The following is a 230,686-nucleotide window of genomic DNA, read 5'->3' as shown; positions in this document are numbered from 1 at the left end:
CAATTACGATGGCGGCGAGATTCCCTGGTGAGGGGATTCCAGTAGCTGCTACCTGGTTGGTAGACAACAAGACGGGCTGGATAGCTGCTTCGTCCCTCTTGTTTACAACAGCATTCCACATGGCTACTCAGTATGCAGAGTCATGACTTATTGATTTTCATCAGGGAGGCGTGCGGCGATCAAATGGCGCACTTCCCTGTAGTCGAACAGCACACCTTTGACACATTCGGTAGGATTAACTCCGGGAATCTAGCTGCTCGTTGTTTTTGATCACTTCCTGCGCCTTGGCATAGCTCTCGATGAGAAGTCGATAATTGGGGAATATCTGCGTATAAACTTCGGCCCACTCCTGGGCGTCGTCGCGATTCCAGGTTTTCTGCAGCTCCGAGGCCACCGCGCCTGTGTCTATCGGCACCACGCCGGCCTGCATTACCCGTGCCAGAGTGATTTCCTGCGCCGTTTTTGAGTAGGTGCCCGATGCATCCACCACGGCAAACACCTTGTAGCCATCGTGCACCGCACTGATGGCGGGAAATGCCATACACACGCTGGTGATAGTGCCGGCGATGATCAGAGTACTGCGCCCGGTAGCCTTGACCGCGGCGACGAAGTCCGAGTTGTCCCAGGCGTTTATCTCACCTTTGCGCGCCACATACTGCGCGTGCGGCGCGTTGCCGTGAAGTTCCGGAATTAGTGGCCCGTTCGGTCCCTGCGGTACCGAGGCGGTGGTGATGACCGGAACTTTGGCCAGTGAGGCAATTTTCGCGAGCGCCGCAGCATTGGCGCGTAACCGGGTCATGGGCATGTCTTGTACGGTCTGGAAAAGGCCGCTCTGGTGGTCGATCAGCAGCATCACCGCGTCGTTTGGGTCTATCGCCGGGCGGGCTCCGTCGAAATTGGCAATGGTGTGGGGGAAACTCATACCGCTGCTCCTTGAGCGTCGATCAATTCAGGGGGGTTGCCGAGCAATTCAGGGGGGTTGCCGAGCAAGCCATGGGCTGCGGGCACTTACTTGTCAGATGTTGACTTGGTATAGCTGTTGATCAAGTTGCGGTAATCGGGGATATGGTTGCTGAAAAGCGCGGCCAGCCCCTCGATGTCATTGCGCCAGTCGCGGTGCAGCTCGCAGGCCACGCCAAACCAGGTCATCAGCTGGGCGCCGGCCTCGGCCATGCGGATCCAGGCGGAGTGGCGGGTGAGTTCGTTGAAGGTGCCGGAGGCGTCGGTCACCACGAACACCTCGAAGCCCTCCTCGATCGCCGACAGCGCCGGGAAGGCCACACACACCTCGGTGACCACGCCGGCGATAATCAGTTGATTCTTGCCGGTGTCCTTGACCGCCTTGACGAAGTCCTCGTTGTCCCAGGCGTTGATCTGCCCGGGGCGGGCGATATAGGGCGCCTGCGGAAATTTTTCTTTCAGTTCCGGCACCAGCGGACCGTTGGGTCCGTCCTCGAAACTGGTGGTCAGTATTGTCGGCAGTTTGAAATACTCGGCGAGATCGGCCAGCGCCAGCACGTTGTTCTTGAACATATCGGGCGCTATGTCCCGCACCAGGGACAGCAGGCCGGTCTGGTGGTCCACCAGCAGCACGGCGGCGTTGCTTTTATTGAGGCGGGTATAGAGCTTGCTCATAAGGGGGCTTCCTCTGGACCGAAACTATTGGAGAAAGCCTAGGCGAGATTCGGGCGGGCATGATCGGATCCAAATAAGTAACGACGAAAAGCGAGCCGCCTTGCCGCTCGCCTTTTGCGTTCGGGCCGTCCGTGGCCCGGGAATGCAGGCGGGTTGCGGCTTTTCAACGGGCCGCTCCGCCATCCCGTTGTTACAGGAACATGCCGCCGGATGCCTCGATGCGCTGTGCATTGATCCAGCGGTTTTCCTCGGACAGTAGAGCGGCGATCACGCCGCCGATATCGTCCGGCAGACCCACGCGTCCCAGCGCCGTCTGCGAGGCAATAAAGTCGTTGACCTCCTTGTTGTCGCGCACGAGTCCATCGCCGAAATCGGTTTCGATGGCGCCCGGCGCGACGACATTGACTGCGATACCGCGCGGGCCCAGCTCCCTGGCCATATAGCGACTCAGCACTTCAATTGCCCCCTTCATGGCCGCATAGGCCGAGTAGCCGGGCAGTGAGAAGCGCGCCAGGCCGCTGGACAGGTTCACGATGCGCCCGCCGTCGGCGATCAGCGGCAGCAGCCTCTGGGTCAGGAAGAAGACGCCCTTGAAGTGGATGTTCATCAGCTGGTCGAACTGCGCCTCGCTGGTCTCGGCGAAGGGCGTGTGGATGCCGATGCCGGCGTTGTTGACCAGGTAATCGAACTGGTAGCGCTGCCAGTGGGACTGCAGTAATTCACGCAGCTGCTCTGCGAAAGCGGCGAAGCCGGCGCTGTCCCCCGTGTCGAGCTGCAGGGCGGCGGCGCGCGCGCCGTGCTGCTCGATCTCGGCGACCACCGCCCGGGCGTCGGCCGCGCGGCTGTGGAAGGTGAGAATCACATCCACGCCCTTGCTGGCCAGTTGCAGGGCGGTGTTGCGTCCCAGGCCGCGGCTGCCGCCGGTGATCAGTGCAATCTTCTGTTTCATGCTCGGCTCCTGTCGTTGGGTTGTGGCCTCGATAGGCGACGGATGAGAGCTTATTGAATGGCCTGAATTAGATAAATGCGCCAAGGATGGCTAGACTGTTTTGGATTTCTGAACAATAGAGCCGGATGGGTTATGAAACTGCTGGAATCCATGCAGATCTATCTGCGGGTGGCGGAGCAGGGCAGCTTCACCGCCGCGGCGGACAGCCTGGGCCTGTCCCGCGCCAGTGTGTCCAGCGCGGTGCAGCAGCTGGAGAACCTGCTCGGCACGCGCCTGCTGCACCGCACCACCCGCAGTGTGCAGATGACCCAGGACGGCCAGGTGTTCTATGAGCGCTGCCAGGACCTGCTGGCGGATATGGACGAGCTGCAGAACCTGTTTCGCGAGGACACCTCAGAACTGCACGGCCGGCTGCGGGTGGATATGCCATTGCCGATTGCCCGCGATGTGGTGATCCAGCGGCTGCCGGCGTTCCTGCGCCAGCACCCGGGCCTGGAAGTGGAACTGAGCAGTAGCGACCGTTTCGTCGACGTGGTCCGCGAGGGCTTCGACTGCGTATTGCGCGTGGGCGCGCTGCAGGACTCCAGCCTGATTGCGCGCCCGCTGGGCTATTACCGCATGGTCAACTGCGCCAGCACCGAGTACCTGGCGGAACACGGCACACCGCGTTCCCTCGAGGACCTGAGCCGACACCAGCTGATCCGCTATGCGCTGACCCTCGGATCGCGCCCGTCCGGTTTCGAATATGTGGATCCGGACGAGCCCGGTATAGAGAAGAGTCTGCCGATGCGGGGTGCGGTAACCGTCAACAATACCGAGGCCTACCTGGAAGCCTGTCTCGCCGGTCTCGGTATCGTCCAGGTACCGGAGCCGGGTGTGCACCCCTACCTGCAGTCGGGGGAGCTGGAGGAAATACTGCCGCGTTACCGCCCGGCGCCGATGCCGGTGTCACTGGTCTATGCCAACCGCCGCCACCTGCCGAAGCGGGTGCAGGTGTTTATGGCCTGGCTGGCGGAAATCATGAAGCCGCGCCTGGTCGATGCGGAGGGCCGGCACCTCAACTGAGGCTTATCCAGCCAAAATACTGCGCTATCTGGCTGATGGACATCAGTACGCACATGGTGATTACCAGCGGGCGTATCAGCCTGGCGCCGCCGTTCAGCATGGTGTGGCTGCCGAGATAGGCGCCCGCCATCTGCCCCAGCATCATCGCCCCGCCGATGGCCCAGATCACCTTGCCGCCCGCAGCGAAAAGCGCCACCGAGGCCAGATTGGTGGTCATGTTCAGCAGCTTGGCGCGGATGGTGGCAGTGAGCAGCGTCTGGCCGCGGAAGGCGACACCGGAGGCGGCGAAGAAGGAGCCGGTGCCGGGACCGAAGACGCCGTCGTAGAAGCCGAGGGTAGGCACCCAGGTCAGCGCCCACTGCTTTTCCGTCTGGCGCGGCCTGGCTTCGGTTTCTCCCAGCTTTGGCGTCAGCCAGAAGTAGAGCGCCACACACAGCAGTAACAGCGGAATCACCCAGTTCAGCCAGCCGGTGTCGATACGCTGTACCAGCCAGGTCCCTATGGCGGCGCCAGCGGCGGCGGTCGCCATCAGTGGCAGCAGTTCCCGCCCGCGCAGATGCCCCTTCAGAAAAAGCGTCACCGTCGAAGTCAGGGTGCCCATCACGCTCTGGCTCTTGTTCGTGGCCAGGGCGTTGACCGGCGGTACGCCGGCGAGCAGCAGCGCGGGCAGGGTGATCAGACCCCCGCCACCGGCCAGGGTATCCACCCAGCCCGCCAGCAGGGCGACGGCAAAGAAAAGCAACAGCAGCGTCAGCGTCAGTTCCATGGAGCGGAATTCCGGCGGGATTTGGAGGGCCGCTATTCTGCCCGAGTCCGGCGCAGAAAACATCTGGCTGCCGCGTGGCGCGAATTGGCGGCGGACGCCTCGGTCACAGGTTTTTTTATAACCTGCGGATATCGCGTTAGCGCCATGCACTCTTTGCCGGGGCGAAATATTGCCGGCCTGGAAAATCAGGCAAGGATGCTGAAGTTATCTGATATCGGTGCAGCTGCCCCGCGTGCAGAATGCAATGGCCGGAAAGGAGTCGCGCAGGTCCGGAGAGAAGTGAACCGGGCAGCGGTAAAGCCTTTTTGGCAAGCAGGGAATTTAATGGCGAGCGTGAATTCGGGAGGGCATGGCCCATGAGTCAGGCAATGGTTAGCGAGCACACAACGGAGTCGGTGTCGGTGTCGGTGTCGCGGTCGCCGGTGAAACTTCGCTCGGCACTGGAAATTGCCGGCGCAGCGGGACTCAGCCTGTTCGGTGGCCTGCCGGTCTGGATCACCCTGTCCGGGTGGCTTGCCTATCGCGCCCGCGGCTCGTCACTGCGCGATGGTGCCTACAACCTCGCCTGTGCAGTGACCGGTCTCGGTTTGGGCATAGTCGCGCAGGCCGCGGCGGTTAAATTGCACCCGGCTCTCGGCTTGGCCGCACTGCCCGCCGCGCTGGCGCTGGCGGCCGTGAGTGCCCTGATGATGAACTGGATTACCGGGGTGAAAAATATCCCCAGCTACCTGATCGGGATAGTGGTCGTCTTTGCCGCGGGTATGGACACGTCACTGGACACTTATCTGATATTGACGGCGGCAGTCTCCGTCGGCGCCTTTGCCGCGGCGCTGGCCGATTTTATCCACCAGGTGCGAGAGCCGGAGGTACAGCAATGAGAAGGTTGAAAGCGAAGATCGGATCCATGATCGATATTCCCGCAGATGCGTTGCGCTCCATGGTGATAGATGCCGGACTGACGCGCGCGATGCAGATGCGAACGAGCGGGGCGGGTGCCTGTGGAAATAAAGTCACCCGGAAATGGCTGCTCGAAAATGAGCTTCCACTGGCTGCGCTAGAGCAGCCCTGAATACCGGCAGATTCCGCCGGTCGCGCAGGAGATTTACCGGGCGCACTTCGCTGAAAGACCGCGAAGGCGCCGTCACCGAGAGGTGTTGGAGATGTTGAAACGTATTTTATTTGCCACTGCGATGGTCCTGGTCACTGCGCTGGCCTTCACCGGGCCGGCCGTTTCCGAGCCGGATCCGCAGATGTTTCTAAGCAGTAGTCAGTTTAGCAGTAGCCAGGTTGGCAGCAGTCAGCTGTAGCGAGTCGGTTTTGCCGACCCATCCCTTTGAGGCCCTGAGCGCTATGCCGGAAGTGATAACCCCACACTGCCGGCTATCAGGGCCTCTTTTTTTTCCTTCGGCCATTTCTTGATTTGCAGCTCGAGTTTCAGGGCTTCGGACTTGTCCGCAACTGCCTGTTGGAACACCAGCGTCAGCGGGCCGCGACCGCGCAGTGCCTTGGCTGCCTTGGGGCCGCCGCTCTGGTGTTCCGCAAAGCGCCGCTCCACATCGGTGGTGATGCCCGTATAGAGCGCGCCGCGCCTGGTGCGGACCAAATAGACAAACCAGTTATTCAAATTGCAACTATCCGATTGCTGAGTGCGTATTGTCCGCGATCAGGGGGGGATTGCAAATCGCTGCCGGGAAGGGCAGCTATAGGAGCGACGGGGCGGCCATCAGCCCATTGCCGCGACTGATGTCCGGAGATACCGGCAAGACCTGTCGCGGCCATGGGCCGCTCCTACGATTCAGAAGAGGGATTGCTGATCGCCGGACTGGGGTGGCGGACAAAAGCGGCTGTTGTCGAGCTTCAAGTCGCGCCGGTTCAGCCCCAGCTTCCGGATCGCCACGCCAAAGCGCTGTTGCAACAGCTGTGCGAATACGCCGGTGCCGGTCTGGCGCTGAGAGAAATCACTCCGGTAGTCGCGGCCGCCGCGACTCTGCTGCACGATGCTCATCACGTGCGCGGCGCGCTCCGGATAGTGTACTTCCAGCCACTGGCGGAACAGCGGCGCCACCTCGTGGGGCAGGCGCAGCAGGATATAGGCGGCGTGATCCGCGCCGGCATTCCGCGCCGCCCTGAGAATGGCCTCCAGTTCGCAGTCGTTCAGCGCCGGTATCATCGGTGCCGCGAGCACCGCGGTGGGGATGCCCGCGCTGCTCAATTGTTCCAGTACGCGAAGGCGCGCGGCGGGACCGGCGGTGCGCGGTTCGAGTTTTCGCTTCAGTTCATTGTCGAGGGTAGTTACGCTGATGGCCACCTGGGCCAGCCCGTCCTGTGCCATTTCTTTCAGTATCGGCAGGTCGCGCAATATCAGCTGGCTCTTGGTGACTATGGTCACCGGCTGCTGGAACCGCTGCATCGTCTCCAGCAGCTGGCGGGTGATCTGTTTTTCTCTCTCCAGCGGCTGGTAGGGGTCGGTGTTGGTGCCCAGGGCGATGGGACTGCACTGGTAGCCGGGTTTGCGCAAAGCCTTTTCCAGCAGTTCTGCGGCGTTGGGTTTGAAGAAAATCCTGCTTTCGAAATCCAGGCCGGGGGACAGGTCCATATAGGCGTGGCTGGGGCGAGCGTAGCAGTTGTGGCTGACGACTCCGTTTGCAATAAAATCCTCTGTTCCGGTGCTGATATCGTACATTGATATTGACTGGCCCAGGGCCTCGATATTCACTACACGCAAATCCACTTCGCTTTTAACCGCTCTACCGACAATCGAACGCTTGCGACTGATCGCCGGGTCTGTCATATGAAAGAAGGTGAGCTTTTTCCCTACTCCGCCTCGCAGGCGAACAACGGTGAGGGATTTTTGTTCTTTGCGCTCGATCGCTTCGAGTGCAAAGTCAAAGCCGAGTTGATCGAGCGCCTTGCTAATCTGGTCGATAATTTCCGGGTCTGAGTTTGGTATTCTCAGTGTGTTTTTCTTGCTGAAGTTACCCTCCGCGTCAAATATTCCGGCAAGGAAGCCTTTGCACCAGTCGTCGGAAGTCACCGTAGGCCATTCAATGATTTCTCTGATCTGCTGTACCTGGGATCTGGCATTGGTCCTTATGGCTTTCATTGCCTGCCGATTTTCCATCGCTTCCGAAAATACGGTTTCGTGGGTCTGTACGCCAAACGTCTTCAGGTATTTACGTGAGCGTTGCAGCCCCTCCTCGTCGGTCAGCGCGAGCCTGAACAAGTGAATATTTCCGTGTTTGCGTCCTGAGCGCCGGTATCGATAGGTGCCAATGGTTCCATCGCCCCGTATCATCCCGCTCAAATAGCCTCGCCGATAGTCTTCCGTCTTGACAGGTTCTTGAGCGAATCTACCCGTACCCATCATTTTGTTATTGGTGGTCAGGTGGGCACGCCGGTGACTGCCATTTTCTGTATCCGTTACATATTTCCACCCGCGCTCGGTCAGGAAACGATGATCGCCGCTGGCAACCAGTTGGGTGCCGTCCGCGAGAGTGATCCGGTAGGCGGGTTTTACTGTGGACCAGTGGGCCAGCACTTCCGTTTCCACGAAGCGCCGATACCAGCCCTTGCGGACGGTACCGATAATCCTGTCGCCGACCTTAACTTCACTAAGAGGCCTGTGCCGACCGTCTGCGTAAAGAATCCGGGTGTCGCCACTCAGGCAGTACACACAGCCGTGCTCACAGCCTCGATAGGGATTGATCGACTGGCTGAACGGCAGGTCCGGCGAGCTGTTGCTGGCGATGATGGTCTTGGCCTTTTCCTCGATGGCCTCTGTCAGCAGTCGCTCCAGCGGCTCCGCTTCCGTCTGCCAGCCGTCGTACTCGCGGGTGCTGACATGGGGCACGAAGCGCCCGGCCAGGTTGCTGGCAGCGCCGCGGCCCTTGTGTATCTGGGCGGGATTGCCGGAATCTTCGTTGGCCAAGTGATCGTCTCGATATCTGTATAAATATACAGTTTAGGGCCGGGCGGCGCGGCTGTGCAAGCCTTTCGTCGAGGGCATACAATTAGGCGCAGACACTGTAGGGGGAATAGAGAAATGGATCTTGAGGCGGTGGCCGCTATCCGCAATTTTGCCGTCAATGTATTGCAGGTGTTTGCGCTGGTGTTTGCCTTTGCGCTGGTGCTGCTGGTGCTCTATGTGCTCTACCTGTACCTGTCCGATATCAGCCAGACCAAGCAGGCCATCCGCCGCAACTTCCCGGTACTGGGGCGCTTTCGCTACAAGTTTGAGCACCTGGGTGAGTTCTTCCGCCAGTACTTCTTCGCCCTCGACCGCGAGGAAATGCCGTTCAACCGCGCCCAACGCAGCTGGGTCTACCGCGCCGCCAAGAACGTGGATTCCACCGCGGCCTTCGGTTCCACCCGGCCGCTCAACCAGCCCGGCGATGTGCTCTTCCTGAACCACCCCTTCCCGACACTGGAAAAGGACGCGGTGCCGCCGCGGGAGATCACCGTCGGCGACGGCTATGCGCGGGAGCCCTATACCACCCGTTCCATCTTCAATATTTCCGGCATGAGCTTCGGCGCCCTGTCGGTACCGGCGGTCACCGCATTGTCCAAAGGGGCGGCCAAGGCCGGTATCTGGCTGAACACCGGGGAGGGCGGGCTGGCCGCCCACCATCTGGTCGGCGGCTGCGACATCGTCTTCCAGATAGGTACCGCCAAGTACGGCGTGCGCGATGAGCAGGGCCTGCTATCGGATGAAAAGCTGCGCGAAGTCGCGGAGCACCCGCAGGTGAAGATGTTCGAGCTGAAGCTCTCCCAGGGGGCCAAGCCGGGCAAGGGCGGCATACTGCCGGCTATCAAGGTCACCGAGGAGATCGCCCGCGTGCGCGGCATTCCGGTGGGGGTGGCCTCCATCAGTCCGAACGGACATCCGGAGTTCAATAGCGTGGACGGCCTGCTGGACATGCTGCACCACATTCGCGAGGTCACCGGCAAGCCCACCGGTTTCAAGTGCGTGATCGGCGCCAGCGACTGGCTGCACCAGATGTGTGAGTCCATCCAGCTGCGCGGCCTGGAATACGCCCCCGACTTCATCACCATCGACAGCGCCGACGGCGGCAGCGGCGCGGCACCGCAGAGCCTGATGGACTATATGGGGCTGCCGATCAATCGCAGCCTGCCATTGTTGGTAGACCTGCTGACCGATTACGGACTGCGCGACCGGGTCAAGGTGATCTGTGCCGGCAAATTGCTGACACCGTCTATGGTGGCCTGGGCATTGGCGATGGGGGCCGACTTTGTCAATTGCGGGCGCGGCTTTATGTTCGCCCTCGGTTGTATTCAGGCCATGCAGTGCAACAGGAATACCTGTCCCACCGGTGTCACCACGCACAACCCGGACCTGCAGCAGGGCCTGGATCCGCTGGACAAGGCGGAGCGCGTCTACAATTACGCGCGCAATATGGCCTACGAGGTGGGCACCATCGCGCATTCCTGTGGCGTGCCGGAGCCGCGCCTGCTGCGCCGGCATCATGTGGAGGTGATCGACGAACGGGGTATGGCGGTACCGCTCAACGCGCTTGTTCCGGATGTAAAACCCAAATCGGTGATCGCGACTGACAGGGGAACAGAATAGTGGAGAGCGTTACCACTCTGGTCGGGCAGGGGCTCTATATGGCCGCGGCCGCGGTGGCAGGCCTCGGCCTCGCGCGCCTGCTGCGCAGCGACAATACCCTCGGTTGCCTGATCGCCGGCGTGCTCGCCGGCATGCTGCTGCCGGTGATCGACTACGACACCGGCATTCGCGCGGAAAACCTCCACCAGCTGGTGTTTTTCGTCATTCTGCCGGTGTTGATTTTCGAATCCGCCTGGCAGATTGAACCGCAGGTATTGAAGCGCTGGCTGGGACCGATACTGCTGTTCGCCACCCTGGGGGTGGTGATCTGCGCGCTGATCATCGCGCTTCTCACCTATTACGGCATCGGCCATCCCGCTGGCTTCCCCTGGGTAGCAGCGTTGCTCACCGGCGCGATACTGGCCGCCACGGATCCGGTGGCAGTGGTCACCAGAATGCGCGAGAGCGGTACCGGGGAAGATTTGCTGACCCTGGTCGAAGGGGAGAGCCTGTTCAACGACGCGGCGGCGATCGTGCTCTTTACTCTGGTGTTGGGTGTGGCCAGCCACAGCGTGATGGAGGGTGGCGCCAGTACCGGTGAGCCGCTCGCCGGTGCCGGCACTATCGCGGTTTACTTTGCCGTCACCTTTTTCGGAGGCCTGGCGGTGGGCCTGTTGTGCGGTCTGGTCACCGCTATCGTCGTCCTGTTCCTGCGCTCCGCCGGCGCCGCTCTGATGACCCTGGTGCTCGCCGCCTTCGGCAGCTTCTATCTGGCGGAGCATGTGGTGCATGTCTCGGGCATTATTTCGGTGATGGTCTGCGCCATAGTGACTCGCGCCTGTCTGCGCGAACAGAGCGAGACCTATCTGGCACACGCGCAGCCCACCTGGGATTGGCTCGGGTTGCTGTTCAGCGCCTTGATCTTCGTGATTATGGGGCTGGTGATCACCTTCGACATGTTCGCACAGCAGTGGTTGTCTATGGTGGTGGCTATTGCGGCCGCCGTGGGCGCCCGCGCACTGTCGATCTTTATGATGGCGCCGATGGCGCGTTTTGTCGGCCCGCCGATTCCGAAGCCCTGGCGCCTGATTCTCGGCTGGGGCGGGTTGCGCGGCGTTATTGCGGTGGCGCTGGTGCTGTCACTGCCGGTCGAGCTGCCCTACTGGTGGACGGTGCAGTCGATGGTGTTTGGCGTGGTGCTTTTCTCGCTGCTGGTGCAGGGGACCAGCAGCGCCTGGCTGATCAGGAAGCTGGATCTGTGATCCTTTCCTTCCGCTGTCAGTGTTTTCCCAGCGTTAGCACCAGGTCGTCTCCGTCGACTGACACTTCCTTCAGTGCCAACCGGGCTGCCAGTTGCCGGAGTTTTCCGCGCTTCAATGTGTAAATGGGGTGGCGGCTGTAGTATTCGGACAGAGCCGCCTCGATCACGAGCCGCAGTCTTTCCAACTGCCGTTCGGGCAAGTCCGGCAGGGCTAACAGATCTATTTTCAGGTCTTCGAGATAGAATTCACCCTTGCCCGCCACATACTGCGGCAGTCCGGAAATGTCGACCGTGCCGCTGAATGTGCGGCTGTCGTCCACCGCCATTATTTTCAGTGACAAATCCAGCCCCGCCGCAATGCGGCCGCTATCCGGCCGCAGGTCGACGCGGGGGTTGTCCAGTGTGAGTTCAAAAATAGCGAGATATTGCCGGGTGATCGGCAGGCCTTTTTCCAGGTTCTGCTGTATCTCTGCTTCGGGAATTCTAATCGAGTACTCTTTACCCGAGTAAAAAAGGTAGCCGGCAATTGCCAGTGCCAGCAGTGCTGCCACGAGTACTGCGATGATTCTCGCCATGGGGCCGCTCCTGCCGTGTTTCCGCTGATGCTTGAGGGTCTGTAGGTTCTCTGCAGTATAGATTGCGGCTGTAGCGATACCTATGCAGTGGAGCGACCGTCGCACAGGCGCATTGACATGGCCGTGTGGTCGCAGACTTGTCCGTATGGCGAGCTCAGTTTCCCGATGCGGCCAGCCTGCATTTCAAAGCCCAGCCTCAGGTACAGTTCCCGCGCGCGCGGATTGGTCGCGGCGACATCGAGGGTCAGCCGATTTACGCTTCTGGAGCGGGCGCGTGCGGCAATCTGCCCGATCAGCGCGGTGCCGATACCACCGCCGCGGTGTTCGGCATCTATGCCTAGATGGTAGAGCATGGCTTCGCCGGATTTCGGTGTCCGAATAACGCGTTCGGTGCGCAGGCCGCGCACCAGTGTGCGCAGGGCTGCTGCCGGGGAATAGAAGGACACTATGTCCCTGAGTGCGGCGACAGTGAATGCGAAGTTCTGGCCGGCGTCGCGCAGCGCCGCTACGCCCACCAGCTTTCCGTCGATTTCCGCGGCCAGGTGCTGCCGGTAGCCGAACTCGGACTGGCCGCGCACAAAGGCATAACGGAGAAAGTCCAGCGACTGGTGCGCCGCGCTGTCGCAGAATACATAGTCGAAGGCGGCGGGCCCCGAGCTGTAGATCAGGGGGATCGCGGCATCCGCGTCGTCCGGCCGGCAGGGGCGGAAATTGATTTCGGGCACTCGGTTTACCGTCGATTTGTTTGCGCTGCGGCCTAAGTTAGGGATCGTGCAGGGGATTGTCCAGCGACTGCGTCTGCTGGGATCCGCTTTGATCGGAACGGGGGCTGGAGTGCACTGGGGAGAGATGGGGTAGATTGGGGATGTGGAGAGATCCATCGCGGCCATGGGCCGCTCCTACAGGCTGTGATTTTGCTGCCGTGGGAGCGGCCGTTGGCCGTGATTAATTTACTGGATTACTGCCAGTTCAAGATCACCTTGCCGGATTCGCCGGAACCCATGGTGTCGAAGCCCTGCTGGAAGTCGTCGATACTGAATTGGTGGGTGATGATCGGGGTCAGGTCCAGACCGGACTGGATCAGGCTCGCCATCTTGTACCAGGTCTCGAACATCTCGCGGCCGTAGATGCCCTTGATGATCAGACCCTTGAAGATCACTTTACTCCAGTCGATCGCCATCTCTCCCGAGGGAATGCCGAGCATCGCGATCTTGCCGCCGTGGTTCATCGCCTCGAGCATATCGCGGAAGGCCACCGGCACGCCGGACATTTCCAGGCCCACGTCGAAGCCTTCGGTCATGCCGATTTCCTTCATGACGTCCGTCAGCTTTTCCTTACTGACGTTGACGGTGCGGGTCGCGCCCATTTTCTTCGCCAGTTCCAGGCGGTAATCGTTGATATCGGTAATAACCACGTGGCGTGCGCCCACATGGCGGGCCACGGCCGCGGCCATGATACCGATCGGGCCGGCACCGGTGATCAGCACATCCTCTCCCACCAGGTCGAACGACAGCGCCGTGTGCACCGCGTTGCCGAAGGGATCAAAGATGGAGGCGAGATCGTCGGGGATATTGTCCGGGATCTTGAACGCATTCAGGGCCGGGATCACCAGGTACTCGGCGAAGGCACCCTGGCGGTCGACGCCGACACCGTAGGTGTTGCGGCACAGGTGGCGGCGGCCGGCGCGGCAGTTGCGGCAGTGGCCGCAGGTGATGTGGCCCTCGCCGGAGACGCGGTCGCCGACTTCAAAACCGGCCACTTCCTGGCCCATGCCGACCACTTCGCCCACGTATTCGTGGCCCACCACCATCGGTACCGGGATGGTCTTCTGCGACCACTCGTCCCAGTGGTAGATATGCATATCGGTGCCGCAGATGGCGGTCTTGCGGATCTTGATCAGCAGGTCGTTGTGGCCCGGCTCCGGAATGTCGACGTCGGTGAGCCAGATACCGGGTTCGGATTTCAGTTTGGAGAGTGCTTTCATGTTTTTCCCTGATGCCGGCAGCGAATGCGCCGGACACATATCGAAGCTGGATACCGGCCTGCGCCGGTATGACGACAGAATAAAATTCAAAATCGTCATTCCGGCGCAGGCCGGAATCCAGTGCCGTTGAGAGTCGTTAAATGATATTCAGCTCTTTGCCCACTTCCACAAAGGCGTCGATGCACTGATCGAGCTGCTCTCGCGTGTGCGCGGCGGACATCTGCGTGCGGATGCGGGCCTGGCCCTTGGGTACCACCGGGTAGAAGAAGCCGACCACATAGATGCCGCGCGCGAGCATCTTGTCGGCCATCTGCTGGGCCAGGGCGGCATCGCCGATCATCACCGGAATAATCGGGTGGTCGGCGCCGGCCAGGGTAAAGCCGGCCTCACTCATACGCTGGCGGAAATAGGCGGAATTCTCGCGCAGCCTGTCCCGCAGCTCGCCGCCTTCCATCAGCATATCCAGCACTTTTAGCGAGGCGGTGACGATGGCCGGTGCGACGGAATTGGAGAACAGGTAGGGGCGCGAGCGCTGGCGCAGCATATCGACAATTTCCCTGCGCCCGGAGGTAAAGCCGCCGGAGGCGCCGCCCAGGGCCTTGCCGAGGGTGCCGGTAATAATGTCGACGCGATCGATGACATCGCAGTATTCGTGGGTGCCGCGGCCGTGCTGGCCGAGAAAACCCACCGCGTGGGAATCGTCCACCATCACCAGGGCATTGTATTTGTCCGCCAGGTCGCAGATGGCCTTCAGGTCGGCGATGACACCGTCCATGGAGAAGACGCCGTCGGTGGCGATCAGCTTGGTTTTCGCGCCCTCGGCGTCGGCGGCCCGCAGTTGTTTTTCCAGATCCGCCATATCGTTGTTCGCGTAGCGGTAGCGCCGGGCCTTGCACAGGCGCACGCCGTCGATGATGGAGGCGTGGTTCAGCGCATCGGAGATGATCGCGTCCTCAGGGCCCAGCAGGGTTTCGAACAGGCCGCCGTTGGCATCGAAACAGGACGTATAGAGGATGGTGTCCTCGGTGCGCAGGAACTCGGACAGGCGCGATTCCAGCGCCTTGTGAATATCCTGGGTGCCGCAGATAAAGCGCACCGACGCCATGCCGAAGCCGTACTGGTCGAGGCCGTCTTTGGCCGCCTGGATCAGGTCCGGGTGATCCGCCAGACCCAGGTAATTGTTGGCGCAGAAATTCAGCACCTGGGTGTCGTTGTTGACCTGGATCTCCGCTGCCTGCGGCGAGGTGATAATGCGTTCGCGCTTGTAGAGACCGTCGGCCTCGATCTGTTTCAGTTCGTCGCGCAGGTGCTGGAAGAATTGTTCTGGCTTGGACATGGTGTTGTTGTTAGCTCCTCGATTTGGTGCGTGCTTGTGGCACTGCGACGGGCGGCTCCCCTCGGGTCACTGCCCATCGATTCTAGTTGTCATCGCGCCAGTTCGCAGGCCTTGTGGGCCGTTACCGGTTGGTCGCTGGCGCGGCAATTGGTGGCGAATTTTAAGGCCTCTTCCGCGCTGTCGAACAGTAGTTGCCACAGCAGCTGCCGGTCGGCTCGTCGCACCGCGCGCACGGCGGTATGGCTTCGCTGGCTGGCTATCTGGATCTCGATAACGTCTCTGCGGTCGGCGTTGCTGAAAAGCGGTGATTCGGACATGGTCCCTCCAATACTCATACCTTGAGTAAAACGATTGGAGGACTGACGTGGAAGCGGCGAATTTTTGTTCGCTTATCCGGTTGGATTACCCGGTGCCTGCTACTGGCACTATCGAGTCCCATCCCCTCTGCCTGCTGTTGTACTCAGGCAGAGAGAAAACCACCTTGCCCCGGTCGGCAGGTTGGCGTTGGCGTCAGCCACTCTCTTGATGTGAGGGCAAAGATAGCGGGACCCGAATATCCAGTCAAGCGCCTGCGGCCCGGTAGGGAGCGCCGCCCTCTGCGGAGAGCGGCGCAGCAGTTTATGCCGGCAGCTGCACGGATTTCAGTTCGATAAACTCGTCCAGACCGGCTTCGCCGAATTCACGCCCGTTGCCGGAGCGCTTGTAACCGCCGAAAGGCGCGTCGTAATTGAACTCGCCACCGTTGACGAAGCACAGACCCGCCTCGATACGGCGCACGATTGGCAGCGCGCTCTCGGCGTCTTTGGCCCAGACACCGCTGGAAAGACCGTACTGGGTGTCGTTGGCAATGGCGATGGCCTCGTCCATATCTCGGTAGGGAATCAGACAGGTGACCGGGCCGAAGATCTCCTCGCGGGCGATGGCCATGTCATTGGTGACGTCGGCAAAGACCGTCGGCTTGACATAGAAACCCTTGTCCAGCCCCTCCGGCGCCTCGGCGCCGCCGCAAACCAAACGCGCACCCTCGGCCACTCCCTTCTCGATATAGCCGCGCACTATGTCGCGCTGGCGCTGCGACGACAGCGGGCCCATAAAGGCGTCGGAGCCGGTGCCGAGCGCCACTTCCTCGGCCACCTGCCTGGCGATCTGCACCGCCTCTTCGTAGCGCTCCGCCGGTACCAGCATGCGGGTCAGGGCGGTGCAGGTCTGGCCGCTGTTGATGAATACGTCCTCGCAGCCCCAGCGCACCGCCGCTTCCAGGTCGGCATCGGGCGTGATGATCAGCGGCGACTTGCCGCCCAGCTCCTGGGTCACCCGTTTGACGGTGGGTGCGGCGGCCTTGGCCACTTCCACGCCGGCGCGGGTGGAGCCGGTGAAGGACACCATGTCTATCTGCGGGTGGGCCGAAAGCGCGGCGCCGACAATCGGACCGGCGCCGGGCACCAGGTTGAACACGCCCGGCGGCAGATGGGCAGACTCGATGATCTCCGCCATCACATAGTCCTGCAGCGGCGTGATTTCCGACGGTTTGGAGATCATGGTGCAGCCGGCCGCCAGCGCCGGTGCCACCTTGCCGACGAACTGGTGCAGCGGGTAGTTCCATGGAGTGATAAAGCCGCAGACACCGATCGGCTCGCGGATCAGCAGCGAGTGGCCGACCTTCTCGGTCTTTTCCATCAGTGCCGTGCGTTCGGCGTAGTAGCGCACCGCGTAGATGGGGCCGTCGATATGCAGCCACTTGGTAATGTGCGCCGGGCATCCCAGTGCCTGGGAAACCGCCTGGATCAGGTCTTCCTTGCGTTTTTCCATGCCGTCGGCAATGGCGTTCAGGAAGGCGGCGCGCTCGGCGGCACTGGTGTTGCGCCAGCTGCGAAAAGCCGCCCGCGCGGCGGCGACGGCCGTGTCCACATCTTCCGCGGAGCCCTGCACCACCTCGCAGATGACCTCTTCGGTGGCCGGGTTGATCACCGGGTGCAGGTCGCCGCCCTGAGATTCTTGCCACTTGCCGTTGATAAACAGTTTGTCGGTTTTCAGTTTGCTGAAGTCTGTCATGGTCGCTCTCTGTTCGGGCTCAAATCGTGTTTTTGTAGGAGCGGCCCATGGCCGCGATCGAACTTTGAATTCCTTCCTGACATCGATCGCGGCCATGGGCCGCTCCTACAGGTGCGCAGTTCAGGGCGCGGTGATTTCTATCAGGGTAGGGGTCATTCGGTTCAATGCCTCGGCCACCGCGCTTGCCAGCTGCTCCGGCCGCTCGATACGGCAGCCCTCGGCGCCGAAGGCTCTGGCCAGGGCGACGAAGTCGGGCGTGCGCAGGTTGACACCCTCCTGGGGCACCTCGGCGTCGTCCATAAAGTCGCGGATCTCACCGTAGCCGGCGTTGTTCCACACCAGGATCGGCAGCGGCAGCTGTTGCTCCACGGCCACCGCCAGCTCTCCCAGGGTAAACATCAGGCCGCCGTCGCCGATCAGCGCCAGCACGTCGCGCTGGCCGGAGAGCTTCGCGCCTATGGCCGCGGGCAGCGCGAAGCCCAGGGTGCCGTAGCCGGTGGTGCAGGTAATGTGGCTGCGCGCGCTGTACAGCGGCAGGGCGTGGTTGGTGTTATAGGCCAGCTGGGTGGAGTCGGTCACGAGGATGCCGTCCTCCGGCAGCGCGGCGCGCAGCGCCTCGACCCAGGGAAAGCGCGCCTCGGAGCCGATCCACCACTCCTTGCGGCAGTCCCGCACTATCTGCGCCAGCTCCTGTGCGGCCGCCTGCCGCGCGCGCTCATCTTTCGCTTGCAGCGCGGCATTCAACTGGTTCAGGGTTTCACCGGCGTCGGCGCAAATGGCCAGGTCGGGATTGGCGTTGCACACCAGCTGGGCCGGATCGATATCCACGCGGATCAGCCGGCCTTTGAACGCGTAGTTGTCGCGCACCAGGTTGCGGTCCGTCTCGGCGAGCTCGGTGCCCACCGCGAGTACGACATCGGCATTTTCCACCCGCGCGCGTGCGCAGTCGAAACTCAGATTGGCGCCGCCACACAGCGGGTGGCGCTCGTCGACGATGCCCTTGGCGGCCAGCGACAGGAACACCGGCGCCGCCAGCTTCTCCGCTATCTCGGTGGCGCTGGCTCCGCAGTCCTGCGCGCCGCCGCCGAGCAGTATGGCCGGGCGCCCGGCATGCTGCAGCCAGTCAGCGGCCGCAGCGATTGCCGCGCCATTGGCGGCGGGTGGCTGGGCTGACGGGCTCGCGCGGTAGTCGTCCAGGCGCCCGGGCATCGGGGCCGCGAACAGATCGATGGGAATTTCGATATGTACCGGCCCGGGCCGGCTGGAAGTGAGCAGCTGGAATGCGCGGGCGATCACTTCCGGCAGCTGCTCCGCCTGGGTCAGCGAGTGCTGCCAGATACAGAAGCCGCGGCTGACATCGCTCTGGCGCGGCAGCTCGTGCAGGCGCCCGCGGCCCATGCCCAGATCCTCGCAGCGGTTGACGGCGGAGATCACCAGCATCGGGACAGAATCCGAATAGGCCTGGGCCATGGCGGTGGCGGCATTGGTCAGGCCCGGGCCGGTGATCAGAAAGCAGACGCCGGGCTTGCCGCTGGCGCGGGCGTAGCCGTCCGCCATAAAGGCGGCGCCCTGTTCGTGGCGCGGCGTGATGTGCTGCAGGCCGCTGCCGGGCAGTCCCCGATACAGCTCGATGGTGTGCACTCCGGGAATACCGAAGACCTTTTCCACCTGGTATTCGCGCAGCAGGCGCATCAGCACCTGGGCGCATGTGGGCGCAGAGGACATAACTGCAGTGTTCCTTGTTCTTGTCGAAGTGCAAGGAGCCTAGCGGTCCATTGGTAGGGGTGCAAGCGCCCGCAGAGTCTGCACTTGCGGGCGGAAAATCGCCGAATAATTGAGAAAGGCGGCGCCTTGCGAAAGGATATTTGCGCGACAGCTGTAGATCGGGTTTCGATTGGGAAATCGGCGCTGACTATTAACCCGGCGCAAGGATGTGCCGCCGCCGGCCACAGGCCGGCGCGAGCCCTAGAAATACAAGCACTTCCGCGCAGGTGTGTGGGGCGGCCATCCGCCAGTATTTCAAGGGCGGCAATCAAATAGGTGAAGGATCACCTATTTGATTGCCGGGTTAGTAAGTACACTTTACCGCTGAGTAACCTAAGGAAGTGATGTTATGGAAATCGATCAATGGCGCCGGGAATATCTGCGCGGCGGCTTGCACCGTGCCGACCTGAAAGTGAGCCCGATGGAGCAATTCCGCCAGTGGTTGAGTGAAGCGGTGGAGGCGGATCTTTCCGATCCCAGCTCCATGTGCCTGGCCACCGCAGATGGCAGCGGCCAGCCGTCACAGCGCATCGTGCTGCTGAAGGGGTTCGACGAGCGCGGCTTCGTTTTTTACACCAACCTGCAGAGCCACAAGGCGCGGGATATCGCGGCCAACGCGAAGGTGTCGCTGCTGTTTCCCTGGCAGTCGCTGGAGCGCCAGGTAATCGTCTACGGCCGCGCCGTGGAGCTGGAGCGGGAGGAGGTGCAGGCCTATTTCCGCACCCGCCCGCGGGATAGCCAGCTGGCCGCCTGGGCTTCGCAGCAGAGCGAGCCGCTGCAATCCCGCGAACAGCTGCAACGGCAGTTTGACGCCGTCAAGTCCCAGTATGGCGATGACGAGATACCGCTGCCGGATTCCTGGGGCGGCTATCGCGTCTTACCCGATGCGGTGGAATTCTGGCAGGGCGGTGCCCACCGGCTTCACGACCGCTTTATCTACCGGGCCGAAGATGGTGGCCAGTGGAAGGTGGAGCGGCTGTCGCCCTAGTTTCACTCGTTTCCGCAGACTCGGCCCGCAATAGCGGGCTGAATTGTGCGCTGACCGGCGGCAGCGGGGCTTGATGCAATGATAGACAGGCAGGCAGTGGCAACGGACTGGTCCGAGCGGGGCTTCAGCTGCGATCTGTGGGTGGACCCGCCCGGGCAGTGCTGGGAGGACTTTACGCACCGGCAGGATGAACTGTTGATGCTGGTGGAAGGTGCGCTGGAAGTCGAGATCGACGGTCAGTCGCGCCGGCCGGAAATCGGCGAGGAGCTCTTTATCCCCGCCGGTGCCCGCCATTCGGTGCGCAATATTGGCGCTGTCACTGCGCGCTGGTTATACGGTTACAAGAGCGCATAGATTGATTCTTCACATACAAACGATTCGAATAATTCCCATTGCTGAACAGTGGGGCAGTGGCAGTTATCGGCATCGGCCTTGCGGCTTCCAACATTAAGTGGTGGGGACTGGGGGTGGATCAGACAGCAGGGGGCCGTCCCCGAGTAAAGCCTGGATTGGCATGACTTTGGCCACCTGCGCGCGCAATCGCTTGAGCCGTAACCCTGTGATCAATTTTCACCGCAACCGGGCAGAATGCTTGTGCAATCCGGACCAGCTGGTGCCGGCGAAAAATGCCGCCGCGGTGCCCCTAGCGTGCCCCGATAATGCCCCCAAAAGGTGCACGGGAAATGATCACTTTGGGGCAGTATGAGCGGGCGCCAGAATTATTCTCTCTAACCATACTAACCGCGCTATTTATACGGCAATTCACGTTAAATTGACTTTCGCCACCCGGGGTGACCCTGTAATCTTCTTGCGTCACCTGTGTCACCCGATATATGTGGCGCTGGATCAGCGCGGTCTTAGAGTCGGGGCCCCTTATTACAACAATATGAATGGGGTCATGCTGTACCGATTGCTGTAGGTCTGTTGCTGTAGATATAAAAATAAGGCAATGGAGAGAGAAAGATGGGACGTCCGTTCAACATCAAAAACCATTCTGCATTAGTATCCGCCTGTTCAGTCTCTGCCCTCTGGCTCGCCAGCGGCATGGGTGCCGCCCATGCGGCCGAGGGCGCGGTGAGCACCATAATGGAAGAAGTGCAGGTCACGGCGCGCAAGCGCGCCGAGGCGGAACTGCTGCAGGAAGTGCCGGTGGCGGCCACCGCCTATTCCGGCGATCAGCTGGAGGCCTTGCAGACCAAGGATCTGCAGAGCCTCGCGTTCAAGATGCCCAACGTGCAGCTGGACGACGTGGGCACGGTCAAGAACACCGCCAACTTCACCGTGCGCGGCCTGGGGGTCAACAGCTCGATACCGTCTATCGACCCGACCGTGGGTGTCTTCGTGGACGGCATGTACCTGGGCGTGAACGCCGGCGTGGTCACCGACATGTTTGACCTGGAGGGCATCGAAGTCCTGCGCGGCCCGCAGGGGCTGCTGTTCGGTCGCAATGTCACCGGCGGTGCGGTGGTGATCAAGACGGCCCGGCCGACAGAAGAGTTTTCCAGCCGCTTCAAGGTTTCCACCACCGACAGCCTGGACACCGTCGCCGCCGCCACCGTCAACGGCGCTATTTCCGAATCTGTGAACGGTCGTCTGACGGCCTATTTCAACAACGATCAGGGCTGGTTCGAGAACGTCTATACCGGCAACGATCAGGCCGGTGCTTCCGATACCTGGTTTATCCGTCCCAGTTTCAGCGTGCAGCTGAGCGAGAGTGCGGAGCTGCTGGTGCGTATGGAGCACGGCCGCATGGACTCCGACGGTGTGGTTGCGCAGAATCGCGGTTTTGCCCCGACGGTCATTGACACTCCGCTAGGACCACGGGGCGTTGGAAGCGCAACCCAAATTGCCGCTGCTTTTGGCATAACCGACTGGGACAACAGCGACGATTCCTTCGAGGTGGCGCAGGACGAAGAGGGCTACCAGGAGGACGAGTGGAGCCAGGTGATCGCCGAGTTCAATCAGGACGTCGCCTTCGGCAACGGTACCATCACCAATATCCTCGCCTGGCGTGAGTACAATGCCGAGGGACTGGGCGATATCGACTCGCTGCCGATTTTCGCCTTCCATGCCAATACCGCCATCGATCAGAGCCAGGTCAGCAACGAGCTGCGCTATGCCGGCCGCTTTGGTGCCACCGCGCTGACCACCGGTGTCTACTGGTTCAGTCAGGATCTGGAGTACTACGAGAATCGTCTGCTGCCGCTATCTGCCCCGGGCGGGCTGGACTGGACCGGCGGCGGTGTTCAGGATCATCAGGCACTGGGTGTCTTCGCCCAGGCGGATATCGATCTGAATGAAGACTGGGTGTTGACTCTGGGCGGCCGCTACTCCACCGAGGACAAGGACGCCAAGATTGCCACCATTCCGGTGGACCTCTGTACCCTCGACGGCTGCGCAGGTTACGACTTCGAGGACAGCGAAAGCTGGAGCGACTTTACGCCCAAGGTTGGACTGCAGTGGAATCTGAGCGAAGAGGCACAGCTGTACAGCTTCTGGACCAAGGGTTTCCGCAGTGGTGGTTACAACATGCGTAACACCGGCATCGATCCCACCACTGGCATTCCCTATTCACCGGGACCTACCGATCAGGAAGAGCAAACCAGCTTCGAAATCGGTGCCAAAGCCGAGTGGTTGGATGGCCGACTGCGCACCAATATGGCGGTTTTCAACAACACCATCGACAACATGCAGCGCGAGGAGAACCTTAGCGATGCGGTCGCCGGCGTTGTGCAGCTGATTCGCAACACTGCCGATGCCACCATTCTCGGCGCCGAATTCGAGGCGCTGGCGGCGGTCAGCGACAATCTGCTGTTCTCCTTCAATCTCGGCTATGTGGATGGCGATTACGACAGTGTGAAAGGCGATATCAGCGGCGATGGCTTTGTCAACGATGTGGATCTGGGGCTGGATATTCCGCGCCTCGCGCCCTGGACCTACGGCGCGGGTCTGGTGCACGACCTGGCCCTGGGTTCCGCCGGCACCCTGACTTCGCGCATCAACTTCAACCACCGCGACGAAGCGCCGTATACCGACAACAACCGCGGCATGCTGTCGGAAGTGGATATGCTCGACTTCAGCATCAGCTTTGCACCGGATGCCGGCAACTACCGCCTGGCATTCTTCGGTAAGAACATGCTGGACGAGGTGAGCGAGGGCAACAACACCCAGCTGCCGCCGACACTCGGCGGTGTGGGCGCCAGCTTCACGCCGCTGAACAAGGGGCGGGTCATGGGCGTCGAGTTGACCTACGAGCTGTAATTCGGCCAATACTTGCCGGAAACTTTGATCGCGGCCACCGGCCGCTCCTACAATGACTCAACTGAGTTTTGTAGGAGCGGCCGGTGGCCGCGATTTTATTTTCTGTAAAGAATTAAAAACGGAGCAGCCTATGCGATTTATCGATTTGCCGGAACACGGCGGGCCGGACGCGATGCAGCTGGCCGATGGCGACAAGCCGGTGCCCGCAGCGGGAGAGGTCCTGATCAGAGTGGCCGCGGCCGGCGTCAACCGGCCGGATATCGTCCAGCGCATGGGCTTTTATCCACCGCCGCCCGGCGCATCGCCGATTATGGGCCTGGAAGTGGCCGGGCAGGTTACCGCAGTCGGAGAGGGCGTCGAACGTTGGAATGTGGGCGACAGCGTCTGCGCGCTGACCAATGGCGGCGGCTACGCCGAGTACGTGGCGGTACCCGCGAGCCAGTGCCTGCCGGTCCCCGATGGGCTTTCCCTGATCGAGGCCGCGGCGCTGCCGGAAACCCTGTTTACCGTATGGAGCAACGTGTTCGATCGCGCACAGCTGCGGCCCGGCGAAGTGCTGCTGGTGCACGGCGGCTCCTCCGGCATAGGCACCACGGCAATCCAGCTGGCACACAATTTCGGCGCGCGCGTATTCGCTACCGCGGGTTCCGCGGAAAAGTGCGCGGCCTGCGAAAAACTGGGCGCGGAAAGGGCGATCAATTACCGCGCGGAGGACTTTGTCGAAGTCGTGCTAAAGGCGACCGATGGCCACGGCGCGGACGTGATTCTGGATATGGTCGGTGGCGACTATATCGATCGCAATATCCAGGTCGCGGCGAAGGACGGGCGCATAGTGAATATCGCCTATCTGCAGGGCGCCAACGTGCAGGTGAATATGCTGCCGGTGATGCTCAAGCGGCTGACCCTCACCGGCTCGACCCTGAGACCGCAGCCGGCAGCGGTGAAGGCGGCCATAGCCCATGCGCTGGAGTCAAAGGTCTGGCCGCTGATTGTTGCGGGCAAGATTCGCCCGCAAATAGCCGCCACCTTTCCGCTGGAAAATGTTGCCGATGCGCACCGGCTGATGGAGTCCAGCGGGCATATTGGCAAGATTGTCCTGACGCTTTAATGCCAAACGGGCGACCGGGCGAAGCTTCGACAAATTGGCCAGGGAGGCCATTGGCCCTGTCTGCAGGGCCGAGGAAAAGGCGATAGCCCTGCGCCACATCACCGCTGACCATGTCGGTATAGGCCCGGTAGAGATTGCTGATATTTTTCACATAGAGCACGGGTTCGGCCCCGCGTGCGTAGCCGTAACGCGCCTTTTCGTAATAGCGCGGTTCCGAGAGCTTGAGCATGGCAACTTCGACATTGTCGAACCATTTGTTGGGATCCAGGCCCAGCTTTTTCGCCAGTGCTCTGGCATCGCGCAGGTGGCCGATGCCGGCGTTATAGGCGGCGAGTGAGAACCACAGTTTTTCGTCTGCCGGGAGTTCGTCCTCGAAGCGATCCTTTACCCAGTTCAGATACTTGGTCCCGGCATGGACTGAGTCATCAGGATCGAATAATGGCCCAGTGAATCCCATCTCCTGGGCAGTCTGGGGCATTACCTGCAACAGGCCCTGCGCTCCAACATATGACTCCGCTTTCGGGTCGAAATTACTTTCCTGCCACATTTGCGCGACGACCAGGCGCCAGTCGAGGTTGTGTTCGAGGGCGTATTTCTTGGCCAGCTTGTCATAGGGGGACAACTTTCCTCCCGGCAAGAGCCGCGCCTCGGCCTTCTTGAGCAGCTGCTCGTTTGGCTTGAAATAGTTGTTGACCATCGCCCGGTTCTTCTCGTCGCCAAGAAAGCTCTCGAGGAACTGGTTGATTTTATCGAGCAGATTGTTGTGACCCTGCGCGACCATCCACCCCTGGGGTAGTGGATCGCTGGCGACAGCGCCGACGACCAGTTGTGGGTAGAGGGCCGCTTGCAGCTCGGCGAGGTTGGTGTCCTCGAGGGTTGCATCGAACTCGCCGTTGGCAACACCGATAACGATGTCGCCGAAGGTGACGTCATCGGGCGCTACCTCAATCGTCACGTCAATGCCTCGTTGGCGCAGCTTCTGCGCCGTGTCGATAAAGGCGGAACCGGCGCGCAGTGTCAGGGTGCGGCCATTGAGGTCCTGCGCGGTGTTGATGGGGGGTGTCTTCTCATTGCTGAGTACCCGCACAGATGTCTCCAGAATGGGGGTACTGAACTCCACCCCCTGCTCGCGGCGGCTTTCCGTAATCGTGGTGGATGCACCGGCTATGTCGGCCTTTCCTGCCTTGAGATAGTCAATCAGACTGTCCTTTGTCGGCACCACAATGATCTGTAACTCCAACTCGTTCTCCTCGGCGAACTTGCTCGCGAGTTCATAGTCGAGGCCAGTGAGAACGCCTTTCCAGAGGACGTATCCGGGGCCATTGTAGGTGGCGAAACGCAATACACCGGACTCCTTGATCGATTTCCAGTCGGCCTCTCGTTGCAGTGGCGCCTTTATCAGGGTTCTGGTCATGAAGTTGTTGATTCTGGTGCGCAGTTCATCGGCGTCCTTGCGCACTGCCCAGACCAGAGCGACCGGGCCGCCAATACTATCGCCAATTACCAGATTGGGGTGGTGGCGACGCATGGCCTCGGCTGTGCTTCTTGCCATGACCGTGATAAGCGGATGCCGTCCGTCTATTGAATCGACAAACGCACTGTACAGGTCAATCATGGGAAGCTCTGTAACGGAGATGTTTGCCGATGGATTGTCGGCCGCAAATTGATGAACCGCCTCCGCAATCAGACTGTCAGCGAGGACGGTGAGTTCGACGTTTCTCAATTCCTCGGCGTTGCTGATGTCCGGCCCTTTGTTTCCGGTGACCAGTACTTCTCCGGTCACCAGTACGCGCTCGGTCTGCTCAAGTGGTTCGGTGAGGCCGAGAATCTGCCTCCGCTCTTCGCTGGCCGCAAAGTTATCGGCGATCACGTCGGCCTCGCCGTTGATGACCATGTCGATGCCTTGCTGGGGTGACTCGGCAACCAGGAATTGCGGGGCTAGCCCCAGCTTTTTGGCCAGGCGCTCCGCCAGCTTGACGTTGCTCTGGCTGACGATTGCACTGCGGGGCAGCTTGCCGCCAGGGTCTTCGTACAGATGCACAAAGCGGATGATTCCGCGCTTCTCGATAGCGGGAAGGTCACCGGTTTCCCGATAGTTTTTGAATGTCTCGCTGGTCCCCGGGGTTTTTGCCGCCTCTTGGTCTTCGACGGTTGCTTGCAGTTCGCGCTCTTCGATTGCCCGCCGGTCCTCGACCGATTCCTTGTGCTCTCCTCGATCGCAGGCTGTGATGATGAGCGATAGCACTGCCAGGAAAAGACAGGGGAGATAGGGGAACTGGCAGAGTCGATTGTTGAACTGGCTGTTGCGCATGGCAATCTCCTGCGTGCCCGAGGCAAAGCTGGGGGCACCCTCGATCCAGACTCGACGCCCAGCTACTGACATCACATGGTAGTGTCGCGCTGCCGCTGTTGCTAAGCGCGAGTTCTTGCGCGTGACATCTCTGATGTAGCGTATACGAGTTGTTTACGTAATTTTCAAGGGAGGAAGAAGGAGATCCAAGACTGCTCATTTTCACGCTTGGGCTGCGCCCGCCACATCGGTTTTGCCGCAGAAGGACATGAGTACAAAGATATGGATTTAATCCAGTTGAGAACGAAGCCTCTATTGTTCAACCGCATATTCTGTCGCGCAGTCGGTACGCGGGTCGAATAGTGGTGTGGCTACTGCTAAACGGCGTTTGGTCGGAACTGGTCGGGAATTCGCAGCCGAAAAATGCTTTTGGGATGCTTATGGAGTGTTGCGCTCAGAAATCTTCTCGCCCCCGCCAGAATCTCTTTCCTCCGCTATGGGGGCTTTTTCTGGCTCATTTCTCAAGGGTGGGCGCACGGTGATTTCTCCGGCTGCGACTTCGACATAGGCCTTATACAGATTGCTGATATTGCGCACGTACTGCACTGGCTCAGCACCGCGCACATAGCCATAGCGCGCCCTCTTGAAATACTGGGGCTCCGCCAGTTTCAGCATGGCCACTTCGACATTGTCGAACCAGACGTTGGGGTCCAGGCCGAGTTGTTCCGCCAGGCGCTGGGCGTCGAGCAGATGCCCGTAGCCGGCGTTGTAGGACGCGAGGATAAACCACAGTTTGTTGGCGGCCGGCAGCGTCGGATTGAACCGGTCGCGCACCCAGTTGAGATACTTGACGCCGGCCTTGATGCCGCGCTCCGGTTCAAACAGCGGCGGTGGAAATCCCATTTCTCTCGCGGTGGCGGGCATTACCTGCATCAGGCCCTGCGCGCCGACCGGAGAAACCGCTTTCGGATTGAAGTTGCTCTCCTGCCACATCTGCGCAGTCACCATGCGCCAGTCGAAGTCGTAATCCAGCGCCGACGCCTTGACCAGGTTGTCGTAGGGGGAGAGATCCTGCCCGGGGATTATGCGCGCGCGAACTCTCTGGGTGAAGCGCTTGTTGGGTTCGAAGTAGGCTTTGAATTTTTGCGCGTATTGCTTGGAATCCCGAAACTCTTCCAGAAACTTGTTGAGGTTTTGCAACAGGTGCCAGTTTTTGGTCACCACCACCCAGCCCTGGGGTTTGGGATCACCGAGTAGTGTTCCGGTAACCAGGTTGGGTTGCAGGGACGCTTCGATCTTTGCGTTATCGGAGTCCGCGATGGTCGCATCCAGCAGACCTTCGGCGATCATATTGAATATCTGGGACTGTGACATACCGGGCGGGGCAGTTTTTATCTCCACGTCGATGCCGCTGTCCTTGATTGCCTGCGCCGTTGGCATGAACGAGGAGTAGGCGCGCAGAGTCAATGTCCGCCCGGCGAGATCCTGAACCTTTTCGATCGGCGGGCGCTGCTTGCTGCTGACCACCTGTTCCGGGGTCTCCATATAGGAGGTCGTAAAGCTGACCCCCTCATCCTCTCTTTCTTCGCTAATGGTTATCGAAGCCCCGGCGAAATCACCCCGCCCGGCTTTCAGCCAGTCGATCAGGCTTTCGTCATAGGGAACCACGATGACCTGGAGCTGGAGATTGTGCTTTTCGGCAAAGGCTGTGGCCAGGTCATAGTCAAAGCCCATCAGCAGACCCTTCCAGAGGAAGTAGGTTGTAGGGCCGTTGTAGGTCAGCAGGCGGACTACGCCGGATTGCTTGATCGCTTTCCAGTCGGCGATCCGTTCGTCCTGTGCCTTCACCAGATTTCGGGTAAGAAAGTTGTTGACCGTATTCAGCAGGCGCTTGGAATCCTTGCGCAGGCCCCAGGCGATGTTTTCCAGACCGGATACATCCGCGCCGATACGCAGGTCATTGCGGTACGCGCGCAGGTCCTCCGCAATATAGTCGTCGAGAATTGCCACCCGCTTGTTCGTTTCGTTGATCAGGTCGATTAGCAGGTCTCTATCGCCATAAATGGTGACTTCGCGCATGGTCAGGTTTGCCTGCGGATACTTCTCAATCAGGCGCTTTGCGGTTATGACATTGCTTGAACCTGCGGGTACGATAAATTCGATGTCTTTCAAATTGATTGGGTCACTGACATCCGGTCCCGTGGCGCCGGTGACCAGTTTCTGACGGGTTTGCCGAACCGGGATGGTAAAGTTGATCAACTCTTCCCGAGGCTCGGTAACGGTGAGGTTGTAAGCCAATACGTCGGCTTTACCGGCGAGCAGAAGTTCGATCGCCTCGGTGGGCGTTTCTGCGCGCACCCATTTGGCTTCGAGCTTCAGTCGCTCGGCGAGCTTGTTGGCGAGATCGAAGTGGCGCAGCGTTACGACGCCCTCCCGGGGCAGTTGGTCCTCCGATGCACCCGCCAGGCTGACGAAGCGAATGGTCCCGTGCTTCCTGATGTCTCTCAGGTCGCCGGTTTCGATATAGTTCTCAAACTGGTAGTACTCGCCGAGGGAATCCGGCTCAGGCGCCTTTCCCGCGCGCTTGTCGGCGCGGCGCTCCTGTTTTTCGGCAACAGCCTCCTCTCCGGCCACAAGGTCCTTTTGTTCGGCCGTAGGTTCCTGTTTGCCGCATCCGGCGACAGCGAGAATCAATACTGCAACGATGAACAGGGCCCGCGTACAGGCCCGAACAGTGCTATGGCAATGCTCCATAGACCGCTCCGTCAGCCACTTACGCGGAAATTATAGTGTGAGGCTACCTCAGCGCAGCGATCCGGTAGAACTGTGTCAGCTGGTGATTTTCTCGATTCTCGCGGAGAACTCACCGCTCGCCAGGCGCACGCTGACTGGCTGATCGATATTGAGTTCACGGGTGCTTTTCAGCACCTGGCCCTCCCGGTCTCTGACGATCGCGTATCCGCGCTGGAGCACGGCGAGGGGGCTGACGTTGTGCAGCAGCTGGGCGGTGTGCTCCAGGCGCTCCGCTCGTTGCTGCAGCAGTATCTGCACCGCGCGTCGAAGTTTATGTCTGCCCGCGGTCAATCGCTCCCGGTCTTCCCGCAGGCGCCGGTCGGGATGGCAGTGGGAGAAGGCGCGCAGGGCGGCCTGTAATTCGCTGCGGCGCGAATAGATCTGTTGGCGGCTGGCACCGATCAGGCGCATTTCCAGGTGATCCAGCTTTTGTGCCCGGTTCAGCAGTTGCTCTCTGGGGTGACGCAGCCGGTTGCCCGTGAGTTGCATCTGTTGGCGCAGGTGCCGCAGCAGTAACCGGGCGGCTCTGGTCAGCCGCTGTCGGTAGGCGGCCAGGGTCTGCAGCAGTTCGGCCGCATTGGCACTGGCGATTTCCGCCGCGGCCGATGGCGTCGGCGCGCGGACGTCGGCGACCAGGTCGGCAATTGTGGTGTCCGTCTCGTGGCCCACGGCGGAGATGGTCGGAACAGGGCAGGCGGCCAGGGCCCGCGCCACCACTTCCTCGTTGAAAGCCCACAGGTCTTCGAGCGAGCCGCCGCCGCGGCCGACGATCAGCAGGTCGTGGCGCCCGCAGCGGCCGGCTTTGGCAATGGCATCGGCGATCTTCTGCGCGGCCCCCTGACCCTGGACCTGCACCGGCCAGAGTTCGATCTCCGCGGCCGGATAACGGCGCCCGAGCACGTGGATCATATCCCGCACCGCGGCGCCGGTGGGGGAGGTGACTATGCCGATGTTGGCGGGCAGGAAGGGCAGCGGCTTCTTGCGCGCCGGTTCAAACAGGCCTTCGGCCTGCAGCCTGGCCTTGAGTTGCTCCAGCTGGCGCATCAGGGCGCCGAAACCGGCCTCCTCCATATGTTCCACGATCAGCTGGAACTCGCCGCGCCCCTCGTAGAGACTGACTCTGGCCCGGATCAGCACCTCGCGACCGTTCCCCGGGCGAAAACTGACACTGCGGTTGCGGCCGCGGAACATGGCGCAGCGCACCTGGGCGCGCGCGTCTTTGAGAGTGAAGTACCAGTGCCCCGACGTGGGGGCGGCGAAATTGGAGATCTCCCCGCCCACCCACAGCAGCGGCACGCTGCTCTCCAGCAGGTGCTTCACCTCCCGGTTCAGGTCACTGACCGACAGGACACTGCGGTTGGCGCTGGGCTTGGCGGGGCTCGATAGCATTTCAGTCTCGCGAAAGTGGATTTGGCGGGCCAATATTGCAGCATCGCTCTTTGACGTAAAGTGATTTACCGACCAAAGACGCATTTAATGCAAATAACCTTTTGCTGTCGGCAGAGTTGCGGCTATAATCGCGCCGATACCCAATCCCGCTAATCTAGGTTTAAGCCGAGGTTTGAGTGTCCATGTCTGATTCCGGTCTGCGCATTGCGCGCGAAGCTCTCACTTTTGACGACGTCCTGCTGGTGCCCGGCTACTCCGAGGTGACCGCCAAGGACGTGAGTCTGAAGACCAAACTGTCCCGCAATATCACCCTGAATATCCCGATTGTGTCCGCCGCCATGGACACGGTTACCGAGTCGCGCCTGGCCATTGCGCTGGCCCAGGAAGGCGGTATCGGCATTATTCACAAGAGCATGTCCATCGAGGACCAGGCGCTGGCGGTGCGCGCGGTGAAGAAGTTCGAGGCCGGTGTGGTCAAGGACCCCATCACCATCGAGTCCGACGCCACCGTGCGCGACCTGATCGCCCTGACCAGCCATCACAACATCTCCGGCGTGCCGGTGATGGACAAGGGCAACCTGGTCGGTATCGTCACCAGCCGCGACGTGCGTTTCCAGACCAATCTGGATGCCACTGTCGCCAGCATCATGACCTCCAAGGAGCGTCTGGTAACGGCGCCGGAAGGCGCGGCACCGGAACAGGTGCGCGAGCTGCTGCACAAGCACCGCATCGAGAAGGTGCTGGTGGTCAACAATGAGTTCCAGCTGCGCGGCCTGATTACCGTCAAGGATTTCAACAAGGCCGAACAGTACCCGAATTCCTGTAAGGACAGCGACGGCCGCCTGCGCGTCGGCGCTTCCGTGGGCACCAGCCCGGACACCGACGACCGCGTCGCCGCGCTGGTGGAGGCGGGTGTGGATGTGCTGGTGGTGGACACTGCCCACGGCCACTCCCGCAACGTGATCGAGCGGGTGCGCCGCATCAAGCAAATGCACCCGCAGGTCGACGTGATCGGCGGCAACATTGCCACCGCCGAGGCGGCGCACGCACTGGTCGAAGCAGGCGCTGACGCGGTCAAGGTGGGCATCGGCCCCGGTTCCATCTGTACCACCCGTATCGTCTCCGGTGTCGGCGTGCCGCAGATCACCGCGATCGCCGAGGTTGCCCAGGCGTTGCAGGGTACCGGTGTGCCGCTGATCGCCGATGGCGGTATCCGCTATTCCGGCGATATTTCCAAGGCCATCGTGGCCGGCGCCCACTCGGTGATGATGGGCTCCATGTTTGCCGGCACCGAAGAGGCGCCGGGTGAGGTGGAGCTCTATCAGGGCCGTACCTACAAATCCTATCGGGGCATGGGGTCTCTGGGCGCCATGGCGCGGACCCAGGGTTCTTCCGACCGCTATTTCCAGGACGCCAGCAAGGGTGCCGAGAAACTGGTGCCGGAGGGCATCGAGGGCCGGGTACCCTACAAGGGTCCGCTGTCGGTGATCGTGCACCAGATGATGGGGGGGCTGCGTTCCTCCATGGGCTATACCGGCAGTGTGGACATCGAAACCATGCGCAGCAAGCCGGAGTTTGTTCGTGTGACCACGGCGGGCATGGGCGAATCCCATGTGCACGACGTGCAGATCACCAAAGAGGCGCCCAACTACCCGGTGGGTGGGCGCTAAGCCGGGAGCGCCGAGCCCCAGCTCGGCAACGGGCCGCAAGGCCCGCCTGTTCTAAAGAGCGGCAGTTGGCCGCTTTGCCGAGCTGGGGCTCGGCGCTCCCGGCAGTGCCGGGCAGCTTAAGAATATTTCCAATAACAAACGGACCCACGGGTCCGTTTGTGGTTTAGGAACTCGCTTCGCAAACATTGAGTAAGTCATGAGCCAAGATATCCACGCCAGTCGCATCCTGATCCTCGACTTCGGATCCCAGTACACCCAGCTGATCGCCCGCCGCGTACGCGAGCTGGGTGTCTTCTCCGAGATCCGCGCCTTCGACATGAGCGAGGAGGAGATCCGCGAGTACAACCCGCAGGGCATCATCCTCGCCGGCGGCCCCGAGTCGGTGCCGGAAGCCGGTTCGCCCCGTGCGCCGGCCGTCGTGTTCGAACTGGGTGTGCCGGTGCTGGGTATCTGCTACGGCATGCAGACCATGGCGCACCAGCTGGGTGGCGAAGTGCAGGGCAGCAATGTGCGCGAGTTCGGCTACGCCCAGGTGAAAGTCGAGGGTGAGTCCAGGCTGCTGCACGATATCAAGGATCATATCGGCGACGACGGCAGTGCGCTGCTGGACGTATGGATGAGCCACGGCGACAAGGTGGTGAAAATGCCGGAGGGCTTCGAGCTGATGGCCTCCACCGAATCCTGTCCGATTGCCGGCATGTATTGCGCCGAGAAAAACTTCTACGGCGTGCAGTTCCACCCCGAAGTGACGCACACGCTGCAGGGCATGCGCATCTACGAGCACTTCGTGATTGAGCTGTGCGGCTGCGAGAAGCTGTGGACCCCGGCCAATATCATCGAGGACTCCATCGCCAAAGTGCGCGAGCAGGTAGGTGGCAACAAGGTTCTGCTGGGCCTGTCCGGCGGCGTCGACAGCTCGGTGGTGGCGGCGCTGCTGCACAAGGCGATCGGCGACCAGTTGACCTGCGTATTCGTGGACAACGGCCTGCTGCGCAAGAACGAAGGCGACCAGGTCATGCAGATGTTCGCCGAAAATATGGGTGTGCGCGTGATCCGCGCCGACGCTGAGGAGCAGTTCCTGTCGCGCCTCGCCGGTGAAGACGAGCCGGAAGCCAAGCGCAAGATTATCGGCAATACCTTTATCGAGATATTCGACCAGGAAGCCTCCAAGCTGCAGGACGTGAAGTTCCTGGCCCAGGGCACCATCTATCCGGATGTGATCGAATCCGCCGCGGCCAAGACCGGCAAGGCGCATGTGATCAAGTCCCACCACAATGTGGGCGGCCTGCCGGAGGACATGGCGTTCGAACTGGTGGAGCCGCTGCGCGAGCTGTTCAAGGACGAGGTGCGCAAGATCGGTCTGGAACTCGGCCTGCCCTATGACATGGTCTACCGCCACCCATTCCCGGGTCCGGGCCTGGGTGTGCGCATCCTCGGCGAAGTGAAGAAGGAGTATGCGGATATCCTGCGCGAGGCGGACGCCATCTTTATCGAGGAGCTGCACAAGGCGGACTGGTACCACAAGACCAGCCAGGCCTTTGTGGTGTTCCTGCCGGTTAAATCCGTCGGCGTGGTCGGCGATGGTCGCCGCTACGAGTACGTAGTGGCACTGCGCGCGGTGGAAACCGTCGACTTTATGACGGCGCGCTGGGCGCACCTGCCCTACGAGCTGATCGAGAAGGTCTCCAACCGCATCATCAACGAGATAGAGCATATCTCCCGCGTGACTTACGACGTGTCCAGCAAACCGCCGGCTACCATCGAGTGGGAGTAGGAGGATGCTCTCCTTTCAGCAGAGTCTCGCCATACCTTTCCCGGTCCAGGCTTTGTGAATCGCAGCCAAGGCGATAGGCTGAACGAAAATACAATATCGCAGGGATGCGAATCATGTCTCTCACCGATGCGGCAAGGAATGCCGAGGGTGAGCGGTCGGCTGGGCGCTACCAGCGCCACCGGCCCGAGCAAACCTTTCTCTCAAAACCTTCTCTAGCGGATTGACTAACAGTACTGCCCCGCACGTGATCAAGAAGCCGGGCTTTCCGAAAACGAATGCGCAGACCGGTGCGGTTACCCTGATCCAGCGCTTTGGCAGTGCACTGAACCCCAGTAGCCACTTTCCATATGCTGTTTCTCGATCGGGAAGGGAGCCAAGTTTTCAGTTTACAATTGGTTTGAGCTGAACGAAGGGCGGCGCTGCAACGTCCTCTTATACCAAGTAAACAGATTGTCAGGTAACCTGTTGAAATAATGCTCAGTCAACGTATCAGGCCCACCCCAAATGGGTATCGCCCGGCCGACTCTGGCAAAGGTATCGTAGATGATAAACCGTGCCAGGATTCGCTCATCACCTGCCCCGCACTTCACGAACTCCACGGGATAGGCCGCATTGCCTACTACTGGCAGGACTCCCACACCCAAGGCGGTCCAGGGTAACCGTTGACGCCGAAAGGCAGCCTGCGTCATTCGGCCCAGGGTATAGGTCGTGCGCCCGATTGAGCCTCCACCCACCAATACCATTGCAAGCACTAATTCATTGATGGCTCCCGCCATAAACAACATGGGAAAAACCGACCATTGGAGGAGTTTCACGGCGGGCTTAATCATGAGATGGACCCCGAAATCCGTAATATACTCACTCGACTCATCACTGATCAGTTCGGCATAAAGTTTTGAGAACGCCGCTGGCTTTAAGATTTTTCGTTGTTCCCATTCCTCGATTCGCTTGGCGACATACGATCGTGACAGGTGGGTTCGGTATTTCTGGGAGGTCAGGAAGCCACACAAGCCTGCGAATAAGTTAGAGTAGTTAAACCGGACAATGCCAAGGCAGCCTTTTTTTGCGGAACTTGCCAGTTTGCCCGTCAGCTTGGCCGCCCCTCTGGTCAGTAAGCGAGAATACCATTTCAGTGGCCGTTCCTTGTACCAGAGTGCCTCCGAATCCGAGATGACTCCACGAACTCGGTGCGACTCGATACTCCGGGAGCAGCGCGGCATGGATTTCCAGCGGACCTGATGGTATTCAAGATTATCTACATACGTGAGAATCCTTTCTACGCTTCCCTTTCCATGAGCCCCTTCGATTCCTTCCCTGTGCATGTCCATATAACTGCGAAGCTTCGACATGTTCGTATCATCGAAGAGCGCGCGTCCGTATCGAAAACAGGCGGGCAAATAGAATTTTAGTTGTTCCAGGGGATTTATCGCGAACAAGGCCGGAACTCCGGATTCGAGATCGATCCATACCCATTTTGGATCAGCGCCACTATGTTGTCGCAGCATGAAATTACTGGCCGCAACGGGGTTGCCTCGACCAGCTTGCCAAACCAGGCCGTCGAAGCCGGCTTCCTCCAAATTGTGCTGCAGAGGTTTCATGATGTCGTTTGTCAGCGTTGGCAGATGGTCGGCCTCTTCGTCATTACCCGGCCCACGCAGAGGAAGGTGATAGCCATTGATGAATTCACAATACATCTGGTAGGCACGCACGCGCTCGTTCCACCCAGAGCCGTAGGTCTCGGGAAGAGTAAGCCGGTCGGAGAACCAATATTCGATAAGGAGAGCTAAAATATGTCGGCGTGTAACGGCAGACTGAATGGCATGTTCGTTCCATCCATAGGGATTGGGGGCGCCGTCAATCACATAAAAAACGAGCTTGCTCAAAGAATCCGGCGTGAAAATTTTATGGGCTACTCTGCCTCCCTCTTGATTTTTTCCCACATACACATTGGCCGAGCGTCCCCGTCCAATCCACTCTAACTCTACTCGATCGTCCACATCCCGAGCCGGATGCGCTTCAGTCAAACTGTCCCGCTCACCGCACAGTACCCCTACATCTCCATCTCCATCTCCATCCACTCGATCCATCGATTTCCCCTTAACAAATCTCATTGAATCGTATTGAGCGCAGCCAAACTTTCGTCTACAGGCGTCAAGCCTTGGCGACCACTCGATCTGATCCGTAGATGCCGTGATTTCCAGTGCGCGCGCGCTGAGCCAGGTCAAACGCAATGATTGCGAAGAGTACTGAATACAGGGTTTCCTTGGTCTCCATCAGCGCATAGCCTAGGTCTCCTCTCGCGCCGGTGATAAAGGGCACCAGAAGCTCGGCTGCCAGATAAATGGCGAGGAAATAGACACCGAGACTCAGGTTCACGATTGGCATGCTCATCGCTGCTAGCCGGTTGGCCAGAAATCTACTCGAGACATACGCTGCTGGCAGCAAGATGCAGAATGCCAGCCAGAACAAACTAAACATTCGCTCACCGGTCACCCATCTTGCCAAGCCGGACTTCTTCGACCCGTCGTCATTTAACGCATGGAAAAAAGCCAGATTGTGAATATTGGCTTCGCCCTGTTTGTTTTGCTCGGCAATCAACTCCGGAGTCGAGAAGCTGAAGACACGCTGCCCCCAGCTGATTTCTTCCCCGGCACCGAACAGGAACAGCACGGCAAGCGCCGTCAGCCAGAACTTTGAGAGTCCGTTTTTGGCGTGAACTGCAGCCGTCCAGGCGAAGAGCGCAGCGCTGACTGCCAGACAAGTGGCGCCGAGCCATTCAACTGGACCATCTTCAAAACCCCAGCGATACGCTACTTCGGGATCCAGCACGAACAGCAATCCATATGCCACAGCGATGAGTGGGACGAAAAAAACCGCATAGCGCATCGATGCGCCAATGACTTGCAAAACGTCTCGAGACAGACTCACTTGTTCGAAGCGGCGGAGAGCTGTTGACATATTTTAGTCCTCGTTATGTCGCCAACCTGAAACATGTTAGAAATATGTTCGTAATATCCTAGATCAGCGGAACCGACACCGAAGGACTTTGTGGTGTTCCTGCCGGTCAAATTCGCGGCTGTGGTCGCTGACGGCCGCCACTACGAATATGTGGTCGCGCTGCGCGCCGTGGGTACGTTGGACTTTATGGCGGCCCGCCGGGGGCTTCTGCCCGACGAGCTGATCGAGAAGATTTCCAACCGCGTCATTAACGAGACTGAGTGCAACTCGCGCGTGACCTACGACGTGTACCCTAAATCGCCGGCCACCATCGAGTGGGAGTAGGGCCTGCCGATCGGTAAGAGGAGAAAAGCGGGGGGATTCAGGTAATAGCGTAAGGGTTCGCCGGAATGCTGACACGGTTACAGCATTTGTGGTTTGTCGTGACCGGGGATTAGAATTCGGCGTTAGGCGATGTCGACAAGATCCGCAGATTTTGCAGTACTGTTTCGGCCCGGACGATGCTGGCCAGCAATTCGACGTTGTCCGGATCCAGGGTTTCGGCTTCGCGCCAGATCTCCAGGGCTCCGTCGATATCGCCCCGGCTATATAAATCATTGCCCCGTTTGACTGCGGTTTCGACCCGGACAGCTAACTGCGTCCGGAACTGCGCTTGCAGGGGCGCCAGTTGCGGATGCCGCGGCGACCGCTGCTGCAGACGGTTCAAGTGTTGGCGCGCGCTGAGCAGATCGCCGGCGTCCAGTGCCTGTTGCAATTCCACGACCGCGTCATTTTCGACTGAGGCCTTGGCCGGTTGGCGTTTCGCCTGGCGAAGCTGGCGGTTGGCCAGGGCCAGGTCGCGTTCGATATCATCGAGCTGGTAGTCGTCGCCGGACAGACGCTGTGCAATCTGCAAGCCGCGGCGGGCCAGCGCATAGTCCTGCCGCTCCAATGCCCGCTGCGCATAATGCTGCAGCTCTTTTGCCGATTTTCGGCATTTGTGCTGATATACGTTCAGTTCCAGCCAGGTCGGCAGGCCGGCGCCTTTGAGCTGCCGCAGGCGCTGGTAGGCTTTGGCGTCTTTCAGCAACTGCTCGCCGCGATGGATCGCCAGATCCATACGCACCAGCTCTTCGCGCAACTGGCGCCGCTCGTCCAATTGCTGCCGCGCCGAACCCAGTATCCGGCTGTCCGGCAGCGCGCCGGTGGCATGACGTAAAATCCGCTCGGCGCCGTGCCAGTCGTCCTGTTGCTCCAGCCGGCTCGCGGCGTGGATTACGTCGCGCTCGAACTGCCGCAGGTTGCTGTGCAGTTGTTTGATTTTTCGTTGCTGGTCCGGCGTCGCAATGTCCAGATTCTGCAGCCAGTCGAGTTCGGCCGACTGCCGGCGGACCTGTTGCAGCGCGTCGGACGGAAAACCTTCCAGCACCTGTTGCTGCGTCGGTATCAGGTTACAGGCCGGCAGTAACGGCAAAAGCAACAGCCATAGCAGTACTGAGCGGCTAGTCACCACACTAGACATGGCCGACAGCCCGCCGGCGCTTTTGATTGGCCTGATAGTTCAGCACTTCCTGCAGATTGGCCAGCAGCAGCGGCTGAAATTCGGGCTGGATGTCCTGCACCGAATAGATCCTCACCGGTGCCGACTTGCCGCGGATCTGCAGGGTCTGCTCGGCCTGTGCGATGACGCGGGATTGCAGCATGTTAAACAGTTCTTCTCGCATAATGATCTGATCCGGTCGGGCCACGCTGCATAACCTGGAAGCGAGGTTGACTGCATCCCCGACCACGGTGTATTCCATCCGGTCATCGGAACCCAGGTTGCCGGCCAGCATCGCACCGCAGTTGATGCCGATGCGGAAGTGTACCTGTGGCCGGCCGGCGGCGCCGCGCTGCGTGTTTAACTGCGCTGTGAGCCGCTGAATCAATACCGCGCAGCTGACCGCGTTGAACAAGTGTTCGGTATCGTCCTCCAGTACACCGAATACCAGCATCGCGCAGTCGCCGATAAATTTGTCCACCACCCCGCCATACAACGAGCAGGCGCCTGAAATATAAGAGAAGTATTCGTTTAATAATTCGGAGACCTGACTCGGCTGCAGCTTTTCCGACATCGCGGTAAAACCGACGATATCGGCGAACAGCACGGTCGCCTCGACCGGCCGGCTGCTCAGGCGGATCTCGTCCAGATTGGCCAGTACCTTGTCGGCGACGTTTTTTGACACATAGCGGGAAAAAACCTGTTCGACCTGGGATTTCTTCAACAGCCCGGCCGCCATATTGTTGAAACCTTCGAATAAAAAGCCGATTTCGTCGTTGCGCCGGTCCTCGATCCGGATCGCCAGGTCGCCGCGGTCGATGGCCCGGGTCGCTTCCATAAGATGGTGGATCGGCAGTGACAGGCGCCGGCTCAGCCAATAGGCCAGCAAGGATGCCAGTAAGGTCATGGCCAGCGTGGCGTAGATAATCGCATCGCGGGCCCTGGCCGCGGCCTGGTCCATCAGCGACGCGGACAAGGTCACCACCACGGAGCCGACCCGGATGTCCTGATACTCGGCCGGCGCGATAAAGCTGATCAACCGTTCCTGCGGCCTGTCTGCGGTGCGCCGGAACCAGGGCCGGGATATAAGCCCGGCTGCATCGAAAACGATATCGGCCCTGGCCGGCTGGATGCCGGTTGCTGACAGCAATTCGCCGTTATGGGCATAAATACCGGCGCCGAGGACTTTTTCATCCTGGCCCAGGTTGGCGGTCAGCAGGCGGAGGTTCAGGCTGTCCTCCGACAAAATCGGCTCACTGGCCAGTTTCGCCAGTTGCAGCGCCATGGTATGGCCGAAATCGTGCAGTTGTGCACGCATCAGGCGATTCTGGTTATCGCTGATAAACAGGCCCAGGCTCGCCATCCCCAGCACCAGCAACAGGGTCATGACCAGCGCCAGTTTGAACGCAATCGGGATATGGCCGGGCAACAAGCGGTGCAGGCGCACTTGCAGCACGCTGAAAACGGTCTGCATGGCGGCTTTGACCTTAGTTTTCAACTGGCGTGCTCTCCATTATTAGTTATGCATAGCCCGGCGCGTGGGGGAACGGAACTATATCACTTCTTGGGCGGCGACAGGACCGCGATACAGGCCCCGCTGGTGCTGGCCGACCCCACGCTCAGCGCCACCCGGCAGCTTGTCGGGCGGCTGGGGCTGTTCGAGGAGCGGATGTTGGGGGCAGGCTGATAGAAAAGCTGCGCGCGGTCGAGACCCTGGACTCTTTGAGGCCCGCTGGGCGCACCTGCCCTAAGTGCTGATCGAAAAGGATTCCAACTGCATCATCAATGAATTCGAGTCTCTCTCCAGCGTGGCCTTCGACGTGTGCAGCTAACCGCCGACCACGATCGATTGGGAGTAACCGCTAACCGGCCTCGGGTGGAGAGTCCTGACCTGCACCCGTCATGCGCAATTTCTCGGCTCTTCCCGCAGCCTCTTTCCACAGCCAAATTTCACCAGATGACAATTGCTATTTAGGCGAAATAGTTGCCAAGTCCGATTTATTGGCTTTCGTAACTTATTGATTTTTAACCAATTATGGCCTTGATTAAATTTTCTTCACAAAAGGGTTACAACGGTGTCACGGGCACTGGCGGCATTTTCCCGTGCATTGTTCACAGAGATATCCACAGATTCTGTGGACGGGTAGACCATCGTGGGGAACTTGTCCAATCGGAGGCGGGAAAATTGCACCGCTAGGGTGCGGCGGGCTCGAGTTGAACCAAAAGAGACCCGCCGCCGGCCGGGTCTCTAATAGTCGGTGATTAACGGAATCGCATTTCCACACGCCGATTCTGAGCGCGGCCGTTGGGAGTGTCGTTTGATGCCACCGGCTGGGTTTCACCGTAACCGATAGCCGACAGCTGCGCCGCGGGTACGCCATTCTGAATCAGGAAGGCGCGCACGGCGTTGGCGCGCGACCGGGACAGCTGCAGGTTGAAGGCGTCGTTGCCCTGGCTGTCGGTGTGGCCGGCAATTTCCACCCGGCTGTCGGGCTGACTGCGCAGTGCTTGGGCGACTTCCAACAGTGATTCCTGCGCCGCCGGTTTCAGCACGGCCAAACTGGTCTCGAAGTGGATGTTTTGCAGCGTCACCGTCTGATTGGCAATAACACAGCCTTCGCTGTCGACCCGAGCGCCGGGCAGCGTGTCGGGACAGCGGTCGTCGCGATCCAGTACGCCGTCGCCGTCGGAATCCACCAGCTTGACTTCCACCGGCGCGCGCTCCACCGGCGGCGCTGCCGCATAGGTGGGCGGCGGGCAGCGCAGCGGAATGCTGATGCCAAAGGCCAGCTGCCAGTCGTTCATGCCGTCTTCAAAGTAATCGTGCATATAGCGAACTTCGCCGCGCAGGCGGATACCGCGGCGGGAAATTTCCTGGGTGGTAATGCCGGCGGCGACGTTGAGAAAGGCACTGGTGGTGTCGTCGTCATCCGGCAGTACGTCGTCGTAGACGGCGCCGAATCCGCCCAGCAAGTAGGGCGTGTAGCCGTCGCGGTCGCCAAAGTTGTACACCATGTCGAAGCCGACGCCGTACATGTAGTAGTCCGACTGGTCCGTCAGTTCCTCGGTGTCGAAAAAGTCTTCCGTCTCCAATATGGCGCCAAATACCTGCACTTCTGAGTACCAGGGCCCCTGCCAGCCCCAGCCGTAGGCGGCGCGCAGGCCGCCGGCCTGTCGATCGGTATTGCGGTCCTTGTCGACGCGGCTCAGGTAGGGGGTTAAATCCAGATAGCCATCTTCAGGTCCGGCCGCGGTAGCCGGCAAATTGATGATTAGCCCCACCGACAAAATCAAAGATTGCATCAGGCGCATGAGGGATAGATCCTTTTATCTGCGTTATCGGATCCGCTATTTGCTGCGGTCGTTATTCCCAAAATCCGTTGTTGGGTGGGTATTTTGTTCCCCAGAAGTTTTGTAGTTCATCTAGCAGATGTTTCAACAAATCTGTCGCACAAAGTATCAGGTTGAGTAAGTCAAAGTGGCGGGTCTGGATAGATGTGCCGGCGTGTGGCGCGCTATCGCGCGTCTTTAAACTCACCTGCGGTGACGCGAAGGCGAATCGGACCCGGCCGGCCAGTTGCAGCCTGGGTTGTCGTGTGTTTTTGTCCGCCGCCGGTATCGCTGTCGTAACCTACCGGGAAATCCAGGCCGCTGACGTTATCGCGCGGGTTCAGCGGGGCGGAAAGGCCGCTGGCCGGAAAAATACTACAGGCCTCTCCGGGGCCGCAGATGGTGCCGTCGCCATCGACATCCGCGCCGGCGGCAATCAGGTATTTTCCGGGGGGCACGGCGGAAAACTCGAATTCATATTTGCCCCCGGTTGCGGTCATCGCCTGCTGGGCCACGACCTCCAAATCCGCAAAGCCATCGCCGTCCCGGTCGTCGGGCGTACCGTCTCCATCGGAATCCTGTCCCGGAGCCAGCAGCAGGATGTAGAGATAGCCGGCATCGGCGCCAGTGTCTGCTCGGCCGACCTGGATATTTGCGCGAAGCAGCAGATCGCTCGCGCCCTCCACTGGAAAGCGAATACTGCCCGAGTAGGTGCCGTCCGCCAGATTCTCGCGCTTCACACTGATACGGTAGCGGCCGAGGCCGTTGTCATCGGTCTGCACCGGCCGCACGGCGCTGATCCAGTTTTCGGTGGCGACGGGGTCGCCGCTGATACGCGCGCCCTCGGCGCCTATGTTTTTCACATCCACTTCCAGTGCGGTGTGGATGGCACCGAAATTCAGGCTTTCCGGCTCCGCAGCCAAGACGGGCACGGTGGCAGCTCCCGAGGCCGCGCGGACGGCCTTGTAGGCATCGATCAGCCCCATGCCGAACAGCTTGTCTTTGCCGCTAGCGCCGATATCCGTGGTGAGCTTTCCCTGTGCCAAGAGCGCGTCCAGCTGCTGTGGCGTCAGTTGGTTGTTCACGCTCTTCATCAGCGCGATCACGGCTGCAACGTGGGGGCTCGCCATCGAGGTGCCCTGCAGGAATCGGTAGGTGGCGGACAGGCTGGAGCCCTCTTCGACGTGGGTGCTGAGCACGCCATCCCCATAGCCGTCGCCATTGGCGTCCATGCTCATATTCCCGCCGGGTGCCGCCAGGTCGACCCAGCTGCCGAAGTTGGAGTAGGGGGTTTTATTCTGGTTGTAATCGGTGGCGCTCACCGCCAGCACGCCGCGCATCGCCGCGGGATAGAATTCGGCTTCGGCGCTACCGTTGCCCGCCGCGGCCACCACGACCACTCCGGCGGCGCGGGCATCGTCGATCGCGCTCTGCAGGGTTTGCGAGTGTCCATCACCGCCGAAGCTCATGTTGATGATGTCCGCCCGCCGCGCCGGCAGGGTGCCGGAGTCGTTGGAGAGACCGGCGGCGAAGCGCACCGCCTGGGCCACATCGGCACTGCTGCCGCCGGACTTGCCGATTACCCGCAGCGGCATGATGCGGGTCTGCCAGCCCGCACCACTGACGCCGGCGCCGTTGTCGGTGAGGGCGCCGACGGTGCCGCTCACATGGGTGCCATGCCAGGAACTGCGGTCCTGCTGTGAGCCATCTCCCGGATCTTCCGGATTCGCATCCATCCCATCGCCGTCTCCGGCGGATTCGACGTCACTGATAAAGTCGTAGCCGGACACGAGTTTGCCGCGGAGTTCCGGGTGGCCGCTGAAAACACCGGAGTCCAATACGGCGACGATGACGTCGCCGCTGCCGGTGGTGATATCCCACGCCTGCGGCAAGCGAATCTGGCGGTAATGCCACTGCAGGTAGTTGTTTTCGTCGTTGGGTGTCACCTGGTGGCGATACACATAATTGGGTTCGGCCCATTCGATCAGCGCCGCTGCCTGCAGGTTCTTCACCGCGGCCAGGGTGTGCAGTTTGCGCCGCAGCGGCGCGCTGGCGGTGAGATGCCGGAATTCCATTCCGGAGTTAATTGGCGCGAGATCCGTGCGCCGCAGGCGGTAGGCGGATGCCTTGCCGGTTGTTGCCTCGCCCAGCGCTTCCAGGCCGCGGGCCTCCAGCCAGTGGGCGGACGGTCGGGACTTCCACTTGATCAGCAACTCTCCCGGGACAAATGTCTCGCCGACCGAAGGGCTGCCGGCCGCACTGTTGTGGGCATCCAGTTTCAGGGTGTAATTACTGATACCCGCCTCGGCCACCACGCGCAGCAGGAATTCGCCATTGGCCGGAATGGCAATGGACTCGCGGGCGCTGGTGCCCGTGCTGGAGGCGATGGGATTGGCGGTATCGTCCGCCGCGTAGAGATAGAGATCCAGGTCGACGGCGGCGGGATTTCCGTCGTCAAATTTGTGAATGCGCAGGTCAGCGCTCTGCCCCGGGGTGGCGGCTATGCTGAACCAGTCCTCCGGGTCGGCGTCGCTGGCATAGCGCTGCCCCGACACGCCCGAGCCCTCTGCACTGACAAAGCCGCCCAGTACGCTCGGATTGCCCGGCAGCTGGGCGTATTCGCCGTCGTTGTTGCTGGCGGATGGGGCCCGGCTGTCGTTGGTGTCGGAATCGACTCTGCTGAACTGCGTGGCGGTGACAGTGCCGGATAGACTGAACAGCGTGGGCGCGGCCTCTCGGTCGCTGCTGTCGCTGGACTGACTGCGATCCGAACCGCCTTTTCCCTTGCCGCAGCCCACTGGTGCGGTCAGGGCGATGGACAGGGCAATGGAGAGCAAAAAGCGGGTCAATTGCTTCATGACTGCGCCCGCGGGAAATCCCTCTACAGCTGAAAAACTACCATTTGCGGTACATTTTTCAGTCTAGGATAAGCCGCGGCGCGAACGAGGGACTTTGCTGTCTGCTCGGCCGGAGGGGATTATCGCTGGTGCCTGAAACTGATCAGGGCAGCGGTTACGGCGACATTCAGGCTTTCGACATCGTTGTGCATGGGGATGCGCAGATGCTGGGTGCACTGTTTGGCGACTTCGTCGCTGACGCCGCGGGTTTCATTGCCCAGGACGAAAATGGTGGGTGCGTCGCCACCGAGGCTCGACAGTGTCTGCTGCGCGTGGGATGAGAGGCCGCAGATGCGCACGCCCTGCGCCGCGAAGTCGGCCAGCGCCGGGGCGAGTTGTTCGCAGCGCAGCAGGCGCATCTTGAACAGGGTGCCGGTGCTGGCCTTGATGACCAGCGGATCTATCTGCGCACAGCCCTTGCGCGGCAGGATAATGCCGTCCATGCCGCCGGCACAGGCGGAGCGAATGATCATGCCGAGGTTCTGCGGATTGGTAATGCCGTCGAGCGCGAGCAGTTCGTAATTTTTCTGGCCTGCGGCCGCGCTTTGTTCGCGCAGAAACGCATCGGTGGTACCGTAGTGGGGCAGGGCCAGGTCCAGGGCCACCCCCTGATCCTGGCGTGCATTCTTGGAAATCCGCGACAGGCCCTTGCGGTCCCAGTGGGCGATCTCAACCTTCCGCTCCGTGGCCAGTTGCTCGATACGCGCGATCAGCTGATCGCGGCGATTGCTGTCCGCGAGATGCAGCTTGTGTACCGGCAGCGACAGGTCTTCCAGCGCCTCGAGCACCGGTTTGCGCCCGTAAATGGTCAGCAGGCTGTCGTAGAAGGCACGTTTCTGCAGGTACTGTTCTGAATCTTTGGGCGAGTCTTTCAAGGCGTCGGTTCACTCAGCAGTTCGGTCAGTCGGGCGGCGGCATCGTCGGGCAGCTGGCCGCGGCGCGCCAACTCTACACAGGCGAGGCCGAGATGGCGATAGCACTGTGCCAGCCGCGCATCCGTATTTTCCAGCGCGCGCAACTGCGCGGCCACCGTCTCGCTGTCGCCGCGGGCGATGGGGCCGGTGAGGGCCTGCTCCGGGCCCAGTCGCAGGTTGTTTTCCGCGGTCTGCAGCACTATGGGTTTCAACAGCTTAAGTGCCTGGATCCGCTCGATTCCCGCCGCGGCAAAGGTGCGCAGGCTGAGGTCCAACAGCGCGGTGAGATAGTTGCAGGCAAATACGGAGCCGGCGTGATAGAGCGCCTTGTGCTCCGGCGCGATGGTCAGGACCTCGCAGCCGATGGCGGTGAAAGCGCGCTGCAGCATCGACACCGCCGGCGCGTCTCCCTCCAGGGCCACACTGCTGCCGGCCAGGGTCTGCAGGGACGATTGCGGGTCGGCAAAACTGTGCACCGGGTGGGCGCTGGCGATGGCGGCCGGCCTGCAGGGCGCCAGCACCTCCGAACCGAGCGCGCCGCTGCAGTGAAACACGACGGTATCGCTGCGGCGCGACAGTCGCGGCGCCAGCCGCGCGGCGACTTGTTTGGCGAGAGGCGCGATTTGCCCGTCGCTGCTGGCGATCAGCCAGCAGTCCGCGTCGGCCATGGCATCGATTTCGCGGCAGGCTGTTCCCGCGCCGATGAACTGCGCCGCGGCGCGGGCACTCTGCTCGCTGCGGTTGCAAATCGACTGCACCTGAAAAACACCCCGTTGCTGCCACAGGCGCCCCAGGGTTTTTCCCAGTTTGCCGGCGCCGATGATATTGAGTGTCAATGGAGTCATCATTAAATGCTACGCCAGTTTCGGTGTGGTGGGGCCTGGAGCCACGAAGGACGCTGTGGGAGCCAGCCCTGCTGGCGATAATGCAGGTACTAACTTGCGGCATTGCAATCGCCTGCAGGGCAGGCTCCCACAAGACGGAAATCCTGCTTTGCGCCCGCGAGCGAGCCCAGAAACTCGATTCCTATTTGCCGCTGAGGCAGTTGAGATAGGCGGTGACGGCGTTATCCAGCCCCATATTGATCGCGTCCACGGTCAGGGCGTGGCCGATGGACACTTCCTGCAGGCCGGGCAGGGTGCGGTAGCGGGGCAGGTTGATCAGGTTCAGGTCGTGGCCCGCGTTGACGCCGAGGCCCAGCTGGCGCGCGTGTTCGGCGGCGGCGCAGTGGGCGGCGAAGATGGCCTCCAATGTCTCGCTCTGCCGCGCCACGGCTTCGGCATAGGGGCCGGTGTAGAGTTCGATGCGGTCTGCGCCCACGGCTTTGGCGAGGTCAATCTGGTCCAGGATCGGATCCATAAACAGGCTGACGCGGATGCCGGCATCTTTGAGTTGGGCAATCAGCGGCTCCAGGCGCGCACCGTCGCGCTTGAGATCGAAGCCGTGGTCCGAGGTGAGCTGGTCGTTGCTGTCGGGCACCAGCGTGCACTGGTCCGGCTGCGTTTCCTCTACCAGGCGCATCAGTCCGGGATAGTCCTGCAGCGGCTCGGCAAAGGGATTGCCCTCCACATTGAACTCCACGCCATCCCACCCTCGACACAGTTCGGCGAGCTGGCGCACGTCACCGGGGCGGATATGGCGCTGGTCGGGGCGCGGGTGTACCGTCAGCCCCTGCGCGCCCGCGTCCAGGCAGATGCGGCCGTGCGCCAGCACGTCGGGATAGTTGCCCTCGCGGGAATTGCGAATCAGGGCAATTTTGTTGAGATTCACGCTGAGAGCTATCACCGCTTACTCTCCCCGGTTCTCGCTGGCGACGGCATCGCCATCGATTCGCCTGGCGGTGAGGATGCGCACCGGCACGTTGGGCGCCTGCGGAAAGGCGCGATAGAGGCCGCGGGGTTCCGCGACGATCTTCTCCACCACGTCCATGCCCTGGGTCACCCGGCCAAACACGGTGTAGCCCGGTTTGTCCTCGGCGGCGTCCAGGTGGCTGTTGTGCTTGAGGTTAATGAAGAACTGGGAGGTGGCGCTGTCCGGATCGTCCTTGCGCGCCATGGCGAGGGTGCCGCGCAGGTTTTGCAGGCCGTTGGCGGATTCGTTGACCACCTCCCCGCGGGTTTCCTTGAGCTGGAAGTCGAAGGTGTGTCCGCCGGTCTGCACCATAAAGTCGGGGATCACCCGGTGGAAGATCACGCCGTTGTAGAAGCCGCTGTCCAGATAGGCGAGGAAATTTCCGACCGTCGCCGGGGCCTTGTCCTGGAAAAGTTCTACCTGGATGGTGCCCAGGTCGGTCTTCAGTTCGACCCGGGGGTTGTCGGCCAGCGCCGGGAGGGCGAGCAGGCAAGTCAAAAAAAGAGTGGTCAGTCTGCGCATCGTCCTTGTCTCTTATTTCTTGTTGGGGTTCGCAAAGCTCCCCCCAACCTGCGCGGCTGCGGATGGATTCCGCATGCCGCAATCCGCATTCAGCGTTCCGAACTCAGTTCGCCCACTCCGAGCGACGCCGGCGCGGACGCATATGCGGCGCGATCATGGCGAGGATAGCACCCAGGCCAACCGATAGCGCCCCGTACATGTACCACTTCTGGGTGTCGCTGCCGGACAGGCGCTGGATTTCCGCCTCCGCCATTATCTGTTCCTGCTTCAACAGTTCGTGCTGATGCAGCAGTTTCTGGTGGCGCTGGTTGAGCGCCACCGTATCTGCGGACAGTGATTTCAGCTGCTTCAACTCCTCGGCGAGCTGCTGGGACTTCTCCTGTTCGGTGCTCAGCGCGGTGTTCAGCTGCAGGTTTTCCGCTTCCAGGCGGCGCACCTCGCCGCCGAGGTCCATTTCCTCAAAGCGCGCCAGGTCGGCCTCGGCCTTCTTGAGTTTGACTTCCGCCACCGGCTCGGACACCAGGTATTGACGGCGCACCCAGCCCTCTTTGCCGTCGGAGGTGCGCACCCGGGACCAGCCGTCACTCGGCGCGTCCTCCAGCAGTGCGAGCTTGGTGCCACTGGGAAGGCCGCTGTGCAGGATACGGAATTCGTTCCCCTTGCCCGAGCGCATGGGCACGTGCAGCTGGTCGGTGATGTAGCGAGTGTCCGCGCCCAGGGCGCTGGCGGGGCCGCTGATGGCGAAAAGTGCCGCGGCAGTAAGACCGGTCAGTTGTTTCATCATTGTGATACAGATTTTTTATCGATTGATCGTGTTGTCGGAATCAGGGAAGCACGAGTTTGAACGGCTTCACGGTTACGGAGGCATAGACACCGGCTTCCACATAGGGATCCGCGTCCGCCCAGGCTTTGGCCTCTTTCAGCGAAGAAAATTCCGCGACTACCAGGCTGCCGGTAAAACCGGCCTCGCCCGGATCCTCGCTGTCGATCGCCGGGTGCGGGCCGGCGATCAGCAGTCGCCCCTCATCCTTGAGGCGGTTCAGCCGGGCCAGGTGATCGGCGCGCGCGCCCTTGCGCAATGGCAGGCTGTCTTTGACATCCTCGCTGATGATGGCGTACCACATGTGTAATTTATGCTCTTATCGGATGTTGTCGGAATCTGTTGATTACTGCTGGACCATGATTTCTTCGAGCTTCAGGCCGGTCAGCTTGCCGATGCGGCGGAACAGGAAGAAGAGTACCAGCATCAGGATAATGGTCGCCGGCAGCGCGATTACCGGGAAGCTGAGTGCGGTCATCTTGCCCAGTTCCTCATTGAACGCCTCGGTGCCGGGCGGGCTCTGCAGCAGCACCTCGGCCAGGATGTAATTCAGCGTGGAAGACAGGAAGAAGGAGCCGGCAATCATCCACGACGCCTGCTGCAGGGTGCGCTCGAAGGCGCTCTCGTTGCCGTTGCCGGCCAGCACCCGCGCTATCTTCGCGGTGTCGAGGATCCTGTCGTTGTAAATCAGGGTCTTCACCAGCGGCCAGCGCGTATAGAGCGAGGCCACCGTGGCGATACCGAGCAGGCCGGGAATCGCCGCCTCTTTGATCGCAATGTACTTCGCGTCCAGCTCCAGCAGGCTGATGCCGCCGGTCAGCAGGATGCTGATGATACCCAGCGCGGAGAAGAAATTGACCTTGCCGGACTGCAACAGGTCGCGCAGGCCGTAGAGCAGCGGGAATGCCAGCGCCACGACAATCGCCCACTTGGTGCCCAACCAGTCGTCTCCGGACAGCTTGGTCAGGATCAGCGTGGGAATCACGATATTGAGCAGCAGATTGGCCAGCAGGCTCTCTTTCTTCGGCTGGGCGTTTTCAACGCTCGGCTGAAGGCTCTCTTTCTTCGGCTGCTGCCCGGTAACTGAAGTGGTCGGGTTGGTTTCGGTCATGCCTGGTTCCGGTGATAATGCCCGCTGGAAACTTTTTGCCGGGCCGTAAAGGATAACGGCCCTAGTATTCAAAATAGCTTCCCGGCTGACGGTGCCGCTGTCAGACTCTGGTACCCGAGGACTTGCACTGGCAGGTCGCTGGTCGGGGCCTTATCCCTGAATCCGCCCGGCGCCGCTGTGACAGCGATGCCGGGCTAATGTTCAAACCGGGTGTCACTACCCGATCGAGTGTAAATCTGAGCGAGAGCCTGGTATTGAAAGCCCTGTCAGAAGATGCGGATCTGGACCTGGTGGACCTCCACTGCCACAGCACCGCGTCAGACGGTATTTTAAGCCCTGCACAGCTGGTGTCGAGGGCGAAATCTCAGGGCGTGACCCTGTTGGCGCTTACCGACCACGATACCCTGGGCGGACTGGCCGAGGCGCGGCAAACCGGTGACCAGTTGGGCGTTTCTGTTCTGCCGGGAATCGAGTTTTCCAGCCGCTGGGGCCGGCGCCAGATACATATCGTCGGCCTCAATGTCGACCCGACGTCCACCGAACTGCGCGAAGCCATAGCGCTGCGCGAGCGGCTGCGCCGGGAGCGCGCCGAGCGCATCGCCGAACGACTGGAACAGCGCGGCTTTGCCGGCGCCCTGGCGGGCGCGCGCAGGCTGGCCGGCGACGGGGTAATCGGCCGCCCGCATTTTGCCCGCTGGCTGGTACAGGCCGGCCATGTGGAGGACAGTGCGCGCGCCTTCAAGCGCTACCTCGGCGCGGGCAAGGTGGGGGATGTGAAGGTGGACTGGCCGCAGCTGGAGGAAACCATTGCCAGTATCCAGGCGGCCGGCGGCAGCGCCGTGCTGGCACACCCGCTGAAATACGGCCTGACCCGTACCCTGCTGCGGCGCCTGCTGGGCGATTTCCTCGGGTCGGGCGGGGATGCGGTCGAGCTGTTGTGCGGCCGCCAGAACCCGGTGCAGACCCGCGAACTGCGCCAGCTGCTGGAATCCGTGGCTGCCGAAACCGGCCGGTCACATGTGCACTGCTCCGTCGGCAGCGATTTCCACCAGCCGGAGCAGCCCTGGCGCGAACTCGGCTGTGCGCGCCTCCCCGAGGGCGTCGAGCCGGTGTGGAAACTGTGGCACACTTGACGAGATTCGGGGCTCGGGGCTCGAATAGAATTTTTGCGGTTCAGTGAGAAGGCCCTGGTGCCGGTGGCCGTCCGGGAAACATTTGCCGATAAGGCTGTTGAGCGGACGGCCACCGGCACCAGGGTCGCCCGGAAACGCGCGACGGAGTTCGGGCGAGAAACATTCAAACCATTGTTTTTATGGGGGGGCATTTGTGGCGCAGTTTTTCCAGATTCACCCGGACAATCCTCAGGGGCGTCTGATCAGTCAGGCGGCGGATATCGTCGCCGGTGGCGGTGTGATCGTTTTTCCCACGGATTCCGCCTACGCGATCGGCTGCCGCCTGGGGGAGAAACTGGCGGTGGAGCGTATCCGCGCGCTGCGCCAGCTGGACAAGCAGCACAACTTCACGCTGATGTGCCGCGATCTGTCCGAGCTGGCCAGCTACGCGAAGGTGGACAACCAGATGTTCCGCCTGCTGAAAAACCACACCCCCGGACCCTACACCTTTATCATGCCCGCCACCACAGAAGTGCCGCGACGCCTGGTGCACCCGAAGCGCAAGACCATCGGGTTGCGCGTGCCCGACAACCCGATAGCGCTGGCCCTGATCGAGGCTGTGGGCGAGCCGCTGATGAGCTGCAGCCTGATCATGCCCGGTGACGATCAGCCGCTCACCGACCCCTACGATATACGCGACACCCTGGAGCACCAGGTGGAGCTGGTGATCGACGGTGGATTCTGCGGCCTGGAAGCCACGACTGTGGTGGACCTGACCGGTGACGAGCCGGAGCTGATCCGCCAGGGGTGTGGCCCCATCGACGAAATCCTGGGCTGAAGCGCCGGGCACTGATGTATAATCGCGCGTTTGCGCTGTTGAGGGTGGGGCAGAGTGTCCAGCGAAGAGTTACTAGCCGAGGTGGAAGAGCAGGTGCTGGCCGAGGTGGCGGCAGCCGATAGCGGCGCCGGGCAACCTGCGGAAGCACCGGCCGGCCCGTCCCCGCGCCAGGGCGAAATGCCCTTCGCCATGGTGCAGGGCCAGGCATACACCGAGCTGCCCTCCGACCTCTATATCCCGCCGGATGCACTGGAAGTCATCCTGGAGGCCTTCGAGGGCCCCCTGGACCTGCTGCTGTACCTGATCCGCCGCCAGAACCTCGACATTCTCGAGATCAATGTCGCCGACATCACCCGCCAGTACATGGCCTATGTGGAGATGATGACGGCGATACGCTTTGAGCTGGCGGCGGAATACCTGGTCATGGCCGCGATGCTGGCCGAGATCAAGTCGCGCATGCTGCTGCCGCGCCCGCCGGAAGCGGAGGAGGAAGAGGGCGAAGACCCGCGCGCGGCACTGATCCGCCGCCTGCAGGAGTACGAGCGCTTCAAGGCCGCCGCGGAGGATATGGACGAAATACCGCGTATGGGTCGCGAGATCCACCAGGCCAGCGCACAGAGTCCGGATCGCAATCTCACCCGTCCCGATCCCGACGTGGACCTGAAAGAAGTGCTGGTGGCCCTGGCCGATGTGCTTCGGCGCGCGGACATGTTCGAGAGCCATCAGGTGGAGCGGGAAAAACTTTCCACCCGCGAGCGCATGACCCAGGTGCTGGACAGGATCCGCCACCGCCAGTTTGTGCCCTTTGTCAGCCTCTTCTCGGTGCAGGAGGGGCGCCTCGGCGTGGTGGTCACCTTCCTCGCGGTGATGGAGCTGGTCAAGGAATCCCTGGTCGAGCTGGTGCAGAACGAGGCCTTTGGCCCGATTCATGTGCGCGCCGCCGGCCAGGAGCCGCGACAGGCCGACGACGGCGAAGACTACGAATACGAAGAGCAGGCGGCCGAGCTGGCGCCGACCTGAGAGCAAGTTTGAGTAATTGGCGCCCCGGGCCTGCGCGGCAGATCCGGGGCAGGTGGATTAGAGTAAAGAAATGACAATCGCTCCGGAATTACTGCGCCGCATCGTTGAGGGCGCACTGTTGGCCGCGGGCCAGCCTCTCTCCGAGGACAAGCTGCTGTCGCTGATCGACGAGGGCGAGCGCCCGGAAAAGTCCGAACTGAAGGAAGTGCTGGATCAGATCGCCGCCAGCTGTGCCGAGCGCGGCTTCGAGCTCAAGCAGGTGGCCAGTGGCTGGCGCTTCCAGGTGCCCGAGGATCTGGCGCCCTGGGTGAACCGCCTGTGGGAGGAAAAGGCGCAAAAGTACTCCCGCGCGATCCTGGAGACACTGGCGATCATCGCCTACCGCCAGCCCATCACCCGCGGCGATATCGAAGAGATCCGCGGCGTGGCGGTGAGCTCGCATATCGTCAAGACCCTGTCCGAGCGCGGCTGGATCAAGGTGGTGGGCCAGCGGGATGTGCCGGGCAAGCCGTCGCTCTACGCGACCACCAAGGAATTCCTCGACTACTTCAATCTGCGCACCCTGGACGACCTGCCGACCCTGGCGGAGATTCGCGATATCGACAGTCTGAACCAGGTTCTGGATCTGGATCAGCGCGGAGGCGATGCACTGGTGCAGGGCGATGACGCAGAAGCCGACTTCGATACCGACACCGATACAGATACCGAGGTGCCGGTGCCGGAAGCCGAGGTTGCCAGCGTAGAGGATGAAGACGCCGCGGTTGCAGAGATCTCGCTGGAAACGGCTGTAGAAGCGCCGCGCGAAGACGAAGTTTCACTGCCGGATGACGCGGACATGGATCCGGAGGCGGCAACCCTGGTCGATTTCAGCGCTGCCGAAAGTGAACAGGGCGCTGAAATCGAACAGCTGGATGTTGCAGAACGCGAAGCAGAGCGAGACGGCACGCTCTTCGCAGAACTGCCGCCGAGTGGCATGTTTGCCGATGGCGACGATTTTGTAGAAAGCACTGAAGTGAGTGCCGAAGTTAGTACCCAAGAGAGTACCGAAGAGGCCCCGGTTGGCGACTTTGCCGCTGCCGATGACGCCGTTTCCGGTGACGCCGATACAGATGGCGAAACCCGGGAAGAACCGCAAGCGGAATACACCACCCCATGAGTGACGGCACTTCGCCCGCGGGCGAAAAACTGCAGAAAGTACTGGCGCGCAGCGGCCTCGGTTCGCGGCGCGAGATGGAACGCGCAATAGAGGCCGGCCGGGTAACCGTGAACGGCGAGGTGGCGGAGCTGGGTGAGCGGGTTTCTGCCGAGGACCGCATCGAGTTTGACGGCCGGCGCCTGCCGGCGACGGAAGAAAACCGCTGCCGGGTGATTCTCTACAACAAGCCGGTGGGCGAGATCTGCTCGCGCCACGATCCCGAGGGGCGGCCCACCGTCTACGACCGGCTGCCGCGCCTGGGCTCCGGACGCTGGATTTCCGTCGGCCGCCTGGATTTCAACACCAGCGGCCTGCTGTTGTTTACCAACAGCGGCGAATTGGCCAACAAACTGATGCACCCGTCGTCGGTGATCGACCGCGAATACCTGGTGCGCATTCAGGGTGAGGTCGACGACGAAATGAAGAAGCGGCTGTTGACCGGCGTACTGCTGGAGGACGGCGCAGCGCGCTTTACCGATATCGTCGAGAGTGGCGGCGAGGGCAAGAACCGCTGGTTCTATTGCGTGGTGATGGAGGGGCGCAACCGCGAAGTGCGGCGTCTGTGGGAGTCCCAGGGGGTGCGCGTCAGCCGCCTGAAGCGGGTGCGCTACGGCAGTGTGTTTATTCCGTCCCATGTGCGCGTCGGTCAGTGGATCGAAATGGAACCGGCAGAAATCGACGATCTCTGTGTGACGGCGGGGCTGCCGAAATTGGGCCAGCGCCCGCTGACCCAGGTGGAAAAGCAAAACCTGCAGCGCCAGCGCCGCAAGCTCCGCAAGTCGCCGGTGCCGGCGGCGCGCCGGAGCAAATCGCAGCCGGACTGACCCGCAACAAAAAAGCCCGCATTTGCGGGCTTTCTTATGTGTGCCGTCGCGGCTTCAGTGGTTCTCCCTTCAGTGGTTCTCCTCTACAGGCTCCTCGCCCTCCTCTTCCAGGCTCTGGTCTTCCATCTCCGAGTCCATACCTTCCGGGTCCGCTTCCATGGCGTCATCCGCGCCCGGCGGCAGCTCGGTATCGGTGCCGTTGTCCATTTCATCCATCGGCTGTGGGGCCGTCGCTTCCGATTCAACCAGGTTCTTCAGTTTGGTGAGTCCCTGCTCGTAGGATTCCCCCACCATTTTTTCCACCAGCAGCCCCATCCAGCGGCCGATGGGGCCGGCGCCCATATCGGTGTTGAATTGCCAGGTGATATTGGTGCCGCTGTCCTGGGGGCGCAGTCGGAACTCTGCGGTGGCATTGCCCTGCTCGCCAAAGTCCAGCGCGGTGCGCACCAGTGAATAGGGTTCGCTGGCGGTAATGGTCTGGCTGCCGCTGCCCACATTGGGATCTTCGCTGGTCCAGCTCATCACGGCGCCGGTGCCTTCTTGCGGGCCTTTGTACTCGTACTGGGTATTCGGATCCAGCTGGTGCCAGGGCGACCAGCTGTTGAAATTGCGGAAGTCGTTAACGTAGGGAAAGACTGCCTCCGGAGGCTTGGCGATATAGACGCTGCGCTCGAGCGTCACCTCCCGCGGGAACATAAATCCGGCGAGTACCAGCAGTGCCAGGAAAATCAGAACGTAGAGTATCCAGCGCATAGCGGGGCCCTTTTGTTATTGGGGAAGGCTCGAACCGCGGCCGTACGGCAATCATCAGTTATCGACAGACAATTATCAATCTCTGCGCTGTGGCATCAATCATTGAGTTCCAGCAGGGGCAAGTGGATTTCGACACAGAGTCCTGCCACCGGTGCGTTGCTGGCGCTGATGGTGCCACCATGATGGAGTATGGTGCGCTGGGCGATGGCGAGACCGAGGCCGAAGCCGCCGCTTTCGCGGGTGCGGGCGCTGTCGGTGCGGTAGAAGGGGCGGAAAATCGCCGCGAGTTCATCTTCGGCGACGCCGCTGCCGGAGTCGATGACGCGCACTCGGCCGCGGCCCGCTTCATCATCGAGAGTGATGGATACCCGACCGCCAACCGGGCTGTACTTTATGGCGTTGCGCAGAATGTTTTCCAGTGCCGCCGTCAGTGAACTGCCGCGGGTGGCGACCAGCAGCTCGCCGCCGCTGCCGGCCACGTCGATGCGCAGCTCCTTTTCCTGGGCCTCGGCCTTCAGGTCTTCCACCAGCGCCGCCATCAGACCGTTGATTTCCACCACGTCGTCCAGCGGTCGCCGATCCTGACCCGCGACCGGCAGGGACAGCACATCGGCAATGATGTCCTCCAGGTAGTCGGCGGCCTTGCCGATCTTGTCCAGCTCCTTGTCGAGCCCCGGCACCTGCTTTTGCCGCGCTATGCCGAGGGCCACCTGCAGCCGCGCCAGCGGTGAGCGCAGCTCGTGGGACACGTCCTTGATCAGCCGGCGCTGTTCCGCCATGGATTCCTGCAGCTGTGCGGTCATGGAATCGAAGTCCCGCGCGAGGTCGGCCAGCTCGTCGCTGCGGCTGTGCAGGCCCGGGGCGACGCGGTAGTCCAGCTCACCGGCGGCGACGCGCCGGGTCGCGGCGCGCAGCTGGTCGAGGGGCCGGCTGAGGTAGCGGGCCAGCCAGTAACAGGCGGCACCGGAGGCGAGCATGGACAGCAGCAGCATCGGCCAGAAATTGCGCCACAGGAAGCGCAGCAACAGCCCCTCCTTGCTGTGGCCGGCAATCAGCAGCACTCGCAGGCTGTCGCCGCCGCGCAGGGGCAGGAAGAAGCCGACGGTGGGCTTCTTGTCCACCAGCATATGGGATTCGCGGTTGCGGTAATTGAGGCTGGCGAACAGCGGCGCCATGCTCTGCGGCAGGTTGCGCCCGAGCAGCTCGCGGCCGTGCTGGTCGATGGCGAACACCTGCTTCTGTACCTTCTTCGGCTGGCGCTCCAGCCAGTGCTGGAAGTGTTCCGGGCCGTGGCGGCGGGTCCGGCGCATATTGTGCACCACCTCGCGGAACAGCGCCGGGCCCTCCATGCGCTCCTCGTGGCGCGGGTCGCCGAATTCACCGAAGTGGGTGATGTAAATTGCCGCCACCACCATCACCACCGCGGTGATCCAGGCGCCAAAGAACATTTTCCAGAAGAGGCTGCGCATAATCGCCCCGGCCTAGCCCTTGCTCTGCGTCAACATATAGCCGGCGCCGCGGATATTGATGATCAGGTCGCGGCTGGCGCCCTGTTCGGCGAGCTTCTTGCGGATATTGCTGACATGCACATCGATGGAGCGGTCGTAGGGCATCAGCTTGCGTCCCAGCGCAGATTCGGTCAGCACCTCCTTGCTCACCACCTCACCGGCGTGCTGCACCAGCACCCTGAGTACCGCAAATTCAGCACCGGTCAGGGAGAGCAGCTGGTTGTTCCAGTAGCCCTGGTGCTCCTGAGGCAGCAGGCGCAGCGGACCGCTGGTCAGGCTGTCGTCTGTCTCTTCTGGCTCCGCGCGCCCGCGGCGCAATACGGCGCGCAGGCGCGCGGCCAGTTCGCGGGGGTTACAGGGTTTCGGCAGATAGTCGTCGGCGCCCATCTCCAGGCCGACGATACGGTCGACGGTGTCCCCCTTGGCGGTGAGCATCAGTACCGGCAGCGAACGGCTGGCCGGTGACGCCTCCTCGCGCAGCTTGCGCAGCAGGTCGAAACCGTTGCGCACCGGCAGCATCACATCCAGCACCAGGGCGTCAAAGTTCTGGCTCTGGGCCAGTTCCAGGCCGCGGCCACCGTCGTTGGCCACGGTGATCTCGAAGCCCTCGCCGGTGAGGAACTCTTGCAGCAGATCGGTCAGTTCTGTGTCGTCGTCGACTAACAGGATACGGCTCATAGGGAACTCTCAATTTGCGTGCAGCCATTATATGCAAAGGCCCGGCGCCGATAACGACCGCCACACCGGCTTTTAACCGTTCTTAACAAATGTTTACCGCGGTTAGCCCCTTTTTACACGGCGCGATCCTACTATGCAGCTACCGACACCAAACAAGAGGAAGCGTCGATGAAAAACTGGAAAGCAATGGCGAGCAGCCTGGTATTGGCTGGCGCACTGGCCGCGCCCGGAATGACTCTGGCCTTCGGTGGCGATAATCACCACGGGGGCCCGCACCACTTCAAGGGACATTTTTTTGAGCAGATGGCCGAGGAACTCGATCTGACCGAGGGCCAGAAGGCGCAGCTCAAGGCCAATCGCGAGGCCAACCGCGAGGCCCGCAAGGCGCAGCGCGAGCAGATGCGGGCACTGCACGAGCAGCTGCGCGAAGCCATTGATTCCGGCGCAGATCAGGCGACCCTCGACAAGCTCGGTGCTGAACTGGGCAAGCTGCAGGTTGCCAAAATGCAGGAAATGCAGCAGCACCGCAAAGAGTTTGAGGCGCTTCTGACCCCCGATCAGAAAGCCAAGCTGGAGCAGTTGAAGGCCGAGCGCGAGGAGCGCTGGAAAGAGCGCCGCCAGAAGCGCGCTGAGCGCCGGCAGGAAGAACAGAAGCCCTAACCCCGTCTCCTGTGCGATCGATCGGGCACCTTTCTACCCCAAGGGCCCGGTAGATTCGTAACCCCTTGCCCCCGCTTGCGGGGGCTTTTTTGCCGGGAGCGCCAGCCCCGGTTCGGCATCTGGGCCAAAGGCCCGCCATGCGCGGGCTCCAGGTTCGCCCCTGCAATTCCAACCTCCAACGCGACCCGCCCGCGAGCACTGCCCCCTCAGCTTGCCGCGCCCCGCCATTGCTGGGAGAATACGCCGCCGCTCGATGGTGAAAGTAGCAGTCTGTTTGCGGGCGAATAGGAGTGATTGTGAGCAAAATCGGCTTGTTTTACGGCAGTGATGAGGGCAATACCGAGGCGGTGGCCTTGCGCATCCGTGCCCGCCTCGGGGAGGAGCGGGTGGACGTCCACGACATCGCCGATGTGACCCAGCTTGAAATCGCCGACTATGAGCAGCTGATCTTCGGGATCCCCACCTGGGACTTCGGCCAGATCCAGTCCGACTGGGAGGAATTCTGGGAGGATGTGCAGGAAATCGACTTCACCGGCAAGACAGTGGCCCTGTTCGGCCTCGGCGACCAGTTTGGCTACGGCGACTACTTCCTCGACGCCATGGGCATGCTGCACGATGTAATCGTGGCCAATGGGGCGACCATCGTCGGCCAGTGGCCCACCGAGGGCTACGAATTTGAAGCATCCAAGGCCGAGATCGAGGGTGAGGGCATGTTTGTCGGCCTCGCCATCGACGAGGATCAGCAGGAAGAGCTGACGGCCGATCGTCTGAATCGCTGGTGCAGGCAAATTGCCGACGAATTCCAATTCGACGGCGGCGCGGACAGCGTGGTAGATCTGGATGACTGATCAGCAGATGAAGAACTCCATCCCGTTCCAGGAATTCTGGCCCTGGCTGACAGAACACCCGAATTGCATTGTGCGCGCCGGCACCACCGATGCGGTCGTCTACGATGACGACGATTATCACTGGCGCTTTGGCGAGGAGGATGTGCGCACGCTGCTCGTGCAGGTGATGCGCGGCAAGCGCCCGGTGGCAGAGCTGTTTATCGAGCCCGAGCATGTGACCTCGGTGCAGATCACCCCCGGCGAGAAGGGTGAATACAATTTTGATCTGGTCGCAGAGGTCCAGGGGCAGCCGCAGGTGGTTTACTACTTTGTACTGACCCATGCCTTTGAAGAGGTGCCGCAGGATGATCACGGTGGCGGTCATAGTGGCGGTCGCGGGCCGCTGCACTAGAAATCAAAGCGAGCGCAGGGCTGTTTGCCCTTGCGCTCCCTGGATCTGACTTCCTGTCCTTTCTTTTACTTCCCCGGCTGAATTTTCAGCGTGAATCTTCAAGTCTTCGCCTTGCGGCCATGCTCAGCCAGCTGCGTGTCTCTTTCTTCAGGCCTGTGCAGATCGAACCAGTAGAGAATTGAAGCAACCTTGGCGATCAACTGACTTGGGCGCGCGGCAATGCCGTGCGAGGCCCCGGGTAGACGAACCATGGCCGTGGGAATCTGCCGCAGTTTCAGCGCCTGGTAGAACTGTTCGGTTTCTGAAATAGGGGTGCGGTAGTCCTGCTCGCCGGTGAGGAGCATGGTGGGGGTGCTGATATTACCCACATAGGTCAGCGGGGAGCGGCGGCGATACTCGTCCGGCTTTTCCCAGGGCATGGCGGAAAACCAGTACTTGGTGAAAAAGCGCGAATAGTCTGCCGTCAGTACAAAGCTCTCCCAGTTAATCACCGGCTTGGCAACCACCGCAGCGCGGAAGCGGTTCGTCTTTCCGACGATCCAGGCGGTCAGTGTTCCGCCGCCGCTGCCGCCAGTCACGTATAACTGATCTTCGTCGATATACCCCTGGTCCACCAGTGCGTCGACGCCGGACATCAAATCGTCGTAATCCTCACTCGGGTAGTTGTGGTGAATCAGGTTGGCAAACTCCTGTCCATAACTGGTGGAACCACGCGGATTGATGTAAAGCACAACGTAGCCAGCGGCTGCGTACAGCTGGATTTCCGCGGCAAATCTCGGCCCGTAATTGGCGAAGGGCCCACCGTGAATTTCCAGTAGCAGGGGATATTTTTCGTCGGGATTGAAGCCGGGCGGATAGGCCACCCAGCCCTGGATCTCGCGGCCGTCGTGGCGGGACTTGAAGTTGATTTCCTCAAGCTGCGCCATATTGCGGAAGGGCAGCAGGTCGCGGTTGAGGCTCGTCAGCTGATCCGGTGTGCCGCTTCTGATTACGGCCAGCTCCGCAGGGTGCAGGCCGTTGGTACGGGTATAGGTGACAGTGCCGTTGCGGGATACATCGAAATCCGCCCCGTCATAGGGCCGGCCCAGCGACAGTCCTCCGGCATCGGCGGCCAGCGTTTTTTCACTGCCGCCGAGACGTTTGATCGCGACCTTGGTGCTGCCGTGGTCGTCATAGGTGTAGGCGATGCTTTTGCTGTCCGCCAGCCACTTGAACTGGCTGACACTGCGATCCTCAACGGTATCAACCAGAGTGGTCTCACCGCTCTCCAGGTCGAGCAGGTGCAGTCGGACATTTTGGTAGCCGAGATGTTTGTCGTCGAAACCCAGATATGCGAGAGACTCGCCGTTGGGTGCCAGTTGCGGCTCAAAATCCGGCCCGAAGCGGGAGGTGACCTGGGTAATTTCACGGCTACTCAGCTCGACGGAGTAAATTTCCGAATTGCCCGGCTCCAGTTCGTGGTCCGCGTGGCGGTTGGCGGAGAAGTAAATCGCACTGCCATCGCGATTCCAGCTGAGTGTGCCGGAGTGGTCGAATTCACCGTTGGTGAGCTGCCTTGGGGTACCACCGTCGCGGGACATGACGAATATTTGTGTGTGGCCCTGTTTGAGATAGCCGCGCCCATCGGCCCGATAGGTCGCTCGATCGATAAACACGGGCCCCTCAGCCCATTCTGCCCCTTCCGGTTTGCCCGGTAATTTCACCGGCAGCGGCTTTTCCTCCGGCACAAACATCGAGAAGGCGAGACTGGAGCCGTCAGGTGACCACTCCAGGCTGGCCGGTGGTTTTGGCAGGTGGGATATTTGCAGGAACTGGCCGTTGTCCAGCCACAGCAGATGAATTTGTGCGGAGCCGCTGCGGTCACTCACAAAAGCCAGAACTTTGCCATCCGGTGACAGGCGTGGCGAGCGGTCGCTGAAATTGCCGGAGGTCAAAGGCCGGTTGTTGTCGCCATCGCTATCTATGCGCCACAGGTTTGAACGTCCTTGGTCCGCCATTTTGTCCATAAAATTGCGGACATAAAAAATCGTATCTCCATCGCGGCTGAACTGAGGATCGTCCGCGTATTCCAGGCTGAATACGTCATCGTAATCGAATTTTGGTGTTTCCGTTGTGGCAAACGCGGACGCGCTCAGCAGGAGTGCGGAGAATATTCGCAGAAAATGATACATGGGTTCGGCCCCCCTTGTTTTTTCAGGGGTCGAGAATAACCAAATTGCGCTCCGGATAACAATGACGGCTTCCGGCGGAGAAGATTTTTTTCCCGCTGGAACTGAAATGGCGCCATTTGAGGCCGACTGTCGCGGGCCGGCCCTCTTTCTATTTGCCCGTACGCCTTTCCGCCGCGCCTACGCCGATATGCTGATCGAGAAACCCGAGTAATTCTGTGTACAGGCGCAGGTTATTTGCCTCGCTGTAAAAGCCGTGCCCCTCGTTTGCCACTATCAGGGTTTTGACCCGCTTGCTGTCTCGCTCCAGCTGTTCCAGCAGCGCCTCTGCGTGTTCTACCGGTACCCGCTCGTCCTGTTCGCCGTGAACAATGAATAGTGGCAGGTCGAGTTTATCGGTGTTGTGCAGCGGTGAGTTCGCACGCAGGAACTTCTCGTCCTCGCTCAGCTCGCGCTGGAGATAGGAGATTCCGCGGTCGCGGCGCTGGATGTCGCCTTTCTCGTACATCATCTGCAGGTCATAGACGCCCACATAGCCGATGGCGCACTGATACAGGTCTGGATAGCGAATGGGGTTCATCAATGCTGAATAGCCGCCAAAACTGCCACCGAAAATACAGATGCGCTCGCGATCCGCGTATCCCTTTTCAATAGCCCAGTTGGCGGCGTCGGCGATATCCCGCTGAATGTTCCGACCCCACTGGCGCCGGCCGGCGGTGAAGAAATGATCGCCGTAACCGGTAGAACCGCGGAAATTGACCTGCAGCACCAGGTAGCCATGCTGGGACAGGATCTGTGCCTGACGGTCGTACCCCCAATAGTCGCGCGAGTGGGGGCCGCCGTGGGGCACTACCACCATTGGCAGCTGTTCCGTCATATTCCTGGGGAAAGTGAGGTAGACACCGATACGCAGCCCATCCGCGCTAGTGAACGATTCGGCGCGCATGGGGTTGAGCTTTTTCGGGTCCAGCCATTCGGAGGAAGACAATATGAAGTCCACCTTTCTGGACTTCATATCAACCAGGAAGTAGTCGCCGGGCAGACGGTCCCCGTGGACCTTCAAGATTCCTTTGGCCCCGTCTTCGGTAAAACTGGTAAAAGAAATACGGTAGCCGTCAAAGGCCTCTTTCAATCCGCGGAAAAAAGGCGCAAAGCCGTCACCCTCATCGAAAAAATATTCTTCCGGGTAATCGGGATGCAGGTAAACGCCCAGTGGTTTATCGGTCACGGGGTGGTGAATAATGCCACTGATGTCGGTTAATTCGTGCTCGAACATCGGTTTGTATTGGCTGCCGTCGGGGTGTAATTTGACAAGTTGCTCCGTCTGCCCCTTCCGGTCCAGTACGAGATAGACCTCGCCGGATTGCGAGTCAAATCCAACCGGCGTGCCGCGCTGCAGCATCGGGTCCTCGATCCGGCTCCAGCCCACCTTGTCTTTCCGGAAGAGCTGATAATCGTCGTTGCGGTCGGTGCCATTGGCAAACAACAGGTTGCCGTTTCCGTCCGTAAACGCGCGGCCCCCAACCTGGGGCAGGCCGGTAACCCTGTCCCTGACACCGGTGTAGATATCGATACGGTAGACTTCGCCGCGGCTCTCCCAGTCCCGCGCCCAGGGATAGGTGGAAACCATTATCTCATTGTCGTTGCCTGGCAGAGTGTCGATCAGGATGGCATGGGCGTAGGTACTTTCCGCTTTCTTTATTCTCGATCCCGTCTGCCGTTCGCCCGCAGCCCAACCGAATATATTCTTTCCCCTGGAACCGTCGTAATCGATGGCGAAAAGGGAGCCGTAATTGACTGGCGCATCCAGAGCGGCTTTGCGGGAGATGATCTCGGCCACCACGCGCTCGTCGTTAACCCAGTAAAAATCGCCGACTTCCTCTTTGCCGCGAAAGCGCAGGTGCCCGGTGATTTTCAGGGGCTTCAGGGACATGAAGACCAGCATGTGTTCTCCCTCGTACAGCTGGCGCACAGCGAGGTGTGTGCCCTTTGGGGAAATTTTCACCTGCTGGATATCGGCGTGTTTGATCAGGTCCTGCAGTGGCACCGGACTGTTGCAGGTGGCTGCGGGAGAAAAAAGAAAAAACGGGAATGCGAGAAGGAATACTCGAATGTAATGCATCAATCGTCCCTGTTTTGGTTGTTTTCCATATTATGGAAAAGCGCATTCGCCGGGACAAGCGAATGCGCTTACAGCGGATTACAGCAATTACACGAGCAGCCTTGCGAGTATCTCTCTGTACATATCCTTCAGGCTGTCCAGGTCCACCGCCTTCACGCACTCGTCCACCTTGTGAATCGTTGCGTTCACCGGGCCCAGCTCTACGACCTGAGCGCCGGTGGGGGCGATAAAGCGGCCGTCCGATGTGCCGCCGGCGGTGGAGAGCTGCGTGGCTTCGCCGGTCACTGAGCGGATCGCCGCCTGCGCGGCCTCAACCAGCGGGCCTGCCGCGGTCAGGAACGGCTGGCCGGAAAGCTTGAAGTCGGCCTGGTATTTGAGGGCGTGTTTGTCGAGGATTTTGCGCGCGCGCTCTTCCAGCAGTTCCGCGGTGGTTTCGGTGGAGAAGCGCCAGTTGCACACCACCCTCACGTCCCCGGGAATCACGTTGGTCGCGCCGGTGCCACCGTTGATGTTGGATACCTGAAAACTGGTAGCCGGAAAAAAATCGTTGCCCTGATCCCACTCTTCGGCGGCCAACTCGGCCAGCGCCGGTGCCAGTTTGTGGATCGGGTTTTCCGCCAGGTGCGGGTAGGCCACATGGCCCTGCACGCCGAAGATGGTGAGTTCGAGGCCGAGGGAGCCGCGGCGGCCGTTCTTGATCACGTCGCCGACCCGCTCGGTACTGGAGGGCTCGCCCACCAGGCAGCAATCAATTTTCTCGCCCTGTTCCTCCAGCCATTCAACCACCTTGACAGTGCCGTTGTGGGCCGGGCCCTCCTCGTCGCTCGTGATCAGGAAGGCGATGCGCCCCGAGTGGTCTGGGTGCTTTTCTACAAATTCTTCGCAAGCCACCACCATGGCGGCCAGCGAACCCTTCATATCGGCCGCGCCACGGCCGTACAGGTAGCCATCTTCGATCACCGGCTCGAAGGGCGGGTGCTGCCAGTTTTCCTCAGGACCGGTGGGAACGATATCGGTGTGGCCGGCAAAAGCGAACAGCGGGCCTTTCGCCTGGCCGTTGCGCACGGCCCAGAAGTTGTCGGTGTCGCCGCGGCGCAGCCAGGTAGTCTCGAAGCCGATTTTTTCGAGGCGCTCGATCATCAGCGGCATGCAGCCGGCGTCTTCCGGGGTGACGGATCTTAGGCGGATCAGGTCGCTGGCCAATTGTACTGTGGGGGTCATTTGGATAATTCCTTATGTGCCAGTAGCGTATCTTATGATTGGAGCTCCGTAGCGGGTTTTGGGGCGGCGCTGTTACCGGTATTCGTTTGCGGGACACGCCGTGAACCCATCCCTAGGGGCTTGTCTGCGAGGTCCCTCTCGCAGACAGTCCCGCAAACGAATCCCGGTAGCATCGCCTTCGCATTGAAATTTCGAGTTCAATCGGCCCTTCGCAAAGAAAAGCTGGAAGAACTGCGGGGTTAAATGAGAAAGTCCTGGTGCCGGTGGCCCTTTGCGGGACTGTCGGCCGGAGGGACCCGGCCGACAAGCCTACAGGGACGTATTCACGGCGTGTCCCGCAAAGGGCCACCGGTAGCAGGACCGCTCCACAATCCGCTACGGAGTTTCCAAAAGATGCTCCGACGGTCAGTTACTGTGCAAAGCGGCGTTCAGCTCAACTGCACTCTTATTGGTCAAACACTCCACCGCACCACTGGTGGAATTGCGGCGGAACAGCAGGTCGGACTTGCCGGCCAGGTCGCGCGCCTTAACGTGTTCGACCAATTTGCCGCTGTCGTCCAGCAGCGCCACTTTGGTGCCAGCGGTGACATAAAGACCGGATTCCACGGTGCAGCGGTCGCCCAGCGGGATACCTATGCCGGCGTTGGCGCCGAGCAGGCAGTTGTCGCCGACGGAGATGACGATGTTGCCGCCTCCGGACAGGGTGCCCATGGTGGAGCTGCCGCCACCCAGATCGGAGCCGGCGCCGACGAAGACGCCCGCGGAGATACGGCCCTCGATCATGCCCGGGCCCTCTGTGCCGGCGTTAAAGTTGACGAAGCCCTCGTGCATGATGGTGGTGCCTTCACCCAGGTAGGCGCCGAGGCGCACCCGCGCGGTGTGGGCGATGCGCACTCCGGCGGGCACGACGTAGTTGGTCATCTTCGGGAACTTGTCCACGCAGGCTACTTCCAAATGCTCGCCCTTGAGTCGCGCCTCCAGCTGGCGCTGCGGCAGTTCCTCGAGATCGATGGCACCCTGGTTGGTCCAGGCGACGTTGACCAGCTTGCCGAAGATGCCGTCGAGATTGGTCTGGTGCGGTTTCACCAGGCGGTGGGAGAGCAGGTGCAGCTTTAGGTAGGCCTCTGGCACGGATTGCGGTGCCTCGTCGCTGGTAAGCACCACGGCCACCAGGGGGCGCTGGCTGCTGGCGAACTGCCTGAGGATATCCGCCTGATCATTCGCGCCCGCACCGGCGAGCTTGTCCGCCAGCGGCTGCAGTTGCGCCGGGTCCAGTGCCAGGCTGTGATTGCCCCCGTCGATCTTCAGAGTTTCTTTAACGGCTGCGGCTACGTCCGCGCTCGGTTTGAACAGCGGCTGCGGGTAGTAGACTTCCAGCCATTCGCCGTTGCTGTTGCAGGTGCCGACACCGAAACCAATGCTGTAAATTTCACTCATCTGTCTTAACTCCTTATTCGATAGGGACTGCGCCGAACTAGCCGAACCAACTAATAGGGGCGCTGCATTCTTACTTGTTGAATTCTGCGAACTCGGCTTCCCTGAAGCCAAAGCGTATTTTGCCGCCGGCGACGGTGACCGGGCGCTTGATCAGGGTGGGAGTTTCGCTGGCGACGGTCAGCGCGGCTTTGTCGTCCATGGTGTTCTTCTGTTCGTCGCTGAGTGCGCGCCAGCTGGTGGAGCGGCGGTTCAGCACATCCTGCCAGCCGAAGTTTTTCAGCCAGTCCGCGAGGGGTACAGATTCCATGCCGTCCTCGCGGAAATCGTGGAAGTGATAGTCGATCCCGTTGTTCTCCAGCCACTTGCGGGCTTTCTTGACGGTGTCGCAGTTCTTGATGCCGTAGAGGGTAATAGAGGGAACAATCGAGGAATCAGTCACAATCAGGCCTTCTTGGTTTTCTTCGGATTCTTGCGGTTCGGGTAGCAGGTGGTGCAGATTTCGCACACGGTGCCGTCACAGCCGCGCGCACTGCAGTACTCGCGGCCGTAGAAAATAATCTGCAAATGCAGCTTGTTCCATTTGTCGCGCGGGAACAGGCGTTTGAGATCCTTTTCCGTCTGCGTCACGTTTTTGCCGCTGGTCAGCCCCCAGCGCTGTGCCAGTCGGTGGATGTGGGTGTCCACCGGGAAGGCCGGGTGGCCGAACGCCTGCGCCATGACCACGCTGGCGGTCTTGTGGCCGACACCGGGCAGTGTCTCCAGCGCGGCCATGTTCTCCGGCACCTTGCCGTGGTATTCGTTGACCAGTATCTGTGACAGCTTGCTGACCGCCTTGGATTTCTGCGGCGACAGGCCGCACGGGCGGATCACTGCCTGGATTTTCTCCACCGGTACCCTGGCCATGTCCTGCGGATTGTCCGCCAGCTGCCACAGCGCCGGGGTGACCTGGTTGACACGCTCGTCGGTGCACTGGGCGGAGAGCAGCACGGCGACCAGCAGCGTGTAGGGGTCTTTGTGGTCGAGTGGTACCGGGGTTTCCGGATAGAGGTCCTCCAGTTTCTGCAGGATGAATTCTACCCGCTCCTTTTTGAGTAGGTTTTTTGCTGACATTTTTCGTGACTTGTTCTGATATCGCTAATTCACGCCATCCCTGGCGCTCACCCGACGGGCGCCTTCGGCGTTCAAATTTGCTCCCGGCAAATTTGTCGCGGCCATGGGCCGCTCCTACAAAGCGCATTTCGCCACCTGTAGGAGCGGCCCATGGCCGCGACAGGTGCGTCTACTGGCAAAATTCTTTGATGCGCTGCGCCGCCTCGATGCATTCCTCCAGCGTCGCCACCAGCGCCATGCGCACATAATCGCGGCCGGGATTGATGCCACCGGCCTCGCGGGCGAGGAAGGCGCCGGGGAGCACCGTTACGTTCTGCTGGCGGAACAGCTCGCGGGCGAAGTCCTCGCCGCTGCGCTCTCTGTTACCTACCCGTGGCCATAAGTAGAAGCTCGCCTGCGGCTGCTGTACCTCCAGGCAGCCGTCGAGAATTTCGAGTACCGCCGCGAATTTCTCTTTGTAAAGCGCGCGATTATGCCGTACGTGCTGCTCGTCCTGCCAGGCGGCGATGGAGGCGTACTGGCTCGGCAGCGGCATGGCGCAGCCGTGGTAGGTGCGGTAGAGCAGGAATTTTTCCAGTATCCGGGCGTCGCCGGCGACGAAGCCGGAGCGCAGGCCGGGCAGGTTGGAGCGCTTCGAGAGGCTGTGAAATACCACGCAGCGGCGGAAGTCTTTGCGACCCAATTGTTCGCAAACCTGCAGCAGCCCGATCGGCGGCTGGCCTTCGTCGAAGTAGAGTTCCGAGTAGCACTCGTCGGAGGCGATGGTGAAATCGTAGCGGTCCGCGAGTTCGATCAGCGCACGCAGATCATCCGCGTCGAGCAGCGCCCCGGTGGGATTGCCCGGCGTGCAGATGTAGAGCAGCTCGCAGTCGCGCCACACCTGTTCCGGAATCGCGGCGAAGTCCGGCTTGAAACCGGTCGCGGCACTGCAGTTGACGAAGTGCGGGGTGGCGCCGGCGAGCAGCGCGGCACCCTCGTAGATCTGATAAAAGGGGTTCGGCATCAGCACATTGCTGCCCGGCGACACCGCCGCCTGGGCGAAAGCGAAGAGGGCTTCGCGGGTGCCGTTGACCGGCAGTATCTGGGTGTCGGCGCAGACATGTTCCAGCTGAAAACGCTGCTGCAGCCAGATGGCGATGGCTTCGCGCAGTTGGTCTATGCCCTTGGTGGCCGGGTAGACCGAGAGCTTGTCGAGGTTGTCGATCAGCTCGTCGCGTACAAAATGTGGCGGCGCGTGTTTGGGTTCGCCGATGGACAGGGCGATATGGGGTTTGTCCGCCGGCGTGAGCCCCTGTTTCAGCGCCGCCAGTTTGGCGAAGGGGTAGGGCTGCAACTGGTCCAGATTCGGGTTCATAGGCTTTGTTCTTGTTGCTCGTGCGACTGGCTGTTCTCAGGTTATCAGGACCGCTGCTGTTTGACCTGGTGGGCGTCCAGCTCGCGGCAGATGGCCTCTTCCAGCTGGCGGTTGGCAGTCTCGTCCAGCAGCGGTCGCCCGGCGGCATCCGTAATGTGGAATATATCTTCGACCCTTTCGCCGAGGGTGGAGATCTTGGCGTTGTACAGGCGCAGGTCGTGGGCGATGAAGATGCGCGCGATACGCGCCAGCAGCCCCGGCCTGTCCGCACTGGTGATCTCCAGGGTGCTGTAGTGATCGCCGGGTTCGGTGGACAGGTGGGCGCGGCTTTTCAGCTCGAACATCTTCAGTCGCCTGGGGGTTCTGCGCTGGATGATCTTCGAGTAGTCCTCGACCAGCGCCAGCTCCCGCTGCAGGGTGTTGCGAATCTGCTCCAGGCGGTGGGGCTCGTCCAGCAGCGGCTGGCCGGATTCGTCCAGCACGTAGAAGGTGTCCAGTGTGTAGCCGGCGGCGGAGCTGTACAGGCGCGCGTCGTGGATGTTCAGGTTGAGCATGTCGAGGCCGGTGACCACTGCGGCAAAGACGTTCGCCCTGTCCGGGGTGTAGACGAATACCTCGGTGGCGCCGTCGTGCTCGCCGGGGCCCGAGTTGCGGGTCAGCACCAGGGTGTCCTTCTGCTCGCCCTTTTCGCTGGCGCACTGCAGCTGGTGAATCGCGGCGGTGTGCCAGGTGATATTGTCGGCGCTCTCGCGCACGAAATAGTCCTCGCCCATCTGCGCCCAGATGTCCTCCACCGAGGCCACCGGCAGGCCCATGGCGCGGAGCATATTGCGGGCCTGGCTGCGGGTCTCCTCGATGATCTCCTCCCGGTCGATCGGGTTTTCGAGGCCGCGGCGCAGGGCGCGCTGGGTGGACTGATAGAGCTGGCGCATCAGGCTGGCGCGCCAGCTGTTCCACAGCTCCGGGTTGGTGGCGTTGATGTCGGCCACCGTGAGCGCGTAGAGATAGTCCAGATGCTCGCGGTCGCCGACTTCGCGGGCGAAATCGTGCACCACTTCCGGGTCGGTGATGTCCTGTTTCTGCGACACCTGGCTCATCAGCAGGTGCTTCTCCACCAGCCAGCACACCAGGCGCCGGTCGCGGGCGGGCAGATGGTGGCGGCGGCAGAAGGCGTCAGCATCGACGACGCCCAGTTTGGAGTGATCGCCGCCGCGCCCCTTGGCGATGTCGTGGTAGAGGCCGGCGATGTAGAGCAGTTCCGGGCTGCGCAGGCGGGAGAGGATTTCCGCGGCGATGGGGAATTTCTGCCAGGCCTCGGGGCTGCGGAAACTGCGCATATTGCGCACCACCTGCAAGGTGTGGGCATCCACCGTATAGATATGGAACAGGTCGTGCTGCATCTGGCCGGTCACCTGGCCGAACTCCGGCAGGTAGCGCCCCAGAATGCCGTAGCGGGTCATGCGCGACAGCTGGGTAGAGAGGCCCCGGCGCGAACGCAGCAGCTGCATGAAAAGCTCGGCATTGCGCGCGTCAGAGCGAAAGCGGTCGTCGATCAGGTGGCGGTGTTCGCGGATCAGGCGGATGGTGGCGGCGCGCACGCCCTCGATCTCCGGGTTTTCCGCCATCAGCACGAAGATTTCCAGCAGCGCCGATGGCTGTTCGGTAAAGATGCGGGTCTGGGTGACCTCGATGGTGTTGTCGCGCAGCTGGAAGCGCTCGTTGATCGGGGTGACCGTCTGGCGCTTGCCGCGCTGCAGTATGGCCTCGTCCAGGAACTGCAGCAGTACATCGTTCAGTTCGCGCAGCGCCATCACGATGCGGTAGTAGTTGTGCATGAACTGCTCGACGGCGAGCTGGGTGCCGCTGTCCGTGTAGCCGAACTGCTTCGCCAGCTCGCGCTGGTAGTCGAACAGCAGCCGCTCCTCGGCGCGACCGGCCAGCAGGTGCAGGCCGTAGCGCACGCGCCAGAGGAAATCCTCGCCGGATTGCAGGATGGCGAACTCCTCCTCGGTGAAAAAGCCCTTGCCCTGCAGTTGTTTGAGCGTGCGCACCTGGAAGTAGCGCTTGGCCACCCAGCCGATGGTCTGGATATCGCGCAGGCCGCCGGGGGCGTTCTTGATATTGGGCTCGAGGATGTATTCGGCTGCCTGCTGCTTGTTGTGGCGCTCACGCTGTTCGGCGTACTTGGCGGCGAAGAATTCATCCGCGGGCCACAGTTTGTCCGGCGTCATTTTCACCGCGAGCCGCTCGCGCAGGCTGTCGTCGCCGACGACGGTGCGGCACTCCATCAGGTTGGTGGCCACGGTGATGTCTTCGGCGGCCAGCTCCTGGCAGTGATCGATGGAGCGCACCGAATGGCCGATATCCAGGCCCAGGTCCCAGAGGAAGGCGACCAGGCGCTCGATATTGTCGATGGTGTCCGGGGCCCTGCCGCTCCCGGTATTGGTGCCGTCGGTGAGTATCAGCAGGTCGATATCCGAGTGGGGGTGCAGCTCGCCGCGTCCGTAGCCGCCCACCGCCAGCAGGCTGATGCCCCCGGGCCAGTCATACTGGTGCCAGGCGTAGTGGAGCAGGCAGTCGACGAACAGGGCGCGTTCGTGCACCAGGGTGCGCACGTCCTCGCCCTCGCGGAAGCGCTCCGCCATCTGGCTGTCGGCACCGCCGACGGCATCCTTGAAGATCTCCAGCGCCGGCTTGGCGCCCTCGGCCAGGGCCTTGCGGAAGCGGGTCTGGTCGAAGAAGAACAGGGGGCGTTCGAAGTAGGGGATTTTGGCCGGCTGCATCTTGTGTCCGTTAGGGCTGATAGTGGTGCCTGTAAGTGCGTTCCTGGCGGCCCTGCTGCCGGTGGCCGTTTACTGGACGCGCCGTAAATACGTCCCTGTAGGCTTGGCGGCCGGGTCCCTCCGGCCGACAGTCCCGCAAACGGCCACCGGCAGCAGAGCCTTCGCATTTAATTTCTGTTTTCTTCCGAGCTTGGTGGACGATGCACGAAAATTCGACGCGAAGGCCCTGCTTGCCGGGAATGGGTGTAGGGACTGTCTGCGAGAGGGGCCTCGCAGACAAGCGCCCATGGATGGGTTCACGGCGTGTCCCGGAACCCATTCCCGGTAGCAGGGCCGCCACAGTGCCTGCTGCGGAGTACTCCGAACCCAGAGTCATCACAGAACTCCGGTGTCGGTACAATAAATTACCTTAACGGACCTTCAGCCTAAAAATTCTCTTCGCTGCGCGCCGTCAGCACTTCCACCCCGTCGCTAGTCACCGCCATGGTGTGCTCCCACTGGGCGGACAGGCGGCGGTCCTTGGTGATCGCGGTCCAGCCGTCGCCGAGCACGCGGGTGGCGGCCTTACCGGCGTTGATCATCGGCTCGATGGTGAAGGTCATGCCTTCCTTCAATACGTCGCCGGTGCCGGGCCTGCCGTAGTGGAGTACCTGCGGATCCTCGTGGAATACGTCGCCGATGCCGTGGCCGCAGAAGTCGCGCACCACTGAGTAGTAGTTCTTCTCGGCGTGCTGTTGGATCACGTGGCCGATATCGCCGAGGGTCGTGCCCGGGCGCACGATTTCTATGGCCTTGTACAGGCACTCCTGGGTCACCTTCACCAGGCGCTCGGCGTGGGGCGCCGGCTCGCCGACGAAGTACATCTTGCTGGTGTCGCCGTACCAGCCGTCTTTGATCACGGTGACATCGATATTGATGATGTCGCCCTTCTTCAGGATCTTGTTCTCCGACGGAATACCGTGGCAGACCACCTCGTTGACCGAGGTGCAGATGGATTTGGGGAAGCCGCGGTAGCCGAGGCAGGCCGGGATGGCCTTCTGCACGTTGACTATATGGTCGTGGCAGCGCTGGTCCAACTCCTCGGTGGAGACGCCGGGAACCACATATTCGCCTATCATTTCCAGTACCTCCGCGGCCATACGGCCCGCGATGCGCATCTTGGCGATCTGTTCTGGTGTCTTGATGGCTGAACTCATGCGTGTCCCTGGCTTGGATGGTCGGGTGAAAGCGGGCGCGGCCCGCAAAGGCGCGCTATTGTAGCTGATTATGCATGGTTAGTGGTCGGTGATCAGTGGCGCGTGGCCGGGACTTGCCCATTGCCCGCTTGTCGCCAACCACTGGCCACTGGCCGCTGCTTGTGGTATAAAGCGCGCCGCTTCGGGCTGCTCCCGGAGCCTAATCAAAGCCGCACACGCATCGACACATGTGTCTGGGTGCCTCGTCTCTTTACCAAGAGCTGGGGTTGATACATGGGATGTGTGGAGGACTAACCCGTACAATTAGAGGTTTTACTTATGCCGCAAGTCAGCATGCGCGATATGCTGCAGGCTGGTGTCCATTTCGGTCACCAGACCCGCTACTGGAACCCGAAGATGGGTCAATTCATCTTTGGCGCCCGCAACAAGATTCACATCATCAACCTGGAGCACACTGTACCGGCCTTCAATGAGTCCCTGCAGGTGATCAAGGGGATGGCCGCTCAGAAGAAGAAGATTCTGTTCGTCGGCACCAAGCGCGCCGCACAGAAATCCATCCAGGAGCAGGCCGAGCGTGCAGGTCAGCCCTTCGTCAGCAACCGCTGGCTGGGCGGTATGCTCACCAACTACAAGACCATCCGCGCTTCCATCAAGCGCCTGCGCGACCTGGAGACCCAGTCCCAGGACGGCACCTTCGACAAGCTGACCAAGAAAGAGGCGCTGATGCGCACTCGCACCATGGAGAAGCTCGAGCGCTCCATCGGTGGTATCAAGAATATGGGTGGCCTGCCGGACGCGCTGTTCGTGATCGACGTGGAGCACGAGCGCATCGCGATCCAGGAAGCCAACAAGCTGGGTATCCCGGTGATCGGCGTGGTCGATACCAACAGCGATCCGGCCGGCGTTGACTACGTGATTCCGGGCAATGACGACGCTATCCGCGCGATCAAGCTGTACACCACCGCAGTGGCAGACGCCGTGATTGCCGGTGCCTCCGAAGCCGGTGGCAGCGCGGTCAAGAACGAGTACGTCGAGGCCAGCGACGACGAAGCCGCTGCTGACTCCTGATAAACCGAGTCGCACAGTGGTTTAACAGAGGACCAGTGGTGTAACACAGAGTCGTTACACTCCTGCGAACTCGAAAAGGGGCCCCACGATCGGCCCCTTTTTTCTAATTTTCTAGTGACAGAACTCCGAGGATTGAATCATGGCGATTACCGCGTCTATGGTAAAAGAACTGCGCGAGCGCACCGGCCTGCCGATGATGGAGTGCAAGAAAGCACTGACCGAGGCGGACGGCGATATCGAAAAAGCGATTGAAGATCTGCGCAAGGCCTCCGGCCTGAAAGCGGCGAAAAAAGCCGGCCGCACCGCCGCTGACGGCATCGTTGCCGCGAAAGTGGCTGAAGACGGCAGCTACGGTGTGCTGGTAGAAGTCAACTCCGAGACCGACTTTGTTGCCCGCGACGACAACTTCCAGGCTTTTGTGGCCAAGGTCGTGGACAAGGCCTTCACCGACCGCCAGCAGGACGTTGCCGCGCTGATGGAAGGCGAGCTGGAGTCCGCTCGCGAAGCGCTGGTGCAGAAGATCGGCGAGAACATCGGCGTGCGTCGCGTACAGCTGGTAGAGGCGCCGGTGGTTGGTGCCTACGTGCACTCCAACAGCCGCATCGCCGTGCTGGTCGCGCTGAGCGGCGGCGAAATGGAACTGGCCAAAGATGTGGCCATGCACGTAGCCGCGGTGAACCCGCAGGTGAACAAGCCGGAAGATATGTCGGCTGAAGTGCTGGAGAAGGAAAAGGAAATCATCAAGGCGCAGCCGGATATGGAAGGCAAGCCCGCCGAGATCGTCGAGAAGATGATGGGTGGCCGTATCAACAAGTTCCTGAAGGAAAACAGCCTGGTGGAGCAGCCGTTCGTCAAGAACCCGGACGTGACCGTTGGCAAACTGGTCAAGGATAACGGTGCCGACGTGGTTTCCTTTGTCCGCTTTGAAGTGGGCGAAGGTATCGAGAAGGAAGAGGTGGATTTCGCCGCGGAAGTTGCCGCGCAGGTCAAATCCTCTTCCTGATCACCTATAGCCGGGTGCCCGCGGGCGCCCGTTCACAGCGGGGTGCTTCCGGTGGGCTCGGCAGGGCTGCAGCGGGGCACCCCTCTGTGTAAATGACCGAAATTGTTGTAATGTTCGGCGTCAAACCCCGCCAGTGCTATATGAGGATCAATGGATGCCCGGTGTTAAAGATCGCAAGTACAAGCGAATCCTGTTAAAGCTCAGTGGCGAGGAGCTGATGGGCGACCAGGGCTTCGGCATAAGCCCCAAGGTGCTGGACAAGATGGCGCTGGAGATCGGTCAGCTGGTGGGTATCGGGGTGCAGGTTGGTCTGGTGGTTGGCGGCGGCAACCTGTTTCGCGGCGCCGCGCTGAATGCGGCGGGTCTCGACCGCGTTACCGGCGACCATATGGGGATGCTGGCTACCGTGATGAATGCGCTGGCCCTGCGCGACGCACTGGAGCGCTCCAATATTTCCTCCCGCGTGATGTCCGCGATCCAGATGAGCGGTATCGTCGACCACTACGATCGCCGCGCGGCCATTCGCCACCTGGAGCGGGGCGAGGTGCTGATTTTTGCCGCTGGTACCGGCAACCCCTTCTTTACGACCGACTCTGCCGCCTGTCTGCGCGGGATTGAAATCGACGCCGAGCTGGTACTGAAGGCCACCAAGGTGGACGGCGTCTATTCTGCCGACCCGGTACTCGACCCGACGGCGACCCGCTACGACCAGCTGACCTATGACGAGGTGCTGGACAAAAAGCTCGGGGTAATGGATTTAACCGCAATCTGCCTGTGCCGCGAGCACAACATGCCCGTGCGGGTATTTCGCATGGACAAGGCCGGCGCGCTGCTCAATATTGTCGTGGGCGGCGAAGAGGGCACGCTAATTGAAGAGGAAGTGAAACAGTGATTGAAGACATCAAAAAAGACGCTAAAACGCGCATGAGCAAAGCGCTCGATGCGCTGGGCAGCAACTTCAATAAGATCCGCACCGGTCGCGCGCACCCGAGCATCCTCGACGGCATCCATATCTCCTATTACGGTTCTGATACGCCGCTGTCGCAGGTGGCCAATGTCACGGTGGAAGACGCGCGCACCCTGGCCGTCACACCGTGGGAAAAGAATCTGGTGCCGGATATAGAGAAGGCCATCATGAAGTCCGATCTCGGCCTGAATCCGAGCACTGCCGGTTCCGTGATTCGCATCCCGATGCCGATGCTGACCGAGGAAACCCGCAAGAATTTTATCCGCCAGGCCAGGGGCGAAGCGGAGACCGCGCGGGTCTCCATCCGCAATATCCGTCGCGATGCGCTGGCGGAAATTAAAGCCCTGGAGAAGGACAAGCAGATCTCCGAGGACGACGAGCGCCGTGCGGGCGACGATATTCAGAAGATCACCGACCAGTATGTTGCCGAAGTCGACAAGGCGCTGGCAGCGAAAGAAAAAGATCTGATGGAAATCTGATGAGCGCCGGTGGTACCGAGTTGAGCGCTCCCGGCCCGCGCCACAATCCCCGCCATGTTGCCATCATCATGGATGGCAACGGGCGCTGGGCTGCCCGTCGCGGTTTGCCCCCCTCCGCCGGCCATAAGGCCGGCGTCGAGCGCATTCGCGATCTGATCGAAGCATGCAGGGATCGCGGCGTCGAGGCGCTCACACTGTTCGCATTTTCCAGTGAAAACTGGCAGCGCCCGCCCAAGGAGGTGGAGCTGCTGATGAGCCTGTTCCACTCCTACCTGCGCAAGGAGGCCCAGCGCATGCGGGAAGAGGGGGTGCGTCTGCGGGTTATCGGCCGCAGAGACCGCTTCTCTCCGCGGCTGCAGCGCGCCATTGTCGAAGCGGAAGAAATCACCCGGGAAGGGGCGGGCGGCAATCTGGTAATCGCCGCTGACTACGGCGGTCAGTGGGATATCGCCCAGGCCGCACGGGCGCTGGCCGAAGAGGTCGCGGCTGGCTTGCGCTCGCCCGAGTCCATTACCGAGCAGGCGCTCGGCGACCATATGCAGCTGGCGGATCTGCCGCCGGTGGACCTGCTGATCCGCACCAGCGGCGAACAGCGCATCAGCAACTTTATTTTGTGGCAGGCCGCCTACAGCGAATTCTACTTCACGGATACGCTGTGGCCCGATTTTGGCGAGAGCGCGCTGGATGCGGCTATCGCGGCCTACCGCCAGCGCGACCGCCGCTTCGGTGGCCGCAATGAGGGTGGAATCGCGGCGCAGGCCTGATTGTCGCGCCGTTAGCACGGCGCAGCGCGCGATCGCCATCGCGGAAAAATTTTCCGGAACAACAATATCTTGTACCCTTGATCCGCCCGCGAGAGGCAGAAAAGGGTATGGAACCAGATAAAAGGGTTTTACGGTGCTAAAACAAAGAATAATTACTGCGCTGGTATTGGTGGCTCTGTTTCTCGGGGCGCTGTTTCTGCTTCCCATTCAGTGGTTTTCCCTGGTCACCGTAGCGGTCATCCTGCTCGGTGGCTGGGAGTGGGCGAACCTGTCCAATCTCAATCGCGCCCTGCGCTTCGTGTTTCTCGCCGCCCTCGGCGCCGCGCTGATCGGTACAGCCCAATATGTTTTCGCGATGGATTTCGCCGCGCCCGACACCGATCGCGCGCGCCAGATACTGGCGGTGGCTTGCGGCTGGTGGGCGCTGGCCTTCCTGTGGGTGCAGAGCTATCCGGCCAGCGCCATGCTGTGGGGCAACCGCTGGGCGCGGGGACTCATCGGGTTGGTGGTGCTGGTGCCTGCGTGGCTGTCGATGGTGATTCTGCGCGGTCAGGAGCACGGCGCCTGGCTGGTGCTGTTTGTGGTCGCGGTGGTGGTGGCCGCGGACGTGGGTGCCTATTTTGTCGGCCGCAAGTACGGCAAGCACAAACTGGCGCGGGAAGTTAGCCCGGGCAAGTCCTGGGAGGGCTTCTTCGGTGGCCTCGGCGCCTGCCTGATCCTGGCCCTGGGCGTTTCCCTGCTGCTTGAGCTGCCCCTCAAAAATACACTGCTCTTTTCCTTCGGAATCCTGGTGACGGCCCTGGCGTCGGTGATTGGCGACCTGGTTGAGAGCATGTTCAAGCGCCACCGCGGCATCAAGGACAGCAGTCATATGCTGCCGGGCCACGGCGGCATACTGGATCGGCTGGACAGCCTCTCGGCCGCGCTGCCGGTGTTTACCATGGCCGCGCTGGCCAGTGAACTGCCGAAGTACCTGTAACTGCGAATCTCCGCGCGATACCCGCAACAGGGGGTCGGCCGAGACCGAGGCCCGAGAGGTATAACACGAGCCTATGCAATCCATGCAACAGCAATCCGTCACTGTCCTCGGTTCCACCGGGTCCATCGGCGTCAGCACGCTCGACGTGCTGGCGCGGCACCCGCAGCGCTACTCCATATACGCCCTGACCGCGCGCGAGCGCATTGCCGAGCTGGCGCAGCAGTGCCGCCGCTTTGCGCCGAAATTTGCGGTAGTGGCGAGCGAGAGTAAGGCCGCGGAACTGCGCGAATTGCTCGCCGGTGGCGATTTGTCCACCGAGATCCTCTGGGGCGTCGAAGGTCTCTGCCAGGTGGCGTCCGATGCGGCTGTGGACACGGTGATGGCAGCCATCGTCGGCGCCGCCGGGCTGCGCCCGACACTGGCGGCGGTGGCGGCGGGCAAAAAAGTGCTGCTCGCCAACAAAGAGGCACTCGTCATGGCGGGGCCCGTTTTCCAGCGGGCGCTGGCCGTCAGCGGCGCACAATTGCTGCCGATCGACAGTGAGCACAATGCGATATTCCAGTGCCTGCCGCAGCCCTGCGCAAGCCTCGAGAGTGCGGGGGTCGAAAAGATCCTGCTGACCGGTTCCGGGGGACCCTTCCGCGCCCGCGCAGTGAGCGAGCTGCACCGGGTCACCCCGGACGAGGCCTGCGCCCACCCCAACTGGTCCATGGGGCGCAAGATCTCGGTGGATTCCGCCACCATGATGAATAAGGGGCTCGAGTTCATCGAGGCCTGCCTGCTGTTCAATGCGCGCCCAGAGCAGATCGAGGTGGTGGTGCATCCGCAGAGCATCGTGCACTCGATGGTGCAGTACAGGGACGGCTCGCTGCTGGCCCAGATGGGCAATCCGGATATGCGCACGCCGATCGCCCACGCGCTGGCATTCCCCGAACGCATCGACAGCGGTGTGGCGGGGCTGGACCTGATCGCCCAGGGGCGGCTGGACTTCGAGGCGCCGGATGTGCAGCGTTTCCCCTGCCTGCGCCTGGCGCGGGAGGCCATGGACGCCGGCGGCAGTGCGCCGACCGTGCTGAATGCCGCCAATGAGGTGGCGGTGGAGGCCTTTTTACAGGGGCGGCTGGCGTTTACTAGCATTGCCGCAGTCATTGAGCGGGTGGTGAAAAGCGCGCAGGCGGTTGAACTGACCGGGCTGGACGCAGTCGAAACTGCGGATCGGAACGCGCGGCAGCTGGCGCAGCGGGTGCTGGGTGCACTCTAGCCGCCGCAGAGATCGTACAATGGCCGGCATATTTCGCAACGGCAAGAATTTGTAATTGAGTATGGATTTTGTACAGACGGTAATCTGGGCCCTGGTCGCCCTCGGCGTGCTGGTGTCATTCCACGAGTTTGGCCACTTCCTGGTCGCGCGCCTGTGCGGGGTCAAGGTGCTGCGCTTCTCGGTGGGCTTTGGCCGCCGCCTGCTGTCCCGCTATGACCGACACGGTACCGAGTTCACGATTTCCGCGATCCCTCTCGGCGGTTACGTCAAGATGCTGGACGAGCGCGAGGGCGCGGTGCCGCAGGATCAGTTGCACCAGGCGTTCAACCGCAAAAGCGTCTGGGCGCGAATCGCTATTGCCGCCGCGGGGCCGGTGGCGAATTTCCTGCTGGCGATCGTGCTGTTCTGGTTCGTGTTCATGGGCGGTACCGCGGGGCCGGTACCCATCGTCGAGTCGGTGGAGCCCGGCAGTATTGCCGCGCGCGCCGGCCTGGAAGCCGGGCAGGAAATTATTGCCATCGACGGCGAGGAGACGCCAACCTGGCAGGCGCTGAACTGGCAGCTGGCGAACCGGCTCGGCGACACCGGCTCGATCGAGTTCTCCGTACGCTATCCGGATTCCGAGCTCGAATACCACATGGTGGCCGATATCGATCGCTGGCTGGCCGGTCAGGAAGTGCCTGATCCGCTGGCGGAGGTCGGTCTGGAGCTGTGGACGCCGTCGATTACCATGACCCTGGCGCAGGTGACGCCAGACAGTGCCGCGGACAGGGGCGGGCTGCGGGCCGGGGATGAAATCCTCGCGACCGATGGCAACGCATTCGATGGCTGGGACAGCTGGACCCAGTATGTGCGCGCCCGCGCGGGTGAGGAGCTGCGCATAGAGGTGATTCGGGATGGCGAGCGGCTGCTGGTACCGGTGACTCCGGAAGCCGTGACGCTGGACAACGGTGAGCGCATCGGCCGCCTTGGGGTCATGCCGGTGGTCGAGACCTGGCCGGAAGAGCGAGTGCGCACTTACCACTTCGGGGTTGCCGGCGCACTGTCCAAGGGGCTGCAGGAGACCTGGGACAAGACCCTGTTCACCCTCAACAGCCTGAAAAAACTGGTACTCGGCCAGCTCTCCACCAAGAACTTGAGCGGCCCTATCACCATTGCTAAAGTGGCCGGCACTTCGGCCGAGGCCGGCTGGCAGTCGTTCCTGTCACTGCTGGCGCTGCTCAGTATCAGTCTCGGAGTGCTCAACCTGCTGCCGATCCCCGTCCTCGACGGGGGCCACCTGCTCTATTACGGCATCGAGGCGGTGAAAGGCTCGCCGGTTTCGGAGAGGGTGCAGATGATCGGACTGCAGGTGGGTATGGCGCTGGTGCTGGGTATCATGGGCCTGGCCCTGTATAACGACATATTGCGTTTATAGCGCGGCGAAGCCGCCAGCAAATTCCCCTCTCCCGCTTGCGGGACAAATCGGTAGGACAGCCGATTTGAACGCCCGGAGGGGCGCCCGCGAAGCGGGCGAGCACCAGGGATGGCGGGAGTTTGTGGTGCCCCGCAGGGGCGGGAGAGGGCAGCCTCAGGTTACCTCCCAACTAGTTGGAATTGCGAATAAAAGAACCTGGAACAGACAGTAGATGAATCATTTCCTGAAAGCGGCCTCTCTGGGCCTGGCTCTGCCATTGACTGCCATTGCCCAGTCATTCGTGGTCAACGATATCCGCGTCGAAGGGCTGCAGCGGGTTTCCGCCGGAACCGTGTTTGCGGCACTGCCGGTGCGCGTGGGTGACCAGATCGAGAGCCTGGAGATTCAGAGCGCCACCCGCGCGCTGTTCCGCACCGGTTACTTTCAGGATATTCAGATAGGTCGCGAGAACGGTGTGCTGGTTATCACCGTGCGCGAACGGCCGGCCATCTCCAAAATTGAAATCACCGGCAACAAGGCCATCAAGACCGAAGACCTGTTGAAGGGGATGGAGGAAAACGGCCTCGCGGAAGGGCAGATCTTCAAGCGCGCCACGCTCGAGGGCCTGGCTCAGGAGCTGCAGCGCCAGTACGTTGCCCAGGGCCGCTACGGCGCCAGCGTCAAGACCGAAGTGAATGAGCTGCCGCGCAACCAGGTGGAGTTGAAGGTTGTCGTGGATGAGGGCTCCGTCGCCGCGATCAAGCATATCAATATTGTCGGCAACAAGGCTTTCTCCGACGAGGAACTGGGGGAGATCTTCGAGCTGCAGACCACCGGCTGGCTGTCCTGGCTCAGAAGCGACGACAAGTATTCCCGCGAAAAGCTGACCGGCGACCTGGAACGTCTCGAATCCTACTACCTGGACCGCGGCTATCTGGAGTTCAAGATTGACTCCACCCAGGTATCCCTGAGCCCCGACAAGCAGAGCGTATTCATCACCGTCAACGTCACCGAAGGCGACGTCTACACGGTGAGTGAAGTGGATCTGGCCGGCGACCCGGTGGTGCCGGAAGAGGAGATCAAGCGCCTGTTGCTGGTGCGCGAGGGCCAGACCTTTTCCCAGGTGCTGATGACCACCACCTCCGACTACATCACCAAGCGACTCGGCAACGAGGGTTACACTTTTGCCGAGGTCAACGGCATGCCGGAGCCGAACGAGGAAGACAAGACCGTAAAGGTCACCTTCTTTATCGATCCGGGCAAGCGCGCCTATGTGCGCCGCATCAATTTCCGCGGCAATACCCGCACCGCCGATGAGGTGCTGCGCCGCGAGATGCGCCAGATGGAATCTGCCTCCGCATCCTCGGCGCGCATTGAGCAGTCCAAGGTGCGGCTGGAGCGCCTCGGTTATTTCAAGGAGGTGGAAGTTGAAACCACCGAAGTGCCGGGCACGTCCGACCAGATCGACGTCGAGTACACGGTGGAGGAGCAGCCGTCCGGAACCATCGGGGGCACCGTGGGTTATGCCCAGAACAGCGGCCTGGTGCTCGGTGCCAACGTGCAGGAAAACAACTGGCTGGGCACCGGTAAGTCCGTCGGCTTTGCCGTGAATACGTCCAAATACCAGACGGTGGCCAACTTCTCCTACACTGATCCCTACTTTACGCCGGACGGCGTGAGCCGCGGCTTCAATGTGTTCTACCAGGCACGCGATTATTCCGAGATCGGTGTAGCCAGCTACACCACCGATACCTACGGCGCCGGCCTCAGCTTTGGCTACCCGATATCGGAAATCTCCCGCGTGGGTCTGAATCTCGGTTTCAGTAACCTGTCCATTCAGACCGGCTCTTATGCCGTGCAGGAAATCAAGGCCAGCCCTGTGCCTATCGAGGGCATCGATGCAACTGTAACGCTGGCGGAGTCCGAAGACATTCGGGCGGCCCTTGCCGAGGGGGAGGCGCTGGACCTGGCCATGCCTCTGGATAACAGCCTGCTCAACACCAATTTTGATGGCTTTATCGACCAGAACGGCGATGACTTCAATATCTTCAACCTGACCACTTCCTATGCGCGCTCCACGCTGAACCGCGGCATCCTCGCCACCCGCGGGACTTCCCAGCGGCTGTCGTTTGAGTTCGCGCTGCCGGGGGGTGACCTGGAGTACTACAAGTTCATCTATACCGGCCAGTATTTCCGCCCGCTGACCAAGGACCTGACCCTGCGCTTGCGCACGCGCCTCGGCTACGGTGACAGCTACGGCGATACCAGTGACATGCCGTTCTTCGAGAACTTCTATGCCGGCGGTTTCGGCTCGGTGCGCGGCTTCGAGCGCAATACCCTCGGTCCCCGCTCGACGCCGGCCGCATTCTATCAGCCGCTTCCCTGTGCCACCGATGGCGAATCGTTTACCGAGACCTGTTACCAGATAGACCCGACGACCGGCCAGCTGGTGACGGAGTCATTCGACAACGATCCGGATCCGTTCGGCGGCAACATCCTGGTAGAGGGCAGTGCGGAAATTATCTTCCCGATTCCCTTCGTGAAGGACCAGCGTTCGATGCAGTCCGCCTTCTTCATCGATGCGGGTAACGTATTCGATACCAACTGTGGTATTTCACAGCTCAACTGCTACGATATCGATTTTGATCAAATCAATGTTTCTGCGGGTGTCGGTCTGACCTGGATCACCGGTTTCGGCCCACTGACCTTCAGTTTGGCCAAGGCGCTGCAGAAAAATGATGACGATGAAGTGGAAGTCTTCCAGTTCTCACTGGGGAACAGTTTCTAGGGCCGGCTACGAGATCATTTAGCGTGAATCAGCCGCGAAATAAAATAAAGCAAAATGGAGAATCCGACGTGCTTAAAAGTGTAAAAATTGCCGCAGTCCTGCTCGCTGGGATCATGCTTTCCGGTACCGCGCTGGCGCAGACCAAGGTGGCGGTATTCAATCTGCAGGCTGCCATCATGAGCACCGAGATCGCCAAGTCCAAAGTCAACGCGCTGAAAACCAGCTCCGAATACGCCAAGTTGCAGAGTGGTGCGGAATCCATCCGCGCCGAAGTGCAGAAGATGGTGGAAGATGCGCAGAAGAACGGCGTAACCTGGTCCGATGAACAGAAGGCCGAGCACCAGCGCAAAATGAACTTCAAACGCTCGGACTTCGAGAGCACCGTGCAGAAGCTGCGCGCAATGGAAGCTCAGGTGGGGCAGGAGATTCAGAAGACTATGCTGCCGAAGGCCAAGACCGCACTGGAAGCCGTTATCAAGGAGCGGCAGCTGGATCTGGTGCTGGACGCGAACACCGCAATCCACGCCGATCCGAAGACCGACTTGACCCCCGAAGTGGTCAAGCGCATGAACGCCGCCAAGTAAATCGCTATTTGATGACAGACAAGCCAACCCTCGCCCAGCTGGCGCAGCAGCTGGGCGCCGAACTGCGCCTGGCGCCCGGAGCTGACGCCAATCAGCCGGTTTCCGGGCTCAATACGCTGCAGGACGCCGATGCCGGCCAGGTCAGTTTTCTCGCCAGCGCGAATTACCGCCGCTTCCTCGCCGATACCCGCGCCTGCGCCGTATTGCTCAGTGCGGATTTCGCAGACGAGTGCCCGGTTTCCGCCCTGATCGTCGACAACCCCTATCACGCCTTTGCCCGCGCCACGGCGATCTTTGATACAGCGCCGCAGCCGGCACCCGGGATTCACCCGGCGGCGACCGTGGATCCCGACGCGGAGGTCGACCCCTCCGCCAGTATCGGGGCCGGCGCGGTGATCGAGGCCCGGGCCAGAATCGGCGCTGGCGCGCTTATCGGTGCCAACTGCGTGGTGGGCGAAGGCGCCGAGATTGGTGCCGGTACCCGCCTGTATCCCGGCGCGATCGTCTACCACGGTTGCTCGATCGGGCGCGACTGCGTTATCCACAGCCAGGCCGTGATCGGTGCCGATGGCTTTGGATTCGCACCGCACCAGCGGCAGTGGATCAAGATCCACCAGCTGGGCGGTGTCGAGATCGGCGATGAGGTGGAAATCGGGGCCTGTTCCTGTATCGATCGCGGCGCCCTGGGCAATACTGTGATCGGCCGTGGGGTCAAGATCGACAACCAGGTGCAAATCGCGCACAATGTGCAAATTGGTGACTACTCAGCCATGGCCGCCTGTTCGGCGGTAGCCGGCAGCGCGGTCATCGGCAAGCACTGCACACTGGCCGGTGGTGCCGGCGTGGTGGGGCATGTCACTGTCGCGGATGGCAGTCATATCACCGCGCGGACACTGGTGACCAAGTCCATCGACAGTGCCGGTTCCTATTCCAGTGGTACACCTTTCTCCGACAGCCGCAACTGGCGCCGCAACGCAGTGCGCTACGGTCAGCTGGACCAGATGGCACGCCGCCTGAAGGAGCTGGAGAAGCAGCTGGAAGATCTGGCGCGCCGCGACGGGACAGAAGATTAAGTTAACCGACATCGAGTCGATCAAATTGGGTTTGTAGTTTTCGGGGCCTAGGTGTGCAGCAGTACACTTACGCCCCGAAGTGGTTTCTGGGGACTTTTGAAATGATGGACGTACGCGAAATTCGTCAATACCTGCCGCACCGCTATCCGTTTTTGCTGGTGGACAGGGTTGTAGAGCTGGAAGAGGGAAAATACATCAAGGGCTACAAGAACATTTCCATCAATGAGGAAGTGTTCAACGGCCATTTTCCCGAAATGCCGATCTTTCCCGGCGTCATGATCGTCGAGGCCTTGGCGCAGGTGTCCGGAATTCTCGGATTCAAAACCCTCGGCCAGAAACCGGAAGATGGCTTTCTGTATCTTTTCGGCGGCATCGACAATGTGCGCTTCAAGCGCCAGGTGGTTCCGGGCGATCGGTTGGAGCTGGAATCCCAGGTGGTTTCCGAACGTCGTAGCATCTGGAAATTCTCCTGCAAGGCGAGTGTCGACGGTGAACTGGCCGCTTCCGCCGATGTCCTGTGCGCGGTGAAAAAAGTCTGATCGAATACCGCGGACAGTATTGGGAAGGTTGGAGTGGCAGCCTGTGACCAATTCGGTTCCTTTATTTTTGATTCGCGTTTAAAGTAGCCGAATACCCCAAAGTTCGAGGAATAGGGCGCAGAATGCAGACGAATATCCACCCCACTGCGATTGTCGACGAATCGGCAAAGATAGGCACCGGGGTGAGTGTCGGTCCATACACGGTAGTGGGGCCGGGAGTGGAGATCGGCGACGGCTGCGAGATCGCCTCCCATGTGGTGCTGAGCGGGCCTACCAGGCTCGGCAGGAACAACCGCATTTACCAGTTTGCGTCTGTCGGCCAGGATACGCCGGATAAGAAGTATCGGGGTGAGCACACCACCCTGGTGATCGGCGACAACAACGTGATTCGCGAGGGCGTCACCATCCACCGCGGAACAGTGCAGGACCGCGGTGAGACCACGATCGGCAACGACAACCTGATCATGGCTTATGCCCACGTGGGTCACGACAGCGTCATCGGCAATAACACCATCCTTGTCAATAATGTCGCCCTCGCCGGCCATGTGGTTGTGCGCGACTGGGCGATTCTCAGCGGATTCAGCCTGGTGCATCAGTTCTGCACGATCGGCGAGCACGCCTTTACCGGCATGGGTGCCGCAATTGGCAAGGATGTGCCCGCCTATGTGATGGTGGCCGGCAACCCGGCGGAAGCCAAAACCATCAACGCCGAAGGCCTGCGTCGCCGCGGTTTTTCCCGCGATGACATCGCCTTGATCAACAAGGCTTACAAGATTGTTTATCGCCGTGGTCTCACCATGCAGGAGGCGCTGGAGGCGCTGGCTGAACTGCGGGAGCAGTCTGTCGTGGTGCAACCCTGGATCGACTCACTCACATCCTCCGCCCGCGGCATTGTCCGCTGAATCAAAGTAGAATTTTGGCAGTGCGCCTGTAGGAGCGGCGGGGCGGCCATCCGCCCGTGGCCGCGGTCTTACTTGGGGTTATCTACCTGATTTGATCGCGGCCATGTGCCGCTCCCACAAAGAGAGGATTTCGCGGAGTGACAGCTAACGAAAAGCCGCTACGTATCGGCATAGTCGCCGGCGAGGCCTCCGGCGACATTCTCGGTGCCGGCCTGATCGGCGCGCTGCAAAAGCGTTATCCACAGTTGCAGGTCGAGGGCATTGCCGGTCCGCGCATGCTGGCGCTTGGCGCCCAGTCCCTGTTTCCGATGGAGCGGCTGTCAGTGATGGGGCTGGTGGAGCCGCTCAAGCGCCTGCCGGAACTACTGAAAATCCGCCGCACTCTGCGTCAGCATTTTATCGACAATCCCCCGGATCTCTTTATCGGCATCGATTCGCCGGACTTTAATCTGTCCCTTGAGGAGTCCCTCAGGTCCGCGGGCATTCCGACAATGCACTATGTCAGCCCCTCGGTCTGGGCCTGGCGCCGCGGGCGCATCAAGAAGATAGCCTGCGCGGTGGACCATATGCTGACGCTGCTGCCGTTTGAGGCGAGCTTTTACCGCGAGCACAATGTGCCGGTTACCTTTGTCGGTCACCCGCTGGCAGATGAAATCCCATTGCAGGTGGATATGGCGGGGGCGCGGCGCGAGCTGGGCTTTGCGCAGGGCGACAAGGTGATCGCACTGTTGCCCGGCAGTCGCGGCGGGGAAGTGCGGTTGCTGGGGCCCTTGTTTCTGCAGACCGCGCGCTGGTGCTATCAGCGGCGCCCCGAACTCAAGTTCGTGTTGCCGGCGGCCAATGATCTGCGCCTGGCGGAGCTGAAGGTGCATCTCCAGGGTTTTACCGATCTGCCGGTGACCTTGCTTGACGGAGACTCGCACAAAGCCCTGGCCGCTGCCGACAGTGTACTCATCGCGTCCGGTACGGCGACGCTGGAAACCATGCTGCTGAAGAAGCCGATGGTTGTCGCCTACAAGATGGCGAGACTCTCTTATGCGATTTTCTCGCGCATGCTGCACACGCCCTGGGTTTCACTGCCGAACCTGCTGGCACAGCGCGAACTGGTGCCGGAGATTCTGCAGGACGATGCAACGCCCGAAAATCTCGGTGCCGCTCTGCTGCAATTTTTCGATGATCCGCTGTTGAGCGATCAGTTGCAGCGAGAATTTGATGAAATGCACCAGCAGTTGCGTCGCAATGCATCGGAGCGCGCTGCGGACGCCGTCTGCAAATTGATTGAGTCCAATGAGTAAGAAATCAACGCTGCCGCCCTATATCTGTCCCTATAAAGGAGCGCTGCTCGCGGGTGTCGATGAGGTGGGGCGTGGCCCTCTGGCCGGCGACGTGGTCGCGGCGGCGGTCATCCTCGATCCGGCGAGGCCGATCGAGGGACTGGCCGACTCGAAGAAACTGAGTGAAAAGAAACGCGAGCTGCTGTTCGACCAGATACGCGAACGCGCCCTCAGCTTTGCCATAGCGCGTGCGACCGTTGCGGAAATCGACCAGCTCAATATTCTGCACGCGAGTCTGCTGGCCATGCATCGCGCCGTGGCGCAGCTGCGAGTCCAGCCGGAATTCGTTCTCGTCGATGGCAACAAAAAGCCGGACTGGCACTATCCCTGTGACACAGTGGTCAAGGGGGACGATCGCGTGGCGGCCATCGCCGCCGCGTCGATTCTGGCCAAGGTGACCCGGGATCGGGAGATGGTGGAGCTGGACCGCCGGTATCCGGGTTACGGCCTGGCCGGGCACAAAGGTTATCCGACCAGGGCGCATCTGCAGGCTCTGGAGCAGCTGGGTCCCAGCCCGATTCATCGGCAGAGCTTTGCCCCGGTGAAGCAGTTATCTATGGAATTTCTCTAATTCTCAAATATCCCCATTGCGGCCATACGAGTGAGCTATTCTGAGGAAGCTTCAGGACTCCTTGCGCTCGCTGTTATAAGTTGGCACCTTTGTGCAAAACTCGACGGTAATAATTTTTAAATCTAGCGCGCATTTAATTTTACTGGTGTATTCGCTATTTAAGGTTCTTCTGACAGTAATGGATCCCCTCCTGTAATTACATGTGATCGTATTCCGCCGAATGCTGTGGTAAAACCCGCCTTCCATATATCGCCGAAACACAGTAACGTTGCGCTGCTAGAAATACAGTTGCGTTAATAAAATTATTTTGGCGAATTAATAGATCGGTGCGATCTATTAATTGCAGATTATAAGGATATTCCCTCGACCATGAAGGTTTCTTCTGTGCCCTATCTAATCCGTATGCTGATCATAGTGTCCTTGGTGGCCGTTTCGTTTCCAAGCTTTGCAAGCCTTGAACAAGGATATGCCTGGCTTGGAAGTCAGCAGCAGATGGACGGCGGTATATACCATCAGCAGGATATAGCCCTCCCCGAGCAGTCTACCAGTGAAGCTCTTGAGGCTGTTCTGTTGGCCTCGGAGCCCATTGGCATTGATCGAGGTAACGCCTTGTCCTCCCTTGAGACCGGAGAACTTTATACGGAGTCACTTGCCCGACGATTGCTGGCTAGTGTGGTTCGGACAAATTCTGATCAAAGCATCGCGGACTTACTGCGTGCGCGCCAAAATCCGGATGGTGGTTTTGCCAATGCGATCGGCGCCCAGAGCAATGCACTGGATACTTGCTGGGCTATTCGCGCCCTGGAAAGTGCCGGGGAGAGTAATTCGATCGTGCGCGCAAGAGCGATCGGGTATCTGATGGATTCACAGGAGTCCAATGGTTCCTGGTCCTATGATGGTCAGCACTCCTCCTATCTAACAAGCTGCATGATTGAGCAGCTGGTGAAATACCGGAATCAATACTCGGCGGTGGCGAATTCGGTCGCCGATGCCAACAACTATCTGATTGGGTTGTTGGACACTGTCTATGATGGCAGCGAGAGTGAAACTTTTATTAGAGCGCTCGTTCTGTCGGCCCTATCAGTTTCGGCGGAAGATGTTACTTTTCTACAAGCGGTAGCCGATGCTCTGCTGGCGGAACAGGCCGAAAATGGCAGCTGGAATGACGACGTTTATGTTACGGCGCTGTCCCTGCGCGGACTGAAGCGCTTTCAGGCGCGACTGTCGGCCGACCAGCAAAAGAGCGGTGCCATTAAAGGGGGGCTGGTAATTGCGGGCAGTATGGAGCCCATTGCTGGTGCTACGGTTACTGTTGTCGGCGGAGCTATATCAGCTTCGACGAACCAGCAGGGAGAGTTTGTTCTCTCGCCGGTAATGGCTGGCAGCGTAAACCTGTTAGTGGAAAAGGAAGGCTTCTCATCCACATCGGTCACCGTCGATAGTTTCGCCGGTGAAATCGCGAATGCGGGTACGCTCGCGTTATCCCTGACTACAGGAGAGGCCAGTCTCGCGGCTCTGATTGTCGATGAGCAGAGCAAAGCACCACTGTCACTGGCGAAGCTCACCCTGTCAGGGGATAGTGACTATGAGCTGGTTACTGCGAGTGACGGCTCCGCCTTCTTGGGCGGCGTCGCACCGGGCGAGTACCTGCTGAAGATCAGCGCACCCGGCTATTACGATTTGCAGTCGTCCGTCGATTTTGTATCGGACCAGGTTCTTCACATCAACCAGGGGTTGCTATCCCTTTCGTCAGTCCTGGATGATTTTCCGAGAGATCTAACTGGCATTGCGGTAGATGGCGAAACGGGTGAAGGGATTGCTGGTGCATCTATATCTCTGGGCGATATTACTGTCGTAGCGGACCCTGATGGACATTTCGTATTCACCAATATTGACCGCGGCGAGTATCGGTTGATGCTTTCGGCTGCCGGCTATGTGACGACGACATATGCGCTCAGCTTTCCGGCGGGAAGTAACGGGATTATCGGTAATCTGCCCCTTCATCGCAGTGCCAATAACCAGCCAGCTGACCTGGTAAACCTCTCGGCCAATGTCTATGACGCTTTGAGTCAGGCCCCGGTGCCCAACGCTCGGGTGATAGTAGATGGAATCGAGGCCTTTACCGATGCCGATGGTCGCGCCCGGATCTCCAATATCGGTGCCCAGAGCTTCCAGAGTGCCATCACCGCAAGTAACTACTTGGCGGCTACCTATCAAATTGAGGTGGGCGCCTATGGTAGCTTTAGTGCCGATTTGGTCCTGACCCCGGAAGCCGCTCCAACTGAGCAAGTGCAGTTGTCCGGGCTGATTCAAGATCTGCGTGGTGTGCCGATCGTGGACGCCCGAGTCGAGATTACCGAAACCGGCCAGGCGGCAGTGGTTGACGACCTTGGCAGTTACAGCCTTTCGGAGATAGACCCTCTGACCTTTACGCTGCAGGCCAGTGCACCACACTACCAGGGCAAATCGCTGTCCGTTGAATTGCAGCAGCCGGGCAGCTACGAGCTAAATGTAACATTGGACGATATTCCCACCGATCGTTTTCACATCGTCAATATCGAAGTGCCCAGTCGTGATGTTGTTGCCAACGACCGCGTCTATATCACTGCGGCGGTGCGTAATCTGGCGCTGGAGCCGCAGAGTGCAACCATCCGCGCCCAAGTGTTCAACGAGGGTGGGGAATGGGTCGCCGACATCGACGCGTTGTTGCCGGGTACAGAACTGGTCGCGGGCACGGTAGATTTCGCAGCGGAAGAAACTCTCGCGGTGCAGTTGCCCTGGAATACAGCGCAGAACCCCGCGGGAAGCTACAAGATCATCTTCAGCGTGCTGGAGCCGGGTTCGGTCAGCCGGACACTGCCCGGCGGCGTGGCGCTAGCCAGCGCATCCACCACTGCGCTGGTCCGGGGTTTCTCGGAGCTCAGTGGCGGACTGGCCTTCGTTCCGCCAATGAGCCAGTTCGGCAGCGAAAGCCCCGTCGAGCTGTCGATCTTTGTGCGCAATCTCGGCAATCAGGAACTGCCGGCGGGAAGCTATCAACTGACGATGCGAAATGATGCCGGAGAGGAACTGCTCGCTCGAAGCGTGGAAGTTCCGGCTCTGGCTGTCAATGAAGTCGCGGAACTGAATTTTGCTAACTGGGTTCCTCAGGAAGCCGGCCACCTGAGCGTGTCGGTACATCATACCGGCGTTCCAGAAGCCGGTAACATTAACGCCATTTACTATGTGGGAGATGTTGCCAGTGGCGAGTTCGTGTTGGACCAGGCGGTGTTCCCCGAAGGGGATAACCTGGTCGGTGCGCACATCAATTTACGGGGTGTGGACAACACGCAGGGCTCTTCCACCGATCCGCTTCTTGATGAAGTACGCGCAGCGGTCACCAAAGGCGGGCAATATGTCGGGCCGAATGCCAGGAACTGGCATTCGCGCAATCGCTGCCTGGGTTGCCATATTCAGACGCAGAGTCTGGTGGGATTGGCATCGTCACTGGACAAGGCCGATATAGACCCAGGCCAGGCAAAATTCTTATATAACGCGATCGCGAGCAGCCAGCAAAGCGATGGCAGCCTCAGAAGTTCGCACTCTTGGACTAAGACACCTACCAGTCTCGGTCTCTGGTCATTGGCGGAGTGGCCAGATAGAAATGCGAGCTACAGAACCAGGTACAGGGCCGCCGAACATTTGATGAATCGGAGGAGCAATAGTGGGGCGCAGACCTACTGGACTGCCGATCATAGTACGGGTTGGCAGTCGGTTGCACATGAAGGAATTACTGCGATAGTGGCAAAATCCTTCGCCGAACTGATTGAAACTTCCGAGCAGGGAGAGGGATCTCTTATAGATTACAATCTTGGGGATTCTCGGCCTCTCGCTCTGGGAAGTCGACCCGCAGGCATGGTAGCGACCGACCAGGGACTGTTGATCGCCAAGCGCGGCGGTGTCGAATTGTTTGACCCCGCTTCCGGCGAGACCACTGTGGTCTACCAGGACAACTCCGGGCGCAATCTCTACGATGTGGCTGTCGGCCCACGTGGGGAAGTTTATGTGTCTGGCCATGCCACTGTCACCCGTATTACCGCGGACGGCACTGTCACAAATCTTGCACTCGGCAATGGCCACTACACCGGCATTGTCTACTGGCGGGGCGGCATCTATGTGACGGAACCAGCGGCCCGACGCGTCTGGAAGTTGGACGCCAGCGGGCAGTGGCAGGTTTTTGCGTCCGGTGGGCTGGTTGTTTACCCGGACGGGCTTGCGGTTTCTGACGAGGAAACCCTGCTGGTAAGCAATGGTCCCGGCGCCTTCAATATCCTGGAAATCGATGCCGCGGCAAATATCAGCGTCTTTGCCGATGGTTTCTCCTATCCCCCGTTCCGTATTACCCCGTTGGGGGGCGGCGAATACCTGGTGACAACCGGCAGTTTCAGCAACTCCGGGCTGTATACCCCACACGGGTTGAACCTGCTCCGTGCAGACGGGACCCTGGAGCGGCTGTTCAGTGCCGACCGGGTGAACGGCACTGCGGCGTTTGCCGGCCATTGGTATGTAACCAATGAATCGACAAACAGCGTCCAGCCGGTGGTCAAAACACCCATGCCTTCCAAGCTGATCGGCGACATAAAAGAAACGGCTCCGCGCATCGCGAACTACTTCCTGGCCAGAGCCGGGAACAATGACAGCCAGACGTTGTATATTGCCTTCCGATTGGTAGGCCTGGCGGAACTGAGGAAGATCATCGCCGACGAATCCATGCAGGTGCAGATGGATGAAGCAATAGCTCAGATGGCCGAAAGGTTGCGCAGCCGCCAGCGCGCCGATGGCGGCTGGGGCCAGTATGTGAGTTGGGGTAGTGATCCGCTGACCACCGCCTGGGTGGGAATAGCGCTGGACTACACCAATCCGTCATCGGACGATCCGATGGTACGCAATGCAATCACCTACCTGTTGAATTCGCAGTCCGGCGGCGGCGACTGGTGGGGACGCTACTTCAGCACGCGCCTCGGCACCACCAGCATGGTCATGGCCTATATGCCCAAGGCAATCGAGCGCCTTGGCGGGCTGGATGTGGGCGTAGACCTGTCGCTACCGCCGAACATCGCGCTGTCCGATCCGTCGGTGCCGCCGGCCAGTTCGGACAGCCTGGCCGACGGGACGACGGAATACCGCTGGGATCTGACCGGTGTTACCGCCAACGGCCAGAAAATAGATTTCAACTTGTCGATCGCCGACCTGCAACTGGGTGAGATCCGCCCGGTGGCCAAGAGTGCGACCATCGAATTCGCCAACTCCTTTACCGACGAAATCATCCCGCGCGAGCTGGAAGTCCCTGCAGTCACTGCAGCCAGTGAGCTGGCCCTGACAGTGGGCACGGACCAATCCCGCTACACCGCCTACGAGACGGTAAATATCTCAGTTCCGTTGACCAACAATGGTCCCGACATTACCGGTGGCACTTTGCATGTGCAGATAAGGAGCGCCGAGGGGCAACAGCTGATTGCGGAGCTCGAGCTTAAGCCTGCGGTAGAGCTGGTGGCGGGCCAGCGCGAGACGTTCAACTTCTCGTGGAATACCGGCAATTACCGGGCGGGTGACTACCGGGCCTACGGCTTTGTCAGCGACCAGAGTGGCCGCACTCTGATCGATGGCTCTGCCGCCTTTGCGATAGATGCCAGCGGGCGCGATGGCAATCCGGACGTGCGCTACGGCGTTAATGTCAGCGCCGAGCAGCCGGTGTATCCGCCGTGGAGCCAGGTGCGCCTGGATGCCCGGGTTAGCAACTTGACCGTCAACGATGCGCTGGAACCGGCACTGGCAAAACTGGTGGTGACCGACCCACAGGGTGAGGTTGTACTGAATTACAGCCGCGTCATTCCCGAACTCACTGCAAATGTACTGCGGGATTTCCAGCAATCCCTGGAGCTGCGCGACGCTAGCTCGGGCCGCTACGACGTGGCTCTGACCCTGTGGAACGCGCAGGTTTCTGAACGACTGGCAAAAAGCAGTACCCAATTTGTGGTGGAGGACAGCTCGCTTGTCCAGATTCTCGGCACTGTGGAGGCCGCGGCTTCGGTAGTGCCGCAGGGCGACCCGCAGAGCTGCACGGATACCCTGCATAACCGCTCGGCGACGCGCGAGGTGAACGTTGATTTGCAGCAGTTGCTGCTGCGCGCGGATGATGAGACGGAAGTTCTCAGCCAGGGCAGGAATCTATCGCTGGCGTCGCAGCAGAGAGTGACTCTGAGTCGCGGTATAGAGACTGCGGACTTGGCGTTGGGCAATTACATCTGCGTACTGCGGGCGGTGACCGGTGACTCGGCGGAGACCCTGGGCTACGCCGTCTTTACCGTGGTCGAACCGCCAATAGAGATAACCGGCAGCCTCGAGATAGGTGCACACGGTCGCCTGCTGGCACTGATCGACGCCGATGGACCGGACCCGCACGGCGATGTTGATGTACCGGATATGGGCAGCCAGCGCAGCTATCTCGAGGTATTGCTCGACGCCGCCGGCTGGAGCTACACCATTGTCGACAACGCCGATGACTTCGACCGCGAGCTGAAGGAAGGAGGCTATAGCGTCTACGCCCTGTTCAGCGAACAGGTGAAACTCAGCAAAAGCACACAGCAGGCGCTGGTGGACAGGGTCGCATCCGGTGACGGCCTCTTGTCTGGCGGCCACGACCGCCGCAACCGCTTTGTTGAGGCTGCACTCGGTATCGAAGTGCGTGGCAATAGCGCTCATGCGAAGGGCGCCACACTGGAGGAGAGCGTTCTCGGCGCGGCGGCTAGTCTCGACTTCGATGTCGGTGGCAAGGTGCTTACCTTCGCACCCGCCGGCGCGGAAGTCGTGGGGCATTTCAGTGAACTTGCCGGAGAGACCAGTAAAGGAAAGGGCGGGAATGCGCCTCAGGAAGACAATGCGCTGGCACTCTTCCGTTATGGCAGTGGCCGTTCCATGTTCACCGGCTTCGACCTGCTGGCCAATGCCGCTGCGCGCGCCGAAGTACTGGCGCAGGGTGGCGACGGACGGCCGGATTCGCCGGACAATGCTTTCGCCCGCTTGCTGCTTGCGGGCCTCGAAGAGGTGCACCCGCAGCAACTACTGCCGCGGGCGGGCAAGACACTGCCGCTGGCACTGCAGATCAACAACGAGAAGCGGGCGACGCCGGGGCGCGCCCTGTTGTTGCTGAGCGGTGGCCTCTCCATGGTGGATGCCGACACCTTTGTCCCGCAGCAGGATGGCAGCTGGTCGGCGGCGTTCAACTTGGCGGAGGGTGAATCTCGCAGCCTGACAATCTACGTGCGACTGCCCGGAACTGCGGCCAGTGAAGAGGTGGGACTGGTGCTGCAATCCGGCGAGGCACCGGACTATGTGGAGCAACAGACACTGCTGCTACCGATAGCGGTACAGTCTCCTTAGAGAGCGGGGGCTGTATTCGCACTTCCCCGCGACAGCAGAAAACCTACAAACAGATTAAAGAACAAAAGATAGTTCCGGCGGCCAGTTTGCCGCCGGTTGAGCAGGAGTAGACCAATCCATGACGGACCTGGCACTGGATCGCTTTCGCAAGGGGGTGGGGGCAAAAGGCGCTGCCGCCATCACCGCATTTATCTTCAGCTTTGTATTTTATTTTTCACCGGCCAGTAAAGCGGTGGCCGATGAAATCAATCGCAAAGACGAGCGCCTGGCGCGCATAGAGCAGCTGAAAGAGACTACCACCGAGCGAAAGCTGGCTCACAGGTTGCAAAAGCTGAAGGCGAAAGTGGTCCGCCAGCTGCCCGAGGCAATCGCCAGACGCGAAGCGGGAAAAGGCTGGTGGGCGCGCTCACTGGACAGTCTCGGCTTCGGGGACATGGGCATCAGCGATGCCGAGTTGGTGGAATTGGAGGAGTTGCGCCGCTCCGTGATGGAGGCCTGGGGCGAGGCTGAGGTCGAGTTGTCTCAAAGCGGCGAGCAATTGGCGCGGCGCCATTTGCCGGCAGTGGCAACAGATCGGCACCAGAAGGCGACCCGGGCGATTCGCGACGGCTACCGGCAGTTGCAGGAGCGCATGGACAAATTGCTGTTTGCCGAGAGCGGCGAGGAGCGCGAAGCGGCTCGCCAACAACTGACTGAATTCCTGCAGGAACAGCAATTCCAGCGCCGCCATACCCCGGTCGACCCGCAGCGGCTGCCCTGGGGCAGTGCGGACCGCAAGGTGCGCCCGCCGCTAGTGGACGGCACCGATCTGCAGGCCAGCCTAGGGCTGGACCCCTACGACGGTCCAATCCAATTGGCCGCCAGCGAGCTGACCCCGCTGATGCTGGCCGGCGCCCTCAGCGTGAGCCAGCCCACGGATGCCCATCTCGCGGAAACCCCCGATATCGCCATCAGCGACGCCATGCGCGAGCTGGCCGCCAGCCTGGACAACAGTCCCACGGAAATCTACGCCTGGGTGCACAACAATATCCGCTTCGTGCCCAGCTACGGCTCCATCCAGGGCGCCGCCCATACGCTGGAAACCCTGCGCGGGAATGCCATGGATACCGCCAGCCTGCTGATCGGCCTGCTGCGCGCCGCCGGTATCCCAGCGCGCTATGCCTACGGCACCGTGGATATCCCGGTCGAGCAGGTGACGAACTGGGTCGGCGGTGTGACCACCCCCGACGCCGCGCTGAATCTGCTGGGGCAGGGCGGCATTCCCAGTATCGGCCTGATCCAGAACGGCGTCGTCACCCATATCCGCCTGGAGCACGCCTGGGCGGAGGCCTGGGTGGACTTCGAACCCTCGCGCGGAGTCAAGAATCGCCAGGGCGACAACTGGATTCCCATGGATGCCAGCTTCAAGCAATACGAATTCAGTCCCGGCATGGATGTGCAGCAGGCAGTGCCCTTCGACACCCAGGGACTGATCGACGAGATCAGTGCAAACGCGACGGTGGATGAGGCTGCAGGCTGGGTGCAGAACTTGCCCCAGGGGGCGGTCGAAACGAAGTTGGCGGATTTCCAGCAGCAGCTGCAGACCTATATCGAGGCTCAGAACCCCGAGGCCACCGTGGGTGAAGTGCTGGGCCTGCAGGAAGTCAAGATAATCCCCGCCGGCCCGCTGAGCGCGGGCCTGCCCTACCGCCATATTGCCACCCAGACCCGCTTTGCCGAGGTGCCGGACCGGTTGCGCCACAAGTTCCGCTATATCCTGTCGACTTCTTTTTACGGCCAGGCCGGCAGCGAGATTGTCAGCCTGCTCGAACCCACGGTGAAGCTGGCCGGCAAGAAACTGGCGGTATCCTTCAGTCCCGCCACTGAAGACGACCAGGCGATTATCGACAGCTACCTGCCGGAACCGGATCCGGAAACAGGGGAAATAGACCCGGCACAGATGCCGGATACTTTGCCGGGCTACCTGATCCACCTGAAAGCCGAGATATCGCTGGATGGAGAAGTATCGAGCGAAGGCGGCGCCGGCACCATGGGCGGAGAGCTACACGAATCCCTGGCCCTGTGGAGCCCCAAGGACGGCTGGAACAACAGCACCAACCACCCCACTGCCGGTGAATACCGGGCCATAGGCCTCGACCTGCAGAGCATCAGCCCGGAACGGGCCGCGCGGCTGCAGGCGAGTGTGGAACAGACCAAGGCCGTGCTGGAAAGCGGCGACGATGCCCAGCTCGCGACGCTCACCAAGCACGAACTGGTCGGCGACCTGATCTACGGTACCATCTTCAGTTACTTCGCGCTCAACGACGTCCAGGACCAGATACAGGCGCAGAGCTCGAATATCGTCACCTACCGGCTGCCCAGCTATGGCATCTTCAGCACGGGATTGCAGACCCACTACTGGTTCGGCACGCCGCGCAATGTCAGCTTCGACGGGTTGAACATGGACGTGGATCTGATGTACTACCAGACGGCGGCGCAGGATAACGACCAGCAGAAGGTCATTGCCTTTCATCAGGCCGCCGGTGCCCGGAGCAGCGCCATGGAGCATCTGGTGCCGGAGCAGATGTTCAGTACGCCGGAAGCGCCCGCCCAAGGAATTTCGGCGGTAAAGGCTCTGGCTATCGCCAGCGCGGAAGGCCAGAAAATATGGACTGTTACCCAGAGTAATCTGGATATCGCGTTAAGTTCGATTCAACTGGATGCGGAGACTGAGGCGGAGATTCGGCAATCTGTTTTGGCGGGTAAGGTTGCTACGGCGCATGAACTGCCGATAAGTTTCAACGGGTGGATTGGAGAAGGATATCTTCTAATCGACCCGCAGACTGGAGCTGGGGCATTTAAGATTTCAGGGGGAAATAATGGTGGTGATCTTTTAAGTGCAATTGGAGCTTTACTCGGTCTTGCTGGTGTTGCGGTCACTGTTGGGGAATTCCTTGAGTCACTAGTAGGATTGGGAACCCTCTTTGCAAAAATAGGTGCAGTGTTAGGCCCCTTGGCTGTCCTCCTGTCAGTAGTCGATGCAAAGCTTTCAGGGTGTGGGGCTGGGGCTAGTTTGGGGATATTTGGGTTTTCGTTAGCAGCTTGGGCCGGAATGCTGGCGCTGAGCTTCTATGCGTTACCGCTCCTAATTATATTGCTAGCCATTATAGCAATCTCCTTAGTTCAATTTATTATTGTTTCTGGAATAAAAGAGGATTTTTGTGACGCTTAAAATGTATGCAGGTTCTCGATGGATAATTGTGAGGCTGTTACTTCATGTCACTTTCATATTACCTGTGATGTATCTATGGTATGTGGTAGTCGGAAGTAAATTGTACACGGGGATTTTTTTTGTTGGGTTGCTTATGGCGTATGTGGCTTTGATACATGCCCAGTTTAAAAAGCCGTTATTCGCCTTGTATGATAATTTTTTAGAGGTCAATAATTTTTTTTACACTGGTAGTAAAAAAATTTCATTGAATAAAATTAGGTCAATTGAGATGGGGAAAAAATATATAGTTCTTCATGCTGATTCAGAGCGTATAGTGATAAATTTATTTGGAATTCCTTCCGAAAAAGTAAAAAAGTTTATGTCTGATTTGAGGGGTGTTGTTGAAGGTGGGTTGGACATAAATATTGCTGACAATCAATAGCCCCAAAGAATTGATAAAGTGCATAGGTTCATTGTTGGGGCTTGTGTTGATTAGTGTCGATTGGAGAGAGTTTATCGCTGGGATTGCTGGCGTAGTAATAGTTGCAAAGTCTTTATTGTCCGGTGAAATTTTCTTGCCGGGAGCGGACATTAGTGCTTCAGATGGTGGGCTAGATTACGACATTATATTGTCAATTTTGTTTATCGCTGCCATTGGTTCATTAATTTTTTCCTTTAGAAGACATTTTTTGAAACGAAAAAAATAATTTCTTCTCCCTTTGCGAGCGGGGAGATGAACTAGGTCGGCGGCGTGACCACCGCCGACGCAGCGCTGAATCTGCTGGGTCAGGGCGGTGTCTCCAGTGTCGACTGGCTCAGAATGCGTGAAAGAGAGCTATGTGCGCTCGTTGATTTTTTTGACCCGCGCCCGGGTAATCATCTTGTCCGAGACTTGCTCGATTTCCACCAGGTAATTCAGTATGTAAAAACTGATATTGCCGTCGGGAATACTCTCCAGGTGCTCCATCGCCAGACCGTTGAACGTCTTGGGTCCGTCGGTGGGCAGTTCCCAGTGCAGGGTGCGATTGATGTCGCGAATGGAAGTGCCGCCCTCGATCAGGTACCAGCCGTCGCCGACCGCAATGATTTCCTCGTCCTCGCTGGGAACCGGGCTGGCGGTAAAGTCGCCGACGATTTCCTCCAGCAGGTCCTCCAGGGTGACTATGCCCATCACCTCGCCGTATTCGTCCACCACCAGGCCCATGCGGCGCTTCTTCTTCTGGAAGTTCATCAGCAGTGTCGGCAGCGGTGTCGCTTCGGGTACGAAGTAGGGCTCGTCGGTGTAGGATTGCAGGCGCTCCGCGCTGAATTCCTCCGGGCCGTCGCGCAGTATCTGCGCCGCGCGGCGCAGGTGCAGAATCCCCACCACCTGGTTGATATCGCCCTTGTAGACCGGCAGGCGGGTGTAGCTGCTCTCCGCCAGTTGCTGCAGGATCTTGTCACCGCTGTGTTCCAGGTCCACACCCACCACTTCATTGCGCGGAATCATGATGTCCTCCACCGTGGCCTGGTCCAGGTCCAGCACATTGAGCAGCATGCCCTTGTGCTTGCTCGGAATCAGGGCGCCGGATTCAAACACCACAGTGCGCAGTTCCTCTGGTGCCAGGTGCTCGGCCTCGGCGCCGGCGGAGGCCTCGACGCCGACAAGGCGCGCCAGTCCGTTGGAGACGCTGCCGACCAGCCACACCACCGGGGCCAGCAGCCACAGCAGCGGGCGCAGTACCAGCGTTGCGGGAAAGGCGATTTTCTCCGGGTGCAGGGCGGCAATGGTCTTAGGCGTGACTTCGGCAAAGACCAGGATGACGATTGTCAGCACCGCGGTGGCGTAGAAGACGCCGGCGTCGCCGTACAGCTGGGTGAAGACCACGCCGGCAATCACCGAGGCGAGAATGTTGACCAGGTTGTTGCCGATCAGGATAACGCCGATCAGCTTGTCCGGGCGCGACAGCAGCTCCACGGCTCGCTTGGCGCCGCGGTGACCGCTCTTGGCCTGGTGGCGCAGGCGGTAGCGGTTCAGCGCCATCATGCTGGTTTCGGAGCTGGAGAAGAAGGCGGAAATGACAATCAGCAGAGCCAGCAGGCTGAACAGCAGGCCGAGCGGTATCTCGTTCAAGGGGGAACTCTTTTTATGTCGAAGCGGGGATATTGAAACAGAATTCCCGCGCCCGCAAGTTTTCAGGCGTTAAGGCCGATTCAGTATGACTTCCAGCACGAATTTGCTGCCGAAAAAGGCCAGCATCAGCGCGGCAAAGGCGGTCAGGGTCCAGCGCACCGCGGTGTTGCCGCGCCAGCCCAGCTTCCAGTGGCCCCAGAGCAGGATGCTGTAGAGCACCCAGGCGAGAATCGACAGCGCGGTCTTGTGGACCAGGTGCTGGTCGAACAGATTGTCTACGAACAGGAACCCCGTCAGCAGCGAGGCTGTCAGCAGGAGCTGGCCGAAGGCGATAAGGCCGAACAGCAGCGACTCCATACTCTGCAGCGGTGGCAGCAAGCGGCTGATGCCGCCGGGGCGGTGGTTGTGCAGCTGCTGATTCAGGTAGAAGAGATAGATGGCCTGCAGCGTGGCCAGCGTCAGCAGCGAATAGGCGGCGATCGACAGCAGCGCGTGCACGGCAATCCCGGCGGAGAGCTGCTCGCGCGGTGTTGCGCCGCCCCAGGCATATCCCGCTGCCAGCTCTGTCAGTGCGCCGAGCGGGGCCAGGATCAGGATCAGCAATGTCAGCGGGCGGCCGGTGGCCAGGATCAATAGCAGCAGATTCACGACCCAGGCGATCAGCGACAGCATCGCCAGCAGGTCGAAGCGGTAACCCGCCGGTGAAACCAGGGTGTGGAGCAGGGAGATGGCGTGGGCCAGCAGTGCGCCCGCGAGCAGTCCCAGCAGCAGCCTGTTATCCGGCTGGCGCTTGCGGGAGAAGGCCAGGGCAGCCACCGCGGTAGTGGCGAGGTAGAGCGCGATTGCCGTCCAGTGGGCGAATGCCGCCATCGATAAATCCGTGTCTCAGTTGGATGCGAGTTGCGATAGGGCGGCAGTGTGTCACAGCGCGCCGGAGCTGGGAAGGTTTGGCGATATTTCGGCTGAGACTTGACCTGGGCTATACTGCCGCGCCTCAGAAAGCGGAGCCGCGGCCGGCTCCGACAACATCGCGGGTGCCCAGCGTCACTGGGTGTCCGCAAGCAGAGAGATCGAGACGCATCTATGTTCGATAACCTGAGCGACCGCCTGTCGGCGGCGTTAAAGAAAGTCACCGGCAAAGCGCGCCTGACGGACGACAATATCCGCGACACACTGCGCGAAGTGCGCAAGGCCCTGCTGGAGGCGGACGTGGCCCTGCCGGTGGTCAAGGACTTCGTCCAGCAGGTGCGCACCGCGGCGGTGGGCCAGAAAGTCAGCAAAGCGCTGAATCCGGGCCAGCAGTTCGTCAAGATCGTGCAGGACGAGCTGGTCAAGGTGATGGGCGAAGCCGCCCAGCCGCTGAACCTGGCGGTGCAGCCGCCGGCGGTGATCCTGATGGCGGGCCTGCAGGGTGCCGGTAAGACCACCAGTGTGGCCAAGCTGGCCAAGTATCTGCAGGCGCGCGAAAAGAAAAAGGTCATGGTGGTGAGTGCGGACGTCTATCGCCCCGCGGCCATCAAGCAGCTGGAGACGCTCGCCGGCGAAGTAGGTGCGCTCTTCTACCCGTCCACCGCGGAGCAGAAGCCGCTGGATATTGCCAAGGGCGCAGTGGACGCGGCGCGCAAGCAGTTTGCCGACGTGCTGATCGTGGATACCGCCGGCCGCCTGCATATCGACGAGCAGCTGATGGATGAGATCCGCGAGCTGCACGGTGCGCTGAAACCGGCCGAGACGCTGTTTGTGATCGATGCCATGATCGGTCAGGACGCGGTAAACACCGCCAGCGCCTTCAACGATGCGCTGCCCCTGACCGGCGTGATCCTGACCAAGGCGGATGGCGACGCCCGCGGCGGTGCGGCCCTGTCCGTGCGGCACGTGACTGGCAAGCCGATCAAATTTATCGGCGTCGGCGAGAAGACCGACGCGCTGGAGACCTTCCATCCCGATCGCATCGCGTCGCGCATCCTCGGCATGGGCGACATTCTGTCGCTGATCGAGGAGGCCGAGCAGAAGATCGACCGGACCAAGGCCGAAAAGCTGGTCAAGAAAGTGCAGAAGGGCAAGGGGTTCGACCTGGAGGATCTGCGCGACCAGCTGCAGCAGATGCAGAATATGGGCGGCTTCGGCTCCCTGCTGGAGAAGATGCCCGGCATGGGCGGTCTGGCCCAGGCGGCACAGCAGGCGGATATGGGCAAGGAGTTCAAGCGCATGGATGCCATTATCGGCTCCATGACGCCGGCCGAGCGCCGCAACCCGGACATTCTCTCCGGTTCCCGCAAGCGCCGCATTACCGCCGGTTCCGGCACCCAGGTCCAGGACCTGAACCGCCTGCTCAAGCAGCACAAGCAGATGAGCAAGATGATGAAGAAGCTCAAGGGCGGCGGCATGGGCAAGCTGATGCGCGGTATGGGCGGCCTGCCGGGCATGGGCGGCATGGGGGGAGCGGGTGGTATGGGCGGCATGCCCGGCGGTCTGCCCCCCGGCTTCAAGAAGAAATAGCTCGCTTGAATGGCCCGTTTTGGCGGGCGGATTAAGCGCTATACAAACCAGGGGCGGTACATTAGAATACGCCGCCTTTCAGCCGGGTGAGCTACCGGCATAGTTTTTGTAGGCGGTCGCCGAGCGTGGCCGCCAGTTTTGAAGCTCAGATTTGAACTACAGGAAATCTACATGGTAACCATTCGTTTGGCTCGTGGCGGTGCTAAGAAGCGCCCGTTTTATCACCTGACTGTGACTGACAGCCGCAAATCCCGCGACGGTCGTTTCATCGAGCGCGTCGGCTTCTTCAACCCGGTTGCCCGCGGTCAGGAAGAGCGTCTGCGTATCGACCGCGAGCGCGTTGAGTTCTGGGTAGGCCAGGGCGCGCAGGTTTCCGATCGCGTCAGCAAGCTGCTGAAAGAATCCGCTTAATTCAAGTCTGTTGGTGGTGCGCCCGTGGCTCTAGACCTTGACAGCAGCGGATCCGATTCCGGTGAGCTGGTCACAGTCGGGCGTATAACCGCGGTTTACGGTGTTCGCGGCTGGGTCAAGATCCACTCCTACACCGAGCCGATGGACAATATCCTGCAGTTCTCGGACTGGTGGCTGCAGGCGCCGAGTGGCTGGGAGCCGCTGCAGATCGACGCTGGCAAGCTTCACGGCAAGGGTCTGGTCGCCCATATCAAGGGCGTCGATGACCGCGATCTGGCGGCCCGCTTCTGCCAGCGCGACATCGCCGTGCGGCGGGAGCAGATGCCAGAACTCGACGAAGGCGAGTACTACTGGCACCAGCTCGAAGGCCTGCGCGTGGTGAGCCGTTTCGGCGGTTCAGAACACGATTTGGGCGCCGTGGTGCGGATGATGGAGACGGGTGCCAACGATGTGATGGTGGTGCGCGGTGGCGCGGACAGGCGCGAGCGCCTGATCCCCTACCTGCCGGGCGAATACATCACCGATATCGACCTGGACGCCGGTGTGATCACCGTCGACTGGGATCCGGCCTTCTAGGTTAAGAGCGGGAAAGCGCAACAGTGGCTGCCAAGCGTATTGCCCTGGTCAGCATCTTTCCGGAGATGTTTGCCGCGCTGACCGAATACGGCATCAGCGGGAGAGCGGTCAAAGACGGCCTGCTGGAGGTGCGCTGCTGGAACCCACGGGATTTCACCAGCGACAGGCACCGCACCGTGGACGATCGACCCTACGGCGGCGGCCCCGGTATGGTTATGCTGGCAGAGCCGCTGTACCAGGCTCTTAGCGCCGCGCGCGCCTGGGCCGAAGAGGGTGGTGCGCGCGCGCGCAGCATCTATCTATCGCCTCAGGGGCGGTCGCTGGACCAGGGCGGCGTCGAGACACTCGCCGAGGCGGGCAACCTGGTGTTGCTGGCGGGGCGCTACGAGGGCGTCGACGAGCGTATCGTCGAGACCTTGATCGACGAAGAGTGGTCCATCGGCGACTATGTTTTAAGTGGCGGCGAACTGGCCGCCATGGTGATGGTGGATGCCATCACGCGGCTGATCCCCGGTGCCCTGGGGCACGATCAGTCGGCGGTGGAGGACTCCTTCGCCCAGGGGTTGCTGGACTGTCCCCACTACACCCGCCCGGAAGAGTACCGGGGCAGGGCGGTGCCGGAAGTACTGTTGTCCGGCAACCACGCGAGAATTCGCCGCTGGCGCCTCAAGCAGGCACTGGCGCGCACGCAACAGCGCCGGCCCGACCTGCTGGAGCGGCTGGAACTGGATAAGGAACAGACGCTGCTGCTGGAGGAAATCCGGCGGGAGCAGCAGTCCGAAGAAACTTGAAAGTTAAGGGTACCCCTAAAAATTTTAGAGGTGCCGTGATGCTGAGCTCGCCGGGAGGCGTGAGTAGTTCGGTGAACTAGCTGAGAAGCTACACAATCGTAGGGCTCCAAAGGGCCCTTATGTTTGGGAGTATTCCAAATGACCAACAAAATCATTCAGCAGCTGGAACAGGAACAGCTGAAAGGCGAATTGCCGGCCTTCGCACCGGGCGACACCGTTGTCGTTCAGGTAAAGGTAAAAGAAGGTAACCGCGAGCGTCTGCAGGCGTTCGAAGGCGTGGTGATCGGCAAGCGCAACCGCGGCCTGAACTCCTCCTTCACCGTGCGCAAGATCTCCCACGGTGTCGGTGTAGAGCGTACTTTCCAGACGCACAGCCCGCTGGTTGACAGTATTGCTGTCAAGCGTCGCGGTGACGTGCGTCAGGCCAAGCTGTACTACCTGCGGAACCTGACTGGTAAAGCAGCGCGTATCAAAGAAAAACTCAACTAAGTTTTTCTCGCTATACGCAGAAAAGCCGGAGCCAAAAAGCTCCGGCTTTTTTTTGTCTGTGGTTTAATGCGCCCATGGATACCCCGGTCAAACAAGATCCGCTGATTGCCCGCTGGCTGGATATGCTCTGGGCCGAGCGCGGCGCCAGCGAACACACCCGCGCGGCCTACGGACGCGATCTGCTCGCCTTTGCCGATTTTTGCGATGCGCAGTGCGGGGCAAGTCTGCTCGCTGTCGGGCGGGCCCAGGTGCAGCAGTATCTCGCCGGCAAACACCGGCGCGGCAGTTCCGCCCGCTCGACCGCCCGCGCGCTGGCCGCATTGCGCAGCTTCTACCGCTACTGTCTGCGGCAGGGGCTGGTCCAGGAGGATCCGATCGCGCTGATCGAGAATCCCAAACTGCCGAAACCGCTGCCCAAATCGCTTTCCGAAGCCGATGTGGAAGCGCTGCTGCACGCGCCGGACACAGAATCCGCCATCGGCATGCGCGACCGTACCATGTTGGAACTGCTCTACGCCTGCGGGCTGCGGGTCAGCGAGCTGGTGGAGCTGAGCGTCTCGCAAGTGAACCTGCGCCAGGGGGTGGTGCGGGTATTCGGCAAGGGCAGCAAGGAGCGGCTGGTGCCCATGGGGGAGGCGGCGCAGGAGTGGATGTCGCACTACCTGGCTGCGACCAGGCCGCAATTGCTGCCGCCGGGCAACAGTGACGCCTGCTTCCCGGGGCGCGCCGGGCGGCCGATGACCCGGCAGACTTTCTGGTATCGGATCAAGCACTGGGCGAAGGTGGCGGGAATAGAAAAGCCGCTGTCGCCGCACACCCTGCGCCACGCCTTTGCCACCCATCTGCTCAATCACGGCGCCGACCTGCGGGTGGTGCAGCTGCTGCTCGGCCACTCGGATCTTTCCACGACGCAGATCTACACCCAGGTGGCCAAGGCGCGGCTGCAGGCGTTGCACCGCGATCACCACCCCCGCGGCTAGTGCGCGTCTGGGGCAGTGGCAACAATAACAACGGGATGCACAGCATGAAGCGTTTATCGCAGCACTTTTTCGGGGTCGTTACCGCACTGGCGTGCGCGGCGGGCATGTCTGCAGCGGCGGGCGCCCAGGAGACGCAGGAACATATGCGCGCGCTGGTGGCCGGCTATAAGGCCGCGTTTACCTGCAGCGCGACTTTCAATGCCGGGCGCGCACCCGAATCCATCGCCGCGCTGGAATTGAACCGGATCTACCCCGAATACCGGGAAATACTCGCCGAATTGCCGGCGGCAGAGATAGACCGCCGGGCCCGACTGGTCAGTGTGCGCTACAGCGACCAGATGCCGCCCCGAATCAGCGCCTGGCGTCCCCATCTGGGGTGCAGCCAGCTGCCGATCGGCGCCAGGGCGGAAGTGGCTGCCAAGCTGCCCCGGGTCACATTGACCGCTGCTCCCGCGGCCGCCGACCAGGCCTGGCCGCTGGGCGACAGGGCGACGCCGGAGAAAATCGAGGCGCTCGACGCGGTCATCGCACGGGCGTTTGACGGCAAGTCGTACGGCGCCGCTACCGAGACGTCTGCCGTGGTGATCAGTCGCAGCAGCGAGCTGCTGGGGGAGCGCTATCGCGACGGTTACGACCTGCACACGTCGCAGCGCACCTGGTCGGTGGCGAAGAGTATTGCTGCGTCGGTGATCGGCGTGGCCGTCGGTGAGGGACTGCTGCGGCTGGCGGAGCCGGCGCCGGTGCCCGAGTGGCAGAGCCCGCTGGACCCGCGCTGCAACATCACCCTGGCAAACCTGCTGCACATGTCCTCCGGGCTCTACAGCGGCCGCTCCGGCAGCCGCACGGACCAGATCTATGCTGGCGGTGCGCGGGTCACCGACCGGGCGACTGAGGCGCCGCTCGACGCGCTGCCGGGCAGCCGCTGGCGCTACGCCAACAATGACACCCTGCTGGCCGTGCGCAGCCTGCGCGCGCGCCTCGACAGCGATGAAGACTATCTGCGCTACCCGTTCGAGAAGCTCATTCACCGCATCGGCATGCGCGATACGGTGCTGGAGACCGACTGGGAGGGGAACTTCATTATGTCGTCCCAGGTCTGGACCACGGCGCGGGATCTGGCGCGCCTGGGCATTCTGTATCTCAACGATGGCACCTGGGCCGGAGAGCGGGTGCTGCCCCAGGGTTGGGCAGACTATGTGCGCAAGCCGGCGCCGCAGCAGCCGCCGGCGCTGAACAGCCGCGGCGAGCCTGCCTGGGGCTACGGTGCCCAGTGGTGGCTGCTGGGCGAGCGATTCGGTCTGCCGGCTGACGGTTTTATGGCTGCGGGACATCGTGGCCAGTATGTGTTCGTGGTTCCGTCACTGGATCTGGTGATAGTGCGGCGCGGCTACGACGAGTCCGGCGGCCAGCAGTTCGATATCGCCGCTTTTGCCCGGGATGTCATCGCCGCACTGTAGAGCGCTGGGTGGCCCTGAAAGCGCGAATGCGGTAAAAGGCGCCATAGGAGACGATTGTCGCCAATCGGTGCCATACTCGTGCCCTGGAACCGAAATCCGGTGTGCCGGTCGAAGCCAAAGACGAATTTAAGGAGTTATCGGGAATGACTGTTTTCAACAAGCCGCTGATGCTGGCCGGCGCAATGCTCGCCCTGTTGGGGCCTGTGGCCCAGGCCGAGGTCGATGCGCAAGTCGCCAAAGCCATCAAGGCGCGACTCGAGGCCGGCAATCCAAAGGCCAGCTATGGCGAGGTGCGCGAGAGCCCGATCAGCGGCCTGTATGAAGTGGATGTGGATGGCGGCACCAATACCCTGTTCGTATCGGCGGACGGCAGCCATTTTATTTTCGGTGATCTCTATCAGGTCAAAGCCAGTGGTGGCCTGGCGAATCTTTCCGAGCAGCGTCGCACCACCCAGCGCGCCAAGATCATGGAAGCGCAGAATGTCGACGACATGATCGTCTTTTCCCCCAAGGGCGAGACCAAGGCCCATATCTACGTCTTCACCGACGTCGACTGCGGCTACTGCCGCAAGCTGCACAACGATGTGCCCGAGCTGAACAAGCGCGGTATCGAAGTGCGCTACCTGGCCTTCCCCCGCGCCGGCCTGAATTCCCTCGGTTATCGCAAGGTCGCTACTGCCTGGTGCGCCGAGGACCGCAACAAGACCCTGACCGCTCTGAAGAATCGCGAGAATGTGCCGCTGAAGGTGTGCGACAAGAATCCGGTGGCGCAGCAGTACCAGCTGGGCAATGACGTCATCGATGTGCGCGGCACGCCGACGATCGTGATGCAGGACGGCAGCGTGGTGCCCGGCTATCTGCCGCCGGAGACGATGATAAAGGCGCTGGGTATTTAATCGAAGATCCGCCGGCAGCAGCCGCTGCCGGCGATCACTTCTGCCGCTCTGGGCCGGTTCAGGCCCGGGCTTTCAACTCCACTTTGCGCGGCTGTGTCATATTCTCCGGCAGCAGGATATCGTTCAGTTCCTCCTCGCTCAGCAGCCCCTCCTCCAGTACCAGATCCTTGACACTCCGCCCGCTGTGCAGCGCCTGCTTGGCGATGCGGGTGGCGTTCTCATAGCCGATAAAGGGCGTCACCGCGGTGATCAGGCCGATGCTGTTCTCGACCAGCGCGCGGCAGTGCTCGACGTTGGCGGTGATGCCGTTGACGCAGCGGTTCGCCAGCGTGTGCATGGCCTGCGTCATCAGGCGCATGGACTGCAGCAGGTTGAAGGCGATGACCGGCTCCATCACGTTCAGCTGCAGTTGACCGGACTCCGCCGCGAGGGTAATGGTCAGGTCATTGCCGATCACCTGGTAGGCCACCTGGTTGACGACTTCGGGAATGACCGGATTCACCTTGCCGGGCATGATCGAGGAGCCGGGCTGCATCGGCGGCAGGTTGATCTCGTTGAGGCCGGCGCGCGGCCCGCTGGAGAGCAGGCGCAGGTCGCTGCAGATTTTGGAGATCTTCACCGCGATGCGCTTCATCACGCCCGAGAACATCACGAAGGCGCCCATGTCGGAGGTGGCCTCCACCAGGTTTTCGGCGCAGACGAAATCAATTCCCGAGATTTCTGACAGGGCGTCGACCACCAGCTGGCGGTAGGCCGGGTCGGTATTGATGCCGGTGCCGATGGCGGTGCCGCCCATATTGATTTCCTTGAACAGGACAACCAGTTCCTTGACCCTGTCCACGTCCTCGCGCACCGTCGCGGCGAAGGCTGCGAATTCCTGCCCGAGGGTCATGGGTACCGCATCCTGCAGCTGGGTGCGGCCCATCTTGATCACGCTGGCAAATTCGCTGGCCTTCTTGTCGAACTCGCGGCACAGCGCCTCCATCGAGTGCACCAGGTCGCTGTAGCTGAGCAGGATCGCCAGATTGATGGAGGTCGGGTAGACGTCGTTGGTGGACTGGGACAGGTTCACGTGGTTGTTCGGGTGCACCTGCTGGTATTCGCCTTTGCCGTGCCCGAGCAGTTCCAGTGCGCGGTTGGCGATCACCTCGTTGGCATTCATGTTGGTCGAGGTGCCGGCGCCGCCCTGGATCATGTCCACGAGAAAATGGTCGTGTAGTTCGCCGGCGATAATCTCGTCACAGGCCCTGCCGATCACTTCAGCCAGTTGCGGCTGCAGGTAGCCCAGTTGACTGTTGGCGCTGGCGGCGGCCTTCTTGACCATGGCCAGCGCTTTCACCAGGTTCGGGAAGTGATTGAGGGTAATGCCAGTGATCTGGAAGTTTTCCAGCGCGCGCAGCGTCTGGATGCCGAAGTAGGCATCCACGGGCACGCCGCGCTCGCCCAGGAGGTCGTGTTCCAGACGCACGGCGGAGCCGGCGGTGAACAGCGGTGTGGGTTTCAGAGTCTGGAATTCGTTGGTCATACAGCTTCCTGTGGGACGGCGTCCCGAAATTGCAGTGGTATTTGGGTAGATCGCACAGGCCCGGTTTTCGGGCCATTGGTATAAAACTCTTGTTAAAGCGGTGTAGCGAAAAAACTCTGCGGCCCGGCTGTCGAGGTAGCGCGGATGTTTTCGCGGATATTGCGATTTATTTCATCGGAATCGGGTCCGAATACGCCGCACAGCCTGAGTGCACTCCTGACGCTGATGTTGCGCCCCAGGGATTCCAGTACCACCTTGGTGCAGACAGGTTCGCGGCGATCGCTCGCGGAGACACCGAGTTTCAGTCCGGACAGATAGCTCACCCGGCTCTTATAGGTCGGGTAGAGAATGGTCTGGGCTATTTCGTTGCGGGTCAGCGCTTCGTAGCCGATCAGGAAAATGCGCTCGGACAGGAAAAACAGCATGCCCTTGTAACGGGATTTGTACCACTCCTCCCGGTCGGGGTAGCGCATGCGTTCGAAACGCTGGAAATAATACCCCTCGCCATCCGATTCGATGCGCAGCAGGCTGCGGATGATGTGGTCCTGGAAGGTCATCGAATAGTGGTATTCGAAGTAGTAGCCGAGGTACTTGTCCGCGTGCCCTTTCGATTCCCGCATCAGCCGGTCGATGTCCGGGCTGTAGGGCTGTTGCGGGGCGGCTGCGGCGCCCGGCGCGCTGCGCACGCGGACGATCTGCGCGAACTGCTCCGGGGGCATCAGGATCTCGTGGGGCTCCACGCCGAAAAAATCGCAGATTTTTGTCAGGGTATAGCGCGAGGGCAGGGTGTCGCCGCTGAGGTACTTGTTGAACTGCGCGCGGTTGACGCCCATGCGCCGGCATACCTCGGCAATGGAGCGGTAGAAGCTGCACAGCAGGCGGAGATTTTGCGAGAAGTCCTTGCTCATCGTTGCACTTATTCGGCCAGAGTCGACGCTTAGTGTTTTGGTACTTGTTCTTGGCGTTAGCTTTCGGCGATTTTTTGTCTCAGTGGAGCAGCGTGCACTCGCCGCAGAGCGCAGTTTGCATTTGCTCCCGCACTTCCTGATCCGGCAGGCCCATGGCGAGCAGATGGTTCAGTTTTGCGTAGGCGGCTTCGGTAGTCATGTCGAGACCGCCGATCACGCCGGCCCGCAGCAGTGCCGAGCCCGCCGCATACTTGCCCAGGTCGACGCGATTCTCCAGGCACTGGGACACGGCCACGCACACGGTGCCGCGCCCGGTGGCCTTCTCCAGCCAGCCGGTGAATGACTTGTCGTCGGTCGGTGCGTTGCCGGTGCCATAGGTTTCGATGACCATGCCCCGGGGGCGGTATTCCAGCACCTTGCTCAGGAAGAAGGGGGAAATGCCGGGGAAGAGTTTCAGTACCACCACGCCGCCGTCGGCGAACTGGGGAATCTGGAAATTCCGCCGCGCCGCGGGCGCCAGCAGGGCGGACTGGTCGAGCTTCAGGTGAATGCCGACCTCGCCCAACAGCGGGTAGTTCGGCGAAGCGAAGGCGTCCAGTGAGCCGGAGCTGACCTTGGTGGCGCGGTTGCCGCGCAGCAGCTTGCCATTGAAGTAGAGGCAGGCTTCGGCCAGCGTCTCGTCGGCGCTCAACAGCAGGGCGGCGATCAGGTTGTTGTGGGCGTCGCTGCGCATTTCCCGCAGCGGTATCTGTGAGCCGGTAACGATCACCGGCTTGTCGAGGCCCTGCAGTGCGAATGACAGTGCCGAGGAGGTGTAGGCCATGGTGTCGGTGCCGTGCAGCACCACGAAGCCTGCGTAGCGCTCGTAGTTGTCGCGAATACAGGCGGCGATGCGGTACCAGTCGGCCGGTTGCATATTGGCGCTGTCCAGCAGCTGGTCGAACGCGTGGAAATCGTATTCCGGCAGCTGGCCGGCCACCCCGGCGAGCAGCTTGGCCAACAGCCTTTCCAGATCCGCGTCGGGGATATAACCGGAGGCGCTGCGGCGCATCCCCAGGGTGCCGCCGGTGTAGAGGATCAGGGTTTTCTTCATAATTTTGCTGCAAACTGCGCCGGTTCAGGTGGCGACATTCTTGGCGATAAGCGACAGCAGGCGCAATTTCGCTGAGTGTCGGTTTGTGATGCTAGTAGATGCTCTTATAGCATCTTGTGGCGCCAGTGTCTGGTGCAAGTCCGATGAGGGTCTGATGAGGATCCGATGAGGGCCTGATGAGGGTCTGGTAGGAGTCCGGCAGGCTCGCCGAGGGCTGTGGCGGATTGCGATGGGGTGTCGGAAAGACCGGCGCAACCGCGCAATTTTATTGACATTTTCCCCTGCATCTCAGTAAGGTTGTCGTCCTTTTGTCGTTTTCTATACCAGTTATTGCGCTGCTGCCTGGCTCGGATCCGGCGCCGGGGCCTGTCGCCATCGCGTCTAGTCCCCGCCACTGCACAGCACAGGACTTTTTTTTGCGCGGAGGGAAGTTGTGAGCGCACCCGTCGAAGAAACCACCGAACTGCCAACCCGCCTCCCGGCCGAGAGCCCGCGGCGTCCGGTGCGTATCGGCATTTGTGGCTTGGGCACCGTCGGCAGCGGCACGGTCAATGTGATGGCGCGCAACGGCGACGAGATAGCCGCGCGCTGCGGCCGCGCACTGGAAATCGTGCAGATCGGCGCGCGCCGCGACAATCCCGCCTGCGATACTAGCCGGCTGAATACCACCCGCGAAATCTTCGACGTCGCCAACAACCCGGATGTGGATATCCTGGTGGAGCTGATCGGCGGCACCACCGTCGCCCGCGAGCTGGTGCTGGCGGCGATCAACAACGGCAAGCATATAGTCACCGCCAACAAGGCGCTGATTGCCGAGTACGGCAATGAACTCTTCACTGCCGCGGCGGAAAAGGGCGTGACCATCGCCTATGAAGCCGCAGTAGCCGGTGGCATCCCGATTATCAAATCCCTGCGCGAGGGACTGGTGGGCAACCGCATCCAGTGGCTCGCGGGTATTATTAACGGCACCGGCAACTACATCCTGACCGAGATGCGCGACAAGGGGCGCAGCTTCGCCGAGGCGCTGGAGCAGGCGCAGCAGCTCGGCTATGCCGAGGCCGATCCGACCTTCGATGTCGAGGGCATAGACGCGGCCCACAAGCTGGTGATCATGGCGTCGCTGGCTTTTGCGATGCCGCTGGCATTTGACAAGGTCTACACCGAGGGCATCAGCCACGTGTCCCGCGAGGATATCCGCTACGCCGACGAGCTGGGCTATCGCATCAAGCATCTGGGCATAGCGCGGCGCACCGAGCAGGGTGTGGAGCTGCGCGTGCACCCGACCCTGATTCCGCAGCGCCGCCTGATCGCCAATGTGAACGGGGTCATGAACGCGGTATTGGTCAACGGTGATGCCGTCGGCCCGACTCTCTACTACGGCGCCGGCGCCGGCGCCGAGGCGACCGCCTCGGCGGTGATCGCCGACATCGTCGACGTGGCGCGCACCCTGGAGGCAAAACCGGACCAGCGCGTGCCGGCGGCCGGCGTCGTCGAGGGCGGCCAGGGCGGCACCCGGGTGCTGCCGATGGACGAGGTGGTGACCAGCTACTATCTGCGCATCTCCGCGCACGACAAGCCCGGCGTCATGTCCCAGGTCGCGAAGATCTGCAGTGACCAGGGCATCAGCATCGAGGCCCTGATCCAGCACGAGCCCGCCGAGGGCGAGGCGCTGGTGCCGGTGGTTATCCTGACCAGCCGCGCCAAGGAGGCCCGCCTGCGCGAGGCGGTGGCGCAGATAGAGGCGCTGGATACCGTCGAGGGTGAGGTGGTGCGGATTCGTGTGGAAACCCTCGGTTAACTTCCTCTTCCCTGTAGGAGCGGTCCGGCCGGAGCGGCCCATGGCCGCGATCATAGGCAGTGGCTCCGAAGCGGCCCTGCCGCCGGTGGCCATCCGACAAACAGCCTCATCGGCAAATGTTTGCCAGATGGCCCCCGGCGCCAGGGCCTCACCTCGTGCCAACCGACTGGCGTTGATCGCGGCCAACGGCCGCTCGCGGCCGGACCGCTCCTGCAACCAACTTTCCAATTGATACGAAAAATACCGTGAAATTTATCAGCACCCGCGGCCGCGCGCCGACCCTCTCCTTCGCCGATACGGTACTTGCCGGCCTCGCCAGCGATGGCGGCCTCTATGTACCCGAGTCCCTGCCGATCTTTTCCCGTGAGGAGATCGCCGCTATGGCCGGCCTGAACTACGAGGAGCTGGCCTTCCGCATTATCCAGCCGTTTGTCGGCGGCGACCTCAGCGACGAGGAGCTGTGCGGCATTATCGAGCGCGCCTATTCTACCGATCGCCGCGGCGCCAGCACATTCCGTCACAAAGCGGTGGCGCCGCTGGTACAGACGGATACCAATGAGTGGATACTGGAGCTGTTCCACGGCCCGACGCTCGCATTCAAGGATTTCGCCCTGCAGTTCCTCGGCCAGCTGTTCGATCATCTGCTGAAGAAGCGCGGCGAGCGTGTGGTGGTGATGGGGGCGACGTCAGGCGATACCGGCTCCGCCGCCATCGAGGGCTGCCGCCACTGCGACAATATCGATATCTTTATCCTGCACCCGCACAAGCGCGTGTCCGAGGTGCAGCGCCGGCAGATGACGACGGTGCTGTCGGACAATGTGTTCAATATCGCCCTCGAGGGCAACTTCGACGACTGTCAGAACATGGTCAAGGCGAGCTTCGCCGACCAGTCGTTCCTGCCGGACGGCCGCCGCCTGGTGGCGGTCAATTCGATCAACTGGGCGCGGATCATGGCGCAGATCGTCTACTACTTCTACGCCGCCCTGAGGCTGGGTGCACCGGAAAGGACAGTGAACTTTTCGGTGCCGACCGGCAACTTCGGCGATATCTTCGCCGGCTACCTGGCGCGGCAGATGGGCCTGCCCATCGACCAGCTGGTGATCGCCACCAACGCCAACGATATCCTGCACCGCTGCATCAGCGACAACGACCACTCGCCCAGGCCGCTGGTGCACAGCCTGTCGCCGAGCATGGATATCATGGTGTCGAGCAATTTCGAGCGGCTGCTGTTCGACCTCTACGGTCGCGACGGCAAGGCGGTGGCCGAGCTGCTGGCGGACCGCAATGCGCCCATGCGCCTGAGTGAAGCGGCGCTGGGCAGGGCGCGCGAGGTCTTTTCCTCCTACAAGGTCGACGACCTGCGCACCGTGGAGGTGATCCGCGAGACGTTTGAGTCCTGCGAGTACCTGCTGGACCCGCACACCGCCATCGGTGTGGAGGCCGCGCGCCGGGTGCGCCTCGCTTCACAAAAGGGGCGCGAGCAGCCGATGGTTTGCCTCTCCACCGCCCATCCGGCAAAATTCCCCGAGGCGGTGGCCCGCGCGCTGCCGACCCATGAAACTGCCCTGCCGGCGTATATGCAGGACCTGTTCCAGCGCGAGGAGCGCATGAAGGTGCTGCCGAACGACCTGTCCCAGGTCCACGACTTTATCGCGACGGCATTGAAGTAGGGTGCGCCGCGCGCACCACAACCGGGCTGCGGCCGGCTCCTTTTTTTGGGGTGCGCACGGCGCGCCCTGCGGCACCTGAAAAACAGTTGAGTAAAAATGACCACAAGAATTCAGCGACGGCCAGTGGACTTGTCCACTGGCCGTTTTACTTCTGATACCCCGAAAATCCTGCAGCGGGTGCTGCTCGGCCGCGGCGTCAACAGCGAGGCCGAGCTGGACCACCGCTTGGCAAAACTGCACGCACCTCAGGCCATGCGCGGCCTGGAGAAGGCGGTGGAGCTGCTGGTGAGCGCGGTGCGCGCCCAGCAGAAAATCCTGATCGTCGGCGACTTCGACGCCGACGGCGCCACCAGCAGCACCCTGGCGGTACTGGCCCTCGGCGCCATGGGCGCACCGGGCGTGGACTTCCTGGTACCCAACCGGTTCGACTACGGCTATGGCCTGACACCGGAAATCGTCCAGGTGGCCAAGGAATACGGGCCCGATGTGCTGATCACCGTCGACAACGGCATCAGCAGTATCGATGGCGTGGCGGCGGCGAAGGCCGCGGGTATGACGGTGATCGTCACCGACCACCATTTGCCCGGGGCCGAACTGCCGGACGCGGACGCCATCGTGAATCCGAACCAGCCCGGTTGCGATTTCCCGAGCAAGAACCTGGCCGGGGTCGGGGTCATCTTCTATCTGCTCAGCCGCCTGCGCAGCGCGCTGGAGGAGAGCGGCTGGTTCGCCGACAGCGTCTTTGGTTCTTTGGGATTGAGCCCGCCGAATATGGCCGAATACCTGGACCTGGTGGCGCTGGGCACGGTCGCCGACCTGGTGCCGCTGGATCACAACAACCGCATCCTGGTGCACCAGGGCATAGCGCGCATCCGCGCCGGCCACTGCCGCCCGGGAATCAGTGCGCTGCTAGAGGTGGCGGGGCGCGACCAGCGCAAGCTGTCCACCACCGACATAGGTTTCATTCTCGGCCCGCGCATCAACGCCGCCGGGCGCCTGGACGATATCGGCACCGGTATCCGCTGCCTGCTGACCCGCGATCCCGGCGAGGCCCGCGAGCTGGCGGCGGAACTGGATGCGCTCAACCGCGACCGCAAGGCGATAGAGCAGGGCATGCAGCGGGAGGCCATGGCCGCGCTGGATAGGGTGCAGCTGGAAGGAGAAATCCCCTGGAGCCTGTGCCTCTACGATAAAAACTGGCACCAGGGCGTGGTCGGCATCCTGGCCAGCCGCATCAAGGAGAAGTTCCACCGCCCGGTAATCGCCTTCGCCGAGGGCGACAGTGGTTTAGTCAAGGGTTCGGCGCGCTCGATTCCGGGGCTGCATATCCGCGACGCGCTGAGCGACGTGGCCGCCGCCCACCCGGATCTGATCAGCAAGTACGGCGGTCACGCGATGGCCGCCGGCCTGAGCCTGCGGTTGGAAAACTTCGGCGCTTTTGTCGATGCATTCGAAACGGCAGTGCGCAGTCGCCTGACGGAGAAGCAGTTGCAGGCGGTGATCGATTCCGACGGCGAGCTGGAGCCGGGGGAGTTCAGTCTGCACACGGCGGCGACACTGCGCGCCTGTGCGCCCTGGGGCCAGGCGTTTCCCGAGCCGCTCTTCGACGGCGAGTTTCTGCTGTTGCAGCAGCGTATCGTCGGCGAGCGCCACCTGAAGATGGTCGTGGCACCGCTCGGGCATCCGCAGCTGGCGCTGGATGCCATAGCGTTCAATGTGGATACCGACCAGTGGCCGCAGCAGGTGGAAAAAGTCCGTCTGGCCTACAAGCTCGATATCAACGAATATCGCGGGCGGGAATCCCTGCAGCTGCTGGTGAATCACCTGGAACCCTTATAGGGCAAAGGCACCTTGAATGCCTGGGGGCGGCCGCGGCGACCCCTAGCCGCTCGAAGCCGGTGGTCCCGAACCGGCCCTGCCGCGGGTGGCCATCCGGCCAACAACCTCATCGGCAATCGTTTACCGGATGGCCACCCGCGTCAGGGCCTCCCCTTGTGCCACTCGAAGATAACGGACATTCCGAGCTTTTGTTGAGATGTAATTGAATGAAACGCAAACAGGTTCAGGCGGAAATCCTGCTGCTACTGGCAGCGCTCTTCTGGGGCGTCGCTTTCGTGCCGCAGAAGATCGCGATGGATCATATCGAGCCGCTGGCATTCAACGCCTGGCGGTTTTTCCTCGGTGGTCTGCTGCTGATTCCGATCGTCTACTGGCTGGCGTCGCGCCGGGCGCCGCAACTTGCTCAAGACATACAGCCGGGCGAGGAGGGCGGCCATCGGGTCAGATATACCTGGCGCGCCTGCCTGCCCGGCGGTGCCATTCTGGGTTTCTGGCTGTTTCTGGGGGCCGCCCTGCAACAGGTGAGCCTGCTGTATACCACCGCCGGCCGCGCCGGTTTTATCACCGGCTTTTACCTGCTGCTGGTGCCGGTCATCGGCCTGTCTCTCGGCCACCGGACCAATCGCTGGACCTGGGCCGGTATCGGCCTGGCGCTGCTGGGCCTCTACTGGCTTGCCGACTTCAGCGAGGAGTCGCAGCTGGTGGGGGACCTGATGGTTTTCGCCAGCGCCTTCGTGTTTGCGGTGCAGGTGCTGTCCGCGGATCACCTGGTGCGGCGCTACGACGCCCTGCGGCTCGCCTGTGTGCAGTTCCTGGTGTGCGGCCTGCTGTCCGCGGTGGCCTCGCTGCTCGTCGAGCAACCCAGTTTGCAATCGGCGCTCAATGCCGCCTGGCCGATTGCCTATATGATGGTGTTTTCCACCGCCATCGCATTTACGTTCCAACTGCTGGCACAACGCTACGCGGCGCCCTCCCACGCCACGGTCATCATGAGTCTGGAATCGGTGTTCGCGCTGGCGGCGGGCTGGCTGATTCTGAATGAGGTGTTCAGTGGTCGGGAACTGGTCGGCTGCGGCCTGATGCTGGCGGGCATGCTGGTGAGCCACTACGGCAACCACACGGGAACACACCACTGATGGGCGTAATCGACCTCTCGGTACTGGCGCTGTTCGTGTCCACTTTCTTCTTTGTCTCGGTGACGCCGGGCATGTGCATGACCCTGGCGCTGACCCTGGGGATGTCCCTGGGCGTGCGCCGCACCCTGTGGATGATGGCCGGTGAATTGCTGGGGGTGGCGCTGGTGGCAGTGGCGGCGGTACTCGGCATCGCCGCGCTGATGTTGAAATACCCGACCGCCTTCCAGCTATTCAAATACTGTGGCGGTGCCTACCTCGCCTGGCTCGGCGTCCAGATGTGGCGCGCGCGCGGCCGTATGGCAATGCTCGCGCCGGCAGCGTCGGACGGCGCGCTGGCCCTGCCGTCACGACAGGCACTGGCGGCGCAGGGTTTCGTCACCGCGGTGGCGAATCCGAAGGGCTGGGCGTTCTTTATTGCGCTGCTGCCGCCCTTTATCAACGACAGTTATCCTCTCGCGCCGCAGTTGGCGATGCTGATTGCTATCATTCTGCTGTTGGAAACCCTGTGCCTGCTGATATATGCCGGCGGCGGACGCACGCTCAGCCGCCTGCTGGAGCGCGGTGAGAATGTGCGTCTGATCAACCGCGTCGCCGGCTCCCTGATGTTGCTGGTGGGCGCCTGGTTAGCCTTTGGTTGATCGGGCGCTTTGCAAGCTTTATGGAGGAAGCTCAATCATGAAACACACACCTTTGCTGCTGCTGGCGCTGGTCCTCGCTGTGGGAGTGGGCGCCTTTGCCCAGCGCGCGGAGAAACAGGCGGAACAGGCAGCAGAGCCGGCAGAGGAGGCTGAGGAGCTGATCTGGGTGTTTCGACACCGCCGCATCAAGCAGTGCTTCGGCGATGACATGTCACTCGACGAGAGTCGGGCCAAGTTGACTGATATTGGTGTGGCCGTGCATGAATCCCACTGTGGTTTGCGTACCGACAAGGTTTTTACGTCCGGTTGTGGCGAGCCTTCAGGGGATATTCTGCTGCACCTGATCAGAGCGAACTCGCTGGATGCTGCCCTGTTAGTAGGATATGGTCCCGCGGAGCAGATTGAGTACCAGAAGGGACAGTGCTCGGACGATAGCGCCGAAGCTGCCACTCCCGGTACATCGCAATAAATCAGCGGACTGCGGAAGGCGGCACGAATATTTCGCGGGCCGGGCGGACTGCAGGGCGCTCTGTTATTCGGTGTCCATCGGCCCGCCGTCGCCGAGGCATTCGGGCGTTTCGGCCGATTTCAGGCATTCGCGAGGGCCTTTATTCATTGGCTTTATGGAGGAAGTGCAATTGAAACAGAGCATGTTTGTACTATTGGTGCTTGCCCTTGTTATCGGGTTGAGTGCCTGTGGTGAGCGGACGGACAAAAAGGCAGAGCAGGCCACTGAGGTCGTCGAAGAGCCGGCGCAGCAACCGGAGGAACCGGCGGTGCAGGCGGAAGAGTTGATCTGGGTTTACCGGGGGCGTGGCAACCGCCAGTGCGAGGGCGGCGGCATGTCGCTGGAAGAGAGCGGCGCCAAGCTGACCGACAACGGTGTTGCGGTGCAGGATTCCCGCTGCGGCACGCGCACCGACCGCATGTATCCCGCCGTCTGCGGGGGTCCCACCGGCGATATTCTGCTGCACCTGATCGCTAAGGACTCGCTGGATGCGGCGCTGGAGCTGGGATTCGATCCGGCGGACCAGATCCAGTATCAGAATGGTAAATGTCCCGCAAATAACACTGGACCTTCCTCCCGCAGTAACCCTTAGCCTCCTGCTCTGTAAATAAACACGGATCGCGGGAGGGGCGATGAATATTTCCCAGGCAGCGCGGCGGTCGGGCCTGACCGCCAAGGCGCTGCGCTATTACGAATCCATTGATCTTCTGTCGCCGGGGCGCTCGGAGAACGGCTACCGCGATTACAGTGCGCGGGACCTGGAGACGCTGCGTTTTATCCAGCGCGCTCGCGCTACCGGCTTTTCCATTGACGAAGTGCGCGATTTGCTGAATTTGTACCGCAACCCGGGGCGCCGCAGCCACGACGCCAAACTGTTGGTGCAGGAGAAAATCGCGCATATAGAGCAGCAGTTGCGCATCCTGCGCGAGATGCGCGCGACGCTGCGCGGCCTGGCCGACAGCTGTGCCGGGGACGAGTCGCCGGAGTGTGCGATTCTGGACAATCTGTCGGGAGTTGCCCGTGAGTGAAAAATGCTGTGGGCCCCAGCCGCCACCGGATGCACGGCTGGTGGAGTCGCATACCTCCGCCTGCTGCGCCGACGAACCCCACGGCCGCATCGACTGGCTGCTGTGGGGCAGTCTGTCGCTGGTGGCAATTCTCTATGGCAGTTACTGGGTGCTCGACCTGTCGACGGTGCCCGCGTGGCTGCACCATATGTCCAGCGGCGTGGTGGAGCTGGTGCACACCATGTGGTGGGGTGTGCTGGCCGGAGCGCTGTTCGTCGGCCTGCTGGCGCGTATTCCCCAGGAGCTGGTGATCGAGGTGCTGGGGCGCGGCGGCAGCAAGCGCGGCCTGTTGCGCGCCACCCTGGCCGGTCTTTTCTTCGATCTCTGTTCCCACGGCATCCTGATGGTGGGCATGCAGCTGTACAAGCGCGGCGCCAGCCTGGGTCAGGTGATGGCCTTTCTGATCGCCAGCCCGTGGAATTCGCTGTCACTGACGGTAATCCTGATCGCACTGATCGGCTTCTGGTGGACGCTGCTGTTTATTCTCTGCTCCGCGGTGATCGCGCTGGTAGCGGGATATGCGGCGGACCGGCTGGTGGAGCGCGGCAGGCTGCCGGCCAACCCCAACCGGGTCGAGCTGCCCGAAGATTACGACTGGCGCTCTGAGGTAAGGGGGCTCTGGCAGCGCGCCGAGCTGACACCGACCAGCATCGGCGGCCTGCTGTGGGAGGGCATCCGCGGCTCGCAGATGGTGGTGCGCTGGCTGCTGGTGGGCATAGTGCTGGCGGTACTGGTGCGCGCCTTCGTGGACCCGGCGGTGTTCCAGCAGTGGTTCGGCCCGTCGCTGCTGGGCCTGGGCGCGACGCTTATTGCCGCCACGGTGCTGGAGGTCTGCTCCGAGGGCGCCACGCCGCTGGCGGCGGATATCTTCAGTCGCGCGGCGGCGCCCGGCAACGCCTTCGCCTTCCTGATGGCCGGCGTGTCCACCGACTATACCGAGCTGATGTCGATCAGGGACACCAGCGGTTCCTGGAAGATCGCCTTCGCCCTGCCACTGTTGACCCTGCCGCAGATCATCGCCGCCGGACTGCTGATGAACTGGTTCGGGACCTGATCTCCGGCTCCCCTCTCCCTTCTGGGGAGAGGGGCTGGGGGCGAGGGGCCGGATCTGGCTCAGTGGCGGCGCTGCTGCCGGTGCCTGTTTGCGGGACACGGGCTAGGCGCCCCCCCTAAATACGTCCCTGTACGCTCTCCGCGGCCATCCATGGCCGCGAACGGTCCCGCAAACAGGCCCCGGCACCAGTACCTTCGCATCGAGGCTCAGGGTTCTTTTCAGTTTCCCGTGGCGCAGGCCGGCAGTGCTCGAAAGTCTAATGTGAAGGGGCTGATAGTGGGATTCGCTTGCGGGACTGTCTGCGAGAGGGACCTCGCAGACAAGCCTACAGGGATGTATTTACGGCGTGTCCCGCAAGCGAATCCCGCTAGCAGCGCCGCCCCGGTGCTCGTCTGAGCCCGAGGCCCACTGGAACCCCCCCGCCGCGCTGCGGTAGAATGCGCGCCGCTTTGTACACATCCCGGAATCCGAGAGTTCATGGAAATCAACCCGCTTCTCAACCAACTGAAAGACCTCGAAGAGCGCACCGACGTTCTTAGGGGGTATCTTTGACTACGCCAGCAAGAAAGAGCGCCTGACCGAGGTCGAGCTGGAGCTGGCCGAGCCCAGCGTCTGGGACGACCCGAGCCGCGCCCAGGAGCTGGGGCGCGAGCGCTCCTCCCTGGAAGCCGTAGTGACCACCATCGAAAACCTGGATTCCGGCATTTCCGACTGCCGCGAGTTGCTGGAGATGGCGGTGGAGGAGAACGACGAGGATTCCGTCAGCGAGGTCTCCGCGGAAATCGACAACCTGCAGCAGCAGCTGGGTTTGCTGGAGTTCCGCCGCATGTTCGCCGGTGAGAACGACCCCAACAACGCCTACCTGGATATCCAGGCCGGTTCCGGCGGCACCGAGGCGCAGGACTGGGCGGAGATATTGCTGCGCATGTACCTGCGCTGGGGCGAGGCCCACGGCTTCAAGACCACGCTGGAAGAGGTTTCCGCGGGGGAAGTGGCGGGTATCAAGAGTGCCACCATTCACTTCGCCGGTGACCACGCCTTCGGCTGGCTGCGCACCGAGACCGGCGTGCACCGCCTGGTGCGCAAGTCGCCGTTCGATTCCGGCAACCGCCGCCACACCTCGTTTTCTTCCGTCTTCGTGTCGCCGGAAATCGATGACAATATCGAGATCGCCGTGGACAAGTCGCAGGTGCGCGAGGATACCTACCGCGCCTCCGGCGCCGGCGGCCAGCACGTGAACAAGACCGATTCGGCGGTGCGCCTTACCCACATCGAATCCGGTATCGTGGTGGCCTGCCAGAGCGAGCGCTCCCAGCACCAGAACCGCGACAAGGCCTGGAAGATGCTGCGCGCCAAGCTGTACGAGCAGGAGATGCTCAAGCGCAACGCGGAGAAACAGGCGATGGAAGAGAGCAAGTCGGATATCGGCTGGGGCAGCCAGATCCGCTCCTATGTGCTCGACGACCAGCGTATCAAGGACCTGCGCACCGGCGTCCAGACCAGCAACTGCCAGTCGGTACTCGACGGCGATCTGGACCAGTTTATCGAGGCCAGCCTGAAGGCCGGACTCTAATCCTTTGTAGGAGCGGCGGGGCGGCCGTCCGCCGTTGGCCGCGATCGGACTTTCCGACAAGTTCGAATATCGATCGCGGCCATGGGCCGCTCCTACGGCTCACGAAACTTTAAACTCCCAAACCGAAACGAATTGCCATGACCGATATCCAGCAAGACGAAAACAAACTGATTGCCGAGCGCCGCGCCAAGCTGTCCGCGCTGCGCGAGAAGGGCAATGCCTTCCCCAACAGTTTTCGCCGCGAGCACCTCGCCGCCGACCTGCAGGCCGAGTTTGGCGAAAAATCCAAGGAAGAGCTGGAAGCGCTGGGTGTGACCGCCTGCGTGGCGGGGCGTATCCTGGCCAAGCGCGGCCCGTTTCTGGTGATTCAGGATGTATCCGGCCGCATCCAGCTGTACGCGGACAAGGCGGCACAGCAAGGCATCAAGGAGCGCCACGGCGCCTGGGATATCGGCGATATCGTCGGCGTGCGCGGCCAACTGCACAAGTCCGGCAAGGGCGACCTGTATGTGAACTGCGAGGAGTTCCAGCTGCTGACCAAGGCGCTGCGCCCGCTGCCGGAAAAATTCCACGGCATCGCCGACCAGGAACTGCGCTACCGCCAGCGCTACGTGGACCTGATCGCCACACCCGAGTCCCGCGCAGTGTTCCGCCTGCGCTCCAAAATCATCGAGTACATCCGCGACTTCCTGAACGGCCACCATTTCATGGAAGTGGAAACGCCGATGCTGCAGGTGATTCCCGGCGGCGCCGCCGCGCGCCCGTTCGTCACCCACCACAATGCGCTGGATATCGACATGTACCTGCGCATCGCGCCGGAGCTGTACCTGAAGCGCCTTGTTGTCGGCGGCTTCGAGCGCGTGTATGAGATCAACCGCAATTTCCGCAACGAGGGGCTGTCCACGCGGCACAATCCCGAGTTCACCATGCTCGAGTTCTACCAGGCCTACGCGGACTACAACGACCTGATGGATCTCACCGAAGAGATGCTGCGCGGTATCTGTGAGGATGTGCTGGGCAGTACCACGGTGGAGTACCAGGGCAGCAGCTACGACTTCGCCAAGCCGTTTGCGCGCCTGTCGGTGTTCGATTCCATCCTGCGTTACAACCCGGGACTGGCACACGGCGATATCGACAATATCGAGCGTGCCCGCGTGGTTGCCGAGAAGCTCGGCATTCCGCTGAAGGACAGCTGGGGGCTGGGCAAGGTGCAGATCGAGATCTTCGAGAAGACCGTCGAGCACCGCCTGGACCAGCCGACCTTTATCACCGAGTACCCGACCGAAGTGTCGCCGCTGGCGCGGCGCAACGACGACAACCCCTTCGTCACCGACCGCTTCGAATTCTTCGTCGGCGGCCGCGAGATCGCCAACGGTTTCTCGGAGCTGAACGACGCCGAAGACCAGGCCGAGCGCTTCAAGGCCCAGGTGGCGGAGAAGGACGCCGGCGACGACGAGGCGATGCACTACGACGCCGACTATATCCGCGCGCTGGAATACGGCCTGCCGCCGACTGCGGGTGAGGGCATTGGTATCGATCGCCTGGTAATGCTGTTCACCAATTCCCCGTCCATCCGCGACGTGCTGCTGTTCCCGCATATGCGCCCCGAGGCCATTGCAGAATAAATTTGCGGCACGCCAATGCAGGAGCGGCGGGGCGGATGACCGCCCCGCCGCTCCTACAGTTAGCGATAGAAATCTTCGCTAGCCCTGAATGCCCAGCGGTCCGCTCGGCACATAAATCGTTTCCCTGCTCGAACTCCCCTCCCGCTGCACCTCGACGGCGACGGTCTTTCCCGGCGCGACCCTGTACACCTGCGTGCGCAGGTCGCCCATATGGAATACCCGTTCGCCGTTGTAGGAAATGATCCGGTCTCCCGCTCTCAGTCCCACATTGGCGGCTGGCGTTTCACTGACCACTCTGTCGATGCGCATTTCCTGGCGACCGCCGGTGGCTTCCAGGTAGAGCTCAAACTCCTGTTCGTTCAGTTCGTGCTCGAAATACTTGCGCGGGTGGCTGTAGGTATCGAGCTGTTCTCGGAGCCGTTCGGCTTCGGCGGAGGACTTGTCCTTCAGATGGCGATATTCATAGGCGAGTTTCGTATGTTCGTACTGGAAGCGTTCCTGCTTTTCCAGAATGAATTCTGCCCGGTCGGGATTAATCCCGGCGTCGACCAGCCGTTGCAGTTGACTGTCGCGGTGCCTGTTGTAGTGATCCCGGCGGGAGCTTCGATCCGGAATACTCTCCACTTGCCTCGGCATGGCGGAATTTACCATCTCCGTGCGAACTTCCTCCGCGGTCTGTTCCGGGGTGTATTGCTCCAGCCGCTGTCTCAGATCGTCCACAAGATCCAGAAGCTGTGTCTGGATCTGATTGGCTTCGTTCAGCGATGTTTCGAGTTTCCGAATCCGCTCTTCCAAACTGCCATCATCGCCGGAAAAAAGACGGGTGAGTCGGGACTTGCCGTTGTGATTGCCAGCCTGTTCGGATGCGTCATTCCGGAAGAATGCGCCATTGACCCCATAGGCCGCCAGGACCAGCAACACCGTTGCTGCGGCGATCAGCTTGGGTTGTTTAATTTGCATAGGCTAATCCAGGATGACGAGGTGATTGGGCAATTCATTCTTTATCGTGGTTACCGGGGCAGCTTCACGCAGCAGTTCCCCGCACTTTTCGATGCAGTGCACAAATGCCTCACCGGTCTTGCCGCGTTTGATCTCGTGAATAAAGTTTTCGACGATTTCCTGCCAGTTCTCGTCGGTGATGTGTTCGGCCAGGCCGCGGTCGGCCAGTATCTCCACGTAGTGTTCCGCCTCGGCGACGAAGATCAGCAGTCCCAGCCGCCCCCGGGTGCTGTGCAGTTCCTGCTGCAGGAATTGACGGCGCGCCAGGTTGGAGGCGCGCCAGTACTTCACCTTCTTGGGCACCAGTCGCATGGTCAGGGGTCGCCAGCGGAAAAGTAACGCCAGCGCGATAAACAGTATCCACTGCAGGGTGAACGCCTGCTCGTATTCCAGCCACCATGGCAGAAACTGCATCAGCGGCGCCAGCAGCAGGGCGAGGAAGGCCGCCCACAGGGTGGAGATATACAGGTAGTTGTCTGCCTCGTGGGCGAGCACCGTCACGACTTCGGCGTCGGTGTTAGACTCCACTTCCTTGATGGTATCGGCGACCAGGCGCCGGTACTGGCTATTGAGCATTACCATCCCCCGGACGCGCCTCCTCCGCCAAAGCCGCCACCGCCGCCGCCGAAACCGCCACCAAAGCCGCCACCGCCGCCGAAGCCGCCCCCGAAGCCACCACCGCCGTAATAGCCGCCGTAGCGCCCACGGCGGTAAGTTCGGCTGCCACTGGGGGAGCCCAGAACTGAGGCGCCGAACAGCTGCAGCATCACCAGCAGCAGGAATAGTCCCACCAGCAGGGCCAGGCGGCGGTCACCGCCGGATTCCGTGGGCTCGGCGACATACTCGTTCTTGATCGCGGCGATGATGGATTGCATGCCGTCCGTGATGCCGCCATCGAAATCGCCGCTGCGGAACTTCGGCAGTATCTTGGTGTGAACGATATTGGCGGATAGCGCATCGGTGAGCGCGCCTTCCAGGCCGTAGCCGACCTCGATGCGGACTTTGCGCTCGTTGGGCGCGACGATCAGCAACACGCCGTTGTCCTTGCCTTTCTGGCCGATCTTCCAGTGTCGTGCCAGTTGGTAGCCGTACTCCTCGATGGTCAAACCCTGCAGGTCGGGCAGGGTGACCACCACCAGCTGATTGCTGCTTTCCTTTTCGTGCTGCTGCATGATTTCGGTGAGGCGGAACTCTGTGTCGGGCCGCAGCAGCCCGGCGTTGTCGACCACACGGCCGGACAGCGGCGGGAACTGCACATTGGCCATCGCCCCCAGCGCGCAAAGCAGCGCGGTGAGGGCAATGGTGATGGTGGCCAACCGGCGGCGAATCATTATTGGCTCCGCGGGTGATTATTATTGAAAGTCGACTTCCGGCGCCTTCTCCGCATCCTCGCTGGTGGCCTGGAAGGTCTCGCGCAGCGGCATATCGCTGTACAGGATCATGTGCCAGATCCGCCCGGGAAAGGTGCGAATCTCGCGGTTGTAGCGCTCCACTGCCTGTATATAATCCCGCCGCGCAACGCCGATCCGGTTCTCGGTGCCCTCCAGTTGCGACTGCAGGGCGAGGAAATTCTGGTCCGCCTTCAGGTTCGGATACCTTTCCACCACCACCATCAGGCGGGCGAGGGCGCTGGACAGCTGGGCCTGGGCGGCCTCGAACTGCTGCAGCTTGGCCGGGTCATTGAGCAGGTTCTCGTCCACCTGTATCGAACTCACCTTGGCGCGCGCTTCGGTCACCGCCTGCAGGGTTTCGCGCTCGTGCGCGGCATAGGCCTTGACGGTCTTGACCAGGTTGGGGATCAAGTCGGCGCGGCGCTGGTACTGGTTCTCCACCTGCGCCCAGGCGGCTTTGACCTGTTCGTCGTAGGTGGGGATATTATTGACGCCGCAGCCACTGAGGCCCATGACCAAGAGGCCCAACAGGCAGAGCAGGGTGCCCTGCCACAGGCGGCGACCGCTGGTGCATACAGAGTTCATGCTGAAGACCCCTGTTGTTTAATAAGAGTTTTCCAGTAAACCATCCAAGAATAGTCCGCCGTCCTCCCAGTGCGGGAGCCGGCGCAACGATTGAGTAGCATTGGGAGCCGAAATGGCGTTAAAAGCGACAATCTTCAAAGCCAGGGTACAGATCGCCGATATGGACCGGGGTTACTACGGCGAGCACCAGCTGACCCTGGCGCGCCACCCATCGGAAACCGACGAGCGCATGATGGTGCGACTGCTGGCCTTCGCCCACAATGCCGCAGAGGGGCTGGAGTTTACCCGCGGCCTCTCCTCCGACGACGAGGCAGACCTCTGGCAGATGAGTCTCAGCGGCGAGATCGAATTGTGGATCGAGGTGGGTTTGCCGACCGAAGAGCGCCTGCGCAAGGCCAGCAGCCGCGCCGCGCAGGTATTGGTGTACAGTTACGGGCGCCGCGCGGCGCCGATATGGTGGCAGAAGCAGGGCGGCGCGCTGGCGCGCTTCGACAACCTGCGCGTCTATCACCTGCCCGAGGAGGCGACCGAGCAACTGGCGGCTATGGCCGAGCGCAATATGGACCTGAGTGCGACTATTCAGGATGGGCATATCTGGCTCAGTGCCGCTGATCGGAGCGTCGAAATCATTCCCCAGATTTGGAAATAATGAACCGCTGGAAATTAACAAACGGAGAAATCAATGCCTTCCTTTGACATAGTGTCCGAAGTGGACAAGCACCAGCTGACCAATGCGGTGGATCAGGTAAACCGCACCGTGGCAAACCGCTTCGACTTCAAGGGCGTGGATGCGGAAGTGGAGATGAATGACTTCGCCCTGGTACTGCGCGCCGAATCGGATATGCAGGTGGACCAGATGGTGGACATGCTGCGCGCGGCACTGATCAAGTGCAGTATCGATCCGCTGGCCATGGAAGTGGGCGAAAGTGAGCAGTCCGGCAAACAGGTCAAGGTGGCCGTGACGCTAAAAAATGGTTTCGACAAGGAACTGTCAAAAAAGATCATTAAGATGATCAAGGACGAAAAACTGAAGGTGCAGGCGGCTATCCAGGGCGACCAGGTGCGGGTTACCGGCAAGAAGCGCGATGATCTGCAGCAGGTGATCGCCATGCTGAGGGGCAAGGAACTGGAGCAGCCACTGCAGTTCAATAATTTCCGCGATTAACCGGGCCTCCATTGTTCCAGAAACTGCTGTTCTTCGCGCTGGCCATTCTGCTGCCGCCTCTTGCGGCAGCGGCTCCCGTCACGCCCGCGACGCTTATCGCCAGCTATTGGCTGGACCAGAGTGCCGGCCTGGACATCTCCGGACTCAGCTTCTGCGGCGGCGAGTTGCTGGCGGTGTCCGACAAGGACTCCAGCGGCTACTACACCCTGCGGCTCGGCGCCGGCCGTGCCGCCCTGGAACCCCGCCCCCTGTTGGCCGGGCTTGACACACCGCCGATGGATTCCGAAGGGCTGAAGGCGCGGCTGATCGCGATGGTACAGGCGGCACCCGCAGCGGACTTCGAGGGGATTACCTGTGATGAAGCGGGCATTTTCCTGGTCAGCGAACGCCATCACCGCATCGCCGCGGTAAATCCGCCGCACAAAGCATTGTGGATGTCGCAGCGCTGGTCAGATGCGGCACGCGAGCGCGGCTATATGCGCCAGTTTAACGCCGCGAGCGAAGGGCTGGTGAAGACGGGGGAGGACTTCTGGATCGCGCTGGAGAGGGAGCGCCGGGGACTGGTGCGCTTCACCTCCGGTACGGCCGAGCCGCAGTTCTTCGAAGTTCCCGCCGCGGCGGGCCTCGATTTTCGCGGCCGCTCCCCGGATCTCACCGGGCTCGCCTATTTTGGCGGCGACCTGTTCACCCTCGAGCGCAACGCCTTTGCCGTCTGCCGCCGTTCTATCGAGGATCTGCAGGCCAAATGGTGTATCGAGTATCGCGCAATCGAGGAGGCTCCTGAGTTCGTCTATCAAGAGACCCGCTACGGCAAGGGGGAGGGCCTCGCGGTAGACGCGAGTGGTATCTATGTGGTGCTGGACAACAACAATGTCGGCCGCGCTGCAGATCCGGCGGACAGGCGCGCCCTGTTGCTGCATCTGGCGTTCCCCGCGACTGATGTCGCGAGATAGCGCGCAGGGCGTAATCACCGCGCGAGGTTAATTTTGACTACCGACCGACTTCCCGCCCTGCTAGAAGAAATCCGCTCCTGTCGCCTGTGCGAAGCAAGTCTGCCGCTGGGCGCCAATCCGGTGGTACGCGCGACGGAATCCGCGCGTTTGCTGATCATTGGTCAGGCGCCGGGCACCAGGGTGCACGCCAGCAGTATTCCCTGGAACGACCCCTCCGGCGATCGCCTGCGCGACTGGTTGCAGCTGGATCGGGAAACCTTCTACGACGAATCCCGTATCGCCATAGTGCCGATGGGCTTCTGCTATCCCGGCCGCGGCAAGGGTGGCGATCTGCCGCCGCGCCCCGAATGCGCGGCCACATGGCATCGGCGCCTGCTGGCGCTGCTGCCAAATTTGCAACTCACTTTATTGGTGGGACAATACGCCCAGCGCCACTATCTGCCGCATGCTCTTTTTCGAAACAGGGGCAACATCACCGAAAATGTGCGCCACTTTCGCGATGGGCTGCCGGCGGGTTACTTTCCGCTGCCCCATCCCAGCCCGCGCAATACGCTGTGGCTGCGCCAGCGCCCCTGGTTCGAAGAGGAGGTGGTGCCGGAGCTGCGCCGACAGGTAAAAAAGGCACTGCGTTAACGCCCCCTGGGAACGCCGAGCTCCAGCTCGGCAAGCGGGCCGCAGGTCCGAAAGCGCCGAATAAATTTCAAAGGAAAAACCATGCAGGCCCCGGAAAAAATAAAAATCCATCCCTCCTGGCACGCGGTACTGCGCGACGAATTCCACAAGCCCTATATGGCGGAGCTGCGCGCATTCCTGCGTGCGGAAAAGCAGGCCGGCAAACGGATCTATCCCCCCGGCGGGCAGATATTCAACGCCTTTAATTCCACCCCTTTCGACAAGGTCAAAGTGGTGATCCTCGGCCAGGATCCCTATCACGGCGCCGGTCAGGCCCATGGACTCTGCTTCTCCGTAATGCCCGGTGTGCGTATTCCCCCGTCCCTGCAGAATATCTACAAGGAGCTGGATTCCGACCTCGGGATACCGCCGGCCCACCACGGCTGTCTGCAGCCCTGGGCAGAGCAGGGCGTACTGCTGCTGAATGCGACGCTTACGGTAGAGGACAGCAGGGCCGGCGCGCACCAGGGGCGCGGCTGGGAGCAATTCACCGATGCGGCGATTCACAAGCTGGCGGAGCAGCGCGAGGGGTTGGTGTTTATTCTATGGGGCAGTTACGCGCAGAAGAAAGGGGCGTTTATCGATCGCGCGAAGCACCTGGTGCTGCGCGCGCCGCACCCTTCGCCCCTGTCCGCCCACCGCGGCTTTTTCGGCACCCGACCTTTTTCGCAGGCGAATCAATGGTTGCAGCAGCAGGGGCAGGAACCGATAGATTGGGCGCTGCCGGCGGTCTCCGAGTTGCGGCGGGTCGCGGTAGAGGTCTGACCCGCTCCTACAAGCTGATTGAGAGGTTAAGCGAGAGGATCCGCATCCGCATCATAGGGCAGTTCCTGCAGCTCCAATACCCGGCCATCCGCCAGCCGCAATTCTTCCCCGGCAGCCACCTTGGCGATGGTCAGCACCGCCAGCAGTTCGATACCCTCTGCGCCGCGACAGGCCTCCACCAGGTTACCGATGCTCTGTTCACCATCGGCGTAGATTTCCAGTCCCGGCGCGGGAATGGCTCCAGATACGCAGCGGGCGCGGTACAGCCGCCGCTTGGCGGCGCCGCGGAACTGCATGCGCGCCACCACTTCCTGGCCGGTGTAGCAGCCCTTCTTGAAACTGACCCCGCCGAGCAGGTGCAGGTTGGCCATCTGCGGAATAAACAGCTCGCTGGTCGCCGCGTGTAACTGGGGAATGCCGGCCTCGATCTGCAGTTGCTGCCAGCGGTCATAACCGGCCGCCTCGGCCCCTGTCGATAGCTGTTGCCACAGGTTTTGCGCCTGCGCGACTGGAACCAGCAGAGCGACCTGTCGATCGTTCAGTGACTGGGCGATAGCGCGCTCGCCATTGCAGTCAAAGGCGCGCACCTCGCCGGGCATCAGGTGTTCAATACCGAGGAGCTGGGCTGTGCGCTCTGCGGCGCCCTTGCCCTGAACGCCCAGCCAGCGGTGCTTGTCACCGGTACTGGCGTCACCGATGTCCTGCAGTTCGGTCTTGAAGAAAACCGCGTATTTGGCCAGCGCGTCGCGCGCGATCGGGGCGAGATCCCGCGGCAGGCGCAAAATGAACTCGCTGTGCGAAAGTTTTAATGCGCTGAAGGCGCTGATCATGCGCCCCTTGGGATTGCAGTGGGCGCCGAGCGTACTGTGGTTGTCGGGCAGCGTTACCAGGTCACAGGTGAGCTGGCCCTGCAGGAATTTCTGGCTGTCCGGTCCATTGACGGCGATGGCGCCGAGCGGGCTCAGGTCGATCAGGTGCAGCTCAGCTTCGCTTTCCCCTGGAGAAAGGGGAAAATCGGCGCGAGGATTCTGGGTATCGGTGCCCTCCCAGATGGCGCCAAGGCCTGCGAGAAATTCCTGCCACTGCTGCTGATCCATAGTCCTGCCACCTCGGGGTTGATTAGGGGTGGATATTTGGGGATTGGCGCGCCCTTTTCAAGTTTGCCGGGGCAGCGGTTATACTGCGCCCGTTTTGTCGTGAGCGGCACCGGACATGTCGCCGCCGGCGGTGAGTCAGTGCGAGTCCGCGCAATAAAAGTAGATTATCCCCGCGGCTGTCTCGCTGTGGTCTTGCTTGGCTCGACTCGCGTGTCTGCGCTGGCGACGGCCCAGACGGGACAGGGTGACCCGTCGGGCCGATTGGTAAATAGGAATGAAGTATGGATCGCAACCGCCTCTTTTGGGCCAGCCGCCGCGGCATGCTGGAGCTGGACCTGGTGCTGCTGCCGTTTCTGGATAATGTCTACGAGACGCTCGATGAAGCCGATCAGCAGCGCTATATCAAACTGCTGGACGAGCAGGACCAGGACCTGTTCGCCTGGTTCCTGCGCCGCGAGGATCCCGCCGATCCTGATCTGCTGCGCATAGTGCAGATTATCCGTGACAATACCGGCCTCCAGGAATAACCCGCAGTTTTTTGAACGCAGTGCCCGGCTGACTTGTGCCGTGGCGCCCTCCCGTCTCCTGTACTCCCTTCTTGTGCTGGTCGCACTGCAGTCCCTGGCGCTGCTGTGGTGGTGTCGGCTGCCAATCTATCTGTTTCTGCCGGCGGCGCTGGCGGTGGCGGCCTTTTCGGGTTTCGAGTGGCGACGGCTGCGTCTGACCCGGGGGCGGATCAGTACCCGCGAGCGCCGCTGGTTCTGGCAGCCGTGGGGCGGCGAGCCGCGCGAGTTCGAGTTCTGTGGCGAGTTGGTCCTGTGGCGCTGGCTGTTGGTGGTCAACGGGCGGGACCTGCAGGGGCGGCGCCTGCGACTGGTACTGGCGCGGGACGCACTGAGCCAGGACGACTGGCGCCGCCTGCAGGGAGCGCTGCGTTTTTCGCGTTGATCAGGGCGAAGGTCAGACGAACTGCCGCTGGTCGGCAAAGTTCTCCGGTACCAGGATGGTGTCCATCGCCAGCTCGCGCAGCTCGGGATAGTCGAGCGAGTAGTGCAGGCCGCGGCTCTCCCGTCGGTCCAGCGCCGAGCGGATGATCAGCTCCGATACCAGCGCCAGGTTGCGCAGCTCGATCAGGTCGCTGGTGATCCTGTAGTTGGCGTAGAACTCGCGGATCTCCTGCTGCAGCAGCCTGACGCGGTGTTCGGCCCGCAGCAGGCGCTTGCGGGTGCGCACGATGCCCACATAGTCCCACATAAACCGGCGCAGCTCGTCCCAGTTGTGCGAGATCACCACGTCTTCGTCCGAGTCGGTCACCCGCGAGGCGTCCCAGGCGGGTGCCTGGCGCGGCGGTTGTACCGCATCGAGCGTTTCATCGAGATGCAGGGCGGCGGAGCGGGCGTAGACCAGGCACTCCAGCAGCGAGTTGCTGGCCAGGCGGTTGGCGCCGTGCAGGCCGGTGAAGGTGGTCTCGCCGATCGCGTACAGCTGGTCCAGATCGGTGCGGCCGAACTCGTCCACCATGACGCCGCCGCAGGTGTAGTGCGCCGCCGGCACCACCGGGATCGGTTCCCTGGTGATGTCGATGCCGTACTGCAGGCAGTTGCTGTAGACGGTGGGGAAGTGGTCGCGGATGAACTGCGGGTCTTTGTGCGAAATATCCAGATAGACGCAGTCGGCACCCAGGCGCTTCATCTCGTGGTCGATGGCGCGGGCCACAATGTCCCGCGGTGCCAGTTCGCCGCGTTTGTCGAAGCGGTGCATAAAGCGGCTGCCGTCCGGCAGCTTTAGATGCGCACCTTCGCCGCGCAGCGCTTCGGTGACCAGTAATGCCTTGGCCTTCGGATGGTAGAGGCAGGTGGGGTGGAACTGGTTGAACTCCATGTTCGCCACCCGGCAGCCGGCGCGCCAGGCCATGGCGATACCGTCGCCACTGGCGCCGTCCGGGTTGCTGGTGTAGAGGTAGGCCTTGCTGGCGCCGCCAGTGGCGAGAACCACGGCCTTGGCCTGAAAGAGTTCCACTTCCTCGGTGCTCTTGTTGTACACATAGGCCCCGGCGCAGCGGAAGCGGCCCTTGCTCGGGTCCGGCTGGCGGATCAGGTCCAGTGCCACATGGTGCTCGAAGCAGTCGACATTCTCGGCCGCGTAGATCCGCTCTATCAGGGTGCTGTGCACGGCGCGGCCGGTGGCGTCGGCGCTGTGGATTATGCGCCGGTGACTGTGGCCGCCTTCCTTGGTCAGGTGGTATTCACCTTCCTCGCGGGTGAATGCGACCCCCTGGTCGATCAGCCAGCGGATGGCGGCGGTGCTGTTCTCGACGGTGAAGCGCACCGCGTCCGGGTGGCAGAGACCTGCGCCCGCGTCTAATGTGTCAGCAATGTGGGAATCCACCGAGTCCATCTCATCGAGTACTGCGGCTATACCGCCCTGGGCAAACCAGGTGGAGCCGTCCTGCAGCCGCTGCTTAGACAACAGAGCCACGCGGTAGCGCGTCGCCAGGTGCAGGGCCAGGGTGAGGCCCGCGGCGCCGCTGCCGATCACCAGTACGTCGTACTGCCTAGAGTTGAAGGGGGCCTTGGCATTCATACATTTCATTTATGTTTTAGGGTCGCGTAGTATAGCGCCTCCATGAATTTCGTCGATTTGACCCGGAACTTATGTCCAATTGCCAGTGTCATCATCTCCACAGAATGAACGCCTGCGCCGGCGGCCCCTCCAGCAGTTGCAGGAGTGGCGCACGCGGTGCGACTGCCTTTTGTAGGCGTAGGGGGGAGTAGGGAATGACAGCGCAACAGGCGTCACCGAGCGACCGCCAACTGGTGGAGCGCGTGCAGAAAGGGGACAAGCGGGCTTTCGACCTGCTGGTACTGAAATATCAGCACAAGATAGTCGCCGTGGTGAGCCGCTTTATCAAAGATCACAGCGAAGTGCAGGACGTGACCCAGGAGGCCTTTATCAAGGCCTATCGCGCCCTGGCCAACTTCCGCGGTGAGAGCGCCTTTTACACCTGGATGTACCGCATCGCCATCAATACCGCCAAGAACCACCTGGTTTCCCGCAGTCGCCGCCCGCCGTCTTCGGACGTGGATCTGGACGATGCCGAATTCTATTCCGGTGCCGACCTGTTGCGGGACAACGATACCCCCGAGAACCAGCTCTTCCGCGACCAACTGGAAGCGGCCGTGCACGCGGCCATCCGCGCTCTGCCGGAGGATCTGCGCTCGGCGGTGACCCTGCGCGAGTTCGAAGGGCTGAGTTACGAGGAGATCGCCGAGGTCATGGGCTGCCCGGTGGGCACCGTGCGATCGCGCATCTTCCGGGCGCGCGAGGCGATTGACCGCACAGTCCAGGCGGTGATGGCCGGGGAGCCGGAAACGCTCGGCGACCGCGGCTGAGACCGGGAAATTTTTTTCCGGCAGCGAAACAAACGGCCGGATCCCGGGTCATAGGTGATAACCAGAACGGGTGCCTGCGGGCACTGAAAATGATTGCACAGAGAGGGTTGACCCGTATGTCCCACGGGAATCATCAGGATCGTCTGAACGAATCACTGTCGGCGTTGATGGACGGCGAAGTCAGCGAGCTGGAACTGCAGCGCTTGCTGAAGGCCAGTGCGGCTTCCGCGGATTTCGGCGCACGCTGGTCCCGTTACCAGCTGGCGGCCAGCGTGCTGCGGCGCGAGCAGGTGGCCCCGGTGGACAGCGGCCTCGCGGCGAGTATTTCGGCGGCCATCGAGCGGGAGGACTCCCTGTCCCAATCGGCCGGCGGCGGCGCCGAGGCGGCTGACGGCCTGGCCAACAGCCGCTGGTGGCGGCCATTGTCCCGCGGCGCTGTGGCGGCAACGGTAGCTTTTGCCGCGATTCTCGGCGTGCAGCAGATTTCAACGGTACAGCGGGATGTCCAGCCCGGCGCTGAACTGGTCGCCGAGGTCGAGCGCCCGGCACAGCCGGTGGTGCAGTCCTCGCCGCAACCCTCGGGATTCTATGTTCCCGCACCCACGACGCGCTCGGTGAGCACGGCCGGTCCGCGCTTTGTTCCCGACTACCAGCCAGGTGCCGGAGAGCAGGCGGTGATTCAGCAGATGCCCACGCCGGAGCTGATGCGCCATCTGAACCGGGTGATGATTGAGCACTCTGAGCAGGCAGCCCACGTGGGCAGCCAGGGTATGGTGCCTTTCGCCCGCGCCACTTACGGTGAAGAGGTGGGAATGTAACGTGCGGGAACCGGGCAACGAGCGAAGCCATCTGGGCAGTACCATTCGTAGAGCCAACAATCTTTTGTTGGCTCTATTTCTGCTGGCGCCGGCCGCCTATGCGCAGCAGTTGGGCGGTGGAAGCCCCTCTGCAGATACCCCTGTTGTCGATGGCACTGCGGTAGATAGCTCTGCGGTAGATAGCACCGCAGTCGATAACTTCGTTGTCGAAAATCCGCCCGCCGACAATGCCATCGCCGACCATCCCATTGCCGACAGCGCCATCGCCGGCAGTGCCTCTGTGGAAGTGGAGCAGTGGCTGGGCAAGCTGGCCCGGGCTGTCACCGAACTCGAGTACCGGGGCCTGGTGACCTTCGAGCACGCGGGCATACTGGAAACGCTGCAAGTGGTGCACGCGGTGCGCGACGGCGAGCAGGTGGAGCGAGTGCGCTACCTGAGTGGTGATCCGCGCGAGCTGATCAGCCACGGCAGCGGTAAGAACTGTGAGCGTACCTCCGGGCCGATAGCGCGCACTGGGCTCTGGAGCCGGGTGGGGCAGCAGGAGGTTCAGCGCGCCTATCAGTTTATTTTGCGTGGGGAGGAGCGCATTGCCGACCGCGATACCGTCGTGATCGAAGCGCGTCCGCGCGATCGGCACCGGCTGGGGCTGGTGGTGAACCTGGACCGCGAGACCGGCCTGCCACTGAAGACCATGCTGGTGGGCGCCCAGGGCCGGGTGCTGGAGCGCTATCAGTTTGTGCAGCTGGATCTATCGCCAGTGCAGGACAGCGATCTGCAACCGCAGTCCGCCGATGCCCGCCGCATGGACAACAACAACCCCTGCAGCACATCGCAGAGCCGCTGGCAATTGAGCTGGGTACCGGACGGTTTCAAGCCGGTGTCGGTCAAGCCCCTCTCCGACGGCGATATGCTGGTGTTTAGCGACGGGCTCAGTGTATTTACCGTGTTTGTGCAGCGACTCGGGCCCGAATTGAATTTCAAGGGGCGCGCCATTCGCGGCGCCACTGTGGCCTATATGGACCGCATAGAAGTGGATGGTGTGGCCTATACGGTCACTGTAGTCGGTGAGATCCCCGATGCCACCGCGCAACGGGTGGCGAGCGCCGTCACCGTGGAAGGCTGATCAAGGATTCCGACATGGTCGAAGAGCGCGGCCGCGTGGTTGCCATCGAGCCGGGCGCCATCTGGGTCGAGACGATCCAGCGCAGCGGCTGCCACGGCTGCTCGGCCAAGACCGGCTGCGGCACCGGCCTGCTGGGCGACTATCTATCAAACCGCGGCGCCCTCGCTGGCGCTACACGCGTCCGTGTGGCCCTGAACAGCTGGGATCCCGACAACATATCTCTCAATGACACCGCGGTAATCGGCATCGCCGAGCACGCCCTGGCCAGCAGTGCCCTGCTGGTCTATCTGCTACCGCTTGTCTCACTGGTGCTGTCAGCGCTGGCGGGCGAAAGCCTGGCCGGTGAGGGCGGCGCCATAGGCGGTGCCGTGGTGGGCCTGATCGGCGGTGCCGCGCTGGTGCGCTGGTACAGTCGCCGCCACACCGACAACCCCGCCTACGCACCGCTGCTGCTGCGCATCGAACCTTCAAGACCCCTGTAACCCTAACCTAAACTGTTATCTCCAGACCCTGTCGGAGATTACCTATGCAGGCTCGCTGCTATGCAGAAAGCTGGCCCCTGCGCACCGCTTTCGTCATTTCCCGCGGCGCCCGTACCGAGGCACAGGTGGTCGTGGTGGAGGTCAGTGGCGACGGGGTGACCGGTGTCGGCGAGTGCACGCCGTATCCGCGCTACGGCGAAAGTGTGGAATCGGTGCTGCAGCAGCTGCAGCCGCTGCTGTGTGAAGTGGCCCAGGGCTTGACACGGGCGCAGCTGCAGTCACGCCTCTTCGCCGGTGCCGCGCGCAACGCGCTGGACTGCGCCCTCGCCGACTGGGAGGCCAAGCGCAGTGGCGCCGGTTTCTCCGGGCCGGAATCCCTGCCCACGGTGCAGACGCTGGTAATCGATACGCCCGAGGCAATGGCCGCGGCGGCACTGGCCGCGGTGGCGCAGGGGGTCGCCGTACTCAAGCTGAAGCTGGACGACCGCCAAGTGGAGGAGCGGGTCACCGCGGTCCGCCGCGCGGCGCCCGGCGCGCAGCTGGTGATCGACGCCAACGAGGCCTGGCCCACCGCCAGCCTGCAGGAGCGCTGCCACCAGCTGAGCGCGCAGGGCGTGGCGATGCTGGAGCAGCCCCTGCCAGCCACTGACGATGCCTTTCTGGAAACCTTTTCCCATCCGCTGCCCATCTGTGCCGACGAGAGCTGCCACACCCGCGAGGACCTGCCCCGGCTGCGCGGCCGCTACGAGATGGTGAATATCAAGCTGGACAAGACGGGCGGCATCACCGAGGCGCTGGCGCTGGCCGATGAGGCCAGGGCCCAGGGGTTTGAGTTGATGCTCGGCTGTATGCTGTGCACCTCCCGCGCGATCCGGGCGGCCTGGCCGCTGGGGAACAGAGTGCGTTTTCTCGACCTCGACGGCCCCACCTGGCTGGCGAAGGATGTGGAGCCGCCGCTGCGTTTCGCCGCGGGGCGGGTCTACTGGTCGTAGGTCAGCAGTTCGAGCAGTGCCTGCAGGTAGTCCTCACTGGCAACGTCCGCGGAAATGGGGGGGAACTCCACGGTGATACAGGGCAATTTGCGCTCGGCGCACCAGGTGCCAAAGGATCCTGGGGTCAGGTAGCCGACATCGGAGACCAGTGGCAGGTCCAGGCTCTCGGACAGCCTCTGTCCCAGCGGGCTGTCGTCCGGGTCCTCCACGCAAGCCAGGGGTTCGTGAATGGATACCGCCCAGGCGGGCTGCAACTGGCCTATAAGTTGGCACAGGCCGTGGGTCTCCGCTTCCGAGCCGCCGCTGCTGCCGGTGCTCAGGCGCACGTCGCGCTCTTCCGCGGCGCTGTTCCAGCGGTAGACGCTGCCGCTGCCGTCCCAGTTAGCGGTGGCGAAGTTGCGATTCAGGTCGACACCGCGGGCATTGGCCCTGAGACCCAGCTGGCAGCCATCCGGGTTGACGGCGAGTATCACGTGGTGGCGCAAGAGCGAAGGTGGCAGTGCGCGCAGGGCGCAGGACAGCGCCACCACCGCAGCCACTTCATCACCGTGGGTGCCGGCCATGACGATGCCGTGGTCGTTACCGGTCTGGGCGGGAAAGTAAAACAGCGGCGCACCCAGTTCGGAGTGACCGTACTGCAGACGCGGATGGCAGAAGTGTCCGCGCTCGGTGCGCGGGCGCAGCGGGGACATATGACGCCCTTTACATTGTTTTACATAATATGGGAGAACTTTCGTGGCCAGATCGCCACTAATGAGTAACTTGAATGTCTCCCCGGGAGTCCACATTTTCTGCAAGTGGCCCTGAAGGGGATTCAAATACCATTGACTTCATAGTAGAAGGGATCATTAGGGGTAACAAACCTATGGTTAAACGCTACACGCAGTACTTGTTAGTTCTCTGCCTGTTGATATCGGGCGCCGCGAGCGCCCGGGGACTGCCTGAGCTCACCGACCTGATCAAGGAGAATTCTCCTGCGGTGGTGAAAATCAACACCATGGAACGCAGCCAGGCGGCGCGGGGTGGCCTGCCGCCGCAATACCAGCAGGAAATCCCGGATATCTTCCGCCATCTGCTGGAGCCGCGCCGCCAGCAGCGCCCCGTCGCGAGCATGGGGTCGGGTTTCATCATTTCTGCCGACGGCTACATAGTCACCAACAACCATGTGGTGGAGGGTGCCGATGAGGTCACGGTGACCCTGACCGACCGTCGCGAGTACGAAGCCAAAGTCATCGGCACCGACTCCCGTTCCGACCTGGCACTGCTGAAGATTGAGGCCGACGACCTGAAGCCGGCTCAGTGGGGCGATTCCGAAGAGCTGGAAGTGGGCGAGTGGGTCGTTGCGATCGGTTCCCCCTTTGGTCTCGACTATTCCGCCAGTGCCGGTATCGTCAGTGCCATGGGCCGCAGCATTCCCAACGAAAGCCGGGAGAACTACGTGCCCTTTATCCAGACCGACGTGGCCATCAACCCCGGTAACTCCGGTGGCCCGCTGTTCAATCTGAAAGGGCAAGTGGTCGGCATCAACTCGCAGATCTATACCCGCAGCGGTGGTTCCATCGGCCTCTCCTTTGCGATTCCCGCGAGTCTGGCGCGCGATGTGGTGGCCCAGTTGAAGGACAAGGGTCGCGTTGACCGCGGTTGGCTCGGCGTGGGTATTCAGGATGTGGATCGCAACCTGGCGGAAGCCATGGGGATCGGCAAACCTGCCGGCGCCCTGGTGGCGCAGGTTGAAGCCGGCGCGCCGGCGGCGGCAGCGGGTATTCTGGCGGGCGACGTCATCCTCCGCTTCAATGGCCAGAAGATCCTCGAGCAGGGCGATCTGCCCCACGTGGTCGGCCAGACCAGGCCGGGAAGCAAGGTTCCGGTGGATCTGATGCGCAAGGGTGAGCGCATGAAACTGGAGGTCACTGTCGGCGCGCTTCCCGGACAGGAAGACGATACGCAGCAGGCTTCGGTCAAACCCACTGCCGATGTGGGAGGGCGCCTGGGCCTGGTGGTCGACGAGATTCCCGAGGCACTCAAGCAGCGCTGGAATGTGGATGCCGGTGTGCTCGTCAAACAGGTGGTTCCGGGCAAGCCCGGTGCCAAGGCCGGCCTGCGCAGCGGCGATATCGTCGCGCAGCTGGGCTTTGACGCGGTCGGAGACCTGAAGGAGTATCAGGCAGTGGTCAAGGAGCTGCCGGCAGACGAGCTGCTGCCGATCCGCTTCTTCCGCGCCGGCCAGCCCACCTTCCGCACCATCCAGATAGACGATTAATGCGGATTGCGGAATGCGGAATGATGAATGCGCGAGCTGATCCTGTGCTTTGAAGAGGATCTCCGGCCGCGCCCCGGCTTCCGATGTCCTGAAAGCTGGGTCGCGGCCAGTATTTTGCAGTTGCTCACGTGGCTGGCCGCGCATTCCGCATTCCGCACTCCGCATTCCGCATTGTTCCTGATAGACTTGCGCCACACAGCCGGCACGCTTGCCGGCTAACATTTTGATTTTCCAAGGATTTTTATTCCGCAGTGGCCTCAGATCTCTCCCATATCCGCAATTTCTCCATTATTGCCCACATCGACCACGGCAAATCCACCCTGGCGGACCGCTTTATCCAGGTCTGTGGCGGCCTCTCCGACCGCGAGATGGCCGCGCAGGTGCTGGACAGCATGGAGCTGGAGCGGGAGCGCGGTATCACCATCAAGGCCCAGAGTGTGACCCTGGACTACACCGCGCGCGATGGCAAAACCTACCAGCTGAACTTCATCGACACCCCGGGACACGTGGATTTCTCCTATGAGGTGTCCCGTTCCCTGGCCGCCTGCGAGGGAGCCCTGCTGGTGGTGGACGCCGCCCAGGGCGTGGAGGCCCAATCGGTGGCCAACTGCTACACCGCCATCGAGCAGGGACTCGAGGTGATTCCGGTCCTGAACAAGATGGACCTGCCCCAGGCGGACCCGGACAAGGTCGCGGAGGAAATCGAGGACATCATCGGTATCGACGCCACCGAGGCGACCCGCTGCAGCGCCAAGTCCGGTCTCGGCGTCGAAGACGTGCTGGAAGACCTGGTGCGCCGGGTACCGCCGCCGCGGGGCGATGTGAACGCACCGCTGCAGGCGCTGATTATCGACTCCTGGTTCGACAGCTACCTGGGGGTGGTGTCGCTGGTGCGCGTGGTGCAGGGCACCCTGAAGATCAAGGACAAGATTGTGACCAAGTCGATTGGTCGCGCCCATGTGGTCGACGAGGTGGGTATCTTTACGCCCAAGCGCAAGGTGACCGGCGCGCTGCGCGCCGGCGAAGTGGGCTTTGTGGTGGCGGGTATCAAGGACATCCACGGCGCGCCGGTGGGCGACACCCTGACGCACGCCAAGGGCGCCGACGAAGTGGCCATGCTGCCCGGCTTCCAGAGGGTGAAGCCGCAGGTCTACGCCGGCCTCTTCCCGGTCAGTTCCGACGACTACGAAGCTTTCCGCGACGCGCTGGAGAAGCTGTCCCTGAACGACGCCTCGCTGTTTTACGAGCCGGAGACCTCCGATGCGCTCGGTTTCGGCTTCCGCTGCGGCTTCCTCGGCATGCTGCACATGGAGATCATTCAGGAGCGCCTGGAGCGTGAGTACGACCTGGATCTGATCACCACGGCACCGACGGTGGTGTACGAAGTGGTGCAGAACGACGGTACCGTCGTGATGGTGGACAACCCGTCACGATTGCCGGAAATCGGCTCCATCGACGAGATGCGCGAGCCCATTGCCGAAGTTAACATCCTGGTGCCGCAGGAGTACCTGGGCAATGTGATCACCCTCTGCGTGGAGAAGCGGGGTATTCAGAAGGACATGCAGTACGTAGGTAGCCAGGTATCCCTGCGCTACGAGCTGCCCATGAGCGAAGTGGTGATGGACTTCTTCGACCGGCTGAAATCCGTCAGCCGCGGCTTCGCTTCGCTGGACTACGGTTTTGTGCGATTCGAGGCTGCAAAACTGGTGCGCCTTGATATTCTGATCAACGGCGACCGGGTCGATGCGCTCGCACTGATCGTGCATCGCGAGAACGCCCCGCAGAAGGGCCGCGCCATGGCGGAGAAGATGAAAGAGCTTATCCCGCGGCAGATGTTCGACGTGGCCATCCAGGCAGCCATCGGCGGCCAGGTGATTGCGCGCACAACGGTCAAGGCACTGCGCAAGAACGTTACCGCCAAGTGCTACGGTGGTGACGTGACGCGCAAGAAAAAGCTGCTGGAAAAGCAGAAGGCGGGCAAGCGTCGCATGAAGCAGATCGGTCGTGTGGAAGTGCCGCAGGAGGCCTTCCTGGCCGTGCTGAAAGTAGATCAGTAGGGCGCCCGTGCGCCCTGCTGAAGGTTTGAAGGGACAGTAGAGAATAGTGAATGGATATTAACTTCCCCCTAATCCTGCTCTGGCTGGTGATCATCAGCGGTGCTATCTGGCTGATTGATAGCCTGTTTTTCGCGCGCAAGCGTCGGCAAAAGGCCGGAGAGCGGGCGGAAGAACCGGTGCTGGTGGAATATGCCAAGTCCTTCTTCCCGGTGCTGGCGATCGTATTCGTGCTGCGCTCCTTTATCGTCGAGCCATTCCAGATTCCCTCCGCCTCCATGGTGCCGACACTGCAGGTGGGGGATTTCATTCTGGTGAACAAGTACGCCTACGGCCTGCGCCTGCCGGTGTCGCGCACCAAGGTGGTGGATATCGGTGAGCCGCAGCGCGGCGATGTGATGGTGTTCTTCCCGCCGCACATGAACGATACCTACTTTATCAAGCGGGTGATCGGACTGCCGGGCGACAGGATAGAAGTGAAGAACAATGTGCTCTATATCAACGGCGAACGGGCCTCGCAGGAACTGATCCAGGCGCTGCCACCGGCCAGCCCGCAGGTAGAAGTGGTGTGGGAGGAGATTTACGGCCGGCGCCACCTGATGGCCAGGGACATCATGCCCAGCCGTTACAGCAACTTCAGTGCCACCGTGCCGGAAGGGCACTACTTCATGATGGGCGACAACCGCGATAACAGCCTGGACAGCCGCGCCTGGGGTTTTGTGCCGGAGCGGGACGTGGTGGGCAAGGCCTTCGCCATCTGGATGCACTGGGATCAGCTGTTGAGTTTGCCCAGCTTCAGCCGTGTAGGCACAATCCAGTAACCGCTTTCCTATAAGCGTTTCGTGATAGAAGAGTTACGATCGAACAAACTACAGCAATAATGATCGAGGGTGATTCCATGGGTACGCATATCCGTTCTACTCTTCGCCGCCAGCGGGGCATGAGTTACTGGAGCCTGATGCTGATTGTGGCGGTTTTCGGTTTTATCCTGACCTGTGTGTCCAAGATGGGGCCGGCCTATATCGACGCCTACTATGTAGACGAAGGTCTGAAAACGCTGGCCGAGAACCCCGGTCTGCGCGATATGACCCGCGGGCAGATCAAGAGCGAACTCGATCGCTACTTCCTGATCAACAATGTGCGCGGCGAGCCCACCAAGGCGGTGCAGGTCATCCGCGGAGCGGACAGTATGCTGGTGAGCGTGGACTATGAGCTGCGCCAGCCGCTGTTTCAAAACGTGGATGTGGTGATGAAATTCGACAAACAGCTCAACACCGCCAAGCCGGAGCTCTGCTGTGAGCCGCTGGTAGATTTGGAGCAATTCCGCAAACGTGACTGACCTCCTGCTAGAGCGCCTGTGCCAGCGCCTCGGCCACAATTTTGAGCGCCGGGACCTGCTGGAGCTGGCGCTGACCCACCGTTCCCACGGCAGCCGCAACAACGAGCGGCTGGAATTTCTCGGCGACTCCATACTCGGCTTTACCATCGGTGCCGCCCTGTTCGAACAGTTTCCCCAGGGGCGGGAAGGGCAGCTCAGCCGCCTGCGCGCCCAGCTGGTCAGCGGCGAGACATTGGCGAAACTGGCGCGAGAGATGGAAATCGGCGACTGCCTGCGTCTCGGCGAGGGAGAAATGAAGAGCGGCGGTTTCCGCCGCGCGTCGATTCTCGCCGATGCAGTGGAGGCCCTGATCGGCGCCATCTATCTGGACGCCGGCCTCGACACCGCCCGCGAGCGGGTGTTGGCCTGGTACGCGCCACGGCTGCAGGACCTGTCGCTGGATACCGCCAAGGATCCCAAGACACGCTTGCAGGAATGGCTGCAGGCGCGTCAGAAGCCGCTACCGGAGTACACCGTGGTGGATGTCGCCGGTGCAGAGCACTCCCAGCAGTTTGTGGTGGAGTGCAAGGTCAGCGGCCTGAACAAACCAGTGCGCGGCGAGGCGAGCAGCCGCCGGGCCGCGGAGAAGGCCGCGGCCACCGAGGCCTACAACCGCCTGACCGGGCAAAACTAATCCTACAATTTGTCGGGATTCCAAATTCGGCACCTGGGGAAAGGAAACAGAGACAGGTCTCGGACGCCAAGGCCCTGATACCGAAGGCCTCTTGCGGGACTGTTGGCGAGAGGGACCTCGCCGACAAGCCTCCAGGGATGGATTCACGGCGTGTCCCGCAAGAGGCCTTCGGTAGCAGGGTCGCCCCCACTGTTTCTTAGAATTGAAGAACCGGGGACCATTTTTCGGAGAACTTATTTGAACGACCAACCCTCCCGCTGTGGCTATGTCGCCATCGTCGGCCGCCCCAATGTGGGCAAGTCCACGCTGCTGAACCACCTGCTGGGGCAGAAGCTGGCGATTACCTCGCGCAAGCCGCAGACCACCCGCCACAATATGCTCGGCATCAAGACGCAGGGGCCGAACCAGATCATCTTTGTGGACACACCCGGCCTGCACGCCGACCAGGAAAAGGCCATCAACCGCTACATGAACCGCGCGGCGGCGAGTGCCGCGCGCGACGTGGATGTTGTGGTATTCGTGGTGGAGCGCACCCGCTGGACCGAAGGCGATCAGCTGGTGGCCGATAAGTTGCGGGGTATCAAGTGCCCGCTGATTATCGCCGTCAACAAGGTGGACCAGCTGGAGGACAAGGGGGACCTGTTGCCGCAGTTGCAGGCCCTGGCCGAGAGCCACCCTAAAGCGGAGATAGTGCCTATTTCCGCCCTGCGCGGTACCAATCTGGACACGCTGGAACAGGTGATACTGCAGCACCTGCCGGAGGGGCAGCACTTCTTCCCCGAAGATCAGATTACCGACCGCAGCTCGCGTTTTCTCGCTGCGGAAATCGTGCGTGAGAAGATCATGCGTCAACTGGGTGCCGAAGTGCCCTACCAGGTCACGGTGGAAGTGGAGGAGTTCAGCCAGGACGGCCCCATCCTGCATATCAGCGCCGCGATACTGGTGGAGCGCGCAGGACAGAAGCGCATCATCATCGGCAACAAGGGCGAGCGCATCAAGCAGATCGGCAGCCAGGCGCGCGAAGACATGGAGCGCCTGTTTGACAGCAAGGTCATGCTCAACCTGTGGGTCAAAGTAAAATCCGGCTGGTCTGACGACGAGCGCGCCCTGCGCAGTCTCGGCTACCGGGACGAGTGACGGGCCCAGAGGCAACGGCATGAATGTCAGGGAAGCGGCGTGCAGCTGCGGACAACTCAGGCTGGTGGCGCGGGGTGAGCCGGTGCGGATCTCGATTTGTCACTGCCTCGCCTGCCAGCGCCGCACCGGCAGCGTGTTCGGCGTGCAGGCGCGCTTTCCGGCGGATCGCGTGACCCTGCAGGGCGATAGCAGCGAATATGTCCGCACCGCGGACAGCGGCAACCGGATCCGCTTTCATTTCTGCCCCCACTGCGGCGCCACTGTGTATCTGCGGCTGGATATTGAACCGGCGCTGATCGGCGTACCGGTGGGCGCCTTCGCGGACCCGAATTTCCCGGCACCACCGGCGTCCATCTATGAGGAGCACATGCACCACTGGGTGACGCTGCCGGGCCCGATCGAGCATCTGCCCTGACGACGCCATGGCGACACAGCAATCACTGCAACCCGCCTATATCCTGCACTCGCGCCCCTACAGCGACTCCAGTCTGATTCTGGAACTGCTGACGCCGGAGTTCGGCCGGATTGGCTGTGTCGCGCGGGGCGCCAGGCGCGACAAGCAGCGCCGGCAGCAGTCGCTGCAGCCCTTTTCGCCGCTCCTGGTCTCGCTGCTCGGCCGCGGTGAGCTGAAGACCCTGGGCCCGGTGGAAAATGCCGGCAGCGCGCTGTGGCTTAAGGGCAGGGCTGTGTACGCCGGTCTCTACGCCAACGAACTGCTGGTGCGTCTGCTGCCAGTGGGTGAAGCGCAGTATGAACTGTTCGCCTGCTACCAGGGGCTGCTAGAGGCGCTGGCGCAACTGGACGGCAGCCGGGCGGAGCAACTCGAGGCACCACTGCGGCGTTTCGAACTGCAGTTGCTGTCGGAGCTCGGCAGTTGCCCCCAGTTGAGCCACTGCGCCCTCAGTCAGGAGCCGGTAACGGCCGACACAGACTACCGGCTAGAACATGAAACCGGTTTCGTGCCGGTGTACCGCGAGCGCAATGGGCGGCAGGTCGTCGGTGAATTTCCCGGCGCTGACCTGCTGGCGCTGGAGCGGGCACTGCAGAGTGGCGAATTCGCGCCTGCTCTGCTGGCGCCGGCGAAAAGGCTGACGCGCCTATTGCTGGGCCCGCTGCTGGGCGATAAGCCACTGCAGAGCCGCGAACTTTTCCGACAGGTTTACCACAACAATGATCGTTAGCATCGGCACCGATATCTGCAGCCTCACCCGCATCGAAGCCGCCTGGCGCCGCTTCGGCGACCGCTTTGTCGAGCGGGTGCTGTCGGAGGGGGAGCGGGCGGCTTTCCATGAGCTGGCGATTCCGAACCGCGCCGCCTACCTGTGCAAGCGCTTCGCCGCCAAGGAGGCGCTGGGCAAGGCGCTGGGCACCGGTATTGGCGCCGGCATTTCCTGGCAGCATATCGAGGTGCGCCGCCGCCGGGGCGAGGCACCGCAGGTATTTTTGTCCGGTGAAGCGAGGGCACGCGCCGATGCGATGGGGGTGGGGCGGATTCATCTGACCCTGTCGGACGAGAAGGACTTTGCCCTGGCCTTTGTAATATTCGAGGGAAAATGAGCGGGATTCCGGACTTTGCCGTAGGAGCGGCCCATGGCCGCGATTGAAGTCTGGAGACTCCTGCAAGTCCGATCGCGGCCATGGGCCGCTCCTACATCGACATCACGACTGCACTAATCGCTAACCGCGTCTTCCCGCTCTAGCCCGAACAGCGCATCCAGGTCCTGCTCCGAAGCCCACTCGCGCAGCGCGCGCACTTCCCGCATTACCGCCTCAACGCTCTGGCCGTTGATTTCCGCGGACTCCCGGTTCTGCAGCGGGCGCAACTCCTCCTGCAGCCGGCAGGTGGCCTCGCGCAGGCGCGGGACACCGCAATAACAGCAGCCGCCGTGCACGCGGTGCACCAGTTCGAACATCCCCTTGTGATCCCCGCTGGCGTGCAGCCGGTGCAGTTCCTGCTCGTCGGACACCAGCCCCTTGATCAGCATCTGCAGCATGTCCCTGGCCAGTCGTGCATCGCTGTTGCTGAGGCTGAGGCTCTCGCCGATATCCACCAGGCGCAGGCGTTCCAGACTGTGGTTTTCCGCCGCCAGCGCCGGGGCCAGTATTTTCATCCAGCGCCTGATCATATGGGAGAGCTGCGCTTGGCTGACAGGTTTGCTCAGGTAGTCGTCGAGGCCGGCGGAGAGCAGTCGCGCCTTCTCTTCGGCGCCCGCGTGTGCGGTGAGGGCGATGATCGGTATGCGACGGCCTTGCTCCTGCTCGCGGATGCGGCGCGTGGCTTCGATGCCGTTCATTCCGGGCATCTGGATGTCCATGAATATCAGATCAAAACCCTGTCCCTGCTCTCCGGCCTGACGCCACAGTGTCAGCGCTTCCTCACCACTGGCGGCGATGGTCGCGTCTATACCTTGGGCGCGCAGCAACTCGCTCACCAGCAGGCGGTTGGCCTCGTGGTCGTCCACTGCCAGCACTCGCGGTGCTGTAGGCCAGGGCAGGGCCGGGTGAATGCCGCTGGGGCGGTTGTGGGGCTGTTGCGGCGCAACTCTCTTGAGCGCGCGCAGCAGATTGTCGCGGGTAACCGGCTTGCCGAGGAAGGTGAGGACACGGGTGCGCAGCCGCTCGTAGCAGCGGCGCAGCTCCACCGGAGAGCCCTGTACGATCACCCGGCACTGGTAGGTATCCACCAGTGATTGGACGGTGCCAATGAATGCGTCGAAGTCTCCCCTGTCGGTGTCGCCGCCGGCACTGGCAATCGCGGTGTCGATAATCACCGCATCGGGCAGGGCGTCGTGGCGCCACATCTGCTCAATGGCCGGTTGCAGCGTATCGCAATCCGCAAGCTCCACGGGTTCCACCTGCCATTGTTTCAGCAGCTGGGCCACCTGCATCCGCGTCATTCGATTCGGATCGGCGAGCAACAGGCGGCAGGCGGGGAACTGTTCACGCAGCGGTATCGTGCGGCTGCGCTCGAGTAGTAGTGGCAACAGCACCCAGCAAGTGCTGCCGCCGCCGGCGGCATCGTCGATACCGATGCTGCCGCGCATGCGTTCCACCAGGCTGCGGGCAATGGCCAGGCCCAGGCCGTTGCTGCTGATCTGTTGGCTCTGCGGCTGGGTCTTGCTGACGAGTACCTGGTGCAGTTCGCGGCGGCTCAGGTCATCGATACGGTTGCCGAGGTCAGTGACGCTGATGCGAATCATCAGTTCCGAGTCTTTGCCGCTCTGCACGCTGATGCGCACCGGAATATTGCCATCTTCAGAACTGCGCACCGCGTTGCCGACCAGGTTCGTCAATATCTGTTTGATGCGCAGCGGATCGCCGACCAGGGTGTTTGGCAGCTGCGCGTCGATCAGCGGCACCAGTTCCAGCCGCTGCTCATAGGCGAAGGGTGCGAGTATCTGCAGAGTCTCCTCGAGCAGCTGGCCGAGGTTCATCGGTATGTGGTCGAGCACCAGATTACCGGATTCGATCCGCGAGAAATCCAGTATGTCGTTGATGGTGGTGAGCAGGTTTTCCGACGAGCGCAGAATGGTCTGCAGGTAGTCCTGTTGCAGTTCGTCGATATCGGTTTTCAGCAGCAGGTTGGTAAATCCGATGATACCGTTCAGCGGTGTGCGGATTTCATGGCTGGTATTGGCGAGGAAGGTGGACTTCACCCGGCTCGCTTCCAGTGCTTTCTTGCGGGCCAGGTCCAGCTCGATGTTTTGCTCTTCCATGCTGTCCATCGACTGTCGCAGGTCTTCCATCGACTGCAGCAGGTTGGCTTTGTACTCCCGCTGGTAGCTGGAGAGATTGTCTGCCATCTCATTGATCTGCCCGGCGAGCAGCGCGAGTTCCCGGGTTTCCGTCTTTTCTACACGCCTGTCGAACTGGCCGCGGCCGATGGCCTCTATGACCTGGCCCAGCCGGATGAGGCTGTGGGCAAAACGCTCCGACAGAAACACCGACCAGACCAGTGCCGCCAGGGTGCAGATGATCACGCACAACAGGCCGATCAGTAACACCTGATAGGTGCCTACCAGGAAGTAGGGTCGATGCAGCTCGATCGCGATCCAGCAGTGCCGGGGTCTGCCCTTGAGGGGATGCAGCACCTGCAGGCTTTCTTTGTCCTCGAAGACGAATGGCTCCCCGCCCCCTAGGTCAGCGGCACTGAGCGGGCTGCGCGGCCGCGGTCCCACACCGACCAGCAGGCGCAGGCCGCTGTTCGCATCCAACGGTTTGTCCGGGGTGGCCTCGGTGGAATAGACCTGCACCGAGCGCACCATATCCTTTTCCAGCATCAGGGCGAGCAGGCTCTGGTGCAGCCACTCCATGCGCACCTCGGTGGGCTGCCCTCCACTCAGTACAATCAGCTCCGCGAGCTGCTCCGCGCTGGCGCGGCCGTGGCTCAGCAGCAGCTGGCGGCGGTCGTGCATCTGCTGCAGCGTAAACACCACGCCGAGTATCAGTGCCAGTACCAGCGCCGGGGCCAGGGTAAAGCGAAACATGATCGCGCGCAGGGAGCGCAGGCGGGGCGGCGACTCCGGTGCCGGTTGCGGGAACTTGGATGCGGCCATGGCGAATTGATATGTGATTGGACTATTTTTGTCCGATTCTACTCCTATCGGCAGCATATGCCACCAGGGCCTGTTAACACTAAATTCGATGGCCGCGGCGGAGGCCGTTTTGTGTTGGGCCCATCCCTGCGCCCAACCCTGCGGGCAGCTTCGCAGCGCCCAATTGCTCCCCGCAATTTGGTCTCAAGGCAAGGCGCAGTGAGCGCCGTGTGGTTATTCCACCTAAGCGGACTGCAACGCCGCATTGGGGAAAAACGGCCCCGTCCCTTCGGGTTGCGCCCCAAAACGGGCCATGCAGCGTTGCTCGTCGCTCATTTAGCTTGCTAAACCACGCGCCCAGCCGCTCCACGCATTCGCGGCGCCTTCGGCCCTTGCGCCTTGCCTGGCCCGTTTTGGAGCGGCAACGCGGCTATCGAACTTAGTGTTAACAGGCCCTAACGAAAGGGTATATGACCGAGGTTCGCAGGGCGGTGCCGGGAAGGTAGAATGGCGCACCACTAAACTTTTACATCTTGTTTGCACCGGATTGCACTATGGATTACCCCACGATTGCCGACTGCGTAGGCAACACGCCGCTGGTGCGGCTGCAGCGCCTGCCGGGAGATACCAGCAATACGATCCTGCTCAAGCTGGAGGGGAATAATCCTGCCGGTTCGGTCAAGGACCGCCCCGCGCTGTCGATGATCAACCGCGCCGAAGCCCGCGGCCAGATCGCCCCCGGCGATACCCTGATCGAGGCCACCAGCGGCAACACCGGCATCGCCCTGGCGATGGCCGCGGCGATCAAGGGCTACCGCATGGTGCTGATCATGCCGGAGAGCGCCACCGACGAGCGCAAGGCGGCCATGACCGCCTATGGTGCCGAGCTGATTCTGGTGAGCGCCGAAGCGGGCATGGAGGGCGCGCGCGACCTGGCACTGCAAATGCAAGCGGAAGGCCGCGGCCTGGTGCTGAACCAGTTCGCCAATGACGACAATCCGCGCGCGCACTTCGAGGGTACCGGCCCGGAGATCTGGCGCCAGACGGACGGTCGCATCACCCATTTCGTGTCCTCCATGGGTACCACCGGCACCATCATGGGCTGCGGCCGCTACCTGAAGCAGCGGAACCCGGAGATTCAGATTATCGGTCTGCAGCCCACCGAGGGCTCCAGCATTCCCGGCATCCGCCGCTGGCCGGAGGCCTATTTGCCGAAAATCTTCGTGCCCGAGGAAGTGGATCGGGTCATGGATATGGATCAGCGCGAGGCGGAGGAGATGACGCGCCGGCTCGCCCGGGAGGAGGGCATCTTCTGCGGCGTCTCCTCCGGCGGGGCCGTGGCCGGTGCCCTGCGCCTGTCGGCGGAGGTCGAGCATGCGACCATCGTCGCGATCGTCTGCGATCGGGGCGATCGCTACCTGTCTTCCGGCCTGTTCGACAATAACTAATCAGGGGCTGACCCCAATACATGGTTCAAGTAAGAAAACATCACTCGTTCGGCGGTGACGGCGAGCTGGATCTGGAGTCCTGGCTGCGACACGTCCAGACGCTGGCCGGACTCGACGGCGGTGCCCTGGTTACGCTGCGCCGCGCCGCCGAGATGAGTGCCGATGCCGAGAAGCGGGCGATCGCCGCGGAGAACATCTGGGCCGAGGGCGCCAGCAGTTTTGCCACTGGCCTGGAAATGGCCGAGATACTCGCCGACCTGCAGATCGATGCCGAGGCCCTGTGCGCGGCCGTGCTCTACCGGGCGGTGCGGGAAAAGCGCCTGCCGCTGAAGACCGTTGAAGAGGAGTTCGGCAAGACTGTCGCCAAGCTGATCCGCGGTGTGCTGCGCATGGCGGCCATCCGCAGTCGCAGTGCCGACACCGGCGGGGTGAGCCGCAGCGTCGCGGTGGAGGAACACTCGGAAAATATCCGCCGTATGCTGGTGGCGCTGGTGGACGACGTGCGGGTCGCACTGATCAAGCTGGCCGAGCGTACCTGTGCCATCCGCGCGGCGAAAAATGCCGAGCCGGCCAAGCGCAAAAGGGTCGCGCGCGAAGTGGCCGACGTCTACGCGCCGCTGGCGCACCGCCTGGGCATCGGTCATATCAAGTGGGAACTCGAGGATCTCTCTTTCCGCTATCTGGAGCCGGACGATTACAAACAGATCGCCAAACTGCTGGACGAAAAGCGCCTGGCGCGGCAGAAATACATCGACGAGGTGTTGCAGCTTCTGCGCGATGAACTGGCGCGCGCGGATATCCATGGCGATGTCTACGGCCGCGCAAAACATATTTACAGCATCTGGCGCAAGATGCGCCGCAAGAATATCGGTTTCTCCCAGGTCTACGACATCCGCGCGGTGCGTATCCTGGTGCCCACGGTGCGCGACTGCTACGCGGTGCTCGGCATAGTGCACAACCTGTGGCGCAACATCCCGAACGAGTTCGACGATTACATCGCCTCGCCGAAAGAGAACGGCTACCGCTCACTGCACACCGCGGTAATCGGTCCGGAGCGCAAGGTGCTGGAAGTACAGATCCGCACCGTCGCCATGCACGAGGAAGCCGAGTACGGGGTCTGCGCCCACTGGCGCTACAAGGGCACCGATCAGAAATCGGAAGGTGTGGACGGCTACGAGCAGAAAATCTCCTGGCTGCGCCAGGTGCTCGACTGGCACGAGGAGGTGGGCGGCAACCCGCTGCAGGACGACCTGCAAGCCAGCGATATCGACACCCGCATTTACGTCTTTACTCCGGACGGCCACGTGGTGGACCTGCCGCGCGGCGCCACGCCGCTGGACTTCGCCTACAAGATCCACACGGAAATCGGCCACCGCTGCCGCGGCGCCAAGGTGGATGGGCGCATAGTGCCGCTGAACCACGAATTGCAGACCGCCAACCAGGTGGAAATCCTCACCGGCAGGCGCGAGGCGCCGAGCCGCGACTGGCTCTCCGCCGGCATGGGCTATATCACCACCTCCCGCGCCCGCGCCAAGATCATTCACTGGTTCAAGCAGCAGGCCCGCGACCAGAATATCGCCGACGGCCGCAGTATCCTCGACGGCGAGTTCAAGCAGCTGGCGCTGGTGAATTTCAAATTCGAAAAGCTCGCCAAGAAACTGAACATGCACTCGCTGGACGACCTCTATGCCGCCGTCGGTGCCGGGGATATCGGTGTGGGCCAGGTGCTGAATACCGCCCAGCGCATGGTCAGGGTCGACCGCGTCGAGCCGGTGCCGTCGCTGACCGCGCCGGTGGCGCGCGGCGAGGGCAAGGCGGATGTGTACATCGACGGTGTCGGCAACCTGATGACCCATATCGCCCGCTGCTGCAACCCGGTACCCGGCGACGACATCATGGGCTATATCACCCTCGGCCGCGGCGTGTCCATTCACCGCAAGGACTGCGCCAATATGCTGCGCATGCAGGCGGAGGAGTCCGAGCGGGTGCTGCAGGTGGAGTGGGCGGAAAAGCCCAAGGAACTCTACTCGGTCGAAATCATGATCGAGGCCTACGACCGCCACGGCCTGCTGCGGGATATCACGACGATGCTCGACAGCCAGCGGATCAACATTACCGCCATGCAGACCCGCTCCAATAAACACAAGCACACGGTGGACATGGTGCTGACCGCGGAGATCCACAATTTCGAGGAACTGAGCCGAGTGCTGCACCGCATCAACCAGTTGCCCAATGTGGCCTCGGCAAAACGCCGCATACTGCACTAGGGCCGGGAAATAAAACCGAGGGTCAATGCGAAGGCCCTGGTGCCGGGGGGCGCACGTGAAACATTTGCCGATGAGGCTGTTGAGCGGGCGGCCCCCGGCACCAGGGCCGCCCCGGCGTTGTTTAAAGGACTTGGGAACTAACCACTCGATTGGAAATAATGGAATTTCACTGTGCCGGACAAATACACCGTCGAAGACCTGCTCAACCTGATGGCCCAGCTGCGCAATCCCGAGGGCGGTTGCCCCTGGGATCTCAAGCAGACTTTCGCCACCATAGTGCCCTCTACCATCGAGGAGTCCTACGAAGTTGCCGAGGCCATCGAGGCCGAGGATTATGAGCACCTGCAGGAAGAGCTCGGCGATCTGCTGTTCCAGGTCATTTTCTATGCCCAACTCGGCCGCGAAGTGGGCCATTTCGACTTCCCCCGCATCGTCGACACCCTGGTGCGCAAGCTGCTGCGCCGCCACCCGCATGTGTTTCCCAGCGGCGACCTCTATGGCGACAACCGGGCTGATGCCATCCACGAGGCACAGGTCAAGGAGAACTGGGAGCTTATCAAGGCCGGCGAGCGCGATGCCAAGGGCGAAGGCGGTACCCTGGGCGGTGTCGCCCTGGGCCTGCCCGCGCTGACCCGCGCCGCCAAACTGCAAAAGCGCGCCGCCCGCGTCGGCTTCGACTGGCCGAGTATCGACGGTGTGCTGGCCAAGATCGAGGAGGAGCTCGCCGAGCTGCGCGAGGCAATCGCCGCGGGCGACCGCGAGCACGCGCGCGAGGAACTGGGAGACCTGCTGTTCTCCTGCGTCAATGCAGCGCGTCACCTGAAAGTGGATCCGGAAACGGCCCTGCGCCACTGCAACCGCAAGTTCGAGCGGCGCTTCAATGCGGTAGAGGCGGAACTGACCCAACAGGGGCGGCAGCCGGCGGATGCCAGTCTCGACGAGCTGGATAAACTCTGGGATAAAGCCAAGGACGCGGAAGACTAGTTAAGTGGCGATCAGCTGATTTGTGCACTGGCCACTCTGTTCAAACTCCGCCACATTCGCCAGTGTCGTCTTGGCAATGTTGGAAATGGCTTCGCGGGTGAAGTAAGCCTGGTGGCCGGTGATCAGCACGTTGTTGAAGGTCAATAGTCGCGCAAACACATCGTCTCCAAGAACCGTATCCGAGAGGTCCTCGAAAAACAGGTCTTCTTCCTCCTCGTACACGTCGAGCCCCAGATAGCCAATTTTCCCGGATTTGAGCGCACGGATTACTGCCGCGGTATCGACCACGGCACCGCGCGACGTGTTGATCAGGCAGATACCCTCGCGCATGTCCGCAATGGCCGCGTCATCGATCATATATCGGGTTTCCGCTGACAGCGGGCAGTGCAGGGAGATGATGTCGGACTGGCGGCACAGCGTTTGCAGCGACACATATTGCAGGCCCAGGTCGCGGCAGGCCCGACTCTCCACCGGGTCGACGCCCAGCAACTGGCAGCCGAAGCCGCGCATGATGTGCGCGAACACTGTGCCGATCTTGCCGGTGCCGACTATGCCCACGGTTTTGCCATGCAGGTCAAACCCCATCAGGCCGTTCAGGGAAAAATTCCCCTCGCGCACCCGTGCATGGGCGCGCACCAATCGCCGGATCAGGCAGAGAATCATCGCCACCGCGTGCTCGGCCACCGCGTAAGGGGAATAACCGGGTACATTGGCGACCAGTATGCCGAGGTCATTGGCGGCGCGAATGTCCACATGATTGAAGCCAGCAGAGCGCAGAGCCAGCATCGTGATGCCCTGGTCGCGCATCGACTTCAGCAGCGGTTCGTGCACCGGATCGTTGACGAAGACGCAGACCGCTGGCGCGCCCTTGCTCAGAACCAGGGTTTCCGCGTCGAGATGCGTGTCGAAGTAGTGCAGTTCGTGGCCGAATTGGCGGTTATAGCGATCGAAGTAGAGCTGGTCGTACGGGCGCGTGCTATAGATGGCAATCTTCATCGGTTGGTCATAATTTCGTCAGTCGGGCACTGACAAGGATAGCCGGGTGGGCGTGACCGGACACGGCGCCGCGGGGCAATGGCCGGGGTGGCAGTGGGCCGGCCCCTCCACCTTGCCCAAGTTGGGGTCTGCGTGTAAGGTAGCGCTCTTTTGGCGCGCTGGGCATTAGCTCGTCAACAGTATTGGAGGCTTTCTGACTATGCGAATCATTCTCTTGGGGGCGCCGGGGGCCGGCAAGGGCACTCAAGCTCAGTTCATTACAGAGAAGTTCGGCATTCCGCAGATCTCCACTGGCGATATGCTGCGCGCTGCCGTGAAGGCGGGTACTCCGCTGGGACTGCAGGCGAAGGACGTTATGGCGGCCGGGAAACTGGTGTCAGACGACCTGATTATCGCCCTGGTCAAGGAGCGTATTGCCGAACCCGACTGCGCCAATGGCTTCCTGTTTGACGGCTTCCCCCGCACCATTCCGCAGGCGCAGGCACTGCTCGATGCAGATATCACCATCGATCACGTGCTGGAAATTGCCGTGGATGACGAAGAGATCGTCAAGCGCTTGTCCGGCCGCCGGGTGCACGAAGGTTCCGGTCGCATTTATCACGTTATTTACAATCAGCCCAAGGTCGAGGGCGTGGATGACGTTAGCGGAGAGCCGCTGATCCAGCGCAGTGACGATACTGAGGAGACGGTGCGCAACCGCCTGTCGGTATATCACGAACAGACCGAGCCGCTGGTGGGCTTCTATCGCGAGCTGGCGGAACGCTCACCGGAAAGCGCGCCGAAGTACAGCAAGGTGATGGGTGTTGGCTCTATGGATGAAATCCGTGAAAAGGTCCTCGCTGCCCTGAGTTGATCCGCCGGCACACAAATTGCGTAGTAAGGCTCCCAAGTGGGGGCCTTTTTTATGTCTGCGGGATGCCATCCGTTTAGCAAGCCGATCCAGTAGCCGTTAGTATTTGCAGATTCCAATTCCAGGCAGGTTTAATGATGTCCACAGCCGTAATTCTGATGAACTTGGGCACACCGGCGGAGCCCACGGCTCCGGCGGTAAGAAGTTTTCTGCGTGATTTTCTTTCGGATCCCCGGGTGGTCGAAATTCCCCGGCCGCTGTGGCTGGCGATCTTGCATGGTCTGGTCTTACCTTTTCGGCCGCGGCGCATCGCCCCCGCTTACGGAGAAATATGGAATCGCAGCGCTGACGGCGCGCCGGTGGAGGGTTCGCCCCTGCTTTATTACACCCGCCGCCAGGCAGAATTACTGCAGGAATTTCTGAGTGACCAGCGGCCGGATATTACCGTGACCCATGCAGTGACCTACGGAAAGCCGCGGCTCGAGTCTGTGATCGAGGGTTTGCGCCGGCAAGGCTTTGAATCCTTTATCGTTTTTCCCCTTTATCCGCAGTATTCCGCCACAACCACAGCCGCCATTTATGACCAGGTGGCGCAAATCTTTCACAGCAATCGCGATATACCGGATATCACCCTGGTGCGGGATTACTATCGACACCCCCTATATATTCGCGCGCTGGCCAATTCGGTGCGGGAACACTGGGAGAAGCGCGGTGCCGCCGAGAAGTTATTGCTGTCATTTCACGGTATTCCCACGGCCAATATCAAAAAGGGCGACCCCTACTATCAACAGTGCCGGGAGACAGCGGCGCACCTGGCCAGCGAGTTGGGACTCCGGGAAGATCGGTGGCAGATCAGTTTCCAGTCCCGCTTTGGCAAGGCGCAGTGGTTGCAGCCGTATACCGACAAGACGCTGATCGATTGGGGGCAAAGCGGTATTGCCAGCGTGGATGTCATTTGCCCAGCATTTGCCGCGGATTGCCTGGAGACTCTGGAGGAAATTTCGGTAGAGAATCGCGCTAATTTTCTCAATGCGGGGGGTAAAGATTACCGCTATATCCCCGCATTGAATTTGCGCCCGGATCACCTCGAGGCGCTGGCGGCGATCGTTGAGGACAGGCTTCCGGCCGGGGAAGAGCGCTCGCCGCAAGATCTGAAATAAATACCCGGACCGCGCCAAAGAATGGCTGAACGGGGTAATTTGGCAAAAAAACCATATTTTTTTATAAAAAGCCTCTCATTTTTCTCTTTTTTCCTTGCAAAGCGGATTTTTTTTATTAACGTTTATAAAGTTGCATCGAATTAATTGGTGCAGCTTGCTGTGGGCTCGATAACTGCCGTCCTGGTGACGGCTTTTATTCAACAGCAATCCGGCAATACTGCCAGCACACTTTTGGATGTACTTCTTCTTATTTCAGAGAGGAGACAAGGGATGGCACGAGTAGCGAAAAAGAAAGCGCGGGCTAAACGCGCTGTGCGAGCAAAAGCTCCGGCTGCGGTATCGCCGGTAGTTACCAAGGCGCAAAATGCGGCGGATGCGGCGACCAAGCAGCTGGATGCACAGTTGGACCGGGTGGCGAAGGCGCGAGCCCGGGCGCAAAAGAGCAATTCCGCAGCCGCCAAGAATGCACTGACCAGCGCCAATGCGAAGGCCAGGGAATTGCGCGCCAAGACGGCAGCTGCGAAGGTGGATCTGGCCAAGGCGAAAGCGATGGACGCAGTGCGCCAGGCCGAAGAGGCAGCCAAGCAGAAAATTTCCGATATGGCTTCGAGTCTGTCGGCCAAGGCGGAGAAGGATCTCGCTGCAGCGCTCAAGGCCTTTGAAACCCGCTGGAAGAAGGCGCGGGCGAAGGCGGTTGCCAAGCAAATAAAATCGGCCGAGAAAAAAGCCCAGGCCAAGGTAAAATCCGCAGCCAAGAAGGCGGCGACCAAGGCCAAGGCCCTACAGCGTAAGGCCGCAGCCAAAGCCAGGGCCGAGGCCAAGAAGGTGGCCAAGAAAGCGGCCAGAAAGGCCCCGAAGAAAGCGGCCAAGAAAGCTGCAGCAAAAGGCACGGCCAAGAAGTCGGCGCGCCGAGGTCGCCCCAAGAAGGCACCTGCCAAGAAGACCGTTGGCAAAAAGACGGCCGCCAAGAAAACTGCTGTCCGTCGCGGCCGGCCGCCCAAGTCGGCTTAGTCCGGCCCACCCGAGCAGAGCAACGGCTCTTCCCGCGCGGAAGCCGTTGGTCACCCCGCGAAGCCCCGGTAGCACCGGGGCTTTTGCGTATTGAAAGACCTTCGGGGCGGGGAGCAGGGCAGCCACTCCGGTTGTGCGCACCGATTGCGCATGACGGAATGCGTCCGCCGTGACACAATTCGCCCCGCGCGCGGAGACCGGTGGCCGGAATCCGGGACTGGGAGATTAGACGTGACCCCGGTCAATCCAACCATTGCGCGGCCTGGGTGTCGCGCTGGCAGACAGACTGAGTGTAATTGTGAAAATTCTCGCCCTGGACACCACATCCGGAGCCTGTTCCGCGGCTCTCCTCTGCGACGGGCAGGTCAGTGAGCGGTTTGTGCGGGCGGAGCGGGACCATACCCGGCGCCTGCTGCCCATGGTCGACGAAGTGCTGGCGGAAGCCGGGCTCGTGCTCGGTCAGCTGGATGCTCTGGCGGTCAGCCGCGGCCCGGGTTCGTTTACCGGCCTGCGCATTGCCATCAGTTGTACCCAGGGGCTGGCGTTTGCGGCAGACAAGCCGGTGATCCCGGTATCCAGCCTGGCCGCCCTGGCCGCGGGTGCGCGCAGGGCGCATCCTCAGTGGCAGGCGTCCCCCATAGTCGCCATGCTCGATGCGCGCATGCAGCAGGTTTACTGGGGTATCTATGGCGCTGCCGCGCCCAATGACAGCCTGGTGCCGGAAGCGGTGCAGAACCCGGCTCAGGTATTGCAGACGCTGCAGAGTGCCGATCTGCCCCGGCCACTGTACGGCGCCGGTCCCGGCTGGCACTACTTTTCCGCAGCCGCGGCGCCCGCAGAATTCGCCGAGGCCCCGGTAGCGGCAACGGATCTGGAAGTGCCGATTCGGGCGCGGGAGATCGCCGAACTGGCGCTGCCCCTGTGGGAGAGGGGCGCCACCGTTTCTGCCGAGGAGCTGGAGCCCCTCTATCTGCGCAACGAGGTCACCTGGCAAAAAAGACAAAAGATCCGTTCGAAGTAGTAGTTCATGGAAATATTTCAGATTGTAATCCTGGCCCTGATCCAGGGGCTGACAGAGTTTCTCCCCATCTCCAGCTCGGCGCACCTGATTCTGCCCAATCAGGTATTGGGGTGGCCGGATCAGGGCCTGGCGTTCGATGTGGCTGTGCATTTCGGCTCGCTGATTGCGGTGGTGGCGTATTTCCGCCATGACATCTGGGCACTGCTGCGCGACGGGCTGGGAGGGCTGGTGAATAACCGCTTTACCGATGATGGGCGCCTGGCCTGGCTGATCGTTCTCGCCACCATTCCGACGGGCCTGGCCGGACTTTTCTTCAAGGGCTTTATCGAAACGCACCTGCGCTCCGCCGCGGTGATCGCCGCCACGACCATCGGTTTCGGTATCCTGCTGTGGTGGGCGGATGTGCGCGGCGTGCGCACCCAGACGCTGGCGCAGCTCAACTGGAAAAAGGCGCTGTTTATCGGTGCCGCCCAGGTGCTGGCACTGATACCGGGTACTTCCCGCTCGGGCATTACCATGACCGCCGGCCTGATGCTGGGGATGGAGCGCGAGGCGGCCGCGCGCTTCTCTTTCCTGATGTCTATCCCGGTCATTGCGCTGAGCGCATTGCTGTTGACCTACGATCTGCTGTTATTGGAGTCGGTGCCCTGGGGTGACATATTGCTCGGCACGGTGCTGTCCCTGATCAGCGCCTACTTGTGTATTCACTTCTTCCTGCAATTTATCAGCCGCATCGGCATGGCACCTTTTGCGATCTATCGCCTGCTGTTGGGTGCGGCGCTTATTTGGATGATCTGGGGGTAAACCGCTATGGCAACTGTCGCATTTCTGGGTTTGGGGGTAATGGGTTACCCGATGGCCGGCTATCTCTCCAGGGCGGGTCACGAGGTGCATATCTATAACCGCACCGCCAGCCGTGCCGATCAGTGGCTGCGTGACTACGATGGTGAGTCTTTTGCGACCCCCGCAGCGGCGGCCAGCGGTGCCGAAGTCGTTTTCGCCTGTGTCGGCAACGACAACGATCTGCGCGAAGTGGTGACCGGCGAGAAGGGCGCATTTGCCGCGATGGAGCGCGGGAGCCTATTTGTCGATCACACCACCGCCTCGGCGGATGTCGCCCGCGAACTGGCCGCAATCGGTCGCGAAAAGGGCATCGGCTTCCTCGATGCGCCGGTATCCGGCGGCCAGGCGGGCGCGGAGAACGGTGCCCTGACAGTGATGGTCGGCGGCGATGAAGCCGATTACCGGCGGGCACTGCCGCTGATCGACTGTTACGCCCGCGCGGTGAATCTGCTCGGTCCGGTCGGCAGTGGACAGCTGTGCAAGATGGTCAACCAGATCTGCATTGCCGGCGTGGTACAGGGGCTGGCCGAGGGCCTGCATTTCGCCAGGGCCGCCGGCCTCGATGCCGAGCAGGTGATCGATGTCATCTCCAAGGGCGCCGCGCAGAGCTGGCAGATGGAAAACCGCTACAAGACCATGCTCGCCGGCGAGTATGAGCACGGCTTTGCGGTGGACTGGATGCGCAAGGACCTGGCCATAGTGCTGAGCGAAGCCCAGCGCAATGGAGCCCTGCTGCCGGTCACTGCGCTGGTGGATCAGTTCTACAGCGAAGTACAGGCACTCGGCGGCGGTCGCTGGGATACTTCCAGCCTGTTCGCGCGACTGACGAATGTGCGTTCTTTCGACTGAATTCACCTCCAGCCGTAGGAGCGGCCCATGGCCGCGATTGATGTCCAGGTCTTAAATTGTGCTCGATCGCGGCCATGGGCCGCTCCTACAAGTGCGATCCACTATGAAAGTGTTGTTGCTCTCCGCCTACGATGCCGACAGCCACAAGCGCTGGCGCCGCGGTCTCGTCAAGGCAATTCCCGATTGGCAGTGGACAGTGCTCACCCTGCCGCCGCGCTATTTCAGCTGGCGTATCCGCGGCAACAGCCTGAGCTGGGGCCGGGGAGAGGCGGCGCAGACACTGCGCGGGCCCTGGGACCTGATTGTCGCCACCTCCATGACCGACCTGACCGCCCTGCGCGGGCTGGTGCCGCAGATTGCGAGTGTGCCCACGGCGGTCTACTTCCATGAGAATCAGTTCGCCTACCCGGTGAGCGGGGATGCCTATGCGTCGGTGGAACCGCAGCTGCTGAATATCTATACCGCGCTGGCCGGTGACCTGCTGCTGTTCAACTCCGATTACAACCGCCGTACCCTGCTCGAGGGTGCCTCGGAACTGCTGAAGCGCTTTCCTGACTTTGTACCGCCGGGGCTCTGCGCGGAGATAGACCGCAAGTCGCGCATACTGCCGGTGCCGCTGGAGGAAAGCGTGTTTGTCGAGCCGGAGGGGCGCGCGGAAAAACCCACCTTTATCTGGAACCACCGCTGGGAGTACGACAAGGGGCCGGACATCCTGCTGGCCGCACTGCGCCGCTTCACCCAGCACAAGCGGCCCTTCACCCTGCATCTCGTCGGCCAGCAGTTCCGCCGCCAGCCGTCGGAGTTCGCGCAGATCCGCAAACTGCTGCAAAAGCACGGTGCCCTCGGTGCCTGGGGTTACCAGTTGCAGTCGACGGACTACCGGCGGCTGTTGCGGCAGAGCCACGCGGTGCTATCCACCGCGCGCCACGACTTCCAGGGGCTGGCGGTGCTGGAGGCGGTGGCGGCCGGCTGCCAGCCACTGGTGCCGGACAGCCTGGCGTATCCCGAGTGGTTCGGGCGCATCGGTTACCATTTCCCGGAAGATGTCGAGTCCTGTGCGGCCAACCTCAGCAGGGCCATGCTCAAGTGCGCCGAGCGGCTGGAGAAGGGCGAATCCCTGAAAGTGCCGGACGTCTCGGAGCTCCGCTGGTCGAGCCTGGCCGCAGAGTACCGCGAACTTCTCGACAGACTGGCCAGCGGGGGCGCGCCCGGCCCACGACCGGCATAGGGCTGCGTATCACCGCCGCCGTTCGGCTGTCGCCGGGCCTGACTAAGACAATGCCACGCTTGACCTTCTGTCGAACGAATGGGGCCGCAACAGCGGCCTCACTCATTACTCACATGGGTAAAGCCCCGGTCAGGGAACCGAATCGGGGGGAGTGGTATCCGGGGGCGTCGTATCCGGGGGAGTGGTATCCGGGGGGACGGTATCCGGAACAGTCTGCTCCTCGATCACTTCCCCTTCCAATACCCCTTCTTTGCGCTCCATATCGCGGCCACACATACTCAACAGGCCAAGCAATACCAGCGCCGCCAGCGCCAGCCACAGCCACTTGTGCCAGCCGGGTCTGTGGCGGTGTTCGCCTCCCTTGACGTATTGGGGATTGTTGCGTCTGTCATCCGGTCTTTGAGAGTTCATAGGACCCCCTGTGATCTCGTGCCGATGCTAAATAACGGAATCCAAGACAGAGACTGCAGGCCACATTGGGCCGGCGGCCCCGTGTCTGTGGTGTAAATGTATAGTGGCCCGGGTTCTTTTAGTAATTTGTTGCTTATATTCTGACCGGAAGGTGTTGTTATCCTCGCAGGGGAATTCCGCTACCTTGGTTGTGGCGGCGCGTCAGGGGGCGGTTGCGCATACAACGACGGGCGCGAACCGGTTATCATTCGCCCTCAGATTCCAGAAGAAGCAGCAGGGATTACCAAGGATCTATGACCAAGCAGCGCGTACTGACCGGCATCACCACCACCGGCACTCCCCACCTGGGCAACTACGTCGGCGCCATCCGCCCCGCCATCGCCGCCAGCCGGGAGGAGAACAACCAGTCTTTCTATTTCCTGGCCGACTACCACGCGCTGATCAAGTGCCAGGATCCGGAGCTGGTGCACCAGTCCACCCTCGAGATCGCGGCCACCTGGCTGGCCCTGGGACTGAACACCGACAATGTGGTTTTCTACCGCCAGTCCGATATTCACGAGATCCCCGAACTGACCTGGCTGCTCACCTGTATGACCGCCAAGGGCCTGATGAACCGCGCCCACGCCTACAAGGCCGCGGTCGACGCCAACCGCGCCGACGGCGAGGACTCCGACTTCGGCATCACCATGGGGCTCTACAGCTACCCGATATTGATGGCCGCGGACATCCTGATGTTCAATGCCAACAAGGTGCCGGTGGGCCGGGACCAGGTCCAGCATATCGAGATGGCCCGGGATATCGCCCAGCGCTTCAACCACCACTACGGCGAGCACTTTGCGCTGCCGGAAGCGGTGGTGGACGATCACGTCGCCGTACTGCAGGGCCTCGATGGCCGCAAGATGAGCAAGAGCTACGGCAACACCATTCCATTGTTCCTGCCGGAAAAGCAGCTGAAGAAGCACATCAACAAGATCAAGACCAACCTGCTGGAGCCGGGCGAGCCGAAAGATCCGGATACCTCCACGGTGTTCCAGATCTGGCAGGCGTTTGCCAGCGAAACGCAGACCGCGGAAATGCGCAAGGCGTTCGAGGAGGGCATCGCCTGGGGCGAGGCCAAGAAACAGTTGTTCGAGCTGATCAACGGTCAGATCGGTGAGGCACGCGAGCGCTATAACGAGTTGCTGGCGAACCCGGCGCAAATCGAAGTGGAACTGGAGAAGGGCGCGGAAAAGGCCCGCGTTTACGCGGCGCCCTTTATCGAGCAGTTGCGCTACGCAGTGGGTATCCGCAAGATCGGCTGACAGGCGCCGGACAAATTGTAGGGCCAAAGGGCCGTGAATGCGTGGAGCTGCGGGGCGGCACATGGCCGCGATCAATGCTAGTGTAATTCACGGATCGATCGCGGCCATGGGCCGCTCCTACAGCGAATTAATGAGAAAAACCAATAACAACAGGGATCAAATATGGAAAACATTCAGGCAAATCCCGGCTCGGCCAACGACGGCGTCGCCAAAAACGGCTGGGTTGACCGGGCGCTCAACTTTATCGAGGTAGTGGGCAACCGCCTGCCGGATCCGGCGGTGCTTTTCCTGCTGCTGATGATCGTGATCTGGGTATTGTCGTGGCTCCTGTCCGGGGTCAGTTTCGACTCGCTGCACCCGGCCACCGGTGAGGCCATTCAGGTTACCAACCTGCTTTCCGGCACCGAGTTTGCCCGCTTCCTGTCCGGCATGGTGACCACTTTCACCGGCTTCGCGCCCCTGGGGGTGGTGCTGGTGGCAATGCTCGGTGTCGGCGTGGCCGAGCAGAGCGGGTTTATCAATGCGGTATTGAAAAAACTGCTCGCGGTAACACCGCAGATGCTGCTGACGCCGATGCTCATTTTAGTAGCGATTGTCAGCCACACCGCGGTGGACGCCGGCTATGTACTGGTGATTCCACTGGGTGGAGTAATCTTCTACGCGGCCGGGCGCCATCCCCTGGCCGGTATTGCCGCCGCCTTTGCCGGGGTTTCCGGCGGCTTCTCGGCCAATTTCGTGCCCTCCGCCATCGATCCGCTGCTGCAGGGCTTTACCCAGTCCGCGGCGCAGATTGTCAATCCGGAAATCCAGCTGAACCCGCTCAATAACTGGTTCTTCACTTCCGCCTCCTGCCTGGTGATTACGCTGCTCGGCTGGTGGCTGACCGACAAGGTCATAGAGCCGCGTCTGGAAAGCGTCGCCATCGACGGTGACGAGAAAGATATGCCGGCGATTCACGACCTGGGCGGGCGCGAGAAGAAGGCGCTCTACCTGTCCGTCGCGGTGATGGCTGCGGGTATCATCGGGCTGGTGGCGTGGATGCTGCCGGAAACTTCCGCGCTGCGCGACGCCGGGGGTCAGTTGGCCTCTTTCAGCGCGCCGGCTATGAAGTCCATCGTACCGCTGATTTTCCTGCTGTTTATTATTCCCGGGGTGGTATTCGGCTATGCGGCCGGCAACTTCAGCAAGAGTAAGGACGTGATCGACGCGATGTCCAAGACCATGGGCTCCATGGCCTATTACATCGTGATGGCGTTTTTCTGCGCGCTGTTTATCTCCGAATTCGCCCGCTCCGGGCTCGGCACGCTGCTGTCGGTAGAGGGCGGCAGCCTGCTCGCCGCGATGAACCTGCCGGGCCCGGTCACCTTGATGGGCATTATCCTGCTGGTGGCTTTCGTCAATCTGTTCGTGGGTTCGGCGTCGGCGAAATGGGCGCTGCTCGCGCCGATCTTCGTACCCATGCTGATGCAGATCGGCTTCTCCCCGGACCTGACCCAGGCCGCTTACCGCGTCGGCGATTCCTCCACCAATATCATCACGCCGCTGATGCCCTATTTCCCACTGGTGGTCGTCTACTGCCAGCGCTATGTGAAAAGTACCGGGATCGGCACCCTGGTGTCGATGATGCTGCCGTACTCGCTGGTGTTCCTGGTGTGCTGGACACTGTTCCTGGTGATCTACTGGTCGCTGGGTATGCCGCTGGGACTGCAGTCGAGTTTCACCTATCCGTGATTAGCCGATTGTCTGCCGTAATTATTCGGGGGCCTCTGGCCCCCGAATTCACAAATGAGTAAAGGGAAAGACGGGACATGGCCTATCTCTATCTCGCCATTGCCATCATCACGGAAGTCGCGGCCACTACCGCGCTGAAAGCGTCAGAGCAGTTTACCAAGCCGATTCCGTCGCTGATTGTCGTGGTCGGCTACAGTATCGCCTTTTACATGCTGACGCTGGTGCTGCGCACCATTCCGGTCGGTGTCTCCTACGCGATCTGGTCGGGCATGGGCATAGTGCTGGTGGCGATCGCCGGTGCATTCTTTTACAAGCAGGTGCCGGATCTGCCCGCGGTTATCGGTATGGGGATGATTATCGGCGGCGTGCTGGTGATCAATGTGTTTTCCAAAACCGTCGGCCACTGACGCTCGCGCAAGATACCCGCAATTGCGCCCCTGCATTTACCGGCGCGAGCGGCGCCGCCGGTTGCGATTACTTTTCGGTAATGGGAAGTGTGAAGGCGGGGCGCAACATCTCGATGTGCGGGATACCGTCTTCGTCGTAGGGCTCGGAAGCCTGTACGAAACCAAACTCGCCGTAGAATTTCTCCAAGTGCTGCTGCGCGGAAATGCGGATCGGTGCGCCCGGGAAAGTTTCTTGGGTATGCCGAAGGGCGCGCCGCATCAGCTCCCTGCCAAGTCCCGTGCCGCGGGCGGAAGACGTCGTCAGTACCCGGCCGATGGAGGGTTCTGCGTATTTCTCCCCCGGAAATACCACGCGCAGGTAGGCGAGCAGCAGGGGATGGTCTGACTCTCGGTGCATGCCGGCCTGGTGCCAGCCGGCCAGGTGCCGGGACACCTGGTCCCTGCCATCGGCATCCTGGTAGGGGCAGTGCTGCTCCACGGCGAAAACCTCCTGGCGGGCCCTGAGAATCTCGTAGAGCTGCTCGGAGGAAAGTTCCGCAAAGCTCAGCCACTGCCACCGCACCATAGGTCACCGCTCTCTTTTAATTGCCGACGACCGAGAGGGTAAAGGGTCGCTGCAGTTTGCGAAACCCCATGGGCGCCTGAACCAAGCAGTTACTGATCCGCCTGCGCCTGCCAGCGCGGCCGGGAACTGCCCTCGCCGGATTCAGGCCAGCCCTCCCGCTGTAATTTGCGGTCGCCGTCCACGTCTTCGGTCTGGTCGTGGAACAGCTGCACCCGGGTTTCGAAGGGCATGTCGATCTGCGCCTCGTCCAGGGCCAGTTTGATCGCGCGTACTACCGCCGAGCCGATATGGGCGGTATCTGTCTGGCGACTTTCGTTCCACCAGCGCACGCGGATGGTGACCCAGCTGGCCGCCAGATCCCAGGGCAGTGCCTCCACCGGCGGTTTGGGCTGCACCCCCTCCACCTGGCTGACCGCCTTTACCAGCACCTCACAGGCCCGGTCGATACCGTCGCCGTAGCCGATACCCACATCGTATTCGCTGCGCCGCAGCGGATAGGCAGTTCTTACCACTATCGCCGTCGTGTAGATGTCGCTGTTCGGAATGACCACGCGCTGGCCGTCGTAGGTGCGAATAAAGGTCGCGCGGTTCTCAATCTTTTTCACGGTGCCTTCGAACTCGCCCACGCGGATCTGGTCGTTGACGTGAAAGGGCTCCTTGAGCAGGATCAGCAGTCCGGCGAGCCAGTTCTGCAGTATGTCCTTGAACGCAAAGCCGAAGGCGACGGAACCCACGCCCAGGCCGGCAACAAGATCGCCGGGGTTGAGGGTCGGCATCACGATGGTGGCGGCCAGCAGAAAGCCGATGCCGACCACCACCCACTTCACCAGACCGCCGAGGACCTCACCCAGATTTTCCCGCTGGCGCCGTGCCAGGTGGCGCCTGGTCAGATAACTCAGCAAGCTGCCGAGCAGATAGAGCAGCAGTATAACGAGCAGGCCGGCGACGAAATTGGGCGTATGGTGAATTGCGTCGGCGGTCCAGGTGTCGACTTTTTCGAGGGCGGACTCGAGGCCCCGATCCACCTGTCCGGGAAGATCCTTGATGGCCTCGGTACTCTCTTGCTGCGCGGCCAGCAGGCGTTGAATCGTCATCTATCAGTTTCCACCAGGCTGGCGTTACCGGTTCGATATTCGGCCTCTCACATGCGCAGTTTAGACGCGGCGGCGCATTCGCCGCGCTGGATTTCTTCCGGTGTCCGAACGCCTACCGCAAAAAAAAGCCGGCTATTCCGGGTGTCAATGAAGCGGGCGCTTTACAGGGTTGGTCTTTGAACTAAATTGCGAAAGTGAGCGTTTCGCAACGCCCTGCCATTTCCCGCCAGACAAAGGTAATCGCACAAGAAATCAGGTGTCAGAACTGTGTATCGTAAGATTTCGCATTGCATAGACTTATTGCTGCTGACTGCATTGATGGTCATTGCCAGCAGTGCCCAGGCTATACCGGAGTTTGCCCGGACTTATGACCTGAGCTGTGCGGCCTGTCACTCCGCCTTCCCCCGGCTCAACGCCTTTGGCGAGCACTTTGCCGCCAGCAACTACAAACTGCCCAACTGGCGCGAGAAAACGCTCGACATCGATGACAAGTACCTGGCATTGCCGGATCACGCGCCCTTCGCCGTGCGCGCCCAGGCGTTTATCCAGGGCCGCACCGCGGAGTTTGTCGATACGATCAGTGGTGAAACCATTCAGGCGGACAGCGATTTTCAATCGCCCTATCTGGTCAAGCTGCTGTCGAGCGCGCCCTTGAGCGAAAACCTGACCTATTACTTCTATGGCATTTTCGCCGAGAAGGGGGAAAACGGCTCCGTCATCATCGAAGACGCCTGGGTTCGCTACGACGATGTGTACTGCAGCAAGATCGGTATGCAATTGGGCCAGTTCCAGGTCTCCGACCTGATGTTTCCGCGGGAGCTGCGCCTGACGTTCCAGGACTACATGGTGTACCGCATGGCCAACATCACCTACGAACGCGGCATGCTGCTGGAGCGGGATTTCGACCCCTTCACGATCGCGCTGGGTGCGGTGAATGGCAACGGCATCGAAGAGAGTTTCAATATCAATAGCCCGGGCTACCGGCGCCCGGATCGCCTGTTCGACAACAACAATTCCAAGAGTCTGTTCGGGCGGCTCGGCGCGGAGATAGGCCCGGTGTCGGCGGGACTGTTCGGTCTCACCGGGAAGAGGGACGGCGCGACAGGTCCGGCGGGATTGGAGATCGGCGATGAGGACGCGGATGTCGACATCTTCGGCCTGGATCTGTCCGGAGGTATCGGCGACAAGACCTTCTGGTTTGCCCAGTATTTGTGGAACGATTGGGACAACTTCCTGCAACCGGAGTCCGGAGAGGAAATGCCGCAGTGGAGCGGGAATTCCAACTGGCACGGCGGCTTTGTCGGCATCGACTATATACACAACGAGCGCTGGGTCTTCTCCGTACTCTACAACTACGCCGATGCCGGCGATCTGGACGATACCGATACGATTTACGAGGGCATCAACATCAACACCCTGACGTTGACGGCCTCCTACTATTTCATGCGCAACGCCAAGGGCATTATCGAGGCGAATTTCGATTTTCTCGATGAGGAGGATCAGAGTGGCCTCTACTATACAGGGCACCTGACGAAGGAATACTACCTGCTGCTGGGTTTCGATGTGGCCTATTGAATACCGCATGCGGCGGACGGTGGCGCCATGACAGCACATTGGGAGCTTTTCAGTCACGAGGCGGATATGGGGTTGCGCGGTTTCGGTGCCACCCCGGCGCAGGCCTTCGAGCAGGCGGCACTGGCGCTGACGGCGACCATTACCGACCTGGAGCTGGTGGCACCGCATCAGTCGGTGGAGATCGAGTGCGAGGGCGAGGACCGGGAGCTGCTGCTGGTGGACTGGCTGAATGCACTGATTTACGAAATGGCCACGCGCAGGATGCTCTTCTCGCGGTTTGAGGTCGACATTGCGGGATCCAGACTGACGGGCAAGGCCTGGGGCGAAGCGGTGGACCGCAAGAGCCACAGTCCCGCAGTGGAAGTGAAGGGCGCGACCTACACCGCACTGCGAGTGGCACAACAGGAAAACGGCGACTGGCTCGCCCAATGCGTAATCGATGTGTGAGCACAGTGGTATGGGCACAGTGGTATGAGTACAGTGGCATGAGCGAAGAGTATCGGCTGAAGAGAGAATCTGAATTCAGTTGGCGCATCGACCCCATCGGCAAAATGCGCGTGCCCGGAATTATCTATGCCGATGAAGACCTGATCCGCGGCATGGACAACAAGGTGTTCGAGCAGTTGGCCAATGTGGCCAGTCTGCCGGGAATCGTCCAGGCGGCCTACGCCATGCCCGACGCCCACTGGGGTTACGGTTTTCCCATCGGTGGCGTGGCGGCGTTCGACGCCGACGAAGGTGGTGTGGTCTCTGCCGGCGGCGTCGGCTTCGATATCTCCTGCGGCGTGCGCGCGCTGCGCACCGGCCTCACCATCGACGAGATAGAGCCCCTCAAGAGGCAGTTGGCAGATGCGCTCTTCAGGCAGGTTCCCGTCGGTGTCGGCAGTACCGGCCGCATTCACCTGAACGACAAGGGCATGACCGCGATGCTGCGCGGCGGTGCGCGCTGGGCGGTGGAGCAGGGCTACGGCAATGCGGAAGACCTGCAGCATATCGAGGAAATGGGCTGCATGGCGGGCGCTGTGCCGGAGGAGGTTTCGGCGCGCGCGCGCAAGCGCCAGCAGGATGAAATGGGCACCCTGGGCTCCGGCAACCACTACCTGGAAGTACAGCGGGTCGCGGAAATTTACGACCCGCGCATCGCCACCGCCTTTGGTCTGAAGGAGAACGATGCGGTGGTGTTTATCCACTGCGGTTCCCGCGGCCTCGGCCACCAGATAGGCACCGAATTCCTGAAATACATGGTGCTGGCAGCGCCGAAGCACGGCATCGAGTTGCCGGACCGCGAGCTGGCCTGCGCGCCGATCAAGTCCGAACTGGGGGAGGCCTACCTCGGCGCCATGCGCGCCGGCATCAATTGCGCGCTGGCCAACCGCCAGATCATTACCCACCTCACGCGCCAGGTATTCGCCGAGGTGCTGCCGCAGGCGGACCTGACCCTGCTCTTCGATGTATCCCACAACACCTGCAAGGTCGAACGCCACCTGGTCGAGGGCAGGAAGCGCAATCTCTACGTGCACCGCAAGGGAGCCACCCGCGCCTTCGGACCCGGCCACCCGGATCTTCCCGAGACGCTGCGCGCGGTGGGTCAGCCGGTACTGATCGGCGGCTCCATGGGCACGGAATCCCATATCCTCGTCGGCTCGGAAAAGGGTGCCGAACTCTCCTTCAACAGCGCCTGCCACGGTGCGGGCCGCGCCATGAGCCGCCACCAGGCTACTAAACAGTGGCGGGGGCGCGCGCTGGTGGACGAACTGGCGGAGCGCGGCATCATTATCCGCAGCCCGTCGATGCGCGGCGTGGCGGAGGAGGCGCCCGGCGCCTACAAGGATGTGCGCGCGGTGGTGGATGCCGCGGAAAAGGCGGGACTCGCAAAAAAGGTGGCGCGGATGGAGCCGCGGGTGTGCATCAAGGGCTAAACCATCCTAATGGTCGCCGCCGGACCTGACCGCTCGCTGCAGGAAAAGGCGATTCACCGCGCTGTCGGGTTTCAGCGCGAGGCGCTCGCTGGCCAGTGCCTCGGCCAGGTCTTTCATGCCGGCGCGCAGTGCCGCCTCTGTCAATGTCCAGTCGGTGATATCCCGCTGCGCGTGGCTGCCGCCGAAACTGTTGGCGATAAAGCGGGCGCCGTGCAGCTTTTCGGCGGCCCTGTGGTAGTCGCCGTGCCAGAAGGCGGTGAAGCCCTCGAGCAGCGGCAGTCCGGTCTGCCAGGCCCAGCGGGCCACGTCGGTGTCATTGCTGCTGGCGGCGCGAATGGTGTTGGCGATTCTCTCCACTTCGTCATCGCGCCCCGCGCCGAGGAATGCCATAACCCCGTGCCAGTCGTTGAAGGGGTAGTGGCGGCCGTCCGCGTGTTGCTCCCAGGCGCGGGCCAGTTCCTGCCAGCGGTCGCTCACGTCGCAGCCCAGCAGGTTGAGACGCCACAGCAGCGCCGACGCATCCACCAGGTCCAGCGCCATGCTACTGTGTAGCCCGCGAATCGGACCGTCATAGATGGACAGCGCCTGTTCCGTCTGACCCAGATCCAGATGATAGAGGGCCTTGTGCCACCAGTTGTGTACACGAAAGAAGTTGTCTTCGCCGGCCCAGTAGGCTTCGCGGCTCGCCATCCAGTCGATGCCATCCTCCGCGCGACCCTGCATCTCCATCACATGGGAGACGGCGTGGTGCGCCCAGCAATCGAACGGTTCCAATTCGGTAGCCGTCTGCCCGTACTCCTCGGCGCGCTCGTAGTCGGCGCATTCCTCCAGGCCAAAAGCGTACATGCCCAGCAGCAGTGAATAGCCGGGGATCTCGGCGGACCATTGCGGCAGTACCCGCGCCAGGCGGTCGCGCAGATCGCGGGCACAGGCGCGATAGAAATCCATCAGGTGCCCGCACTGGATACCGATCAGGTCGTGCGGGTAATGGGCGTTGTGGTAGTCGAGCGCCACGGCAGCTCGGGTCCAGTTGCCGGCCATCAGTGCGGTGAGTACCGCGATATGGGACTCCGCGCGCGCATCCAGTGGCAGCGTCTTCGCGTGGACGACAATCTTCTGGGCCTCCAGCGAAGCGGCGGGTTCGGTGGCAGTGGCGTAGAGGTAGGCCTTGAAGATATGCGCCATGGCGAACTGGGGTGCGGCCTGTATGGCCCGTTCCAGCGGTGCAAACGGATCGCCGCGGTAGAGATTGAACGACTCGACGGATTCGGTGTAGAAGTCGGCGGACTCCGCTGTGGCTCCGGGCAGCGCATTGCCCTGTCGGTCGGTAATCATTTCGCCGTCCTAGCCGTCGCCGTCCGGTGTTGCGGATTTGGGGTCGATCTCCACATGCAGTGTGTAGTTGGCGGATTCGTCGCGGCGCGCCGCGCTGCGCATCAGGAAGACCTGCACCGTGTAGACACCGTCTGCCGGCAGGGAACCGGAGAAGCGTTTGCCTTTAATGGAACCGATAAACATCGCTTCCTGTCCGGGGCCCTTTCCCGGGGCATAGATATTGAAATAATTGCTGGCGTTGTCGGTCTCCAGCATTGCGCGCATTTGCTGCCCGGCCATAGCGCGCAGTCGGTAGTTGGCCGTGTCGTATCCGCTCAGTGCGCCGCGCACAATCGCGCTGCTGGCGCCGCGTTCGAACTGAATATCCTCCGTGCGCACTTCGTCGCCGTGAGCCGCGATACAGAAGAATATCAATCCATGCAATATGAATAGTCTGATGGCTGGCATACCTTTTCCCAGAGAACGGTAACCGCATAACCGTGCGATTTCTCGGCGCCTCGCTTAGTTCAGAAATAACGGCTGATGATCTCCCCGCAGAGAGCGAATGCGGTCTGATGTATCGACGATCAGCGATGTGCCGACAAAGACCAGACAGGAAATTATCGCGGCGAGATTGGCGGCGAGATTGGCGGCGACATTGGCGCGAAACCACCAGCGCAGCCAGTCCGGTTCGCGGGCGACGGCCGCAACGAGATCCGCCGGCATTGCATCAGTCATGACATGTGCTTTCCGGAGACTACCTGAAGAGTAAAGCACATGGATAGACTTGACGGTCTCGGAATCAGCCGGCGTCCCCTGGTGATACATTCGCAACGGCCCGATGGACCGCCGCGGCAAATTGCTCGGGTCTGTCCGGGGTGACGACCAGGGTGCGCGCGGGGAAGCGCAGTACCACCGCCCTGGCACTGTCGGTGGCAAAGGCGCGGTAGCGGCCCAGTCTCTCGTTGCGAAACAGGCCGATAATGCCGAACAGCCCGCCGTTGCCAAACAGGCGAATGGAAGCCCGCATCGCCTCCGGATCGACTTTTACCTCGGCCAAGTCTTGCAGGGGAATACGGGTCTTCCAGCCGGGGCGCAGGATCAGCAGCGTGCAGTCTTCGACGCCATAGCCGCGGATCGCGAAAAGTGCGCTCAGCACGAGGATCGCAGGCGGCAGCAGTATGGCCACCGAATACAGACCGGCGTGTCCTTCCGGAGCCTTGCCCATCAGCAGCAGTGGAATGCCGAGCAGTAGCAGGGCGGACAAAACCGTTATCCATTTCAGCTGCCGGTTCCAGGGTGCGCGAAAATAAACGGGTTGCATCGGCTGAAGCTCACGAGCAGAAATTATGTCAGGATTCCGGCCAATCATAACTTGACCACCGAGTTGGCGGCAAAGTTTGCGTCGTAAAAGGATTGGGCGGAAAAGCCAGTAAATCTGGTTGGATAGTCCGGGAAACTTGACTTTAGAATTGCATTCCAGGCGACAGATTTTTAGCGACGGTTTTGAACATGATGAAACCAGCTTCGGCAGATGGGGTTCGCTCAGCTCTGGTTGTGGAGGGCGGTGCAATGCGCGGTATCTTCGCCGCCGGTGTGCTGGACGCCTTTATCGAGTCCGACCACGCACCCTTTGACTTCGCCATCGGCGTATCGGCCGGCTCGACCAATCTGATCGGCTACCTGGCGGGCGATCACGGCCGCAGCCGCAGGATACTGCTGGACCACGCCCGCCGGGCCGATTTCATCAACTGGCGGCGCTATCTGAAGGGCGGGCATTTCTGCGATGTCAGCTGGTTGTGGCACGCTTCCTACGATGAAGTGCCGCTGAACGTGGCGCGCTACCTCGACAATGCCGTGCCGCTCTATGCCGTGACCACCAGCATCGACAGCGGCGAGGCCCGCTACCTGCGGGTGACGGCAGAGAATATGCACGAAGTTTTCCCCGCTTCCTGTGCCATTCCGCTCTTTTACCGCGATTTTCCCCGCGTCGACGGCGAGCCGATGACCGATGGCGGCCTGGCGGATTCCATCCCCGTCATCCGGGCGTACGAGCAGGGGGCGCGCGACATCACGGTGGTATTGTCGCGGCCGCTGGGCTACCGCAAGCACGAGAGCCCGACCCCGAAACTGATGAAGCAGTTCTTCCACGACCACGCCCGCCTGTTTGAAGCGGTGCTCGACCGGGCCGGGCGCTACAACCGGGCACTGGATTTTATTCAGTCGCCGCCGGCCGACTGCCGTGTAACCGCGATTGCACCGCCGGCAGAATTTCCCGTAAAACGCTTCACCCGCGAGGCGGAGTTGCTGGAGCGGGGATACCAGTGCGGCCGGGCACTGGGGTTCGAACATTTGCGTGCGGATGCGCTGGCCGAATCCACCTGAATGGGTTGTCGCTGCTCGCGGCATTCACTCGATAAATACAGAGAAGCCAAACCCCGCCTGCAGATCGTTCGCGGCGGAGTTCAGTCCGAAGTTTGCGTAGAGATCCAGTTGCACATTGTCGACGACCATCCAGGTCAGCCCGCCACCGGCGAGGGCCCGGTCTCGCCGTTCGAAGCGCGTGACTGCCAGCTCCAGGTAGGCGCCGCTACAGGCATTGATGGCCAGACTGTAGGAAGGGGAGATAGTGATGGCCGACTCGCCGCCGATGCGATCGACATTGACGTAGAGCGACAGCGAACGGTCGTTGCGCAGTTGCCATTGCAGCGAACTCCCCAGCGAGTAGATCGTATCCTCCGGGCTGAAAGGCGCATCGCCGGTGTCGAGGGTACTGCCCCCCAGCAGGGCCCAGGAGAGTGTCTCGTTTGGTGCGGGCAGTGCAACCTTGAGGCTGATACCGGTGCCGCTGGCACCCTCCACCTCGCGGGCAGGGCCGCGCCCGCCGGTACGCAGGTAGTTATAGGGCGCGTGAGAGAGTTGCAGTTCCAGTTTGTCGCTCAGGCCGGCGCGCATCAGGGCGTCGGCACTGTATAGGATCTGGGTGACACCGCCACTCTTTTGCCTGACCATGTCGGGCAATCCCTGTTCCCAGGCGAAGGTGCGGGCGGGCAGTGTAACCGGGGAAAACCCGGTACCCGGCCGGTCGAAGGGCGGCGTCTCGGCGCCCAGCGGGAACGCGAGCGGAAGCGCCGTGAAGGCGATCAGCAGTCGGGTCTTTCGCATGGGGGGCATTGCAGGCGCTACCGGCGACAACTACAAGCAGCCTAGTCAATAACGGCGAAATGGCCATCGGCCTGCCGTTCAGAACAGGCTCCGCAGGGCGTTGAAAGTCAGTCCGAACAGCATCAGCGTCGACAGCACGAAAATCCCGAAGCGCACCTCTATCTTGTTGACCAGTGCCTGGAACAGACTGTGAACGACCCGCGTCACCACGTAACCCCAAGCGAGCAGCAGATTGCTTCCGCTGCCTTCTCCCATCAACGCCAGGGCCAGGGCGATGGCGTAGAAAATCGTGGGCTGCTCCATCAGGTGGTTGTAGTTGTCCGCCTTCCAGCGCACTGCGGCGGGCAGGGCGTTCATCTGCTCGCCGCGCGGCGCCTGCGAATCGAGCGTCATATGCGCCCGCTGGATGGCCGGCAGGCGGGTGGCGTACATCCACAGCCACATGAGCAGTGACCAGGCGACCAGGGCAACCACCGGTGCGAGGATGGGACTTTGATCTGGCATTTTTGTGTTCCTTATTGTTTTAACTATGCTGCCGAGATGTGGAAATTCGCTATCGGTCCCGGGCGAAAAGATAGGGGAACAGCTGGCGCTTCTGTTCGGCGGTCAAGCCCCCGACCCGGCGGATATTGTTTGCGGGAATGGACTCCGGATCCGGGTAATTCCCCAGCAGCCGCTCGACGCTGGCCTCGCGCAGCAGGTGCAGAATCGGATAGGGCGCGCGGTTGGTCAGGTTCTCCTCGTCCTCCGGCCGGGTACCGGCAAACTGGTAGTCCGGGTGGAAGCTGGCCAGCTGGTAGATGCCGCTGTAGTCGTGGCGCTCTATCAGCCATTCGGCCAGTTCGAGGAACTGGTTGAAATCGGCAAAGTCCTGCAGGTGGTGCGGCACGATCAGCAGGGTGGTTTCCAGTTCTTCTGCGGAGGTGCTGTCCAGCAGCTGCATCTCTTCGAGCAGCTCCGCCATCAGCGCTTCGTCGTCCCGGGTATCGCTCACCTTGTAGCGGATCTGACCCGCCCGCAGCGGTTTGCGCGCAAACGGACACAGGTTCAGGCCGACGACCACATCCCGCAGCCACTGTTGCACCGATTCGACGATCTGCCGCTCCACGACGATCGCCCGCTTACCACATCAGGTCGTCGGGGATCTGGTAATCCGCATAGGGATCATCCTCGTCCACTGCCGTCGTATCGGTCGCCGTCCGCACTACCATGTCGGCATCGCGCTCGGCGATCTTGTCGGCAATGACACGCGGTACCAGCTCGAACTGTTCCCCCAGGCCAACGATGACCAGCCTGCCCGCGGCGAGGTGATCGCGCACGGCTTCACTGACGTAAAGCGATTTGATTTTTTTAGCGAAGGTAAAATTGTAGGCAATATCGCCGTTGCCCTTTGGCTGCCGGTTATTTGCCACCAGCTGTTTGATCTGCGCGGCAATGGCCTTCTTCTGCGCGGCGGCATCGCGCTCGGCGTTCAGGGCGCGGTCGCGGGCAGCCTTCTCGGCGCGGGCTTGTTCCACTGCCGCCTTGGTTTCATCGACCTGCGGCTGCGCGGACTTCTTCGCGACTTTCTGTTGCTTGCGCTTTTCCTTGCTGATCTGTTTGGCCTTCTTGCCGTCGACGAGACCGGCTTTCAGCAGTTGGTCTTGCAGTGAGCTCATGGCGGGTAATCCGGATATTGTGCCCCAGGGGGCGTTAAACAGAGTAAGTAGGCGCACTTTAACGGAAATCATCGCCGCCGGCAGCCGGCGCAGGCTGCCAGGGCGGCGACCGGTTGTCAGCTGCCGTAGTAGGTCGCGGCGCCGGGACCCACCGGCATGCCGAGTGCGAATACCCAGATAAAGAACAGGGCGGTCCAGCCGACGAAGAAAAAGATCGAGTAGGGGATCATGGTGGCAATCAGGGTACCCATGCCCAGGTCTTTCTTGTAGCGGGTGGCAAAGGACACGATCAGGCCGAAATAGCTCATCATCGGTGTGATGATGTTGGTGACCGAGTCGCCGATGCGGTAGGCGGCCTGAATCACTTCCGGCGCATAGCCCAGCAGCATCAGCATGGGTACGAAGATGGGCGCGGTAACGGCCCACTGGGCCGAGGCGCTGCCCAGCGTCAGATTCACAAATCCGCACATCATGATGAAGAACAGGAATACCAGTGGGCCGGTAAGGCCGATGCTCTGCAGTGCATCGGCGCCCAGCACCGCGAAAATGGTGCCCAGGTTGGTAATCTTGAAGAAGGCCACGAACTGCGCGGCGAAAAACACCAGCACGATATACATGCCCATGGTGCCCATGCTCTTGGACATGGCATTGATCACATCGCGGTCATTGCGCATGGTCCCGGTCACGCGGCCGTAGACGAAACCCGGCACGGCGAAAAAGACCACGATCAGCGCGACTATGCCCTTCAGAAAAGGCGAGCCGGCGACTTCGCCCGTCTCCTGGTTGCGCAGCACGCCCCACTCGGGGACGATCGAGATCGCCAGCAGTATGCAAACACCCAGCACTGACAGACCGGCGTATTTCAGACCGCGCTTCTCGGCGGCTGTCAGCTCACCCATCTTGTCCTGGGACAGGTCGACGGAAGCCTCTTTCGGGTTGTACACACCCAGTTTCGGCTCGACGATGGCGATGGTCACCCAGCTGCCGACAATGGTGATCAGGAAGGTACTGGCGATCATAAAGAACCAGTTCACCTCCGGGCCAACAGAATAGGTCGGGTCGATCATATGGGCGGCGGATTCGGTGATACCGGACAGCAGCGGATCCACGGTTCCCAGCAGCAGGTTGGCGCTGTAGCCACCGGAGACCCCGGCGAAGGCCGCGGCCAGGCCCGCCAGCGGGTGGCGGCCGAGGGAATGGAAGATCATCGCCGCCAGCGGGATCAGCACCACATAGCCCAGCTCCGAAGCGGTGTTGGACATGATGCCGGCGAAGACCACGATAACGGTTACGGTGCGCCTGGAGGCCTGCATCACCAGGCCGCGCACGGCCGCGCTCAGCAGTCCCGAGTGTTCGGCCACGCCGACGCCCAGCAGCGCCACCAGTACCGTGCCCAGCGGCGCAAAGCCGGTGAAATTGGTCACCAGACTGGTGACGATAATCCGCAGTCCCTCGCCGCTGAACAGGTTGAACACCTCGATCACGCCATCCGGCGCGCGGCCGGCGGCCCCCAGCGGGCGCGGATCCGCCACCGCCAGGCCGAAATAGGAAGCGATGCCACTGACGATCACAACACCGATGGCGAACATCGCAAACAGGGTGATCGGGTGAGGCAGCAGGTTGCCGAGCCACTCTACGGTATCCAGGAAGCGGGTGAATGCCTTTCTCTGCCCGGGGGATACCTGTGACTGTTCGCTGGAAGAGGTGCTTGTCGTCATCAAACTTTCCTTTAGCGTCGTTTAGCGTCGTTCTTGTTCTGGCAACCCGCACTGCGTCCAGGCCTGCCCTCGGCGGGCGCATTGATTAAAAAATGCGCTAAAGGGTGGGGATGATACACAAAAAGGCGACACTACAGAATGCCTGCCTTAAGAGGGTGGTCGGACAGGGGCGTGTGACTGCGGCCGGTCTGTCCGTCTGAGTTCCGCCAGTGCCTGGAGCCAGTGCCTGGAGCTGAGGGCCGCTCAACCGGAAGTGGGCTTGCGCACGGTTGCGCTGGCGATGATCTCCTCGGGCTTCTTCCCCTCGCTCAGCATCCGCGCGCCCCCGGGGATCACCAGCGCTGAACCCGTGGCCATGGCCACGCGCTTGCCCTCGGCGTTATCGATATCGCAGGAACTAACCCTAAGCTGCCGGCCGCGGTGGTGGATCTTGCCGGTCAGTGTGAGGTCGCCGCTGTTGATGGTGGCCGGGCGGATAAAGCGGATGTGCATATCGAGGGTGGCGAATATGTCTCCCGCGGGCAGGGTGGAATAGACGGCGGCCCCCATGGTGAAGTCGGCGGCCCAGGCCAGCAGGCCGCCGTTGATGGAGAAGCTGCCGTTGGAGAACCAGGGCGAGGAGGGAATGGTCGATTTGCAGAAACCGTCACCTATCTCCCGCGCTCTGTAGCCGGTCAGTTGCCACACCGGATGGCTGCGCCCCTTGCTGATGGTCGCCTGCTGCAGTTCAATCGGGACCTGCTTGCCGAACTTGCGCAGATCACAGAAATTCGACTCGGGCGGATCCCGCAGAAATGGATCGGGCGGTTCATCGGGGCCCAGATCCGGCTCTTCGAACTGCTCGTCGGGGTCGACCGGGAAATCCGCGATCAGGCAGCGGGTACTGCCGAAGGCCAGCATACGGCCGTCCTGGTCGGTGATCTGCACCGTCGACAGGCCCACCTGGCTGCCCGAATGGACCGTCGCCGCGCGCCCGACCATATTGCGCGTGCTCTCCGTCAGCGGCCGGATAAAGGACATGTTCAGCTCGGAGGTGGTCAGCACCTTGCCGGCGGGCAGGGTGGTCCAGATGGCGGACGCCAGTGGCGAGTCGGCGAAGAGCGCGTAGATGCCGCCCCAGTAGATACCAGTACCATCTGCCAGCCAGGGCGTCACCGGCATGGAAAAGGTCGCCTTGCCCAGGCCCGCCTCGGTGGGCAGCATGCCGGTCAGGCGCCAGACGGGCGGCCCGGGCAGCTCGCAGTGAATGTAGCGCTTGAATGTCTCCAGCCCCGGTTGCTGCAGCGCGCGCAGGTCGCCAATGGCACCGCGGTGGGGCTCGTCGGTGATGTAATCCATTCCGCCACCCTTTCCTATTTCCTGTTGACTTCCAAGCCGGTGCCGCGTGGGGGTGCCACGCTCAGTATCTGTCAGCGGTTGCCCCGGCTTTCCTTGTCGCGCCGCTCACCGAGCACCGAAACCGTTATGCCGGCGGACAGGATCGCCAGCACTACTGCGAGTAAGTACAGATTAAAGTGCTCCCCGAGCGCAAGTTTCAGACAGCCCGCCAGCAGCATCTTCACGCCGACGACCAGCAGCACCAGGGCCAGGGCCGCCTTCAGATAGCGAAACCTGGCCACCATGCCGGCCAGGGCGAAATACAGCGAGCGCAGACCGAGCACTGCGAACACATTGCTGGTGAATACCAGGAAGGGATCGGCGGTGATGGCGAAAATCGCCGGGATGGAATCGACGGCGAAGATGACGTCGCTGGTTTCCACCACGATCAAGGCCAGCGCCAGTGGCGTCAGCAGCAGTGCTCCGGGGCGGGCCCTGTCGACGACCGGATCCGGCTCGGCTGCCTCGCCGGGGACCTCACCCTGCCGGGACGCCTCTGAACCGGCGCGCAGGACAAATCGCTGGCCATGCAATTTGTCCGTAATTGGAAGAATTCGCCGCGCCAGGCGCACCAGCATATTCCTGCCCGGATCTGCCGGTTTGGATTCGAGGAACAGCATCTTGAGCGCAGTCAGGATCAGGAAGATCGCAAACAGGTACAACACCCAGTGGAACTCCGCCACCAGCCTGGCCCCCAGCGCGATCATGAGCCCGCGCAGCACCAGGGCGCCGAGAATCCCCCAGAAAAGCACCCGGTGCTGGTAGCGCCGGGGCACGCTGAAGTAGTCGAAGATCACCGCGATGACGAATATGTTGTCCACGCTCAGCGATTTTTCCACCACATAGCCGAGCAGGTATTTCTGCGTGGCCCTGGCGCCGCTGTTCAACAGGCCGTCCACCGGATCCGGCACCGTTCCCAGGCCGAGCAGCTTGTTCTCGTAGGCGAAATAGACGAATACGGAGAAGGCCAGCCCCAGGCCGATCCACACCGACGACCAGATGGCGGCCTCGCGTATACTGACGACATGGGCCCTGCGGTGAAATACACCCAGGTCCAGCGCCAGCATCAGCAGCACAAAGCCGATAAATGCGATCCAGATCCAGATCATGACGGGCGCAACTTCTCCGTCGGTTGGGGCCAAAGCCCGTTATATAGACGAGTTGCCGGCGCCGTGCGCGGTAAGGCATCCGGCAACCGAGTTGCTCTACCAGTGCTTTTTTGCCCGGTTCCACCGATAGAGAGCCCTGGCAAACAGGTTGTACAAGCCGCCCAGCACTGGTTTCGCGACAGGAGCGGAGGCCAGCCTGGCCTTCCAGGCTTCACCGGGTGAGTTGCGCCAGATGGCGATAAACGCGTCCCAGCCCACCCGCAGTCGGCCGTTTTCATCGATCACATGCAGCCGCTCGCGCACAAACTCGAGGTCGGCGTCTACGTCTTTGGCCAGTTCGTTGTCCAGGTGCACGTCCTGCCATTCGACCGGACAGCCGCGCATCCTGCCTTTCTGGCTCTCGATACCGGCCCTGCACACCGGGCAGGCGGAGTTGAAATAGACTCTGATGGTCGGCCGGTCATGCATTGCGGGGCATCCTTCCTTTTCTGGGGCGGTCAGACGCTCCTGTTAATAGCCCTGGCCGGTACACCGCCCACAGTTTTTCCGCTGGGGACATCTCTGGTTACCACAGCGCCGGAGCCGACAATCACATCGTCGCCGATGGTGACCCCGGGGTTGATGATGGCACCGGCACCTATCCAGACATTGTCGCCAATGGTAACCGGGCGGCCGAACTCCAGGCCGCTGCGCCTTTCGAGCGGATCGGTGGGATGCGTCGCGGTCAGGATGCTGACCCGCGGCCCGCACAGGCAGTGGCGGCCGATGCGAACTTCGCAGACATCCAGGATGATCAGATCGAAGTTTGCGTAGAAGTTGTCGCCCAGGTGGATGTTGTAGCCATAGTCGCAGCGGAACATCGGCTCAATCGTGCAGTTTTCGGGTTTGCTACCGAGCAGCGATTGCAGCAGCCTCTCGCGCAGTAACCGGGCATCCGGTGCCGAGTGGTTGTACTCGTGGCACAGCTGGCGCGCCCGCAGGCGCTCCTCTGCCAGCATGGTATCCGCTGCGTTGTAGAGATCTCCGCGCAGCATTTTGCCTTTTTCAGAATCGCCCACTGGCTGCCTCCCGCTAATCCGTCAGTAAGCCAATTGCCTGCAGATGGTTTTTTACCTGATCGAGAGAGCAGGCTTGAAGACCATGGATTCCCAGTTGCCTGGCTGCGTTCACGTTGGTCAGGTTGTCGTCGAAGAAGATTACCCGCTCCGGCGGCACTTTCAGCCTGTCGACTACATGGCGGAAGGCGCGGGGATCCGGCTTGGCCAGCGCCATCTGGTGCGAGGCAAAGATCTCGCCAAAGTACCGGGATAAACGGAATTCGTTAAGCAGGCGCGGCCAGTGCAGGGCATTGGTATTTGTGAGCGCGGCGAGGCGATGGGTCTTCTGCAACTCCAGCAACAGTTCGTGAGCGCCTTCGCAGAGCCCGATGGGCCATTGCGTGAACTCCCTGAGGATTTCTGCGGTGCTGACTTTCAGGCCGAGATCGATCTTCAGTTGCCGGGCGAATTCATCGCCCGTGATCTCTCCCCGCTCAAATCTCTGGGCCGTCTCGGAGCCGAACCAGGCGGCTATGCCAAACTGCAAATGATCCTGCAGCCACTCAGGCGGCAAGGGGCTCGGTTTCAAATCAACCAGGACACCGCCAAGGTCAAAAAGCACAACTTCGATGTCGGCGTTCATAATTCAGTGAAATATTTTCTGTTGAAACATATCGCTAGGATTTCTTGTACAGCCAGTCCAGCCCCTGAATCGCCGCGGTCGGGAAGGCTGTCTCGTGCGTGGCTTCCGGGATCAGCAGCAGCTTGCTCTCCAGCCTTATGCCCTTTGTACTGTCGAACTTTGCCTGCAGCCGTTTTGCGCCGGCCACCATGTCGTGAATCGTATTGCCGCTGGCCGGAGTTTCCTGCTCGCCCACGGCGATAAAGACTCTGCGTTTCTTGTCTGTGGGTGTTGCATCCATTGTCAGGATTACGTCGTCATCAAACCAGACGGACGGACTGCCGAGAATATAGTTGTCGAACATATCGGGCCGGGTAAGCAGCATATAGGCGCCGAAGAGGCCGCCGAGAGAGTTGCCGACGAAGGTCCGATCGCCAGTCTTGGTGCGGTAGTTGTTGTCGATATATGGGAAAACTGTGTCGGCAATAAAGCGCGCGTGGTTGGCGGCATTGCCGGTCAGCGATTTCCAGTCGCCGTCCCGCGTCGGCGTGTAATCCCGGAAGCGGCTCGACTGGCCGCGGGCGCCCTTGGAATAGGAGATGCCCACGATAATGGCCTCCTCCATTTTTCCAAAACCCATCGGGTAGCGCGTGGCGCCGGAGATGATCTGGAAGGCGTACCAGGCATCGGTCAGGTAGATAACCGGATAGTGACGCTGCGGGCTTTCCGTGTAGCTCCTCGGCAGTTTGATAAACAGCGGGTAGATGCGCTGGCTTTGTGGATCTTGCAGTTCGACCACCGAACTTCTCGGTACCTCGAATGGGACTGTCTCTGCGGCTTGGACTTGAAAGGCGATTGCGAGCGGGAATAGCAGGGAGACTAAACGGAGACTTCTCATTTATTGTTACTTGCAGTCGAAATATCGGAAATGCGCTGAATCTGGCCGTGACCGGCGCGTTCTGACCGAGCATAGCGAATTATTCCCGCAATTGGGAGCGACCGGGTAAAAACCCGCAATAGGGTTGCTCTGCGACAATAAATAATGCGCAGGTGTCCGATGCCGGGATATTTTTCTGAATTGCCTGCTTTGGCTTCACCCGCCGTCTCTCCGGCATCCCGGCTGGTCATTATTTAGCCTGCCGGCTCCCGGCCTCTGTTGTTATACTCCGCGCCCCCTGACAGCAGCACGACTAAATTGCGGAGAGATCCATGTCTGATTCACTGTGCGACTCTTTATGTGATATCGGCTTTATCGGCGCCGGGGTGATGGGCAAGAACCTGATCCTGAACCTGGCCGATAACGGCTACCGGGTCTGCGCTTTCGACCTGGATCACGGCCGCCTCAGCGCGCTGCTGGAACAGGACGAAAAAGAGCGTGGAGATCAGCCGCCGCGGGTGGAAACCTGCAACTCCTACACCGAGCTGCTGGCGAAAGTCAAAGCGCCGCGCCTGATCGTTCTCTCCGTACCCGCCGGCGCGCCGGTGGACGACGTCTGCAACAAGCTGCTGGACGCGGGCCTGAAGGCCGACGATATCGTCGTGGATACCGGCAACAGCCTGTGGACCGATTCAGTCGAGCGCGCCCGGCGCTACGAGGGCAAACTGATTTTCTTTACCACCGCGGTTTCGGGTGGTGAAGTTGGCGCGCGCTTCGGGCCGTCGCTGATGCCGAGTGGCGACCGCTATGCCTGGAGCCGCATCGAGCCGGTGTGGCACGCGATCGCGGCAAAGGTGGATCCGGCCAGCGGTCAGCCGATCGAGCGCTTCGAGCCGGGCAACCCGGTCAGAGAGGGCGAGCCCTGCGCGGCCTATATCGGCCCCATCGGCTCCGGCCACTATGTGAAGATGGTGCACAACGGCATCGAGTATGCCGATATGCAGATGATCTGCGAGGCCTACCACGTGATGCGCAGTGCGCTGGATATGTCCCCGGCGGATATCGCGGCGGTCTTTCGCGAGTGGAACAAGGGTCCGTTAAACAGCTACCTGATCAATATCAGTGCCGAGGTGCTCGCCACCGTCGATGCCGAGACCGAGCAGCCGCTGGTGGATGTGATCCTCGATCGCGCCGGCCAGAAGGGCACCGGACTCTGGACCGCGGTCAGCAGCCTGGAAGTGGGCTGTCCGGCGCCGAGCATCGCCGAGGCGGTATTTGCCCGCTCGCTCTCGACCCGCAAGGTATTGCGCACCCGCGCGGCGAAGAAACTGCAGGGCCCGGCGGTGGAAAAGGTCGAGCCGGCCAGGCGCGCCGAAGCCATCGCCCAGCTGCACGACGCGCTCTACTGCGCCAAGATCTGCGTCTACGCCCAGGGCTTCGACCTGATGAAGCTGGCCGCACGCGAGCAGGGCTGGGAACTGAATTTTGCCGAGATCGCCCGCATCTGGCGCGCCGGCTGCATTATCCGCGCGGTGTTCCTGCAGTCCATCAGCGATGCCTATGAGCGCGACGTAAAGCTGTCGAATCTGCTGCTGGACGATTTCTTCGCCGGGCAGATCGCCGAACACCAGGGCAACTGGCGTCGCGCCGTGGCCGACGCCACGCTGAACGGTATTCCGGTACCGGCACTGTCTTCCGCGCTCAGCTATTACGATGCCTTCCGTATGGAGTCCCTGCCGGCCAACCTGTTGCAGGGGCAGCGCGATTTCTTTGGCGCGCACACTTTCTCCCGCGTCGACCGCCCGGAGCAGCAGAAATATCACGTGCAGTGGAGCGAGCCGGGCCGTCCGATAGTAACGGTTTAATCTATTCCAGCTGGTTCTGCACTGATTCTCGCGGTCCGGCTGCGGTACGGCAGCCGGATCCGTTTGACTTTGTTTATTCGCCGAGGAATTCCATCCAGACAGACTTGGCCCAGCGCTGATATTCCCGCATAGCGGCAATCAGTTCCCGGCGCCGATTGCCCGCCATCAGTTCGTCGGGCAGCAACGGGTCGTGCAGGATCAGGCGAATGGCCGCTCTGCCAAGCAGCAGACTCTCGCGCGCCGCGCTCTCCAGCGGCGCCTTTTCAAGTTGGCGGCGACTGTCCCGCAACGCTTCCAGCATTGCCCGATATTGGTGCTCCAGGGCTTGGCTGTCCCAGAGTGAGCGGGCTCTCAGTTCGTTCGATTCATCGAGCGCAGTCAGGCTCATTACCAACGCTCCATGCGCCAGCCCCAGGCTCTGCAGGTCCGCGCGCAGTCCCGTAGCACTCCCCTTGATATTGTCGGGTCGTACCCAGAAACCTTCCTGCAGCAACTCGAATCCGCGCAATGCCAGTGCTTTCAGGTGCCTGCGCCACGCCACTTTCTGCCGCCGCGGTACGGCGGCGTCACTGACACCGAGCCACTGACCGTTCCAGGGGACGGCGCGCTCCTCCATCCGCAACCAGTTCTCGATATCGCCCAACAGCGTGCTGCCGACGACATTCAGTTCGTATTGCCCCCGGGACGGGCTGGTGATCTTGCCCTGTCCGATAAGGCGGGTAAGGGCCACGCGTACTGCCTGTTCCCGAATGCGGAAGAGCTCCGCCCCCCGGGTCAGCGACTGCACCGACAGCCGGTGCCGGTCGTGGCCCTCCAACAGGTTCAGTATCAGATCGGCCGCCGATAGCTCGATATTACTCTCTGTGGACACTTCTGCCATTTGTTGTAATGTAACTTCATTTGTACATAATGGGCGGAGATTGTAACACCATGGGGCAGGCCTGAAGTGACTGCAACTCTGATAAAAACCGAAATCGACGGTGCCATCTGCACCATCTCCATTTGGCGGCCGGAGAAGCGCAACGCGGTGGACAGACCCACGGCGACTGCACTGCGAGAGGCCTTCGAAGCGTTTGAGGCGGACGATACGCTGAAGGTAGCGGTGTTGACCGGCAGCGGTGGCAACTTCTGTGCGGGTGCCGACCTGGCGGCGATGGGGGATCCCGAACTGCGCAATGAGATAGAACCAGAGGGAGCGGGGCCGGGTCCTATGGGGCCGACGCGGATGCTGCTCAGCAAACCCATTATTGCCGCCGTTTCGGGCTATGCGGTTGCCGGCGGGTTGGAACTCGCGCTGATGTGCGACATGCGCGTGGCAGAGGCATCCGCTGTGTTCGGTGTTTTCTGTCGCCGCTGGGGGGTGCCGCTGATCGACGGGGGCACAGTCCGGCTGCCGCGTATCGTCGGCCACGGCAGGGCGATGGACATGATTCTGACTGGCCGCCCGGTTGCGGCGGAAGAGGCGCTGCAGATAGGGCTGGCGAACCGCGTGGTAGCCGACGGCGAGGGGCTGGTGGCGGCGAAGGAGTTGGCCGCACAGATAGCACGGTTTCCCCAGCAGTGCCTGCGCGCGGACCGGCGTTCGGCTTACCTGCAATGGGACTATTCACTTGCACAGGCGCTGCAGAATGAGGGCGCGGGCGGCTATCCCATTGTGTTTGCAGAGTCGATCGAGGGTGCCGAGCGCTTTGCCGGCGGCGCCGGGCGCCACGGGAAATTCGGCGAATAACAATAACCAGAACGATGTCCAGTGAGGTGAAGCCATGACAACGACTTATCTCGACCTGATCAATTGCGGCGGCCGCTCACACGCACACCACACCGCCCTGACTTTCCGGGACCAGTCACTCACGTTCGAGCAGGTCAGCCGGCTCAGCAACCAGTTGGCGCGCGCACTGATCGCCAGGGGTATCTGTCGCGGCGACCGCGTCGCGCTGCTGCTGAACAACAGCCTTTACAGCGTGCCGGTAGACTTTGCCTGCGTAAAGGCGGGCATAAACCGCATACCGCTCAATGCCCGCCTGTCAGTCAATGAACACCGCCGCATGCTGCAGGAAACCCGCTGTTCTGTGCTGATTTACGGCGAAGACCTCGCGGAGCACGCGCAGGACCTGGACGCGGAACTGCCGCACCTCACCTGTTACGCACTGGGTTCCGGCGGGAGCGACGGCCTGCTGGCGGAGGCGCATAGTCAGAGCGCTGAAGTTCCGGAAGTCGACGTCGCCGAAGACGATGTCATCCTGACTCTGTTCACGTCCGGTACCACCGGCACCCTGAAGGCGGCACAGCACACTCAGGCCTCTTATGCCGCCATCTGCAAGAATGTGCTGCTGAACCTGCTCGACGTAAAGCCTGGCGATGCGATGCTGCATGCCGCGTCTCTGATCCACGCGAGTGGCGTCTTCGTGCTGCCGTACTGGCTGCGCGGCGGGCGCACGGTAATCATGGAAAGCTTTGATCCGACCGCCTATTTACAACTGCTGGCGCGAGAAAAAATCACCGCGATCAACCTGGTGCCGACCATGCTGCAGATGCTGCTCGACCACCGGGACTTTCCGTCCACCGATGTCGGCAGCCTGCGCCAGGTGATTTACGGTGCCTCGCCCATGCCGCGGCCGGTCATCGAGCGTGCGATCGCCGCCTGGGGCCGCGATCGATTCTGGCAATACTACGGCCAGACCGAATGTCCGCTGGCCATCTGCGTGCTGCGCCCGGAAGACCACGACGGGGATACGTTGGGCTCCTGCGGCCAGCCGGCGATCGATGTCGAGATTCGCCTGGTGGATGAGCGGGGCAGGGATGTGCCGCCCGGGGAACCGGGAGAGGTTGCGGTGCGCGCGCCCCAGCGCATGCTGGAATACTACCGCGCGCCGGAGCTGAACGATGAGATGTTTATGGCGGAGGGTTGGCTGCGCACCCGCGATATTGCCAGCTTTGATGAGCGTGGCTTTCTGCATATCAGGGACCGCACTTCCGACATGATCGTCACCGGTGGCTACAACGTCTATCCGCGCGAGGTCGAGGATCTACTGATGGCACATCCGGCCGTTGCCGAGTGCGCGGTTGTCGGCGTCAGGGATGAAAAATGGGTGGAGGCGGTAACAGCCGCCGTAGTGCTGCGCCCGGGGCAGGCCGTCAGCGAGGATGACCTGATCCAGTTTGTCGCCGGGAAAATCGCGGCTTACAAAAAACCGCGCAAGGTGGTTTTTGTGGACGCAGTTCCGAAAACTGCAGTGGGCAAATTAAACCGCAAGGCAGTGAGGGACAAGCTCAATACCTGAGGCACCTGCCATGCGGCGGACGTGCGAGGTTTTATAGGGAAATACCCCAGGGACGCAGTCAGTTCGTCTACAGGGCAGCGGGAAGTTTCCTCATAATCTCATCGACGGCTGCCGCCAGCGTGCGCTGCGGATTTTCGCGCATCTGTGGCGTGATCCGCGCCCGGGTACCGCCCCGCCCGTGGTGTAGTCGGTGGGCGGGGGTTTACCCCCACGGCCAGAACGGCCGCCAGTTTTCGCGCATGGTTCAATTCGGCATGACTCCGATGCAGGCCCTGCAGGCGGCGACGATCAGTGCTGCGCAATTACTGCGGCAAGAGGACAATCTGGGCAGTATCAGCGCCGGCAAACTGACAGACATCATCGCCGTACCCGGCAATCCGCTGGAAGACATCCAGGTGATGGAGAAGGTATTGTTCGTGATGAAGGATGGTGAGGTCTACAAGAATGAGGGGCAATCTTTCTGAGGCATCTTCCGGGCAGCGCCCGCCAGGGCAGGGCATCTAGAGGCGAGCGGTCATGATGGTGACCTTGTCGCCGTGATAGATTTCCCGCTTGAGGACGGTCCAGCCCAGGCGCAGGTAAAAGTCCTCCTGGCCCGGCGTGAACAGATAGAGCTCGACCAGGCCGTTCTCCCGGCAGTGTTCCATCACTGCCGTGATCAGTTGTTGCCCGAGTCCCCGGCCGCGTTTGTCCGGGTGCACATAGACACTCGCCAGCCAGGGGCTCAGGTGCCGGTTGCTGGTCATATCCTGTTCGATCACCGAAGCCGAGCCCCAGACGCCGTCCTGATCGACGAGTACCCAGGTGGCCGGTATAGGCGCACTGTCCAGCGACCGCCTGAGGTCATCGATAAAGTCTTGCAGGCTCTGGTCCGGATAGAGGTGGTTCCACTCGTCGTAGTGCCAGCGGGCCAACTGTGCGATGGCCTCCGGGTGCTCGATCAGGTTCTCGACTCTCACAGTGAAAGGGATCCGAACTGGTTGATGGTGAGCGCCCCAAATCCGTGGTGGGAAAGGGGCGCCCCGTAATCAGAAAACGACTTCTTCGACTTCCTTCGCCACCTGTTCCGCCTCGGCGCGAGAGGCTCGGGCCACGATTTCCTCGACGCTGGCGGTCTCGGTATTGGCACCGCCGAATGCTGACAGCAGGTCATTGAGTAATGCGGAGATCTCCAGCGTCATCACGGAGAAGTCCGCATCGAAGCGCTGCGCTGCATTCTCGGCATCGATGCTGTCTGATTTTTCAATCAGCTCGTCGCCGAACTTGAGGCGCTTCAGGGACAGCTGGTCGTCGACCAGAAACTCGATGCCGCCGCGCCAGGTCAGCCCCAGCTTGTGCACCTGCATGCCGGCCACCAGGTGATTGTGGATCTCCTCCGCACACAGATCCTGGTTCTTGCAGCGGATCACGCTGCCGCTGTCCTTCGGATCGCGCAGCTCGCACTCGTGGCCAAATTCGAACTGGGCCGGCGCCTCCGGCGCGTGCAGCCAGTGGGTCATGGTCTGTTGCGGCAGGTTCTTGGCCGACAGCGGCACCACCGCCAGGCTGCTGATCGCCTCACGCAGGTTCTCCAGCAGCTCCTCCGCGGCCGAGGCCGAGGAGGCGTCCAGCACCACCCAGCCATCTTTGGGTGCGATATAGGCGTACTGCAGGCGCGAGCGGGCGAAGGCCTTGGGGCGCATCTCCAGCAGCACTTCGTCTTTCAGGTTCTGGCGCTCCTTGCGGCCCACCTGGCGGGCCTCTTTGGCCGAGATGGCCTGTGCCAGTTCCTCGACTTTCTCGTTCACCACCGCGGCCGGGATCACTTTCTCCTGCTTCTTGGCGCAGACCATAAAGTAGCCGTTGGCCGCGTGTACCAGCTCGCTGCCGTGACGGCCCAGTGGCGGCACCCAGCCGTAGCGGGCCGCATCCTGGCTGCCGCAGGGTACAAATGCGTGCGGTTCCAGCAGTTCGTGCAATTTTTCAGCAGTGAGGGCGAATTCTTTGGTGAGGCGGTAGGCGCGGAGATTCTTAAACCACATACATCAGGTCTTCTGTTCTGTTATTCGTTGGCGATGGGCAATTATGCGAAATCCGGGCGGCGACAGCCAGGCAAAATGCCCGAAAGGGGGGCGCAATGGTGTTCACTCAACTGGCCTCATCGTGAAGGTGCTGCCCCCGGTAGCGGCACCGCCACCAAAGGCGATAAGTGATCTGTATTACGAATCGGGGGCTCAGCCTATGGGGAAGGCCGATTCCCGCTGCCCGGCGCCGCAGGTCCGCCGCGCCGGATTTCGGCGATCGGGGGCGTAGCGGCGGGCTGAGGCCGGCTGCGCGGGCGCCGTGGTATAAACGGCCGGTATTCTCGTGTACCCGCGGCAATCAGGAAGACCAATAACGATGGGCCAATTCAGACTTATCCGCCTCTGTTTCGCGAGCATGCTGCTCGTATTCTCCGCTTTCGCCCAGGCCGCCGAACTCCAGGTGAGTTCCCCGAACGGCGATATAGCGCTGACGGTCAGCGATGAACAGGGGATTCCCCGCTACCGCGTGCAGTTTCGCGGCAGCACCTTGGTCGAACCCTCGCGGCTGGGGATGGTCTTCCGGGAGGGGGCGCCCTTTTCCGGGAAACTCGCGATTTCAGGCAGCGATCGCGCGACTGCCGACAGCAGCTGGGAGCAACCCTGGGGCGAGCGCAGAGTGGTGCGCGACCGGCACAACGAACTGCGGGTCGACTTCGCCCGCGCCGACAAATCCGCGGGTGTGCTCAGCGTGCGCTTTCGCGTTTTCGACGACGGCATCGGCTTCCGCTACGAGATCCCGGCGCAGCGCGGCCTGGCTACCGTCGAAATCGTCGACGAGCTGACCGAATTCCGTATCGCCGACAGCGCCGACACCACCGCCTGGTGGATTCCGTCCCGCGGCTGGAACCGCTACGAATACCTGTACAACACCACACCGCTGCACGGCGTCGACCGCGCTCACACGCCCTTCACCTTCAAACTGCCCTCGGGAGTTCACCTCAGTATCCACGAGGCGGCACTGGTGGACTACGCGGCCATGACCCTGGATCAGCGGCGCCCGGGTACCCTGAAGGCGTCGCTGGTGCCCTGGTATGACGGCGTGCTGGTCAGGACCGCCGCCCCGTTCAAGTCGCCGTGGCGCACGCTGCAGATCTCCGCCGATGCGGTGGGTCTGCTGAATTCCGACCTGATCCTGAACCTGAATGAGCCCAACAAGCTGGGCGATGTGTCCTGGGTGAAGCCGGGCAAGTACGTGGGGATCTGGTGGGCCATGCATATCGGTGACAAGACCTGGGGCTCCGGCGACCGGCACGGCGCCACCACCGCCGAGACCAAACGCTATATGGACTTCGCCGCACAATACGGTTTCCACGGCGTGCTGGTGGAAGGCTGGAACATCGGCTGGGACGGCGAGTGGTTCCAGAACGGCGACGTGTTCAATTTCACCCGGGCCTATCCGGATTTCGATCTCGAGGCTGTCACCGAGTACGGGCGCACCAAGGGTGTGCGCCTGATCGGCCACCACGAGACCTCCGGCAGCGTGACCAACTACCGCAACCAGATGGGTGACGCCCTGGACCTGTATCAAAAACACGGCGTCACCCAGGTCAAGACCGGCTATGTGGCGGACGGTGGCAATATCAAGCGCGTCGATGAAAAGGGCCAGGTGCGCAACGAGTGGCACGACGGCCAGTTTATGGTGGGCGAATACCTGCACAATGTCACCGAGGCGGCGAAGCGCGGGATCAGCATCAACACCCACGAGCCGATCAAGGACACCGGACTGCGCCGCACCTATCCCAACTGGCTGTCCCGCGAGGGCGCGCGCGGACAGGAGTTCAATGCCTGGGGCTCGCCACCCAACCCGCCGGAGCACACCGCGTTGCTGCCGTTCACGCGCATGCTGTCCGGTCCGATGGACTTCACGCCCGGCATCTTCGACCTGGGTTTCAACGGCCTGGACGCCGAGAACCGCCCGCAGACCACGCTGGCAAAACAGCTGGCCCTGTACGTGGTGCTCTACAGCCCGATCCAGATGGCCGCCGATCTGCCGGAGAATTACCAGGCCAAGCCCGACGCCTTCCAGTTTATCGTCGATGTGCCCACGGACTGGGAGCAGAGCAGGGCGATTGCCGGTGAGGTGGGCGACTATGTCGCCTTTGCCCGCCAGCAGCGCGGCGGTGGTGACTGGTATCTCGGTGCCCTGACCGACGAGAAGGCCCGCACGCTGGATCTGTCCCTGGACTTCCTGCAGCCGGGCCGCAGCTATGAGGCGCAGATCTACCGCGACGGCCCCGAGGCCGACTGGGCCACCAATCCCTACGATCTGGCGACGGAACGGAAACTGTTGACTGCAGCGGACAAACTGCGGCTGCCACTCGCGCGCAGCGGCGGCGCGGCGGTGCGTTTTCGCGCTCTGGACTAGTTCGGATCGGGGCGGCGCAGGCGGGCGGGCTGATTCAGCAGTGCTGCCATGGCCGCGCCCATATCCTTGCTGAAGTCGCCCGGCTTTTCCCCGAGCAGCAGCAGCGCGGTGGCCGCCACCTGGTTCAGGTACAGGGTTTCGCCCCCGGACACTTCCCCGGCCGCCACGATATCGGGGCCGATTGCCGCGAGCCATATTTCATCGGAGCCGGCGATGCCGCTTTCGGCCAGCGGATGCTGCCCGGAATATTTTCTTTGCAGTTCCTGCGGGCTGGCGTGGTGCGGCCAGGTCGCGGCATCGCGGCCGCGGCCGTGATCGACGGTGATGATCAGGTTGGTGTTGCCGCGGTAATCGTCGATGGACTGCAGCGTCTGCCACAGGTCGGCGATAAACTGGTCCGCCCGGTGGGCGGCGCGCAGGTACTGCCCGTATTTTTTCTCGTGGGCGAAATCGTCGGTTTCACCGAGGGCGATGTAGAGCACCTTCGGCCTGTGCTGCAGCAGGTATTCCCGGGCCAGACCATAGGTGAGGGCGTCGTAGCGCACCGTGTCCCAGGCGCCGGGTATCTGCGCCAGCAGCTGGTTCAGGGTTTGAGCGCGCTGTGACAGGTTTTTCCAGTCGGCGGGCTCGAAGCCCGCATTCACGTAAACGCCGCTGCGTTCCCGGTTGATGATCGCCGGGAAGGCATCCCAGCTGCCGAAGGCGGCAATCCTGCCGCGGTAATTCCGCTTGCCGTTCAGCCACTCTAGAAAAGTGGTATTCGGGTTGGGAACGGCATCATTGGAGTCGATCTGCGGGTCGGCCTTGCCGCTGAGAAGCTCGTTGTAGCCGGGGTAGGAAAACCACCAGGAATTGGTGACCGCCATCTTCGAACCCCTGTTGCGGTTGCCGACGAGAACGCCGCGCGTGCCGACGGTGTCCCACAGGAAGGGCATCAGCCGGCGGCGCTTCTCCTCCGCGCTGGCGCCGCCGTATTTCTCCGCCAGGGATTCCGCCCCGGCGCTCAGCGCTCCGCTTTCCAGTAGCGCCGCATCGTAACCGGCGAATACCTCCTGCCAGCGCAGGCCATCGATGCTCACCAGCACCAGGTTGTCGGCGGCGGAAACCCTGCCGCCCGGCAGCAGTGCCAGCACAAGACCCGCTATGATCGGGATTAATTTTGTGAACATCATTTCCACCAAAAAAGCGGCAGGCGGGCGAAGCCGCGCCTGCCGCAATCGGCTATGCCATACCCTGTCAGAAATCCAGAGTCGCGGACAGCGACGCGGTGCGCGGTGCGCCTATCCAGGCGCCGTTGGCGACCACGGTACCCAGATAGTCTTCATCGAACAGGTTGTTCACCACCAGATTCAGATTGATGCCACTCAGCGCCGGATTGATGTCGACCAGGTTCAGGCCCAGGTAGGCGTCCGCGACCACATAGGAATCCGCCACCCAGGTGTTGGCGATATCCACGTAGCGATCGCCGGTCAGCTTGGCGGAGATGCCGCCGTAGAGGAACTCGCCAGTCCAGTCCAGGCCGAGGACGAACAGCTGGTCGGCGATACCCACTACGTCGTTGCCCGGCACCAGCCCCTGTGCCTCGTCCACCGCATTGTCGCCGCTGCCGATATAGGTCGCGTCGGTCAAAGTGTAGGAGGCGTAGAGATCAAAGCCGGTGCTGAGATCCAGAGCGCTGGCGAGATCATAGTTCAGCAGCAACTCCAGACCGTTGGACTCAATCCCGCCGGCATTGAAGTAGGAGCCATTGGTGCCGATCAGGTAGTCGGGGCCCGCGGCGGTATTGTTGTCCAGGAAGATGATGCGGTTGTCGAAATCATTGCGGAAATAGGTGGCGGTGGCCGACAGGTTGTCGCCGGCATAGCGCAGTCCCAGTTCGATGGTTTCGGAGGTTTCCGGCTCGATATTGCTCAGGTTCGATTCCGGCCGCTCGAGTATGTCGTCGCCGATGGCCTTGTAGTTTTCGGCATAGCCCGCGAAGAGCTCGGCGCCCTGCAGTGGCGTCTCCCAGACCAGGCCGGCGGAGAACAGCACGTCGGAGTCGGAGTTGACGGAGGCGTCCAGTGTCTCGAAGAACTGATCCTCGCGCTCGACATCCACCAGGAACTGCTTCGCGCCCAGGCTCAGCGTCACGCTGTCGATCGTGACCGAGTCCTGCAGATACCACTTGCCGGTCTCCTGCGGGTAGCGGCGATCGTACTGTACCCAGTAGGGCGTGCTGTCGAAGCTAGGACCACTCGCGGCATCGACGGTGCGGTGCCAGTCGCGGTGTTCGTCGCGGGTGGCGTCTTCATACCAGAAGCCGCCGCGCAGTTCGTTCTGCAGGCCGGCGATCGCGCTGTTGTGGGTAAAGTCGAGGGTAAAGCCGCTGCGCTCCTTTTCATAGTGCGTGTGGCGGTAGGACATCACCGGAATGGCGCCGGCCGGGTAACAGGCCGGATCAAACTGTGCGCCGGCCTGGCCGTAGATGGTGACGATGGAGGACTCGCAGCCCTCGACCGGCGTCAGCGCATTGCCGCCCGCGTCGACATAGTAGAAGAGGCCGCTGTTGCGCCCGCTCCTGGCGGTGGAGCCGCCGAGAAACTCCGACTGGCCGCCGGCGCCGTCGTTCGTCACGTCCACCAGGTAGGGCGGCACCCAGTCGCCGCGGCCCTCGTTGGTGTGATAGTAGTAACCGCCCTGTACATTCAGCGTGTCGCTGATATCGAAGTCGAACTGGGCGTAGGCCAGCAGGTTCTCCCGCAACGTGGACCAGCCGCGGCGATAAAGCTGGTCGACATAGGGAATGCCGGTCCATTCACCGGTCAGGAAGTCGTCTTCCGGAAACTGCTCGAACTGGGCGGCGGAGTAGACGCGCTGGTAGTTGTCCTCGTGAATATCGTCGTAGGCGACATAGCCCTTGATGGTGCCGGTCGTATAGGTGGCCACCAGCTTGGCGGCGAGGTGTTCGCGCTCGTTCTCGGCGGTCTCGGTTATCCAGTCGGTGGCCTGCTGGTTGGAATAGGAGATCCAGGCCTTGGTGTTGTCGGCGAAGGTGCCGGTGTCGTAGCGGAGATAGAGGCGCTGCGCATCGAACTCGCCCAGGGAAACCTCGGCGCGGGTGCGGCTGCTGTCCAGCGGCTCGTCGGTTTTGTAGTCGATGGTGCCGCCGAGCGCCTCGTGGGAGCGCGACGCGATATCCGCAGTACCCTGGGATACGTCGATGCCGCCGATATTGCCCGGGTCGACATAGCGGTTCGCCTTGGAGCCGCCGCCGTAGCCGGAGCCGCCGTTGGGGATGCCGTCGATGGTGGTGCCTATCTGTTGCTCGTCGAGGCTGGTGGTAAAGCCGCGCACGGTGATGTTAGTCGACCAGTCGTCGAAGCCGTAGGTATCCCCCTCGTTGACCGACACGCCCGGCAGGTTGTCGATCAGCGCATTAACGCTGGTCATGGAGGACTGCTGTTTGCGCATCGGCTCGGTGACGGCGCTGCTGTTGAAGCTGGTGCCGGTGCCCATCACCACGACTTCCTCCAGTTTCTCCGCGCCGGTTGCCTGAGCGGCCAGCGGGTTGGCCGCCATTGTGGTGGCGAGGGAAATGGCCGTGGCCAGGTATTTTTTTCTGCTATTCATCGGGTCGTCCCTGGTTATCTTTAATGGTCAAAGCGGTCAGCAGTCTCTGGGCGGTCCGCGCATGGCAGTGCGCCTTCTTGTCAGACTGCGTCGCATCGTTGCGCGCGTACAATGACCCGAGTTGATGAATTGTTTTTTACATTACGATGAATTTTGCAATTAATTAGCGGCGCTAACCTGCCGCGTATTCAAATATTTATGAATAGCGGCTTGGCAGACTTTTTACAGGTATGGAAGGGGTTGGGAAAGAGTTGGCTAAGTCGAGATCGCGATCGGAAAGCGGGGCTAAAATTCCAGCAAAAAAGGCCGTTCGATGAGCGGCCCCGAACTGCAGAGATTTGGATTTAGCGGGGCAGTACTACGCCGAGGGTCGCATACCGGAAGTTGCCATCTCGATAAACACCGATGGAATGGAGCATTTTGAGTTTGGCCCGATTATATGGAATGTCGTGTCGAATTAGAATCTTCTGCACGCGCGATCTGCCGTCTTGAGTAGCGTTGGAGTTCGATGTTTGCCGTACATGGATAATATGCATGACTTTGCAGTATCGATGTCCATTCCGGCAGCGGTGATGTAGAGGGGCCTTGCGCTATTCCCGCGCAGTATCTCCGAAGCCGGCATGGTACCTTTAAAGGGCTTTTTTGCTACGCCAATGACGGGGATCTTATGTCCCAAGGTATTAAAGAGATGCATGCCCAGCCCCGGCCGGGATTTATCGCCCAGGTAGACATAGCCGTCGATGACAATTATGTCGGGAGCGAGATGGTGCTCCCGAAGTAACTGCAGGATACAGGGCAGCTCTCTTAGGTAGAAGTCTCCGGGCTGGTAGTCTCCGAATTCTGAAACAACGCTGCGGTATATACGGCCTGCTTGCTCATCACGCCATGTGCGAAAGCAAACTCCGGCTGCGACTGCTTCAGGTCCCCGGTAGTCGACATCAACAGCTAAGATCATCGGAGTTATTCCAGATAGTTACAGTGATCAGGTCGCACTCCGTGTGCTTTTCACTGAGTGTCTTACTGCTCGTCAATCACTAAATGACCCTTTCTCGACTGGCTATAAGCGGTGTAAGGCAGGGCAATGGTGTCCGTCGCCGCTGATGCCACGCTGTCCAGCAGGTAGAAGCCCAGCATCCAGTCATAGTAGATGGAATGCTTGTTGGAGTTCATTTGACACATGTTATAGGAAACGCCACTGTAAACCCGGGGGATAGATTCGCAGTTTGATTTTTGCCTTTTCAGGTTTGCTGCAATCTCATGATCCGACTTGGCCAGGGTGTTGAAAGTACCGCAGGCAGTGAGGGAAATAGTGGCAAGCAATATCCAGATCAACTTCATTTTTTTAACTCTTTTCCTTGTTGAACGAAATTAGCAAACGCCCCACCTGTCATTTTTAGCGGTGTTTCGATTTCAAAAGACAGTCAGGGGTGAATGCCAGACAGAATGCTAGAATTGGTAGCCGAAATGCAGGCCGTACTGAATGCCGGACTCAAACTCTTTCTTTACATTGGTATTCTCGTATGTTTTGCCGGCACTCAGGCCCGTGAGGAAACCGGCTTCGCTGGATTTGCCAAAATAGTAAGTATATGAGCCGCCAATAAAGCTTTCGTAGCGTTTATTCATCGAAACAATGTCAGGAGGGCTCGTGCTGTAATCGAGATAGACGCCGTCCCCATTTTCACGTTTTTTGGTACGGACAAAAAGGCCCAGTGCATGCTTGTCCGTGATGGCTTTTTCCCAGCCCAGCGTGACCCCATACACATCGTCCCTGTCGCCAGTGGGGCCCGCCAGGCCCGCACCAACATATATTTTGTTTGTGTTGAGGCTCATAGAATACTTGAAGCCCGCAAAACCACCGTATTGGGTACCGAGCCCCAGTCCAAACTGAGAATCGACGTCGGCCATGGCCAGGGATGGCAAGATTGCACATAAAACAACCACTGTTCTCATTGCGACTTCCTTCTTTTGAGGTGCGCAGCCTATGACCAACGAATTAGGTCATTGTTCTACAGGAATTTAGAAATCTACAAAATTATTTCGAATCTGCTCATGGCGGGGCAAACGTCGCCACTGGAGGGTTCGCCAGGCGACTGGGGGAATCGGTTGCTGCGAAGCGTGAATCTTGTGAAGCAGGCGCACCGGCGCGGAAGTACAGAGGGAGGGGCCCCGGGCAGTATTGACCCGGGGCCATGGCGTGCGGGGAATCAAGCCTTTGCCGGAATCGCCTGCACGACCTTGAGGAAGTACTCCCAGAAATTTCCCACGCTCTCGATATGCACCCGCTCCTCCGGCGAGTGCGCGCGGCGGATGGTGGGGCCGAAGGAGACCATATCCCAGTTGGGGTAGGGCTTGGCCAGCAGTCCGCACTCGAGGCCGGCGTGGATGACCTTCACTTCCGGCTCTGCGCCGGCCATGTCTTTGTAGACATCCTTCATCAGCGCCAGCAGCGGGGACTGCATGTTAGGCGTCCAGCCCGGGTAGGCATTGTCCAGAGAGGTCCGGGCGCCGGCCAGTTGGAAGGCGGCGGCGACGTTGAGGCCGTGCTGGTCGCGGGCGCTGTCGGACAGGCTGCGCACCAGGCACTGGATGCGCACTTGGTGTTTGCCGTCCACTTCTTCGGTCACCACGCGGGCCAGGTTGTTGGAGGTGTCTGCGATGCCTTCCAGTGCGGTGCTCATGCGTTCCACACCGTTGGGGCAGGCGCGCAGGGCGTGAATCAGTTTCTGCTGGCTGGCTTTGTCCATCACCACAGCCGGGGCCGCTGTGGCCTCCAGGGCAATGTCCAGCTTGGCTTCGTTGTCCAGTTCGCGCGCGATGACCGCGCTCTCGGCGGTGACGATCTCTTGCAGCCTGGCTGCCACATCCGCCGGCACGGTGACGGTGCTGAAGGATTCCCGCGGAATGGCATTGCGCAGACTGCCGCCGTCCAGCGCGGCGATGCGCAGCCCGGGAATCTCGCGACTCGCGGCGTCGATAATGCGGTTGGCGATCTTGTTGGCGTTGCCGCGACCCTTGTCGATATCCAGACCGGAATGGCCGCCTCTGAGGCCGCGCACGCTCAGTTTGAAGGCTTTGTGGTCTGCCGGCACGGGTTCGGGGGAATAGGGCAGGGCCGCATTCACGTCCACACCACCGGCGCAGCCGACGTAGAGCTCGCCCTCGTCCTCGGTATCCAGGTTCAGCAGCAGGTCGGCGTCAAAATAGCCGGGCTGCAGGTTCTTGGCGCCGGTCATGCCCGCTTCCTCGTCGATGGTGAGCAGGGCTTCCAGCGCCGGGTGGGGGATGTCGGTACTTTCCATCAGCGCCAGGATCGCGGCCACGCCGATGCCGTTGTCGGCGCCGAGGGTGGTGCCGGTGGCGGTGACCCACTCGCCATCGATCTGCGGACGGATGGGGTCGGTCAGGAAGTCGTGGTCGGAATCGGCATTTTTCTGCGGCACCATGTCCACGTGGCTCTGCATGGCGAGGACCTGGCGATCCTCCATGCCCTGCGTGGCCGGTTTCTTGATGATGACATTGCCGATCTTGTCCAGCTGTACGTCGAGCCCGCGCTCCTTGCAAAAGTCGACGATGTACGCCACCACCTTGTCTTCGTGCTTGGACGGGCGGGGGATCTCGCAGAGTTTGGCGAAGTGTTTCCACAGCGGAGTCGGGTTCAGTTCGGCGATGTTGCTCATCGGGGACCTCGAGTTGATTGTTTTTGAGATCGGCGTTTCATCGGGGATGCGGTTTTGCCGCATTGCCAGCTAATGCCGGGATCCGGTGGTTGCTGGATTCCGGCCTGCGCCGGAATGACGAGTCGGTAGTTCCGGCGTCGCCCCGGCGGAGGCCGGGACCCAGCGGGAGCGGAGCGCTCCCGCCCGTTGACAGTTATTCGGCTTCTTCTGCTTTGACCGGCGGTTGTTCGTTTGCCAGTTCCAGTGCGATGCGGCGTTTATCCACATCCACGGAGGCGACCTTTACGGTAACCGACTGCTCCAGCTGGTAGCTCTGCTCCTTGTGTTTCAGGGTCAGGTGCTTGCCGTCGAATGCCGGCAGATTTTTCCTGTCGCCGTTCAGGCGCACAAAGCCGTCGATGCCGTTCTCGTCCAGTCTTACGCCCAGGCCGGCGCCGTTGACCAGGGTGATCCTGCCGGTGAATTCCTGGCCGATCTTGTCCTGCATAAACTGGGCGTAGAGCCACTGCTCCAGTGCGCGGTTGGCCTGGCGGCCGCGGATCAGGCTCTCCTGCAGGGCTTCGATCTGCTCGTCACTGAGTACCTTGGCTTGTTGCTCCGTGGCAGCGGCACGCAGCACGCGGTGATTGTGCAGGTCGTTGTATTTGCGGATCGGCGAAGTCACGGTAGCGTAGGCCGCGAGGCCCAGGCCCAGGTGCGCGCCGGCTTTGTTGTCGAGCTGGCCCGGGCGCAGCATGCGCTTCAGCACCGCGAGCAGGTTCTGCATCTGCGGCTCGTGATGGGTCTCCAGGTATTTCACCAGCGCCAGGTAGTTCTCCAGCTGGTGCAAGTCCTTTTCTGCGTGCTCCGGTAGCTGCTCCTTGAGCAGGCTCTTTACCTCGCCCATGCGCTCATCGCGGAAGCCCAGGTGTACCGAGAAGCAGCCCTGCTGCAACTCGGCGAGCTTCTGGCCGATGCTGAAGTTCGCCGCGAGCATGGCTTCCTCCACCATACGCTGGGCGACGTTGCGCTCGCGCTTTTCAATCCGCTCGATCTTGCGCTGCCTGTTCAGATAGATTTCGTAGTCGGGTCTGTCTTCCATGAGCAGTGAGTGGCTCGCGCGGTAGGCGGCGCGGGCTTCGCTGAGGGCGGCCAGGTTGCGCAGGCTCTCTTGCTGCTCCTGTGGCACGGCGTTGTCGTCGCCCGCAATAAAGTTCGAAACCTTTTCGTAGCTCAGCTTATGCTGGGAGCGGACAGCGGCGAATTCGTAGCGGCTGTCGCCGATGCTGCCGTCTCCGTCGATATCGACATGCACTACCAGCACCGGGCGCAACTCACCGGCAATAAGGGAGAAGAGGTTCTCGCACAGGTCGCGGGGCAGCATCGGCAACGTCTCGCCGGGCAGGTACTGGCTGTGGGCGCGCCTGAAGGCCTCTTTGTCCAGTGGGCTGCCTTCCTCTATCAGGCTGGACGGATCGGCGATGGCGATATGCAGGGTCCAGCCGTTGTCGCGGGCGGTGACGGCGAGGGCGTCGTCCATATCGCGGGTGGTCTCGGCGTCAATGGTCGCGAAACCGAATTCGGACAGATCCTGGCGATCGGCGGTGACCGCGACCAGCTTTTCCTTTATATCCTCTGCCTGCTGCAGTGCCGCCTGGCCGAACTGCTCCGGTAGCTGGTGCTGGGCGACCACGAAAGCGTGTTCGATACCGGGCATATCCGGCTTGCCGATGACTGTCTCAACCTTGGCTTGGGCCTTGCCGTCTTTGAACGGATGGCGATTGATCTTGCAGGCGATGAATTCACCCGGCTGCGCCTTGCCCCGTGACTTCGGCGGCAGGAAGATCCAGCGGGACAGGCCATTCTGGCTCGGCTGTACGAAGTGGCCCTGGCCGCGCTGCACATACTGGCCCACCAGGTACTTGAGTTCGCTTTCCAGCAGCGCGTCCAGCTCCGCGGACAGCTTGCCCTTGTCCTCTTCACTCAGGCTGACCCGCACGCGGTCACCGGGAAAGACGCGCTCCATCTCCGCCGGCGGCAGGAAGGCCTCGCGGCCGTCGTCCAGCACCACAAAGCCGAACTTGCCGTTGCTGCCGCGTACCCGGCCCTCGGCATATTCCTTGTTGGAGCGGATATCGGATTTCAGTTGGGAGAGTTGTTTGAGGGCGTCGGCATTCAGCATCGAATTGTCTCTGCGGGTCGTCTGGGGGTCGATAATGGGCGCGGATTCTAGCAGACCCGGGTGGCCCGGTGTATCGGGCGCGGCGGGCTGAACCCAATCCCGCGGGCGCCGGGCATATTAAAGGGGCATAGCATGACAGGGGTGCGCGGCCGTCGAATTGATGACTCCGCTGTCAACTTTGTTTCCTGTGACCCGCCATCCTAATTTAAGGCGAAATGGGTGATGGTTTAGCTTCTATTTGTAGTTGCTGTGCAAAAAATGCAAACTTTATCTGCGGGAGCCGGATATAATCTTGTCTTCCGATAAAAACAGATAGGGCTGTGGTTGTTCCCCAGCTGTAGAACCGGTCTCCGGAGAGGAACAGTAAATGAGTATTTTTTCCCATCCCGCCTACGACAAGCACGAACAAGTGGCTTTCTATCAGGACGCCAAAAGCGGCCTGAAGGCGATTATTGCGGTGCACAACACCAATCTGGGACCCTCACTGGGCGGCTGCCGTATGTGGCCCTACGCCGATGACGGCGAGGCACTCAACGATGTGCTGCGCCTGTCCCGCGGTATGACCTACAAATCCGCCATGGCCGGCCTGAAGCTGGGCGGTGGCAAGGCCGTGATCATCGGCGATCCGCGCAAGGACAAGACTCCCGAGCTGCTGCGCGCCATGGGTGACTTCATCAATACCCTGGGCGGTCGCTATATCACTGCCGAGGACTCCGGTACCAGTGTTGCAGATATGCACATCATCGGCGAGCGCACCAAGTTCGTCTCCGGCCTGATCGCCGAATCTGAGCATGGCGGCGACCCGTCTCCGTCCACCGCCTACGGTGTTTTCGTCGGCCTCAAGGCCGCAGTGGAACACCGCTGGGGCAGAACCGACCTGAACGGCCTCAAGGTTTCCGTGCAGGGTGTCGGCAACGTGGGCTTCCGCCTGGCCAAGCTGCTGAAGGAAGCGGGCGCTGAAATCTTCGTGACCGATATCTTCCAGGACAACATCGACCGCGCGGTGAACGAGCTGGGTGCGACTGCCGTTGGCGCCGACGAGATCTTCGACCTGGACGTGGACCTGTTTGCGCCCTGCGCCATGGGTGCGATCCTGAACGACGACACCATTGCCCGCCTGAAGGTGGGCGCCATTGCCGGTGCCGCCAACAACCAGCTGGCGGAAGAGCGCCACGCGGCGGTACTGCGCGAAAAGGGCATCCTCTACTCGCCGGACTATGTGATCAATGCCGGCGGCATCATCGATGTCTATTACCAGCAGCAGGGCGACTATAAGCCGGCGCGGGTGAAGGAGCACATCGAGACGATCGGCACCACCATGAAGGAAGTCTTCCTGCGCGCCGACGAGACCGGTGAGACCACCGCGCACGTGGCGGATCGCATTGCCGAAGAGCGCTTCGGGCACGAAGACGCGGTAAACGGCGCGCTAAAAAAAACTGACTCAGAAGCCGCGTAAATTTTGAGCAGGGCGAAAGGTCCTGCCGAACCTGTTTCCCCTCGAGCGATTCGCAACATCGCTTCTCTCTGTGATGTATTTGTTTGGGCACTCCGGTGCCCATTTTTTTGCCTGCCGGTTATCGCAGGAACGGGCTGACCCGGCGAATCCGCTGACACCTGCCCGCGAATGTTGCCTACAATTCCCTTCTCGAAACCCGATCCTGGTCAGGGAATAACAATATGGATTTGCGCCTACCCCTATTCAGCCTGCTTTTCGCCGCACTGCTGGTCGCCAGTTGTGGCAAACCCGAGGACGAGACCCACCGCGCCCTGTCGGTAGACAAGGAAGCGGCCGCCAGCAGTCGTGCTGCGGCATCGGACCAGCAGGCCTATGTGCCCACCCCCGAGCTGGAGATCCCGTTTCACAAGGAAGTGCTGGACAACGGCCTCACCGTGATCGTGCACGAAGATCACAAGGCGCCGGTGGTGTCGATCAATATCTGGTACAAGGTCGGTTCCAAGGACGAGACGCCCGGCAAGACCGGCTTCGCCCACCTGTTCGAGCATCTGATGTTCAACGGTTCGGAAAACTTTCCGGGAGAATTCTTCGAACCATTCCAGCGCTCCGGCGCCACCGATATGAACGGCACCACCAATAACGACCGTACCAACTACTTCGAGACAGTGCCTGTGGGCGCACTGGACATGGCGCTGTGGATGGAATCCGATCGCATGGGGCATTTCAGCGGCGCCATCACCCAGGAGGTGCTCGATGAGCAGCGCGGTGTCGTAAAAAACGAAAAGCGTCAGGGTGAAAACGCCCCCTATGGCAAGGCATTCGATACCATTGCCAGCAGTACTTTTCCGCCTTACCACCCCTATTCGTGGACACCGATCGGCTCCATGGAAGACCTGGACAATGCCAGCCTGGAAGACGTGAAAAAGTGGTTCGCCGATTACTACCAGCCAGCCAATGCGATACTGGTAATCGCCGGGGACATAACTGTGGCGGAGGCCATGGCCAAGGCCCGCCAGTACTTTGGCGATATCCCCAGTACCGAGGTGCAGCCGCGCGTGAAGAACTGGGAGTTGCCGGCACAGGTCAAGAAGCGCGAAGTCATGTTCGACCAGGTGCCGCAGACGCGCATCTACAAGGTGTGGAACGTGCCGGCCATCGGCAGCGAGGAGGAGGACGCGCTGGACCTGATGACCTCGCTGCTGGCGAACCGCAAGAATTCGCTGCTGTACCGCCGCCTGGTGCGGGAAGAACAGGTGGCCACTGGCGTGAGCGCCTTCTACTACGGGCGCCAGCTGGCCGGGCAGTTGATCATCATGGTGGACGTCAAGCCCGGGCAGCAGTTGGAAAAAGTCGAGAAGCTGTTGGACGAGGAGCTGCGGCAGTTCGCCAAGAGTGGGGTCAGCGCGGAGGAACTGCGCCGTATCAAACAGAACGAGTTCGCCGGACTGGTCAAGGGGCTGGAGAAAACCGGAGGCTTTGGCGGCAAGAGCGATATTCTGGCGCGCGCGGAGTTCTATTACGGCGATCCCGGCGCGCTGCTCGATGGCCTGGAGGATTACGCCAAGGTTTCCGCGCTGGAGGTGCAGAATGTCGCCAGCCGCTGGCTGACACCGGACAGCTATACGCTGATCGTCAAACCCAAACAGAAATATTCCACCGCGGCGCAGGGCGTGGATCGCAGCAAATTGCCCGAAGTGGACAAGACCGTCGAGCTGGAGTTGCCACAGCAGAGTGAATTCACGCTGGACAACGGTCTGCGCGTGGTGCTGGCGGAACGCCACGATACGCCGGTGGTGTTTATGAATCTGCAGTTCCGCAGCGGCGCGGCGGCGGATGGCAAAAAGCCGGGCCTCGCCTCTGTCGCTGCGCAGATGTTGAGTGAGGGCGCCGGGGATCTGGATGCGCTGGAATTCAGCTCGCGCCAGGAAGAGCTCGGGGCCAGTATCGGCGCCGGCAGCGGCCTTGATTACAACAGCATCACGTTCAGCGCACTGAAGACCCAGCTGGAGCCGTCACTGGAGCTGTTTGCCAAAGTCATCAAGGAGCCGCTGTTCCCGGAGGGGGATCTGGCTCGGGTCAAGTCCAATCGAATCGATGCCATTGCCCAGGAAAAGGCGCAGCCGCAGGGGCTGGCCCTGCGCGAACTGCCGCCGCTGCTGTTCGGCGGGGAGCACCCCTACGGGTCACCGCTGACCGGTTCCGGTACCGTCGAGGGCATCGAGGCCATCACCCGAGAAGATCTGGTGGAATTTCACAACACCTGGGTGCGCCCGGACAACGCCACCCTGACCATTGTCGGCGATGTCACCAAAGACGAAATCCAGTCACTGCTGAATAAGACCCTGGGCGGCTGGAATGCACCCAAGACGGCGCTGGCCAAGATCGAGGTGCCACCGGTGGAGCGGCCGCAGCAGGCGAGGGTCTACCTGCTGGATCGCCCCGGCGCCCAGCAGAGCTACATCATGGCGGGTCTGGTAATGCCGCCCTGGCAACCGGAGGGCGCAGAGGCCTTTGATGCGATGGCCGATATTATCGCCGGCAAGTTTACCTCGCGGGTAAACATGAATCTGCGCGAGGACAAGCACTGGTCCTATGGCGCCCGCGCAGTTTCCCTGGATACCGAAGGGCAGCGCCCCTATATCCTGTTTGCGCCGGTGCAGACCGACAAGACGGCGCCCGCCATCAAGGAGCTGATGAAAGAGTATCGCGCGTATCTCGGTGACAAGCCGGTGCTGGAGAAGGAGCTGGCGGACTACCGCGATGACGAAGTGCTGAAGCAGAGCGGGCGCTTCCAGACCAAAGGGCAGCTGCTGTCCAGTATCACCTGGCAGGTGGAAAAGGGGCTGCCGCCGGAATATATCGCCGAGTATCCGCAGCGGGTCTCCGCACTGACGAAGGAGCAAGTGGAGGCCGCCGCGCGGGAATTCCTTGCCCCGGACCAGTTTACCTGGGTGATCGTCGGTGATCTGGACAAGATTCAGAAAGAGATTGAGGCCTTGAATATCGGACCGGTGCAAGTATTGGCTGGAGAACATTGAATTCCCGCACCGGCAATTCCGGTGCCAGCAGTGGAATTCGTGGCGCTGGCGACTATATTGTGTGTCGATCATGTTGTGTGTCGATCATGGTCACCGGTAGAGATTGGCCCATTGTTGCCAGTGCCCGCCATCATCTCGCATCGATCTGGACCTGGATACGAGTGCCGGTTGACCCCATTCCGACGCCCCAATCGGCCTTGCTCCTTGTCGTGCGCACTCTGCGGGGAGACTCTGCCGCCACAACGATAAGGCTAACAATATGAAGCTCGCAATCCTGTCCCGCTCCCCCAGATGTTACAGCACCCTGCGCCTGCTGGAGGCTGCTCATCAGCGCGGGCACGATGTACAGGTTCTCAATACCATCAAGTTTGCTATCGATCTGCAGCGCGGTGCGCCGGATCTCTATTATCGCCAGAGGCAAATAGAGGACTTCGACGCAGTGTTGCCGCGGGTTGGAGCCTCGATCACGTATTACGGTACGGCAGTGGTGCGGCAGTTTCAGGAAATGGACGTCTTCTGCGCAAATACGGCCCACGGTATCAATAACTCCCGCGACAAGCTGCGCTGCCTGCAGCTGCTAAGTCGTCACCATATCGGCATCCCGCAAACTACTTTTGTCCACCACAAGAAAGATGTGTTGCCAGCTATCGAGCGGGTGGGAGGGGCGCCGGTAGTGATCAAGCTGATTGAGGGCACTCAGGGCATCGGCGTGTTGCTGGCAGAGACGGTAAAACAGGCGGAGGCGATTATTGAGCTGTTGCAAAGCCAGAAGCAGAACGTGTTGATTCAGAAGTTCGTTGCCGAGAGCAAAGGCCGAGATGTCCGTGCGTTTGTGGTGGGCGGTCGAGTGGTAGCGGCGATGCGGCGCGTCGCGCAGGGGCAGGAATTCCGCAGCAATGTGCATCGTGGAGGTATTGCCGAACCGGTGGAACTTTCACAGGAATTTATCGATGCTGCCGTGCGGGCGACTCAGATTATGGGACTCCAGGTGGCAGGTGTGGACATGCTGGAGAGTAGTAGCGGTCCGCAGATCATGGAGGTAAATTCGTCACCTGGCCTGCAGGGGATCGAGACCTGTACCGGGCTGGATGTCGCTGGTGCGATCATTGAGTATATTGCTGCCCAGGTCGATTTTCCCGAGATCGACGTGCGTCAGCGTCTCACGGTGAGCAAGGGCTACGGCGTTAGTGAAATTTATATTCCCGAAGGATCGTGGTTTGTCGGCCGCACCATAGGCGAAACTCAGCTGCACGAGCACGATATCAATGTTCTGACGCTCTACCGTGGTGCCAAGGTGATTCCCAACCCGAAATCACAGCGCGTACTGGAACCCGGTGACAAGTTGCTTTGCTTCGGTAAGCTCGAGGCCATGCGAGGGATGGTGCCTGCGAAGGAGCGGCGTCGTCGCCAGCCGAATATCGGCAACCTGCCGGTGGATGCGGTTAGTCCAGCGGATTTAGAAAATGTTGAATGAATTTTACGCGTACGTCGGTGCATTCGCCAACGGCACTTAGGCAGTATTAGCTTCTTGGGCAGCCAGTAATGGATATGACGGCCGATGACCTGATCGCAGAACTGAACACGGCTTCTAACCGGGCTTTGGAATCTGCATCAGGGGTGGAATTTTACAGCCAGTTGGGGCTGATTGCGCTGATTTACTGTATGGCCTATGTGGTGTCGGTGCGTGTCTGTCGCTATGTGCCGCTGCTCAGTGAGCCACCTGCCGCGCCTGAGAGTGCACCTCTTCGCAATCTGGTCTTCCGTTGCGGGCGGCTGCTTTTTCCGTTGCTTGCTATCCTGCTGCTGCAGCTTTCATTGGCATTCACGCCGGCGTTACTGGGCGATGGCCTGGTGATGCAGGTGTCGGTGGCCATCGCGATCATACTGCTCTTCAACTCCTTTGTCCGGCTGGTGATTACCAACGGACTGGTAGCGAAACTATTTCGCTGGGTCGGCATGCCGATCATTTTTCTCCAGGTTGTGGGCGCGCTCGACAATATCGTCGCGGTGCTTGATGGTATGTCGATTGAGTTGGGGAACATCAAGCTCTCCGCCTATGGCGTCATTCGCACGCTGATCTTCGGTTCGCTGCTTTTCTGGCTTGGACGTGTGTCAAACTCCACTGGTCAGACCATTATCCGTAAGCAGGAAACCCTGGATGTCCGCACCAAGGAAGTATTTGCGAAGCTGTTCGAGGTGATGCTGTTTTTTGTCATCGCCATCTTGATGTTACAGCTGATGGGGATCAACCTCACTACCCTGGCCGTATTCGGTGGTGCCGTGGGTGTGGGGATAGGCTTCGGGCTGCAGGCCATCGCCTCTAACTTCATATCTGGCATCATCATCCTGATGGATCGCTCGGTCTCGGTGGGGGACTATATCGAGATGGACGATGGCAAGTGTGGGGTGGTGACCGAACTTAATATGCGCTCTACCACGCTCGAAACGTACGATGGTAAGGATATTGTGGTTCCGAACGAGAAGTTCATCTCGAACGCTTTTACCAACTGGACGCATAAGAACGAGAAGCAGCGTTACCGGGTCGATTTCTCGGTCAGCTATAGCACCGACGTGCGCGCCGTGGTGGAAATCATCAAGGAGGCAGTGGCGAGCCATCCGCAGGTGCTGAGTGGTGAGGAATACCCGATTGAGGAGCGTCCCGACTGTGAAATCGACAGTTTCGGTGACAATGGAGTGAACATGTTTGTTGAGTTTTGGATGGAGGGCATCGACGATGGTCGCAACCGCGTAGGTGGGGATCTGCTGCTCATCATCCTCGAAACACTGCAGCGGCATGGCGTCGAGATTCCCTTCCCGCAAAGGGATGTGCGGCTAGTCAGTTTCCCGACACTGCATCAATCTCCAGAACTCCAGTCCTAGCCACGGAGGCGTCACCGGCGGGGCAGGGTGCCTCGCCGGCGATAGTCCCCGTCAGGTCTTGGCGCTCGGCCGCACGCTCAGCTGCGCGCGCCAGCGGGTCAGGTGCGGATGCTGTTTGGCATCCGGGCGCAGTTTCACCACCTTGCCGAAATCCAGTGAGCACAGCATGCCGATGTCGGCGACGGAGAAGTAGTCTCCGCAGAGGTATTCGTGATCGGAGAGGTGCTGGTCCAGAACGTCGAAGAACTTCAGGGCTTTTTTGCCTGCATCCTCGCCGAATTCCGGGTAGACGTTCATTCGGTCGCTGAAGAAGCCGGAAGTGTGCTGGAAACACATGCCCACGTTGAACATCATATTGAAGTCGGCGCGGCGGTTCCACATTTCCACCTGCGCCTTCTCCCTGGCGTCGCGCCCGAACAGCGGCGGTTCCGGGTGCAGTTCCTCGAAATAGCGCTGAATCGCCACGGATTCTGCAATGCAGCTGCCGTCGTCCAGCTCCAGTACCGGAACTTTGGCATTGACGTCCCTGGTGCGGTACGCCGCGGTAAGGTTTTCGCCCTTGGCGATGTCCACCGGGACATACTCCACTTCCAGTCCTTTTTCGGCCAGGTACATACGCACCCGGCGGCAATTGGGGGCGCTGGCGTATTCGTAGATTTTCATCGGGGTTTCCTCTCAACTATTCCCCTGGGAACTCATCCCTTGGGATTGGGGGACGCTTGCGGTAGATTGTTGCGCTTCCAGGGTCTGTTAACACGCCCTAAAACGAATTGACTCTAAGTTGGAACTTACGGGTGGGACAATGACAACAAATGCCAAACGGGGCAACCTCCACAACCGCGCGGCCGCAGTACTGCTGGCAGTCTGTGCGGTATTTTCCTCAGCTTCTGCGCTGGCCGAGGCAACGGCCATCTACGCCGGCAAGCTGTTCGACAGCGAAAGCGGCAAGCTGCTGGAGAATCGCACCATCCATGTGGTGGACGGCCGCGTGGAGTCGGTGCAGCAGGGCTTTGCCAAGCGCGACCGGGAAAAGCTGGTGGACCTGCGCAATTACACCGTGTTGCCGGGGCTGATGGATATGCACACCCACCTGACCTACGAGTTTGGTCCGCGCACCTATATGGAGACCTTTACCTGGAACCCGGCGGATTTCACCCTGCGCGGCGTGGATACCGCCCGCCGCACGCTGCAGGCCGGATTCACCACCGTGCGGGATCTCGGCGACAGCGGTAATGTCACCATCAGCCTGCGCAAGGCGATTGATGCCGGTACCATCGAGGGGCCGCGGATCTTTACCGCCGGCAAGTCCATCGCCACCACCGGCGGCCATGCCGATCCGACCAACGGCCATCGCCACGAGCTGATGGGCAGTCCCGGGCCCGCCGAAGGTGTGGTCAACGGTGCGGACAGCGCCCGCGCGGCGGTGCGCCAGCGCTATAAGGACGGCGCCGACCTGATCAAGATCACCGCTACCGGCGGTGTGTTGAGCGTGGCGAAGAGCGGCCAGAACCCGCAGTTCATGGCGGACGAACTGGAGGCGATCGTCGCCACAGCCAGGGACTACGGCTTCACCGTGGCGGTGCACGCGCATGGCAAGGAGGGCATGGAGCGCGCAATCCGCGCCGGGGTGGATTCCGTCGAGCACGGCACCTTTATGGATGGCGAGACCATGGAGCTGATGAAGCGCAACAACACCTGGTATGTGCCCACGCTGATGGCCGGTGAGTGGGTCACGCAGAAATCCGCGGTGGATGGCTTCTTTCCAGACGTGGTGCGCAGCAAGGCGGCCACCATCGGGCCGCTGATTCAGCAGACCTTTGCCGATGCCTACAAGCGCGGGGTGAATATCGCCTTCGGCACCGACACGGGCGTGAGCCGTCACGGCGATAACGCGCGCGAGTTCGTGCTGATGGTGCAGGGCGGTATGACGCCCGCTGACGCCATCCGCAGCGCGACCTGGAACGCCGCGCGGCTGCTCAAGGTACAGGATGAGCTGGGCAGTATCAGTGAGGGCAAGAAGGCGGACATCATCGCCGTGGCCGGCAACCCGCTGGAAGACATCTCCGAACTGCAGCGGGTGAAGTTTGTGATGAAGGACGGCAAAATTTACAAGAATCTGTAGGAGCCTGCTCGCAGGCGGTTTCCGCAGGATGGGCAAAGTTGTAGTTCACCCATCCTACGCCTGTGGGAGCCTGCCCTGCAGGCGATCAGCGCAGTGCCCCTGGCAGACTTCTTATCGCCAGCAGGGCTGGCTCCCACAGAGAACTGTCCGCACTAAATCATTACTCCAATTCGAACACCAGGTCCAGATTCACCGTCAGCGTCGTCTCGCCCGGCGCCACCGGCGTGCCGGCACTGTCCTTGGCCGCTGCCATCTCCGCGCGCATCATCGGGCGGGGAACGCCGCCGCTGCCGCTTTCCGACACGCTGACGATGCGGCGCACCTTCATGCCCAGTGCCTTGGCGTAGGTCTCGGCGCGCGCCCGGGCTTTGTCCAGCGCCTGCTGGCGCGCTTCGGCCATTACCGGCTCGGGCTCGCCGATCTCCAGGCTGGGGCCGTGGATCTGGTTGGCGCCGGTGGCGGCCAGTTGATCCAGTGTCTCGCCCAGTTTCTCCAGCTTGCGAACCTTGATGCTCACGGTGTTGTGGGCCACATAGCCGGTGATCTGCGGCTTGCGGTCCTGCTGGTAGTGGTAGCGCGGCGACAGGCTGATGCCGCTGGTCTGTACATCCTTGTCATCGATACCCGCCTGTTTGATGGCCTTGAGCAGCTTGTCCATCTGTGTGGCGTTAGCGCGCATCGCCTGCTCGCTGTCCTCCGCCTCGGTCACCACGCCGGCGGAAATGTTGGCGATATCCGGCACCTTACTCGCCTCGCCGCTGGCGGAGATGGAAACCAGGGTGCCGCGGTCGGCGGCGCTGCGCTCTCCACCGCAGGCGGTGGCGAGCAAGGCGAGCAGGGCAATTGTCGATATTTTTACAACCTTCATGACTTTTTCCTTGTAAGTCGCTGTGGGATTCCGGGGTATTCCGGTTTCACCGATGGCGGAATACTAATCGCCGCTTTCTGAACGGCAGCTGAGCGGGCGGTTCACTAGTGGTGCAAGGGGAGTTAATACAGTAACCAATCTCTTCGCCACAGGTCCCAGCGCTGCGTTGAAAAAGGCCGCGGAAGGCCTCTTTCAACAACCTGTTAGGTGAACACCTGCCGATAAGTTTCATTCTCGTCGTGATAGATGGCAAAACCGAGGCGCAGCAGCTGCTGGCGCCGGTCGCTCAGGACCGCGCGCGACTTCAGCTCCTGCTGCAGCCTCTCCGCATTTTGCGCGGTGCCGCAGTCGAAGGTGAAGAAGTGTCCGTGACCGTTTTCCAGGTCGTGGCAGATCAGGTTTTGCCGGTTCAGCAGCGGGTGGCCGGCAGCGTCCATGGTGGTGAGGAATCGCCGCTGGGCGGCCAGTACATAGTCGTGGATCTTCTCCACGGTGACTCCCTCGCGCTCGAACAGGTCGAAAATGGCCAGCCCTTTGTAGAGCGGGGAGTAATCCATGGTGGCGCCGGCGAATCGCAGCCAGTTGTCGGCAAATCCCACCCTGTCGGCGCGGTTTTCCAGTTCGGCCATCTCCGCAAACCAGCCGCTGTTCAGCGGCCGCAGGCTACAGTTGGCGGGTATGCTCATAAAGCACAGGCCCTCGCCGGCTCCCAGATACTTGTAGGAGCCCGCCGTGAAGAATACCTGGTCGGCAATACGGCCCAGGTCGATGGGGCGGGCGAAGAAGGCGTGGTAGCCGTCGATAACGAACTCGGTGCGCGCCGGTTTGTGCTCGGCGATTCGCAACAGCTCAGGGAATACGACGCCCGAATCGAAGAAAACCAGGCTGGCGTAGGCCAGCTGGTAGTCGGCGCGGTGCAGTTCCTGGTCGAATCGCTCCGCCAGGGTGGCGTAGGGTTCCTTGGCAATGCGCGTGACCTCGACATTGGGCAGTTCCTCGAGGCGCTGAAGCTGGCGGGCGAAGCTGTAAAATTCGCCGTCGGTGGTGAGGATACGCAGCGGCCGGCTCAGGTCGAAGGCGCTGATCAGCCGATAGACCAGCTCGTGGGTGTTGGGGGCAATGGCGATGCGGTCCGGCGCCGGCAGGTTCAGTGTGCGCGCCACGGCGCCCTGCCAGGCGGGAACCTTCTCTTCGAAGATGGGGCCCCATTTGTCGTCGGCGAGCAGGGCCGAGTCGCGCCAGTACTGCTGCACTGCCTCCAAGGTGGCGTCCGGCCAGTAGTGGTGGGAATGGCACGCCATGTGCAGCATGGGGGATGGGCTGCCACTGGGGGTCTGCAGAAATTGTCGATAGTATTTTTGATACATTTCACTGGTTTCAAAAAACGGAATCATTTAATTTGTGCCGCGATTGTAGATGTTGGCAAATAGAAGGAGTAGAGGCGTGGAGTATTTGCACACAATGGTCCGGGTGGCTGACCTGGAAGAGTCGATGAAGTTTTATTGCGAAAAGCTGGGCCTGCAGCAGGTCAGCCGCAAGGATTACGACAAGGGCCGCTTTACGCTGGTGTATCTCGCCGCTCCGGGCGATGCCGACACCGCGCGTGAGAGCCAGGCACCCTGCCTGGAGCTGACCTACAACTGGGATCCGGAAACCTATACCGGCGGGCGCAATTTTGGTCATCTGGCCTACCGTGTGGATAATATCTACGCAACCTGCCAGCGGCTGATGGACGAGGGCGTTACCATCAACCGCCCGCCGCGCGACGGCCACATGGCCTTCGTGCGCTCGCCGGATGGCATCTCCATCGAGTTGCTGCAGAAGGGGGAGCCGCTGGAACCGCAGGAACCCTGGGCCTCCATGGAGAACACCGGGGAGTGGTAAACCGGTGCGCTGCGAGCGGCGGGACAGAGTAGGGGCCAACCATGTGTTGGCCCGCGAGGGTTAAAGAGAGCAGCAGTGAAAAGATCCAATTGCGTATTACTGGCCGGTGCCGCCGCGGCGCGCCGAATCCGCGAGGAGGGCCTGCGCCAGCAGCAATTTTCCACCCTGGTGGGGGCCTCCGGAGGGCCGAAATGGCTGGTCATCAGCCAGCTGGACCGGATGCTGATGGGGGAGTTCTTCCGGGGGCGCCGCGAGTCCATCGCCACCCTGGGCTCGTCCATCGGCAGTTTTCGCAACATGTGTTACGCGATGGAGGAGCCGCTGGGGGCGCTGGAGCGGCTCGAGTACGGCTATATCAACCAGGTCTACGACTCGGAGAAGCCCAGCCCGGCGGAGATCACCGCCGCCGGCGACAAGATTCTGCAGGCAGTGCTGGGCGCGGACGGCGCCCGCCAGGTGGCGGAGAACCCCCTGTGGCACAGTCACTTCGTCACCGTGCGCGGCCGCGGGCCGCTCGCCAGCGAGAAGCGCGCTCTGCTGGGGCCCGCACTGCTGGTTTCTGCACTGGCCAATGCCGTTTCCCGCCGCAGTCTCAGCGCCTTCTGGGACCGGGTGGTATTCCACTCGGGCGAGAGCACCGCGGTGCACTTCGGCAATCTGCGCACCACCAACACCCGGCTGTCGGCGGGAAATGTGCGCGCGGCGGTGTTGGCCAGCGGTTCCATTCCGCTGGTGATGGCCGGGGTGCAGAACCCGGAGGGCGCGCCCGCCGGCAACTATCGCGACGGCGGTATCACCGATTACCACTTCGACCTGCTGTTCGAGCACCCGCAGGGGCTGGCACTCTATCCGCACTTCTTCCCCTATATGGTGCCCGGCTGGTTCGACAAGAGCCTGTCCTGGCGCTGGGTGCGCGGCGGGGCCATGCAGAACACTCTGCTGGTGGCACCTTCGCCGGGGTTCGTCGCCAGTCTGCCCTTCGGCAAGATCCCCGACCGCAACGATTTTTACCAGTTCAGCACAGAGGAGCGCCTGAAGTACTGGAATGCGGTGGTGGATATGAGCCGGCAGGTGGCGGAGGACTTCTTCGACATCTGGCAGTCTGGCACCGTCGCCGATCACCTGATCGAGGTGGGCGCCGATGACATTCCGCACAAGCTGTCGAGGGTGGCCACCGCATGAGTGAACCACCGGCATTCAACACGCCGCAGGAGGAGTACCGCACTACCCAGGAGCGGGTCTATTACCAGGTGCGCGATGCCATACTGCGCGGCAAGTTCCTGCCGGGGCACGCGATTACCATCCGCGGCCTGGCCGCGGACCTGGACTGCAGCCCGATGCCGGTGCGCGAGGCGCTGCGCCGGCTCACTTCCGAGCGCGCGCTGGAACTCTCCGACACCCGGCGGGTAACCGTACCGACCATGACTCCGGAAAAGCTGGCGGAGATCTGTGCCGCGCGAGTCGCGCTGGAGTGCCAGGCCGCGGCGCAGGCATTGCCCTTTGTGGGGCCGTCAGAGTTGGAACAGCTGCGGCAGCTGGACGAGCGGGTGACCAGGGCGCTGGCGGACAAGGATATAGAGGAGTACGTCACCGCCAACCTGGAGTTCCACTTTACCCTCTACCGCCTCGGCAGGCCGCATATCATCCTGTCACTGATCGAGAGCCTGTGGCTGCAGACGGCGCCATTGCAACACCTGGTATTCCAGCGCTTCGGCGTGCAGGAGCTGCCCGACCGCCACCGGGACCTGATCGACGCGATCGCCTCCGGCGATCCCGAGCGGGTGCGCACCGCCATCCGCCAGGATATCGAAGAGGGCCTAGGCTCCATCTCTGCAGAAGAACTTTTATAAAAGATGTTCAGTTATATCCATATCGCCCTGCACATCCTGGTGCCGGTGGCCGTTGCCTGGTTTTTCTTCCGTGCCGAGTGGAAAAAGGCTGCGCTGATCATGCTGGCCGCGAACCTGGTGGATCTGGACCACCTGCTGGCGGATCCGGTCTACGACCCCAACCGCTGCAGCATCAATTTCCATCCCCTGCATAAGATGCTGCCCATTTCCCTATACGGCGCCATGATGTTCCTGCCATGGAAACCGCTGCGCTGGCTGGGTATCGGACTGTTTATCCATATGCTGCTGGATGCGCTGGATTGCGGGATTTGAACGTTGCGAGAGCGCGAAAAGCTTTCGTAGTTTGCAGTTTTTGCCGCTGACTTGACTGTTTTCTCCCGGTGACACCGGAGGCCGCCACTTGCCGCCGTCGATCCGGTTACTCTTTGATGACATAACAATAACTGCCAACATCGAGGAGCATGTCATGTTCGCGAGAACCGCACTGCTATTACTGCTGGCCCTGGCGAGTCACTCCGGCTTCGCCTGTATCTCCCAGGAATCCGAGTCCAATGACGATGAGTCGAATGCCGATGGCACCGTCTGCTCTTCGCAAACTGTCAGCGGCACCATCGCCAACCGCCGCGACCAAGACTGGTATTACTTCAACGTCGACGAACCGGCCAGCCTGAGCGTCAGCCTCGATCACGCCGGCAGCGACGACTTCGACTGGCACCTGTACGACCCGAACCAGCGCCTCTACAGCGCCGAGACCGGTAGTGTGCCGGAGAGCGCCACAGTATCCGTGGGCGGCGCCGGCCTCTACACCTTGAAGGTAACCCGTTATCGCGGCAAGGGCTGGTACACCCTGGACGTGGCGGGCGTTCCCGACGGCAGCGGTAGTGGTGGCGGTACCGGAGGCGACTGCGGTCACGGCAGTCGTCCTGCGAAGCCCGGTGGCCTAACCAGTTACCTCATCGGCGGTGCCGCCGATGCCTGCGTCTCCCTGAACGATGGTGGCCTGCTGGTGATGGGTGGCGGCAGTGACGTGGACGATGCCTTTACCCGCAGGGTCAAGCCCCGTATCGGCGGTGGCGACGTGGTAGTGCTGCGAAGCTCCGGCAGTGACGGCTACAACGACTATCTGCTGAGCCTGCTGGCCGCGGACTCGGTAGAGACGCTGCTGGTGGACCGGCGCCAGTTCGCCAATGACAAATACGTGCTCTGGGCAGTGCGCACGGCGGAATTCGTCTGGATCGCCGGCGGTGATCAGTCTGATTACCTGAACCAGTGGGCCGGCACGGCCCTGGAAACGGCGCTGGATGAAGTGCTGGCTCGCGGCGGTGTGCTCGGCGGCACCTCCGCCGGTGCGGCGGTGCAGTCTGAGCAAATCTACGATCCGGACGGCGTGCTCGGCGCCTACTCTTCCGAGGCGGTCACCGACCTCTGCCACGAGTACATCAATCTCTCCACCGGTTTCCTGACCACCCAGGTGATGCGGGATGTGATCGTCGATACCCATTTCGCCGAGCGCGACCGCATGGGGCGCCTGATGGTATTTATGGCTGGGCTGCCGGCGGGCATCCGCGCTATCGGCGTCGACGAGGCCACCTCGATTTTCTTTACCGGCGACGGCACCGGCACTGTCGACGGCAGCGGCAATGTCTATGTACTGGCGGAGGACGGCAGCACCTCGCGCACCCAGGCGGTTTGCGGCCAGCCGGTTCTCTACGAGGAAGTGTTGCGTTACAGGCTGGCGGAATTCGACCAGTACAATATCCTGACCGGTGCCACCGGGGTAACGCCGAAGCGCATCGGTGTCGATGGCAGTAAGCAGAATTTCTATATCAATCAGCCATACCAGTAAACGGGACCCAAAATTTCCGCGGTGCCGGAACGAATGTCCGGCTCCGCCCGAATTTCCGGGTTCTTTCACGCTCACCAGGCTTGCCCGCGCATCGCGCAGCAGATAATTCGGTTGAAGCCTCGGCTTCCCGCGCGGAAATCTTCCGTTGAATAAAGGCTTTACAGCATTTTTTCAGCGTGATAAAAATTGCGTGAATTCTTCTAATAAGAAATTTAACCAGCCAACGCTTAGCGCTATGAATACAAGCAAGATTTCTACAATCGCTGCTATCGAGCGCTGCTCCGCCAACTACCACCTCAGCGAGTGGTTTGACGAGTAGCTTCTCCGCCTCGGTGTTTCCGGACGTTCGACATTGTTGAGCGTGCCGCCGAGTAAAGGGAAGCTATAAGTCGGAACCCATTTCCCCGCACTTATTTGCTCACCAAAGTTTTCCGCAGGATCGGTATGCCCTGGGCGTGCTGAACTGTGTTCGCTTGCCCGATCGCCGAGGCCTCGTGCACCCGTGTTCTGTTCGCGGTTTTTAACGGTGTCTACAAAAAATGGGCCAGGGGCCCGTAAAAAGAAGGGAAGATAAAATGAACAAGAGAACCCGACTCTATCAGGCCATTCACGTCGCCATCGGCTGTTCCCTGGTGTGCGGCGGTGTTGTCGCCCAGGGGGCACCGCGCGCTGACGGCGAGGCGGTGGAAGAGGTGGTGGTGACCGGCACTCACATCAAGGGGCTGGATACCGAGGGCGCGGTGCAGGTGGTGCAGATCGACCGCGACGATATCGAGGCCTCCGGCGCGACATCGCCGATTGAAATACTGCAGCAGCTGACCCAGACCGGCGGTGGCAGCGGCACCTTTTCCACCGCCACCGGCGGTCCACTGTCCAGCAACACTCCGGTGGGCGCCGCCGGCGTCTCCCTGCGCGGCCTGGGTGCATCCTCAACCCTGGTGTTGGTCAACGGCCGCCGGGTTTCCGTCAGTTCCTTTGCCAAGGGGCAGGAATCTTTTGTCGATGTGAATTCGATTCCGCTCTCTGCGATCGAGCGTGTCGAAGTGTTGCCCAGCGGCGCCGCCGCCACCTACGGTGCCGACGCGGTGGCCGGGGTGGTGAACTTCGTGCTGCGCGACGACTTCGAGGGCAGTGAGATCACCCTGTCGCACGGCAACTCCACCGCCGGCTCCGATGAGGGCAAGTACAACCTCAACTGGGTCTGGGGCCGCAAGGGCGAACGCAGCCACACCATGCTGGTGGCCGACTTCTTTACCCGCAACGCGCTCTACGACCGCGACCGCGATATATCCGCGAATTCCGTGCGCCCGAGCCAGCAGGGTGTCTATCCCAGTTTCAACGACCTCTATTTTCTAGATCCCCCGTCGGGAAGTCGCGATCAAACTCAGGAGCCTGGTGCGAGTGGCTGCCCGGCAGATCAGTTTAAGGTAGGGCGTCTGGGCGAGTACTGCGAATTCAACACAAATGCGGTTGTGGCGACACAGGACGAGTATGAGAGTGGCAGCCTGATCGGCACATTCAATTACCAGCTGAATGATAATGTTGAGTGGTTCAATACAGCCATGGCGCAGATGAGTCGGTCACGCGGTACGGCTTCCCCCGCTAACTTCAGCCGTGCCCCATTCGATCCCGAGAGCCCGCTGTGGCCAGAGGGGCTCGTGACTGACATGGTGGTTGAAGGCGAGGTTGGTGACTTTAGTGATTACTATGGTTATCCCATTCTCGCCTGGGGTAAATTCCCGGATCCTCGCGCCGTTGAAGTGGAGAGTCAGTCTGCACGGTTGGTCACGGGCTTGCGCGGCGATATCAGCGATTGGGATTGGGAAGTCGCGGCGAACATTGGCCGCAGTGCATCCGAGCAGCGCGGTATCTCCGGCCTCTATAATTCCGAGGCTTTTTATAACGCCAGTATGGGCAATCTGTGTACCGACGGCACCCTGGTCGATCGGTGGGAACTCGACCTGGCGCGGCCTGGCGCCAGCTACGGCAGCGGTGAAACCTGTGAAGACCTCGGCAAGACCACTGCCTGGTACAACCCCTTCAACGGCCAGGGTGAACAGCTGGATGCCATAGACCAGTTCGTGCGCACAGACGCGAAACGCAGCGGCGTTTCCAGTCTGTACGCCCTCGACGGCAACATTTCCGGTTCCTGGTTCGAACTGCCCGCCGGTGCGGTGCAGGTGGCGATCGGTGCGGAGTTCCGCCGAGAGACCGTAGAAGATACTCCGTCCGGCGATGCGGTTTCCACTACCCTCAACCCGGAACCAATTCTCGGCTTCAGCTCCACCTCCGCCGACGCCGAGCGCGACCAGTGGGCGGTGTATATGGAGCAGATGATTCCGTTGGCGTCCAACACCGAACTGCAGCTGGCGCTGCGCTACGACCACTACGACAGTTTTGGCGGCGATGCCAATCCCAAAGTCGCCCTGCGCCACGCGTTCAACGACGCGATCATTTTCCGCGGCAACTGGTCCACCTCCTTCCGCGCGCCGTCTCTGGCCCAGGTGGGTGCCGGCACCCTGCTGAGCAGCTACACGGTGGACTGCTCTGTAACCCCGGGTGCGTGTGACGGCCTGACGGACGAAAGCGGCGAGGCGCTGCTGTCGGAGGAGGTCAGCAACGACGATCTCCAGCCGGAAACCGCCACTACCTGGGGTGCGGGTTTTCTGCTGAAGCCCACAACCGATACCGAACTGACCATCGACTACTGGAATATCGAACACGAAAACCTGATCGGCGTGGAAGAGGATGACTTTATCCTGCGCGCGCTTGCCGGGGATTTTCCGGTGGTGGGTGAGGGCGAGCTACGCACCGGCCAACCGGGGCTCGAAATTGCGAACGGATTTGTTGTCGACGCGCACTTCGAACTGAGTAACCTCGGCTGGCAGAAAACCAGCGGCGTGGATATGGCACTCACTCAATATTTCGACACCGACAACTGGGGCAGTTTCCGCTTCGTTCTGGATGCCACTTACCTGGCCGAGTTCGAAAAGCTGCCGTCGGATGCGCTGGGTGTAGTCAGTGAAGCGGGGCAGTACACTTATCCGCGCTGGCTGGTGAACAGCGCACTGCGCTGGCGCTACGAGGAATGGTCCGCGACCATGGGCGCACGCTACACCCACAGTTACATGGATGACCCCAGCCCGCGTGTGCTTGAAGCGGTCGGCCTGGCGGACGATGCCGCGGTCGAGGTGGATGCCTGGACTGTGTTCGACCTGAGCGTCAGCCGCGATTTCAGCAATGGCAGCTGGCTCTCCCTGCGGGTGGACAACCTGCTGGATGAGGAGCCGCCGCTGGTGCTGGGTACCGGCGCCAATGTGGATCACTTCAACCACAGCTCCATGGGTCGCTTTGTGACCCTGCGCTACGGCCACGCTTTCTAAGCTTCGCCCTGCGCTTTGTGACCGGACCGGGAGTGCATCCGCGCTCTTGGTCCGGTCCGATTGGTATAGTCAGTTTCCTTCTGGTGATTCTATGCAAGCCTCTGCATCTGACGTCGAACGGCAAAAGCAGGAAAGCGTCCGCGCCGGGCCCCACTGGGCCATGCCGGATACCTATCTGATCTTGTTGTTTGTGGCGCTGCTCGCCTTCGCGCTCAATTTCCTGATCCCGTCCGGCACATACGAGACAGTGGTCGTAAACGATCGCACCCTGGTGGACCCGGACAGCTACCGGCAGGTTGCAGCTGCGCCGGAAGGTATGGCCCTGTTTGCTGAGGGCGGCAATATTGGGTTGTTGAATTTCGCCTTTGAGGGCATGGTTTCCGGCTCCAAATGGGGAGCATCCATCGGTGTCTTCGCCTTTATTCTGCTGACCGGCGGTGCCTTCGGGCTGATCTTCGCCAGTGGTTCGGTGGAGCGCGGCCTCTTTCAGGTGATAGCGCGCAACCGCGAGGCCGGCGGACTCTACCTGGCGACACTCTGCGTCATGTTTTCCGCCGGCGGTGCCGTTTTCGGCATGGGGGAGGAGGTGATTCCGTTTACCCTGATCGTGGTGCCGCTGCTGGTCGCCATGGGCTACGACAGCATCACCGCTCTGCTGGTGACCTATGTGGCGACCCAGGTGGGTTTCGCCACTTCCTGGATGAACCCTTTCGGCGTGAGTATCGCCCAGGGAATCGCTGGGGTGCCGGTGATGTCTGGCAGCTTGCCGCGTATGCTGTTGTGGGCGCTGGCCACCGGTTTTCTGATTGCCTATACGCTGCGCTACGCGCACCGGGTTCGCCTGAATCCCAACTCGTCACTGGCCTTTGAATCGGACGCGGTGCACCGCGCCGGGCGCCCGTCGCTAGCTGATATCCAGCCGATGGTGCGCGGTGACGGCTGGGTACTGCTGCTCTTTGCCGTCGGTATCGGCTGGATGATCTGGGGAGTGGTCGAGCGCGAATACTTCCTGCCGGAGATCGCCAGCCAGTTTTTCACCATGGGCATCGTCATCGCGACCGTGGCGATCGCCTTCGGCCTCAATGGCCTGACCGCCAACAAGGCGGCCGCTGCTTTCAAGGAAGGAGCCCAGCAGTTGTTGCCGGCCGCCATGGTGGTGGCCTTCGCCAAGGGTATAGTGCTGCTGCTGGGGGGCGATGAACCCGGTAGTCCGAGTGTGCTCAACACGCTGCTGCACTGGGCAGGGCAGGGCCTTGCCGATGTATCGGGCGCAGTGTCCGCCTGGTGCATGCTGTTGTTCCAGACCGTGTTCAATTTCTTTATTACTTCCGGATCCGGCCAGGCGGCGCTGACCATGCCGGTCATGGCGCCACTGGCCGACGTGGTCGGCGTCACGCGGCAAACAGCAGTACTGGCCTTCCAGCTGGGCGACGGTTTTAGCAATGTCGTTGTGCCCACCTCCGCCGCGCTCATGGGTTGCCTGGGGGCTGCCCGCCTCGACTGGGGACTCTGGATTCGTTTCGCCCTGCCGTTGATGGCCTGGCTTTTCGCACTGGCATCGGCGGCGGTTGTGCTCGCTGCTTTAACGGGATTCTGAACAGTTGTTATGTCACGAATTGTATTGATCAAAAACGCCCGCGTATTTTCCCCGAGGGATCTCGGCGTGTGCGACATTCTGGTTGCGGGTGAGAAAATTGAAAAGATCGACCAGGGGCTGACGTTGCCGGCCGAGATCGGTGAAACAGTGGATGCCGACGGCGCATGGCTGATTCCGGGACTGGTGGACTCTCTGGCTCATATCAGTGGCGGGGGAGGCGAAGGCGGTTTCGCCACGCGGACGCCCGAGCTGGATCCCCGGGACGCCTTTCGTTCGGGTGTAACCACCGTTATTGGTGTGCTCGGCACCGATGCCACCACGCGCACATTGAACGAACTCTACGGCAAGGCGCGGGCCTTGAATGCGCAGGGATTGTCCTGCTACATGCACAGTGGCTCGTACCAGTTTCCGGTCACCACGCTGACGGGCAGTGTGCGCACTGACATCATGTTGGTGGACAGTATTATTGGCGTCGGCGAACTGGCCATCTCCGATCACCGCTCTTCCCAGCCGTCCATAAGCGAGTTGGTGCGGGTCGCTTCCGATGCGCGGGTGGCCGGGCTACTGAGTGGCAAGAGCGGTGTGATCAGCGTTCACGTGGGTGGCTGCAAGGGTCAGTTGCAGCCGCTGTTCGATGCCGTGGAGGCATCGGATATTCCCATCAGTCAGTTCTATCCCACCCATATCAACCGCAACGAATCACTGCTCGAGCACGGCATCGCCTTTGCCCGCGCCGGGGGTTATATCGATTTCACTACCTCCACCACCCGGGAAATCCTGGCATCCGGTGAGCTGCGTGCGAGTGCAGCGCTCAGGCTCGCCCTGGAAGCCGGCGCGCCGGCCGAGCGCATCACCTTTTCTTCCGATGCCCAGGGTTCCATGACGAACTTCTGTGATAAAGGCACGCTGCAGGATATTGAGGTGGGCTCGGTAACCAGCCTGTTTGAGGAATTCCGCCGGGCAGTGCGCGAGGAGAACGTCGATTTCGTAAGGGCGTTGCAGGCTGTCACCGCGAATCCGGCCAGGGTGCTCGGCTTGCGGCATAAGGGGCATATAGCGGTTGGCCGGGATGCAGATCTCGCCATCTTGGATCCGGCCAGCTTCGATGTCCACCACGTGATGGCCCGCGGCCGCTGGCAGTATTTCGACGGCCGGCTGCGCTTCAGGGGAGCTTTTGCAGGGATATGATCCAGTCCGCCGCGAGCACAATAGCCACGGTTCTTTTGCCGGGCTTTTCCATGGCGAGCCTGGCTATATTGACCGAGCGCTTTACCCAGGCGTGCGGCCGGGCGCCTTTGCTCTATAGCTTCGACGATGAAATGGTCGCATCGGAACACGGTATTCGCGTTCAGGCACAGAAACTGCCGCAGCAGTGCCGGGAATTCCACAGTCTGGTCGTCTGTGGCGGGCGGCAATCACCTGTTGCACTTTGCGCGTGCGCCGATGCACTGGGCCGCATAGCGGTGCGCAGCGGTTTCCGGATCGGTATCGGCAGCGGCGTGCTTGTTCTGGCCCGCGCGGGGTTGCTGAACGAGCGTCGCTGCAGCCTGCCAGACGGACTCAGGCGCGAACTGCAGGGACTGGGTCGGGGAATCGAGGTCATGCCCGGCGCATTTACCCGCGATGGAGCCATCTGGACCTGCTGTGGCGAGGATGCCGTCACCGCCATGCTCGATACACTGCTGCCGGTCTGGAGTAGAGGCCGCTGCGGCCGGGGCTCGATGCTGCACAGCGAAGTCGATGACAGATCGACATTGGCAGAGGCGCAGGCCCTGATGCGAAGCAATCTTTCCGAGCCACTGACGACAAGGGAGATTGCCAGCTACGTGGGGATATCCAGTAAAAGGCTCGAGCGGATATTCAGGCGGTTCGCCGGGCAGCTGCCCGCACGTTTCTATATCGGCTTGCGCCTCTCGCTGGCCAGGCAGCTGCTGCACCACAGCAGTTGCAGTATCGAGGAGGTAGGCAGGCGCTGCGGCTTTGTTTCCGCATCCCATTTCAGTCGCGCCTTTCGCAATCACTTCGGCCTTTCGCCGCGGGCCGAGCGGCAGGAATTCACCGCGTCGCCGGAAGTATTTGCCGAGAACCGGGTGGCCGAGCGCTTCCGCATGGCAGGCTAATGAAGGAAAGATTGAGAATTTTTATGAGAAAAGCTGCACTGTGCAAGTTGTTCACCGCGGTCGTTGCCGCACTGCTGGCGTCAGGTGCTCAGGCGGACGAAGGCGGAAAACTGCTGATTGTCGGCGGCGCCCTGCGGGGTGACAACGCGGCGGTCTATCGCGCGTTTATCGAGTCGATTCCGGCCAAGTATCCCGAGGTGGCCATAGTGCCCGCCGCTTCAGGCCGTCCAGCGTATTATGCCGAGGCCTTCCGCGCCGATCTGCGGCGGCACGGGTTCGACGGCCGTGTGGAAATTCTGCCGGTCGCGGTCAGCGACGACCCCGCCACCGATGTCGACGAGAGCGGCTGGCTCCGTGGCGCCCATGATCGCCATCTGGCTGAGCGCCTGGAAAAAGTCGGCGGTATCTGGTTTGTCGGCGGCGACCAGACCCGGATTACCGATACGCTGCTACTGCAAGACGGCGGGGATACACCGCTACTGGCGGCGATCCGCGTCCAGTTGGCCCGCGGCGCAGTTGTCGGCGGTACCAGCGCCGGGGCGGCGATTATGAGCCGTACCATGATCGCCGCCGGGGATTCGCTGTCTGCGCTGACCCTGCCGCAGGCAGAGCGTTACGATGGCATGCAGGCGCAGGAATCCGGGCAACTGCTGATGAAGCGCGGTCTCGGCTTTCTCGAAACCGGTATCGTCGACCAGCACTTCGACCGCAAAAGCCGCCTGGGCCGTCTTGTGCGGGCCCTGGCTCCGCCAATGGCGACAGAGGAGCGCCGCGGCTTCGGCATCGACGAGGACACGGCGCTATTGGCCGACCTGTCCAGTGGCGATATGCACGTGCTTGGCGCCGGCAACCTGACGCTGCTAGATGCGCGTGAGGCGGAGTTTAACCTGAGTGCGGGCCGATTTTCCGTCGATGACATTCGGCTGTCCGTGCTCAGCGACGGTGACAGCTACAACTGGAAGACTGGCACCATGCAATCCAGCGGCAGTGCCACTGCCGGTAAAGAGGCATTCGCCTACCGGCCGGAGCAGGGCGCCGGTATCGCGCTTCCCAATAGCCGCCTCGACCAACTGCTCGGGTTCTCACTGCTCGATAACAGTGAGTCGCGGGAGCTGCGCCGCTATGCGTTCAACGAGAGTGGTCGCGCAATACTCTTCCGCTTCGAGCAGACTGACGAGAGTCAGGGCTTCTGGCGCTACGGTTCGGGCACCAAGGACCAGTATTCGATCGGCAATGTGCAGTTGTCGATAAGGCCGGTAACCATCACTGTCAAGCATTGACCCTCCTGGCGGTGCGTGTTCGCGCACCCGCCATGCAGAT

203 protein-coding genes and 5 pseudogenes (1 of these 208 only partly in view) are annotated in these 230,686 nt (G+C 61.4%); 121 read left to right on the top strand and 87 right to left on the bottom strand.

Going from position 1 to position 230,686, the window contains the following annotated elements; translation table 11 throughout:
- A protein-coding gene (locus RRF64_RS05835; protein ID WP_323844880.1) for an SDR family oxidoreductase crosses the window boundary here: on the top strand, positions 1-31 show its end. It extends 665 nt beyond the left edge of the window; the window shows 31 of its 696 coding nt (coding positions 666-696); its start codon lies off the left edge, out of view; the stop codon is at positions 29-31.
- A 204-nt stretch (positions 32-235) separates the two neighbouring features.
- On the opposite strand, the gene RRF64_RS05830 is transcribed toward RRF64_RS05835, so the two are convergent.
- The 3 genes from RRF64_RS05830 to RRF64_RS05820 all read right to left on the bottom strand — a co-directional run bounded on the left by RRF64_RS05830 (position 236) and on the right by RRF64_RS05820 (position 2,584).
- Positions 236-922, bottom strand: a complete 687-nt coding sequence (locus RRF64_RS05830) for an isochorismatase family protein (RefSeq protein WP_323844879.1) — start codon at positions 920-922, stop codon at positions 236-238.
- A gap of 86 nt (positions 923-1,008) precedes the next feature.
- Positions 1,009-1,635 carry an isochorismate family cysteine hydrolase YcaC gene (ycaC, locus tag RRF64_RS05825; RefSeq protein ID WP_323844878.1) on the bottom strand — a complete coding sequence of 209 codons (627 nt, stop codon included), beginning with the start codon at positions 1,633-1,635 and terminating at the stop codon, positions 1,009-1,011.
- Positions 1,636-1,825: 190 nt separating this feature from the next.
- Positions 1,826-2,584 carry an SDR family NAD(P)-dependent oxidoreductase gene (locus RRF64_RS05820; RefSeq protein ID WP_323844877.1) on the bottom strand — a complete coding sequence of 253 codons (759 nt, stop codon included), beginning with the start codon at positions 2,582-2,584 and terminating at the stop codon, positions 1,826-1,828.
- Positions 2,585-2,716: 132 nt separating this feature from the next.
- On the opposite strand from RRF64_RS05820, the gene RRF64_RS05815 reads away from it, so the two are divergent.
- Complete coding sequence (locus tag RRF64_RS05815; protein WP_323844876.1) at positions 2,717-3,649, top strand: LysR family transcriptional regulator; 933 nt, start codon at positions 2,717-2,719, stop codon at positions 3,647-3,649.
- On the opposite strand, the gene RRF64_RS05810 is transcribed toward RRF64_RS05815, so the two are convergent.
- Positions 3,642-4,415, bottom strand: a complete 774-nt coding sequence (locus RRF64_RS05810) for a TSUP family transporter (protein ID WP_323844875.1) — start codon at positions 4,413-4,415, stop codon at positions 3,642-3,644. The two genes, RRF64_RS05815 and RRF64_RS05810, sit on opposite strands and share 8 nt — an antisense overlap.
- 356 nt (positions 4,416-4,771) lie before the next feature.
- Between RRF64_RS05810 and RRF64_RS05805 the strand changes: the two genes are divergently transcribed.
- The 3 genes from RRF64_RS05805 (at position 4,772) to RRF64_RS05795 (ending at position 5,722) form a co-directional block, all read left to right on the top strand.
- Positions 4,772-5,293, top strand: coding sequence for a DUF1097 domain-containing protein (locus RRF64_RS05805; RefSeq protein ID WP_323844874.1), 522 nt, complete (start codon positions 4,772-4,774; stop codon positions 5,291-5,293).
- On the top strand, positions 5,290-5,484 hold the full coding sequence (locus tag RRF64_RS05800; protein WP_323844873.1) for a hypothetical protein: 195 nt from the start codon (positions 5,290-5,292) through the stop codon (positions 5,482-5,484). Before RRF64_RS05805 ends, RRF64_RS05800 begins: the two co-directional genes overlap by 4 nt.
- Before the next feature lie 91 nt (positions 5,485-5,575).
- Complete coding sequence (locus RRF64_RS05795) at positions 5,576-5,722, top strand: hypothetical protein (RefSeq protein ID WP_323844872.1); 147 nt, start codon at positions 5,576-5,578, stop codon at positions 5,720-5,722.
- Between the two features lie 41 nt (positions 5,723-5,763).
- Here the strand turns inward: RRF64_RS05795 and RRF64_RS05790 are convergent, their stop codons facing one another.
- A complete protein-coding gene (locus RRF64_RS05790) occupies positions 5,764-6,039 on the bottom strand; it encodes a GIY-YIG nuclease family protein (protein WP_323844871.1) in 276 nt (91 codons plus the stop codon).
- A 171-nt stretch (positions 6,040-6,210) separates the two neighbouring features.
- Positions 6,211-8,343, bottom strand: a complete 2,133-nt coding sequence (locus RRF64_RS05785) for a PA0069 family radical SAM protein (RefSeq protein WP_323844870.1) — start codon at positions 8,341-8,343, stop codon at positions 6,211-6,213.
- Between the two features lie 114 nt (positions 8,344-8,457).
- On the opposite strand from RRF64_RS05785, the gene RRF64_RS05780 reads away from it, so the two are divergent.
- A complete protein-coding gene (locus tag RRF64_RS05780; protein WP_323844869.1) occupies positions 8,458-10,002 on the top strand; it encodes an FMN-binding glutamate synthase family protein in 1,545 nt (514 codons plus the stop codon).
- Positions 10,002-11,243 carry a cation:proton antiporter gene (locus RRF64_RS05775; protein WP_323844868.1) on the top strand — a complete coding sequence of 414 codons (1,242 nt, stop codon included), beginning with the start codon at positions 10,002-10,004 and terminating at the stop codon, positions 11,241-11,243. The genes RRF64_RS05780 and RRF64_RS05775 overlap by 1 nt, the downstream gene beginning before the upstream one ends.
- Before the next feature lie 16 nt (positions 11,244-11,259).
- Here RRF64_RS05775 and RRF64_RS05770 read toward each other — a convergent pair whose 3' ends face one another.
- The 7 genes from RRF64_RS05770 to RRF64_RS05740 all read right to left on the bottom strand — a co-directional run bounded on the left by RRF64_RS05770 (position 11,260) and on the right by RRF64_RS05740 (position 18,914).
- Positions 11,260-11,817, bottom strand: a complete 558-nt coding sequence (locus tag RRF64_RS05770; RefSeq protein WP_323844867.1) for a DUF1439 domain-containing protein — start codon at positions 11,815-11,817, stop codon at positions 11,260-11,262.
- Positions 11,818-11,897: 80 nt separating this feature from the next.
- On the bottom strand, positions 11,898-12,542 hold the full coding sequence (locus tag RRF64_RS05765) for a GNAT family N-acetyltransferase (protein WP_323844866.1): 645 nt from the start codon (positions 12,540-12,542) through the stop codon (positions 11,898-11,900).
- Between the two features lie 233 nt (positions 12,543-12,775).
- Positions 12,776-13,801: an L-threonine 3-dehydrogenase gene (gene tdh, locus RRF64_RS05760; RefSeq protein ID WP_323844865.1), complete on the bottom strand. Its 1,026-nt coding sequence runs from the start codon at positions 13,799-13,801 to the stop codon at positions 12,776-12,778.
- Positions 13,802-13,937: 136 nt separating this feature from the next.
- Positions 13,938-15,137: a glycine C-acetyltransferase gene (locus tag RRF64_RS05755; RefSeq protein ID WP_323844864.1), complete on the bottom strand. Its 1,200-nt coding sequence runs from the start codon at positions 15,135-15,137 to the stop codon at positions 13,938-13,940.
- Positions 15,138-15,226: 89 nt separating this feature from the next.
- Positions 15,227-15,454 (bottom strand): hypothetical protein, encoded by a 228-nt coding sequence (locus RRF64_RS05750; RefSeq protein ID WP_323844863.1) that lies wholly within the window; start codon positions 15,452-15,454, stop codon positions 15,227-15,229.
- A 301-nt stretch (positions 15,455-15,755) separates the two neighbouring features.
- On the bottom strand, positions 15,756-17,189 hold the full coding sequence (locus tag RRF64_RS05745) for an aldehyde dehydrogenase family protein (RefSeq protein WP_323844862.1): 1,434 nt from the start codon (positions 17,187-17,189) through the stop codon (positions 15,756-15,758).
- A 120-nt stretch (positions 17,190-17,309) separates the two neighbouring features.
- On the bottom strand, positions 17,310-18,914 hold the full coding sequence (locus RRF64_RS05740; protein WP_323844861.1) for a 5-guanidino-2-oxopentanoate decarboxylase: 1,605 nt from the start codon (positions 18,912-18,914) through the stop codon (positions 17,310-17,312).
- A gap of 388 nt (positions 18,915-19,302) precedes the next feature.
- Here RRF64_RS05740 and pdxH point away from each other — a divergent pair, with 388 nt between their 5' ends.
- The 4 genes from pdxH to RRF64_RS05720 all read left to right on the top strand — a co-directional run bounded on the left by pdxH (position 19,303) and on the right by RRF64_RS05720 (position 24,310).
- Complete coding sequence (pdxH, locus tag RRF64_RS05735) at positions 19,303-19,941, top strand: pyridoxamine 5'-phosphate oxidase (protein WP_323844860.1); 639 nt, start codon at positions 19,303-19,305, stop codon at positions 19,939-19,941.
- A gap of 78 nt (positions 19,942-20,019) precedes the next feature.
- Positions 20,020-20,295: a cupin domain-containing protein gene (locus RRF64_RS05730; protein ID WP_323844859.1), complete on the top strand. Its 276-nt coding sequence runs from the start codon at positions 20,020-20,022 to the stop codon at positions 20,293-20,295.
- 609 nt (positions 20,296-20,904) lie between these two features.
- Positions 20,905-23,202 carry a TonB-dependent receptor gene (locus RRF64_RS05725; RefSeq protein WP_323844858.1) on the top strand — a complete coding sequence of 766 codons (2,298 nt, stop codon included), beginning with the start codon at positions 20,905-20,907 and terminating at the stop codon, positions 23,200-23,202.
- 130 nt (positions 23,203-23,332) lie between these two features.
- Positions 23,333-24,310: an NAD(P)H-quinone oxidoreductase gene (locus tag RRF64_RS05720; RefSeq protein ID WP_323844857.1), complete on the top strand. Its 978-nt coding sequence runs from the start codon at positions 23,333-23,335 to the stop codon at positions 24,308-24,310.
- Between the two features lie 286 nt (positions 24,311-24,596).
- On the opposite strand, the pseudogene RRF64_RS05715 reads toward RRF64_RS05720, so the two are convergent.
- The 3 genes and pseudogenes from RRF64_RS05715 to xseA form a co-directional block, all read right to left on the bottom strand.
- Positions 24,597-26,621, bottom strand: a pseudogene (locus tag RRF64_RS05715) (MltF family protein); the annotation flags it as partial.
- A 762-nt stretch (positions 26,622-27,383) separates the two neighbouring features.
- Positions 27,384-29,234, bottom strand: a pseudogene (locus RRF64_RS05710) (MltF family protein); the annotation flags it as partial.
- A 195-nt stretch (positions 29,235-29,429) separates the two neighbouring features.
- Positions 29,430-30,782 (bottom strand): exodeoxyribonuclease VII large subunit, encoded by a 1,353-nt coding sequence (gene xseA, locus RRF64_RS05705; RefSeq protein WP_323844855.1) that lies wholly within the window; start codon positions 30,780-30,782, stop codon positions 29,430-29,432.
- A 182-nt stretch (positions 30,783-30,964) separates the two neighbouring features.
- Between xseA and guaB the strand changes: the two genes are divergently transcribed.
- The 3 genes and pseudogenes from guaB to RRF64_RS18825 form a co-directional block, all read left to right on the top strand.
- Entirely contained in the window at positions 30,965-32,452 is a 1,488-nt protein-coding gene (gene guaB / locus RRF64_RS05700; RefSeq protein WP_323844854.1) for an IMP dehydrogenase, read from the top strand.
- 196 nt (positions 32,453-32,648) lie between these two features.
- Positions 32,649-34,226, top strand: a complete 1,578-nt coding sequence (gene guaA, locus RRF64_RS05695; RefSeq protein ID WP_323844853.1) for a glutamine-hydrolyzing GMP synthase — start codon at positions 32,649-32,651, stop codon at positions 34,224-34,226.
- Positions 34,227-34,503: 277 nt separating this feature from the next.
- A pseudogene (locus RRF64_RS18825) lies at positions 34,504-34,588 on the top strand (transposase); the annotation flags it as partial.
- A 24-nt stretch (positions 34,589-34,612) separates the two neighbouring features.
- Here RRF64_RS18825 and RRF64_RS05690 read toward each other — a convergent pair.
- A complete protein-coding gene (locus RRF64_RS05690) occupies positions 34,613-36,313 on the bottom strand; it encodes a hypothetical protein (RefSeq protein ID WP_323844852.1) in 1,701 nt (566 codons plus the stop codon).
- Positions 36,314-36,377: 64 nt separating this feature from the next.
- Positions 36,378-37,184, bottom strand: coding sequence for a hypothetical protein (locus RRF64_RS05685; RefSeq protein ID WP_323844851.1), 807 nt, complete (start codon positions 37,182-37,184; stop codon positions 36,378-36,380).
- Between the two features lie 75 nt (positions 37,185-37,259).
- Between RRF64_RS05685 and RRF64_RS05680 the strand changes: the two are divergent.
- A pseudogene (locus RRF64_RS05680) lies at positions 37,260-37,508 on the top strand (GMP synthase (glutamine-hydrolyzing)); the annotation flags it as partial.
- Between the two features lie 109 nt (positions 37,509-37,617).
- Here RRF64_RS05680 and RRF64_RS05675 read toward each other — a convergent pair.
- The 11 genes from RRF64_RS05675 to RRF64_RS05625 all read right to left on the bottom strand — a co-directional run bounded on the left by RRF64_RS05675 (position 37,618) and on the right by RRF64_RS05625 (position 50,148).
- Positions 37,618-38,685 (bottom strand): tetratricopeptide repeat protein, encoded by a 1,068-nt coding sequence (locus RRF64_RS05675; protein WP_323844850.1) that lies wholly within the window; start codon positions 38,683-38,685, stop codon positions 37,618-37,620.
- The gene (locus RRF64_RS05670) at positions 38,678-40,201 is read right to left on the bottom strand and encodes an adenylate/guanylate cyclase domain-containing protein (protein ID WP_323844849.1); all 1,524 of its coding nucleotides are present in this window, start codon (positions 40,199-40,201) and stop codon (positions 38,678-38,680) included. The genes RRF64_RS05675 and RRF64_RS05670 overlap by 8 nt, the downstream gene beginning before the upstream one ends.
- Positions 40,202-40,965: 764 nt before the next feature.
- Positions 40,966-42,015, bottom strand: a complete 1,050-nt coding sequence (locus RRF64_RS05665; protein WP_323844848.1) for an OmpA family protein — start codon at positions 42,013-42,015, stop codon at positions 40,966-40,968.
- Between the two features lie 203 nt (positions 42,016-42,218).
- Positions 42,219-44,891, bottom strand: a complete 2,673-nt coding sequence (locus tag RRF64_RS05660; RefSeq protein WP_323844847.1) for a S8 family peptidase — start codon at positions 44,889-44,891, stop codon at positions 42,219-42,221.
- A 119-nt stretch (positions 44,892-45,010) separates the two neighbouring features.
- Complete coding sequence (locus tag RRF64_RS05655; protein ID WP_323844846.1) at positions 45,011-45,805, bottom strand: TrmH family RNA methyltransferase; 795 nt, start codon at positions 45,803-45,805, stop codon at positions 45,011-45,013.
- A complete protein-coding gene (locus tag RRF64_RS05650) occupies positions 45,802-46,689 on the bottom strand; it encodes a Rossmann-like and DUF2520 domain-containing protein (RefSeq protein WP_323844845.1) in 888 nt (295 codons plus the stop codon). The genes RRF64_RS05655 and RRF64_RS05650 overlap by 4 nt, the downstream gene beginning before the upstream one ends.
- Positions 46,690-46,870: 181 nt before the next feature.
- Positions 46,871-47,629: a pyridoxine 5'-phosphate synthase gene (locus RRF64_RS05645; protein WP_323844844.1), complete on the bottom strand. Its 759-nt coding sequence runs from the start codon at positions 47,627-47,629 to the stop codon at positions 46,871-46,873.
- A gap of 3 nt (positions 47,630-47,632) precedes the next feature.
- Entirely contained in the window at positions 47,633-48,217 is a 585-nt protein-coding gene (locus RRF64_RS05640; RefSeq protein WP_323844843.1) for a peptidylprolyl isomerase, read from the bottom strand.
- Positions 48,218-48,320: 103 nt separating this feature from the next.
- The gene (locus RRF64_RS05635; RefSeq protein WP_323844842.1) at positions 48,321-49,001 is read right to left on the bottom strand and encodes a TIGR04211 family SH3 domain-containing protein; all 681 of its coding nucleotides are present in this window, start codon (positions 48,999-49,001) and stop codon (positions 48,321-48,323) included.
- Between the two features lie 40 nt (positions 49,002-49,041).
- The gene (locus RRF64_RS05630; protein WP_323844841.1) at positions 49,042-49,341 is read right to left on the bottom strand and encodes a YciI family protein; all 300 of its coding nucleotides are present in this window, start codon (positions 49,339-49,341) and stop codon (positions 49,042-49,044) included.
- Between the two features lie 42 nt (positions 49,342-49,383).
- Positions 49,384-50,148, bottom strand: coding sequence for a VC0807 family protein (locus RRF64_RS05625; RefSeq protein ID WP_323844840.1), 765 nt, complete (start codon positions 50,146-50,148; stop codon positions 49,384-49,386).
- Positions 50,149-50,402: 254 nt separating this feature from the next.
- On the opposite strand from RRF64_RS05625, the gene RRF64_RS05620 reads away from it, so the two are divergent.
- The 5 genes from RRF64_RS05620 to rluB all read left to right on the top strand — a co-directional run bounded on the left by RRF64_RS05620 (position 50,403) and on the right by rluB (position 55,137).
- The gene (locus tag RRF64_RS05620; protein WP_323844839.1) at positions 50,403-51,281 is read left to right on the top strand and encodes a PHP domain-containing protein; all 879 of its coding nucleotides are present in this window, start codon (positions 50,403-50,405) and stop codon (positions 51,279-51,281) included.
- Between the two features lie 193 nt (positions 51,282-51,474).
- On the top strand, positions 51,475-52,098 hold the full coding sequence (locus RRF64_RS05615) for an L-threonylcarbamoyladenylate synthase (RefSeq protein ID WP_323844838.1): 624 nt from the start codon (positions 51,475-51,477) through the stop codon (positions 52,096-52,098).
- Between the two features lie 105 nt (positions 52,099-52,203).
- Entirely contained in the window at positions 52,204-53,118 is a 915-nt protein-coding gene (locus RRF64_RS05610; protein ID WP_323845600.1) for a segregation and condensation protein A, read from the top strand.
- Between the two features lie 70 nt (positions 53,119-53,188).
- Complete coding sequence (scpB, locus tag RRF64_RS05605; RefSeq protein WP_323844837.1) at positions 53,189-54,274, top strand: SMC-Scp complex subunit ScpB; 1,086 nt, start codon at positions 53,189-53,191, stop codon at positions 54,272-54,274.
- Positions 54,271-55,137: a 23S rRNA pseudouridine(2605) synthase RluB gene (gene rluB, locus RRF64_RS05600; RefSeq protein ID WP_323844836.1), complete on the top strand. Its 867-nt coding sequence runs from the start codon at positions 54,271-54,273 to the stop codon at positions 55,135-55,137. Before scpB ends, rluB begins: the two co-directional genes overlap by 4 nt.
- 69 nt (positions 55,138-55,206) lie before the next feature.
- Here rluB and RRF64_RS05595 read toward each other — a convergent pair whose 3' ends face one another.
- The 3 genes from RRF64_RS05595 to RRF64_RS05585 form a co-directional block, all read right to left on the bottom strand.
- A complete protein-coding gene (locus RRF64_RS05595) occupies positions 55,207-55,890 on the bottom strand; it encodes an SRPBCC family protein (RefSeq protein WP_323844835.1) in 684 nt (227 codons plus the stop codon).
- 95 nt (positions 55,891-55,985) lie between these two features.
- A complete protein-coding gene (locus RRF64_RS05590; RefSeq protein ID WP_323844834.1) occupies positions 55,986-57,359 on the bottom strand; it encodes an ATP-binding protein in 1,374 nt (457 codons plus the stop codon).
- 12 nt (positions 57,360-57,371) lie between these two features.
- Positions 57,372-58,076, bottom strand: coding sequence for a response regulator transcription factor (locus RRF64_RS05585; RefSeq protein WP_323844833.1), 705 nt, complete (start codon positions 58,074-58,076; stop codon positions 57,372-57,374).
- 168 nt (positions 58,077-58,244) lie between these two features.
- On the opposite strand from RRF64_RS05585, the gene RRF64_RS05580 reads away from it, so the two are divergent.
- The 3 genes from RRF64_RS05580 to RRF64_RS05570 all read left to right on the top strand — a co-directional run bounded on the left by RRF64_RS05580 (position 58,245) and on the right by RRF64_RS05570 (position 59,975).
- Positions 58,245-58,736: a Spy/CpxP family protein refolding chaperone gene (locus RRF64_RS05580; RefSeq protein ID WP_323844832.1), complete on the top strand. Its 492-nt coding sequence runs from the start codon at positions 58,245-58,247 to the stop codon at positions 58,734-58,736.
- A 296-nt stretch (positions 58,737-59,032) separates the two neighbouring features.
- Positions 59,033-59,584, top strand: a complete 552-nt coding sequence (locus RRF64_RS05575) for a flavodoxin (RefSeq protein ID WP_323844831.1) — start codon at positions 59,033-59,035, stop codon at positions 59,582-59,584.
- The gene (locus tag RRF64_RS05570; protein ID WP_323844830.1) at positions 59,577-59,975 is read left to right on the top strand and encodes a hypothetical protein; all 399 of its coding nucleotides are present in this window, start codon (positions 59,577-59,579) and stop codon (positions 59,973-59,975) included. The genes RRF64_RS05575 and RRF64_RS05570 overlap by 8 nt, the downstream gene beginning before the upstream one ends.
- A gap of 98 nt (positions 59,976-60,073) precedes the next feature.
- Here RRF64_RS05570 and RRF64_RS05565 read toward each other — a convergent pair whose 3' ends face one another.
- The 9 genes from RRF64_RS05565 to map form a co-directional block, all read right to left on the bottom strand.
- Positions 60,074-62,146, bottom strand: a complete 2,073-nt coding sequence (locus RRF64_RS05565) for a S9 family peptidase (protein WP_323844829.1) — start codon at positions 62,144-62,146, stop codon at positions 60,074-60,076.
- A gap of 148 nt (positions 62,147-62,294) precedes the next feature.
- Positions 62,295-64,190, bottom strand: coding sequence for an alpha/beta hydrolase family protein (locus RRF64_RS05560; RefSeq protein WP_323844828.1), 1,896 nt, complete (start codon positions 64,188-64,190; stop codon positions 62,295-62,297).
- 162 nt (positions 64,191-64,352) lie between these two features.
- Positions 64,353-65,486 carry a succinyl-diaminopimelate desuccinylase gene (gene dapE, locus RRF64_RS05555; RefSeq protein ID WP_323844827.1) on the bottom strand — a complete coding sequence of 378 codons (1,134 nt, stop codon included), beginning with the start codon at positions 65,484-65,486 and terminating at the stop codon, positions 64,353-64,355.
- A gap of 405 nt (positions 65,487-65,891) precedes the next feature.
- On the bottom strand, positions 65,892-66,923 hold the full coding sequence (gene dapD, locus RRF64_RS05550; protein WP_323844826.1) for a 2,3,4,5-tetrahydropyridine-2,6-dicarboxylate N-succinyltransferase: 1,032 nt from the start codon (positions 66,921-66,923) through the stop codon (positions 65,892-65,894).
- A 70-nt stretch (positions 66,924-66,993) separates the two neighbouring features.
- Complete coding sequence (locus RRF64_RS05545; protein ID WP_323844825.1) at positions 66,994-67,362, bottom strand: ArsC family reductase; 369 nt, start codon at positions 67,360-67,362, stop codon at positions 66,994-66,996.
- Between the two features lie 2 nt (positions 67,363-67,364).
- Positions 67,365-68,033 (bottom strand): endonuclease III, encoded by a 669-nt coding sequence (gene nth / locus RRF64_RS05540; RefSeq protein ID WP_323844824.1) that lies wholly within the window; start codon positions 68,031-68,033, stop codon positions 67,365-67,367.
- A 169-nt stretch (positions 68,034-68,202) separates the two neighbouring features.
- Entirely contained in the window at positions 68,203-69,387 is a 1,185-nt protein-coding gene (dapC, locus tag RRF64_RS05535; RefSeq protein ID WP_323844823.1) for a succinyldiaminopimelate transaminase, read from the bottom strand.
- A 44-nt stretch (positions 69,388-69,431) separates the two neighbouring features.
- Complete coding sequence (locus RRF64_RS05530) at positions 69,432-72,170, bottom strand: [protein-PII] uridylyltransferase (protein ID WP_323844822.1); 2,739 nt, start codon at positions 72,168-72,170, stop codon at positions 69,432-69,434.
- Between the two features lie 425 nt (positions 72,171-72,595).
- On the bottom strand, positions 72,596-73,366 hold the full coding sequence (gene map / locus RRF64_RS05525; RefSeq protein WP_323844821.1) for a type I methionyl aminopeptidase: 771 nt from the start codon (positions 73,364-73,366) through the stop codon (positions 72,596-72,598).
- Between the two features lie 318 nt (positions 73,367-73,684).
- Here map and rpsB point away from each other — a divergent pair, with 318 nt between their 5' ends.
- The 19 genes from rpsB (at position 73,685) to RRF64_RS05430 (ending at position 100,390) form a co-directional block, all read left to right on the top strand.
- A complete protein-coding gene (gene rpsB, locus RRF64_RS05520) occupies positions 73,685-74,434 on the top strand; it encodes a 30S ribosomal protein S2 (RefSeq protein WP_323844820.1) in 750 nt (249 codons plus the stop codon).
- Between the two features lie 139 nt (positions 74,435-74,573).
- The gene (tsf, locus tag RRF64_RS05515; RefSeq protein ID WP_323844819.1) at positions 74,574-75,437 is read left to right on the top strand and encodes a translation elongation factor Ts; all 864 of its coding nucleotides are present in this window, start codon (positions 74,574-74,576) and stop codon (positions 75,435-75,437) included.
- A gap of 154 nt (positions 75,438-75,591) precedes the next feature.
- Positions 75,592-76,329, top strand: coding sequence for a UMP kinase (pyrH, locus tag RRF64_RS05510; protein ID WP_323844818.1), 738 nt, complete (start codon positions 75,592-75,594; stop codon positions 76,327-76,329).
- Positions 76,326-76,883 (top strand): ribosome recycling factor, encoded by a 558-nt coding sequence (frr, locus tag RRF64_RS05505; RefSeq protein WP_323844817.1) that lies wholly within the window; start codon positions 76,326-76,328, stop codon positions 76,881-76,883. Before pyrH ends, frr begins: the two co-directional genes overlap by 4 nt.
- Complete coding sequence (gene uppS / locus RRF64_RS05500) at positions 76,883-77,647, top strand: polyprenyl diphosphate synthase (protein ID WP_323844816.1); 765 nt, start codon at positions 76,883-76,885, stop codon at positions 77,645-77,647. Before frr ends, uppS begins: the two co-directional genes overlap by 1 nt.
- 133 nt (positions 77,648-77,780) lie before the next feature.
- Positions 77,781-78,626 carry a phosphatidate cytidylyltransferase gene (locus RRF64_RS05495; protein WP_323844815.1) on the top strand — a complete coding sequence of 282 codons (846 nt, stop codon included), beginning with the start codon at positions 77,781-77,783 and terminating at the stop codon, positions 78,624-78,626.
- Between the two features lie 73 nt (positions 78,627-78,699).
- Positions 78,700-79,887 (top strand): 1-deoxy-D-xylulose-5-phosphate reductoisomerase, encoded by a 1,188-nt coding sequence (gene ispC / locus RRF64_RS05490; protein WP_323844814.1) that lies wholly within the window; start codon positions 78,700-78,702, stop codon positions 79,885-79,887.
- Between the two features lie 61 nt (positions 79,888-79,948).
- Complete coding sequence (gene rseP / locus RRF64_RS05485) at positions 79,949-81,304, top strand: RIP metalloprotease RseP (protein WP_323845599.1); 1,356 nt, start codon at positions 79,949-79,951, stop codon at positions 81,302-81,304.
- Positions 81,305-81,515: 211 nt separating this feature from the next.
- The gene (gene bamA / locus RRF64_RS05480; protein WP_323844813.1) at positions 81,516-84,071 is read left to right on the top strand and encodes an outer membrane protein assembly factor BamA; all 2,556 of its coding nucleotides are present in this window, start codon (positions 81,516-81,518) and stop codon (positions 84,069-84,071) included.
- Between the two features lie 68 nt (positions 84,072-84,139).
- The gene (locus tag RRF64_RS05475; protein WP_323844812.1) at positions 84,140-84,655 is read left to right on the top strand and encodes an OmpH/Skp family outer membrane protein; all 516 of its coding nucleotides are present in this window, start codon (positions 84,140-84,142) and stop codon (positions 84,653-84,655) included.
- 11 nt (positions 84,656-84,666) lie between these two features.
- A complete protein-coding gene (lpxD, locus tag RRF64_RS05470) occupies positions 84,667-85,728 on the top strand; it encodes a UDP-3-O-(3-hydroxymyristoyl)glucosamine N-acyltransferase (protein ID WP_323844811.1) in 1,062 nt (353 codons plus the stop codon).
- Positions 85,729-85,829: 101 nt separating this feature from the next.
- Positions 85,830-86,267: a 3-hydroxyacyl-ACP dehydratase FabZ gene (gene fabZ / locus RRF64_RS05465; RefSeq protein ID WP_323844810.1), complete on the top strand. Its 438-nt coding sequence runs from the start codon at positions 85,830-85,832 to the stop codon at positions 86,265-86,267.
- A gap of 122 nt (positions 86,268-86,389) precedes the next feature.
- Positions 86,390-87,169, top strand: coding sequence for an acyl-ACP--UDP-N-acetylglucosamine O-acyltransferase (lpxA, locus tag RRF64_RS05460; protein WP_323844809.1), 780 nt, complete (start codon positions 86,390-86,392; stop codon positions 87,167-87,169).
- A gap of 137 nt (positions 87,170-87,306) precedes the next feature.
- Positions 87,307-88,464 (top strand): lipid-A-disaccharide synthase, encoded by a 1,158-nt coding sequence (gene lpxB / locus RRF64_RS05455; protein ID WP_323844808.1) that lies wholly within the window; start codon positions 87,307-87,309, stop codon positions 88,462-88,464.
- Positions 88,457-89,074, top strand: a complete 618-nt coding sequence (rnhB, locus tag RRF64_RS05450; RefSeq protein WP_323844807.1) for a ribonuclease HII — start codon at positions 88,457-88,459, stop codon at positions 89,072-89,074. Before lpxB ends, rnhB begins: the two co-directional genes overlap by 8 nt.
- A 369-nt stretch (positions 89,075-89,443) precedes the next feature.
- A complete protein-coding gene (locus tag RRF64_RS05445; RefSeq protein ID WP_323844806.1) occupies positions 89,444-96,493 on the top strand; it encodes a carboxypeptidase regulatory-like domain-containing protein in 7,050 nt (2,349 codons plus the stop codon).
- 118 nt (positions 96,494-96,611) lie between these two features.
- Entirely contained in the window at positions 96,612-99,704 is a 3,093-nt protein-coding gene (locus RRF64_RS05440; protein WP_323844805.1) for a transglutaminase-like domain-containing protein, read from the top strand.
- Positions 99,694-100,125 carry a hypothetical protein gene (locus tag RRF64_RS05435; RefSeq protein WP_323844804.1) on the top strand — a complete coding sequence of 144 codons (432 nt, stop codon included), beginning with the start codon at positions 99,694-99,696 and terminating at the stop codon, positions 100,123-100,125. Before RRF64_RS05440 ends, RRF64_RS05435 begins: the two co-directional genes overlap by 11 nt.
- Positions 100,109-100,390: a hypothetical protein gene (locus RRF64_RS05430; RefSeq protein WP_323844803.1), complete on the top strand. Its 282-nt coding sequence runs from the start codon at positions 100,109-100,111 to the stop codon at positions 100,388-100,390. Before RRF64_RS05435 ends, RRF64_RS05430 begins: the two co-directional genes overlap by 17 nt.
- Positions 100,391-100,518: 128 nt before the next feature.
- Here RRF64_RS05430 and RRF64_RS05425 read toward each other — a convergent pair whose 3' ends face one another.
- Together RRF64_RS05425 and RRF64_RS05420 are read right to left on the bottom strand one after the other, a co-directional pair.
- The gene (locus RRF64_RS05425) at positions 100,519-101,796 is read right to left on the bottom strand and encodes an HlyC/CorC family transporter (protein ID WP_323844802.1); all 1,278 of its coding nucleotides are present in this window, start codon (positions 101,794-101,796) and stop codon (positions 100,519-100,521) included.
- Between the two features lie 69 nt (positions 101,797-101,865).
- Positions 101,866-102,666 (bottom strand): cytochrome C assembly family protein, encoded by an 801-nt coding sequence (locus RRF64_RS05420; protein ID WP_323844801.1) that lies wholly within the window; start codon positions 102,664-102,666, stop codon positions 101,866-101,868.
- 213 nt (positions 102,667-102,879) lie between these two features.
- Here RRF64_RS05420 and ffh point away from each other — a divergent pair, with 213 nt between their 5' ends.
- The 8 genes from ffh (at position 102,880) to RRF64_RS05380 (ending at position 109,895) form a co-directional block, all read left to right on the top strand.
- Positions 102,880-104,295, top strand: coding sequence for a signal recognition particle protein (gene ffh / locus RRF64_RS05415; protein ID WP_323844800.1), 1,416 nt, complete (start codon positions 102,880-102,882; stop codon positions 104,293-104,295).
- Between the two features lie 171 nt (positions 104,296-104,466).
- Positions 104,467-104,706 (top strand): 30S ribosomal protein S16, encoded by a 240-nt coding sequence (rpsP, locus tag RRF64_RS05410; RefSeq protein WP_078084810.1) that lies wholly within the window; start codon positions 104,467-104,469, stop codon positions 104,704-104,706.
- A gap of 24 nt (positions 104,707-104,730) precedes the next feature.
- Complete coding sequence (gene rimM / locus RRF64_RS05405) at positions 104,731-105,282, top strand: ribosome maturation factor RimM (RefSeq protein WP_323844799.1); 552 nt, start codon at positions 104,731-104,733, stop codon at positions 105,280-105,282.
- A gap of 23 nt (positions 105,283-105,305) precedes the next feature.
- Positions 105,306-106,073, top strand: coding sequence for a tRNA (guanosine(37)-N1)-methyltransferase TrmD (gene trmD / locus RRF64_RS05400; RefSeq protein WP_323844798.1), 768 nt, complete (start codon positions 105,306-105,308; stop codon positions 106,071-106,073).
- Positions 106,074-106,211: 138 nt separating this feature from the next.
- On the top strand, positions 106,212-106,562 hold the full coding sequence (gene rplS / locus RRF64_RS05395; RefSeq protein ID WP_323844797.1) for a 50S ribosomal protein L19: 351 nt from the start codon (positions 106,212-106,214) through the stop codon (positions 106,560-106,562).
- Positions 106,563-106,636: 74 nt separating this feature from the next.
- A complete protein-coding gene (gene xerD, locus RRF64_RS05390; RefSeq protein ID WP_323844796.1) occupies positions 106,637-107,542 on the top strand; it encodes a site-specific tyrosine recombinase XerD in 906 nt (301 codons plus the stop codon).
- Between the two features lie 44 nt (positions 107,543-107,586).
- The gene (locus RRF64_RS05385) at positions 107,587-108,999 is read left to right on the top strand and encodes a serine hydrolase domain-containing protein (protein WP_323844795.1); all 1,413 of its coding nucleotides are present in this window, start codon (positions 107,587-107,589) and stop codon (positions 108,997-108,999) included.
- Positions 109,000-109,142: 143 nt separating this feature from the next.
- Entirely contained in the window at positions 109,143-109,895 is a 753-nt protein-coding gene (locus RRF64_RS05380) for a DsbC family protein (protein WP_323844794.1), read from the top strand.
- Positions 109,896-109,953: 58 nt separating this feature from the next.
- Here the strand turns inward: RRF64_RS05380 and aspA are convergent, their stop codons facing one another.
- The 3 genes from aspA to RRF64_RS05365 form a co-directional block, all read right to left on the bottom strand.
- Positions 109,954-111,420 carry an aspartate ammonia-lyase gene (gene aspA / locus RRF64_RS05375; RefSeq protein ID WP_323844793.1) on the bottom strand — a complete coding sequence of 489 codons (1,467 nt, stop codon included), beginning with the start codon at positions 111,418-111,420 and terminating at the stop codon, positions 109,954-109,956.
- A gap of 92 nt (positions 111,421-111,512) precedes the next feature.
- Complete coding sequence (locus tag RRF64_RS05370; RefSeq protein ID WP_323844792.1) at positions 111,513-112,328, bottom strand: helix-turn-helix transcriptional regulator; 816 nt, start codon at positions 112,326-112,328, stop codon at positions 111,513-111,515.
- Positions 112,329-112,407: 79 nt separating this feature from the next.
- On the bottom strand, positions 112,408-113,421 hold the full coding sequence (locus RRF64_RS05365; protein WP_323844791.1) for a type I asparaginase: 1,014 nt from the start codon (positions 113,419-113,421) through the stop codon (positions 112,408-112,410).
- Positions 113,422-113,884: 463 nt separating this feature from the next.
- Here RRF64_RS05365 and RRF64_RS05360 point away from each other — a divergent pair, with 463 nt between their 5' ends.
- The 11 genes from RRF64_RS05360 to lysS all read left to right on the top strand — a co-directional run bounded on the left by RRF64_RS05360 (position 113,885) and on the right by lysS (position 126,329).
- Entirely contained in the window at positions 113,885-115,219 is a 1,335-nt protein-coding gene (locus tag RRF64_RS05360; protein WP_323845598.1) for a homoserine dehydrogenase, read from the top strand.
- Positions 115,220-115,464: 245 nt separating this feature from the next.
- Positions 115,465-116,889, top strand: coding sequence for a threonine synthase (gene thrC / locus RRF64_RS05355; protein ID WP_323844790.1), 1,425 nt, complete (start codon positions 115,465-115,467; stop codon positions 116,887-116,889).
- Positions 116,890-116,985: 96 nt separating this feature from the next.
- On the top strand, positions 116,986-118,728 hold the full coding sequence (gene recJ, locus RRF64_RS05350) for a single-stranded-DNA-specific exonuclease RecJ (RefSeq protein ID WP_323844789.1): 1,743 nt from the start codon (positions 116,986-116,988) through the stop codon (positions 118,726-118,728).
- Positions 118,729-118,934: 206 nt separating this feature from the next.
- Positions 118,935-119,864 (top strand): DMT family transporter, encoded by a 930-nt coding sequence (locus RRF64_RS05345; protein ID WP_323844788.1) that lies wholly within the window; start codon positions 118,935-118,937, stop codon positions 119,862-119,864.
- Positions 119,864-120,502 carry a LysE family translocator gene (locus RRF64_RS05340; protein ID WP_323844787.1) on the top strand — a complete coding sequence of 213 codons (639 nt, stop codon included), beginning with the start codon at positions 119,864-119,866 and terminating at the stop codon, positions 120,500-120,502. The genes RRF64_RS05345 and RRF64_RS05340 overlap by 1 nt, the downstream gene beginning before the upstream one ends.
- A 37-nt stretch (positions 120,503-120,539) precedes the next feature.
- A complete protein-coding gene (locus tag RRF64_RS05335) occupies positions 120,540-120,971 on the top strand; it encodes a hypothetical protein (protein WP_323844786.1) in 432 nt (143 codons plus the stop codon).
- 169 nt (positions 120,972-121,140) lie between these two features.
- The gene (locus tag RRF64_RS05330; RefSeq protein WP_323844785.1) at positions 121,141-121,602 is read left to right on the top strand and encodes a hypothetical protein; all 462 of its coding nucleotides are present in this window, start codon (positions 121,141-121,143) and stop codon (positions 121,600-121,602) included.
- Between the two features lie 40 nt (positions 121,603-121,642).
- A complete protein-coding gene (locus RRF64_RS05325) occupies positions 121,643-122,038 on the top strand; it encodes a MerR family transcriptional regulator (protein ID WP_323844784.1) in 396 nt (131 codons plus the stop codon).
- The gene (locus RRF64_RS05320; RefSeq protein ID WP_323844783.1) at positions 122,031-123,131 is read left to right on the top strand and encodes a permease; all 1,101 of its coding nucleotides are present in this window, start codon (positions 122,031-122,033) and stop codon (positions 123,129-123,131) included. Before RRF64_RS05325 ends, RRF64_RS05320 begins: the two co-directional genes overlap by 8 nt.
- Positions 123,132-123,608: 477 nt before the next feature.
- Positions 123,609-124,704 (top strand): peptide chain release factor 2 gene (prfB, locus tag RRF64_RS05315; protein WP_323844782.1). Its coding sequence is split into 2 segments (ribosomal slippage): positions 123,609-123,680 and positions 123,682-124,704, totalling 1,095 coding nucleotides; the frame shifts between segments, so codons are not numbered across the junction.
- Between the two features lie 137 nt (positions 124,705-124,841).
- Complete coding sequence (gene lysS / locus RRF64_RS05310) at positions 124,842-126,329, top strand: lysine--tRNA ligase (protein ID WP_323844781.1); 1,488 nt, start codon at positions 124,842-124,844, stop codon at positions 126,327-126,329.
- Between the two features lie 78 nt (positions 126,330-126,407).
- Here the strand turns inward: lysS and RRF64_RS05305 are convergent, their stop codons facing one another.
- The 4 genes from RRF64_RS05305 to RRF64_RS05290 are packed head-to-tail and all read right to left on the bottom strand — an operon-like array spanning position 126,408 to position 129,304.
- Complete coding sequence (locus tag RRF64_RS05305) at positions 126,408-127,289, bottom strand: PDZ domain-containing protein (protein ID WP_323844780.1); 882 nt, start codon at positions 127,287-127,289, stop codon at positions 126,408-126,410.
- A gap of 3 nt (positions 127,290-127,292) precedes the next feature.
- Positions 127,293-127,904: a TPM domain-containing protein gene (locus RRF64_RS05300; RefSeq protein WP_323844779.1), complete on the bottom strand. Its 612-nt coding sequence runs from the start codon at positions 127,902-127,904 to the stop codon at positions 127,293-127,295.
- Positions 127,904-128,659 (bottom strand): TPM domain-containing protein, encoded by a 756-nt coding sequence (locus RRF64_RS05295; RefSeq protein ID WP_323844778.1) that lies wholly within the window; start codon positions 128,657-128,659, stop codon positions 127,904-127,906. Before RRF64_RS05295 ends, RRF64_RS05300 begins: the two co-directional genes overlap by 1 nt.
- A 21-nt stretch (positions 128,660-128,680) precedes the next feature.
- Entirely contained in the window at positions 128,681-129,304 is a 624-nt protein-coding gene (locus tag RRF64_RS05290) for a LemA family protein (RefSeq protein WP_323844777.1), read from the bottom strand.
- Between the two features lie 112 nt (positions 129,305-129,416).
- Here RRF64_RS05290 and RRF64_RS05285 point away from each other — a divergent pair, with 112 nt between their 5' ends.
- The 5 genes from RRF64_RS05285 to ung all read left to right on the top strand — a co-directional run bounded on the left by RRF64_RS05285 (position 129,417) and on the right by ung (position 132,859).
- On the top strand, positions 129,417-129,953 hold the full coding sequence (locus tag RRF64_RS05285) for a YaeQ family protein (protein ID WP_323844776.1): 537 nt from the start codon (positions 129,417-129,419) through the stop codon (positions 129,951-129,953).
- 33 nt (positions 129,954-129,986) lie between these two features.
- Entirely contained in the window at positions 129,987-130,469 is a 483-nt protein-coding gene (locus RRF64_RS05280) for a YajQ family cyclic di-GMP-binding protein (protein WP_323844775.1), read from the top strand.
- 11 nt (positions 130,470-130,480) lie between these two features.
- Complete coding sequence (locus tag RRF64_RS05275) at positions 130,481-131,422, top strand: SdiA-regulated/phytase-like domain-containing protein (protein ID WP_323844774.1); 942 nt, start codon at positions 130,481-130,483, stop codon at positions 131,420-131,422.
- A gap of 33 nt (positions 131,423-131,455) precedes the next feature.
- On the top strand, positions 131,456-132,055 hold the full coding sequence (locus RRF64_RS05270) for a uracil-DNA glycosylase family protein (RefSeq protein WP_323844773.1): 600 nt from the start codon (positions 131,456-131,458) through the stop codon (positions 132,053-132,055).
- An 81-nt stretch (positions 132,056-132,136) separates the two neighbouring features.
- Complete coding sequence (ung, locus tag RRF64_RS05265) at positions 132,137-132,859, top strand: uracil-DNA glycosylase (RefSeq protein ID WP_323844772.1); 723 nt, start codon at positions 132,137-132,139, stop codon at positions 132,857-132,859.
- Positions 132,860-132,885: 26 nt separating this feature from the next.
- Here the strand turns inward: ung and ygfZ are convergent, their stop codons facing one another.
- The gene (gene ygfZ / locus RRF64_RS05260; RefSeq protein WP_323844771.1) at positions 132,886-133,956 is read right to left on the bottom strand and encodes a CAF17-like 4Fe-4S cluster assembly/insertion protein YgfZ; all 1,071 of its coding nucleotides are present in this window, start codon (positions 133,954-133,956) and stop codon (positions 132,886-132,888) included.
- A gap of 281 nt (positions 133,957-134,237) precedes the next feature.
- On the opposite strand from ygfZ, the gene RRF64_RS05255 reads away from it, so the two are divergent.
- Together RRF64_RS05255 and RRF64_RS05250 are read left to right on the top strand one after the other, a co-directional pair.
- Positions 134,238-134,483, top strand: coding sequence for an FAD assembly factor SdhE (locus tag RRF64_RS05255; protein ID WP_323844770.1), 246 nt, complete (start codon positions 134,238-134,240; stop codon positions 134,481-134,483).
- On the top strand, positions 134,458-134,904 hold the full coding sequence (locus RRF64_RS05250) for a protein YgfX (protein ID WP_323844769.1): 447 nt from the start codon (positions 134,458-134,460) through the stop codon (positions 134,902-134,904). The genes RRF64_RS05255 and RRF64_RS05250 overlap by 26 nt, the downstream gene beginning before the upstream one ends.
- 12 nt (positions 134,905-134,916) lie before the next feature.
- On the opposite strand, the gene nadB is transcribed toward RRF64_RS05250, so the two are convergent.
- On the bottom strand, positions 134,917-136,548 hold the full coding sequence (gene nadB / locus RRF64_RS05245) for an L-aspartate oxidase (protein ID WP_323844768.1): 1,632 nt from the start codon (positions 136,546-136,548) through the stop codon (positions 134,917-134,919).
- A 185-nt stretch (positions 136,549-136,733) separates the two neighbouring features.
- Between nadB and rpoE the strand changes: the two genes are divergently transcribed.
- The 5 genes from rpoE (at position 136,734) to ycjG (ending at position 140,763) form a co-directional block, all read left to right on the top strand.
- Positions 136,734-137,348 (top strand): RNA polymerase sigma factor RpoE, encoded by a 615-nt coding sequence (rpoE, locus tag RRF64_RS05240; RefSeq protein ID WP_323844767.1) that lies wholly within the window; start codon positions 136,734-136,736, stop codon positions 137,346-137,348.
- 116 nt (positions 137,349-137,464) lie between these two features.
- On the top strand, positions 137,465-138,166 hold the full coding sequence (locus tag RRF64_RS05235; protein WP_323844766.1) for a sigma-E factor negative regulatory protein: 702 nt from the start codon (positions 137,465-137,467) through the stop codon (positions 138,164-138,166).
- Between the two features lie 67 nt (positions 138,167-138,233).
- Positions 138,234-139,289, top strand: coding sequence for a MucB/RseB C-terminal domain-containing protein (locus tag RRF64_RS05230; protein ID WP_323844765.1), 1,056 nt, complete (start codon positions 138,234-138,236; stop codon positions 139,287-139,289).
- 14 nt (positions 139,290-139,303) lie between these two features.
- Entirely contained in the window at positions 139,304-139,771 is a 468-nt protein-coding gene (locus tag RRF64_RS05225) for a SoxR reducing system RseC family protein (protein WP_323844764.1), read from the top strand.
- A 44-nt stretch (positions 139,772-139,815) separates the two neighbouring features.
- Positions 139,816-140,763: an L-Ala-D/L-Glu epimerase gene (ycjG, locus tag RRF64_RS05220; RefSeq protein ID WP_323844763.1), complete on the top strand. Its 948-nt coding sequence runs from the start codon at positions 139,816-139,818 to the stop codon at positions 140,761-140,763.
- On the opposite strand, the gene mpaA is transcribed toward ycjG, so the two are convergent.
- Positions 140,751-141,455, bottom strand: a complete 705-nt coding sequence (mpaA, locus tag RRF64_RS05215) for a murein tripeptide amidase MpaA (protein WP_323844762.1) — start codon at positions 141,453-141,455, stop codon at positions 140,751-140,753. The two genes, ycjG and mpaA, sit on opposite strands and share 13 nt — an antisense overlap.
- Before the next feature lie 173 nt (positions 141,456-141,628).
- Between mpaA and RRF64_RS05210 the strand changes: the two genes are divergently transcribed.
- From RRF64_RS05210 to acpS, 10 genes are all read left to right on the top strand, one after another.
- Positions 141,629-143,023, top strand: coding sequence for a Do family serine endopeptidase (locus RRF64_RS05210; RefSeq protein ID WP_323844761.1), 1,395 nt, complete (start codon positions 141,629-141,631; stop codon positions 143,021-143,023).
- Between the two features lie 27 nt (positions 143,024-143,050).
- A complete protein-coding gene (locus RRF64_RS05205) occupies positions 143,051-143,242 on the top strand; it encodes a hypothetical protein (RefSeq protein ID WP_323844760.1) in 192 nt (63 codons plus the stop codon).
- A 32-nt stretch (positions 143,243-143,274) separates the two neighbouring features.
- Entirely contained in the window at positions 143,275-145,080 is a 1,806-nt protein-coding gene (gene lepA, locus RRF64_RS05200; protein WP_323844759.1) for a translation elongation factor 4, read from the top strand.
- Positions 145,081-145,130: 50 nt separating this feature from the next.
- Positions 145,131-145,898 carry a signal peptidase I gene (gene lepB, locus RRF64_RS05195; protein ID WP_323844758.1) on the top strand — a complete coding sequence of 256 codons (768 nt, stop codon included), beginning with the start codon at positions 145,131-145,133 and terminating at the stop codon, positions 145,896-145,898.
- Positions 145,899-145,957: 59 nt separating this feature from the next.
- Positions 145,958-146,416 (top strand): DUF4845 domain-containing protein, encoded by a 459-nt coding sequence (locus tag RRF64_RS05190; protein WP_323844757.1) that lies wholly within the window; start codon positions 145,958-145,960, stop codon positions 146,414-146,416.
- Positions 146,409-147,089, top strand: coding sequence for a ribonuclease III (gene rnc, locus RRF64_RS05185; RefSeq protein WP_323844756.1), 681 nt, complete (start codon positions 146,409-146,411; stop codon positions 147,087-147,089). The genes RRF64_RS05190 and rnc overlap by 8 nt, the downstream gene beginning before the upstream one ends.
- A 237-nt stretch (positions 147,090-147,326) precedes the next feature.
- On the top strand, positions 147,327-148,226 hold the full coding sequence (gene era, locus RRF64_RS05180) for a GTPase Era (protein ID WP_323844755.1): 900 nt from the start codon (positions 147,327-147,329) through the stop codon (positions 148,224-148,226).
- 19 nt (positions 148,227-148,245) lie between these two features.
- The gene (locus RRF64_RS05175) at positions 148,246-148,641 is read left to right on the top strand and encodes a GFA family protein (RefSeq protein ID WP_323844754.1); all 396 of its coding nucleotides are present in this window, start codon (positions 148,246-148,248) and stop codon (positions 148,639-148,641) included.
- A gap of 7 nt (positions 148,642-148,648) precedes the next feature.
- Positions 148,649-149,407, top strand: a complete 759-nt coding sequence (gene recO / locus RRF64_RS05170) for a DNA repair protein RecO (protein WP_323844753.1) — start codon at positions 148,649-148,651, stop codon at positions 149,405-149,407.
- Positions 149,397-149,783 carry a holo-ACP synthase gene (acpS, locus tag RRF64_RS05165; protein WP_323844752.1) on the top strand — a complete coding sequence of 129 codons (387 nt, stop codon included), beginning with the start codon at positions 149,397-149,399 and terminating at the stop codon, positions 149,781-149,783. Before recO ends, acpS begins: the two co-directional genes overlap by 11 nt.
- 113 nt (positions 149,784-149,896) lie before the next feature.
- Here the strand turns inward: acpS and RRF64_RS05160 are convergent, their stop codons facing one another.
- Entirely contained in the window at positions 149,897-152,782 is a 2,886-nt protein-coding gene (locus RRF64_RS05160) for a response regulator (RefSeq protein WP_323844751.1), read from the bottom strand.
- A gap of 533 nt (positions 152,783-153,315) precedes the next feature.
- Between RRF64_RS05160 and cysM the strand changes: the two genes are divergently transcribed.
- The 3 genes from cysM to mazG all read left to right on the top strand — a co-directional run bounded on the left by cysM (position 153,316) and on the right by mazG (position 157,460).
- Positions 153,316-154,209, top strand: coding sequence for a cysteine synthase CysM (gene cysM, locus RRF64_RS05155; protein WP_323844750.1), 894 nt, complete (start codon positions 153,316-153,318; stop codon positions 154,207-154,209).
- Between the two features lie 20 nt (positions 154,210-154,229).
- Positions 154,230-156,476, top strand: coding sequence for a GTP diphosphokinase (relA, locus tag RRF64_RS05150; RefSeq protein ID WP_323844749.1), 2,247 nt, complete (start codon positions 154,230-154,232; stop codon positions 156,474-156,476).
- A gap of 171 nt (positions 156,477-156,647) precedes the next feature.
- Positions 156,648-157,460, top strand: coding sequence for a nucleoside triphosphate pyrophosphohydrolase (gene mazG / locus RRF64_RS05145; protein WP_323844748.1), 813 nt, complete (start codon positions 156,648-156,650; stop codon positions 157,458-157,460).
- Here mazG and RRF64_RS05140 read toward each other — a convergent pair whose 3' ends face one another.
- The gene (locus tag RRF64_RS05140; RefSeq protein ID WP_323844747.1) at positions 157,461-158,456 is read right to left on the bottom strand and encodes a 2-hydroxyacid dehydrogenase; all 996 of its coding nucleotides are present in this window, start codon (positions 158,454-158,456) and stop codon (positions 157,461-157,463) included.
- Between the two features lie 199 nt (positions 158,457-158,655).
- Here RRF64_RS05140 and adk point away from each other — a divergent pair, with 199 nt between their 5' ends.
- The 7 genes from adk to RRF64_RS05105 all read left to right on the top strand — a co-directional run bounded on the left by adk (position 158,656) and on the right by RRF64_RS05105 (position 165,418).
- Complete coding sequence (gene adk / locus RRF64_RS05135; RefSeq protein WP_323844746.1) at positions 158,656-159,309, top strand: adenylate kinase; 654 nt, start codon at positions 158,656-158,658, stop codon at positions 159,307-159,309.
- Positions 159,310-159,440: 131 nt separating this feature from the next.
- Positions 159,441-160,466 carry a ferrochelatase gene (gene hemH, locus RRF64_RS05130; RefSeq protein ID WP_422732608.1) on the top strand — a complete coding sequence of 342 codons (1,026 nt, stop codon included), beginning with the start codon at positions 159,441-159,443 and terminating at the stop codon, positions 160,464-160,466.
- 159 nt (positions 160,467-160,625) lie between these two features.
- On the top strand, positions 160,626-161,477 hold the full coding sequence (locus tag RRF64_RS05125; RefSeq protein WP_323844744.1) for a hypothetical protein: 852 nt from the start codon (positions 160,626-160,628) through the stop codon (positions 161,475-161,477).
- A 298-nt stretch (positions 161,478-161,775) separates the two neighbouring features.
- A complete protein-coding gene (tsaB, locus tag RRF64_RS05120) occupies positions 161,776-162,498 on the top strand; it encodes a tRNA (adenosine(37)-N6)-threonylcarbamoyltransferase complex dimerization subunit type 1 TsaB (RefSeq protein WP_323844743.1) in 723 nt (240 codons plus the stop codon).
- A gap of 6 nt (positions 162,499-162,504) precedes the next feature.
- The gene (locus RRF64_RS05115) at positions 162,505-163,302 is read left to right on the top strand and encodes an undecaprenyl-diphosphate phosphatase (protein WP_323844742.1); all 798 of its coding nucleotides are present in this window, start codon (positions 162,505-162,507) and stop codon (positions 163,300-163,302) included.
- A 6-nt stretch (positions 163,303-163,308) separates the two neighbouring features.
- Entirely contained in the window at positions 163,309-164,190 is an 882-nt protein-coding gene (locus RRF64_RS05110; RefSeq protein WP_323844741.1) for an NAD(P)-dependent oxidoreductase, read from the top strand.
- 103 nt (positions 164,191-164,293) lie between these two features.
- Complete coding sequence (locus tag RRF64_RS05105) at positions 164,294-165,418, top strand: tRNA-queuosine alpha-mannosyltransferase domain-containing protein (protein ID WP_323844740.1); 1,125 nt, start codon at positions 164,294-164,296, stop codon at positions 165,416-165,418.
- Positions 165,419-165,547: 129 nt separating this feature from the next.
- Here RRF64_RS05105 and RRF64_RS05100 read toward each other — a convergent pair whose 3' ends face one another.
- On the bottom strand, positions 165,548-165,829 hold the full coding sequence (locus tag RRF64_RS05100; protein WP_323844739.1) for a hypothetical protein: 282 nt from the start codon (positions 165,827-165,829) through the stop codon (positions 165,548-165,550).
- Positions 165,830-166,122: 293 nt separating this feature from the next.
- On the opposite strand from RRF64_RS05100, the gene RRF64_RS05095 reads away from it, so the two are divergent.
- From RRF64_RS05095 to RRF64_RS05085, 3 genes are all read left to right on the top strand, one after another.
- Positions 166,123-167,130 (top strand): tryptophan--tRNA ligase, encoded by a 1,008-nt coding sequence (locus tag RRF64_RS05095; protein ID WP_323844738.1) that lies wholly within the window; start codon positions 166,123-166,125, stop codon positions 167,128-167,130.
- Positions 167,131-167,292: 162 nt separating this feature from the next.
- Positions 167,293-168,861 carry an AbgT family transporter gene (locus tag RRF64_RS05090; protein WP_323844737.1) on the top strand — a complete coding sequence of 523 codons (1,569 nt, stop codon included), beginning with the start codon at positions 167,293-167,295 and terminating at the stop codon, positions 168,859-168,861.
- A gap of 77 nt (positions 168,862-168,938) precedes the next feature.
- On the top strand, positions 168,939-169,268 hold the full coding sequence (locus RRF64_RS05085) for a DMT family transporter (protein ID WP_323844736.1): 330 nt from the start codon (positions 168,939-168,941) through the stop codon (positions 169,266-169,268).
- Positions 169,269-169,335: 67 nt separating this feature from the next.
- Here the strand turns inward: RRF64_RS05085 and RRF64_RS05080 are convergent, their stop codons facing one another.
- Together RRF64_RS05080 and RRF64_RS05075 are read right to left on the bottom strand one after the other, a co-directional pair.
- Positions 169,336-169,833, bottom strand: coding sequence for a GNAT family N-acetyltransferase (locus RRF64_RS05080; RefSeq protein ID WP_323844735.1), 498 nt, complete (start codon positions 169,831-169,833; stop codon positions 169,336-169,338).
- Between the two features lie 89 nt (positions 169,834-169,922).
- A complete protein-coding gene (locus tag RRF64_RS05075; RefSeq protein ID WP_323844734.1) occupies positions 169,923-170,927 on the bottom strand; it encodes a mechanosensitive ion channel family protein in 1,005 nt (334 codons plus the stop codon).
- Between the two features lie 300 nt (positions 170,928-171,227).
- On the opposite strand from RRF64_RS05075, the gene RRF64_RS05070 reads away from it, so the two are divergent.
- From RRF64_RS05070 to RRF64_RS05060, 3 genes are read left to right on the top strand one after another with little or no spacing between them, the layout of a single operon-like run.
- Positions 171,228-172,502, top strand: coding sequence for a TonB-dependent receptor (locus RRF64_RS05070; protein WP_323844733.1), 1,275 nt, complete (start codon positions 171,228-171,230; stop codon positions 172,500-172,502).
- A gap of 27 nt (positions 172,503-172,529) precedes the next feature.
- The gene (locus tag RRF64_RS05065; protein ID WP_323844732.1) at positions 172,530-172,949 is read left to right on the top strand and encodes an archease; all 420 of its coding nucleotides are present in this window, start codon (positions 172,530-172,532) and stop codon (positions 172,947-172,949) included.
- A gap of 38 nt (positions 172,950-172,987) precedes the next feature.
- The gene (locus RRF64_RS05060) at positions 172,988-174,421 is read left to right on the top strand and encodes an RtcB family protein (protein ID WP_323844731.1); all 1,434 of its coding nucleotides are present in this window, start codon (positions 172,988-172,990) and stop codon (positions 174,419-174,421) included.
- A 6-nt stretch (positions 174,422-174,427) separates the two neighbouring features.
- On the opposite strand, the gene RRF64_RS05055 is transcribed toward RRF64_RS05060, so the two are convergent.
- From RRF64_RS05055 to RRF64_RS05040, 4 genes are all read right to left on the bottom strand, one after another.
- A complete protein-coding gene (locus tag RRF64_RS05055) occupies positions 174,428-175,756 on the bottom strand; it encodes a tetratricopeptide repeat protein (RefSeq protein ID WP_323844730.1) in 1,329 nt (442 codons plus the stop codon).
- 9 nt (positions 175,757-175,765) lie between these two features.
- Positions 175,766-176,203: a hypothetical protein gene (locus tag RRF64_RS05050; RefSeq protein ID WP_323844729.1), complete on the bottom strand. Its 438-nt coding sequence runs from the start codon at positions 176,201-176,203 to the stop codon at positions 175,766-175,768.
- A gap of 54 nt (positions 176,204-176,257) precedes the next feature.
- Positions 176,258-176,473 (bottom strand): hypothetical protein, encoded by a 216-nt coding sequence (locus RRF64_RS05045; protein WP_323844728.1) that lies wholly within the window; start codon positions 176,471-176,473, stop codon positions 176,258-176,260.
- 64 nt (positions 176,474-176,537) lie between these two features.
- Complete coding sequence (locus RRF64_RS05040; RefSeq protein ID WP_323844727.1) at positions 176,538-177,002, bottom strand: PH domain-containing protein; 465 nt, start codon at positions 177,000-177,002, stop codon at positions 176,538-176,540.
- Between the two features lie 245 nt (positions 177,003-177,247).
- On the opposite strand from RRF64_RS05040, the gene RRF64_RS05035 reads away from it, so the two are divergent.
- Complete coding sequence (locus tag RRF64_RS05035; RefSeq protein ID WP_323844726.1) at positions 177,248-178,120, top strand: patatin-like phospholipase family protein; 873 nt, start codon at positions 177,248-177,250, stop codon at positions 178,118-178,120.
- A gap of 24 nt (positions 178,121-178,144) precedes the next feature.
- Here the strand turns inward: RRF64_RS05035 and RRF64_RS05030 are convergent, their stop codons facing one another.
- The 12 genes from RRF64_RS05030 to RRF64_RS04975 form a co-directional block, all read right to left on the bottom strand.
- Positions 178,145-178,900 carry a transporter gene (locus tag RRF64_RS05030; RefSeq protein WP_323844725.1) on the bottom strand — a complete coding sequence of 252 codons (756 nt, stop codon included), beginning with the start codon at positions 178,898-178,900 and terminating at the stop codon, positions 178,145-178,147.
- Positions 178,901-178,978: 78 nt separating this feature from the next.
- Positions 178,979-179,404, bottom strand: coding sequence for an MAPEG family protein (locus RRF64_RS05025; RefSeq protein WP_323844724.1), 426 nt, complete (start codon positions 179,402-179,404; stop codon positions 178,979-178,981).
- A 49-nt stretch (positions 179,405-179,453) separates the two neighbouring features.
- Entirely contained in the window at positions 179,454-180,008 is a 555-nt protein-coding gene (locus RRF64_RS05020; protein WP_323844723.1) for a DUF1415 domain-containing protein, read from the bottom strand.
- Between the two features lie 13 nt (positions 180,009-180,021).
- Positions 180,022-180,558 carry a DUF2058 domain-containing protein gene (locus RRF64_RS05015; RefSeq protein ID WP_323844722.1) on the bottom strand — a complete coding sequence of 179 codons (537 nt, stop codon included), beginning with the start codon at positions 180,556-180,558 and terminating at the stop codon, positions 180,022-180,024.
- Between the two features lie 116 nt (positions 180,559-180,674).
- Entirely contained in the window at positions 180,675-182,276 is a 1,602-nt protein-coding gene (locus tag RRF64_RS05010) for an AbgT family transporter (protein WP_323844721.1), read from the bottom strand.
- Between the two features lie 243 nt (positions 182,277-182,519).
- Positions 182,520-183,614, bottom strand: a complete 1,095-nt coding sequence (locus tag RRF64_RS05005) for a PaaI family thioesterase (protein WP_323844720.1) — start codon at positions 183,612-183,614, stop codon at positions 182,520-182,522.
- A 71-nt stretch (positions 183,615-183,685) separates the two neighbouring features.
- Positions 183,686-184,762 carry a TerC/Alx family metal homeostasis membrane protein gene (locus RRF64_RS05000; protein ID WP_323844719.1) on the bottom strand — a complete coding sequence of 359 codons (1,077 nt, stop codon included), beginning with the start codon at positions 184,760-184,762 and terminating at the stop codon, positions 183,686-183,688.
- Between the two features lie 96 nt (positions 184,763-184,858).
- The gene (locus RRF64_RS04995) at positions 184,859-185,230 is read right to left on the bottom strand and encodes a thiol-disulfide oxidoreductase DCC family protein (RefSeq protein WP_323844718.1); all 372 of its coding nucleotides are present in this window, start codon (positions 185,228-185,230) and stop codon (positions 184,859-184,861) included.
- A 29-nt stretch (positions 185,231-185,259) separates the two neighbouring features.
- Positions 185,260-185,820: a sugar O-acetyltransferase gene (locus tag RRF64_RS04990; protein ID WP_323844717.1), complete on the bottom strand. Its 561-nt coding sequence runs from the start codon at positions 185,818-185,820 to the stop codon at positions 185,260-185,262.
- Positions 185,821-185,833: 13 nt separating this feature from the next.
- Positions 185,834-186,442 carry an HAD family hydrolase gene (locus RRF64_RS04985; RefSeq protein WP_323844716.1) on the bottom strand — a complete coding sequence of 203 codons (609 nt, stop codon included), beginning with the start codon at positions 186,440-186,442 and terminating at the stop codon, positions 185,834-185,836.
- Positions 186,443-186,476: 34 nt separating this feature from the next.
- Positions 186,477-187,220: an alpha/beta hydrolase gene (locus tag RRF64_RS04980; protein ID WP_323844715.1), complete on the bottom strand. Its 744-nt coding sequence runs from the start codon at positions 187,218-187,220 to the stop codon at positions 186,477-186,479.
- A 95-nt stretch (positions 187,221-187,315) separates the two neighbouring features.
- The gene (locus tag RRF64_RS04975; protein ID WP_323844714.1) at positions 187,316-187,549 is read right to left on the bottom strand and encodes a hypothetical protein; all 234 of its coding nucleotides are present in this window, start codon (positions 187,547-187,549) and stop codon (positions 187,316-187,318) included.
- A gap of 81 nt (positions 187,550-187,630) precedes the next feature.
- Between RRF64_RS04975 and gndA the strand changes: the two genes are divergently transcribed.
- On the top strand, positions 187,631-189,163 hold the full coding sequence (gene gndA / locus RRF64_RS04970) for an NADP-dependent phosphogluconate dehydrogenase (RefSeq protein WP_323844713.1): 1,533 nt from the start codon (positions 187,631-187,633) through the stop codon (positions 189,161-189,163).
- 73 nt (positions 189,164-189,236) lie between these two features.
- Here the strand turns inward: gndA and RRF64_RS04965 are convergent, their stop codons facing one another.
- Complete coding sequence (locus RRF64_RS04965) at positions 189,237-190,034, bottom strand: PaaX family transcriptional regulator C-terminal domain-containing protein (RefSeq protein WP_323844712.1); 798 nt, start codon at positions 190,032-190,034, stop codon at positions 189,237-189,239.
- Positions 190,035-190,109: 75 nt separating this feature from the next.
- Here RRF64_RS04965 and RRF64_RS04960 point away from each other — a divergent pair, with 75 nt between their 5' ends.
- The 3 genes from RRF64_RS04960 to RRF64_RS04950 all read left to right on the top strand — a co-directional run bounded on the left by RRF64_RS04960 (position 190,110) and on the right by RRF64_RS04950 (position 192,908).
- The gene (locus RRF64_RS04960) at positions 190,110-190,892 is read left to right on the top strand and encodes a crotonase/enoyl-CoA hydratase family protein (RefSeq protein ID WP_323844711.1); all 783 of its coding nucleotides are present in this window, start codon (positions 190,110-190,112) and stop codon (positions 190,890-190,892) included.
- 34 nt (positions 190,893-190,926) lie between these two features.
- Entirely contained in the window at positions 190,927-192,444 is a 1,518-nt protein-coding gene (locus RRF64_RS04955; RefSeq protein ID WP_323844710.1) for a class I adenylate-forming enzyme family protein, read from the top strand.
- A gap of 254 nt (positions 192,445-192,698) precedes the next feature.
- Positions 192,699-192,908, top strand: coding sequence for an amidohydrolase family protein (locus RRF64_RS04950; protein ID WP_323844709.1), 210 nt, complete (start codon positions 192,699-192,701; stop codon positions 192,906-192,908).
- 36 nt (positions 192,909-192,944) lie between these two features.
- On the opposite strand, the gene RRF64_RS04945 is transcribed toward RRF64_RS04950, so the two are convergent.
- Together RRF64_RS04945 and rdgC are read right to left on the bottom strand one after the other, a co-directional pair.
- The gene (locus RRF64_RS04945; RefSeq protein WP_323844708.1) at positions 192,945-193,403 is read right to left on the bottom strand and encodes a GNAT family N-acetyltransferase; all 459 of its coding nucleotides are present in this window, start codon (positions 193,401-193,403) and stop codon (positions 192,945-192,947) included.
- A gap of 69 nt (positions 193,404-193,472) precedes the next feature.
- Positions 193,473-194,465, bottom strand: coding sequence for a recombination-associated protein RdgC (gene rdgC, locus RRF64_RS04940; protein ID WP_323844707.1), 993 nt, complete (start codon positions 194,463-194,465; stop codon positions 193,473-193,475).
- A gap of 358 nt (positions 194,466-194,823) precedes the next feature.
- On the opposite strand from rdgC, the gene RRF64_RS04935 reads away from it, so the two are divergent.
- Entirely contained in the window at positions 194,824-196,872 is a 2,049-nt protein-coding gene (locus RRF64_RS04935; protein WP_323844706.1) for a glycoside hydrolase family 97 protein, read from the top strand.
- Here RRF64_RS04935 and RRF64_RS04930 read toward each other — a convergent pair.
- The 7 genes from RRF64_RS04930 to RRF64_RS04900 form a co-directional block, all read right to left on the bottom strand.
- Positions 196,869-198,041: an alkaline phosphatase family protein gene (locus RRF64_RS04930; RefSeq protein ID WP_323844705.1), complete on the bottom strand. Its 1,173-nt coding sequence runs from the start codon at positions 198,039-198,041 to the stop codon at positions 196,869-196,871. The genes RRF64_RS04935 and RRF64_RS04930 overlap by 4 nt on opposite strands.
- Positions 198,042-198,108: 67 nt before the next feature.
- Positions 198,109-200,484: a TonB-dependent receptor domain-containing protein gene (locus RRF64_RS04925; RefSeq protein ID WP_323844704.1), complete on the bottom strand. Its 2,376-nt coding sequence runs from the start codon at positions 200,482-200,484 to the stop codon at positions 198,109-198,111.
- A gap of 457 nt (positions 200,485-200,941) precedes the next feature.
- On the bottom strand, positions 200,942-201,439 hold the full coding sequence (locus tag RRF64_RS04920; protein ID WP_323844703.1) for an endonuclease V: 498 nt from the start codon (positions 201,437-201,439) through the stop codon (positions 200,942-200,944).
- A 62-nt stretch (positions 201,440-201,501) separates the two neighbouring features.
- Complete coding sequence (locus tag RRF64_RS04915; protein WP_323844702.1) at positions 201,502-201,822, bottom strand: YceK/YidQ family lipoprotein; 321 nt, start codon at positions 201,820-201,822, stop codon at positions 201,502-201,504.
- A 108-nt stretch (positions 201,823-201,930) separates the two neighbouring features.
- Positions 201,931-202,434 (bottom strand): hypothetical protein, encoded by a 504-nt coding sequence (locus RRF64_RS04910; RefSeq protein ID WP_323844701.1) that lies wholly within the window; start codon positions 202,432-202,434, stop codon positions 201,931-201,933.
- Positions 202,435-202,688: 254 nt separating this feature from the next.
- Positions 202,689-204,161, bottom strand: coding sequence for an aminoacyl-histidine dipeptidase (locus RRF64_RS04905; RefSeq protein ID WP_323844700.1), 1,473 nt, complete (start codon positions 204,159-204,161; stop codon positions 202,689-202,691).
- 193 nt (positions 204,162-204,354) lie between these two features.
- Positions 204,355-206,322 (bottom strand): VacB/RNase II family 3'-5' exoribonuclease, encoded by a 1,968-nt coding sequence (locus RRF64_RS04900; RefSeq protein WP_323844699.1) that lies wholly within the window; start codon positions 206,320-206,322, stop codon positions 204,355-204,357.
- A gap of 367 nt (positions 206,323-206,689) precedes the next feature.
- Between RRF64_RS04900 and RRF64_RS04895 the strand changes: the two genes are divergently transcribed.
- The 5 genes and pseudogenes from RRF64_RS04895 to RRF64_RS04875 all read left to right on the top strand — a co-directional run bounded on the left by RRF64_RS04895 (position 206,690) and on the right by RRF64_RS04875 (position 213,696).
- Positions 206,690-207,778 carry a Glu/Leu/Phe/Val dehydrogenase dimerization domain-containing protein gene (locus RRF64_RS04895; RefSeq protein ID WP_323844698.1) on the top strand — a complete coding sequence of 363 codons (1,089 nt, stop codon included), beginning with the start codon at positions 206,690-206,692 and terminating at the stop codon, positions 207,776-207,778.
- Between the two features lie 221 nt (positions 207,779-207,999).
- Positions 208,000-210,816 carry a M16 family metallopeptidase gene (locus RRF64_RS04890; protein WP_323844697.1) on the top strand — a complete coding sequence of 939 codons (2,817 nt, stop codon included), beginning with the start codon at positions 208,000-208,002 and terminating at the stop codon, positions 210,814-210,816.
- Between the two features lie 259 nt (positions 210,817-211,075).
- A pseudogene (locus RRF64_RS04885) lies at positions 211,076-211,999 on the top strand (ATP-grasp domain-containing protein); the annotation flags it as partial.
- On the top strand, positions 211,982-212,290 hold the full coding sequence (locus tag RRF64_RS04880) for a cation:proton antiporter regulatory subunit (protein ID WP_422732622.1): 309 nt from the start codon (positions 211,982-211,984) through the stop codon (positions 212,288-212,290). The pseudogene RRF64_RS04885 and the gene RRF64_RS04880, both read left to right, overlap by 18 nt.
- A gap of 68 nt (positions 212,291-212,358) precedes the next feature.
- Positions 212,359-213,696, top strand: a complete 1,338-nt coding sequence (locus RRF64_RS04875; protein WP_323844696.1) for a mechanosensitive ion channel family protein — start codon at positions 212,359-212,361, stop codon at positions 213,694-213,696.
- Positions 213,697-213,747: 51 nt separating this feature from the next.
- Here RRF64_RS04875 and RRF64_RS04870 read toward each other — a convergent pair whose 3' ends face one another.
- Positions 213,748-214,359, bottom strand: coding sequence for a glutathione S-transferase family protein (locus RRF64_RS04870; protein ID WP_323844695.1), 612 nt, complete (start codon positions 214,357-214,359; stop codon positions 213,748-213,750).
- A gap of 139 nt (positions 214,360-214,498) precedes the next feature.
- Between RRF64_RS04870 and RRF64_RS04865 the strand changes: the two genes are divergently transcribed.
- Positions 214,499-215,818, top strand: coding sequence for a metal-dependent hydrolase family protein (locus tag RRF64_RS04865; RefSeq protein ID WP_323844694.1), 1,320 nt, complete (start codon positions 214,499-214,501; stop codon positions 215,816-215,818).
- A 160-nt stretch (positions 215,819-215,978) separates the two neighbouring features.
- On the opposite strand, the gene RRF64_RS04860 is transcribed toward RRF64_RS04865, so the two are convergent.
- Both RRF64_RS04860 and RRF64_RS04855 read right to left on the bottom strand, forming a co-directional pair.
- Positions 215,979-216,686, bottom strand: a complete 708-nt coding sequence (locus RRF64_RS04860; protein ID WP_323844693.1) for an SIMPL domain-containing protein — start codon at positions 216,684-216,686, stop codon at positions 215,979-215,981.
- A 203-nt stretch (positions 216,687-216,889) separates the two neighbouring features.
- Positions 216,890-218,053 carry a PLP-dependent aminotransferase family protein gene (locus tag RRF64_RS04855; RefSeq protein WP_323844692.1) on the bottom strand — a complete coding sequence of 388 codons (1,164 nt, stop codon included), beginning with the start codon at positions 218,051-218,053 and terminating at the stop codon, positions 216,890-216,892.
- 76 nt (positions 218,054-218,129) lie between these two features.
- On the opposite strand from RRF64_RS04855, the gene RRF64_RS04850 reads away from it, so the two are divergent.
- The 10 genes from RRF64_RS04850 to RRF64_RS04805 all read left to right on the top strand — a co-directional run bounded on the left by RRF64_RS04850 (position 218,130) and on the right by RRF64_RS04805 (position 230,646).
- Positions 218,130-218,570, top strand: coding sequence for a VOC family protein (locus tag RRF64_RS04850; RefSeq protein WP_323844691.1), 441 nt, complete (start codon positions 218,130-218,132; stop codon positions 218,568-218,570).
- A 75-nt stretch (positions 218,571-218,645) separates the two neighbouring features.
- On the top strand, positions 218,646-219,752 hold the full coding sequence (locus RRF64_RS04845; protein WP_323844690.1) for a hypothetical protein: 1,107 nt from the start codon (positions 218,646-218,648) through the stop codon (positions 219,750-219,752).
- Positions 219,749-220,420 carry a GntR family transcriptional regulator gene (locus tag RRF64_RS04840; RefSeq protein WP_323844689.1) on the top strand — a complete coding sequence of 224 codons (672 nt, stop codon included), beginning with the start codon at positions 219,749-219,751 and terminating at the stop codon, positions 220,418-220,420. Before RRF64_RS04845 ends, RRF64_RS04840 begins: the two co-directional genes overlap by 4 nt.
- A 3-nt stretch (positions 220,421-220,423) precedes the next feature.
- Positions 220,424-220,732, top strand: coding sequence for a DUF6122 family protein (locus tag RRF64_RS04835; RefSeq protein ID WP_323844688.1), 309 nt, complete (start codon positions 220,424-220,426; stop codon positions 220,730-220,732).
- Between the two features lie 154 nt (positions 220,733-220,886).
- Entirely contained in the window at positions 220,887-222,266 is a 1,380-nt protein-coding gene (locus tag RRF64_RS04830) for a Type 1 glutamine amidotransferase-like domain-containing protein (protein ID WP_323844687.1), read from the top strand.
- 575 nt (positions 222,267-222,841) lie between these two features.
- Positions 222,842-225,649 (top strand): TonB-dependent receptor plug domain-containing protein, encoded by a 2,808-nt coding sequence (locus tag RRF64_RS04825; protein ID WP_323844686.1) that lies wholly within the window; start codon positions 222,842-222,844, stop codon positions 225,647-225,649.
- 91 nt (positions 225,650-225,740) lie between these two features.
- Complete coding sequence (yfcC, locus tag RRF64_RS04820; protein ID WP_323844685.1) at positions 225,741-227,246, top strand: putative basic amino acid antiporter YfcC; 1,506 nt, start codon at positions 225,741-225,743, stop codon at positions 227,244-227,246.
- A 9-nt stretch (positions 227,247-227,255) separates the two neighbouring features.
- Positions 227,256-228,434 (top strand): beta-aspartyl-peptidase, encoded by a 1,179-nt coding sequence (gene iadA, locus RRF64_RS04815; protein WP_323844684.1) that lies wholly within the window; start codon positions 227,256-227,258, stop codon positions 228,432-228,434.
- Positions 228,431-229,366 (top strand): GlxA family transcriptional regulator, encoded by a 936-nt coding sequence (locus RRF64_RS04810; protein ID WP_323844683.1) that lies wholly within the window; start codon positions 228,431-228,433, stop codon positions 229,364-229,366. The genes iadA and RRF64_RS04810 overlap by 4 nt, the downstream gene beginning before the upstream one ends.
- Before the next feature lie 23 nt (positions 229,367-229,389).
- Positions 229,390-230,646, top strand: a complete 1,257-nt coding sequence (locus RRF64_RS04805) for a cyanophycinase (RefSeq protein WP_323844682.1) — start codon at positions 229,390-229,392, stop codon at positions 230,644-230,646.
- Positions 230,647-230,686: the final 40 nt, after the last annotated feature.

The sequence above is a fragment of the Microbulbifer magnicolonia genome (genome assembly GCF_035117725.1).
Classification (GTDB): Bacteria; Pseudomonadota; Gammaproteobacteria; order Pseudomonadales; family Cellvibrionaceae; genus Microbulbifer; species Microbulbifer magnicolonia.
Note: the sequence above shows the minus strand (reverse complement) of the source record. Positions and strands in the feature narration are given on the sequence as shown.

Coding starts and splice junctions, on each gene's coding strand:
- nth (WP_323844824.1), bottom strand. CDS start 68,033: ATGTCAGCAAAAAACCTACTCAAAAAGGAGCGGGTAGAATTCATCCTG.
- RRF64_RS04865 (WP_323844694.1), top strand. CDS start 214,499: ATGACAACAAATGCCAAACGGGGCAACCTCCACAACCGCGCGGCCGCA.
- RRF64_RS05255 (WP_323844770.1), top strand. CDS start 134,238: ATGGATCGCAACCGCCTCTTTTGGGCCAGCCGCCGCGGCATGCTGGAG.
- RRF64_RS05385 (WP_323844795.1), top strand. CDS start 107,587: ATGAAGCGTTTATCGCAGCACTTTTTCGGGGTCGTTACCGCACTGGCG.
- uppS (WP_323844816.1), top strand. CDS start 76,883: ATGAGCGCCGGTGGTACCGAGTTGAGCGCTCCCGGCCCGCGCCACAAT.
- RRF64_RS05190 (WP_323844757.1), top strand. CDS start 145,958: ATGATCGAGGGTGATTCCATGGGTACGCATATCCGTTCTACTCTTCGC.
- RRF64_RS05000 (WP_323844719.1), bottom strand. CDS start 184,762: ATGATCTGGATCTGGATCGCATTTATCGGCTTTGTGCTGCTGATGCTG.
- RRF64_RS05800 (WP_323844873.1), top strand. CDS start 5,290: ATGAGAAGGTTGAAAGCGAAGATCGGATCCATGATCGATATTCCCGCA.
- recO (WP_323844753.1), top strand. CDS start 148,649: ATGGCGACACAGCAATCACTGCAACCCGCCTATATCCTGCACTCGCGC.
- aspA (WP_323844793.1), bottom strand. CDS start 111,420: ATGACCAACGAATTCCAGACTCTGAAACCCACACCGCTGTTCACCGCC.
- yfcC (WP_323844685.1), top strand. CDS start 225,741: ATGCAAGCCTCTGCATCTGACGTCGAACGGCAAAAGCAGGAAAGCGTC.
- rpsP (WP_078084810.1), top strand. CDS start 104,467: ATGGTAACCATTCGTTTGGCTCGTGGCGGTGCTAAGAAGCGCCCGTTT.
- RRF64_RS05325 (WP_323844784.1), top strand. CDS start 121,643: ATGAATATTTCCCAGGCAGCGCGGCGGTCGGGCCTGACCGCCAAGGCG.
- RRF64_RS05025 (WP_323844724.1), bottom strand. CDS start 179,404: ATGCCAGATCAAAGTCCCATCCTCGCACCGGTGGTTGCCCTGGTCGCC.
- RRF64_RS05665 (WP_323844848.1), bottom strand. CDS start 42,015: ATGCGCCTGATGCAATCTTTGATTTTGTCGGTGGGGCTAATCATCAAT.
- RRF64_RS05035 (WP_323844726.1), top strand. CDS start 177,248: ATGATGAAACCAGCTTCGGCAGATGGGGTTCGCTCAGCTCTGGTTGTG.
- RRF64_RS05050 (WP_323844729.1), bottom strand. CDS start 176,203: ATGCCAGCCATCAGACTATTCATATTGCATGGATTGATATTCTTCTGT.
- RRF64_RS05005 (WP_323844720.1), bottom strand. CDS start 183,614: ATGGATTACATCACCGACGAGCCCCACCGCGGTGCCATTGGCGACCTG.
- RRF64_RS05805 (WP_323844874.1), top strand. CDS start 4,772: ATGAGTCAGGCAATGGTTAGCGAGCACACAACGGAGTCGGTGTCGGTG.
- RRF64_RS05110 (WP_323844741.1), top strand. CDS start 163,309: ATGGCAACTGTCGCATTTCTGGGTTTGGGGGTAATGGGTTACCCGATG.
- RRF64_RS04995 (WP_323844718.1), bottom strand. CDS start 185,230: ATGCATGACCGGCCGACCATCAGAGTCTATTTCAACTCCGCCTGCCCG.
- RRF64_RS04985 (WP_323844716.1), bottom strand. CDS start 186,442: ATGAACGCCGACATCGAAGTTGTGCTTTTTGACCTTGGCGGTGTCCTG.
- RRF64_RS05625 (WP_323844840.1), bottom strand. CDS start 50,148: ATGACCGAAACCAACCCGACCACTTCAGTTACCGGGCAGCAGCCGAAG.
- RRF64_RS05235 (WP_323844766.1), top strand. CDS start 137,465: ATGTCCCACGGGAATCATCAGGATCGTCTGAACGAATCACTGTCGGCG.
- RRF64_RS04875 (WP_323844696.1), top strand. CDS start 212,359: ATGGATATGACGGCCGATGACCTGATCGCAGAACTGAACACGGCTTCT.
- RRF64_RS05285 (WP_323844776.1), top strand. CDS start 129,417: ATGGCGTTAAAAGCGACAATCTTCAAAGCCAGGGTACAGATCGCCGAT.
- RRF64_RS04955 (WP_323844710.1), top strand. CDS start 190,927: ATGACAACGACTTATCTCGACCTGATCAATTGCGGCGGCCGCTCACAC.
- RRF64_RS05095 (WP_323844738.1), top strand. CDS start 166,123: ATGACCAAGCAGCGCGTACTGACCGGCATCACCACCACCGGCACTCCC.
- RRF64_RS05340 (WP_323844787.1), top strand. CDS start 119,864: ATGGGCGTAATCGACCTCTCGGTACTGGCGCTGTTCGTGTCCACTTTC.
- rseP (WP_323845599.1), top strand. CDS start 79,949: ATGGATTTTGTACAGACGGTAATCTGGGCCCTGGTCGCCCTCGGCGTG.
- RRF64_RS05060 (WP_323844731.1), top strand. CDS start 172,988: ATGAGCGAAGAGTATCGGCTGAAGAGAGAATCTGAATTCAGTTGGCGC.
- scpB (WP_323844837.1), top strand. CDS start 53,189: ATGACAATCGCTCCGGAATTACTGCGCCGCATCGTTGAGGGCGCACTG.
- RRF64_RS04855 (WP_323844692.1), bottom strand. CDS start 218,053: ATGTATCAAAAATACTATCGACAATTTCTGCAGACCCCCAGTGGCAGC.
- ycaC (WP_323844878.1), bottom strand. CDS start 1,635: ATGAGCAAGCTCTATACCCGCCTCAATAAAAGCAACGCCGCCGTGCTG.
- lysS (WP_323844781.1), top strand. CDS start 124,842: ATGACCGATATCCAGCAAGACGAAAACAAACTGATTGCCGAGCGCCGC.
- ung (WP_323844772.1), top strand. CDS start 132,137: ATGCAGGCCCCGGAAAAAATAAAAATCCATCCCTCCTGGCACGCGGTA.
- RRF64_RS05370 (WP_323844792.1), bottom strand. CDS start 112,328: ATGAGCAAGGACTTCTCGCAAAATCTCCGCCTGCTGTGCAGCTTCTAC.
- RRF64_RS05730 (WP_323844859.1), top strand. CDS start 20,020: ATGATAGACAGGCAGGCAGTGGCAACGGACTGGTCCGAGCGGGGCTTC.
- RRF64_RS05770 (WP_323844867.1), bottom strand. CDS start 11,817: ATGGCGAGAATCATCGCAGTACTCGTGGCAGCACTGCTGGCACTGGCA.
- RRF64_RS05010 (WP_323844721.1), bottom strand. CDS start 182,276: ATGACGACAAGCACCTCTTCCAGCGAACAGTCACAGGTATCCCCCGGG.
- RRF64_RS05635 (WP_323844842.1), bottom strand. CDS start 49,001: ATGATGAAACAACTGACCGGTCTTACTGCCGCGGCACTTTTCGCCATC.
- RRF64_RS05365 (WP_323844791.1), bottom strand. CDS start 113,421: ATGAAGAAAACCCTGATCCTCTACACCGGCGGCACCCTGGGGATGCGC.
- lpxD (WP_323844811.1), top strand. CDS start 84,667: ATGACAGACAAGCCAACCCTCGCCCAGCTGGCGCAGCAGCTGGGCGCC.
- rpsB (WP_323844820.1), top strand. CDS start 73,685: ATGCCGCAAGTCAGCATGCGCGATATGCTGCAGGCTGGTGTCCATTTC.
- rluB (WP_323844836.1), top strand. CDS start 54,271: ATGAGTGACGGCACTTCGCCCGCGGGCGAAAAACTGCAGAAAGTACTG.
- dapC (WP_323844823.1), bottom strand. CDS start 69,387: ATGAACCCGAATCTGGACCAGTTGCAGCCCTACCCCTTCGCCAAACTG.
- ycjG (WP_323844763.1), top strand. CDS start 139,816: ATGCAGGCTCGCTGCTATGCAGAAAGCTGGCCCCTGCGCACCGCTTTC.
- RRF64_RS05630 (WP_323844841.1), bottom strand. CDS start 49,341: ATGTGGTACGCCATCATCAGCGAGGATGTCAAAGACAGCCTGCCATTG.
- RRF64_RS05720 (WP_323844857.1), top strand. CDS start 23,333: ATGCGATTTATCGATTTGCCGGAACACGGCGGGCCGGACGCGATGCAG.
- recJ (WP_323844789.1), top strand. CDS start 116,986: ATGACCACAAGAATTCAGCGACGGCCAGTGGACTTGTCCACTGGCCGT.
- RRF64_RS04870 (WP_323844695.1), bottom strand. CDS start 214,359: ATGAAAATCTACGAATACGCCAGCGCCCCCAATTGCCGCCGGGTGCGT.
- RRF64_RS05585 (WP_323844833.1), bottom strand. CDS start 58,076: ATGAGCCGTATCCTGTTAGTCGACGACGACACAGAACTGACCGATCTG.
- RRF64_RS05280 (WP_323844775.1), top strand. CDS start 129,987: ATGCCTTCCTTTGACATAGTGTCCGAAGTGGACAAGCACCAGCTGACC.
- rnhB (WP_323844807.1), top strand. CDS start 88,457: ATGAGTAAGAAATCAACGCTGCCGCCCTATATCTGTCCCTATAAAGGA.
- RRF64_RS05015 (WP_323844722.1), bottom strand. CDS start 180,558: ATGAGCTCACTGCAAGACCAACTGCTGAAAGCCGGTCTCGTCGACGGC.
- RRF64_RS05080 (WP_323844735.1), bottom strand. CDS start 169,833: ATGGTGCGGTGGCAGTGGCTGAGCTTTGCGGAACTTTCCTCCGAGCAG.
- RRF64_RS05725 (WP_323844858.1), top strand. CDS start 20,905: ATGGGACGTCCGTTCAACATCAAAAACCATTCTGCATTAGTATCCGCC.
- RRF64_RS04895 (WP_323844698.1), top strand. CDS start 206,690: ATGAGTATTTTTTCCCATCCCGCCTACGACAAGCACGAACAAGTGGCT.
- RRF64_RS05740 (WP_323844861.1), bottom strand. CDS start 18,914: ATGTCCTCTGCGCCCACATGCGCCCAGGTGCTGATGCGCCTGCTGCGC.
- RRF64_RS05075 (WP_323844734.1), bottom strand. CDS start 170,927: ATGACGATTCAACGCCTGCTGGCCGCGCAGCAAGAGAGTACCGAGGCC.
- gndA (WP_323844713.1), top strand. CDS start 187,631: ATGTCTGATTCACTGTGCGACTCTTTATGTGATATCGGCTTTATCGGC.
- RRF64_RS05065 (WP_323844732.1), top strand. CDS start 172,530: ATGACAGCACATTGGGAGCTTTTCAGTCACGAGGCGGATATGGGGTTG.
- RRF64_RS05045 (WP_323844728.1), bottom strand. CDS start 176,473: ATGACTGATGCAATGCCGGCGGATCTCGTTGCGGCCGTCGCCCGCGAA.
- guaA (WP_323844853.1), top strand. CDS start 32,649: ATGAGCCAAGATATCCACGCCAGTCGCATCCTGATCCTCGACTTCGGA.
- lpxA (WP_323844809.1), top strand. CDS start 86,390: ATGCAGACGAATATCCACCCCACTGCGATTGTCGACGAATCGGCAAAG.
- RRF64_RS04935 (WP_323844706.1), top strand. CDS start 194,824: ATGGGCCAATTCAGACTTATCCGCCTCTGTTTCGCGAGCATGCTGCTC.
- RRF64_RS05570 (WP_323844830.1), top strand. CDS start 59,577: ATGACTGATCAGCAGATGAAGAACTCCATCCCGTTCCAGGAATTCTGG.
- RRF64_RS05290 (WP_323844777.1), bottom strand. CDS start 129,304: ATGAACTCTGTATGCACCAGCGGTCGCCGCCTGTGGCAGGGCACCCTG.
- acpS (WP_323844752.1), top strand. CDS start 149,397: ATGATCGTTAGCATCGGCACCGATATCTGCAGCCTCACCCGCATCGAA.
- pyrH (WP_323844818.1), top strand. CDS start 75,592: ATGCCCGGTGTTAAAGATCGCAAGTACAAGCGAATCCTGTTAAAGCTC.
- RRF64_RS05640 (WP_323844843.1), bottom strand. CDS start 48,217: ATGCGCAGACTGACCACTCTTTTTTTGACTTGCCTGCTCGCCCTCCCG.
- RRF64_RS05830 (WP_323844879.1), bottom strand. CDS start 922: ATGAGTTTCCCCCACACCATTGCCAATTTCGACGGAGCCCGCCCGGCG.
- RRF64_RS05420 (WP_323844801.1), bottom strand. CDS start 102,666: ATGGCGGCATTCGCCCACTGGACGGCAATCGCGCTCTACCTCGCCACT.
- RRF64_RS04975 (WP_323844714.1), bottom strand. CDS start 187,549: ATGACCAGCCGGGATGCCGGAGAGACGGCGGGTGAAGCCAAAGCAGGC.
- RRF64_RS05345 (WP_323844788.1), top strand. CDS start 118,935: ATGAAACGCAAACAGGTTCAGGCGGAAATCCTGCTGCTACTGGCAGCG.
- RRF64_RS05295 (WP_323844778.1), bottom strand. CDS start 128,659: ATGATTCGCCGCCGGTTGGCCACCATCACCATTGCCCTCACCGCGCTG.
- ispC (WP_323844814.1), top strand. CDS start 78,700: ATGCAATCCATGCAACAGCAATCCGTCACTGTCCTCGGTTCCACCGGG.
- RRF64_RS05690 (WP_323844852.1), bottom strand. CDS start 36,313: ATGGATCGAGTGGATGGAGATGGAGATGGAGATGTAGGGGTACTGTGC.
- RRF64_RS04860 (WP_323844693.1), bottom strand. CDS start 216,686: ATGAAGGTTGTAAAAATATCGACAATTGCCCTGCTCGCCTTGCTCGCC.
- RRF64_RS05565 (WP_323844829.1), bottom strand. CDS start 62,146: ATGTATCATTTTCTGCGAATATTCTCCGCACTCCTGCTGAGCGCGTCC.
- pdxH (WP_323844860.1), top strand. CDS start 19,303: ATGGAAATCGATCAATGGCGCCGGGAATATCTGCGCGGCGGCTTGCAC.
- RRF64_RS04835 (WP_323844688.1), top strand. CDS start 220,424: ATGTTCAGTTATATCCATATCGCCCTGCACATCCTGGTGCCGGTGGCC.
- RRF64_RS04920 (WP_323844703.1), bottom strand. CDS start 201,439: ATGATCTTAGCTGTTGATGTCGACTACCGGGGACCTGAAGCAGTCGCA.
- RRF64_RS05380 (WP_323844794.1), top strand. CDS start 109,143: ATGACTGTTTTCAACAAGCCGCTGATGCTGGCCGGCGCAATGCTCGCC.
- RRF64_RS05795 (WP_323844872.1), top strand. CDS start 5,576: ATGTTGAAACGTATTTTATTTGCCACTGCGATGGTCCTGGTCACTGCG.
- RRF64_RS05115 (WP_323844742.1), top strand. CDS start 162,505: ATGGAAATATTTCAGATTGTAATCCTGGCCCTGATCCAGGGGCTGACA.
- RRF64_RS04925 (WP_323844704.1), bottom strand. CDS start 200,484: ATGAATAGCAGAAAAAAATACCTGGCCACGGCCATTTCCCTCGCCACC.
- RRF64_RS05160 (WP_323844751.1), bottom strand. CDS start 152,782: ATGGCCGCATCCAAGTTCCCGCAACCGGCACCGGAGTCGCCGCCCCGC.
- fabZ (WP_323844810.1), top strand. CDS start 85,830: ATGATGGACGTACGCGAAATTCGTCAATACCTGCCGCACCGCTATCCG.
- RRF64_RS04810 (WP_323844683.1), top strand. CDS start 228,431: ATGATCCAGTCCGCCGCGAGCACAATAGCCACGGTTCTTTTGCCGGGC.
- RRF64_RS05440 (WP_323844805.1), top strand. CDS start 96,612: ATGACGGACCTGGCACTGGATCGCTTTCGCAAGGGGGTGGGGGCAAAA.
- hemH (WP_422732608.1), top strand. CDS start 159,441: ATGATGTCCACAGCCGTAATTCTGATGAACTTGGGCACACCGGCGGAG.
- RRF64_RS05780 (WP_323844869.1), top strand. CDS start 8,458: ATGGATCTTGAGGCGGTGGCCGCTATCCGCAATTTTGCCGTCAATGTA.
- RRF64_RS05810 (WP_323844875.1), bottom strand. CDS start 4,415: ATGGAACTGACGCTGACGCTGCTGTTGCTTTTCTTTGCCGTCGCCCTG.
- tsf (WP_323844819.1), top strand. CDS start 74,574: ATGGCGATTACCGCGTCTATGGTAAAAGAACTGCGCGAGCGCACCGGC.
- RRF64_RS04830 (WP_323844687.1), top strand. CDS start 220,887: ATGTTCGCGAGAACCGCACTGCTATTACTGCTGGCCCTGGCGAGTCAC.
- RRF64_RS05820 (WP_323844877.1), bottom strand. CDS start 2,584: ATGAAACAGAAGATTGCACTGATCACCGGCGGCAGCCGCGGCCTGGGA.
- RRF64_RS05755 (WP_323844864.1), bottom strand. CDS start 15,137: ATGTCCAAGCCAGAACAATTCTTCCAGCACCTGCGCGACGAACTGAAA.
- RRF64_RS04905 (WP_323844700.1), bottom strand. CDS start 204,161: ATGAGCAACATCGCCGAACTGAACCCGACTCCGCTGTGGAAACACTTC.
- RRF64_RS04805 (WP_323844682.1), top strand. CDS start 229,390: ATGAGAAAAGCTGCACTGTGCAAGTTGTTCACCGCGGTCGTTGCCGCA.
- RRF64_RS05055 (WP_323844730.1), bottom strand. CDS start 175,756: ATGATTACCGACCGACAGGGCAATGCGCTGCCCGGAGCCACAGCGGAG.
- mpaA (WP_323844762.1), bottom strand. CDS start 141,455: ATGTCCCCGCTGCGCCCGCGCACCGAGCGCGGACACTTCTGCCATCCG.
- rpoE (WP_323844767.1), top strand. CDS start 136,734: ATGACAGCGCAACAGGCGTCACCGAGCGACCGCCAACTGGTGGAGCGC.
- RRF64_RS04840 (WP_323844689.1), top strand. CDS start 219,749: ATGAGTGAACCACCGGCATTCAACACGCCGCAGGAGGAGTACCGCACT.
- RRF64_RS05445 (WP_323844806.1), top strand. CDS start 89,444: ATGAAGGTTTCTTCTGTGCCCTATCTAATCCGTATGCTGATCATAGTG.
- rdgC (WP_323844707.1), bottom strand. CDS start 194,465: ATGTGGTTTAAGAATCTCCGCGCCTACCGCCTCACCAAAGAATTCGCC.
- RRF64_RS05300 (WP_323844779.1), bottom strand. CDS start 127,904: ATGCTCAATAGCCAGTACCGGCGCCTGGTCGCCGATACCATCAAGGAA.
- RRF64_RS05090 (WP_323844737.1), top strand. CDS start 167,293: ATGGAAAACATTCAGGCAAATCCCGGCTCGGCCAACGACGGCGTCGCC.
- RRF64_RS04910 (WP_323844701.1), bottom strand. CDS start 202,434: ATGAGAACAGTGGTTGTTTTATGTGCAATCTTGCCATCCCTGGCCATG.
- RRF64_RS05030 (WP_323844725.1), bottom strand. CDS start 178,900: ATGCGAAAGACCCGACTGCTGATCGCCTTCACGGCGCTTCCGCTCGCG.
- cysM (WP_323844750.1), top strand. CDS start 153,316: ATGGATTACCCCACGATTGCCGACTGCGTAGGCAACACGCCGCTGGTG.
- RRF64_RS04825 (WP_323844686.1), top strand. CDS start 222,842: ATGAACAAGAGAACCCGACTCTATCAGGCCATTCACGTCGCCATCGGC.
- RRF64_RS05685 (WP_323844851.1), bottom strand. CDS start 37,184: ATGTCAACAGCTCTCCGCCGCTTCGAACAAGTGAGTCTGTCTCGAGAC.
- RRF64_RS04890 (WP_323844697.1), top strand. CDS start 208,000: ATGGATTTGCGCCTACCCCTATTCAGCCTGCTTTTCGCCGCACTGCTG.
- RRF64_RS05530 (WP_323844822.1), bottom strand. CDS start 72,170: ATGCAGCCGGCCAAAATCCCCTACTTCGAACGCCCCCTGTTCTTCTTC.
- RRF64_RS05595 (WP_323844835.1), bottom strand. CDS start 55,890: ATGCGCTGGATACTCTACGTTCTGATTTTCCTGGCACTGCTGGTACTC.
- RRF64_RS05590 (WP_323844834.1), bottom strand. CDS start 57,359: ATGCGCAGCCTCTTCTGGAAAATGTTCTTTGGCGCCTGGATCACCGCG.
- RRF64_RS05205 (WP_323844760.1), top strand. CDS start 143,051: ATGCGCGAGCTGATCCTGTGCTTTGAAGAGGATCTCCGGCCGCGCCCC.
- RRF64_RS05650 (WP_323844845.1), bottom strand. CDS start 46,689: ATGACTCCATTGACACTCAATATCATCGGCGCCGGCAAACTGGGAAAA.
- RRF64_RS05105 (WP_323844740.1), top strand. CDS start 164,294: ATGAAAGTGTTGTTGCTCTCCGCCTACGATGCCGACAGCCACAAGCGC.
- adk (WP_323844746.1), top strand. CDS start 158,656: ATGCGAATCATTCTCTTGGGGGCGCCGGGGGCCGGCAAGGGCACTCAA.
- RRF64_RS05305 (WP_323844780.1), bottom strand. CDS start 127,289: ATGCAAATTAAACAACCCAAGCTGATCGCCGCAGCAACGGTGTTGCTG.
- RRF64_RS05085 (WP_323844736.1), top strand. CDS start 168,939: ATGGCCTATCTCTATCTCGCCATTGCCATCATCACGGAAGTCGCGGCC.
- RRF64_RS04915 (WP_323844702.1), bottom strand. CDS start 201,822: ATGAAGTTGATCTGGATATTGCTTGCCACTATTTCCCTCACTGCCTGC.
- xseA (WP_323844855.1), bottom strand. CDS start 30,782: ATGCTATCGAGCCCCGCCAAGCCCAGCGCCAACCGCAGTGTCCTGTCG.
- lepB (WP_323844758.1), top strand. CDS start 145,131: ATGGATATTAACTTCCCCCTAATCCTGCTCTGGCTGGTGATCATCAGC.
- nadB (WP_323844768.1), bottom strand. CDS start 136,548: ATGAAATGTATGAATGCCAAGGCCCCCTTCAACTCTAGGCAGTACGAC.
- ffh (WP_323844800.1), top strand. CDS start 102,880: ATGTTCGATAACCTGAGCGACCGCCTGTCGGCGGCGTTAAAGAAAGTC.
- dapD (WP_323844826.1), bottom strand. CDS start 66,923: ATGAGTGAAATTTACAGCATTGGTTTCGGTGTCGGCACCTGCAACAGC.
- RRF64_RS05140 (WP_323844747.1), bottom strand. CDS start 158,456: ATGAAGATTGCCATCTATAGCACGCGCCCGTACGACCAGCTCTACTTC.
- xerD (WP_323844796.1), top strand. CDS start 106,637: ATGGATACCCCGGTCAAACAAGATCCGCTGATTGCCCGCTGGCTGGAT.
- ygfZ (WP_323844771.1), bottom strand. CDS start 133,956: ATGGATCAGCAGCAGTGGCAGGAATTTCTCGCAGGCCTTGGCGCCATC.
- map (WP_323844821.1), bottom strand. CDS start 73,366: ATGAGTTCAGCCATCAAGACACCAGAACAGATCGCCAAGATGCGCATC.
- RRF64_RS05745 (WP_323844862.1), bottom strand. CDS start 17,189: ATGACAGACTTCAGCAAACTGAAAACCGACAAACTGTTTATCAACGGC.
- rplS (WP_323844797.1), top strand. CDS start 106,212: ATGACCAACAAAATCATTCAGCAGCTGGAACAGGAACAGCTGAAAGGC.
- tdh (WP_323844865.1), bottom strand. CDS start 13,801: ATGAAAGCACTCTCCAAACTGAAATCCGAACCCGGTATCTGGCTCACC.
- RRF64_RS05675 (WP_323844850.1), bottom strand. CDS start 38,685: ATGTCTAGTGTGGTGACTAGCCGCTCAGTACTGCTATGGCTGTTGCTT.
- RRF64_RS05210 (WP_323844761.1), top strand. CDS start 141,629: ATGGTTAAACGCTACACGCAGTACTTGTTAGTTCTCTGCCTGTTGATA.
- iadA (WP_323844684.1), top strand. CDS start 227,256: ATGTCACGAATTGTATTGATCAAAAACGCCCGCGTATTTTCCCCGAGG.
- bamA (WP_323844813.1), top strand. CDS start 81,516: ATGAATCATTTCCTGAAAGCGGCCTCTCTGGGCCTGGCTCTGCCATTG.
- RRF64_RS05225 (WP_323844764.1), top strand. CDS start 139,304: ATGGTCGAAGAGCGCGGCCGCGTGGTTGCCATCGAGCCGGGCGCCATC.
- RRF64_RS05660 (WP_323844847.1), bottom strand. CDS start 44,891: ATGAAGCAATTGACCCGCTTTTTGCTCTCCATTGCCCTGTCCATCGCC.
- RRF64_RS04950 (WP_323844709.1), top strand. CDS start 192,699: ATGACTCCGATGCAGGCCCTGCAGGCGGCGACGATCAGTGCTGCGCAA.
- RRF64_RS04930 (WP_323844705.1), bottom strand. CDS start 198,041: ATGTTCACAAAATTAATCCCGATCATAGCGGGTCTTGTGCTGGCACTG.
- RRF64_RS04900 (WP_323844699.1), bottom strand. CDS start 206,322: ATGCTGAATGCCGACGCCCTCAAACAACTCTCCCAACTGAAATCCGAT.
- guaB (WP_323844854.1), top strand. CDS start 30,965: ATGTCTGATTCCGGTCTGCGCATTGCGCGCGAAGCTCTCACTTTTGAC.
- RRF64_RS05175 (WP_323844754.1), top strand. CDS start 148,246: ATGAATGTCAGGGAAGCGGCGTGCAGCTGCGGACAACTCAGGCTGGTG.
- relA (WP_323844749.1), top strand. CDS start 154,230: ATGGTTCAAGTAAGAAAACATCACTCGTTCGGCGGTGACGGCGAGCTG.
- RRF64_RS05750 (WP_323844863.1), bottom strand. CDS start 15,454: ATGTCCGAATCACCGCTTTTCAGCAACGCCGACCGCAGAGACGTTATC.
- RRF64_RS05580 (WP_323844832.1), top strand. CDS start 58,245: ATGAAAAACTGGAAAGCAATGGCGAGCAGCCTGGTATTGGCTGGCGCA.
- dapE (WP_323844827.1), bottom strand. CDS start 65,486: ATGACCCCCACAGTACAATTGGCCAGCGACCTGATCCGCCTAAGATCC.
- RRF64_RS05335 (WP_323844786.1), top strand. CDS start 120,540: ATGAAACACACACCTTTGCTGCTGCTGGCGCTGGTCCTCGCTGTGGGA.
- RRF64_RS05100 (WP_323844739.1), bottom strand. CDS start 165,829: ATGAACTCTCAAAGACCGGATGACAGACGCAACAATCCCCAATACGTC.
- RRF64_RS05815 (WP_323844876.1), top strand. CDS start 2,717: ATGAAACTGCTGGAATCCATGCAGATCTATCTGCGGGTGGCGGAGCAG.